This window comes from Amycolatopsis sp. w19 (genome assembly GCF_051373225.1).
In the GTDB taxonomy this organism is placed as follows: Bacteria; Actinomycetota; Actinomycetes; order Mycobacteriales; family Pseudonocardiaceae; genus Amycolatopsis; species Amycolatopsis japonica.
Map to the genome: position 1 here is coordinate 56312 of NZ_JBPQFM010000013.1, position 181229 is coordinate 237540.

Annotated in this window: 168 protein-coding genes, 1 pseudogene and 1 riboswitch (1 of these 170 cut by a window edge); of the genes and pseudogenes, 100 read left to right on the forward strand and 69 right to left on the reverse strand. The window is 68.8% G+C overall.

Going from position 1 to position 181229, the window contains the following annotated elements:
• Window positions 1–429 carry the 5' portion of a DUF6801 domain-containing protein gene (locus tag ACSMFO_RS24315; RefSeq protein ID WP_436460629.1) on the reverse strand. The gene continues 177 nt to the left of window position 1, outside the view, so the window shows 429 of its 606 coding nt (coding positions 1–429); it begins with the start codon at window positions 427–429; its stop codon lies off the left edge, out of view.
• 366 nt (window positions 430–795) lie between these two features.
• Here ACSMFO_RS24315 and ACSMFO_RS24320 point away from each other — a divergent pair, with 366 nt between their 5' ends.
• The gene (locus ACSMFO_RS24320; protein WP_436460630.1) at window positions 796–1707 is read left to right on the forward strand and encodes an RCC1 domain-containing protein; all 912 of its coding nucleotides are present in this window, start codon (window positions 796–798) and stop codon (window positions 1705–1707) included.
• A 157-nt stretch (window positions 1708–1864) separates the two neighbouring features.
• On the opposite strand, the gene ACSMFO_RS24325 is transcribed toward ACSMFO_RS24320, so the two are convergent.
• From ACSMFO_RS24325 to ACSMFO_RS24380, 12 genes are all read right to left on the reverse strand, one after another.
• Complete coding sequence (locus ACSMFO_RS24325; RefSeq protein ID WP_394359345.1) at window positions 1865–2524, reverse strand: hypothetical protein; 660 nt, start codon at window positions 2522–2524, stop codon at window positions 1865–1867.
• A 37-nt stretch (window positions 2525–2561) separates the two neighbouring features.
• The gene (locus ACSMFO_RS24330) at window positions 2562–3158 is read right to left on the reverse strand and encodes a hypothetical protein (RefSeq protein WP_436460631.1); all 597 of its coding nucleotides are present in this window, start codon (window positions 3156–3158) and stop codon (window positions 2562–2564) included.
• Window positions 3155–3658 (reverse strand): hypothetical protein, encoded by a 504-nt coding sequence (locus ACSMFO_RS24335; RefSeq protein ID WP_038509568.1) that lies wholly within the window; start codon window positions 3656–3658, stop codon window positions 3155–3157. The genes ACSMFO_RS24330 and ACSMFO_RS24335 overlap by 4 nt, the downstream gene beginning before the upstream one ends.
• Window positions 3643–4836: an MCE family protein gene (locus tag ACSMFO_RS24340; protein WP_038509570.1), complete on the reverse strand. Its 1194-nt coding sequence runs from the start codon at window positions 4834–4836 to the stop codon at window positions 3643–3645. Before ACSMFO_RS24340 ends, ACSMFO_RS24335 begins: the two co-directional genes overlap by 16 nt.
• Window positions 4836–5891, reverse strand: coding sequence for an MCE family protein (locus ACSMFO_RS24345; protein WP_436460632.1), 1056 nt, complete (start codon window positions 5889–5891; stop codon window positions 4836–4838). Before ACSMFO_RS24345 ends, ACSMFO_RS24340 begins: the two co-directional genes overlap by 1 nt.
• On the reverse strand, window positions 5891–6883 hold the full coding sequence (locus tag ACSMFO_RS24350) for an MCE family protein (protein WP_436460633.1): 993 nt from the start codon (window positions 6881–6883) through the stop codon (window positions 5891–5893). The genes ACSMFO_RS24345 and ACSMFO_RS24350 overlap by 1 nt, the downstream gene beginning before the upstream one ends.
• On the reverse strand, window positions 6880–7869 hold the full coding sequence (locus ACSMFO_RS24355; protein ID WP_360083316.1) for an MCE family protein: 990 nt from the start codon (window positions 7867–7869) through the stop codon (window positions 6880–6882). The genes ACSMFO_RS24350 and ACSMFO_RS24355 overlap by 4 nt, the downstream gene beginning before the upstream one ends.
• Window positions 7866–8873, reverse strand: coding sequence for an MCE family protein (locus tag ACSMFO_RS24360; protein ID WP_037342114.1), 1008 nt, complete (start codon window positions 8871–8873; stop codon window positions 7866–7868). The genes ACSMFO_RS24355 and ACSMFO_RS24360 overlap by 4 nt, the downstream gene beginning before the upstream one ends.
• Window positions 8870–10135, reverse strand: coding sequence for an MCE family protein (locus ACSMFO_RS24365; protein ID WP_436460634.1), 1266 nt, complete (start codon window positions 10133–10135; stop codon window positions 8870–8872). Before ACSMFO_RS24365 ends, ACSMFO_RS24360 begins: the two co-directional genes overlap by 4 nt.
• Window positions 10132–10995: an MlaE family ABC transporter permease gene (locus ACSMFO_RS24370; protein ID WP_034320451.1), complete on the reverse strand. Its 864-nt coding sequence runs from the start codon at window positions 10993–10995 to the stop codon at window positions 10132–10134. Before ACSMFO_RS24370 ends, ACSMFO_RS24365 begins: the two co-directional genes overlap by 4 nt.
• Window positions 10995–11789, reverse strand: coding sequence for an MlaE family ABC transporter permease (locus ACSMFO_RS24375; protein WP_016336400.1), 795 nt, complete (start codon window positions 11787–11789; stop codon window positions 10995–10997). Before ACSMFO_RS24375 ends, ACSMFO_RS24370 begins: the two co-directional genes overlap by 1 nt.
• A 724-nt stretch (window positions 11790–12513) precedes the next feature.
• Window positions 12514–13509: an LLM class flavin-dependent oxidoreductase gene (locus tag ACSMFO_RS24380; RefSeq protein ID WP_350583433.1), complete on the reverse strand. Its 996-nt coding sequence runs from the start codon at window positions 13507–13509 to the stop codon at window positions 12514–12516.
• 164 nt (window positions 13510–13673) lie between these two features.
• Here ACSMFO_RS24380 and ACSMFO_RS24385 point away from each other — a divergent pair, with 164 nt between their 5' ends.
• Window positions 13674–17489: an nSTAND1 domain-containing NTPase gene (locus ACSMFO_RS24385; protein ID WP_436460635.1), complete on the forward strand. Its 3816-nt coding sequence runs from the start codon at window positions 13674–13676 to the stop codon at window positions 17487–17489.
• Between the two features lie 410 nt (window positions 17490–17899).
• Here the strand turns inward: ACSMFO_RS24385 and ACSMFO_RS24390 are convergent, their stop codons facing one another.
• Window positions 17900–20014, reverse strand: coding sequence for a HelD family protein (locus tag ACSMFO_RS24390; RefSeq protein WP_436460636.1), 2115 nt, complete (start codon window positions 20012–20014; stop codon window positions 17900–17902).
• Window positions 20015–20136: 122 nt separating this feature from the next.
• Between ACSMFO_RS24390 and rsmD the strand changes: the two genes are divergently transcribed.
• The 14 genes from rsmD (at window position 20137) to ACSMFO_RS24460 (ending at window position 31011) form a co-directional block, all read left to right on the forward strand.
• On the forward strand, window positions 20137–20691 hold the full coding sequence (gene rsmD / locus ACSMFO_RS24395; RefSeq protein ID WP_436460637.1) for a 16S rRNA (guanine(966)-N(2))-methyltransferase RsmD: 555 nt from the start codon (window positions 20137–20139) through the stop codon (window positions 20689–20691).
• Between the two features lie 52 nt (window positions 20692–20743).
• Window positions 20744–21226 carry a pantetheine-phosphate adenylyltransferase gene (coaD, locus tag ACSMFO_RS24400; protein ID WP_016336395.1) on the forward strand — a complete coding sequence of 161 codons (483 nt, stop codon included), beginning with the start codon at window positions 20744–20746 and terminating at the stop codon, window positions 21224–21226.
• Between the two features lie 99 nt (window positions 21227–21325).
• On the forward strand, window positions 21326–22018 hold the full coding sequence (locus ACSMFO_RS24405; RefSeq protein ID WP_436460638.1) for a ribonuclease domain-containing protein: 693 nt from the start codon (window positions 21326–21328) through the stop codon (window positions 22016–22018).
• 67 nt (window positions 22019–22085) lie between these two features.
• A complete protein-coding gene (locus ACSMFO_RS24410; RefSeq protein ID WP_073849157.1) occupies window positions 22086–22601 on the forward strand; it encodes a SigE family RNA polymerase sigma factor in 516 nt (171 codons plus the stop codon).
• Window positions 22601–23356: a hypothetical protein gene (locus tag ACSMFO_RS24415; RefSeq protein ID WP_436460639.1), complete on the forward strand. Its 756-nt coding sequence runs from the start codon at window positions 22601–22603 to the stop codon at window positions 23354–23356. The genes ACSMFO_RS24410 and ACSMFO_RS24415 overlap by 1 nt, the downstream gene beginning before the upstream one ends.
• 119 nt (window positions 23357–23475) lie before the next feature.
• On the forward strand, window positions 23476–24201 hold the full coding sequence (locus ACSMFO_RS24420; protein ID WP_073849191.1) for a DivIVA domain-containing protein: 726 nt from the start codon (window positions 23476–23478) through the stop codon (window positions 24199–24201).
• Between the two features lie 549 nt (window positions 24202–24750).
• Window positions 24751–25368 carry a YceD family protein gene (locus ACSMFO_RS24425; protein ID WP_436460640.1) on the forward strand — a complete coding sequence of 206 codons (618 nt, stop codon included), beginning with the start codon at window positions 24751–24753 and terminating at the stop codon, window positions 25366–25368.
• Between the two features lie 72 nt (window positions 25369–25440).
• Complete coding sequence (rpmF, locus tag ACSMFO_RS24430) at window positions 25441–25623, forward strand: 50S ribosomal protein L32 (protein WP_005160412.1); 183 nt, start codon at window positions 25441–25443, stop codon at window positions 25621–25623.
• A gap of 15 nt (window positions 25624–25638) precedes the next feature.
• Complete coding sequence (rnc, locus tag ACSMFO_RS24435) at window positions 25639–26385, forward strand: ribonuclease III (RefSeq protein ID WP_081975895.1); 747 nt, start codon at window positions 25639–25641, stop codon at window positions 26383–26385.
• Window positions 26386–26496: 111 nt separating this feature from the next.
• Window positions 26497–27855, forward strand: coding sequence for a polysaccharide lyase 6 family protein (locus ACSMFO_RS24440; protein ID WP_436460641.1), 1359 nt, complete (start codon window positions 26497–26499; stop codon window positions 27853–27855).
• Between the two features lie 42 nt (window positions 27856–27897).
• Window positions 27898–28758 carry a bifunctional DNA-formamidopyrimidine glycosylase/DNA-(apurinic or apyrimidinic site) lyase gene (gene mutM / locus ACSMFO_RS24445; protein WP_360083300.1) on the forward strand — a complete coding sequence of 287 codons (861 nt, stop codon included), beginning with the start codon at window positions 27898–27900 and terminating at the stop codon, window positions 28756–28758.
• A 67-nt stretch (window positions 28759–28825) separates the two neighbouring features.
• Window positions 28826–29266 carry a helix-turn-helix domain-containing protein gene (locus ACSMFO_RS24450; RefSeq protein ID WP_016336386.1) on the forward strand — a complete coding sequence of 147 codons (441 nt, stop codon included), beginning with the start codon at window positions 28826–28828 and terminating at the stop codon, window positions 29264–29266.
• Window positions 29267–29830: a hypothetical protein gene (locus ACSMFO_RS24455; RefSeq protein WP_400569582.1), complete on the forward strand. Its 564-nt coding sequence runs from the start codon at window positions 29267–29269 to the stop codon at window positions 29828–29830.
• The gene (locus ACSMFO_RS24460) at window positions 29827–31011 is read left to right on the forward strand and encodes an MAB_1171c family putative transporter (protein WP_436460642.1); all 1185 of its coding nucleotides are present in this window, start codon (window positions 29827–29829) and stop codon (window positions 31009–31011) included. The genes ACSMFO_RS24455 and ACSMFO_RS24460 overlap by 4 nt, the downstream gene beginning before the upstream one ends.
• A 124-nt stretch (window positions 31012–31135) precedes the next feature.
• On the opposite strand, the gene ACSMFO_RS24465 is transcribed toward ACSMFO_RS24460, so the two are convergent.
• From ACSMFO_RS24465 to ACSMFO_RS24475, 3 genes are read right to left on the reverse strand one after another with little or no spacing between them, the layout of a single operon-like run.
• On the reverse strand, window positions 31136–31825 hold the full coding sequence (locus ACSMFO_RS24465) for an ABC transporter permease (RefSeq protein ID WP_436460643.1): 690 nt from the start codon (window positions 31823–31825) through the stop codon (window positions 31136–31138).
• The gene (locus ACSMFO_RS24470; RefSeq protein WP_360083290.1) at window positions 31822–32709 is read right to left on the reverse strand and encodes an ABC transporter ATP-binding protein; all 888 of its coding nucleotides are present in this window, start codon (window positions 32707–32709) and stop codon (window positions 31822–31824) included. The genes ACSMFO_RS24465 and ACSMFO_RS24470 overlap by 4 nt, the downstream gene beginning before the upstream one ends.
• Window positions 32706–33083: a GntR family transcriptional regulator gene (locus ACSMFO_RS24475; protein WP_016336380.1), complete on the reverse strand. Its 378-nt coding sequence runs from the start codon at window positions 33081–33083 to the stop codon at window positions 32706–32708. Before ACSMFO_RS24475 ends, ACSMFO_RS24470 begins: the two co-directional genes overlap by 4 nt.
• Before the next feature lie 164 nt (window positions 33084–33247).
• Here ACSMFO_RS24475 and ACSMFO_RS24480 point away from each other — a divergent pair, with 164 nt between their 5' ends.
• Both ACSMFO_RS24480 and ACSMFO_RS24485 read left to right on the forward strand, forming a co-directional pair.
• On the forward strand, window positions 33248–33571 hold the full coding sequence (locus ACSMFO_RS24480) for a PadR family transcriptional regulator (RefSeq protein WP_034323457.1): 324 nt from the start codon (window positions 33248–33250) through the stop codon (window positions 33569–33571).
• A complete protein-coding gene (locus tag ACSMFO_RS24485) occupies window positions 33568–34812 on the forward strand; it encodes a DUF1700 domain-containing protein (protein WP_436460644.1) in 1245 nt (414 codons plus the stop codon). The genes ACSMFO_RS24480 and ACSMFO_RS24485 overlap by 4 nt, the downstream gene beginning before the upstream one ends.
• Before the next feature lie 124 nt (window positions 34813–34936).
• Here ACSMFO_RS24485 and ACSMFO_RS24490 read toward each other — a convergent pair whose 3' ends face one another.
• Window positions 34937–35461 carry a general stress protein gene (locus tag ACSMFO_RS24490; protein WP_038509609.1) on the reverse strand — a complete coding sequence of 175 codons (525 nt, stop codon included), beginning with the start codon at window positions 35459–35461 and terminating at the stop codon, window positions 34937–34939.
• Window positions 35462–35689: 228 nt separating this feature from the next.
• Here ACSMFO_RS24490 and ACSMFO_RS24495 point away from each other — a divergent pair, with 228 nt between their 5' ends.
• The 11 genes from ACSMFO_RS24495 (at window position 35690) to ACSMFO_RS24545 (ending at window position 49550) form a co-directional block, all read left to right on the forward strand.
• Entirely contained in the window at window positions 35690–37054 is a 1365-nt protein-coding gene (locus ACSMFO_RS24495; protein ID WP_436460645.1) for a glutamine synthetase family protein, read from the forward strand.
• Complete coding sequence (locus ACSMFO_RS24500) at window positions 37035–37748, forward strand: gamma-glutamyl-gamma-aminobutyrate hydrolase family protein (RefSeq protein ID WP_436460646.1); 714 nt, start codon at window positions 37035–37037, stop codon at window positions 37746–37748. Before ACSMFO_RS24495 ends, ACSMFO_RS24500 begins: the two co-directional genes overlap by 20 nt.
• The gene (locus tag ACSMFO_RS24505) at window positions 37745–39109 is read left to right on the forward strand and encodes an aldehyde dehydrogenase family protein (protein ID WP_436460647.1); all 1365 of its coding nucleotides are present in this window, start codon (window positions 37745–37747) and stop codon (window positions 39107–39109) included. Before ACSMFO_RS24500 ends, ACSMFO_RS24505 begins: the two co-directional genes overlap by 4 nt.
• A gap of 2 nt (window positions 39110–39111) precedes the next feature.
• On the forward strand, window positions 39112–39879 hold the full coding sequence (locus tag ACSMFO_RS24510; RefSeq protein ID WP_410602738.1) for a 3-oxoacyl-ACP reductase: 768 nt from the start codon (window positions 39112–39114) through the stop codon (window positions 39877–39879).
• A gap of 638 nt (window positions 39880–40517) precedes the next feature.
• Window positions 40518–40611, forward strand: a riboswitch (glycine riboswitch).
• 142 nt (window positions 40612–40753) lie between these two features.
• Window positions 40754–43585: an aminomethyl-transferring glycine dehydrogenase gene (gene gcvP / locus ACSMFO_RS24515; protein ID WP_436460648.1), complete on the forward strand. Its 2832-nt coding sequence runs from the start codon at window positions 40754–40756 to the stop codon at window positions 43583–43585.
• An 8-nt stretch (window positions 43586–43593) separates the two neighbouring features.
• Window positions 43594–44685, forward strand: coding sequence for a glycine cleavage system aminomethyltransferase GcvT (gene gcvT, locus ACSMFO_RS24520; RefSeq protein WP_038509615.1), 1092 nt, complete (start codon window positions 43594–43596; stop codon window positions 44683–44685).
• A gap of 17 nt (window positions 44686–44702) precedes the next feature.
• A complete protein-coding gene (gcvH, locus tag ACSMFO_RS24525; RefSeq protein WP_436460649.1) occupies window positions 44703–45080 on the forward strand; it encodes a glycine cleavage system protein GcvH in 378 nt (125 codons plus the stop codon).
• Window position 45081: 1 nt separating this feature from the next.
• Window positions 45082–46350 (forward strand): serine hydroxymethyltransferase, encoded by a 1269-nt coding sequence (glyA, locus tag ACSMFO_RS24530; RefSeq protein ID WP_436460650.1) that lies wholly within the window; start codon window positions 45082–45084, stop codon window positions 46348–46350.
• Window positions 46347–47348: a lipoyl synthase gene (gene lipA / locus ACSMFO_RS24535; RefSeq protein ID WP_360124342.1), complete on the forward strand. Its 1002-nt coding sequence runs from the start codon at window positions 46347–46349 to the stop codon at window positions 47346–47348. Before glyA ends, lipA begins: the two co-directional genes overlap by 4 nt.
• A gap of 16 nt (window positions 47349–47364) precedes the next feature.
• Window positions 47365–48738: an L-serine ammonia-lyase gene (locus tag ACSMFO_RS24540; RefSeq protein WP_073849147.1), complete on the forward strand. Its 1374-nt coding sequence runs from the start codon at window positions 47365–47367 to the stop codon at window positions 48736–48738.
• Window positions 48739–48827: 89 nt separating this feature from the next.
• On the forward strand, window positions 48828–49550 hold the full coding sequence (locus tag ACSMFO_RS24545; protein WP_016336365.1) for a FadR/GntR family transcriptional regulator: 723 nt from the start codon (window positions 48828–48830) through the stop codon (window positions 49548–49550).
• Here ACSMFO_RS24545 and ACSMFO_RS24550 read toward each other — a convergent pair.
• A complete protein-coding gene (locus ACSMFO_RS24550) occupies window positions 49524–51194 on the reverse strand; it encodes a SulP family inorganic anion transporter (protein WP_436460651.1) in 1671 nt (556 codons plus the stop codon). The genes ACSMFO_RS24545 and ACSMFO_RS24550 overlap by 27 nt on opposite strands.
• A 4-nt stretch (window positions 51195–51198) precedes the next feature.
• Window positions 51199–51528 carry an ArsR/SmtB family transcription factor gene (locus tag ACSMFO_RS24555; RefSeq protein WP_007031391.1) on the reverse strand — a complete coding sequence of 110 codons (330 nt, stop codon included), beginning with the start codon at window positions 51526–51528 and terminating at the stop codon, window positions 51199–51201.
• Window positions 51529–51628: 100 nt separating this feature from the next.
• On the opposite strand from ACSMFO_RS24555, the gene ACSMFO_RS24560 reads away from it, so the two are divergent.
• Complete coding sequence (locus ACSMFO_RS24560) at window positions 51629–53569, forward strand: transglycosylase domain-containing protein (RefSeq protein WP_436460652.1); 1941 nt, start codon at window positions 51629–51631, stop codon at window positions 53567–53569.
• Window positions 53570–54168: 599 nt separating this feature from the next.
• Here ACSMFO_RS24560 and ACSMFO_RS24565 read toward each other — a convergent pair.
• Window positions 54169–54825: an O-methyltransferase gene (locus ACSMFO_RS24565; protein ID WP_037342155.1), complete on the reverse strand. Its 657-nt coding sequence runs from the start codon at window positions 54823–54825 to the stop codon at window positions 54169–54171.
• 208 nt (window positions 54826–55033) lie between these two features.
• A complete protein-coding gene (locus ACSMFO_RS24570) occupies window positions 55034–55861 on the reverse strand; it encodes an ABC transporter ATP-binding protein (RefSeq protein ID WP_037342156.1) in 828 nt (275 codons plus the stop codon).
• 128 nt (window positions 55862–55989) lie between these two features.
• On the opposite strand from ACSMFO_RS24570, the gene ACSMFO_RS24575 reads away from it, so the two are divergent.
• Entirely contained in the window at window positions 55990–57306 is a 1317-nt protein-coding gene (locus ACSMFO_RS24575; protein WP_436460723.1) for a PLP-dependent aminotransferase family protein, read from the forward strand.
• A 71-nt stretch (window positions 57307–57377) separates the two neighbouring features.
• Here ACSMFO_RS24575 and ACSMFO_RS24580 read toward each other — a convergent pair whose 3' ends face one another.
• The 3 genes from ACSMFO_RS24580 to ACSMFO_RS24590 form a co-directional block, all read right to left on the reverse strand.
• Window positions 57378–59186, reverse strand: coding sequence for a hypothetical protein (locus tag ACSMFO_RS24580; protein WP_436460653.1), 1809 nt, complete (start codon window positions 59184–59186; stop codon window positions 57378–57380).
• A 113-nt stretch (window positions 59187–59299) separates the two neighbouring features.
• Entirely contained in the window at window positions 59300–61273 is a 1974-nt protein-coding gene (locus ACSMFO_RS24585; protein ID WP_073849141.1) for an SDR family oxidoreductase, read from the reverse strand.
• A gap of 58 nt (window positions 61274–61331) precedes the next feature.
• Window positions 61332–61550: a hypothetical protein gene (locus tag ACSMFO_RS24590; protein ID WP_039922712.1), complete on the reverse strand. Its 219-nt coding sequence runs from the start codon at window positions 61548–61550 to the stop codon at window positions 61332–61334.
• A gap of 196 nt (window positions 61551–61746) precedes the next feature.
• Here ACSMFO_RS24590 and ACSMFO_RS24595 point away from each other — a divergent pair, with 196 nt between their 5' ends.
• A complete protein-coding gene (locus ACSMFO_RS24595; RefSeq protein WP_436460654.1) occupies window positions 61747–62970 on the forward strand; it encodes an NAD(P)/FAD-dependent oxidoreductase in 1224 nt (407 codons plus the stop codon).
• Between the two features lie 77 nt (window positions 62971–63047).
• Here ACSMFO_RS24595 and ACSMFO_RS24600 read toward each other — a convergent pair whose 3' ends face one another.
• Window positions 63048–64307 carry a Bcr/CflA family multidrug efflux MFS transporter gene (locus ACSMFO_RS24600; RefSeq protein ID WP_436460655.1) on the reverse strand — a complete coding sequence of 420 codons (1260 nt, stop codon included), beginning with the start codon at window positions 64305–64307 and terminating at the stop codon, window positions 63048–63050.
• A gap of 230 nt (window positions 64308–64537) precedes the next feature.
• On the opposite strand from ACSMFO_RS24600, the gene ACSMFO_RS24605 reads away from it, so the two are divergent.
• The 6 genes from ACSMFO_RS24605 to ACSMFO_RS24630 are packed head-to-tail and all read left to right on the forward strand — an operon-like array spanning window position 64538 to window position 71050.
• A complete protein-coding gene (locus tag ACSMFO_RS24605) occupies window positions 64538–65398 on the forward strand; it encodes a fumarylacetoacetate hydrolase family protein (RefSeq protein WP_436460656.1) in 861 nt (286 codons plus the stop codon).
• Window positions 65398–66699 (forward strand): enolase C-terminal domain-like protein, encoded by a 1302-nt coding sequence (locus tag ACSMFO_RS24610; RefSeq protein WP_436460657.1) that lies wholly within the window; start codon window positions 65398–65400, stop codon window positions 66697–66699. Before ACSMFO_RS24605 ends, ACSMFO_RS24610 begins: the two co-directional genes overlap by 1 nt.
• Window positions 66696–67457 (forward strand): SDR family NAD(P)-dependent oxidoreductase, encoded by a 762-nt coding sequence (locus ACSMFO_RS24615; RefSeq protein WP_360124369.1) that lies wholly within the window; start codon window positions 66696–66698, stop codon window positions 67455–67457. Before ACSMFO_RS24610 ends, ACSMFO_RS24615 begins: the two co-directional genes overlap by 4 nt.
• 25 nt (window positions 67458–67482) lie before the next feature.
• Window positions 67483–68520: a sugar ABC transporter substrate-binding protein gene (locus ACSMFO_RS24620; RefSeq protein WP_436460658.1), complete on the forward strand. Its 1038-nt coding sequence runs from the start codon at window positions 67483–67485 to the stop codon at window positions 68518–68520.
• Window positions 68517–70037 (forward strand): sugar ABC transporter ATP-binding protein, encoded by a 1521-nt coding sequence (locus tag ACSMFO_RS24625; RefSeq protein ID WP_436460659.1) that lies wholly within the window; start codon window positions 68517–68519, stop codon window positions 70035–70037. Before ACSMFO_RS24620 ends, ACSMFO_RS24625 begins: the two co-directional genes overlap by 4 nt.
• A complete protein-coding gene (locus ACSMFO_RS24630) occupies window positions 70034–71050 on the forward strand; it encodes an ABC transporter permease (protein WP_038509653.1) in 1017 nt (338 codons plus the stop codon). Before ACSMFO_RS24625 ends, ACSMFO_RS24630 begins: the two co-directional genes overlap by 4 nt.
• Before the next feature lie 110 nt (window positions 71051–71160).
• Here ACSMFO_RS24630 and ACSMFO_RS24635 read toward each other — a convergent pair whose 3' ends face one another.
• Window positions 71161–71871 carry a FadR/GntR family transcriptional regulator gene (locus ACSMFO_RS24635; protein ID WP_016336349.1) on the reverse strand — a complete coding sequence of 237 codons (711 nt, stop codon included), beginning with the start codon at window positions 71869–71871 and terminating at the stop codon, window positions 71161–71163.
• 106 nt (window positions 71872–71977) lie between these two features.
• Here ACSMFO_RS24635 and ACSMFO_RS24640 point away from each other — a divergent pair, with 106 nt between their 5' ends.
• From ACSMFO_RS24640 to ACSMFO_RS24650, 3 genes are read left to right on the forward strand one after another with little or no spacing between them, the layout of a single operon-like run.
• A complete protein-coding gene (locus ACSMFO_RS24640) occupies window positions 71978–72280 on the forward strand; it encodes an L-rhamnose mutarotase (protein ID WP_063274963.1) in 303 nt (100 codons plus the stop codon).
• Window positions 72277–73248 carry an aldo/keto reductase gene (locus ACSMFO_RS24645; RefSeq protein ID WP_436460660.1) on the forward strand — a complete coding sequence of 324 codons (972 nt, stop codon included), beginning with the start codon at window positions 72277–72279 and terminating at the stop codon, window positions 73246–73248. The genes ACSMFO_RS24640 and ACSMFO_RS24645 overlap by 4 nt, the downstream gene beginning before the upstream one ends.
• Window positions 73245–74069, forward strand: a complete 825-nt coding sequence (locus ACSMFO_RS24650) for an amidohydrolase family protein (protein ID WP_436460661.1) — start codon at window positions 73245–73247, stop codon at window positions 74067–74069. Before ACSMFO_RS24645 ends, ACSMFO_RS24650 begins: the two co-directional genes overlap by 4 nt.
• A 281-nt stretch (window positions 74070–74350) precedes the next feature.
• On the opposite strand, the gene shbA is transcribed toward ACSMFO_RS24650, so the two are convergent.
• From shbA to ACSMFO_RS24670, 4 genes are all read right to left on the reverse strand, one after another.
• Window positions 74351–75007: an RNA polymerase sigma factor ShbA gene (gene shbA, locus ACSMFO_RS24655; RefSeq protein ID WP_016336345.1), complete on the reverse strand. Its 657-nt coding sequence runs from the start codon at window positions 75005–75007 to the stop codon at window positions 74351–74353.
• A 250-nt stretch (window positions 75008–75257) separates the two neighbouring features.
• Window positions 75258–75560 (reverse strand): DUF202 domain-containing protein, encoded by a 303-nt coding sequence (locus ACSMFO_RS24660; protein WP_436460662.1) that lies wholly within the window; start codon window positions 75558–75560, stop codon window positions 75258–75260.
• Window positions 75557–75907 (reverse strand): YidH family protein, encoded by a 351-nt coding sequence (locus ACSMFO_RS24665; protein WP_038509659.1) that lies wholly within the window; start codon window positions 75905–75907, stop codon window positions 75557–75559. The genes ACSMFO_RS24660 and ACSMFO_RS24665 overlap by 4 nt, the downstream gene beginning before the upstream one ends.
• Window positions 75908–75947: 40 nt before the next feature.
• Window positions 75948–76403, reverse strand: a complete 456-nt coding sequence (locus ACSMFO_RS24670) for a GtrA family protein (RefSeq protein WP_436460663.1) — start codon at window positions 76401–76403, stop codon at window positions 75948–75950.
• Window positions 76404–76575: 172 nt separating this feature from the next.
• Between ACSMFO_RS24670 and ACSMFO_RS24675 the strand changes: the two are divergent.
• Window positions 76576–76776, forward strand: a pseudogene (locus ACSMFO_RS24675) (hypothetical protein); the annotation flags it as partial.
• 96 nt (window positions 76777–76872) lie between these two features.
• Window positions 76873–77184, forward strand: coding sequence for a hypothetical protein (locus ACSMFO_RS24680; RefSeq protein WP_005153325.1), 312 nt, complete (start codon window positions 76873–76875; stop codon window positions 77182–77184).
• Window positions 77185–77212: 28 nt separating this feature from the next.
• Here the strand turns inward: ACSMFO_RS24680 and ACSMFO_RS24685 are convergent, their stop codons facing one another.
• Both ACSMFO_RS24685 and ACSMFO_RS24690 read right to left on the reverse strand, forming a co-directional pair.
• A complete protein-coding gene (locus tag ACSMFO_RS24685) occupies window positions 77213–78337 on the reverse strand; it encodes a glycerate kinase (protein WP_436460664.1) in 1125 nt (374 codons plus the stop codon).
• On the reverse strand, window positions 78334–79299 hold the full coding sequence (locus tag ACSMFO_RS24690) for a 2-hydroxyacid dehydrogenase (protein WP_436460665.1): 966 nt from the start codon (window positions 79297–79299) through the stop codon (window positions 78334–78336). Before ACSMFO_RS24690 ends, ACSMFO_RS24685 begins: the two co-directional genes overlap by 4 nt.
• 826 nt (window positions 79300–80125) lie before the next feature.
• Here ACSMFO_RS24690 and ACSMFO_RS24695 point away from each other — a divergent pair.
• The 12 genes from ACSMFO_RS24695 (at window position 80126) to ACSMFO_RS24750 (ending at window position 90059) form a co-directional block, all read left to right on the forward strand.
• Window positions 80126–81763, forward strand: coding sequence for a hypothetical protein (locus tag ACSMFO_RS24695; RefSeq protein WP_436460666.1), 1638 nt, complete (start codon window positions 80126–80128; stop codon window positions 81761–81763).
• Window positions 81764–81773: 10 nt separating this feature from the next.
• A complete protein-coding gene (locus ACSMFO_RS24700) occupies window positions 81774–82181 on the forward strand; it encodes a hypothetical protein (RefSeq protein WP_360083228.1) in 408 nt (135 codons plus the stop codon).
• Between the two features lie 359 nt (window positions 82182–82540).
• Window positions 82541–83350, forward strand: coding sequence for a CoA transferase subunit A (locus ACSMFO_RS24705; protein WP_360083226.1), 810 nt, complete (start codon window positions 82541–82543; stop codon window positions 83348–83350).
• The gene (locus tag ACSMFO_RS24710) at window positions 83347–84102 is read left to right on the forward strand and encodes a CoA-transferase subunit beta (RefSeq protein ID WP_037342182.1); all 756 of its coding nucleotides are present in this window, start codon (window positions 83347–83349) and stop codon (window positions 84100–84102) included. Before ACSMFO_RS24705 ends, ACSMFO_RS24710 begins: the two co-directional genes overlap by 4 nt.
• Entirely contained in the window at window positions 84099–85277 is a 1179-nt protein-coding gene (locus tag ACSMFO_RS24715) for a thiolase family protein (RefSeq protein WP_436460667.1), read from the forward strand. The genes ACSMFO_RS24710 and ACSMFO_RS24715 overlap by 4 nt, the downstream gene beginning before the upstream one ends.
• Before the next feature lie 28 nt (window positions 85278–85305).
• Window positions 85306–86040, forward strand: a complete 735-nt coding sequence (gene pcaH / locus ACSMFO_RS24720) for a protocatechuate 3,4-dioxygenase subunit beta (RefSeq protein ID WP_037342185.1) — start codon at window positions 85306–85308, stop codon at window positions 86038–86040.
• Window positions 86040–86588: a protocatechuate 3,4-dioxygenase subunit alpha gene (gene pcaG, locus ACSMFO_RS24725; RefSeq protein ID WP_436460668.1), complete on the forward strand. Its 549-nt coding sequence runs from the start codon at window positions 86040–86042 to the stop codon at window positions 86586–86588. The genes pcaH and pcaG overlap by 1 nt, the downstream gene beginning before the upstream one ends.
• Complete coding sequence (gene pcaD, locus ACSMFO_RS24730) at window positions 86581–87375, forward strand: 3-oxoadipate enol-lactonase (RefSeq protein WP_436460669.1); 795 nt, start codon at window positions 86581–86583, stop codon at window positions 87373–87375. The genes pcaG and pcaD overlap by 8 nt, the downstream gene beginning before the upstream one ends.
• Window positions 87372–87776, forward strand: coding sequence for a 4-carboxymuconolactone decarboxylase (gene pcaC / locus ACSMFO_RS24735; protein ID WP_350595692.1), 405 nt, complete (start codon window positions 87372–87374; stop codon window positions 87774–87776). The genes pcaD and pcaC overlap by 4 nt, the downstream gene beginning before the upstream one ends.
• Window positions 87777–87785: 9 nt before the next feature.
• Window positions 87786–88592 carry an IclR family transcriptional regulator domain-containing protein gene (locus ACSMFO_RS24740; protein WP_395869112.1) on the forward strand — a complete coding sequence of 269 codons (807 nt, stop codon included), beginning with the start codon at window positions 87786–87788 and terminating at the stop codon, window positions 88590–88592.
• Complete coding sequence (locus ACSMFO_RS24745) at window positions 88585–89154, forward strand: nucleotidyltransferase family protein (RefSeq protein ID WP_436460670.1); 570 nt, start codon at window positions 88585–88587, stop codon at window positions 89152–89154. Before ACSMFO_RS24740 ends, ACSMFO_RS24745 begins: the two co-directional genes overlap by 8 nt.
• 32 nt (window positions 89155–89186) lie before the next feature.
• Window positions 89187–90059, forward strand: coding sequence for an AAA family ATPase (locus ACSMFO_RS24750; protein ID WP_360083212.1), 873 nt, complete (start codon window positions 89187–89189; stop codon window positions 90057–90059).
• A 3-nt stretch (window positions 90060–90062) separates the two neighbouring features.
• Here ACSMFO_RS24750 and ACSMFO_RS24755 read toward each other — a convergent pair whose 3' ends face one another.
• The gene (locus ACSMFO_RS24755; RefSeq protein ID WP_436460724.1) at window positions 90063–91082 is read right to left on the reverse strand and encodes an aldo/keto reductase; all 1020 of its coding nucleotides are present in this window, start codon (window positions 91080–91082) and stop codon (window positions 90063–90065) included.
• 96 nt (window positions 91083–91178) lie between these two features.
• Here ACSMFO_RS24755 and ACSMFO_RS24760 point away from each other — a divergent pair, with 96 nt between their 5' ends.
• The 4 genes from ACSMFO_RS24760 to ACSMFO_RS24775 are packed head-to-tail and all read left to right on the forward strand — an operon-like array spanning window position 91179 to window position 95233.
• Window positions 91179–91745, forward strand: coding sequence for a TetR/AcrR family transcriptional regulator (locus tag ACSMFO_RS24760; RefSeq protein WP_038509694.1), 567 nt, complete (start codon window positions 91179–91181; stop codon window positions 91743–91745).
• A 57-nt stretch (window positions 91746–91802) separates the two neighbouring features.
• Complete coding sequence (locus ACSMFO_RS24765; RefSeq protein WP_436460725.1) at window positions 91803–93020, forward strand: FAD-dependent oxidoreductase; 1218 nt, start codon at window positions 91803–91805, stop codon at window positions 93018–93020.
• A 7-nt stretch (window positions 93021–93027) separates the two neighbouring features.
• Entirely contained in the window at window positions 93028–94128 is a 1101-nt protein-coding gene (locus ACSMFO_RS24770) for a vWA domain-containing protein (RefSeq protein ID WP_436460671.1), read from the forward strand.
• Complete coding sequence (locus tag ACSMFO_RS24775) at window positions 94121–95233, forward strand: XdhC family protein (RefSeq protein ID WP_073849117.1); 1113 nt, start codon at window positions 94121–94123, stop codon at window positions 95231–95233. The genes ACSMFO_RS24770 and ACSMFO_RS24775 overlap by 8 nt, the downstream gene beginning before the upstream one ends.
• Here ACSMFO_RS24775 and ACSMFO_RS24780 read toward each other — a convergent pair.
• A complete protein-coding gene (locus ACSMFO_RS24780) occupies window positions 95211–95690 on the reverse strand; it encodes an Lrp/AsnC family transcriptional regulator (protein WP_436460672.1) in 480 nt (159 codons plus the stop codon). The two genes, ACSMFO_RS24775 and ACSMFO_RS24780, sit on opposite strands and share 23 nt — an antisense overlap.
• Window positions 95691–95760: 70 nt before the next feature.
• On the opposite strand from ACSMFO_RS24780, the gene ACSMFO_RS24785 reads away from it, so the two are divergent.
• The 6 genes from ACSMFO_RS24785 to ACSMFO_RS24810 all read left to right on the forward strand — a co-directional run bounded on the left by ACSMFO_RS24785 (window position 95761) and on the right by ACSMFO_RS24810 (window position 102846).
• A complete protein-coding gene (locus tag ACSMFO_RS24785; RefSeq protein ID WP_436460673.1) occupies window positions 95761–96681 on the forward strand; it encodes a threonine ammonia-lyase in 921 nt (306 codons plus the stop codon).
• A 601-nt stretch (window positions 96682–97282) separates the two neighbouring features.
• Window positions 97283–97813 (forward strand): (2Fe-2S)-binding protein, encoded by a 531-nt coding sequence (locus ACSMFO_RS24790; RefSeq protein WP_016336316.1) that lies wholly within the window; start codon window positions 97283–97285, stop codon window positions 97811–97813.
• Window positions 97813–100251 (forward strand): xanthine dehydrogenase family protein molybdopterin-binding subunit, encoded by a 2439-nt coding sequence (locus tag ACSMFO_RS24795; RefSeq protein ID WP_038509710.1) that lies wholly within the window; start codon window positions 97813–97815, stop codon window positions 100249–100251. The genes ACSMFO_RS24790 and ACSMFO_RS24795 overlap by 1 nt, the downstream gene beginning before the upstream one ends.
• Window positions 100248–101102, forward strand: coding sequence for an FAD binding domain-containing protein (locus ACSMFO_RS24800; RefSeq protein WP_038509713.1), 855 nt, complete (start codon window positions 100248–100250; stop codon window positions 101100–101102). The genes ACSMFO_RS24795 and ACSMFO_RS24800 overlap by 4 nt, the downstream gene beginning before the upstream one ends.
• A 22-nt stretch (window positions 101103–101124) precedes the next feature.
• Entirely contained in the window at window positions 101125–101760 is a 636-nt protein-coding gene (locus ACSMFO_RS24805; protein ID WP_436460674.1) for an SRPBCC domain-containing protein, read from the forward strand.
• A 27-nt stretch (window positions 101761–101787) separates the two neighbouring features.
• A complete protein-coding gene (locus ACSMFO_RS24810; RefSeq protein ID WP_436460675.1) occupies window positions 101788–102846 on the forward strand; it encodes an NAD(P)-binding domain-containing protein in 1059 nt (352 codons plus the stop codon).
• Here the strand turns inward: ACSMFO_RS24810 and ACSMFO_RS24815 are convergent.
• Window positions 102815–103681, reverse strand: coding sequence for an alpha/beta hydrolase (locus tag ACSMFO_RS24815; RefSeq protein WP_436460676.1), 867 nt, complete (start codon window positions 103679–103681; stop codon window positions 102815–102817). The two genes, ACSMFO_RS24810 and ACSMFO_RS24815, sit on opposite strands and share 32 nt — an antisense overlap.
• Before the next feature lie 161 nt (window positions 103682–103842).
• Here ACSMFO_RS24815 and ACSMFO_RS24820 point away from each other — a divergent pair, with 161 nt between their 5' ends.
• The 4 genes from ACSMFO_RS24820 (at window position 103843) to ACSMFO_RS24835 (ending at window position 109966) form a co-directional block, all read left to right on the forward strand.
• A complete protein-coding gene (locus ACSMFO_RS24820; RefSeq protein WP_436460677.1) occupies window positions 103843–107625 on the forward strand; it encodes an amino acid adenylation domain-containing protein in 3783 nt (1260 codons plus the stop codon).
• Between the two features lie 12 nt (window positions 107626–107637).
• Window positions 107638–108384 (forward strand): maleate cis-trans isomerase family protein, encoded by a 747-nt coding sequence (locus tag ACSMFO_RS24825; protein ID WP_436460678.1) that lies wholly within the window; start codon window positions 107638–107640, stop codon window positions 108382–108384.
• 44 nt (window positions 108385–108428) lie between these two features.
• Window positions 108429–109001 (forward strand): TetR/AcrR family transcriptional regulator, encoded by a 573-nt coding sequence (locus ACSMFO_RS24830; protein WP_436460679.1) that lies wholly within the window; start codon window positions 108429–108431, stop codon window positions 108999–109001.
• Between the two features lie 68 nt (window positions 109002–109069).
• Complete coding sequence (locus ACSMFO_RS24835) at window positions 109070–109966, forward strand: NAD(P)-dependent oxidoreductase (RefSeq protein WP_436460726.1); 897 nt, start codon at window positions 109070–109072, stop codon at window positions 109964–109966.
• A 4-nt stretch (window positions 109967–109970) separates the two neighbouring features.
• Here the strand turns inward: ACSMFO_RS24835 and iolD are convergent, their stop codons facing one another.
• From iolD to ACSMFO_RS24870, 7 genes are all read right to left on the reverse strand, one after another.
• Entirely contained in the window at window positions 109971–111815 is a 1845-nt protein-coding gene (gene iolD / locus ACSMFO_RS24840) for a 3D-(3,5/4)-trihydroxycyclohexane-1,2-dione acylhydrolase (decyclizing) (RefSeq protein ID WP_436460680.1), read from the reverse strand.
• Window positions 111812–112702: a 5-deoxy-glucuronate isomerase gene (gene iolB / locus ACSMFO_RS24845; protein WP_038509732.1), complete on the reverse strand. Its 891-nt coding sequence runs from the start codon at window positions 112700–112702 to the stop codon at window positions 111812–111814. The genes iolD and iolB overlap by 4 nt, the downstream gene beginning before the upstream one ends.
• Window positions 112699–113631: a 5-dehydro-2-deoxygluconokinase gene (iolC, locus tag ACSMFO_RS24850; protein ID WP_038509734.1), complete on the reverse strand. Its 933-nt coding sequence runs from the start codon at window positions 113629–113631 to the stop codon at window positions 112699–112701. The genes iolB and iolC overlap by 4 nt, the downstream gene beginning before the upstream one ends.
• Window positions 113628–114413 carry an ATP-binding cassette domain-containing protein gene (locus tag ACSMFO_RS24855; RefSeq protein WP_038509737.1) on the reverse strand — a complete coding sequence of 262 codons (786 nt, stop codon included), beginning with the start codon at window positions 114411–114413 and terminating at the stop codon, window positions 113628–113630. Before ACSMFO_RS24855 ends, iolC begins: the two co-directional genes overlap by 4 nt.
• Window positions 114410–115444: an ABC transporter permease gene (locus tag ACSMFO_RS24860; RefSeq protein WP_436460681.1), complete on the reverse strand. Its 1035-nt coding sequence runs from the start codon at window positions 115442–115444 to the stop codon at window positions 114410–114412. Before ACSMFO_RS24860 ends, ACSMFO_RS24855 begins: the two co-directional genes overlap by 4 nt.
• Window positions 115441–116400, reverse strand: a complete 960-nt coding sequence (locus tag ACSMFO_RS24865) for a sugar ABC transporter substrate-binding protein (protein ID WP_436460727.1) — start codon at window positions 116398–116400, stop codon at window positions 115441–115443. Before ACSMFO_RS24865 ends, ACSMFO_RS24860 begins: the two co-directional genes overlap by 4 nt.
• 147 nt (window positions 116401–116547) lie before the next feature.
• Complete coding sequence (locus ACSMFO_RS24870; protein WP_436460682.1) at window positions 116548–117447, reverse strand: sugar phosphate isomerase/epimerase family protein; 900 nt, start codon at window positions 117445–117447, stop codon at window positions 116548–116550.
• A 102-nt stretch (window positions 117448–117549) separates the two neighbouring features.
• Here ACSMFO_RS24870 and ACSMFO_RS24875 point away from each other — a divergent pair, with 102 nt between their 5' ends.
• The 3 genes from ACSMFO_RS24875 (at window position 117550) to ACSMFO_RS24885 (ending at window position 120684) form a co-directional block, all read left to right on the forward strand.
• Complete coding sequence (locus tag ACSMFO_RS24875; RefSeq protein WP_436460683.1) at window positions 117550–118554, forward strand: LacI family DNA-binding transcriptional regulator; 1005 nt, start codon at window positions 117550–117552, stop codon at window positions 118552–118554.
• A 4-nt stretch (window positions 118555–118558) separates the two neighbouring features.
• Window positions 118559–119560, forward strand: coding sequence for a Gfo/Idh/MocA family protein (locus ACSMFO_RS24880; protein WP_436460684.1), 1002 nt, complete (start codon window positions 118559–118561; stop codon window positions 119558–119560).
• 602 nt (window positions 119561–120162) lie between these two features.
• Window positions 120163–120684: a hypothetical protein gene (locus tag ACSMFO_RS24885; RefSeq protein ID WP_436460685.1), complete on the forward strand. Its 522-nt coding sequence runs from the start codon at window positions 120163–120165 to the stop codon at window positions 120682–120684.
• 228 nt (window positions 120685–120912) lie between these two features.
• Here ACSMFO_RS24885 and ACSMFO_RS24890 read toward each other — a convergent pair whose 3' ends face one another.
• Window positions 120913–123891: a BTAD domain-containing putative transcriptional regulator gene (locus ACSMFO_RS24890; RefSeq protein ID WP_436460686.1), complete on the reverse strand. Its 2979-nt coding sequence runs from the start codon at window positions 123889–123891 to the stop codon at window positions 120913–120915.
• A gap of 416 nt (window positions 123892–124307) precedes the next feature.
• On the opposite strand from ACSMFO_RS24890, the gene ACSMFO_RS24895 reads away from it, so the two are divergent.
• The 4 genes from ACSMFO_RS24895 to ACSMFO_RS24910 all read left to right on the forward strand — a co-directional run bounded on the left by ACSMFO_RS24895 (window position 124308) and on the right by ACSMFO_RS24910 (window position 127506).
• Window positions 124308–124703 (forward strand): GntR family transcriptional regulator, encoded by a 396-nt coding sequence (locus tag ACSMFO_RS24895; protein ID WP_016336295.1) that lies wholly within the window; start codon window positions 124308–124310, stop codon window positions 124701–124703.
• On the forward strand, window positions 124700–125563 hold the full coding sequence (locus tag ACSMFO_RS24900) for an ABC transporter ATP-binding protein (RefSeq protein ID WP_436460687.1): 864 nt from the start codon (window positions 124700–124702) through the stop codon (window positions 125561–125563). Before ACSMFO_RS24895 ends, ACSMFO_RS24900 begins: the two co-directional genes overlap by 4 nt.
• A gap of 9 nt (window positions 125564–125572) precedes the next feature.
• Window positions 125573–126361: an ABC transporter permease gene (locus tag ACSMFO_RS24905; protein ID WP_436460688.1), complete on the forward strand. Its 789-nt coding sequence runs from the start codon at window positions 125573–125575 to the stop codon at window positions 126359–126361.
• Between the two features lie 224 nt (window positions 126362–126585).
• Window positions 126586–127506: an ABC transporter permease subunit gene (locus tag ACSMFO_RS24910; protein WP_436460689.1), complete on the forward strand. Its 921-nt coding sequence runs from the start codon at window positions 126586–126588 to the stop codon at window positions 127504–127506.
• Between the two features lie 20 nt (window positions 127507–127526).
• Here ACSMFO_RS24910 and asnB read toward each other — a convergent pair whose 3' ends face one another.
• Entirely contained in the window at window positions 127527–129359 is a 1833-nt protein-coding gene (asnB, locus tag ACSMFO_RS24915; protein WP_436460690.1) for an asparagine synthase (glutamine-hydrolyzing), read from the reverse strand.
• Between the two features lie 344 nt (window positions 129360–129703).
• On the opposite strand from asnB, the gene kdpF reads away from it, so the two are divergent.
• The 9 genes from kdpF (at window position 129704) to smc (ending at window position 142375) form a co-directional block, all read left to right on the forward strand.
• Window positions 129704–129805 (forward strand): K(+)-transporting ATPase subunit F, encoded by a 102-nt coding sequence (kdpF, locus tag ACSMFO_RS24920; RefSeq protein ID WP_007031325.1) that lies wholly within the window; start codon window positions 129704–129706, stop codon window positions 129803–129805.
• Window positions 129805–131475: a potassium-transporting ATPase subunit KdpA gene (gene kdpA / locus ACSMFO_RS24925; RefSeq protein ID WP_038509763.1), complete on the forward strand. Its 1671-nt coding sequence runs from the start codon at window positions 129805–129807 to the stop codon at window positions 131473–131475. Before kdpF ends, kdpA begins: the two co-directional genes overlap by 1 nt.
• Entirely contained in the window at window positions 131472–133565 is a 2094-nt protein-coding gene (gene kdpB / locus ACSMFO_RS24930; RefSeq protein WP_436460691.1) for a potassium-transporting ATPase subunit KdpB, read from the forward strand. The genes kdpA and kdpB overlap by 4 nt, the downstream gene beginning before the upstream one ends.
• A gap of 4 nt (window positions 133566–133569) precedes the next feature.
• A complete protein-coding gene (locus ACSMFO_RS24935; protein ID WP_436460692.1) occupies window positions 133570–134181 on the forward strand; it encodes a potassium-transporting ATPase subunit C in 612 nt (203 codons plus the stop codon).
• 5 nt (window positions 134182–134186) lie between these two features.
• Window positions 134187–136772, forward strand: a complete 2586-nt coding sequence (locus ACSMFO_RS24940) for a DUF4118 domain-containing protein (RefSeq protein ID WP_436460693.1) — start codon at window positions 134187–134189, stop codon at window positions 136770–136772.
• Window positions 136769–137470 carry a response regulator gene (locus ACSMFO_RS24945; protein WP_037342241.1) on the forward strand — a complete coding sequence of 234 codons (702 nt, stop codon included), beginning with the start codon at window positions 136769–136771 and terminating at the stop codon, window positions 137468–137470. The genes ACSMFO_RS24940 and ACSMFO_RS24945 overlap by 4 nt, the downstream gene beginning before the upstream one ends.
• 112 nt (window positions 137471–137582) lie before the next feature.
• A complete protein-coding gene (locus tag ACSMFO_RS24950) occupies window positions 137583–138146 on the forward strand; it encodes a hypothetical protein (RefSeq protein WP_436460694.1) in 564 nt (187 codons plus the stop codon).
• Window positions 138147–138399: 253 nt separating this feature from the next.
• A complete protein-coding gene (locus ACSMFO_RS24955) occupies window positions 138400–138687 on the forward strand; it encodes an acylphosphatase (RefSeq protein ID WP_360125396.1) in 288 nt (95 codons plus the stop codon).
• 88 nt (window positions 138688–138775) lie between these two features.
• A complete protein-coding gene (gene smc / locus ACSMFO_RS24960) occupies window positions 138776–142375 on the forward strand; it encodes a chromosome segregation protein SMC (RefSeq protein ID WP_436460695.1) in 3600 nt (1199 codons plus the stop codon).
• Between the two features lie 178 nt (window positions 142376–142553).
• Here the strand turns inward: smc and ACSMFO_RS24965 are convergent, their stop codons facing one another.
• The 3 genes from ACSMFO_RS24965 to ACSMFO_RS24975 form a co-directional block, all read right to left on the reverse strand.
• The gene (locus tag ACSMFO_RS24965; RefSeq protein WP_436460696.1) at window positions 142554–143057 is read right to left on the reverse strand and encodes a DUF3455 domain-containing protein; all 504 of its coding nucleotides are present in this window, start codon (window positions 143055–143057) and stop codon (window positions 142554–142556) included.
• A gap of 90 nt (window positions 143058–143147) precedes the next feature.
• Entirely contained in the window at window positions 143148–144731 is a 1584-nt protein-coding gene (locus ACSMFO_RS24970) for a sodium:solute symporter (RefSeq protein ID WP_436460697.1), read from the reverse strand.
• A 9-nt stretch (window positions 144732–144740) separates the two neighbouring features.
• Window positions 144741–145949 (reverse strand): anhydro-N-acetylmuramic acid kinase, encoded by a 1209-nt coding sequence (locus ACSMFO_RS24975; RefSeq protein ID WP_436460698.1) that lies wholly within the window; start codon window positions 145947–145949, stop codon window positions 144741–144743.
• Window positions 145950–146101: 152 nt separating this feature from the next.
• Between ACSMFO_RS24975 and ftsY the strand changes: the two genes are divergently transcribed.
• Window positions 146102–147415 (forward strand): signal recognition particle-docking protein FtsY, encoded by a 1314-nt coding sequence (ftsY, locus tag ACSMFO_RS24980; protein ID WP_436460699.1) that lies wholly within the window; start codon window positions 146102–146104, stop codon window positions 147413–147415.
• Window positions 147416–147478: 63 nt separating this feature from the next.
• On the opposite strand, the gene ACSMFO_RS24985 is transcribed toward ftsY, so the two are convergent.
• Window positions 147479–148975: an MFS transporter gene (locus ACSMFO_RS24985; protein WP_436460700.1), complete on the reverse strand. Its 1497-nt coding sequence runs from the start codon at window positions 148973–148975 to the stop codon at window positions 147479–147481.
• 107 nt (window positions 148976–149082) lie between these two features.
• Between ACSMFO_RS24985 and ACSMFO_RS24990 the strand changes: the two genes are divergently transcribed.
• Entirely contained in the window at window positions 149083–149814 is a 732-nt protein-coding gene (locus tag ACSMFO_RS24990; RefSeq protein WP_436460701.1) for a TetR/AcrR family transcriptional regulator, read from the forward strand.
• On the opposite strand, the gene ACSMFO_RS24995 is transcribed toward ACSMFO_RS24990, so the two are convergent.
• Window positions 149804–150580, reverse strand: a complete 777-nt coding sequence (locus ACSMFO_RS24995; protein ID WP_038509785.1) for an IclR family transcriptional regulator — start codon at window positions 150578–150580, stop codon at window positions 149804–149806. The genes ACSMFO_RS24990 and ACSMFO_RS24995 overlap by 11 nt on opposite strands.
• Window positions 150581–150683: 103 nt before the next feature.
• Between ACSMFO_RS24995 and aceB the strand changes: the two genes are divergently transcribed.
• Window positions 150684–152261: a malate synthase A gene (gene aceB / locus ACSMFO_RS25000; RefSeq protein ID WP_436460702.1), complete on the forward strand. Its 1578-nt coding sequence runs from the start codon at window positions 150684–150686 to the stop codon at window positions 152259–152261.
• Between the two features lie 4 nt (window positions 152262–152265).
• Window positions 152266–153462 carry a DUF6986 family protein gene (locus tag ACSMFO_RS25005; RefSeq protein WP_436460703.1) on the forward strand — a complete coding sequence of 399 codons (1197 nt, stop codon included), beginning with the start codon at window positions 152266–152268 and terminating at the stop codon, window positions 153460–153462.
• On the opposite strand, the gene wzt is transcribed toward ACSMFO_RS25005, so the two are convergent.
• Window positions 153441–154187, reverse strand: coding sequence for a galactan export ABC transporter ATP-binding subunit Wzt/RfbE (gene wzt, locus ACSMFO_RS25010; RefSeq protein WP_378416213.1), 747 nt, complete (start codon window positions 154185–154187; stop codon window positions 153441–153443). The two genes, ACSMFO_RS25005 and wzt, sit on opposite strands and share 22 nt — an antisense overlap.
• A 70-nt stretch (window positions 154188–154257) precedes the next feature.
• Between wzt and ACSMFO_RS25015 the strand changes: the two genes are divergently transcribed.
• On the forward strand, window positions 154258–154881 hold the full coding sequence (locus ACSMFO_RS25015) for a TetR/AcrR family transcriptional regulator (RefSeq protein ID WP_378416211.1): 624 nt from the start codon (window positions 154258–154260) through the stop codon (window positions 154879–154881).
• A gap of 182 nt (window positions 154882–155063) precedes the next feature.
• Here ACSMFO_RS25015 and ACSMFO_RS25020 read toward each other — a convergent pair whose 3' ends face one another.
• The 5 genes from ACSMFO_RS25020 to ACSMFO_RS25040 form a co-directional block, all read right to left on the reverse strand.
• Window positions 155064–156317, reverse strand: a complete 1254-nt coding sequence (locus tag ACSMFO_RS25020; RefSeq protein WP_436460704.1) for a DUF222 domain-containing protein — start codon at window positions 156315–156317, stop codon at window positions 155064–155066.
• A 150-nt stretch (window positions 156318–156467) separates the two neighbouring features.
• Window positions 156468–156941 carry an N-acetyltransferase family protein gene (locus tag ACSMFO_RS25025; protein ID WP_436460705.1) on the reverse strand — a complete coding sequence of 158 codons (474 nt, stop codon included), beginning with the start codon at window positions 156939–156941 and terminating at the stop codon, window positions 156468–156470.
• Window positions 156942–156950: 9 nt separating this feature from the next.
• Window positions 156951–157556: a DsbA family protein gene (locus ACSMFO_RS25030; RefSeq protein ID WP_043848305.1), complete on the reverse strand. Its 606-nt coding sequence runs from the start codon at window positions 157554–157556 to the stop codon at window positions 156951–156953.
• 36 nt (window positions 157557–157592) lie between these two features.
• Window positions 157593–158075: a MarR family winged helix-turn-helix transcriptional regulator gene (locus tag ACSMFO_RS25035; protein ID WP_436460706.1), complete on the reverse strand. Its 483-nt coding sequence runs from the start codon at window positions 158073–158075 to the stop codon at window positions 157593–157595.
• 1 nt (window position 158076) lies between these two features.
• On the reverse strand, window positions 158077–159498 hold the full coding sequence (locus ACSMFO_RS25040) for a PucR family transcriptional regulator (RefSeq protein WP_436460707.1): 1422 nt from the start codon (window positions 159496–159498) through the stop codon (window positions 158077–158079).
• Window positions 159499–159634: 136 nt separating this feature from the next.
• Between ACSMFO_RS25040 and ACSMFO_RS25045 the strand changes: the two genes are divergently transcribed.
• From ACSMFO_RS25045 to ACSMFO_RS25075, 7 genes are read left to right on the forward strand one after another with little or no spacing between them, the layout of a single operon-like run.
• Window positions 159635–160504 (forward strand): FAD binding domain-containing protein, encoded by an 870-nt coding sequence (locus ACSMFO_RS25045; protein ID WP_436460708.1) that lies wholly within the window; start codon window positions 159635–159637, stop codon window positions 160502–160504.
• On the forward strand, window positions 160495–160965 hold the full coding sequence (locus ACSMFO_RS25050; protein ID WP_037342278.1) for a (2Fe-2S)-binding protein: 471 nt from the start codon (window positions 160495–160497) through the stop codon (window positions 160963–160965). The genes ACSMFO_RS25045 and ACSMFO_RS25050 overlap by 10 nt, the downstream gene beginning before the upstream one ends.
• Window positions 160962–162311 (forward strand): 8-oxoguanine deaminase, encoded by a 1350-nt coding sequence (locus ACSMFO_RS25055; protein WP_436460709.1) that lies wholly within the window; start codon window positions 160962–160964, stop codon window positions 162309–162311. Before ACSMFO_RS25050 ends, ACSMFO_RS25055 begins: the two co-directional genes overlap by 4 nt.
• Window positions 162308–164587 carry a xanthine dehydrogenase subunit D gene (gene pucD / locus ACSMFO_RS25060; RefSeq protein ID WP_436460710.1) on the forward strand — a complete coding sequence of 760 codons (2280 nt, stop codon included), beginning with the start codon at window positions 162308–162310 and terminating at the stop codon, window positions 164585–164587. Before ACSMFO_RS25055 ends, pucD begins: the two co-directional genes overlap by 4 nt.
• 33 nt (window positions 164588–164620) lie before the next feature.
• On the forward strand, window positions 164621–165115 hold the full coding sequence (locus ACSMFO_RS25065; protein WP_083650148.1) for a nucleoside deaminase: 495 nt from the start codon (window positions 164621–164623) through the stop codon (window positions 165113–165115).
• Window positions 165116–165148: 33 nt separating this feature from the next.
• Window positions 165149–166591 carry an NCS2 family permease gene (locus ACSMFO_RS25070; protein WP_016336262.1) on the forward strand — a complete coding sequence of 481 codons (1443 nt, stop codon included), beginning with the start codon at window positions 165149–165151 and terminating at the stop codon, window positions 166589–166591.
• On the forward strand, window positions 166582–166953 hold the full coding sequence (locus tag ACSMFO_RS25075) for an allophanate hydrolase-related protein (protein ID WP_436460711.1): 372 nt from the start codon (window positions 166582–166584) through the stop codon (window positions 166951–166953). Before ACSMFO_RS25070 ends, ACSMFO_RS25075 begins: the two co-directional genes overlap by 10 nt.
• Window positions 166954–167012: 59 nt before the next feature.
• On the opposite strand, the gene ACSMFO_RS25080 is transcribed toward ACSMFO_RS25075, so the two are convergent.
• Together ACSMFO_RS25080 and ACSMFO_RS25085 are read right to left on the reverse strand one after the other, a co-directional pair.
• Window positions 167013–167702, reverse strand: a complete 690-nt coding sequence (locus ACSMFO_RS25080; protein WP_436460712.1) for a hypothetical protein — start codon at window positions 167700–167702, stop codon at window positions 167013–167015.
• A 102-nt stretch (window positions 167703–167804) separates the two neighbouring features.
• A complete protein-coding gene (locus tag ACSMFO_RS25085) occupies window positions 167805–168380 on the reverse strand; it encodes a TetR/AcrR family transcriptional regulator (RefSeq protein WP_435826407.1) in 576 nt (191 codons plus the stop codon).
• A 148-nt stretch (window positions 168381–168528) separates the two neighbouring features.
• Between ACSMFO_RS25085 and ACSMFO_RS25090 the strand changes: the two genes are divergently transcribed.
• Window positions 168529–170034 carry an alpha/beta hydrolase gene (locus tag ACSMFO_RS25090; protein WP_436460713.1) on the forward strand — a complete coding sequence of 502 codons (1506 nt, stop codon included), beginning with the start codon at window positions 168529–168531 and terminating at the stop codon, window positions 170032–170034.
• Here the strand turns inward: ACSMFO_RS25090 and pucL are convergent.
• From pucL to ACSMFO_RS25110, 4 genes are read right to left on the reverse strand one after another with little or no spacing between them, the layout of a single operon-like run.
• Entirely contained in the window at window positions 170031–170909 is an 879-nt protein-coding gene (pucL, locus tag ACSMFO_RS25095; protein ID WP_436460714.1) for a factor-independent urate hydroxylase, read from the reverse strand. The two genes, ACSMFO_RS25090 and pucL, sit on opposite strands and share 4 nt — an antisense overlap.
• 6 nt (window positions 170910–170915) lie before the next feature.
• On the reverse strand, window positions 170916–171233 hold the full coding sequence (gene uraH / locus ACSMFO_RS25100) for a hydroxyisourate hydrolase (RefSeq protein ID WP_038509813.1): 318 nt from the start codon (window positions 171231–171233) through the stop codon (window positions 170916–170918).
• On the reverse strand, window positions 171230–171721 hold the full coding sequence (gene uraD / locus ACSMFO_RS25105; RefSeq protein ID WP_436460715.1) for a 2-oxo-4-hydroxy-4-carboxy-5-ureidoimidazoline decarboxylase: 492 nt from the start codon (window positions 171719–171721) through the stop codon (window positions 171230–171232). The genes uraH and uraD overlap by 4 nt, the downstream gene beginning before the upstream one ends.
• Window positions 171722–171778: 57 nt before the next feature.
• A complete protein-coding gene (locus tag ACSMFO_RS25110) occupies window positions 171779–172255 on the reverse strand; it encodes a helix-turn-helix domain-containing protein (RefSeq protein ID WP_395882521.1) in 477 nt (158 codons plus the stop codon).
• A gap of 105 nt (window positions 172256–172360) precedes the next feature.
• On the opposite strand from ACSMFO_RS25110, the gene allB reads away from it, so the two are divergent.
• Window positions 172361–173689 (forward strand): allantoinase AllB, encoded by a 1329-nt coding sequence (gene allB, locus ACSMFO_RS25115; RefSeq protein ID WP_436460716.1) that lies wholly within the window; start codon window positions 172361–172363, stop codon window positions 173687–173689.
• A gap of 1 nt (window position 173690) precedes the next feature.
• Window positions 173691–174707, forward strand: coding sequence for an allantoicase (alc, locus tag ACSMFO_RS25120; RefSeq protein ID WP_436460717.1), 1017 nt, complete (start codon window positions 173691–173693; stop codon window positions 174705–174707).
• Window positions 174708–174775: 68 nt separating this feature from the next.
• Here alc and ACSMFO_RS25125 read toward each other — a convergent pair whose 3' ends face one another.
• The 7 genes from ACSMFO_RS25125 to ACSMFO_RS25155 are packed head-to-tail and all read right to left on the reverse strand — an operon-like array spanning window position 174776 to window position 181200.
• Window positions 174776–174952 (reverse strand): hypothetical protein, encoded by a 177-nt coding sequence (locus ACSMFO_RS25125; RefSeq protein WP_162836896.1) that lies wholly within the window; start codon window positions 174950–174952, stop codon window positions 174776–174778.
• Between the two features lie 35 nt (window positions 174953–174987).
• Entirely contained in the window at window positions 174988–175464 is a 477-nt protein-coding gene (locus tag ACSMFO_RS25130; protein ID WP_436460718.1) for a CoA-binding protein, read from the reverse strand.
• Window positions 175461–176750 carry an O-acetylhomoserine aminocarboxypropyltransferase/cysteine synthase family protein gene (locus ACSMFO_RS25135; protein ID WP_436460719.1) on the reverse strand — a complete coding sequence of 430 codons (1290 nt, stop codon included), beginning with the start codon at window positions 176748–176750 and terminating at the stop codon, window positions 175461–175463. The genes ACSMFO_RS25130 and ACSMFO_RS25135 overlap by 4 nt, the downstream gene beginning before the upstream one ends.
• 54 nt (window positions 176751–176804) lie before the next feature.
• Window positions 176805–177986, reverse strand: a complete 1182-nt coding sequence (locus tag ACSMFO_RS25140; RefSeq protein ID WP_073849070.1) for a hypothetical protein — start codon at window positions 177984–177986, stop codon at window positions 176805–176807.
• A gap of 24 nt (window positions 177987–178010) precedes the next feature.
• The gene (locus ACSMFO_RS25145) at window positions 178011–179381 is read right to left on the reverse strand and encodes a hypothetical protein (RefSeq protein WP_360083090.1); all 1371 of its coding nucleotides are present in this window, start codon (window positions 179379–179381) and stop codon (window positions 178011–178013) included.
• Complete coding sequence (locus ACSMFO_RS25150) at window positions 179378–179842, reverse strand: hypothetical protein (protein WP_436460720.1); 465 nt, start codon at window positions 179840–179842, stop codon at window positions 179378–179380. Before ACSMFO_RS25150 ends, ACSMFO_RS25145 begins: the two co-directional genes overlap by 4 nt.
• Window positions 179839–181200: a hypothetical protein gene (locus ACSMFO_RS25155; RefSeq protein WP_436460728.1), complete on the reverse strand. Its 1362-nt coding sequence runs from the start codon at window positions 181198–181200 to the stop codon at window positions 179839–179841. Before ACSMFO_RS25155 ends, ACSMFO_RS25150 begins: the two co-directional genes overlap by 4 nt.
• Window positions 181201–181229 lie beyond the last annotated feature (29 nt).

The window sequence follows — 181229 nt, forward strand, 5'->3', positions numbered from 1 at the left end:
CGGGACGCCCGTGCCCGCGTCCTGGACGATGTTGAACGTCCGCGGCCCCGGCACGTACGGGTTGATCTGTGTCGGGACGTCCAGGTTCGTCACCGTCGCCGAAGCCGGCGAGGCGTTGGTGACCGTGACCGGCATGTTCGCCTTGCCGCGCACGCCGTCGTAGTTGGCGGCGTTGAGCAGTGCGTTGATGGTGGCGTTGATGGTGGCGGAGCCCCCGACGGACGCCGGGGTGAAGGTGCCGCCGGCGGCGACCGAGTCCGGCCCGGTGAAGTACGCCTTCACGTCCAGCTGCTGCTGGCCGATGCCGGGGAAGTTGCACATGTAGGCGACGGTGCCGGTGGCGTAGGTGGTCGCGGCGGCGGCCGTGCCCGCGGTGAGCACGGCGACGGCGCCGAGCACGATGCCGGTGGTGGCGACGCCTGCTGACAACTTGCCAAGTCTACGGGACATACCTGTCATCTCCTTTGATCCAGTTTACGTCTCGGGCGGCTTTCCCCATGCGCCTTTCGGCGGATTTTTCTGATCAAATATGCTCGACTCGAGCGGCTTTCTCGGTGGTGGGGTAAACCGAGGTTACCCGCGAGTTATGTACGTAACAAGGATTCATGTCGACATGTTTCGAAGTGGGCGAGACACTCGTTCTTTCTTGTCAGCGGGCGCTGAATGCGATTATGAAGTTTGTCCGTGGATGACAAAGAGGCGGCCGATCGGTGGAGCCGGGTTAACATTCCGCGCATGTCTCTCGAGAAACGACGATCGGCATCACGACGGGTAGCGGGCGTCGCGATTACCGTAATGATCGCAACGGTTTCCCTTTGCGGTACGGCGAGCGCCGCGCAGACCGGCGAAGCGCGGCCATGGGGGAGCAACGACTACGGGCAGGGGACCATACCGGCCGCCGCGCTCGGCGCCAGTGCGGTTTCCGCCGGCGCGATCACCCATCTCGCGCTCAAGGACGGCGGGGTGATCGCCTGGGGGAACGACAGTTACGGCCAGTTGTCGGTTCCGGCGGCGGCCACGTCCGGCGTCTCGGCGATCGCCGCCGGCTGGGCGCACGAACTCGCGCTGAAGAACGGCGGGGTGATCGCCTGGGGCAACGGTTTCTACGGCCAGAACATCGTGCCGTCGTCCGCGACCTCGGGGGTCACGGCGATCTCCACCAGCGCGTACTTCAACCTGGCGCTCAAGAACGGCGGCGTGCTGAGCTGGGGTTCGCGAACCGCGGTCCCCGCGACGGTTTCCTCGGGCGTCACGGCGATCTCCGCCGGTGGCGATCACGCGCTGGCGCTGAAGAACGGCGGGGTGATCGGCTGGGGAAGCAACGGAAAGGGCCAGATCACGGTACCCGCGGCGGCGACGTCCGGAGTCAGCGCTGTTTCGGCAGGGCTCCGGCACAGTATTGCGCTGAAGAACGGCGGCGTGATCGCGTGGGGTGACAACTTCTACGGCCAGGCAACGGTTCCGCCGGAAGCGCAGTCCGGTGTCGTCGCCATCGACGCGGGCTTCAACCACAACGTCGCGCTGAAGGCGGACGGGAGCGTCTTCGCCTGGGGCAGCAACGTGAAGTCCGAAAGCCGTGACACCAGCACGGAACCGCCGACGGACTTCTGGAAGTTCTCCGGCGTGTGCGCTCCGGTCTACGCCGTTTCCGCCGGTGACAGCACCGGCGTCGCGCTGGTCGACCCCACGGCGCCGTACTTCTGCTGACGTTCCGTGAAGGCCTCCTTGAGGGACTCAGGGTCCCTCAAGGAGGCCTTCACGGACTTGCAGGGGCGAGCAAGCGCGGCGGTGGCCTGGTGGGGCACGTCTCGTGAGTGGTAAGTGTCGTTAGAACGACACTTACCACTCACGAGGCCCGACGCTCTCAGGACAGGTTGGACTTCATGCTCAGGTTGATCGTGTTGTCGGGACCGGAGATCAACGCCCCCAGGGCGAGGTCGTTGATGAAGCAGTCCTTGAACTCGGGGATGGTGAACGTCCCCGAAGACGGGATCGTCTCGGCGAACAGGTCGACGTTCTTCGACACCAGGGTCAGGTCGAGCGGTTTGACCGTCTTGCAGGCGTTCGGCACCGTCGGCAGCGGGATGACCGGCCAGAACAGGCCGACCACGATGTTGTCGATCAGCATGTTCGCCTGCGAGTGGGTGGTCAGGTCGCCGTTGGCCAGCGTGCCGGTGACCGGGCCGGTCGGCTCGATCCGCACGCGGGCCTTGATCTTGAAGACCCCCGAGACCAGCGAGATGTTCGCCGTCGACGGCGGCAGGGCCAGATCGCCGCGGATGCCGACGTTGTCACCGTCGATGACCAGCGCGCCGTTGAGCTGACCGGGGCCGAGGTCGAGGGTGCCGCCGGTCTTCTTGACCGTGGTCTTCCCGGTGACGGTGTAGGAGACCGGGATCTCCACCGGGTCGTCCGCCAGGGCCGGGGTCGCGGCGAGGCTGCCCGCCATGGCGAGCGCGGACGTGAGCGCGACGACCGTGCCGAGACGGCGGCGGGCTGTTTTAGGGCGCGTTCGACCGAACATGATTCTCCTCGTTTTCTCTCCTGGTTTACAAAGCGGATCACCTGGGGATGAGGTCGGTGATGACCCAGTTTTCGCCTTCGCGTTCCGCGGTGATCGAAAGCTGCGCCGCGGCCGCCGTCGAAGAATTGTTGTCGGCCCGGACGGCCGCTTGATCGAGGAATACCAGCAGCCTCGCTTTACCGCCGCCGAGTTCCTGGACGGCGGATGAGGAGACCCGGGTGGTGAGGACCAGTTTCTGTGCCGGAGCCTTTTCCCTGACTTGGGTGAACAGCCGGTTGTAGGACTCCAGTGCCTTTCCTCTGAGCACCGCGGCGGCCGCCTTTTCGGTGACGTCGGTCCGGTCGTAGGAATAGGAGAAGATCTTGTCGAGCGCCACCGTCACCGCGGAGTTCACCTCGGCCGTCGCCCCGACGTCGGTGAGCGCGGTGTTGGCCGCCGACGGCGTCGCCGAGACCGACTTCGCCTCCAGCGTGAACCACACCCCGGCCGCCAGCAGCACGGCCGCCGCGACCAGCAGGATCAGTGGCAGGTCCGGCCGGCGGGACGGCTTCCCGGCGGCATCTTCGGCCGTGGTCTCGGGCTCGGTCTCCGCAGTGACATCGGCGTCGGGATCGGTGTCGGCCGTGGCGGTCATCGCGCACCCACCGGAAGCTGGTCGAGCGCGCTGAGCTTCCAGCCCTCGTCCGTCCTGGTCAGCCCGGCGGCGAAACGGTTGCGTTTCGTCGTCGGTGCCGCGCCTTCCTTCGCCATCGTGATCTCCACCGAAGCCAGCATCTTGGCCGTTCCCGCGTGGTCGTCGAGTTCGCTGATCGCCGCGTCGAGCACCTTGCCCGTCGAGACCGTCGCGTCCTTGGTGAGCGCCTGCCTCGTCGCGTCGTCGGTCTTGCCCAGCTGATCGCGCAGCGGACCGGTCGACGCGGCGAGCCAGTCGGCGATGCCCTGGTCGACCCGGTGATGATCGAGGCTCGTCAGCCGGGCGACGAGTTCGCGTCCGGATTTCAGCGCTTCGTCACGGGAGTTCCCGTAGGACACGGCTTCGGAAGCCGACGCGGTGAACCAGGTGTACCCGGCCCATCCCGCGAACGCGCAGGCCGCGGCGAACACCGCGATCGCGATCTTCAGTTTCGCAGCCACAACATCTCCTCGAGGCTGGTGGACGTCGGCTGGCCGTCGGCGCCGAAGCCGCCGGGGATCGCGGCGGGCGGCACCCCGCCCTTCGGCGCGTTCTGCGAGCCGCGGACCGAACTCGCGTTGCCCCTTTCGAGCGTGCACGCGGCACCCGTGTTGAACGGCAGTGCCGAGAGCTCCGCGCTGGTGCGGACCTTCGTGCCCTCGTAGCCCTTGGTGCACGGCATCGGGTCGAAGAAGGTCAGGACCAGCCCGATCTTCCCGGACTGCTCGTCGACGGCCGCGTCCACCGCGGACACCGCCTTCGGGGTGTTGATCAGCAGCTGCCGGAGGCCGTCGGTGCGCGCCGAGAACACGTGCGACGTGGTGAGCAGGTTCGCCAGCAGGATCGGCAGCCCCGGCTCGTTGTCGCGCAACAGCCCGGAAAGCTGCGTCGCCGCGTCGGGCGCCGTCGCGATCAGCCGCCGCAGGTCACCGTCCGAACGGGACAGTTGCTCGGCGAACTGCTTGGCGTTGCTGCTGAACTGCCGCCAGGCTTGCGACGAGTCGACCTGGGTCTTCAGCACGGTCGAGCCGTCGGTGATCAGCTTCTCCGTCTGCGGAAGATGATCCGACGCCTGTTTGGTGAAGTCGGTGGTGGAGTCCAGCAGCACCTGCAGGTTCGCGCCGGAGCCACGCAGGGCGTTGTCGAGTTCGTCGACCACGGTCCGCAGATCCTCGGTCGGCACGGACGCGGTCAGCGAGTCCAGATCGGTCAGCAGGTTCTGCACCGGCAGCGGAACGGTCGTCGCCTCGCGCGGGATGACCGAACCCTCGGCCAGGAACGGCCCGTCGCCGGTCCGGGGTTGCAGGTCGACGAACTGCTCGCCGACCGCGGACCGGTTCGCCACGACCGCCCGTGAGTTCGCGGGGATCGGCGGCGCGTCGTCGTCGATCAGCAGATCCGCCTCCATCCCGCCGTCGGTGAGCCGCAGTTCGCCGACGCGGCCGACGGCGACGCCCCGGTAGGTCACCTCGCCGTTGGTGAACAGGCCCCCGCCGTCGGTCAGCGCGAGTTTCACGGTGTACCCGCCCGCCCCGAAGAGCCTGCCGAGCCCCGCGTAGCTCGCCCCGACGAACGCCGTCGTCGCCAGGGCGAGGATGACGAACGCGATCACCTGGATCCGGACACGGGTGGTGAGCATCAGCTACCTCCGGAGGACGGCAGCGGCAGGGTCGGAAGTCCCGGCGGGACCCCTTCGCCAGGGGGAGGGAGTTCGACGCCCGGTGCGGGGATCATCGTGGCGTAGACGTTCAGGTAGTCGCCCTTGATCCCGTCGCGGACGGCGTCGGTGAACGGGAACGTCGGCAGGATCTCCAGCGACTTGGGCAGGCTCTCGCCGGCGTCGGCCAGCCGTTTCAGGATCGGCGCGAGCGCGGTGAGGTCCGCGACGAGATCGGCACGGCTCTTCTTGATCACGTCGACGCCGACCCCCGAGAGCCGGTCCAGCGACTGCAGCATCGAGACGAGCTGGGTGCGCTGATCGGAGAGGCTCTGAAGGCCGGGCGTGAGATCGGTGAGCGCGCCTTCGACCTGCTTCTTCCGATTCGCCAGCGTGGCCGAGAGCTGGTTCAGCCCATCGAGCGCCGAGGTGATCTCGGAGCGGTGGGAGTCCAGGTTGGACACCAGCTTCTCCACAGTGGACAGGAAGGACCGGATCTCCTCCTCGTTGCCGTCCATCACCTTCGACAGCTCGCGGTTGATGGTCTGCAACTGCCCGATCCCGCCGCCGTTGAGCAGCAGGGACAGCGCACCGAAGATCTCCTCGAACTCCGGGTTGCGGTTCGTGCTCGCGACGGGGATCACGCCGCCGTCGCCCAGCCTGCCCTCGGCCTTCGCCGCGCTCGGGGCGAGCTCGATGAACTTCTCGCCGAGCAGGCTGGACTGCCGCAGCCGCGCGATGGCGTTGGCGGGCAGGTGGACGTCGCCGTTGACCGCCAGGACGGTCTCGGCCGTCCAGCCGTCTTCGGCGAGCCTGATCGTCTCGACCCGGCCGACCGGGACGTCGCCGACCTTCACCGCAGCCTGCGGGACGAGGTCGAGCACGTCGGCGAACTGCACGGTCACCCGGTACGGATGGTCCCCGATGTCCGCGCCGCCGGGCAGCGGCAGGTCGTAGACACCCTTGAAATCCGACGAGCAGGCGGTGAGCGCGACACAGCACGCGGCGAGCGCGGCGATCGCCCGTTTCGTGGCCATCAACGCCCCCCGGTGTAGGTGTCGCCGGCGACGGGCAGCGGGAGCGGGGCGTATTCGAGCATGTTGCCGCGGCTCTGCAGCTTGCCGGTCTTCGGGTCGACGGCTTCGAGCACGTTCGTCACCGCCAGCGGGATCGTGTCGAGGGTCTCGGCCAGCGCGGCGCGTTTGTCGACCAGCGTCCCGGTCGTGACCGCGAGCTTGTCCACATTGGACTTGATCAGCGCGCGGTTCTCCTTGATGAACTGCTGGATCTCCGCGAGCGCACTGCCGAGGCCGTTGAGCGCGCGGGCGAGTTCGTCCTTGTTCGCGGCCAGTGTCCCGGTCACCGATGCGAGCTGCTTGTTGACCTCGCTGACGTTGCGGTCGTTGGTCGCCAGCATCGAGGTGAATCGCTGCAGCTCGTCGACCGTGGCGAACAGGTTCTGCGAGTTCCCGGACAGGGTCCTCGCGAGGTCGGCGAAGTTGCGCACCGACTCGTTGAACGGTTTGCCGTTGCCCTGCAGGTTCTTCGCGCCGGTGCGCAGCAGATCCGAAAGCGCGCCGCCGGCGTTCGCCCCCTTGGGGCCGAGCGCCTTGGCGAGCGTGTCGAGGCTGGAGTAGAGCTGGTCGAGTTCCACCGGGGTGCCGGTGCGCTCGACCGGGATCACCGCGCCGTCGTCCAGCCGGTTTCCCGCGCGGGTGAGCTTGGTGAACTGGACGTACCGGTCCGCCACCACGCTCGGCGCCACGACCAGGACGTTCGTGTCGGCGGCGATCGGTGTCGAGCCGTCTACGGTCAGCACGACCTTGACTCGCTCTCCTTCCGGGGCGACCGATTCCACCTGGCCGACCCGGACGCCGAGCACACGCACGTCCGATCCACTGTAGACACCGACCGCGCGCGAGAAGTACACGGTGACGCGGTCGAGCCCGCTGCCGGAGAAGATCCACCAGAGACCGCCGACGACGGCCAGCGCGAGCACGAGCGCGAGGGTGACGAATCTGCTGATCACCGGCGGCCTCCCGGGATCTTCGGGGTGCAGGGGTCCCGGTTCTCCGGGACGAGGCCGCACAGGTAGCCGTCCACCCAGCGCCCGTTGCCGAGCGAGTTGTTCACCACGCGGAAGTACGGCGCGGCGAGGTCGAGGCTCTTGGCGAGATTGTCGTTCTGCCGCTGCAGGATGTCGGTCACCTCTCCGAGCTGTCTGAGCGCTCCGCCGAGCTGGTCCTTGTTGTCCTTCACCAGTCCCGAAAGCTGCGTGGCGAGCTGCTGCGAGCCGGTCAGCAGGTCGTGGATCGCCTGACGGCGGCGGTCCAGTTCGGTCAACAGGAGATTGCCGTTCGAGAGGAGCTTGGCGAAGTCGTCGTTCGAGTTCGCGAGCGTGGTGGTGAGGCCGTGCGCGTTGGACAGCAGGCTGGCGAGCTCGCTGTCCCTGGAGGACACGGTCTTCGACAGCGACGTCAGCCCTTCGAGCGCCTTCTTGATGTGCTCGGGCGAGTTCTTGAACGTGTCGGACAGCGTCGTGAAGCTCTCCGCGAGCTGATCGGTGTCGATCGCGCCCGCGGTGTCGGCCAGCCCGTTGAAGGCCTCGGTGACGTCGTAGGGCGTCACGGTCCTGGTGCGCGGGATGATCTGCTTCGGGTTCTGCACCGTCTCGCCGGTCGGGCGCAGCGCGAGGAACTTCCGGCCCAGCAAGGTCTTGATCTTGATCTCGGCGGCGGTCTTGTCGCCGACCCAGGCGTCCTTGACCCGGAAGCTGACCACCACGTGGTCCTCGGCGAGCCGGACGTCGCTCACCTCGCCGACCTTGATCCCGGCGATGCGGACTTCGTCGTCCTGCTGCAGGCCCGCCGCTTCGGAGAATTCGGCCTGGTAGGTGGTCCCGGAGCCGATGATCGGGAGGTTCTCGTAGTTGAGCGTCGCGGTCAGCACCGCGGCCGCCACGGCACTGCCGACGAGACCGACGACGATCGGGTTCCGTTCCTTGAAGGGTTTCACGACGTGCACCTCTCCGCCGTCGCCGGGATCCCGCGGGGAGGCGTGACCTTGAGGACGGCCGAGCACAGGTAGAAGTTCATCCACGATCCGTAGGAGCTGATCCGCCCCAGTTCGTTCAGCTTGCCGGGGAGGACGGTGAGGAAGTTGTCGACCTCGGCCTTCGCCTCGTCGGTCGTCAGCTGACCGGAGAGCAGGCCGAGGCCTTCGATGCTGTCCTTGAGCGGTTTCCTGCCCTGCTCGAGCAGGCCGGCCGTGGCGGTGGTGAGTTCCGCGAGACCCGAGACGGCTTCCCCGATCTCGGTGCGGTCACCGGCGAGGCCGGTGACCAGCTCCTTCAGCGTGGAGACCAAAGTGGACAGCGCGTCGCCCTTGCCGTTGATGCTCTTCAGCACCGTGTCCAGGTTCGTGATCACCTCGCCGATCACCTTGTCGCGGCCGGCGAGCGTGGTGGTCAGCGAACCGGTGTGCGCCAGCAGGCTTTCCACCGTGCCGCCTTCACCCTGCAGCACCTGGACGATTTCGCCGGAGAGCTGGTTGACGTCCTTGGGCGAGAGGGCTTGGAACAGCGGTTTGAAGCCGTTGAACAGTTCCGTGAGATCCAGCGCGGGTGTCGTGCGCTCCAGCGGGATCTCCGCGCCGGGCTCCAGGAGTTCGCGCGTGCCCTTGCCGCGTTCGAGCGCGATGTAGCGCTGGCCGACCATGTTGCGGTACTTGATCACCGCGGTGACGTCGGCGGGCAGCCTGCGCTGGGAGTCGAGGGAGAACTCGACGCGGGCCAGGCTGTGGTCGGCGATCTCGAGCGCCTCGATCTGCCCGACCCGCACCCCGGAGATCCGGACGTCGTCGCCGACGTTCAGCGACGTCGCGTCGAGGAATTTGGCGCTGTAGTTCTTGGTGTCGCCGAGGCCGGTGTTCGTGATGGACACCGCCAGCAGCACCGTCGCCAGGGTCGTGACGACGACGAAGATCAGCCCCTTGATCAGGGGGCTCACGAAGTTCCTCATCGCAGGGTCACCTCCGTGCCGCGGTAGAGCGGGCCGACGAGCACGCTGCCCCAGGCAGGCACCTCGGCCGTCGGAACGCCCATGGACGGCGCGACCAGCGTGGAGATCAATTCCCGTTCCTGCGGCGAGTTCGGCAGCCCGAGGTCGCCCTGCACACCCGGCAGCGCGGCGGTCTTCTCACCGGTCGCCGCGATCCCCTGGCCCATCAGGCCGTTGGACGGATAACAGCGCGGCTCGCCGGTGGCGTCGTAGACCGGATCGTCCTTGCCCGGGACGTATTTGCCGCGAGGCTGGGTCACGACGATCTCCGCGTGCAGGCCGGGTTCGTCGGTTCCGGCGCCCAGCACCTTGTCCATCTGCGGTTTCAGCTTGGCGAGCGCGTCGAGCGTGCAGGCGAAACTGGGCGAGTACTTCGCGGCGACCTCCAGCGGAGCGCGGCTGTCGGCGGCGAGCGCGATGATGTTGGCGCGGTTGTTGGCGAGGAACGTCGTGACCTGCTGGGACGACGACGTCACCTGCTGGTACACCGACGCCAGCTCGGCCCGTTTCTCCTTGACCGTGTCGAGCGTGACGGCCGAGGCGCTCAGCGCGTCGAGCAGATCCGGCGCGATGTCGCCGTACAGCGTCGAAACCGTGGCGAGGTCGCGGATGTTGTCGTTCAGCGCCGGGAGGTTGGGGTTGAACTCCTTCAGATACGCGGCCGCGGTGGCGAGCGTGTCGCCGATCTGGTCGCCGCGGCCTTCGAGCGCGGTGGCGACCGTGGTCAGCGTCGTCGCGAGCTTCTGCGGCTGCACGGCCTTGAGCAGCGGCAACAGATTGTCGAAGACGCGTTCCAGCTCGATCGCGTTGGCCGAACGGTCCTGGGTGATCACGTCGCCCGAACTCAAGGGTTCGGCCTTCGCTCCGTCCGGAATGGACAGTTGCACATAGCGCTCGCCGAACAGCGTCTTCGGCACGAGCAACGCGGACACGTTCTTCGGCAGCTGGGAGACCTTCCCCGGCTCCATGGCCAGGTCGATCTCCGCGCCGCCCGGCGTGGCGCGGACGTCGCGGATCTCACCGACCACCACGCCGCGCGCCTTGACCTGCCCGCCGGTGCGCAACTGGTTGCCGACGCGGTCCGCCTGCAACGTCACCGGTACGGAGTCGACGAAATCCTTCCGGTAGATCTTGATCGACAGCAGCACGAGGGCGGACATCACCACGAGGAACAGCACCCCGGCCGTCCTGACCCCGGCTTTGCGCAGCCCGCGCCGGCTCATCCGGCCACCTGCACCGTCGTGGTCGCGCCCCAGATCGCGAGGCTGAGGAAGAAGTCGAGCACGCTGACCGCCACGATCGCGGTCCGCACGCCACGGCCGACCGCGACCCCGACGCCCGCCGGGCCGCCGCTCGCGCGGAAGCCGTAGTAGCAGTGGGCGAGCACGATCACGACGCTGAACACCAGCACCTTGCCGAACGACCAGAGCACGTCGCCCGGCGGCAGGAACAGCAGGAAGTAGTGGTCGTAGGTGCCCGCGGACTGGCCGTAGAACCAGACGGTGATCTGGCGCGACGCCAGATACGAGGTCAGCAGGCCGATCGCGTACAGCGGGATGACCGCGAGGAAACCCGCGATGATCCGGGTGGTCACCAGGTACGGGACGCTGGGGATGCCCATTACTTCGAGCGCGTCGATCTCCTCGGAGATGCGCATCGCGCCCAGCTGCGCGGTGAACCCGCAGCCGACGGTCGCCGACAAGGCGAGCCCGGCCACGAGCGGTGCGATCTCGCGGGTGTTGAAGTACGCGGAGACGAACCCGGCGAACGCCGACGTCCCGACCTGGTTGAGCGCCGAATAGCCCTGGAGCCCGACGACCGTGCCGGTGAACACGGTCATCCCGATCATCACGCCGATCGTGCCGCCGATGACCGCGAGCGCGCCGCTGCCGAAACTGACTTCGGCCAGCAGGCGCGTGATCTCCCGGAGATAGCGGCGCACCGCGCGCGGCACCCAGGCGAGTGCCTTGAGGAAGAAGAGGATCTGGTCGCCGAGTGTGTCCAGGAACCCGAACCGGCGATCGACGGCTTCGCGAACCCGCGTCGCACGGGTGCTTGTGGGGGGCGGTGTCGTCGTGACCATCAGCTGCCCTTCGCCGGGACGAGCTGCAGGTAAAGCGTCGTCAGCACGAGGTTCAACAGGAACAGGAGGAGGAACGTGATGACCACGGATTGGTTCACCGCGTCACCGACGCCTTTCGGGCCGCCTTTCGGATTGAGCCCGCGATAAGAGGCGACGATCGCCGCGACGAAACCGAAGATGACCGCTTTGATCTCGCTGATCCAGAGGTCCGGAAGCTGCGCGAGAGCGGAGAAACTGGCCAGATACGCACCCGGTGTCCCGTTCTGCATGATGACGTTGAAGAAATAACCACCGAGGACGCCGACCACGCTGACCATTCCGTTGAGGAATGCGGCGACCCCCATCGCGGCGAGCACTCGTGGCACGATCAGGCGCTGGATGGGAGAGACCCCGAGCACCTCCATCGCGTCGATCTCCTCGCGGATCGTGCGCGACCCGAGGTCCGCGCACATCGCCGAACCGCCCGCGCCCGCGATCAGCAACGCGGTCACGATCGGGCTGGCCTGCTGGATGATCGCCAGCACACTGGCCGCGCCGGTGAAGGATTGCGCGCCGATCTGCGCGGTCAGCGACCCGATGTGCAGTGCGATCACCGCGCCGAACGGGATCGCGACCAGCGCCGTCGGCAGGATCGACACACTCGCGATGAACCAGAACTGCTGGATCAGCTCGCGTGCCTGGAAGGGCCGCCGGAAGGTCAGGCGGACGACGTCGAGGCCGAGCGAATAGAGCCTTCCGGTCTCCCGGATCGCACCCGCGCCGGGGAATGAGGGTGCGCCAGTCCGGACGCCCACGCCGACCCTCCCGTTTTCCGGGCACGGCGAATACACCCCAGCTTGCGCAATTCCTTTGCTCCGAATGGCGGAACGGAATCGTTGAATAGGATCAACGGGGTGTTACCGTGCTGTTTGCTACTGGTCGGTACGCTAATCACGCGCCTGCCTGGTGACAAGAACTTCGGTGTGATCAAGACGTCACGTCCTGGTAACCGGTGAATTCTTGTCTTTTTCTGACAAAGGCGGGCGGGGATCTTGTCGGTTCTTTCGTGTTCGGTGGGGCGTTGGTCCGTTCGGGGCGCGGGCTCGCTTGGCGCCAAGTCCGTGAAGGACTCCTTGAGGGACCCCGTTGGTGAGGGAGGGGGGCAGTGAAGCTGATGCCGGCTGTCGTCTTGGGCGAGTGGGGAAGATTCCGGCCGTCCAACGTCCGGGATCTTCCCCGCTCGGTCGTCCGCCCATCGTCATCCCTCGACGACAACCGGACTCTCGCTCCGGAACGGGGACCCGGCCCGCCGGTATCGGCACTGAAGCCGGTCGGTCACGTGTCATGAAAGGGTCGTTCAGGACATCTTTCGTCCTGAACGACCCTTTCATGACACGCGCCGCGGTGCTGCCACGCGCGCAACACAGCCTCCGGCTCTGCACCACCCCGGATGCCATGAAAGGTCCTTTCCTTGCAAATTTTGCAAGGAAAGGACCTTTCATGGCACCTGCGCCTGCGGGCAGGCGAGACCGCCCGGCGTCAGCGCGCCAGTTCGGAGACCAGTTCGTACGACCGCACCCGATCAGCCTGGTCGTGCACCATCGTCGTGATCATCAGCTCGTCGGCACCCGTATCCGCCAGCAAGGTCTCCAGTCCCTTGTGGACCGTCTCAGGCGAACCGATGACACTGCTCGAAGCCCGGTCCTCGATGAACACGCGCTCGATGTCGGTGTACGGGTACGCCGCCGCCTCTTCCGGCGTCGGCAGCGGGATCGGACGGCCCTTGCGCAGGCTGAGGAACGTCAGGCCGCTCGGGGCGGCGAGATACTGGGCGCGCTCGTCGGTTTCGGCGGCGACCACGGAGACGCCGAGCATCACGTACGGCTCGTCGAGGACGTCCGACGGTTTGAACGCGTCGCGGTAGAGCGCCACGGCGGGCAGCGTGTTCTCGGCGCTGAAGTGGTGCGCGAACGAGAACGGCAGGCCCAGTTCGCCCGCCATCCGCGCGCTGAAGCCGCTCGATCCGAGCAGCCACACCGGCGGCTTGTTGCCCTCGGCGGTCACGGCGTTGACGGCGCGCTGGTCGGAGTGCTCGAAGTAGGCCAGCAGTTCCGCGAACTGCTGGGGGAAGTTCTCCGCGCTGAGCCCGCCGGGCCCGCGCAGCGCGAGCGCGGTCCGCTGGTCGGTGCCCGGGGCGCGCCCGATGCCGAGGTCGATCCGCCCGGGGTGGAACGCCTCCAGGGTGCCGAACTGCTCGGCCACCACCAGCGGCGCGTGGTTCGGCAGCATGACCCCGCCGGAGCCGACCCGGATGCGTTCGGTGGCGGCCGCGACCTGGCCGATCATCACGGCGGTCGCCGAACTCGCGATACCGGGCATGTTGTGGTGCTCGGCGAGCCAGTACCGGTGATAGCCGAGGGCCTCGGTCCGGCGGGCGAGGTCGAGGGTGTTGCGCAGCGAATCCGCCACACCGCCTCCGGCCACGACGGGTGAGAGGTCGAGCACGGACAGCGGGATGTCAGGCAAAGAGGTCACGCCCCGGTACAACGCGCCGGGACCTCGATCCCTTCCCGTGTCTGTCAATCGATCGAAATTAACCACCTCGATGTACCCGGTACTCGGCGGGGTTCCCCCGTTTCCACGGTACGGTTGCCCCCGAATGCGAGGGTGGGAAAACCACTGAAAAGAAAGGATTGAGGGTGCCGCGTCCGGAGCGACCTTTGGACCCCGGGGACGATCCGTTGCTGGAGTTCGCCGCCGATCTCCGGCGTCTGCGGGAGAAGGCCGGAAATCCGACGTACCGCGAGCTGGGCAGGCGTGCCCACTACTCTGCGGGAACCCTCTCCGAGGCCGCCGGCGGGAAGAAGATGCCCAGCTTGGCGGTGACGTTGGCCTATGTCCGGGCGTGCGACGGCCCCGAGGAGGAGTGGGAGGCCCGGTGGCACGACGTGACCGATCGTACGCGTGCCGGAGTCCGCGATTCACCGGTTGCCCCGCCGAATGGGGAATCGGCACCTTATATCGGCCTGACCGCATTCGGACCGGACGACGCGAGCCGATTCTTCGGTCGCGAACGACTTGTCGGAAAACTCGTCACGAGGCTTTCGGATCAACGATTCTTGGCGGTTCTGGGGGCGTCCGGTTCAGGTAAGTCGTCGTTGCTCCGGGCGGGCCTGCTCCCCGCCCTCGCCGAGACCTCCGTGACGATGCTGATGAGCCCGGGGTCGCGGCCGCTGCAGGAGTGCGCCGTCCAGTTCGGCGCCGCGCTCGGGCTCGCGCCGGGCGGGCTGCTCACCGAACTCACCGAGCATCCGCGCAACCTCGGCCTGGCCGCCCGTCAGCTGGTCGCCGACCGCGAGGGTGACGTCGTGCTGGTCGTCGACCAGTTCGAAGAGGTCTTCACGCTCTGCCAGGACGCCGACGAGCGGGCCGCCTTCCTGTCGGCGCTCGTCACCGCGACGACGGAGCCGGAGAGCCGGACGAGGGTCGTCCTCGGCATCCGCACCGATTTCTACACGCACTGCGCGCGGCATCCCGAGCTGGTCGAGGCCATGCAGGACGCGCAGATCCTCGTCGGCCCGATGAGCACCGAGGAGCTGCGACAGGCCATCTCGCGGCCGGCGATCGACGCCGGGTACCGCGTCGAGAACGCGCTGGTCTCGCGGCTCGTCGCCGACGCGACCGGGCAGCCCGGCGTGCTGCCGCTGCTTTCGCACGCCCTGCTGGAGACCTGGCGCCGCCGTCACGGCAACACCCTCACGCTCACCGGCTACGAGTCCACCGGTGGGATCGAACGGTCGGTCGCCCAGACCTCCGAGCACACGTTCACCGCGCTGAGCGAACACCAGCAGCGGCTGGCGAACCAGATCTTCCTGCGGATGACCGCGCTCGGCGAAGGCACCGAAGACACCAAACGCCGCATCACCCGCGAAGAGGTGGACGCCGACGACCCGGACGTCGCCGTCGTGCTGGACAGGCTGGCGTCTTCGCGGCTGGTCACCCTTGACGACAACGGCATCGAGATCGCGCACGAGGCGCTGATCCGGGGCTGGCCGCGCCTGCGCGAATGGCTCGCCGAGGATCGCGAGGGCCTGCGCGTGCACCGCCAGCTCACCGAGGCGACCGACGCGTGGGAATCGGTCGGCCGCGACGACGGCTGGCTCTACCGCGGCGCGCGGCTGTCCATCGCCAGGGATTGGGCGGGGGAGCACGAGACCGCGCTTTCCCAGCGTGAACGCCGGTTCCTCGAGGCGAGCGCGGCGATCGAGAACCACGAGCAGGCCGTCGCTCGGCGCCGCACCCGGCGACTGCGCCAGCTGGTCGCGCTCCTGGCAGTCCTGCTGGTGCTGGCGACGGCCGCGATGGTGTACGCCGTCCGGGCCGAGCAGACCGCGACCGCCCAGCGCAACAGCGCGCTCGCGCAGAAGGTGGCCGGGCAGGCCATCGAGATGCGGACGACGAACCCGGCGCTGGCCGCGCAGCTCGCGCTGGCGGCGTACCGCGTCGATCCGAGCGTCGACACCCGCGGCAGCGTGCTCGGGATGTTCGAGTCGCCGTACTCGACCCGCGTCCGGGGGCACGGCCACCGCGTCAACGCGACCGCCCTGCGCGGCGACGGCCAGGTGATGGTGACCGGCAGCTGGGACCAGACGGCCAAGCTGTGGGACATCAAGGATCCCCACCGCCCGAGCGAGCTGGCCACGCTGACCGGGCACACCGGCAACGTCAACTCGGTGTCCTTCAGCGCAGACGGCGGCGCGGTCGCGACGGCGGGCTGGGACAAGACCGCGCGGGTGTGGAATGTCGCCGATCCGGCGAAACCCGGGCCGGGCGTGCTGGTCGGGGAGCATCCGGGCCGGGTCAACGCGGTGGCGTTCAGCCCGAAGGCGGCGGTGCTCGCCACCGCGGACGGCGAGGGCACGGTGCGCCTGTTCGACGTCCGCGACCTGGCGAAACCGGTGCTGACGGCCACGCTCACCGGGCACACCGGCAACGTCAATGGGCTCGCCTACGCCCCCGACGGGCGGACACTCGTCTCGACCGGCGCCGACAAGACCGCGCGGCTGTGGGACGTCGCCGATCCGCTCAAGGCCAAACCGCTCGGAGTGGTGAACGGGCACACTGCCGGTGTCCACTCCGCGGCGTTCAGCCCGGATGGGCGGACGCTGGCCACCGCGAGCATCGACCAGACCGCGCGCCTGTGGTCCATCGCCGACCCCATGGCGCCGTCACCGCTGGGGACGATGACCGCGCACAAGTCCATCGTGCGGTCCGTGGCGTTCAGCCCCGACGGGACTACGCTGGTCACGACCGGTTTCGACCGCGCCGCGCGGCTGTGGGACATCACCGATCCGGCGAAGCCGCGCGAGAAACCGGCGCTCGTCGGGCATACCGCGGCCGTGGTCTGGGCCGTGTTCTCCCCGGACGGCCGCACGCTCGTGACCGCGAGCGACGACCAGACGGTGCGGATGTGGGATCTGCCGGGGCCCGCGATCAGCGGCCCGGCGAGGTCGGCCTGCCGGGCGGTGTTCAGCGCCGACGGGGAGCTGCTGGCCACCGGCAGCCAGGACGGCGTGGTGCGCCTGGTCGACGTGTCCGACACGCGGAACCCGCGTGAGCTGGGCAAGATCACGGGCTTCGGCCAGGGCGTCTGCGGTCTCGCGTTCAGCCCGGACGGCCGCGCGCTCGCCGCCGGCTCCTGGGACCACACGATGCGGCTGATCGACGTCACCGATCCGCGCAAGCCGGTCGACGCGGGCGTCTTCTACCGTCCGGCGGACGAGATCGACCCCGTCGCGTTCAGCCCGGACGGCCGGACGCTCGCGACCGCGGGTTCCGGGCACACGATGAAGCTGTGGGACGTCGCCGACATCCGGCGGCCCGTCGAACTCGCGACCCTCACCGGGCACGAGGACGACGTCCATTCGCTCACGTTCAGCCCGGACGGCCGCACCCTGCTCAGCGGCGGGTGGGATCACACCGCGCGGCTGTGGGACGTCTCGATGCCGAAGGCGCCGAAGCAGCTTTCGGTACTGAAAGGACACTCCGACACCGTGTTCTCGGTGGCCTACAGCCCGGACGGGAAACTCGCCGCCACCGGAAGCGCCGACCGCACGGCCCGGCTCTGGGACGTGACGGATCCGGCGGCTCCCCGGGAGGCCGCACTGCTGGCGGGGCACACCGACAACGTCATCTCGGTCGCGTTCAGCGGCGACAGGAAGACCTTCTCGACCGGCAGCTACGACCGGTCCGTGCGACTATGGGATGTCTCCGATCCGGGATCCGTCCGCGAATCGGCGAACCTGAGCGACGACGTCGACCGGGTCAACGCCGTGGCGTTCGCCCCCGATGGGCACACGCTCGCGGGCTCGGTCGCGGACGGCAGCGTGCGGTTGTGGGAGACCAGCCCCGAGCGGGCGGCCGAACGCATCTGCGCGACGGTGTACCCGCGGATCACGGCGGGCGAGTGGGAACAACACCTGCCGGGGCTCGATTACCAGCCCCCGTGCCCGTGACCACGGCCGATTCGTTGTTCGGCGTTGTTGTTCGGTGAAACCGGCGTGACACCGAACAACGAAGAGGCGCTAGAAATACCCCTGGACGTGCGATGCGTCCCCACATCGTTCACTCACCGGGGGTCTGAAGGGCTCCTTCAGGGCATCCACCAGTGTCCTGAAGGAGCCCTTCAGCTTTTTCGCACGCGTTTCGTCCTCTGGATGCGGTAGTTGCACGCGCAAGCACCGCGAGTCGCGCGCTCAATCACGCGTGTCGTCCATCTGATCACGTGTGTCGTCCGTCCAAACACGCGCGTCGTCTGTCGAGACACGCCGAACTCACGTGACCGAACTCCGCACTCGCGTGATCGGGGGCGTAACTCACGTGATTGGGAGGCGAACTCACGTGATCGAATGGACGACACGCGTGATCAGGCGGCCGGGATCCAGTCGGGGTTGGACGCCAGGACGGTCAGCTGCTGGGTCGCGCGGGTCAGCGCGACGTACAGCACCCGGCGGCCGGTGGTCGACTCGGTGATGAGGTCGTTCGGCTCCACCAGTACGACGGCGTCGTACTCGAGACCCTTGGAGTCGAGGCTGCCGACGACCTTGAGCCGCTCGTCCGAAAGCCCTTCGAGCCAGCCCTCGACCTCGGGCACCCGGTCCATGGCGGTGATCACGCCGACGGTGCCTTCGACGGCCCCCATCAGTTCCTTCACCGCGGCCTGCGTCGCCGCCTCCAGCCCGGCAGCCTCGACCGGCCGGACCTCCGGCGTGATGCCGGTCTGCCGCACCGCGCGCGGAAGCTCGTCGGCCTCCGCGTGCCCGGCGACGACCTTCGCGGCCAGATCGAAGATCTCCGCCGAGTTCCGGTAGTTGGTGCGCAGGGTGAACCGGCGCCGGGTCGTCTTGAGCCCGAACGCCTGGTCCCGCGCCATCGCGGCCTCGGCCGGATCCGGCCACGAACTCTGCACCGGGTCGCCGACCACGGTCCAGCTCGCGTACTTCCCGCGTCGCCCGACCATCCGCCACTGCATCGGCGAGAGGTCCTGCGACTCGTCGACGACCACGTGCGAGTACTCGTCGTAGTGCTCGGGCCGGGTCGGGGCGCCACCGCGCTCCGGGTTGACCTCGATGCTCTGGCGGGCCCGGCGGCTCTTCGGCGGCGTGCCGATGAGGACGCGAAGCTCGTCGAGGAGCGCGACGTCCGCGATGGTCCAGCCGCGCGAGCGGTCGGCGAAGTCGGCCGCGAGCATGCTGATCTCGTTGCGGTTGAGCAGGCCCTTCGCCGCGGAGGCGAGCCGCTTCTCGGTGCCGAGCCACCGCAGGATCTGCGCCGGGTACAGGATCGGCCACCAGACCACCAGGAACCGGTGGAACTCGATGCGCTCGCCGAGCTCGGTGATCAGCTCGGCCTTGTCGATCTGACGGCCGTCGTCCTTCGCGTGCTGCTCGGCCTTCGCGGCGAGCGCGTCGAGCAGCAGTTCGGCGGCGCGGATCCGCGACCGGTTCGGCGGCCCGCCCGCGGTGTGCACCTTGCGGCGCACCTTGTCGAGCTCGCGCGCGTTGAGCCGCAGCACCTCGCCGCGGTACACGATCTTCATGTCCTCGGGCGCGTCTTCCGGCGTGTCACGCAGCGCGCGCAGCAGGATCTTCCGCATCCGCAGCGAACCCTTGATCGCCGCCAGGGGAGCCGGGTCCTGCCGGGTCGCTTCGAGGCCGTCGAGGACCTCGCCGAGCGCGCGCAGTTCGACGTTCGTCTCACCCATCGACGGCAGCACCCGCGAGATGTAGCTGGTGAACACCCCGGACGGGCCGATCACCAGCACGCCCGCGCCGCCGAGCTGACGGCGGTGGCGGTAGAGCAGGTACGCCGCGCGGTGCAGCGCGACCGCGGTCTTGCCGGTGCCGGGGCCGCCGGTGATCTCGGTGACACCGCGCCACGGCGCGCGGATGACCTCGTCCTGTTCCTTCTGGATGGTCGCGACGATGTCCCGCATCTTCTCGCCGCGCGACCGGCCGAGCGCGGCCATCAGCGCGCCTTCGCCGACGATCTGCATGTTCTCGGGGACCGCGTCGGCGATCAGGACGTCGTCGTCGACGTCGAGCACGTTCTGGCCCGAGCACCGGATCACCCGGCGCCGGACGACGTCCATCGGCTCCTCGGCCGTCGCCTGGTAGAACGCCGCGGCCGCGGGTGCGCGCCAGTCGGTGACGAGGTTGTCGAACTCGGCGTCGCGGATGCCGAGACGGCCGACGTAGATGTGGTCGTTGTCGAGGTGGTCGAGCCTGCCGAAGACCAGGCCCTCGTACTCCGCGTCGAGGGTCTGGAGGGTCTGATTGGCGTGGTACACCATCATGTCCCGCTCGAACAGCATGGACGCCTGCTCGAAAATGGCTTCCCGCCCGGCGCCATGGCCGATCTCGTAGCCCTTGGTACGCATGGCCTCAGCCTGGGCTCGCAGTTCGGCGAGCCGGGTGTAGACGGTGTCCACATGGGCTTGCTCGATGGCGATCTCGGCCCGTCTGACCCGAGGTTCGGACACGCAACGCTCCTAAACGCTTCTATCGCCTCCGAGGGCGAAGGACGACTCTACGCGAGCTGGACGGAGGCTTCACCAAGTCCCGGCCAACGTCACGGCGGAAGGCGTTGAGGCACGATGCTCCAATGACCAGGATCGTGGCGGGGACCGCGGGCGGCAGGCGGCTGAAGGTCCCGCCGAAAGGCACGAGGCCGACCTCGGAACGGGTGCGCGAGGCGCTGTTCAACGCGCTGGAGGTCGCCGGCGAGCTGCAGGGGACCCAGGTCCTCGACCTTTACGCCGGTTCGGGCGCGCTCGGGCTGGAGGCGCTGTCCCGCGGCGCGTCGGGCGCGCTGTTCGTCGAGTCGGACCGGCGCGCGGTAGAAGTGCTCAAGGGGAACGTCGCCGCGTTGGGGCTCGGCGGCGCGGTCCGGGCGGGCGCCGTCGAGTCCGTCGTGGCCGCTCCGGCGGCGGAAACGTTCGACATCGTCCTCGCCGACCCGCCCTACGCAGTGGATTCCACCCGCCTGGGGGAGGTCATGGCCGCGCTCGCGGCGAACCGGTGGATCACGGACGGGGCGCTGGTGGTCATCGAGCGGGCGGCGCGCGACGGCGAGCCGGACTGGCCGGCGGGCTTCGAGCCGATGCGGACGAAGCGCTACGGCGACACGGCGCTCTACTGGGCCGAATATCAGGTGTGACGCAACCCTGATGAGCGCGCAAGGGGCCACTCTCCTTGGTAGCGTCCGCGCCATGCGGCGTGCGGTCTGTCCCGGGTCCTACGACCCGGCCACCAATGGACATCTCGACATCATCGAGCGGGCGGCGAAGCTGTTCGACGAGGTCGTCGTCGCGGTGGGGGTGAACAAGAGCAAGAAGGGCCTGTTCACCACCGAGGAGCGGATGGACATGCTGCGCGAGATCACCGCGAAGCTGCCGAACGTGCGCGTCGATTCCTGGCAAGGACTCCTGGTCGACTACTGCCGCGAGAACGACATCATCGCGGTCGCGAAGGGCCTGCGGTCGGTCAGCGACTTCGACTACGAGCTCCAGATGGCGCAGATGAACCGCGAGCTGACCGGGCTCGAAACCCTGTTGATGGCGAACAACCCGGCGTACGGATTCGTGTCGAGCTCGCTGGTCAAGGAGGTCACCGCGCTCGGTGGCGACATCGAGCACCTGGTGCCGCCGATAGTGTTCAAACGCCTCTCGGAGAAGTACTCCGAACGAGGTTGACCCGAACGGCCGAAGCCGTTGGTCGGGCAGTCGCGGGCGGCGATGAAGAGTTCATCTCGACGCCTTCTGGTGAATACACGGTCGGGTTACGGTCCGAAAATGACCAACAAACGATCGCGGATCGCCGCCGCGCTGCTCGTTCTGCTTGTCAGCTTCTTCGGCGGGCTCAGTGCCGCGCAGGCCACGGCCGCTCCCGTCTCCATCCAGCAGAACCCGTGCGGGGATCTCGCCGGGTTCAAGCACGTGTCGTTGTCGTCGCTGCCCGCCGAGGCCTCGACGACCTACGACCTCATCAAGAAGGGCGGGCCGTTCCCGTACCCGGACAAGGACGGCACGGTCTTCTCGAACCGGGAGAACATCCTTCCGAAGTGCGCTTCGGCCTACTACCACGAGTACACGGTCCCGACGCCCGGTTCGCCGGACCGCGGCGCGCGACGGATCGTCACCGGCGACGGCGGGGAGTTCTTCTACACCGCCGACCACTACAAGACCTTCTCCGTGATCGACGTCGACGGCACCCCGGCGCCGTCCTGCGGTGACACCTCGAAGCTGACGAAGATCGGCTACTCGACGCTGTCTTCCGCGGCCAAGTCCGTGGTGGACAAGGCCCGCGGCGGCGCGACCGGCACCGTCTACGAGAACCGCGAAGGTGTGCTGCCGTCGTGCGCCGCCGGCTACTACCAGCTGTTCCCGGTGGGCACGAGCGACCGCGTCATCTCCGGCAAGGGCGGCGAGATCGTCTACACGCCGGACCGCTACGTCACCTTCAAGCTGGTGAACCTCGCCGGCTGACCAGTCCGTGCAACATTTCGTGCCTCCCCGTCCGTGAGATACACCGGAACACGGACGAGGAGGCACGATGCGGTCTGGGGACGATGCGAGCTTCAGGGAGTTCGCCAGGGACAAGGCGCTACCGCTCAGGCGGACGGCGTATCTGCTCTGCGGCGACTGGCATCTCGCGGAGGATCTGGTCCAAACCGCGCTCATCAAGCTCTACCGGGTCTGGCCGAAGGTCCGCCGGAAAGGGCCCGTCGACAACTACACGAGGCAGATCCTGATGCGCTGCTGGCTCGACGAGCGGCGACGACCTTGGCGGAGCAGAGAGAACCGCGACGGCGTCGTCCCCGACGAGCCCGCCGCTCCGGCCACCGCCGGCATCTCGGATTCGTTGCTTCGCGCCCTCGCCGAAGTTCCCCCGAAACAGCGCGCCGCCGTCGTGCTGCGCTACTGCGCCGATCTCCCGGTCGCCGAGGTGGCCGTCGCGCTGCGCTGTTCGGAAGGGACGGTCAGGAGCCAGGCCGCGCGGGGACTCGACGTCCTCCGTGCGGCCCTGCAGAGACAGCACGACGAGGCTGTCTCCGGGAGGAGCGCGTGATGGACGAACTCGAAAACAGGCTGCGCGGGATCACACTGGCCGAGCCACCGCTCGGCTTCGACCCGGACGAGGTCGCCGGGAAGGCGGCGAAGAAGGCGCGAAACCGGCGAGGGGTCGTCGCCACGGGGGTCGCGACGCTGGCGGTGATCGCGGCGGCGGTGGTGTTCGTGGCGCCCGGGGGCGGCCCCGCGCCGCTGGCGCCGGCGGCGTCGCAGGCGGCACCGAAGAACCCTCTCCAGCACCTGAAGGACGTGATGCCGAAGGTGCTCACCGGCGCGAAGGACATCGAAGTGCGGGACTTCGTGGGGTTCGGGGACCTGAAGACCTCGGAAGTCAGGTACACCGATGCCGAAGGGCGGCCGCGGGGCGTCAACCTCACGATCGCCGGTCCGGTGAGCACGAAGGACGGATATCCGCGCGAAAACCGGTGTGACCCGGCGAAGAGGGCCGACGCGATCGGGTCGGATCGCAAGCCGACGCGGTGCGTGGAACTTCCCCAGCCGGACGGGAGCTTCGTGGTGATCTCCGAAACCGCGCCGAAGTCGGCGGAATCGGACGGCGACGTCATCCTCGGGCAAGGGTTCACGACCGGGAGGATCGTCACCCGCGCCGCGATCGCCTTCCCGCCCGGCGGAGGTGGCTCGGTCAACATCGCCGATCTCGGCACTCTGGACGACGGCGACCGCGGTGCCCCGTCCTTGACCGACGGGCAACTGCTCGCGTTGGTCCTGGATCCGGCGTTCGCTCCGAGGTGATCATGGCGCGCGGTACCGGCGGGGACACGCCCGGTACCGCGCGCTTTCACCCCTTACGGCGGTGATGAGGGCAAACTGAACTCAGGGAATGTGGGGATCGCTGTAGGTAGGGAGTGGCCGTGTACCGGGTTTTCGAGGCGCTCGACGAGCTCGTCACCATCGTGGAGGAAGCCCGCGGCGTGCCGATGACCTCCAGTTGCGTCGTCCCGCGTGGCGACACCCTGGAGCTGCTCGACGACATCCGTGACGCCCTGCCGGGCGAGGTCGACGACGCGCAGGACGTCCTGGACAAACGTGATCAGCTGATCCAGACCGCCCGCACCGAGGCGGCGGAGACGATCACCACGGCGAACACCGAGGCCGACCGCACGGTCGCCGACGCGCAGGCCGAGGCCGAGCGCATCCTCGCCGACGCCCGCGCCCGCGCCGAGCAGATGATGAGCGACGCGCACGGCGAGGCCGAGCGCATGGTCGCCGCCGGGCAGGCCGAGTTCCAGAACCTCACCGACCGCTCGCGCGCCGAGTCGGAGCGGATGATCCAGGCGGGCCGCGACGCCTACGAGCGCGCGATCGAGGAGGGCCGCGCCGAACAGGCCCGGCTCGTTGCCCAGACCGAGGTCGTCCAGGCCGCGCACGGCGAGGCGGCGCGCATCGTCGACGAGGCGCACGTCGAGGCCGACAAGCAGCGCGGCGACTGCGACGCCTACGTCGACGGGAAGCTGGCCGAGTTCTCCGAACTGCTGGCGACCACGCTGCGGACGGTCGACTCCGGGCGCAACCACCTGCGGTCGCCGGTCAACCTGCCGGGCAACAGCCGGACCTCGCTGTACGACTACCAGAGCTGATCGCCTGGGCACTGAAGTACGTGAAGGCCCCTTCATTGCGCTAGACGCGGTGAAGGGGGCCTTCATGTACTTGGGGGGTGTGAAGGTCGAGTTTCCTCGGCTGAGCCGAGGGAAGGGGGCCTTCACGCGCGGCCGTTGTGACTGCTGGTGCTTATGGGGCACAGGTGGCGACCCTGAAGGTAGTGAAGGCCTCCTTCACTACCTTCAGGGTAGGTAAGGAGGCCTTCACGGACGGCTCCTGCAGTAGCGACTCGCTGGCCGCCAGCTTGGGTGCTTCGCGATGGGTGAGGGGAACTTCGAGGGACCCTGGGTCCCTCAAGGGGGCCTTCACGGACTTGCCTACCACCAGTCTGCCCAGAGTCGCGACGCCATCCGGCGCGCCCAATGTGGCATCGGAGACGCTCAGTGTCCCCAATGCCACATTGGGGGCACTCATCCGTCGAAGACCGGTGGGTGAACAAAGACGATTCCCTCAAGGGGGCCTTCACGGATCTCGCGGCCTCCGGCCGCCCGAAAGTGAGTGGCGGTACCTGCGTACCCTGGTGACCGATGTCTGAGAACAAGTCGCCGCAGGCCAGGCCTGCGCAGCTGGACGACCGGAACCCGTGGGTGCTCGACACCCGCGAGCTCGGCCGTCACGCCGGCCTGAGCAAGGCCGTCCAACGCTCGATCCCCGTCGAGTCCGCGCTCGGTGTGCCCGACGTCATCATCATCGACGCCGGCTCCAGCCTGGAACTCGACCTGATGCTCGAATCCGTCGTCGAGGGTGTGCTCGTCAGCGGTACGGCGTCCGCCGTCGCGACGGGGCACTGCTCGCGATGCCTCGACCCGATCACCGAGGACGTCGAGGTCGACCTGACCGAGCTCTTCGCCTACCCCGGCTCCGCGACCGAGGAGACCACCGACGAGGACGAGATCCCCCGTCTGGTGGACGACCGGATCGATCTCGAGCCGACCGTCCGCGACGCGGTGGTGCTGGCGCTGCCGCTGGCCCCGCTGTGCACCGAGGACTGCCGGGGACTGTGCACCGAATGCGGTGTCAAGTGGGCCGATCTCGAGCCCGGGCACGGGCATGAGAAGATAGACCCTCGGTGGGCCGCGCTGGTCGATCGTTTCGAGGACGAAACGGGCGATGACCAGGCCGATGGCCCCGGAAAGCAAGCCTGACGAGCACCAGCTCGTTCCGGAGAAGCAAGTTCGCTCGCGACCGCGGGCAGACCGTCTGAAGGAGATCTACTCGTGGCCGTCCCGAAGCGGAAGATGTCGCGATCCAACACCCGCGCGCGCCGCAGCCAGTGGAAGGCGGCTCCGGTTCAGCTGGTGCCCTGCTCCAACCGCGCCTGCAAGCAGCCGAAGCTCCAGCACATCGCGTGCCCGGCCTGCGGCCAGCACAACGGTCGCCAGGTCGTCGAGCCCGCCTGATCGGCAGCTGACGACATGGGGGGCAAGTCGGCCGGTGGACCACCCGCGGACCCCGCACCACTGCTCGAAGCACTCGGGATCACGATCGAGCCCGAGCTGCTGACGTTGTCGTTGACCCACCGTTCTTATGCCTATGAGAACGGTGGGTTGCCGCCGAACGAGCGTCTGGAGTTCCTCGGGGACGCGGTGCTGGGCCTGGTCGTCACCGACCACCTCTACAACACCCATCCCGAACTGGCCGAAGGTCAGCTCGCGAAGCTCCGTGCCAGCGTGGTCAACATGCACGCGCTGGCCAGGGTCGCGCGCGGCCTCGGCGAAGGCGGGCTGGGCAGGCACCTGTTGCTGGGCAAGGGCGAAGAGCTCACCGGCGGCCGGGACAAGGCGAGCATCCTCGCCGACGGGCTCGAAGCCGTCATCGGCGCCGCGTACCAGCAGCACGGCATCGACGTCGCGCGCAAGCTCGTGCACCACCTGTTCGACGACCTGCTCGCCGAGGCGCCGCTGCGTGGCGCCGGCCTGGACTGGAAGACCAGCCTCCAGGAGCTGACGGCGTCGGCCGGGCTCGGCGTGCCCGAGTACAAGGTCGAGGACACCGGGCCCGATCACCGCAAGGAGTTCAGCGCCACCGTCCTCGTCGGCGGGCGTGAACTCGGCTACGGCTCGGGAACGACCAAGAAGGAAGCCGAGCAGAAGGCCGCCGAGACGGCCTGGCGCCAGCTTTCGTCCGAGCTCGACATCGAGCAGCCGCCGAAGACGACCTGAGTCCCCTTCACCGGGACGGTTCGTTGACGCACGAGTCGGTGAATCAGTAACCTCATCGCAGTCCGCCGCCACTGACGCGACCATTCAGGTCGCCTGTCGAGAGGTCGGCGGATGCGTCATTTTTGCCTGGTCACAGCTGCGCTTTTGACGCTGGTGACAGGTCCTGCCACGGCTTCGGCCGCCCAGGTCGTCCGGGTGACGTCGTTGAGCGCGTTGCAGTCCGCGATCGACAAGGCCGGTCCCGGCGACGAGATCCGGCTGGCCGACGGGAGCTATTCGGCGGGCTCGGCGATCGTGATCAAACGGTCGGGAACGGCGAACGCGCCGATCACCATCACCGCGGAACACGTCGGCAAGGCCGAGATCAAGGGCTCCGCGGGCTTCTCGTTCTCTTCGGGCGCTTCGCATGTCGTGCTGCGCGGGTTCAAACTCCGGCACGGCGGCTCGATGAGCGTGCCGGTGGGCAGCACGCACAACCGGCTGACGCGGCTCGACGTCCAGCTCTCCGGCGGCGGCAACTGGGTCACGCTCAACGGCGACGACACCGAGTTCGACCACAACGTCCTGCAGAACCGCACCACCCAGGGCGTCTTCCTGCAGGTGCTCGGCCCGGAGAAGGACATGGCCAAGCGGGTCAAGGTGCACCACAACTACTTCTCGAACCACAAGTTCACCGGGTCGAACGGTGGCGAGTCGATCCGGTTCGGGCTGAGCCACCATCAGAAGTACTCGGCGGGCGGAGTCGTCGAGTACAACCTGTTCGAGAAGGCCGACGGGGATTCCGAGGCGATCTCCGTGAAGTCGTCGGACAACGTCGTCCGGTACAACACGATCCGCGACAGCCGCGGCTTCATCGTGCTGCGCCACGGGGATCGCAGCGTGGTGGAGGGCAACATTCTGCTGGGCCGGTCCGGGATCCGCTTCCACGGCAATGACCACAAGATCGTCAACAACTACGTCCACACCACGGCGGACCGCGGGATCGTGTTCGGCTCGGGCAACGAGGCGGACAGCGGGCCGGACAGCAAACTCCACGACCGGCCCGACCGGGTCGTGGTCGCGTACAACACCGTCGTCGGGACCACCGACGGCATCCACGGCGACGGCGGCGACTTCAAGCCCAAGGACTGCGTGCTCGCGAACAACATCCTGCAGGGGACCGGAAAGCTCGTGAGCATGCCGGGCGGTTCGGACGTGAAGTACGAGGGCAACATCGCCTGGGGCGGGCCGGCCGGAATGCCTTCGGGTGGCTACAAGGCCGTCGACCCCAAGCTGGTTCAGGACGGGTTGTACCGGCTGTCCGCCGGGAGCCCGGCGATCGACGCCGGTGTCGGCTCCTACCCGTACGCGGGGACCGACTTCGATCTGCAGACGCGGTCGGGGAAGTACGACGTCGGCGCCGACGAACTGCTGCCGGGAGGGACGCGGAAAGCGTTGACGCGGGCGGATGTCGGGCCGGCCGCTCCCTGACCGTCCTCACCGTTCACGAGGGCCGGTGGGAGAATCGGCGGTATGCCCGAACTCCCCGAGGTCGAGGTGGTCCGCGCCGGGCTCGAGGCGCATGTCTCCGGCCGGATGATCACCGAGGTCGAAGTCCTCCACCCCCGCGCGATCCGCCGCCACGAACTCGGCGCCGAGGACTTCAGCGGACGGCTCTCCGACGTGAAGATCACCGCCGCCCGGCGCCGCGGCAAGTACCTGTGGCTGGAGCTTTCCGACGGCCAGGCGATGCTCGCGCATCTCGGCATGAGCGGCCAGATGCTCGTCCAGCCCAGGGACGCGCCGGACGAGAAACACCTTCGCGTGCGATTCCGCTTCGCCGACGAAGGACCGGAGCTGCGCTTCGTCGACCAGAGGACCTTCGGCGGGCTCGCGCTCGCGGAACTCACCGAGGTCGACGGGACGGAGTTGCCGAGCACCATCGCGCATATCGCCCGCGACCCGATGGATCCGCGGTTCGACCTCGACCAGGCGGTCCGCGCGCTGCGGTCGAGGCGGACCGAGCTCAAACGCGCCCTGCTCGACCAGACCCTGGTCTCCGGGATCGGCAACATCTACGCCGACGAGGCGCTCTGGCGGTCCAAGCTCCATTGGGCCCGCCCGACCGGCAGGCTCACCGCGGCCCAAGGCCGCACCGTGCTCACCGCCGCGAGCGACGTGATGGCCGAGGCGCTGGTCGTCGGCGGGACGTCGTTCGACGCGCTTTACGTCAACATCAACGGCGAGTCCGGATACTTCGACCGCTCGCTCGACGCCTACGGCCAGGAAGGACTGCCCTGCGGACGGTGCGGGACGCCCATCCGGCGCGATCCCTTCATGAACCGTTCGTCGTTCTCCTGTCCCCGTTGCCAGCCGAGGCCGCGCACGAGGTGAAAACTGTCGTGTACGGCGCGGGGCCCGCGTCAACTAGCATGAACGGGCACGACATGTAGGGAGTGGGATGGTGGCCGCGACCGAGCCCGGTAAGACGACGCTCGCCGAGAAGATCGACAAGCTGTTCCAGATCGTGCTGAGACCCGATCGCGAGCCGTACAGCCACGAGGAGGTCGCCAAGGCCTGCCGCGAGGCCACCGGCGAGAGCTTTTCGACGACGTACCTGTGGCAATTGCGCACCGGCCGTCGCGACAACCCGACGAAACGCCATCTCGAGGCGCTCGCCCAGTTCTTCGGCGTCTCGCCCGCGTACTTCTTCGACGACGAGCAGAGCGCCAAGATCGCCGAGGAACTCGCGCTCCTCGGCGCCCTCCGCGACGCCGGCGTCCGCGATGTCGCGCTCCGGGCCGTAACGCTTTCCCCCGACGGACTCGACACCATCAGCGACATGATCGACGCGATCGCCCGCAGGGAATCCGGACGGGGCGGCCAGAAGAAGGAGTCGTGAGTGGATCGCCGCCGTAAGGAGTTGTGGCGCCGCTGCCGGAGTCTCGCCGACGGCGTGGCGCTTCCCGAACCCTTCGACGCGGAGTCCTTCGTCGCCGAACTGGCCGCCGGACGCGGCCGTCCGATCGAATTGATGCAGGTCAGCGTCCCTTCCAGTGGCCCGTGCGGGCTGCTGATGAGCACCGAGCGCGCGGACTACATCCTCTATCCGACCAACACCACCGCCCTGCACCGGCGGCATATCCTGCTGCACGAGGTCGGCCACCTGCTGTGCGGTCACGTCGGTGCGAACGCGGCGGCCGACGGGATCGCGCTCGACGCCGCCGCCAGCAAGGCCCTCATGCCGAATCTCGCGCCCGAGCTCGTCCGCCGTGTCCTCGGCCGCACGAGTTACAGCGCCGTCGAGGAGCAGGAGGCCGAACTGCTCGCCAGCCTCCTCGCGCAACGCGTCGCGCGGACGTCGGTGCGCGGCACGGCCCGGCACCACGAGGACGGAAGTGATCTCGCCGGCGGATTGGCGAGGGTCGACGACCTCTTCGGCAGCCGTAAACGGCGCCTGCCGTGACCGAGACCATCGCGTACTTCTGTTGCGTGGTGGCCTTCGCGGGTTTCGGCTACAAGCTGATCCAGGCCCGGCACACCCAGCCTCGACGGCGGATGTGGTTTCTCAGCGCCTTCGGCATGTGCATCGCGGGCGGCATCATGCTGCTCACCCCGGCCATGGAGAACGCCGTCGGCGTCGAAGAACCCATCGGCAGCCTCCTGAACCTCGCGGCCGATCTGCTCAAGATCGGCGCGATGGCCTTCGCGGTCGCGTTCGCGCATTCGCTGAAACTGGGGGAGGGCAAGCGGATCGGCTGGCACGCGCCGCTGTCCTGGGCCGTCGTGGCCGCCGAGATCGCGCTCTTCTTCCTCTCCGGCAGCTATCGCGTCGGCGAACACACCGCCGCCGGACCGGGCGGGCTCGGCTGGTTCGTCGCGTACAACGTTCTTTTCCTCGTCTACGGTCTGATCAGCCTGCTGACGTTCTCGATCGTCTTCGCCCGCTTCGCGCGGCATGCCGACCCCGGGCCGCTTCGCACGGGGCTGTGGCTGCTCGTCGGCGGCGGGGTTTCCGCGCTGGGCTGGACTTTCTGGGACGTCGACGACATCTACATCCTCGCCACCACCGGCGCGGTCGACGCCGGCGAGGACACGCTCTCGGCGATCCTGGCGGCGCTGAGCGTCGGGCTCGCCGGGGCGGGCGCGACGCTCAGCGTGTGGGGGCCCGCGCTGGCCACCCCGTTCCGGCTGCTCGGCACGTACCGGACGTACCGGCGGATCGAACCGTTGTGGGCCGCCTTGCGCGAAGCCGTCCCGGGAATCGCGCTGGACCCGGGCCCCGGTATGCCGGGTGGCGTCGAATTCGCCTTGTACCGCAGGGTCATCGAGATCCGGGACGGCCACCTCGCGCTGCGGCCCTTCTTCGATCCGGACCTCCCGCCGGTCGCGGAAGCCGAAGCACGCAAGGCGAAGATCCCCGAAGCCCGCGTGGCCGCGACGGTCGAGGCCGCGACCTTGGCCGCCGCGCTCGTCGCCTCCGAGGCAGGCCGCCGGTACGCCCCCGACGACGTTCCGGTGACCTACCTCGACGAGCCGGACATCGCCACCGAAGCGGCGTGGCTGGTGGAGGTCACCCGCGCCTGGCGACGGTCCGCCGTGGTCGGGCGCATTCGGGACCAGGTCCGCGAATCCGAACTCGCGTGAGTGAAGCCGGAACTCGCGTGATCGAAGGCGTCATACACGAGTTCCGCCTCCAATCACGCGAGTTCCGTGCCCGATCACGCGAGTTCCGCCTTCGGCTGAGAAACTCCTTGGTGTGGAAGGACTTTCAGACGGTGACGCGGCGCATCGTGGCGAACCCGCCCGCCCCGGCGAGGCAGACCATCAGGGCGAGCACCCCGGTCATCCCGCCGACGGTCAACGTGCTGAAGAACTCTCCGAGCTTCGGCCAGGAATCGGTCCAGCTGAGCAGCAGCACCCCGCCCAGCAGCACCAGGACCTGCGCCGCGCCGAACAGGACGACACCCACCACCGCGGCACGCCGGTAGATCAGGCCGTACCACATGCCGTAGACGAACATCAGCAACAGGAACACGAACGACGTGAGCAGGGTCAGGTACCAGGGACCGTCGAGCAACCAGGGAACGCGGAAGTAGTTGAGACCGAGCCCCCAGCCCCCGGTCGCGTCTTCGATCACCTGGAACACGGTGATCCCCACCGCGTACACCGCGGAAAGCCCGGCGACCAGCAGGATCGTGCCGAGGTAGTAAGACCGCCTCGACACACCGAGCGCGAGCCCGAACGGGAGCGATTTCGTCATGCTCAGTGCCCCGCAGACGAGCATGAACACGAACAGCGTGAACAGGCCGCCGGAGTAGTTCTCCTCCGGTGTTTCGGGGATCAGCGAGAAGATCGCGAGATTCACCCCGAAGGCGAAGAACGTGACGCCGACCGGGAGGACGACGTACTGGAGCCGGTCCACCAGGTGGTAGCGCGCGACGTTGACCAGGGTGTTCATGCGGACGCCTCCTCTGCGGTCTGTCCGTTGGAGGTGTGCACCATCAACTGCTGCAAGGAAAGCGGCTCCAGCTTGAGGTGCAGGGCCTTCGCCTTCGCCTTGTCGGCGGGGCCGAGCGCGTCGGCGACGGTGACCGAAGCACGCGACCCGATCTTGCGGCGGTGCAGTACCCGGCGGCCGGCGACGAAGTCGTCCACCGCGAGGGCGGGGCCGGAAACCGTGACGGCCGTGCCGCGCAGTTCGTCGGCGGGCGCGTCGAGGACGACGCGGCCCTTGTCGATCATCACCACGTGCTCCAGCAGATCGGCGACCTCGTCGATCAGGTGCGTGGAAAGCAGGATCGTGCGGGGATGGGCCGAATAGTCGTCGAGCAACCGGTCGTAGAACAGTTGGCGTGCGACGGCGTCGAGTCCCGCGTACGGCTCGTCGAGCAGCGTGAGCTCCGCCCGGGCCGCGAGCCCGATCGTGATCGACAGCGCCGAACGCATCCCTCGCGAGAGCTTCTTGATCGGGCGTTTCGTCGGCAGATCGAAGTCGCGGAGCAGGTCTTCGGCCAGTTCCGCGTCCCAGTTCGGGTAGAACCACGACGCCGCCGAAAGGGCGTGCCGCACCTTGAAGTCCGGGAACTGCTGGTCTTCGCGGACGAGCACCAGGCGCCGCAGCACCCGCTCGTTCTCGACCGGGGTCTCGCCGAACACACGGACCGAGCCCGCGCTGGCGAACTCCTGCGCGGTGACGATGCGCAGGAAGGTGCTCTTGCCCGCGCCGTTGCGGCCCAGCAGGCCGGTGATCTTTCCTTCTCCGATGTCGACCGAGACATCGCCGAGCGCGAGATGGTCGCCGTAGCGCCGGGTCAGGCCGGTGGTCGAAATGGTCGGCGTCATGCGGCGGGTCCTCCGTTCCGGTGTCCGTTCCCGCGGATGAGCGAGATCAAGGTTTCGTCGTCGATGCCGAGGCGCTTCGCTTCGATGAGCATCGGGTCGAGGTACTGCTCGGCGAACCGCTGCCGCCGGTCGGTGAGCAGCTTCTGCCGCGCGCCGGCGGCGACGAACATGCCGATACCCCGTCGCTTTTCGAGCAGGCCGTCGTCGGCCAGCACGTTGATCCCCTTGGCCGCCGTCGCCGGATTGATCCGGTAGAAGGCGGCGAGTTCGTTGGTTGACGGCACGCGTTCCCCCTCGGCCAGGCTTCCCTCGGCGATGTCGTCGGCGATCTGTTCGGCGATCTGCACGAACAGGGGTGTTCCTTCGTCGAGCACGACACCTCCGTCCCCAGTCTTCGAGCACCCGCTCGGGGTGCGGTGGTTCATTACTGGACTAAGTAACCCATGAACCACCTCTTCGGCGCAAGTGGCTTCCGCCGTGCGCACTACTGTGCAATGCGTGGTACCCTCTGTTGCGTAAGACTGGGAGGGACGCGACTGTGGAGATCAGTCAGCTACTTAAAGGCGTGCTGGACCTCGCCGTTCTCGCGGTGCTTCGCGGAGAGGACGGCTACGGCTACGACGTGCTCCGAAGACTCCGTATCGCGGGGTTGCAGGAAGTGGGCGACGCTTCGGTGTACGGGACGCTTCGGCGGCTGTACAAGGCAGGCCTGCTGACGTCCTATGTGGTGCCGAGTGAGGAAGGCCCGCACCGCAAGTACTACAGCCTCAACGAGCCGGGTCGTCAGCGCCTCGAAGAGTCGGGGCAGACCTGGCGGACTTTCGCCACGACAATGAACAGCCTGTTGGGAGAGGCAGCATGAGCACGCAGAATCCGACCGCCGTGCGGGTGTATCTGGCGAGGGTCAGGAGCGCGCTCGCCGACCTGCCCGAGAGCGAAGTCGAGGAGATCCTCGAAGACGTCCGGCCGCATCTCGCCGAGATGGAGGCGGAACTGGGGGAGAACCCCAAGGTCGACGCCTTGATCGAGCGGTTGGGGAGCCCGGAAGGCTATGCCGCCGAATTGCGGGCGTCCGGCGGCTATCCGCCGCGTCCGCCCGACGCGGGCGGCAAGACCACCGTGCTGAAGGTCAAGACCGGGATCGGCGGGGCGCGGTTCGCGTTCTGGGGCTTGGTGTTCTCAGTCGGCGGCTTCGCGTTGTTCGGTTTCGCGGCCGCGGTGTGGGTGCGGGTGGAACCGTTGCTGGGCCTGCTTTTCGTCGCGCCCGTGCTCGCGATCAGCGTCGCCTACGTGGTGCGGAAGGGGGTCGCCCCGATCGTCGAGCTGCCCGAGGTGGTCAAGCTCCGCGAGATCGCGACGTCGTTCCAGAACAACCGGAACAGCAAGGGGGTCAACTACTTCCGCACACTCAAGCCGGCGTGGTGGGTGCTGTGCGCGGCGGTGCTGGTCATCTTCGGCCTGCTGCTCGTGCTGCGCGACACCGAGGCCGTGCTGTTGCTGCCGCTGATGCTGCTGGCCGCCGTCGCGGTGGTCTGGGCGGGGCCGAAGCTGAAGACCGACCGGCGGCTGCTGTGGCTGGCCGTGCCGATCTCGGCGTTCGTCATCGGCAGCATGCTCGGCGGGGCGGGCGCGGCGGTCGATCTGATCGCGAAGCGGTCCTATGGCGGCGGTTCCTACAACAGCCCCTATGGGCCGAGCTACAACGACAGCTACGGGAACCCGCAGCTGACGTACGGCAGCCAGGACGTGGAGAACATCTACGCGTTCGACGCCGAAGGCAAACCGCTGACCGAGATCTACCTCTACGACGAGAACGGCCGCCCGCTCAGCACGACCCGGTACGCCTGCGAGCAGAGCACGGGCGAGAAGCGGAAGATCGGCGACGACAACCGCTATCCGCGGCCGCGGCTCGACCGGGGAGTCCGGGACAACGACGGAAACCTCAACGGCTACAACGGTTACCGCAGCTACTGTCTGGAAAGGACGGACGTGCCGTTCAGTGCGGCGATCCCGAAGATCACCCCGGCGCCGCCTTCCACGACCGCCCAGGCGCCGCCGTCTTCCCCGGCGCCGCCGTCGAACTCCACCCAGCCGACGCGCTAGGTGGCCCGGGTGGAGGCGGACGTCGGGGGCCGCCTCCACCCGCGTTTCGTCCGCTGGATGCGGTGGTTCGCGATGCCAACGATCGCATTCAGAGGACGAAACGCGGCGCCTCGTGGGGTGGGGCTCAGTGGTTGAACGCGCTCCTGGCGGCCAGGTCGGCCAGCAGGGCGCGGCCCTTCTCGGCGTTGCGCGGCTGGGCCAGGACGTCGTAACGCCGGGCGACCAGCTGGCTCTGCGAGATGAACCCTCGCTTGTTCTTCGACGACGCGTACCCCAGCGCGCCGAACAGCAGGTTGAACCCGATACCGCCGACCAGGCCGACGATGATCGGCACCAGCCCGGCGCCCGGGTTCAGCAGGCTCAGCACGAGCCCGAGGAACACACCGAACATCGCGCCGGACAGCGCCGAGCTGGTCAGCACCTTGCTCCAGCCCATGCGTCCGGCGATGCGCTCCACCAGGATCGGCTCGACACCGACGATCGTGACGTCCGTGATCGGGAAGTCCGTTCCCGCGAGGTGGTCGACGGCACGCTGCGCTTCGGAGTAGGACTCGTAGGAGCCGATCGGCCACCCGCTGGGCAGCGTCGGGAGCTGAGCCCGCCCCTGGGGCTCGGTGAACGTGGTCTGCTGCGTGAATGCCTGTGTCATTCCTTCTCACCTCTCTTGATCCGTACAACGTCCCGGATGCGCGGATCTCCTCCCGGTGCGGCGGGATTCACAGCATCTTCTCAGCCGGGCATCACAGACAATCCGCCCAGGGATCAACTACGGTGAGCAATGGATAACGAACCAGACCATTGGCTGAGTTGACCCGGTCGGGTCGACCCGGTAGGAAGAAGCCGCAAAGGTACCGCTTCGAACCTTTAGGTGAGGCTGATGGCGAACAGGCGCGGCATGCTCACGCTGGATCGGCTCCGGGAACTGGTCGAGGACGGCACCGTCGACACGGTGCTGGTGGCGATCACCGACATGCAGGGCAGGCTGCAGGGCAAACGCTGCGCCGCCGAGTACTTCCTCAACGAGGTCGTCGAGCACGCCACCGAAGCGTGCAACTACCTCCTCGCCGTCGACGTGGACATGAACACCGTCGACGGCTACGCGATGTCGTCCTGGGAAACCGGCTACGGCGACTTCGTCATGCGCCCGGACTTCGACACGCTGCGCCTGCTTCCGTGGCAGGAGGGCACCGCGCTGGTCCTCGCCGACCTCGAACGGGTGCAGGGCGGCGCGGTGGCCCCCTCGCCCCGCCAGATCCTGCGCGGCCAGCTCGACAGGCTCGCCGAGCGCGGTCTCGCCGCCTACGTCGGCACCGAGCTGGAGTTCATCGTCTTCGACGACACCTTCGAATCGGCCTGGGACAAGCGCTATCAGGACCTTCGCCCGGCCAACCAGTACAACGTCGACTACTCGATGCTCGGCACCGCCCGGATCGAACCGCTGCTGCGTCGCATCCGCAACGACATGGGCGGTGCGGGGCTGTACGTCGAGTCCGCCAAGGGCGAATGCAATCCGGGCCAGCACGAGATCGCGTTCCGCTACGCCGACGCGCTGACCACCTGCGACAACCACAGCGTCTACAAGACCGGGTCCAAGGAGATCGCCGCGCAGGAGGGCAAGAGCATCACGTTCATGGCGAAGTACAACGAACGCGAGGGCAACTCCTGCCACATCCACATCAGCCTGCGCTCGGCCGCGGGCGAGCCCGTCCTGGCCGGAGATGGCCCAGGTGGGTTCTCGCCGTTGATGGAGCACTTCCTCGCCGGCCAGCTGGCCGGACTGCGTGAGCTGACCTACTTCTTCGCGCCGAACATCAACTCCTACAAGCGGTTCGTGCCCGGGAGCTTCGCGCCGACGGCCGTCGCGTGGGGTACGGACAACCGCACGTGCGCGCTCCGCGTCGTCGGGCACGGGGATTCGCTGCGCACGGAGAACCGCGTGCCCGGCGGCGACGTGAACCCGTACCTCGCGGTGGCCGCGCTGATCGCGGCCGGGCTGCACGGTATCGAGAACGAACTGGAGCTGGAGCCGGAGTTCCACGGCAACGCCTACGGTTCCGCCAAGCCGACCGTGCCGACCACGCTGCGGGACGCGGCGGCGCTGCTGGACGGGAGTGAACTCGCGAGGTCCGCGTTCGGGGACGAGGTCGTCGACCACTACCTGAACGCGGCGAAGGTCGAGCTCACCGCGTACGACGCCGCCGTCACCGACTGGGAGAGGATCCGTGGCTTCGAACGCCTCTGAACCCCTGATCGGGCTCACGTCCTATTTGGAACCAGCGAAGTTCCTGGTGTGGGAGACCGAAGCGGCGCTGCTCCACCGGGTCTACGTCGACGGGATCGTCGCGGCGGGCGGGATCCCGGTCCTGCTGCCGCCGGTGAGTGAGGCACACGATCGGCTGATCTCCGCCGTGGACGGTCTCGTGCTGGTCGGCGGCGCGGACGTCGACCCGGAGCGCTACGGCCAGGAACAGCACGCGACGACGTACACGAGGCCGAACCGGGACGCGTTCGAGCTCGGCCTGCTGCGGTCCGCTTTGGACAGTGGGAAACCGGTGCTCGGCGTGTGCCGCGGGCTGCAGGTGCTCAGCGTCGCGCTGGGCGGCACGCTCGTCCAGCATCTGCCGGAGACGGTGGACAATGCGGATCACCAGCCCTCGCCGGGGATCTTCGGCACCACTACGGTGACGCTTGCCGAGGGCAGCCGCGTCGCGTCGATCCTCGGCGCCGAGACCAAGGTGCCGTGTTACCACCATCAGGCGATCGACAAGCTCGGTGACGGGCTGGTCCCGGTCGGCTGGGCCGCCGACGGGACCATCGAGGCGGCCGAACTGCCCGGCGACGGGTTCGTACTCGGCGTCCAATGGCATCCCGAACAGAATCCCGACGACATCAGGCTTTTCGAAGCGCTGGTGAAAGCTGCGAAGGAGCGCGAATGACCACGTTCGAGGTGATCAACCCCGCCACCGAGGAGGTGGTGAGGTCGGTCGAACCGACCTCGGCCGAGGAGACCGACGCGGCCATCGCCCGCGCGCACGCGGCGTTCCCCGCCTGGCGCGCGGTGGCTCCCGGCGACCGGGCGCGGCTGCTGCGCCGGTTCGCCGACGCCGTCGACGCCGACATCGAGCACCTCGCCGCGCTGGAGGTCGCCAACGCCGGCCACACGATCGGCAACGCGCGCTGGGAGGCGGGCAACGTCCGCGACGTGCTGACGTACTACTCGGCCTCGCCCGAACGGCTGAGCGGCAAGCAGATCCCGGTGCCCGGTGGCGTGAACATGACGTTCCACGAGCCGCTGGGCGTGGTCGGGGTGATCGTGCCGTGGAACTTCCCGATGCCCATCGCTGGCTGGGGGTTCGCGCCGGCGCTCGCCGCCGGGAACACCGTCGTGCTCAAACCCGCCGAGCTCACCCCGCTCACCGCGATCCGCCTCGGCGAACTCGCCCGCGAGGCCGGGATCCCCGAAGACGTCTTCCAGGTGCTTCCCGGCAAGGGATCCGTGGTGGGGCAGCGTTTCGTGGACCATCCGGCGGTGCGGAAGGTGGTGTTCACCGGCTCCACCGAGGTCGGCAAGCAGATCATGGCGGGCTGCGCCGCGCAGGTGAAGCGGGTGACCCTGGAACTCGGCGGCAAGAACGCGAACATCGTGTTCGCCGACGCCGACCTGGAGAAGGCCGCGGCCACCGCGCCGTACGGCGTCTTCGACAACGCCGGACAGGACTGCTGCGCTCGGTCGCTGATCCTGGTGCAGTCGAGCGTGTACGAGAAGTTCATGGAGCTGCTGGAACCCGCCGTGAACGGCGTCGTCGTCGGGGATCCGCGGCTGGAGGTCACCGAGATGGGCCCGCTGATCTCGGCGGGGCATCACGCGAAGGTGTCGTCCTATGTGGACGATTCCGCGCCGGTCGCCTTCCGGGGCAACGCGCCCGTCGGCCCCGGGTACTGGTTCGCGCCGACCGTCGTCACCCCGCCGGATCTGCGGCATCCGCTGGCCTCGGACGAGATCTTCGGCCCGGTCGTCGCCGTGGTCCCGTTCGACGGGGAGTCGGACGCGGTGACCATGGCGAACCAGACCGAGTACGGGCTGTCCGGCTCGATCTGGACCCGCGACGTCGGCCGCGCCTTCCGCGTCGCGCGCGGCGTCGAGGCCGGGAACCTGTCGGTCAACTCGCATTCGTCCGTCCGGTACTGGACGCCGTTCGGCGGGTTCAAGCAGTCCGGGCTGGGCCGTGAGCTGGGGCCGGACGCCATCGACGCCTTCACCGAGACCAAGAACGTCTTCATCAGCACGGAGGAATAGGAATGGTTCAGCGTTTCGAAGGCCGCGTCGCCGTCATCACCGGCGGCAGCAGCGGGATCGGCCTCGCCACCGCGCGGCGGCTGGCGAGCGAAGGCGCGAAGGTCGTCATCGGCGATATCTCCGCCGAGGCGGGCAAGGCCGCGGCCGACGAGGTCGGCGGCCTGTTCGTGCAGGCCGACGTCACCGACGCCGAGCAGGTCGAGGCCCTGTTCCAGACCACTGTGGACACCTTCGGCTCGGTCGACGTCGCGTTCAACAACGCCGGTATCTCCCCGCCCGAGGACGACTCGATCCTCACCACGGGCATCGACGCGTGGGAGAAGGTGCAGAAGGTCAACCTGACGTCGGTGTACCTGTGCTGCAAGGCGGTCCTGCCGCATATGCGGCGGCAGGGGAAGGGCTCGATCATCAACACGGCGTCGTTCGTCGCGGTGATGGGCGCGGCGACGTCGCAGATCTCGTACACCGCGTCCAAGGGCGGGGTGCTGGCGATGAGCCGGGAACTGGGTGTGCAATTCGCGCGGGAGAACATCCGGGTGAACGCGCTGTGCCCGGGTCCGGTGAACACGCCGCTGCTCAAGGAACTGTTCGCGAAGGACCCCGAGCGGGCCGCGCGGCGGCTGGTGCACGTGCCGGTCGGGCGGTTCGCCGAGCCGGAGGAGATCGCGGGCGCGGTCGCGTTCCTGGCGAGCGACGACGCCTCGTTCATCACCGCTTCGCAGTTCCTGGTGGACGGCGGCATCTCGGGCGCCTACGTCACGCCGCTCTGACCCCTGCCCGCGTTTAGTCCTCTGAATGCGGTTGGTCTGTCCGTGAAGGCCTCCTTGAGAGACCCAGAGTCCCTCAAGGAGGCCTTCACGGCCTCCGGGCCGGCCGTCGCGCCCCGGGCAGGGAGCCGAAGGACGCTTTCCCCTCATCTCGTGCGGTGAAGGGCCCTTTCACCCCCGGGCTCTGCCGCGCCCCAGCGCATTTGGTCCTCTGAATGCGGTTGAGGTACATGAAGGCCCCCTTCCTTGCGCCTATGTACAGGAAGGGGGCCTTCATGTACTCGGGCCGGCCGTCGCGCCCGGGTAGGGAGCCGAAGGACGCTTTCCCCTCGTCTCATGCGGTGAAGGGCCCTCTCACCCCGGGCCCTGCCGCGCCCCGGCGCATTTAGTCCTCTGATGCGGGCCGTCACACGTCCCGGCGGCTGGGATTACAACCCGCTGACCTGCGCGGACATGTCCCGCATGTGCGCCGAGATGATGATGGAGAACGCGTAACTCGCGTGATCGGGGCTGTAACTCGCGTGCTTGGAGGCGGAACTCGCGTGATCAGAGCCGGAACTCGCAAGTGACGTGGTCGGTGGGAAGTAGACGCGCGCTGAACAGGCCAGGTACGGTGTGCGCACAACTGCAGATCGGGCCGTCGAGCTGGAGCGGGAGAGCCCCCACGAACGTGGTGGGGCACCGAAGGAGCAAACTCCCCGGAATCTCTCAGGTACCCACTACCGCTTCACGCGAGGCCACTCTGGAAAGCAGGCGCGCAAGTGCGCCTCACCCAAGGTGAAAGCCACCCTCATCGGTGGTGAAACTCTCAGGTGCCATGACAGAGGGGGAGTTCCCAGCGCACCGGTCTATCCGGCGCCTGACCCAAGGAGCTCCCTTGACCAGTACGTCCTTCGACGACCGGCACATCGGCCCCTCGGAGTCCGAGCAGGCCAAGATGCTCGCCGAGGTCGGTTACGGCAGTCTCGATGCCCTGGTGCAGGCCGCGGTCCCGTCCGCGATCCGGGTCACCCGTGACCTCGACCTTCCCCCCGCCGCGTCCGAAGAGGACGCCATCGCCGAGCTTCGCGCGCTCGCCGCGCTCAACAAGCCGATGACGCAGATGATCGGCCTCGGCTTCCACGACACGGTCACCCCGGCGGTCATCCGCCGCAACGTGCTGGAGAACCCGGCCTGGTACACGGCCTACACGCCGTATCAGCCGGAGATCTCGCAGGGCCGTCTCGAAGCCCTCCTCAACTTCCAGACCATGGTCTCCGAGCTGGCCGGTCTCGCCACTGCGAACGCCTCCCTGCTCGACGAGTCCACCGCCGTCGCCGAGGCCGTCATGCTGATGCGCCGCGCGTCGAAGGCGAAGTCGAACAAGGTCGTCCTCGACGCCGAGTGCCTGCCGCAGACCATCGCCGTCGTCCGCACCCGCGCCGAGGCCATGGGCGTCGAGGTCGAGGTCCGCGACCTGCTCACCGGCCTGCCGGAGGAGTTCTTCGGCGTCGTCGTCCAGTACCCGGGCGCTTCCGGTGTGCTGCGCGGCGCGGGCTTCTACTCCGCCATCTCCGAGACCGCGAAGGCCGCCGGCGCGCTGTACACCGTCGCCGCCGACCTGCTCGCCCTCACCTTGATCACCGCGCCGGGTGAGTTCGGCGCCGACATCGCCGCCGGTTCCACCCAGCGCTTCGGTGTCCCGCTCGGCTACGGCGGCCCGCACGCCGGGTTCATGGCCGTCCGCGCCGGGCTCGAGCGCTCGCTGCCGGGTCGCCTGGTCGGCGTCTCGGTCGACGCCGACGGCAACCCCGCGTACCGCCTCGCCCTGCAGACCCGCGAGCAGCACATCCGCCGCGAGAAGGCCACCTCCAACATCTGTACCGCGCAGGTCCTGCCCGCCGTGCTCGCCGCGATGTACGCGGTCTACCACGGTCCGGACGGCCTCAAGCGCATCGCGACCCGCGTCCACGAACGCGCCGCCGGACTGGCCGCCGCGCTGCGCGAGGGTGGCGTCGAGGTCGTCCACGAGGGCTTCTTCGACACCGTCCTCGCCCGCATGCCCGGTCAGGCCGAAGCGGTCGTCGCGGTCGCGCGCGAGAACGGGATCAACCTCGGCCCGGTCGACGCCGACCACGTCCGCATCGCCGTCGACGAGGTCACCACGCCCGCGATCATCGCCAAGGTGCTCAACGCTTTCGGCGTCGACACCCCCGCGGCCGACGCCCAGGCCCTGCCCGCGGGCCTCGGCCGCCAGAGCGAGTACCTCACCCACGAGGTCTTCCACTCGCACCGCTCCGAGACCGCGATGCTGCGCTACCTGCGGAGCCTTTCGGACCTCGACTACGCGCTCGACCGCGGCATGATCCCGCTCGGCTCCTGCACGATGAAGCTCAACGCCACCACGGAGATGGAGCCGATCAGCTGGCGCGAGTTCGCGGGCATCCACCCGTTCGCCCCCGCCGACCAGGCCGAGGGTTACCACACCCTGGTCGAGCAGCTGTCGGGCTGGCTGGCCGAGGTCACCGGCTACGACAAGGTGTCGCTGCAGCCGAACGCGGGCAGCCAGGGCGAGCTCGCCGGTCTGCTCGCGATCCGCGCGTACCACCACGCCAACGGCCAGACCGAACGCGAGGTCTGCCTGATCCCGTCGTCCGCGCACGGCACGAACGCCGCCTCCGCGGTGATGGCCGGGATGCGCGTCGTCGTGGTCAAGTGCACCGACGAGGGCAACGTCGACCTCGAAGACCTGCGGGCCAAGGTCGAGGCCAACCGCGACACGCTGGCCGCGATCATGGTCACGTACCCGTCCACGCACGGCGTGTACGAGAACGGCATCGACGAGCTGGCCAAGATCGTCCACGACGCGGGCGGCCAGGTCTACGTCGACGGCGCGAACCTCAACGCGCTGCTCGGGCTCGCGAAGCCGGGTGAGTTCGGCGGCGACGTCTCGCACCTGAACCTGCACAAGACCTTCTGCATCCCGCACGGCGGCGGCGGCCCCGGCGTCGGCCCGGTCGCGGTGCGCGCGCACCTCGCGCCGTACCTGCCGAACCACCCGCTGCTGGAGAAGGCCGGCCCCGAAACCGGTGTCGGCCCGATCAGCGCCGCCCCGTATGGCTCGGCGTCGATCCTGCCGATCTCGTGGGCGTACGTCCGCATGATGGGCGCGGGCGGGCTCACCGCCGCGACGCAGGTCGCCGTGCTCGCCGCGAACTACGTGGCCAAGCGCCTCAACCAGCACTACCCGGTGCTCTACACCGGACAGGACGGCCTGGTCGCGCACGAGTGCATCCTCGACCTGCGCGGGCTCACCAAGGAGACCGGCGTCAGCGTCGACGACGTCGCGAAGCGCCTGATCGACTACGGCTTCCACGCTCCGACCATGTCGTTCCCGGTCGCGGGCACGCTGATGGTCGAGCCGACCGAATCCGAGGACCTCGGCGAGATCGACCGCTTCATCGCGGCGATGATCGCCATCCGCGCGGAGATCGACGCCGTCGCGCAGGGCAAGTGGGCCGCGGACAACAGCCCGCTGCGCAACGCCCCGCACACCGCCGAGACCCTCGTCGGCGACTGGGACCTGCCCTACGACCGCGAACTGGCGGTGTACCCCGCCGGAGTGAACCGCAAGTCCAAGTACTGGCCTCCGGTGCGCCGCATCGACGGTGCGCGCGGGGACCGTAACCTCGTCTGCTCCTGCCCGCCGCTCAACGCCTACGAGAACTGAGGCACTTGATGTCGAAAGAGACGTCCCTGCACGGAGTCCACAAAGGACTGGGTGCGCTGTTCACCGATTTCGCGGGCTGGTCGATGCCGATCCGCTATTCCAGCGAACTGGCGGAGCACAAGGCGGTCCGCGAGGCAGCCGGCCTGTTCGACCTCTCCCATATGGCCGAGATCGAGGTGACCGGCCCGCAGGCCGCCGACACCCTCGACTTCGCGCTGGTCGGCAACCTGTCCGGCGTGAAGCCGGGCCGGGCGCGCTACACGATGATCTGCGACGAGAACGGCGGCGTGCTGGACGACCTGGTCGTCTACCGCCTCGCCGACGAGAAGTTCCTGGTCGTGGCCAACGCGGGCAACGCCGCCGTGGTGGCCGAAGCGCTGGCCGAGCGGGTCTCGGGTTTCGACGCGGTCGTCGAGAACAAGTCCGAGGACGTCGCGCTGATCGCCGTCCAGGGTCCGAAGGCCGTCGAGATCCTCGGCGCCGTCACCGACGCCGACCTGGGCGCGCTCAAGTACTACGCGAGCGTCCCGGCCGTGGTGAAGGGTCACGACGTCCTGCTGGCCCGCACCGGCTACACCGGCGAGGACGGCTTCGAGCTGTACGTCCCGGCCGGTGAGGCTCCCGCCGTCTGGCGCATCCTCACCGAGGCCGGCGAGCCGCACGGCCTGCTCCCAGCGGGCCTCGCCTGCCGCGACACCCTGCGTCTCGAAGCCGGAATGCCGTTGTACGGCAACGAACTCAGCCTCCAGCTGAGCCCGTTCGAGGCCGGTCTCGGCCGTGTGGTCAAGTTCGAGAAGCCGAACGACTTCGTCGGCAAGGCCGCGCTCGAAGAGCTGTCCAAGAAGGACGTTCCCCGGGTCCGCGTCGGGCTCAAGGGCTCCGGCCGCCGCGCGCCGCGTCACGGCTACACCGTCCTGGCGGGCGAGACCGAGATCGGCGAGGTCACCAGCGGTGCCCTCTCGCCGACGCTGGGTTACCCGATCGCCATGGCCTACGTGGACCGGGAGCACTCCGAGCCCGGCACCGAGCTTTCCGTCGACATCCGGGGCCGTATCGAGCCCGTCGAGGTCGTCGCCCTGCCCTTCTACTCCCGCGCCTGAAAGGCCCTTCCGACATCATGAGCATCCCCCAGGACCTGAAGTACACGAAGGAACACGAGTGGCTGAACGTCGCCGACAGCGTCGCCACCGTGGGCATCACCGCCTTCGCCGCCGAGTCGCTCGGTGACATCGTGTTCGTCCAGCTCCCCTCGGTCGGCGACACCGTCACCGCGGGCGAGGTGTTCGGCGAGGTCGAGTCGACCAAATCGGTCAGCGAGCTGTACGCACCCGTGGACGGCGAGGTCGTCGAGGTGAACGAGGCCACAACGGACACCCCCGAGCTCATCAACTCGGACCCGTACGCCGAAGGATGGCTCCTGAAGGTGCGTCTGACCGGCGACGTGCCCGCCCTGCTCGACGCCCAGGCATACGCCGTCCTGACCCAGGAGAACTGAGATGTTCAACGCTGCCCTGTCCGAAGTGGACCCCGAGGTCGCCACCGCCGTCGCGGCCGAACTCGACCGGCAGCAGTCGACCCTGGAGATGATCGCCTCGGAGAACTTCGCCCCGGTGGGCGTGCTCGAGGCGCAGGGTTCGGTGCTGACGAACAAGTACGCCGAGGGCTACCCCGGCCGCCGCTACTACGGCGGTTGTGAGCACGTCGACGTCATCGAGCAGCTGGCGATCGACCGCGCGAAGGCCCTCTTCGGCGCCGAGCACGCCAACGTCCAGCCGCACTCGGGCGCGCAGGCCAACGCCGCCGCGATGGTCTCGGTGCTCAACCCCGGCGACACCATCCTCGGTCTCGCCCTCGCCCACGGCGGGCACCTGACCCACGGGATGAAGATCAACTTCTCGGGCAAGCTCTACAACGTCGTCGCGTACCACGTCGACAAAGAGACCGGGATCGTCGACATCGAGGAGATCGAGCGCCTCGCCAAGGAGCACAAGCCGAAGCTGATCATCGCCGGCTGGTCGGCGTACCCGCGTCAGCTCGACTTCGCCGAGTTCCGCCGTATCGCCGACGAGGTCGGCGCGAAGGTCATGGTCGACATGGCGCACTTCGCCGGTCTGGTCGCGGCCGGGCTGCACCCGAGCCCGGTGCCCTACGCCGACATCGTCACCACGACCACGCACAAGACCCTCGGCGGTCCGCGCGGCGGCATCATCCTGTCCCGCCAGGAACTCGCCAAGAAGATCAACTCGGCGGTGTTCCCCGGCCAGCAGGGCGGCCCGCTGGAGCACGTCATCGCCGCCAAGGCCGTCGCGCTCAAGATCGCCGCGAGCGAGGAGTTCCGCGAGCGCCAGCAGCGCGTGCTCGAAGGCGCGAAGATCCTGGCCGACCGCCTGTCGCGCACGGACTGCAGCGAGGCCGGCGTCCGCGTGCTGACCGGCGGGACCGACGTGCACCTGGTGCTCGTCGATCTGGTCAACTCCACTTTGGACGGTCAGCAGGCCGAGGACCGGCTGCACTCGGTCGGTATCACGGTCAACCGCAACGCCGTCCCGTTCGACCCGCGTCCGCCGATGGTCACCTCCGGCCTGCGGATCGGCACCCCGGCGCTGGCGACCCGCGGCTTCGGCGCCGAGGACTTCGCCGAGGTGGCCGACATCATCGCCGAGGCGCTGCGCCCGGACTTCGACGAGGACCTGCGCCAGTCGCTGTCCGCCCGGGTCGAACTGCTGGCCAAGAAGCACCCGCTGTACGCGGACCTCAGCCGATGAGCGCGCTCCCCGAGGGGCGCAAACTTCTCCGGCTGGAAGTCCGCAACGCGCAGACCCCGATCGAGAAGAAGCCGCCGTGGATCAAGACCCGTGCGCGCATGGGTCCGGAGTTCACGGAGCTCAAGGGACTGGTCAAGCGTGAAGGCCTCCACACCGTCTGCGAAGAAGCCGGCTGTCCCAACATCTACGAGTGCTGGGAAGACCGTGAGGCGACGTTCCTGATCGGTGGCGACCAGTGCACGCGCCGGTGTGACTTCTGTCAGATCGACACGGGCAAGCCGGAGGCGCTGGACCGGACCGAGCCGCGCAAGGTCGCCGAAAGCGTCCAGGCGATGGGCCTGCGTTATTCGACCGTCACCGGTGTCGCGCGCGACGATCTGGAGGACGGTGGTGCGTGGCTGTACGCCGAGACCGTCCGTCAGATCCACGCGCTGAACCCCGGCACCGGTGTCGAGCTGTTGATCCCGGACTTCAACGCGGATCCGGAGCAGCTGGCCGAGGTGTTCGGTTCACGCCCGGAGGTGTTGGCGCACAACGTCGAGACCGTGCCGCGGATCTTCAAGCGCATCCGGCCGGGTTTCCGGTACGCGCGGTCGCTGGAGGTCATCACGAAGGCTCGTGAGGCCGGTCTGGTGACGAAGTCGAACCTGATCCTCGGCATGGGCGAGACGCCGGAAGAGGTGGCTCCGGCGATGAAGGACCTGGTCGACGCGGGCTGCGAGATCCTCACGATCACCCAGTACCTGCGCCCGTCGCCGCGTCACCACCCGGTGGACCGCTGGGTCAAGCCCGAAGAGTTCGTCGAGCATTCGAAGGCAGCCGAAGCGATGGGCTTCGCTGGTGTGATGGCCGGGCCGCTCGTACGCTCGTCGTATCGGGCCGGTCGCCTTTTCGCCCAGACGAAGGCCCACCGCGGCGAAGCGCTGTCGGAGAATTTGGCCCATCTCGCCGCCGAAGGGCCCGCGGCCCAAGAGGCCAGCTCACTGCTGGCCAGATAGGAAGGAGGGCAGATCAATGGCGATCAGCGTCTTCGACCTGTTTTCGATCGGCATCGGCCCCTCCAGCTCCCATACGGTGGGCCCGATGCGCGCCGCACTGACCTTTGTGGACGGTCTGGCGGCCGACGGTGACCTCACCGCGACGGCACGCGTGCAGAGCGAGCTTTTCGGCTCGCTCGGCGCGACCGGGTTCGGGCACGGCAGCGACAAGGCCGTGCTGCTCGGGCTGTCCGGGGAGCGTCCGGAGGAGATCGACACCGACACCGTGCCCGGCAAGATCGCGGCGATCCGCGAATCCTGCCGGTTGAAGGTACGCGGCGAGCACGAGATCGTGTTCACCGAGGACACCGACCTGACCATGCACCGGCGGAAGTCGTTGCCGGCGCACCCGAACGGGATGATCTTCCGCGCGTTCGACGCCGACGGGAAGGTGCTGCGCGAGCGCACCTACTACTCCGTCGGCGGCGGGTTCGTCCGCGACGAGTCCTACGAGACCGACACCGTCGTCGTCGAGGACTCGACGAAGCTGGAGTTCCCGTTCCGCACCGGCGCGGACCTGCTGAAGCACTGCGAGGACACCGGGCTGTCCATCAGCGAGGTCATGCTGCGCAACGAACTCGCGTGGCGCACCCGCGAGGAGATCCGCGAAGGGCTGCTGGAGATCTGGCAGGTCATGGCGGAATGCGTGCGCAACGGCTGCGAGCACGAGGGCGTCCTGCCGGGCGGCCTGAAGGTTCCGCGTCGCGCCAAGGCGTTGCACGAGAAGCTGCTCGCCGAGGACGGCGTCGGCGATCCGTTGTACGCGATGGACTGGGTGAGCCTGTACGCGCTGGCGGTCAACGAGGAGAACGCCGCGGGTGGCCGCGTCGTCACCGCGCCGACCAACGGCGCGGCGGGGATCATCCCGGCCGTTCTGCACTACTACCAGCGGTTCATCCGGGGTTCGTCGGACGACGGCATCGTGACGTTCATGCTCACCGCGGGCGCGATCGGCTCGATCCTCAAGCAGACGGGGTCGATCTCGGGCGCCGAGGTCGGTTGCCAGGGTGAGGTCGGTTCGGCCAGCGCCATGGCCGCCGCTGGGCTCACGGAGGTCCTCGGCGGTTCACCCGCGCAGGTGGAGAACGCTGCCGAGATCGGCGTCGAGCACCACCTGGGGCTCACGTGTGACCCGGTCGGCGGGCTGGTGCAGATCCCGTGCATCGAACGCAACGCCGTCGGCGCGTCGAAGGCGATCCACGCGGCGCGGATGGCGATGCGCGGCGACGGTTCGCACGTCGTGACGCTGGACAAGGCGATCAAGACGATGCGCGAGACCGGTGCCGACATGAGCGTGAAGTACAAGGAGACCGCGCGCGGCGGCCTCGCCGTGAACGTCATCGAATGCTGATGTCCCCGCGTTCAGTCCTCTGGATGCGGTAGTTGCACACGCAAGTACCGCATCCAGAGGACGAATTGCGGGCCGCCTAAACTCGAAGGGTGGAGTCGAGCACGGTCGCGAACGCGGGTGACGCGCTGTTCCGCCCGGTGCGCGCGGGCAACGCCTTCGAGGAGACCGTCGAAAGGCTGCTCCAGGCGATCCGGCTGGGCGTGGTGGGCGCGGGGGAGCGGCTGCCCTCGGAACGCGAGCTCGCCGAGCGGCTCGGGGTCAGCCGGGTGACGTTGCGAGAGGCCATCCGCGCGCTGTCCGACGCGGGTTACGTCGAGTCGCGGCGCGGACGCTACGGCGGCACGTTCGTCAACGACGTCCTGCCCGACCCGCCCGCCGCCGACGGCCGGAAGGTCGACAACGCCACGCTGGAGGACGCGCTCGGCCTCCGGCACGTCCTGGAGACCGGCGCCGCCGAAATGGCGGCCTCGCGTTCGCTCAGCCCGGCCGACCGGCAGCATCTGACCAGCACGCTCGCCGAGGCCGCGGCGGCCGACGTCGGCGATTACCGGCGCAAGGATTCGCGGCTGCATCTGGCGATCGCCGAGGTCACCGCGTCCGGCTCGCTGACCACGGCGATGGCCGACGCGCGGATGCGGGTCAACCAGCTGCTCGACATGATCCCGCTGCTGGAACCGAACCTGGAGCATTCCAACGCCCAGCACGAGGCCATCGTCGACGCGATCCTCGCCGGGGACTCCGAGGCGGCCCGCCGGGCGATGACGGAACACGTCGAAGGGACCGCGTCACTGCTTCGCGCTTTCCTCGCTTGAGGTCAGCAGCGCGTGCGCGAAATCGATCGCGTGCGGCGTATCCGGGAAGACCCGGCCCTCCGCGCGGAGCCGGTCCGCGACGCCGAGTTCGTCGAGCACCTTCTCGTGGCCGGGTTTGATCCCCGACACCAGGACCGTGATCCCGCGATGTTCGAGGCGTTCGATGGCGTCGCGCAGGACGAGGGCGCCGGTGGCGTCGATGGCCGACACCCGTGACATCCGGAGGATGACCACCCGGACGTCGGCCACCTCGGACAGCTCCAGCAGGAACTGGTGTGCCGCGGCGAAGACCAGCGGTCCATCGAGCCGGAACGCGACGATGTGCTCGTCGAGGAGCGCGCGTTCCTCGGCCACATGATCGGCGTGATCGAGTGCCACCTCTTCGATGCGAGCCGCCTTGGCGATCGCCCGCAGGGCCAGTGCGCCCGCCACGACGAGGCCGAGGATGACCGCGGTGACCAGGTCCAGGATCAGTGTCGCCGCCGCGGTGAGCACGAGGACCAGCGCATCACGCCGGGTCGAACGCAGGAGCGCGCGGACCGAGCCCGCCTCGACCATGCGGACGGCGGTGGCCAGCAGCACCCCGGCGAGCGCCGCGATCGGGATCGTGGCCACGAGCGGCGCCGCCGCGAAGACGATCACCGCCAGCACCATCGCGTGGGTGAACGAGGCCAGCCGCGATTTCGCCCCGGCGCGGACGTTGACCGCGGTGCGCGCGATCGCCGCGGTGGCGGGCACGCCGCCGAACAGCGGGGTGACGAGATTCGCGAGGCCCTGCCCGAAGAGCTCCCGGTCCGGGTCGTGGCGTTCGTTGACGCTCATCGCGTCGGCGACCGTGGCCGACAGGAGGCTTTCCAGCGCGGCCAGCGCCGCGACCGCGACGGCGGAGGGAGCCAGCGCGCCCAAGGTCGACAGATCCAGGAAGTCCAGCGAGGGCGCGGGAAGACCGTTGGGCAGCGCGCCGATACGAGCGACCGGCAGCTGCGCGAAATGACTCACGAGGGTCGCGATGGCCACCGCGACCAGCGAGAACGGGATCGACGGCCGCCACCTCGCGCCGAGCAGCATCAGGGCGGCGACCCCGGCGGCGATCGCGATCGAGGGCCAGGCGGGATGCCCGGCGAAATCGGCCACCGCCTTCGCCGCGACGACGGCCACCTTCTCGCCTTCCGGCGTGGCGACGCCGAGCGCGGCGGGAACCTGCTGCAACGCGATCACCCCGGCGATGCCCAGCGTGAAGCCCTCGACCACCGGCGTCGGCACGTAGCGCATGTACCGGCCGGCGCGGGCGACCGCGAGCAGGAGCAGCAAGACCCCGGCGAGCAGGCCCACCGTCAGCACGCCGCCCGCACCGTGCGTGGCCATGATCGGCACCAGCACCACGGTCATCGCGCCGGTCGGCCCGGACACCTGGAGGTTGGAGCCGCCGAAGATCGCGGCCAGCGCGCCGGCGACGATCGCGGTGACCAGCCCGGCTTCGGCCCCGAGGCCGGACGAGATGCCGAAGCCCAGCGCCAGCGGCAGGGCGACGATCGCGACGGTCAGGCCCGCCGTGAGGTCGCGCCGGGGAGCGCGCTTGAGCGTCCGCAGGTCGTCACGTCCGGGCAGGAGTGAGCGCAGTTCCGAAAGTTTCAGACCTGCCACGCCGTCACTCCGCGTCGCGTAGCTGGGCGAGCAGGGCGTTCTGGTCGGCCAGCAGCTCGGTGAGGATGCGCCGGGCCGCGCGCAGGAGCTCGACGACGTCGCCGCCGGCGAGCGCGTACACCACCGTCGAGCCCTCGCGGGTCGAAGTGACGATTCCCGACCTGCGCAGGACGGCCAGCTGCTGGGAGAGGTTGGAGGCCTCGACCTCGATCTCGGCGAGCAGTTCGCGGACGGCCTTCGGGCCTTCGGCGAGCAACTCCAGTACACGGATCCGGACCGGGTGGCCCAGCATGCGGAAGAACTCCGCCTTGGCCTGGTACAGGGGGACGGGCATCTGAGCACATTATCAAATGAAGAATTCTTCAAGTCGTGAACAGGAGGCGGTTTGGTGACTTTCCCACAACCTTTTCACTCGTTCGGGCGTCTAACCTGGCGTGGAAAACCCGGATGAGGCAGACGCACCCGAGTCGGAGACCACGGCCACCCCGGAGCCGAAACCGAAGCAGCGCAGGTGGCGCAAGATCGTCGCCTGGACGCTCGGCCTGGTGATCGGCATCCCGGTCGTCGCGTTCGGGCTCGCGTACGTCCTGCTCGACGTCCGCAGCCCGCAAGAGGTGCTCGCCGATCTCGACAAGACCGTCGTCCTGCAGAACGCCGACGGTTCCGAACTGCTCAAGGTGGTCCCGCCCGGCGGCGACCGGCTGTTCGTGCCCTACGACGCCGTCCCCGCGAAACTGCGCGACGCGATCGTCGCGACCGAGGACCCGACCTTCTGGGACAACGAGGGTTTCGATCTCACCGGGCTCGGCCGCGCGCTGGTGACCGGTGTCGGCGGCGGCTCGGGGATCACCCAGCAGTACATCAAGAAGTCCACCGGCAACGAGGACGCCACCCTCACGCGGAAGTTCTCCGAACTCGTGCTCGCCACGAAGATCACCCAGCAGCAGACCAAGAAGGAGATCTTCGAAAGCTACGTCAACATCATCTCGTTCGGCCGCGGCACCTACGGCCCGGCTTCGGCGATGAACGCCTACTTCGGCCGCAAACTCGACGACTCGATGACCTGGAGTGAGGCGGCCTTCCTCGCGGGGATGATCCAGTCGCCTTCGGTGCACGACCCGTACGCCTCCAGCCACGAGCACGCCATGAAGCGCTGGTCCTACGTGGTGAACAAACTGGTCGCGCGTGGCTATGTGAGCCAGGCCGAAGCGGTCGCCATGACCTATCCGGAGGACGCGATCCAGGCGCCGTCGGAGACCCGCGCCGGCCGCGTCACCTACGAGCAGTACCACATCAAGCAGCAGGTCCTCGCCGAACTCGAGCAGGTCGGCTACCCGCTCGACCGGCTGCGCGGCGGCGCGATGAAGGTCGAGACGACCATCGATCCGCGTGCCCAGGCCGAAGCCGAGAAGGCGGTCAAAGAGCAGTTGAAGGGCCAGCCTGAGCATTTCCGCGCGTCGGTGGTCGCCGTCGAACCCGGGACCGGGGCCATCCGGGCCTACAACGGCGGTGGCTGGAGCGTGCACGACTACGCGGGCACCCCGTACGGCACCGGCTCGGCGTTCCAGCCGTTGCTCCTCGCCGCCGGTCTCGAACGGGGCGTGAACGTGGACGAACCGCTGAAGGCGGCCGCGTCGGTCGATTTCCTCGGCGAGACCTTCGAGTTCCAGGACCAATGCGGCGAAGGCGGGAAGTGCACGCTGCGCGAGGCGATGGGGCGGGGCGCTCAGGGGCCGTTCGTCGACCTGGCGAAGAAGCTCGGCGCCGAAGCGGTCCGGGAAGGCGCCCGCGCGGCCGGGATCCCCGAGTCCGTCGACGGTGCGGTGACCCTGCGGGAGAAGGACGGATTCCTGATCGGCCCGGGGATCGCCGTCGGCCGGTATCCCTTACGCCCCAGCGATATGGCCGGTGCTTACGCGACCTTCGCCGCCGACGGCATGCGCGCCACCCCGCATCTGGTGTCGAAGATCCGGGACGAGAACGGCGAAATCGTGTGGGAACGGCCGCCGGACAAGACGCCCGCGTTCCAGGGCGACGAGGCGCTGAGCCGCCGGATCGCGGGCACGATGAGCCAGGTGCTGGCCACCGGTCTGAAGGATCGTCCGGCGGCGCTGAAGACCGGCGACTTCCGGTTCGACGAGACGGACGACAACGCGGGTGGCTGGGCGGTCGGGTACACGCCGCAGCTCGCGACCGCGGTCTGGGTCGGCTCCGACGAGCCGCGCCGGATGCGGGACGCCGCCGGGGAGAAACTGACGGGCAGGACACTGCCGTCGGACATGTGGCAGCGCTTCATGAACGGTGTCCACCGAGGACAGCCGGCGCGGTGGCCGGACGGTTCCGAACCGCGTCCCGCCACGACTGCGCCGCGGTGATGCTTCGGTCCAGTGGGTCGTGAGTGGCGTTCGTGTTCTAACCCGAAACGCCACTCACGAGCCGGGTTGTACTGAGACGGTGGCTTCGCGTGATTGGGCGGACGGCACGTGTGATCCGACGGACGACATACGTGATCAGATGGACGACACGCTCGCGGCGAAGCTTTCGCCGTGAGTCGTCCGTCCAGACACGCGTGTCGTCCGTCGGATCACGTGTGTCGTCCATCCAGTCACGCAAGACCGCCAGTAGGTACTCAGGACACGGTTGGTTCTAACCCGAAACGCCACTCACGAGCCGGGTTGTACATGAAGGCCCCCTTCCTGTACTTAGGCGCAAGGATGGGGGCCTTCATGTACTGGCATGGTCGAGTTTCCTCGGCTGAGCCGAGGCAAGGGACCTTCACGCGCGGCGCCTGTGACCACAGTGGCGGCTGGAGTGCCTGGGTCGAGTGTGGCGATTCACGGACCTGCCCGAAGCTTCACGCGCTGACGTGCCTACTGGCGCAGGTTGGCTCAGCCGCGATCCGCGTAGGTACCTAAGACACCGTTGGCTCTAGCGACCCGAAACACCCACGACCCGGCGGGCCGAGCGATGTCCGTCAGGGCTTCACGAGCACGACGGTCAGGCCGTCGTAGCCCTTGCTGCCGACCGTCTGGATCGCCGTCGCGTCGACGCGGGGTTCGGCGGCGATCATCTCGTGCAGCCGCCTGATGCCCTGGATGTTCGGGTCCTCGCTGGCGGCGTCGGTCACCGCGCCACCGCGGACGACGTTGTCGACCACGATCACGCCGCCGGGCCGGACGAGCTTCAGCGACGCCTCGAAGTAGGCCGGGTTGTTGGCCTTGTCGGCGTCGATGAACGCCAGGTCGATCGGGCCGTCGACCGACGGCAGCAGGTCCAGCGCCTTGCCGACGCGGACGTCGACCAGCCCGCCGAGCCCGGCCGCGTCGATGTTGCGGCGCGCGACTTCGGCGTGCTTCGGGTCGTATTCGAGGGTGACGAGCCTGCCCTGCGGCGGCAGGGCGCGGGCGAGCCAGATCGTGCTGTACCCGCCGAGCGTGCCGATCTCCAGGATGGACCGGGCGCCGATCATCCGCGCCATCAGGTTGAGCAGTTTGCCCTGGTTCGGCGCGACGGCGATCGACGGCAGCCCGGCCTCGTCCGACGCCTTCCGCGCGCCTTCGAGGGCGGGATCGGACGGGACGAGCACCCCGGACAGATAGTCGTCCACTTCGGACCACAGTTGCTGTGACATGGCACCTCCGCGGCCAACTTACTCCGAGTGCCTGTTGGTGAACCCGCGTCCGCGATCGACGTCGGCAGGGCGCCACCTGGTCTTCCGTGTCCTGATAGTGAACAGGGCGCCCTGCCACCGCGAAAGCGGGGCCTTCGGCCGGGGCGGGTTCACACGTTCGGTCGCCTTTCGGATCCAACTTCAGCTCCGCCAACAAAATCCGAGGAGATCAGGCTGCGCGGCGTCCGGCTTTCGGGATCACCAGCGGGGTACCGGTTTCCGGGCACGGCATGACCCGGCAGGGCAGCTCGAAGATCTTTTCGACGTTGGCGGCGGTCACGACCTCTTCGGGCGCGCCGGTCGCGAGGACCTCTCCGCCGCGCATCGCGATCATGTGCGTCGCGTAGCGGGCGGCGTGGTTGAGGTCGTGCAGCACCGCGACCAGCGTCCGGCCCTGCTTCTGGTGCAGTTCCGCGCACAGGTCGAGGATGTCCATCTGGTGTGCGATGTCCAGATAGGTCGTCGGCTCGTCGAGCAGCAGGAGATCGGTCTCCTGCGCGAGCGCCATCGCCATCCACACGCGCTGCCGCTGACCGCCCGACAGTTCGTCGACCAGCCGCTCGGCGAGATCGTCGACGCCGGTGGCGCGCATGGACTCCGCGACCACGGTGGCGTCCTCACGGGACCATTGGCGCAGCAGGCGCTGGTGCGGGTACCGGCCGCGCGCGACGAGGTCCGCGACGGTGATGCCGTCGGGCGCGATCGAGCTCTGCGGCAGCAGGCCGAGCCGCCGGGCGACCTCCTTGGCGGGGAAGGAGCTGATCACCTGGCCGTCGAGGAACACCGAACCCTGGCGCGGTTTGAGCATCCGCGCGAGCGCGCGCAGCAGGGTGGTCTTGCCACAGGCGTTCGGCCCGACGATGACGGTGAACGACCGGTCGGGGATGACCACCCCGAGGTCTTCGGCCACGGTCCGGCCGTCGTAGGCGAGCGTCAGCGCGTCCGCGTGCAGACGGGACGTCGTGCTCTGCTCGGTGAGGGTTTCCACGGTCTCCACGCAGGTTAGGCTAACCTAGGACGTCGCCGTTGTGGTGTTCCGTAGGTCGCAGTCGGCTCACCACGTGCTTCGATGGCATCATCCCCAGTGCAATCGCGTGAATGCACTCGGTGCGATCGAAGGACGGCATGGAGGACTACCGGATAGTCGCGGACGAGATCTCCGCCGACGTCGAGGCTGGCAGGCTCCGGCCGGGCGACAGGCTGCCGCCGCAGCGGCGGTTCGCGAAGGAACGCGGGATCGCGAACTCGACGGCCGCGCGGGTCTACGGCGAGCTCGTCCGGAGGGGTGTCGTGGTCGGCGAGGTCGGCCGGGGCACGTTCGTCCGCGCCGGCCGGCCGCCGTTGGAGACCGCGCTCGCCGAGCCCGGCGGTGCGACGGTCGACCTCGAGCTCAACTTCGCCGTCCTTCCGGAACAGTCGGCGCTGGTCGGGAAGGCGCTGGAGCCGCTTCTGCGCGAGGACGTCCTGACAGCGGCGTTGCGGCCGGGAAGCGTTTCGGGCTCGAAGCAGGCGCGTGACGCCGTCGCCGGGCTGATCGCGAAGGACGGCTGGACGCCCGAAGTCCTCTTCGCCGGGAGTGGGCGCCAGGCCATCGCGGCCGCCATCGCCGCCTTCGTGCCGATGGGGGAACGGCTCGCCGTCGAAGCCATCACCTACCCCGTGGTCAAGGCGCTCGCCGGGCGGCTAGGTGTGCAACTGGTGCCCATCGAGACCGACGACCGGGGTCTCATTCCCGAGGCGCTCGAAGCCGCGTCCGTCCGCGCGCTGTACGTCCAGCCGACGCTGCACAATCCACTCGGGTCCACAATGGACGAAGCACGCCGGGTCGAGCTGGCCGAAACCGTGCGCCGGATGGACATCCCGGTGATCGAGGACGGGATCTACACCTTCCTGCGGCCCGAGGTCCGTCCTTTCGCGGCGTACGCGCCGGAACGCACGGTGTTCGCCGACAGCATGTCCAAACGGCTCGCGCCGGGGCTGACCACCGGATTCCTCGCCGTCCCGGCGGCATGGACGGAACGGCTCGCCGCGGCCGTGCGGTCGGGCGGCTGGGTCGCGCCCCGGCTCGCCGTCGAAGCGGCCACCCGGTGGATCACCGGCGGCACGCTGGAAACCGTCGAACGGGCGAAACGGCTCGACGCCGCGGAACGCCAGCGGCTGACGGCGGAACGCCTGGCCGGGTTCACCCTGCGCGCCGATCCGCAGGCGTACCACTGCTGGTGGGAACTCCCGGAACACTGGCGCGCCGAGACCTTCGTCGCCGCGGCCGCGCGCCGCGGGATCGCGGTCACCCCGGCGGCCGCGTTCGCCGTCGTCCCCGGGCACGCCCCGAACGCGGTGCGGCTCGCCGTCTCGTCGCCGCCGCTCGAAACGCTCGCGGCCGCTTTGGACGTCCTCGCCGGACTCGCCTCCGGCCGCCCCGAGGACGCCGGCGTCGACTGACCCCAACGCGTTTCGTCCTCTGAATGCGGTAGTTGGCAGCGCGAACTACCGCATTCAGAGGACGAAACGCGTCAGGGGCGGGGTGCCCACTTGCCGATGAAGCTGCCGCAGGTGACGGTCTGCCCGGTGAGCCGTGACCGCAGCGCGTTCTCCAGCCCGAGGTAGTCGAAGATCGGGGCGTCCCCGGCGACCTGGTCGGGCACGGGGCCGCCCTTGGCCAGCACCGGCATGCTCACGGTCTGGAACAGCACGAGGTAGTCGCCGTCGCGGTTGAGCCCGTCGGCCGCCGCGAGCATGCGTTCCGGGGCGTCGGCGACGATCTCCAGCGGCAGCGGCCATTCCAGCGGGAACGGGTTGCGCAGGCCGAAGGCGGGATACGCGAACGGGTTGTCGGGCAGGACGGCCGTGCGCCCGGCGGGGAAACGCGTGACGCAGTCGTGGATCTGGGAGATGTAGGTGTACGTACTCGGATTCGTCCGGATGCCGCGCATCGACGGCGTCACCGTGCCGAGGTCGCCCGTCAGCTTCTCGTGCGCCATGTCGAGGTACGCGGCTTCGTCGTGATGCGCGACCACGGCCCAGCCCGACACCAGCACCGCGACCAGGCCCATCGCTGTCGCGCCCGCCAGCCGCACCCGGCGGGGCGGTTCCGGCATCGGCGGCAGCGCGTCCGCGAGCAGCAGGATCGCCGTCAGCGCCAGTGTTCCGGTGAACAACGTCGGGGTGTCGTTGCCCCACGACAGGCTGGTCATGAAGCCGGTCGCGAAGACCAGCGCGGCCATTCTCGGGAATCGCCGCGTCGCGATCCAGTTCACCAGGAGCGCGACACCGAGGATCCACCAGAGGACGTCCGCCCAGCGCGACGCGCCGGTGAAATGCCCGTCGACGACGGTGCCGACCACCACCGCCACCCCCGCCAGGAGCAGCAGCCGGGCGAGGACCGCCCCGGCGAAACCGGCGCGGTCGCGGAAGGTCCCGAGCAGGGCCAGGAACACCCCGGCGATCAGGAAGAACGTCAAGCCCCGCACCGGTGGACGCAGCAGGGACGCGGGATTTTCCAGCCACAGCCCGAGAAGCCGCTCGCCGTACGCGGGCAGCCCGCCGGTGAGCTGCTCGGCCATCGCGCCGAGCCCGCCGTCGAGGGTGACGATTCCGACGTAGAAGACCAGGAAAGCGCCCAGCGCCAGCAGATCCCAGGCCAGCCGTCCCCACCAGCGGCCGGTGCGGAACGCTCCCTCGCGCAGCGACGGGTGCAGCAGCAGCCAGCACAGCGCGATCAGCGGCACCGGCGCGAAACTCTGTTTGACGAACACCGAGGTGCCCAGCAGTACCAGGCCGAGCCGTCGTGGCCACGCCTTGCCGTTGCGCAGTCCCGAATCCAGCGCCCAAGCGCCGCACGCGGTCAGGAAGATGCCGTCGATCGTGTGCCACGCCATGAGCGGGAACGCGTTGAGGTTCAGCAGCGACGCGGCCGCCGTCAGCCCGGTGAGCCCCGGCCCCCAGTCACGCACGCGGCGACGGGTGACCAGGACGGCGAACGCGATGGTCGCCAGGATGATCTCCAGCATGCTGAGCACACTGGAGACGAAGAACAGCGGCCCCGGCAGCAGGAAGTCGACGATGTGCAGGTACGCCGAACCCAGCGGCCGCGCGGAGATGATGTCCGAATGCGGCACCTCCCCGTGCCGCACCCGCCAGGCCTGGGCGAGGATGAAACCCTGGTCCGACGGGTGGAAACCGAAGCGCCCCACCCGGAGTTCGGTGGCGACGGCGAGCGCGAGCACCCAGGCCGCGTGCAGGGACAGCCGCAGCACTGTCCTGGACGGACGTACCACCGCTGCGTCCGGTCCGGTCGACAGCGGGGGACTGGCGACGTCCACACTGCCCCTTCCCGGTCGTCCCTACCTCGGCCCGTGCCCGCCGACCCCCGGCGTATCGGAAACCGATGGTAGCGGCCGGGGGCGTCCCCCGATCGAGCCCCGGCGGCGGGACGTCAGGGACGACGGCGCCAGACCAGCCTCGTGACCGCGCCCGCCACCGACGCGAGCGGCGCCTTTCGGGGCAGGCCACGGGATTCCGGCGCGGATTCGGGCATCGCGCGATAGACGAGGTGGGCGAAGAACCGGGCCGTCTTCGGTGCGACGAGCGTCACCAGTTCGGCGGCTGTGCCCTCGGGCAGGTTCAGGATCTCCGGCCGTTTCTCCAGTGCCTTCACCACGAGCGCGGCGGCGCGTTCGGGGGAGCTCGACGGCATGCCGCGATAGGAACCGGTCGGGGTGATCATGTCGGTGCGCACCAGCGGCATCCGGACCGAGGTGAAGGTGACGCCGTCGGAAAGCGTTTCCCGCCCGGCGGTCAGCCCGAACTCCTCCAGCGCGGCCTTCGAAGCCAGATAAGCGGAAAACCGCGGGGTGTCGGTCTGCAGTCCTTGGGTGGTCACGTTGACGACGTGGCCGAAACCGCGCGCGGTCATCGACGGCAGCAGGCCGAGCGTCAGCCGCACGGGCCCGAAGTAGTTGATCGCCATCGTGCGCTCGAAATCGTGGAACCGTTCGGTGGACAGCGAAAGCGACCGCCGGATCGAGCGGCCCGCGTTGTTGACCAGCATGTCGACGGCGCCGTGCGCGGCGAGCACGTCCTTGACCAGAGCGTCGACGGCGCCGCCGTCGGTGAGGTCGCACGGATACGCGGACGCCTTGCCGCCCGCCGCGACGATCTGCTCGCGGACCTCTTCGAGTTCGTCGGCGCGCCTGGCCACGAGGATCACTTCGCCGCCCTTCGCGGCGACGGCGAGCGCCGACGCGCGCCCGATACCCGACGACGCGCCGGTGATGAGGACCTTGCGGCCGTCGAGCGGTTCCGGCCCGGGACGACGGCGGCCGCGATCGGGATCCAGGTGCGCGAGCCAGTACCGGTAGAGCGGACCGGCGTACTCCTTCAACGGGGGCAAGGTGATCCCGCTGCCTTCGAGCGCGGCCGTGGTCGCGCTCGTGTCGAAGTCGACCTCCATGCTCAGATGCGGCAGGACTTCGAGCGGGATGCCGAGTTCCGCGAGCACCGCCGCGCGGGCCGACCGTCCGCCGGGGACGCGGTCGAAGCCGGCGGCCGCGGATTTCGCCAGCCGGGTTCCCGCGCGCTTGAGCGCTCCGGAAGGCCGGGCGGGAAGGACGGCGGAGATCTTCGGCCCGCCCGCGGCCCGCGCGAACGCGTTGTAGACCTCGTGAAGCGGCTGTGGCCGGGGCGACGCGAGGTGGTACGTGCTGCCACTGGGCGCGTCGACGTGCATGAGGTGTTCCATCGCTTCGACGACGTAGTCGACCGGAACGAGATTCGTGGCGCCGAGATCCGGGGCGGCCAGCGGAAGACGGCGGGGCAGCGCGGCGAGCCGCGAGATCGCGGGAAGGAAGTAGTACGGACCGTCGATCTTGTCCATCTCACCGGTGCGCGAATCACCGGCCACGGCGGACGGCCGGTACACGCGGAACGGTGTTTTCCCGTGCCGTCGCACGAGTTTCTCCGCCTCGAACTTCGTCGCGTGGTACGGCGACGCGAAACCCTGGCCGAGGTCGAAGTCGGCCTCGGTGAACCGTCCGGCGTACTGTCCCGCGACCGCGATCGACGAGACGTGGTGGAAGAGCCCGGCCTTCGCGGCCGCGGCGAACTCCAGGACGTTGCGCGTGCCGTCGACGTTGGCCGCGCGGTTCGCCGCTTCGTCCGCGGTGAGGTCGTAGATCGCGCCGAGATGCACGACGTGGTCGAGGGGTCCCACGCGGGCGGGATCGATGCCCAGCGAGGGTTCGGTCAGATCGCCGGTGACGGGAACGAGCTTCTCGTGGCTCGGGAGCTTCCCGCGTGAGGTCTCCCTCACGAGAACATGGACGGCTACGGTCTCCGGTCGCCGTAGTAGGCGCGCGACCAGGCGTTTTCCCAGAAAACCCGTCGCGCCCGTCACGAAGTAGGTGGTCATGGCCGGCTCCTTCCGAACGGGGCCGACTCTACCTACTCAGAAGTAGGAACGGTAGTTGTCATTCACTGTGGTCCGGATGTTCGGCCACCGCGACCACGGCGTCGCGGAGCGCGGCGCGCAGGCGCCCCACGTCCAGCGGCCCGAGTACGGCGGCCTCTCCGGGCGGCGCCACGAGCACGATCTTGTCGCTGCTCACGAACACCGTCACGTCCCTGCGCCTGCCCGCGAGATCCCGGCAGCCGACCGACCATTCGTCCCGGGGTGCCAACGTCCTCATCCTCCCGTATCCCATGATCTCCCTTTCTCGTCCGAGGCTGGGACGAGGCGCTTTCGGGGGCGTGACGCCGATTACCCCATGTTCCTACTGATGGGTTAACCGATCCTGCATATCGTGATCGACTTCCGCTCTCGCTAGGCCGGAAGGGGACGGACGGGAGTAGCGTCCGGGGGAGGGACTGCTTGGGAGGTCATGGATGTCCGAACCCAGGAAGATCGTCATCGTCGGCGCCGGTCTCGCCGGGGCGACGGCCGCCGGGACGCTGCGAGAACGCGGTTACGAGGGCGAGATCGCGCTTCTCGGCACCGACACGCATCGCCCGTACGAATTACCGCCCTTGTCCAAGGGGCTTCTGATGGGCAAGACCGATGAACCCGACTGGGTGCACGGCGAAGGTTTCTACGGCGAGAAGGACATCGCGTTCCGGAGCGGGGTGACCGCGACCAGGATCGAGCTCGGCGCACGGCTCGTGCACGACGACGCGGGCGGCGAACACCGCTTCGACCGGCTCGTCCTCGCGACCGGCTCCCGGCCGCGTTCGTTGCCGGTGCCCGGCGGGGACCTGCCGGGGCTGCGGACCCTGCGCACCCTCGACGACGCGCTGGCGCTCCGCTCGGCGTTCAAGGACGCACGGCGGGTGGTGATCGTCGGCGCGGGTTGGATCGGGACGGAGGCCGCGGCGGCCGCCAGGGAACACGGCGCCGAGGTGACCGTGGTCGACCAGGTCGGCTCGCCGTTGCTCGCGGTACTGGGCGATCAGGTGTCCGGCGTCTTCAAGGACCTTCACACCCAGCACGGGGTGAACTGGCGTCTGGGTGAAGGCGTCGCAGGCTTCACCGGCGGCCCGGACGGGGTGACCGGTGTCCGCCTTCAGAGTGGTGACGAGCTCCCCGCCGACGTCGTGCTGGTGGCCGTCGGCGCCGCGCCGCGGGTCGATCTCGCACACGCCACCGGACTGGAACTGTCCGATGACGGCGGTGTCTGCGCCGACGCAGGCCTTCGGACGGCCGCGCCCGATGTCTACGCGATCGGCGACATCGCCGCGCATTTCCATCCCCGCTACGGAAAACGTGTCCGCGTCGAGCATTGGTCGAACGCGAAGTGGCAGGGGGAGCACGTCGCCGGGAACCTGCTGGGGGAGAACGAGCCGTACTTGCGGAGTCCGTATTTCTTCTCGGACCAGTACGACCTGGGATGCGAGTACCGCGGCCTCGCCGATCCCGAGACCGACGAACTCGTGGTGCGGGGCGATCTCGCGGCGCGGGACTTCACCGCGTTCTGGCTGCGGGACGGGCAGGTGGCCGCCGCGATGAACGTCAACCAATGGGATGACGGGGACGCCTTGAAGGCCCTGGTCGAGGGACGCGCGGCGGTGACCGCGGAGCAGCTGAGGACTGCCGATCTCACTTCGCTCGTTTGACCCCTCCGGATGCTAGGAAAGGACCGTTCCTTGCAAAATTTGCAAGGAACGGTCCTTTCCTAGCGCGCGTGACGGGGTCAGGCCTCCTGGGGGACGGCCACGAGAGGCACCGAAGCGCGCGAAGGCCGCGTCATGGTCCCGAAGGCCAGCAGCGCGAGCACGCCGAAGCCCGCCATCACGATCCCCATCGGGACCGCGGTGCCCGGGCCGCCCAGCCCGACCAGCGGCGTCGCCAGCCCGCCGACGACGAACTGCAGCACACCCAGCAGCGCCGACGCCGAACCGGCGGACCGCGCCTGTTCGGCGAGCGCCAGCGAACTCGCGTTCGGCGCCACCATGCCGATACTCGACACCAGGATGAACAACGGGATCAGCAGCCCGATCAGCCCGAGGTCCAGCACCGTCGCGGCCAGCACGCCGAAGCCCGCCACCGCCGCGATGAGCAGGCCGACGGTCAGCAGTGTCCGCTCCGGGAAACGTCCGACGATGCGCCCGTTCAGCTGCCCGACGGCCACGATGCCGATGCCGTTGAGGCCGAACACCAGGCTGTACGCCTGCGGGCTGAGCCCGTAGACGCCCTGCAGCGCGAAGGAGGAGCCGGAGATGTAGGCGAACAGGCTGCCGAACATCAGCCCGGAGGCCAGCGCGTAGCCGAGGAAGCCGCGATCGCGGAACAGGCTCGCGTACTTCCGCAGCACCGAGCCGAACCGCGCGGGGGTGCGGCGTTCCTCGGGCAGGGGTTCCGGCAGCAGGAAGAAGACGACGGCGAGCAGGACCGCGCCGAACACGGTCAGGCAGACGAACACGCCCCGCCACGACGTCCAGTTCAGGATCTGGCCGCCGATGATCGGCGCCAGGATCGGCGCGAGCCCGTTGACCAGCATGAGCAGCGAGAAGAACTTCGTCATCGCGGTGCCGGAGTAGAGGTCGCGCACGGTCGCCCTGGCGATCACGATGCCGGCCGCGGCGCCGAAGGCCTGCACCCCGCGGGCGGCGATGAGCAGTTCGGCGGTCGGGGCGACGGCGCACAGGATCGAGCCGACCATGTAGAGCGCGAGCCCGGCGACGAGCGGTTTGCGGCGGCCGATCGCGTCGGACAGCGGTCCGAGGATCAGCTGGCCGAGGGCGAGCCCGATGATGAACGCGCTGAGCGTGAGCTGCACGGTCGCGTCCGCCGCGCGCAGTTCACCCGCCATCTGCGGCAACGCGGGCAGGTACATGTCGATGGACAGGGGCCCGAAGGCGGACAGGCCGCCGAGGATCAGGACGAACCGGGCGCGTCCGGTCGTGAGAGGGCGCGCGACGGGTTCTTCCACTCGCTCGGGCGCGATGGTCATGCTCGTTCCTTCCCCAGTGATGGTTCCGCGAGGAACAACTTGCTTAGAGTAGGTAACTATTCCCGCTGTGAGTCTCGCCACCCGGACTTCGCAAGACTGATCCGATCAATTTTCCGGACAAATCCGAGTGGCCCCTAGATCTCGTCGGAGGTCCTCGGGTATACATCGGATGTCTGTTCGTTGCTGTGGGAGCCGTTGATTGTTGACGGTTCGGCTGGAAGGGAAAATCCGTGCAGCTGTTGCGACTCGGGGAGCCGGGAAGTGAGCGTCCGTTCGTACGTGCCGGGGACGGCACGCTGCGCGACCTCTCGGCGCTGACCGCCGACATCGATGGCAGCTTCTTCGCGGGCGACGGCGTCGCCAGGGTCGCGGCCGCGCTGGCCGCCGGCGAGCTGCCCGAAGCGGGCCCCGAATTCGCGCGAGCCAGGGTGGGCTCGCCGATCGCGCGGCCGGGCAAGGTCGTCTGCATCGGCCTCAACTACCGGCAGCACGCCGAGGAATCCGGCGCCGAGGTCCCGACCGAACCCGTCGTCTTCATGAAGGCCCCCGACGTCGTCGTCGGCCCGGAGGACGACGTGCTCGTACCGCGCGGCTCGACCAAGACCGACTGGGAGGTCGAACTCGGCGTCGTCATCGGCAAGACCGCGCGCTACCTCGAAAGCGTCGAAGAGGCCTTGGAGTACGTCGCCGGCTACACCGTCTCGAACGACGTGTCCGAACGCGAGTTCCAGCTCGAACGCGGCGGCACCTGGGACAAGGGCAAGTCGTGCGAGAACTTCAACCCGCTCGGCCCGTGGCTGGTCACGGCCGACGAGGTGGCCGACCCGCAGGACCTCGGCCTGCGGTTGTGGGTCAACGGTGAGAAGAAGCAGGACTCGTCGACCAAGGACATGATCTTCTCGGTCGCGGAGATCGTGCACTACGTGAGCCAGTACATGGTGCTGCGCCCCGGGGACCTCATCAACACCGGCACTCCGCAGGGCGTCGCGCTCGGCCAGCCCGAGCCGAAGCCCTACCTGACCGAGGGTGACGTCATCGAGCTCGAAATCGACGGCCTCGGCCGTCAGCGTCAGAACGTCAGGCAGGCGTGATGGCGAAGATCGTGGGCATGGAGGTGCTCGACGTCCGCTTCCCCACTTCGCGGGAGCTGGACGGTTCGGACGCCATGAACCCGGACCCGGACTACTCGGCCGCGTACGTCGTGCTGCACACCGACGGCGGCCCGGACGGCTACGGGCTCGCTTTCACCATCGGACGCGGCAACGACGTCCAGGCCGCGGCGATCCGCGCGCTGGAACCGCACGTCGTCGGCAGGGACGTGCCCACCGACGCGGCCGCGCTCGGCGACCTTTCGCGGGCGCTGGTCGGCGACTCGCAACTGCGCTGGCTCGGCCCGGAAAAGGGTGTCGCGCACATGGCGATCGGCGCGGTGGTCAACGCCGCGTGGGATCTCGCCGCGCGGATCGCCGGTCTCCCCGTCTGGCGGTTCGCCGCCGAGATGTCGCCGGAGGACCTGGTCTCCCTCGTCGATTTCCGGTATCTCTCCGACGCGCTGACCGAACAGGAGGCGCTCGACATCCTCCGCGCCGCCGAACCCGGCCGCGCCGAGCGGATCGCCAAGATCGAGCGCGACGGCTACCGCGCGTACAGCACTTCCCCCGGCTGGCTCGGCTACTCGGACGCGAAACTGGTCCGGCTCGCCGAACAGGCGGTCGCGGACGGCTTCGAGATGATCAAACTGAAGGTCGGCGGGAATCTCGAGGACGACGTCCGCCGGATGAAGCTCGCCCGCGAGACCGTCGGCCCGGACATCCGGGTCGCCGTCGACGCGAACCAGCGCTGGGACGTCTCGACCGCGATCACCTGGATGACCGCGCTGGCACCGTACGACCCGTACTGGATCGAAGAACCCACCTCGCCGGACGACGTGCTCGGGCACGCCGCGATCGCCAAGGCGCTCGCCCCGATCCGGGTGGCCACCGGCGAGCACGTCCAGAACCGCGTGGTGTTCAAGCAGCTGCTGCAGGCAGGCGCGATCTCGGTGCTGCAACTGGACGCGGCCAGGGTCGGCGGGTTCAACGAGAACCTGGCGATCCTGTTGCTGGCGGCCAAATTCGACGTCCCGGTCTGCCCGCACGCCGGTGGCGTCGGGCTGTGCGAACTCGTCCGGCACCTGTCGATGTTCGACTTCGTGGCCGTGTCCGGGAGCGACACCGACCGGTCCATCGAATGGGTCGACCACCTCCACGAGCACTTCACCGACCCGGCCGCCGTCGTCGACGGCCGCTACGTCGCCCCGTCCGCGCCGGGCTTCTCGGCCCGGATGCACGACGCGACCCTGCGCCGGTTCACCTTCCCCGACGGTCCAGAGTGGACGGAGACAAACCAGTGAGTGAGTTCGAAGGCCTCGTCGCCGCCGTCACCGGCGGTGCCTCGGGAATCGGAAGGGCCACCGCCGACCTGCTCGCCGCGCGAGGGGCGAAGGTCGCGGTGCTCGACCTGAATCCCGGCGACCTTCCCGAAGGCCTCACCGGATTCCGCTGCGACGTCGGCTCCGACAAGGAGGTCCGTTCGGCGATCGCCGCGGTCGCCGAGCGGTTCGGCAGGCTCGACGTCCTGGTCAACAACGCGGGTATCGGCGCGCAGGGCGACGTCACCGCCAACGGCGACGACGAATGGCACCGGGTGCTCGACATCAACGTCGTCGGCATGGTGCGGCTCGCGCGGGCGGCGTTGCCGCATCTGAAGAACTCGCCGTCGGCCGCGATCGTCAACACCTGTTCGATCGCCGCTTGGGCAGGCCTGCCCAACCGCGCGTTGTACTCGGCCAGCAAGGGCGCGGTGCTCTCGCTGACCCTGGCGATGGCGACCGATCACCTCGCCGACCGGATCCGCGTCAACTGCGTCTGCCCCGGCACCGCGGACACGCCGTGGGTCGGCAGGCTGCTCGACGCCGCGGGCGATCCGGAGGCCGAGCGCGCCGCGCTGGCCGCCCGTCAGCCGATGGGCAGGCTGGTCACGGCGGACGAGGTCGCGAACGCGGTCGTGTATCTCGCCAGTCCGCTGTCGGCTTCGACCACCGGCACGGCGCTCGCGGTCGACGGAGGGATGTACGGGTTGCGTCCGCGCGGCCCGGTCCACCACCAGTAGTTTCGCTGCCATCAAGGAGGATGCGGTGCGTACGAGGGTGATCAAGGTGGCCGCCGCGGCCACCGCGCTCGGGCTGGCGCTGTCGGCCTGTGGGTCCACTAAGAACAACGCAGCCACTGCTCCCCAGGGCGGGGGCGGCAAGGTCGGCGCGACGATCCCGTTGCTGACCTCGCCGTTCTGGCAGGCCTACAACAACTACGTACCGCTGAAGGCGAAGGAGCAGGGCGTCGAGGCGCTGCCCACGGTCAACGCGGACAGCGATCCGGCGAAGCAGATCACCGACATCAACACCCTGCTCAACCAGGGCATCAAGGGTTTGGTCGTGACGCCGCTGGACTCCGCCGCCGTCGTGGCCGGCCTCAAGGCGGCGGAGAACAAGGGGGTCCCGGTGGTGGCCGTCGACGTCGCGCCGGAGGGCGGCAAGGTCGCGATGGTGGTGCGCGCGGACAACAAGGCGTACGGCACCAAGGCCTGCGAGGCGATCGGCGCGAAGGTCACTTCGGGCAAGGTCGTGCAGGTCATGGGAGACCTGGCCTCGGTCAACGGCCGCGACCGCTCCGAAGCGTTCCGTCAGTGCATGAAGACGAAGTTCCCGGGCGTCCAGGTGCTGGAGGTCGCCGCCGAATGGAAGGCGGACAAGGCATCTTCCGGCCTGGACAGCCTGCTGACCGCGAACCCGGACATCAAGGCCGTGTACATGCAGGCGGGCGGGGTGTACCTGGCGCCGACGCAGCAGGCGCTCAAACGCAAGAACCTCTCCTTCCCGGTCGGCGACCCGAAGCACGTCGTGCTGGTCAGCAACGACGGCATTCCCCAGGAGCTGGCCGCGATCCGCGCTGGCGAACTCGACGCGACGGTCTCGCAGCCCGCAGACGACTACGCCAAGTACGGCATGTACTGGATCAAGAAGGCGATGGCGGGGGAGACCTTCAAGGCGGGGCCGACCGACCACGGCAGCACCGTCGTCGAGGTCCGGCCGGGGATCCTCGAAGACCAGCTCCCCGCGCCCGTCGTCACCAAGGACAACGTGGACGACAAGGCACTCTGGGGGAACAACCTGTGAGCGCGCTGCCCGCCGGGTCCGCCGCCGTGCCGGTGGTCAGCGCACAGGGTGTCGGCAAACGCTACGGACCGACCGTGGCGCTGTCCGACGTCAGCCTCACCGTGCACCCCGGCGAGTCGCACGCACTCGTCGGCCGCAACGGTGCGGGGAAATCGACGCTCGTCTCCATCCTCACCGGACTGTCCAAAACGGACACCGGTCACGTCGAGTTCGGCGGCGTCCCCGCGCCGCCCTTGTCCAAACAGGACGACTGGAAACGCGCGGTCGCCTGCGTGTACCAGCACGCGATGGTCGTTCCGCAGCTGACCGTCGCGGAGAACCTGTTCCTCAATCGGCAATCGGGCAAGGGTTTCGTGATCGGCTGGCAGCGGCTGCGCCGTCAGGCACGGGAACTGCTCGACTCCTGGGACGTCGGTGTCGACGTCGACACTCCGGCCGGAGAGCTTTCCGTCGAGGACCGGCAGTTCGTCGAGATCGCCAGGGCACTTTCCTATGGCGCCCGGTTCATCGTGCTCGACGAGCCGACGGCGCAGCTGGACAGCCAGGCGATCGACCGGCTTTTCGCGCGGATGCGTCAGATGCAGGCCAACGGGGTGACGTTCCTGTTCATCTCGCACCACCTCCACGAGGTCTACGAGGTGTGCCAGGCGGTCACCGTGCTGCGCGACGCCAAGCACATCCTGACCGCGCCGGTCGCGGAGGTCGGCCGTGCCGAACTGATCGACGCGATGACCGGCGAACAGGGCGGGCTTTCCGTCCGCGACGCCTCCACGCGCGAGGCGTTGGACGAGGACGCCACCGAGGTCCTGGCCGTCGACGGGCTTTCCGGTGACGGCTTCGACGACGTGACGTTCCGGATCCACCGCGGCGAGGTGATCGGGCTCGCGGGCAGCAACGCCAGCGGCAAGCATCAGGTCGCCGAAACCGTGTACGGACTGCGTCCGCCGTCGTCCGGCACGGTCCGGGTGGACGGGAAACCGTTGAAACCGGGTGACATCCCGGCCGCGATCCGCGCCGGGATCGGCTGTGTGCCGAGGGATCGTCATCACGAAGGACTGGTGCTGGAGCACTCCATCGCCGACAACGCCACACTGTCCATTTTGGATCGCATGGGCAAGGGTGGACTCGCGGCACCGGCAGCGCGGTACGGCCGGGCCGCCCAGGCGCTGAAGGACTACGACATCGTCGCGGCCGACGCGGACCAGCCGGTGTCCGACCTTTCCGGCGGCAACCAGCAGAAGGTCGTCCTGGCCCGCGCGCTGGCCGGTGATCCGCGCCTGGTGGTGCTGATCAACCCGACCGCGGGCGTGGACGTCAAATCGAAGGAGGCGCTGCTCGCGGTCGTCGACCGGGTGCGGGCCGAGGGCAAGGCGGTGCTGATCGTCAGCGACGAGCTGGACGATCTCCGCCTGAGCGACCGGGTACTGGTGCTGCGCGCCGGCGCCGTGGTCGCCGAACACCGGGCGGGCTGGTCCGACGGCGACCTGGTGGCCGACATCGAAGGAGTCGAGCGGTGACCGAGCTGATGACCGATCCGAAGACTTCGACGCTCGCGGCCCCGCCGAAGCGCCGGAAGTTCCGCTGGCTGCGTGAACTCGCGCTCGTGCCGGCGCTCATCGTGGTGCTGATCATCGGAGGACTGATCAGCGACACGTTCCTGACCTTCGGCAGTATCGTCGGGATCCTGTCCGCCTCGGCCGCGCTGTCGATGGTGGTGCTGGGCGAATCGCTCGTACTGCTGACCGGGAAGTTCGACCTGTCACTGGAATCCACCATGGGCATGGCGCCCGCACTGGGCGCGATGCTGGTCATCCCGGTGGCTTCTTCGGGTTTCGGCACCGAGATCCCCGGATTCGCGGGCATCCTCGCCGTGCTGGTGGCCGGTGCCGCGGTCGGCTTCGTGAACGGTTTCCTGATCGTCAAACTGAAGCTGAACGCCTTCATCGTCACGCTCGCGATGCTGACGGTGCTGCGCGGCACGCAGATCGGCTCCACCCAGGGGAAGACGCTCTTCGACCAGCTGGACGTGTTCACCGCGCTGGCCACCACGACGTTCATCGGGCTGCCGATGTCGGTGTGGCTGGCCGCGGCGCTGTTCACCGCGTTCGGGCTGGGCCTGCGGTATCACCGGATCGGACGGTCGCTGTACGCCATCGGCGGCAACTCCGAAGCCGCGCGGGCCGCCGGTATCCGCGTCGACCGGATCTCGTGGGGCGTCTTCGTCGTGGCCGGTGTGCTGGCCGCGCTGGGCGGGCTCGCGTACACCGGCTACGTCGGCGCGCTCGGCGCGGACCAGGGCGACGGATTGATCCTTCAGGTGTTCGCCGCTGCGGTGATCGGCGGTGTCTCACTGGACGGTGGGAAGGGCACCCTGGTCGGGGCGCTCACCGGTGTGCTGCTGCTGCAGACCGTCACCAACCTGCTGCAGGTGGCGCAGGTGCCGCCGGAATGGCTCAAGGCGATCTACGGCGTGATCATCCTGGTCGCGTTGATCATTTCCCGCTATGCCGGTGGGAAGGCCCAGACCTAGCCCCCTCGCCGATGCGATGAACGGTCCTTTCCTTGCAAATTTTGCGAGGAAAGGACCGTTCCTAGCGCGCGAAGGGCCGGTTAGAGGACGTGAGAGAGGAGAGAGCGGTGTCAGGAAGCTTCGGCGGCCGTGGTGGGGTCGTCGGCGGTGCCGAGCGCGTTGCGGAGCCACTGCTCCACCCCGGCCACGTGCACGGTGGCCCACGAACGCGCGAGTTCGGGCTCACGGGCCGCGATGGCCTCGTAGATCGCCGTGTGCTGCTCGCGGGTCTTCGCGACCGCGCCCTCCTGGGTGAGCCCGCGCCAGATGCGGGCGCGCGCGGTGGGGCCGGACAGGCTGTCCAGCAGCGAGCACAGCACCGGATTGCCGGAGCCGTCGGCGATCTTGCGGTGGAACTGCAGGTCGTTCGCGACCAGCGCCTCCACCGTCGGCGAATCGGCCAGCTCGTCGAGCAGGCGGCCTAGTTCCGCGATGTCCTCGTCGCTCATGTGCAGTGCGGCCAGCGCCGTCGCCGCCGGTTCGAGGATCCGGCGGACGGCGAGGAAGTCCAGCACGGTGTCGTCGCGGTGGAAGTCCACCACGAACGTCATCGCGTCGAGGAGGAGATTCGGTTCGAGGCTGGTGACGTACGTGCCGTCGCCCTGGCGGACGTCGAGCACGCGGATCAGGCACAGCGCCTTCACCGCTTCGCGCAGCGAACTGCGGGACAGGCCGAGCCGCTGGGCCAGTTCGGCCTCCTTCGGCAGCCTGTCGCCCGGAGCAAGCTCGCCGGAGATGATCATGTCCTTGATCTTGTCGATCGCGACATCGGTGACCGGCATGTTCCACCGCCCTCCCCGAAGACCTCGGATGTTTGAGTGTTAGTTGACAGAGTGCCATGTTTCGAATGAAGGAGGCGCGGTGACCCACGGTGTCGCACTACAAAGAGTGGCACTCCACACCCGGCTGAAGCCGGGCAAGGAGGCCGAATACGAGTCGGTCCACGCCGTCATCCCGCCCGACCTGGACGAAGCCCTGCGCGGTGCGGGTGTGCGTTCGTGGCGGATCTGGCGGGACGGTCTCGACCTGTTCCACGTGGTCGAGGTCGAGGACTACGCGAAGATGCGCGCGGTCCTGCGCGATCACCCGGCCAATATTCCGTGGCAGGCGCGGATGTCCGAACTGCTCGACGTGGAAGACGACTACTCGGGCAAGGATTCGGGTATCGGCCTCGTCTGGGAGCTTCCGTGAAGATTCCCCTGTCCCCGCTGGGGCTCGGCTGCGCGCAGCTGGGCAACCTGTACCACGCCATCACCGACGAGACGGCCGAAGCGACCGTCCGCCAGGCGTGGGACGAAGGCATCCGGTATTTCGACACCGCCCCGCACTACGGTCTCGGGCTGTCGGAACGACGCCTGGGCGCGGCGCTTTCGGCGTATACCCGCGCGGACTTCGTGGTGTCGACCAAGGTCGGCCGGGTACTCGAGCCCGATCCCGACGGCGCTTCGCGGACCGACTCGCAAGGTTTCGTCGTTCCCGCCGCGTACAAACGACGGTGGGACTTCAGCCGCGACGGGATCCTCCGGTCGCTTGAGGACAGTCTGGAGCGGCTCGGGCTCGACCGCGTCGACGTCGTCTACGTGCACGACCCCGACGAGCACTTCGAGGACACCGTCGACGGAGCCTTCCCCGCGCTGCTCGAACTGCGCGAGCAGGGTGTCGTCGACGCCGTCGGCGCCGGGATGAACCAGGCGCCGATGCTCGCGGAGTTCGTCCGCCGCTTCGATCTCGACGTGATCCTCCTGGCGGGCCGGTACACCCTGCTCGACCAGCCCGCCCTCGACGATCTCCTCCCGCTGTGCGCGGAACGCGGGGTGGACGTGGTGGCGGGCGGCGCGTTCAACGCCGGGATCCTCGCCACCGCGGCGCCGGGCACGATGTACGACTACGCCGAGGCCCCCGCTGAGCTGGTCGAACGCGCCCAGCTGATCGCCGAGGTCTGCGCGCGGCACGGTGTCGAACTCCCGCAAGCCGCGCTGGCGTTGCCCGCCGCGCATCCGTCGGTGGTGTCCGTCGTCGTCGGCGCGCACGATCCGGGTCAGGTCCGGCTCAACGCCGAACGCTTCCGACGGCCGGTGCCGCGCGAGTTGTGGACGGACCTGATCCGTGCGGGACTGTTGCGTGAGGACACCGTGCTGCGGGAGGAAGGACAGCCGTGATCGACGCGCACCACCACCTTTGGGACCCGTCGCGGCGGGACTACCCGTGGATGACCGGCACGGCGCTGGAACCGATCCGGCGTCCGTACACAGTGGACGATCTCCGCGCGGTGACGAAGGCGGCGGGCGTGAAGGGGACCGTGCTGGTGCAGACGGTCTCGTCGGAGGAGGAGACGCGCGAGTTCCTTTCGGCGGCGCGGGCCGAACCGCTGATCACCGGCGTCGTCGGCTGGACCGATCTCACCGCTCCCGACGTCGCCGAGCGCGTGGCCGCGTTTTCCGGGCCTCTGGTGGGAATCCGGCATCAGGTCGAGGACGAGCCGGATCCGTCGTGGCTGACGCGGCCCGAGGTCCTGCGCGGCCTCGCCGCCCTCGGCGAGGCCGGGCTGGCGTACGACCTCCTGGTGAAGCCGCCACAGCTTCCCGCGGCCCTCGCCGCCGCGAAAGCGTTGCCGGATCAGGTTTTCGTTGTCGACCACGCCGCGAAGCCGCCGATCGCCTCGGGCGAATGGCAGCCGTGGGCGGACGGTGTCGCGGCCTTGGGGGAGCTGGACAACGTGTACTGCAAGCTTTCGGGGCTGGTGACCGAGGCGGACTGGGCACGGTGGAAGGTCGGTCAGCTGGCGCGCTGGTCCGAGCACGTGCTGGAGTCGTTCGGGGCTTCGCGGCTGATGTTCGGCTCCGACTGGCCGGTGTGCGAACTGGCGGCCGCGTACGAGGTCGTCGTGGACACGGCGTTTTCGCTCACGGGTTCGCTGAGCGACGCCGAGCGGCTGGACTTCTTCGACGGGACGGCGCGGCGGGCTTATCGCCTTACGTGAGAGGCAAGGACGTCTGGCCGAGTGGGGAGGATTCGGGACGCTGAACGTCCGAAATCTTCCCCGCTCACCGGCCTCGGCTCCGCCAGGACGGCGTCAAGAAATCACTTTCGCAACGCCCGCCCCGCATTAGACGCAGCGAAAGCTCCCCTCAGTCCATCAGGCGCCTTCACAAGACACGACGAAACCCCGGCGGGAAACCGGGGGAAGGAAGAAAGTGGGCGGCGCGGGGTCCGGGCGCCTGAGAACCGCCGATCGACGACCTGCGGCAGGGGGAGGAAAGATCAGAACTCGTCCTGCTTGACCATCGTCCGCAGGCGGGCCAGTGCGCGGTGCTGCGTCACGCGCACGTTGCCGGCGGAGATCCCGAGTGCCTCGGCGGTCTCGGCGGCGGACAGGCCGACGGCGATCCGGAGGGCGAGGATCTCCTGCTGCACCCGCGGGAGGGTGGAGAGCAGGCGGTTGAGGCGGGCACCGAGGTCCAGGTGCAGGGCGTGGGTTTCGGGCTCGTTGTCGCCGATGGGCCGCTCCGGCAGTTCCGGTACCGGTTCCGACCGGTCGCGGGAGACGGCGCGGTAGGCGTCGGCGACCTTGTTGGCGGCGATGGCGTGCACGAGATAGAGGAACGAACCGCCGCGATCCTGGTAGCCGGGCAGTGCCTTCAGCACCGCCATGCACACTTCCTGCGCGACGTCGTCCGCCGACAGGTAGGACAGGTCGCGGCCGCCCATTCTGGCGCGGCAGTACCGGACCACGACGGGGCCGATCATCCGCAGCAGGGACTGGATCGCGGCGGGATTCCCGTCGCCCGCGTCCTTGACGAGGGGATCGAGGTCCTCCTTCGTCAGCCGTCCGCCCGGTCGAGGCAGGTGCTCCGGAGTCGTGTATCCGGGGACCGCATCGGGGGTGACGGTTCTGGACGCGCTTGAAGTTGCTTGCATGGTCGTCCTCCCCGGCCGACCCTGCGACCGTCGCTGTCGAGGGGTCAACACTCCGTAACGATTGAGGGCGGCAGATGCTCCGTAAGATCAGATTCATCTGCCGCCGTTGCGACGCAGCGTAATCGTAAGCGCCGATCGGACGGCAGTAAAGATTTCAACTAGAGATAGCCCATTCGCCGGAGTCGGCTTAATACAACCGAGACTCTGTGTCGCGAAAAGAGGCGTCGGCGTCGCTGGATGTGCGCGGGACTTAGCGCACCGCGATCAGCGCGGCCGCCGTCGCTACGACGAGTGCCGACGTTGTGACAGCAAGGATCGGGTTAAGAGGTTTCGGGGTTTCCGGACGGCGCAGTGCTCGTTCACGGATCGCGCCGACGGCGGCCAAGGTGATCACCATGGCCCCCGCGAAGGCGACCGGGATGACCGCCGTGCCCCATCCTCGCCGGTCCGCGGTGTGCAAAAGCAGGAGTGTGCAGGCAGTAGCCGCGAGCGCGGTCCGGCGCCAGGCGAGCCCCGTTCGTTCCGCTTGCGCTCCGTGATCGGCCGGGCTCACGAGAAGACGACCAGCGCCGCGGCGGTCAGGGTGATCACGAGGATTCCGGCGGTCAGCAGGAGCAGCATCCCGCTCTTCGGCAGCGGCTGCCCCGCGCGCATCGCGGTCTGCACCCGACGCCAGCGCGGATAGGCGCTCGCCGCGAGGACGGCGGCCAGCACGACGCACAGCCCCGCCAGGACGGTGCTCAGCGCGTTCGGGTCGGGGACCAGTTGATGGACGGCGACACCGCCGGCCAGCAGGCCCAGCGCCGTCCGGAGCCAGGCGAGGAAGGTCCGTTCGTTGGCGAGCGTGAAGCGGTAGTCGGGTTCCGAGCCGCCGTCGTGCGGGCCGTTGATCTCTGCCACGCGATGAAGACTAGGCGGTGTCCGGCCGGCCGGACACCGCCTAGGCGTTCCGCCGCGCGAAGACCCACCAGCGAAGAACCGCGAAGCGCGCGACGCCGCCCACGACACTGGCCGCGAGCAGCGCGCCGGTCTGTTCCAGTGCGGTGGGCTCGGTGATCACCGCGTCGAGGGACGCGAGCACGATCGAGCCGTACACGGCGTAGAAGGCGAAGGTCACCAGATCCTGGAAATGCCGCTTGCCCGCGTGACTCTTGCGGGTGGCGAAGGTGACCCGGCGGTGGAACTCGGTGTTCCCGACGGTGGTGACCGCGAGCGCGACCAGATTGGCCAGCTGCGGTCCGAGGATCGGCTGAAGGAGAAGGAACAGCACCGCCTGCAGGCCGGTGGCGGCGACGCCGGCGACGACGTACCAAGCGGCGTGGTTGCCGAGTTCGTGGTGCCGCTCCGGCGCGCGCCGGATGATCCGGTGCCCTGGCGCCCACCTGGTGGTGGTCATACCGACGACGCTACTCCTTGTTTCACAAACTTGTGAAGCTAATGAACCGCCTGAGAAACTGTGATCCCCGCGACAGCGCCGCCGTTTGGCCTGCGGAGACGCCGGGTAAGCCACAGGGACGGGGTCGAGTACAGCACGCCCCCGTCAACGTCCGACCAGGAGGGAGCGGCCGATGAGCGACCGTGAGACCGCGGAGCCGGAAACGTTGGATCCCAGCGAAGCGCTCGACGAGGACGAACTCCGTGTCGACCCGCTCGAAGAAGGCGTCGAACCGCCCGAGCACTGGAGCGGGGCCGACCGGTTCGGGACCACGCCGGCGGAGATCCGCGAAGGGGAGTCGCATGCCATGCGGCTGGCCGAAGAGGAGCCGGACGTCGGCGAAAAATGATCTTCACTCAGACGGCGGGCCATGCCGACACCCCCTAGCGTGGTCGGTCAAGTGCAAGACCGCGACGAAGGAAGGGCAGAGATGCTGACAGTCACCGAAGCCGCCGCCGAGGCGATCACCGCACTGACCGGGCAGGAGAACGGCCAGGACGGAGGCGGGCTGCGGTTCGCCATGCATTCCCAGCAGGGGGACAGTCCCCAGCTCGCGGTTTCCGTCGCTCCGGAGCCGGAAAGCGGCGACAAGGTCCTCGGCGCCGACGGCGGCCCGAAGGTGTTCTTGGAGCCGGAAGCGGCCGCGTTGCTCGACGACAAGGTCCTCGACGTCCAGCAGGACGAAACCGGCGAAGTCGCCTTCGCCGTACTCCCGCAGGCTCAGCCCCAGCCCGGTAGCTGAGCCCGCGGGCAGGCGTCGCTGCCCAGGCTCAAGTACGGGCCCAGGCGCGGACCAGCTCGCCGGCTCGCTCGCGCAGGAGTTCCGCCGCGTGCGCACGCGCGTGGTCGAGTGAAGGCGCGTGGTCGATCAGGGCGGCGCTGCCCACGACCCCGAGGCCGGTGAGCTGGCCCTCGTCCAGCTGGATCCGTCCGGCCAGCACCATCAGCGGTACCGCGTGTTCCCGTGCGCGGGCCGCGATGCCCGCCGGTGCCTTGCCGTCGAGGCTCTGCTCGTCCAGCGAGCCTTCGCCGGTGATGACGAGGTCGGCGTGTTCGATGGCGCCGGCGACTCCGGTGAGCCCGGCGATGAGCTGGAAACCGGATTCGACGCTCGCGCCGAGTCCCGCGATCGCGCCCGCCGCGACCCCGCCGCCCGCGCCCGCTCCGGGAACGTCGGAGACATCGGGCGCACCGGCGTTCCGCAACGCCTGCGCCCAGCGGGCCAGGGATTCGTCCAGTTGCTCGACTTCGCGCGGGCCCGCGCCTTTTTGCGGGCCGAAGATCGCGGCCGCGCCACGAGGGCCGAGCAGCGGGTTCGTGACGTCGGTGGCGACGGCGACCTCGACGGAGCCGAGCCGTTCACGCACCGGGCCGAGTTCGGCCAGCGCGACCCGGCCCAGCGTGCCGCCGCCGAGCCCGACCGGCGCGCCGAACGCGTCGAAGACCCCGGCACCCAGCGCCGCCAGCATCCCGGCGCCGCCGTCGGTGCTCGCCGTCCCGCCGACGGTCAGCACCAGCCGCCGCGCGCCGTTGTCGAGCGCGTGCGCGAGCAGTTCCCCGACGCCCCAGGTGTGCGCGGCGAGCGCCACCTCCGGGCTCGGCTCGACGAACTCGATCCCGCAGGCACGGGCCGATTCGATGTAGGCCGTGCCGTCGAGGGTCACGTAGCGGGCGTCGACGGTGTCGTCGAGCGGCCCGCGGACGGGGAGTTCCACGAGACGGCCACCCGCCGCGACGAGAACGTCGAGCGTTCCTTCGCCCCCGTCGGCGACCGGGCAGGATGAAACCTCGGCTTCGGGCAGCGCGTCGCGGACGCCGTGGGCGATCGCCTCCGCGGCCTCGACCGCGGTCAAGCTTCCCTTGAACTTGTCGGGCGCGATGACCACACGAGTCATGGACGAACCTCCGTCAGCGGGTTTCCGCCGGTGAGTACCGACGCGACGTTCTCGGCCGCGAGTACGGCCATGGCAGTACGGGTCTCGACCGTCGCCGATCCGAGATGCGGCGTCAAGACGACGTTTTCGCGATCCAGCAGGCGTGGTTCGACCTCGGGTTCGGCTTCGAACACGTCGAGGCCTGCCCCGGCGATTTCCCCGGCTTCGAGTGCGTCGGCCAGCGCGGCCTCGTGGACGACGGGGCCGCGTGTGGTGTTGATCAGGTACGCGCCCGGTTTCATGGCCTTAAGCGCGTCCGCGTCGACGAGATGCCGGGTCTCCGGCGTCAGCGGACAGTGCAGAGACACGACGTCGGAGCTTCGCAGCAGTTCGTCGAAGGGCACGTACTTCGCGCCCAAGGTCTTCTCGACGTCTTCGGCGGCCCTCGATCGTCCTGAGTAGACGATCCGCATGCCGAAACCGAGCGCCCGCCGCGCGATCGCCTGCCCGATCTGTCCGAGCCCGACGATCCCGAGAGTCTTGTCCTGCAGTGAAGAGCCAAGCAGGAAACCCAGGTGGAACGACCAAGGCGTGCGCGAGCGGATCAGCCGTTCGCCCTCGCCGAGCCGTCGCGTGACCGCGAGGATCAGCCCGAACGCCAGATCCGCGGTGGCGTCGGTGAGCACGCCGGGGGTGTTGGTGACGGTGATGCCGCGGCCGGCCAGCGCCGGGACGTCGATGTTGTCGTAGCCGACGGCCACGTTCGCCACGACCTTCAGGTCCGGGCCCGCCGCGTCGGCGACCTCGCCGTCGATCCGGTCGTGCAGCATGCCGACGATCGCGGACGAGCCGCGGACGAACTCACGCAGTTCGTCCGGCGTCAGCGGCCGGTCGGCGCGCGACAGTTTCACCTCCCCGGCCTCGGCGAGCACTTTCAGCGCTTCGTCGGGAATCCACCGGGTCACCGCGATCGTCGAGGTCACGCGCCCAGCCTAGTGGGCGGCGGTTGGTATCCCAAATGTGGAAATCCCCGTTATGAGGGAGGTGCTTCCCCTGCGCGGGGGAGTCGTCACCGTAGTTCGGCGAGGATCTCAGATGCTGAGCATGCTCGCGATCACGGCGCAGAGCCGGAACGGAACCTAATTCTCCCGTCGGTCAGCGGATCCGGCCTTGTGGTCACTCGGTGACCAGGTGCTCACCAGGCGAAGCTGGCTGGCTGTTGCCGTACTCAACGCCGATCCGGTCGAAGATGACGGTGTTTCCGTCCCTCGTTGGCGCGGCCGAAGATGTCGAGATCGGCTTGATCCTTCATTGCCCCGGAAGTATCGATACGCGGCCGGGGCCTTCACATGCGATTGGGCCATTGTCGCGTGGGCCACTCGCTAGTGTCGTTTGCGGTCAGGAGGCTTCCTTGCTGTGCTCGACTGTCTGTCTCCGAAGAGTGAGTAGTTCTGTCACTCCCGCCGATCGATCTCATGATGGTGGCAAGGCTGGGCGACGCATCCTATGAGATCTTCGACCTGATAGTTGTTCGACGTGTCATCCTGCTTATCAAAGATCTACGCCAATTTTTCACTAGATTGCGAGCTGGTCAAGCTCGAGTTGCGATCCGGTTCAGGTGCTCCGCCTTTGATGTTAATTCACTTGTTCCTGTAACGGTGCGCTGTATGACCTCGACCCTTTGAATCACATCAGCCATCTGGTTGGCGTGGCGGACGCGTAGGGCGTCCATGATGAGACAAGGGGCACGCTGTGGGGAGTGGTGGATCGGAATCGGCCTGGCGGCGACCCGTTGTGCGTCTCGTTCTGGTGACGATGATCATCGGGTCTTTGGGGTGGATACTTGCAAGCACCGCTGGGATTCTAAAAGAAAGTCACTTCCTGCGCTATGTGTCTACGAGTGTAGCGGTCGTGGCACTACTAATTTCGCTGCCTCTTCATATGTTGATAGCTCATCGCGTCTCAACGCGTCGCGGCTTGACTCGTCAATTTAATGGTGGCGAGGTTAACCTAAGTTCAATACGGAAAGAATATAAGGATTTCAGGCAGCGGTTCGACTCTGCGCAGATAGCCAGCTTCGTAGAATTGATTCTCGATCCGCGAGCCTTTAGGGGGCGCGTAAACGAAGAGATCGAAGTGCGTAGACGTGTTCTTCGGCAAAACGTTGTTGTCAGTCTAGATATTCCAGCGGAGAAAATTGGAAAAACTTTACTGATTCCAGTGTTGAGGCCGAGTAAAGGTGAGCTGCAGGACGATCTCACTGTCATGCTTGACGGCGAGCCTATGGCCACTCTTACTTACCGTGAATACCTTATCATGATCACCATGATCATGGATGCGTTGTTAACACCAGCACCTGCGACGCTGACGGTTGAAGAGGTAGGGAATCTGAGGAGGAACGCCAAAGTCGCCCTTAAGTTGGTGGCGACGCGAAGAAGTCTTAATGGGGACGAAATCAAGAAAGTGAACAGATGTGCCAAACGTATCACTAGGCTAGCGCCAAGGGCTGGAGAGTCGCTGGTATTGGCAGCTGTTCTCTTGCGGCGGCTCGCTAATAACTATGTAATAGTTGGCATCTTGCCGGCTGGTGGTGAGGAGCGTGCGAATCGGTCCTTGAGTTACGGCAGATACATTATACCGAGTCTTAAACTCGGGTCTCTGAAGGCTCTTCTGGGCTTACTGCTGGGTGCTCGACCGAAGCATGTGAGTCTCGACTTGAGTGTGGCAGCGACGGCGCATAGCTATCATCTTTTGGTGATGGGTCCGGAGGGAACGTACGTTGGCTGGCAGAACCTAACCGATGGTACAGGCTTAATGGAGTCGGGCTCCTCCAGGGAAAAATTGACTCGTCCCTATAGTCGCCTCCGGCGGCGCTTGGGTCAAAGATATCTGCATCTATATTTGCGCTCGGTCCCGTCGAAGGTTGCCAGGAAGCTTCGCCTTGACATCAAATTTTTCGAGGTGCCGCCTGGCTCGATGGCCGGGGCGGCTCTGGCTGCGGCGGCTAACTTTGCATTGGTGCTCCTGATTTCATTGATTATTCCTAGTGCCTATACTTTCAATCCTGCGGCGGATAACCCTCTGGGTAGTGATTTTCCGGCTCTTGTCCTTGCATTTCCTGCAATCGCTGGAGCGTTTGTTGGTTACGATAACCGAAGTGCTGCACTTGTTGGTGGGATGCTTTCCGCAAAGCTATCATCCATGATAACAGTCGCATTGTCCTTGGCGGCGAGCGGTCTCTTTATGGCCCAGCAGGCGCGCGTATTGCGAGAGCCAGCCGAGTATGGTGTATTCGGTATTCGTGACACTTGGTGGCAGATTGTAACGATTGTCGCCCTGCTTAACGCCTTGTATGCGGCATATACCTGGCTGGCGAGGACGCTGGCCTACTACTGGCTTGCTCAGCGGCCAGATGATCAATATCGAGATGGTCCGTCGGAGCATTAGGGGAGTTGACATGGCTGAGCAACTGACAGAAGCTCAATCAGTGAAACCACGCACGTCTAGGCGCGACAGCTCGGGCCGGATTGGTCGGGCCAGAAGTAAGCTGGTCTCAGCTGCTACCGACATGGTTAATGTCGCCGATGTAGAGCCATCTGGGTGGTACGTGCACACGGGTGAAGGCGTGGCGGTTACCGAGGGTAGCGATGAGCTGAAGCGTGTGGACGTGCATGCAACGCTGGGGGAAAAGTTCTCTCTTGCCTTGGATGCCGTGGTTGAGGTCAACAGTCGTGACGACCTCCCCGAATCTGAGCGGTTTGAAGCGCTGCAAGATTCCTACTCGGCGAAGCTTAAGGGACGAATGGATCCTGATGGACGTACTGCGGTGAATGCCGCCCGTGGCTCGGCCTCTCAGGGCGGCTGACCCACCCCGTTCGGCGCTGTTCTCCGCGGGTGGTGTCCCCTCTGACGGGCTCTGGCGTTGCCCTGCTTGATGACTGCGCGTCGTAGCCGTGGTGAATCTGATCGGATTCATGTCCGTCGGGCAGCCCTGCTCTGCGCAGATCGGTTGCATTGCCGCGTGTCAGGTTTGCAAGATTTCCTCCTTGCTAGGCGCAAGGCGTTCGTTTGAGGCCGAGTGCTCCAACCATCGCGAAAGCCCGGTAGGACTTGTTGGGCATCGCCATGGCCAAGGCTGCGAAACTTCCCCTTGCATGCTATGTTCATATGCAGAACATGTGTGCGCGATCCGAACAGCATCGCGGACGGCCTGGGAGGGTGGGGATGGCGGAGCTGCTGTCGTTGAAGGAAGCCGTGGCACGGCTGGTGCACGACGGTGACACCGTCGCGCTCGAGGGCTTCACGCACCTCATCCCCGTGGCCGCCGGCCACGAGATCATCCGCCAGGGCCGCACCGGCCTGACGTTGGTCCGCATGACGCCGGACATCGTCTACGACCAGCTCATCGGCGCGGGCTGCGCGAGCAAGCTGATCTTCTCGTGGGGCGGCAACCCCGGGGTCGGCTCGCTGCACCGGTTCCGTGACGCGGTCCAGCACTCCTGGCCGGTGCCACTGGAGATAGAGGAACACAGCCACGCGGGCATGGCGAATCGGTACGTCGCCGGTGCTTCGGGCCTGCCGTTCGCCGTCCTGCGCGGCTACACCGGAACCGATCTCCCGGCGCAGACCGACACGATCAAACCCATCACCTGCCCGTTCACCGGTGAGCGGCTGGCGGCGGTCCCCGCGCTCAACCCGGACGTCACGATCGTCCACGCCCAGCGCGCGGACAGGGCCGGAAACGTCCAGATCTGGGGCATCACCGGCGTCCAGAAGGAGGCGGTGCTCGCGGCGAAACGGTCGCTGGTCACCGTCGAAGAGGTCGTCGACGAGCTGGAGCCCCGGCCGGGCGCGATCGTCCTTCCGTCGTGGGCCGTCACCGCCGTGGCCGAGGTGCCCGGCGGAGCGAGGCCGTCGTACGCGGCGGGCTACTACGAACGGGACAACGACGCCTACCAGGCATGGGACGCGATCGGCCGGGACAGGGAGAGTTTCACCCGCTGGCTCGACGAGCTGACGGGAGTGAAGGCATGACCGAGTACACCTCCGACGAGATGATGAGCGTCGCCGCGGCCCGCGCGCTCGGCGACGGGATGTCCTGTTTCGTCGGCATCGGCCTGCCCAGCACGGCCGCCAACCTGGCTCGCCGCGGGCACGCGCCGAACCTGACGCTGATCTACGAATCCGGCTGCCTCGGCGCCAAACCGACCAGGCTCCCGCTGTCCATCGGCGACGGCGAACTCGCCGACACCGCGGACGCCGTGGTCAGCGTCCCCGAGGTCTTCAACTACTGGCTCCAGCCGGGGCGGATCGACGTCGGCTTCCTCGGCGCCGCCCAGCTGGACAAGTTCGGCAACATCAACACCACCGTCATCGGCCCTGACTACGCCAACCCCAAGGTGCGTCTCCCGGGCGCGGGCGGGGCGCCGGAGATCGCCGCTTCCTGTCGCGAGGTGTTCGTGGTGCTCAGGCAGAGCCCCCGCACGTTCGTCGAGAAGGTCGACTTCGTGACGTCGTTCGGCCACGGCACCGGCAAGGGCGATCGCGAACGCCTCGGCCTCCCAGGCGCCGGGCCGACGCTGGTGGTCACCGACCTCGGCCTGATGCGGCCCGACCCGGAGACCGCCGAGCTCACGCTCACCGAACTGCACCCCGGGGTAGAGGTCGATCAGGTCGTCGAAGCGACCGGGTGGAAACTGAAGGTGTCCGGCGACCTGGGCACCACCCCGGCGCCGACCGAGGCAGAACTCCGCATCCTCCGAGACCTCAAAAGGGCGAGCGCATGACCGACGTCTTCCTGTTCGACGCCATCCGTACCCCGTTCGGCAAATACGGCGGCGCCCTGTCCGGGGTGCGCCCGGACGACCTCGCCGCCACCGTGCTGCGGGCGCTGGCCGAGCGCAACGACCTCGACCCGGCCACCGTCGACGAGGTCGTGCTCGGCGACGCCAACGGCGCGGGCGAGGACAACCGCAACGTCGCGCGGATGGCGGCGCTACTGGCGGGCTGGCCGACCACCGTGCCCGGCGCCACGGTGAACCGGCTGTGCGGCTCGGGCCTCGACGCCGTCATGCAGGCCAGCCGGACGATCCAGGTCGGCGACGCCTCGCTCGCGGTCGCCGGCGGGGTCGAGTCGATGAGCCGCTCGCCGCTGGTCATGCAGAAACCGGAGAAGGCCTTCCCGGCGGGCAACCAGACGCTGTACTCCACCGCGCTGGGCTGGCGCATGGTCAACCCGAAGATGCCCGAGCAGTGGACGGTCTCGCTCGGCGAGTCCACCGAGCAGCTCGCGGAGCGCTACGGCATCGGCCGCGACGAGCAGGACGCGTTCGCCGTCCGCAGCCACGTCAACGCCGCCCGCGCCTGGGACGAGGGCTTCTACGACGACCACGTCGTCCCGGTGGAGGGGGTCGAACTCACCCGCGACGAAGGTATCCGGCCGGACTCCAGCCCGGAGAAGCTCGCGAAGCTGAAGCCCGTCTTCCGTCCACAAGGGACGGTCACGGCCGCGAACGCGTCACCGCTGAACGACGGCGCCTCCGCTCTGCTCCTCGGCGACGAGGCGGCGGGCAAGCGGATCGGCAAGGCGCCGCTGGCCCGGATCGCCGGCCGGGGCGCGGCGGGTGTCGATCCGGACGTCTTCGGCATCGGCCCGGTACGCGCGGCCGAGATCGCCTTGGAGCGGGCCGGGATCGGCTGGGAAGACCTGGCCGCGGTGGAGCTGAACGAGGCCTTCGCCGCGCAGTCGCTGGCCTGTCTGCGGGACTGGTCGAAGCTCGACCCGGAGATCGTCAACGTGAACGGCGGCGCGATCGCGATCGGGCATCCGCTGGGCGCTTCCGGCGGCCGGATCGTCGGCACCCTGGCCCACCACCTGCGCCGCACCGGCGGCCGATGGGGTCTGGCCGCCATCTGCATCGGCGTCGGCCAGGGGCTGGCCATCGTCGTCGAAGCCCAGTGACCCACTGACCCGCGCTGGAGGGAACAGCATGTCGGCACCCGCAGAACTGAGGCTCCCGCGCTACCGGCGCGATCCGGAGGGCACGCATCCGCCGCTCGATTCCGCCGGCTACCGGTCGACGGCGCTGCGGCACCCCAAGGAGCCGTTGATCGTGCTCCCGCATCTGCTGACCGAGGTCACCGGGCCCGCGCTGGGGCCTGGCCGGATCGGCGAGTTCGACAACGACCTCACCAAGGGGCACGCGGGGGAGCCGCAGGGCCAGCGGATCATCGTCACCGGGCGGCTGCTCGACGGCGACGGGCGGCCGATCCGCGATTCGCTCGTCGAGATCTGGCAGGCGAACGCGGGCGGCCGGTACCGGCACACCGGCGATCGCTGGCCGTCGCCGCTGGATCCGAACTTCGACGGCGCGGGCCGGACGCTCACCGACTCCGAAGGGCGCTACACCTTCACCACCGTCAAACCGGGCGCGTATCCGTGGAAGAACCACGACAACGCCTGGCGGCCGGCGCATATCCACTTCTCCGTCTTCGGCAGCGCGTTCACCCAGCGGCTGGTCACCCAGATGTACTTCCCGGAAGACCCGCTGTTCTCGCAGGACCCGATCTTCAACTCCATCCCGGACGAGAAGGCGCGGCAGCGGATGATCGCGCGCTTCGACCTCGACCGCACGGAGGCCGAGTGGGCGCTGGCCTTCCAGTTCGACATCGTCGTGCGCGGCCGGGAGGCTTCGGTCTTCGAAGACGAGGAGGACGAGCACTGATGCCGGAGACGACGCCTTCCCAGACCGTCGGCCCGTACCTGTCGATCGGCCTGCCCTGGGCGGACGGGCCGGACGTCGTCCCCGCGGACGAACCGGCCGCGATCCGCATTCACGGCCGTGTCCTCGACGGCGCGGGCGAACCGGTGCCGGACGCGATGATCGAGACCTGGCAGGCCGACGCCGACGGCCGGTTCGACCACCCCGACGACCCGCGCGGAGCGGTCGCGAGCGGGTTCCGGGGCTTCGGCCGCTGTCCCACCGACCCGAACGGCGACTACGAGATCCGGACGATCATGCCCGGCTCGCTGCCCGGACCAGCGGGCGGCGAGCAGGCGCCGCATATCGACGTCTCGGTGTTCGCACGCGGGCTCCTCCACCGGGTGGTCACGCGGATCTACTTCGAGGACAACGACAACTCCGGGGATCCGGTGCTCGCGTCGGTCCCGGAGGCGCGCCAAGGCACCTTGATCGCCACCAAGACCGGCGACGGCTACCGGTTCGACATCCGGTTACAGGGCGAAGGGGAGACGGTGTTCTTCGATGTCTAGGTCTTCGAGGTCCGAGCCGGTGAAGGTGCACAGCGTCGCGGAGGGGCCTGCCGACGGCCCCGTCGTGGTGTTCAGTGGATCGCTCGGCAGCGATCACCGCATGTGGGAACCGCAGGTGAAACCCTTGGTGGCGCAGGGTTTCCGGGTGATCCGGTACGACACCCGCGGGCACGGCGCGTCCCCGGTCCCTGCCGGGCCGTACACGCTCGCGGATCTCGGCGGTGACCTGCTCGCGCTGCTCGACGAGCACGGTGCCGAACGGGCCCATGTCGTCGGGCTGTCGCTCGGCGGGATGACCGGGATGTGGCTCGGTGCCAACGCGCCGGACCGGATCGCGAGTCTCGTGCTGTGCTGCACGTCCGCGAAGCTCGGCCCGCCGAGTATGTGGGCGGACCGGGCGAAGACGGTCCGGGAGAGCGGCACCGCGGCGGTCGCCCAGGCCGGGGTCGGCCGCTGGCTGACCACCGGGTACGCCGCCGCGTATCCGGAACAGGCCGAGTACCTGCGCGAGATGATCGCGGGCGTCCCCGCCGAGGGCTACGCGGCGTCCTGCCAGGCCATCGAACGGATGGACCTCGTCGGCGATCTGCCCAAGATCGCGGCGCGGACCCTGGTCATCGCCGGGGCCCAGGATCCGGCCACCCCGGTCGAGCACGCCGAGGTGATCGCCGGCGGCATCCCGGACGCGCGGATCGAAGTCGTCGAAGACGCCGCGCATCTGGGGAGTTTCGAGCAGCCGGAGCGGTTCAGCGCGTTGATCCTCGAACATCTGGAGGCCGCCCGATGAGCGAAGACCCCTACGAGACCGGCATGCGGGTGCGCCGCGAGGTCCTCGGGGACGAGCACGTCGATCGAGCCGTCGCGCGCACCACGGAGTTCAGCCGCCCGTTCCAGGACTACATCACCCGGGGCGCCTGGGGATCGGTCTGGTCGCGGGACGGGCTCGACCGCAAGACCCGCAGCTGCGTCACCCTGGCCGCGCTCACCGCGCTGCACGCCCACGACGAACTCGCGATGCACGTCCGCGCCGCCGTCCACAATGGACTCACCGCGCAGGAGATCTCCGAGGTGCTGCTGCACACCGCCGTCTACGCGGGCGCCCCGGCCGCCAACGCGGCGTTCGCGGTGGCCCAGCGGGTACTGGCCGAACTCGGTGAGCCTGCGGCCCAGAAGGAGGGCGGCGGTTAGGGTTCTCCCATGGACGAAGGCGAGGTGACCGAGCGCGGGGCGCATCATGTCCAGTCGCTGGAGCGCGGGCTGGCCGTGATCAAGGCGTTCAACGAGGACGCGGCCGAACTCACGCTGAGCGACGTCGCCCGGGCGACCGGGCTGACCAGGGCGGCCGCCCGCCGGTTCCTGCTCACCCTCGTCGACCTGGGATACGTGCGCACGGACGGCAAGTACTTCTCGCTCACCGCGCGGGTCCTCGAACTCGGCTACTCGTACCTGTCGAGCCTGTCGCTGCCGGAGGTCGCCCAGCCTCATCTCGAACGGCTCTCCGCCGAGGTGCACGAGTCGAGTTCGATCTCAGTGCTCGAAGGCCCGGACATCGTCTACGTCGCCCGCGTGGCCGTCTCGCGGATCATGACCGTCAGCATCAACGTCGGGACCCGCTTCCCGGCCCACGCGACGTCGATGGGGCATGTCCTGCTGGCGGGCCTGGAGGACGACGACCTGCACGGCTACTTCGACGCGGCCAAACTCGAGAAGCTGACCGCGCACACGCTGACCAGGCAAAAGGATCTGCTCGCCGAGCTGGAGAAGGTGTACCGGCAGGGCTACGCGATGGTCGACCAGGAACTCGAAGAGGGTCTCCGCTCGATCGCCGCGCCGATCCGGGACCGGCGGGGGAAGGTCGTGGCCGCGGTCAACCTCTCCACGCACGCCAGCCGCACGACGCCGGAGTCGGTCGAGCAGGAACTGCTGCCGTCACTGCTCGCGGCTGCGCGGGCCATCGAAGCCGACCTTGCCTCGGCGCCGCCGACCAGGGCGAGGCATGGCTGAGGTCGCGGGGCTGCTCCTCGCTGCCGGGGCCGGGCGCCGGTTCGGTGGTCCGAAGGCACTGGCGGTCCTCGACGGCGAGCCGTTCGTCGTCCGGTCGCTGCGGGTGCTCGCCGAAGCGGGTTGCGTCCCGGTCCGGGTGGTGCTGGGCGCCTCGGCCGCGCAAGCCCGCGCGCTGCTGCCCGATCCCGAGGCCGCCGTCGTGGCCGAGGACTGGGAGTCCGGCATGGGCGCGTCACTGCGCGCGGGTCTGCGCGCGCTCGCCGAAACCGATGCCGAAGCCGCCGTCGTCCATCTCGTGGATCTGCCCGGGGTCGGCGCCGAAGTGGTCCGCCGGGTCGCCGACGGAGCCGATGAGAACACCGTCGCGCGTGCCGCTTACGACGGCGTTCCCGGCCATCCCGTGGTTCTCGGCCGTCGCTGGTGGCCGGAGATCGTCGCGGGCGCGTCCGGGGACAAGGGCGCCCGCGACTGGCTCCGCGCGCGCCGAGACCTGAGGCTCGTCGAATGCGGTGACCTCGGCACCGGGCACGACGTGGACCGTCGCGAGGATCTTCCAGGCTGATCTCCGGCTCACCGGGGCTTACGATCGAGACCGTGACCGTCGAATCGCCCGAGAAACTGGCCGAAGCCCTCGAAGCGGTCGGCTATCTCGCCGACGACGGCATCGCCACGGCCGGGTTCCTCGCCGTGGCGCTCGGCCGCCCGTTGTTCTGCGAGGGCGAACCGGGTACCGGCAAGACCTCGCTCGCGCTGGGACTGGCCGAAGCGCTCGGCCTGCCGCTCATCCGTCTCCAGTGTCACGAGGGGATCGACGCGGCGCAGGCACTGTACGAATGGGACTTTCCCCGTCAGCTGCTGCACCTGCGGGCGCTGGAAGCCGCGGGTGACGGCGGCCTCGACGTCGAGGCCGCCGAACAGTCCCTCTACACCGAACGGTTCCTGCTTTCCCGGCCGCTGCTGAAGGCGTTGCAGACCGCGCCGTGTGTCCTGCTGGTCGACGAGATCGACCGGGCCGACGACGAGTTCGAAGCCTTCCTGCTGCAACTCCTCGACGAGAACGCGGTGACGATCCCCGAGTTCGGCGAGGTGCGTGCCGAGCACCCGCCGCTCGTGGTGCTCACCTCCAACCGGACGCGGGAGGTGCACGACGCGCTGAAACGCCGCTGTCTCTATCACTGGCTGGAACATCCGGACCTCGGCCGTGAAGTCGAGATCCTGCGCCGCAAGATCCCGCGTCTCGGCGAGACGCTCGCGGCCCAGGTCGCGACGGCGGTGCACCGGCTTCGCGCGATGGAGTTGCTGAAACCGCCCGGGGTGGCGGAATCCCTGGACTGGGCTCAGGCGCTCCTCGCGCTCGGGATGTCCGAATTGGACGCCGCGGCCGCCGCCAGGACACTCGGTTCGGTGCTCAAGTACAGCGAAGACCTGGACAGGGTCCGGGCCAAACTGGACAAGCTGCTCGCCTGAGGTTCAGCGGCGCCGCAGCGACGCGTCGAGCAGCGAGGGCGGGGTGTCGTGTTTCTCCTCGGGGGCGAGGTCGGTGCCCGGGTCGACGATCTCGTCGATCGCGTCGAGGACGTCGGACGGCAGCACCGTGTCCGCGGCGGCGAGTTGCGACTCGAGGTGTTCCAGCGTGCGGGGCCCGATGATCGCGCTCGTCACTCCCGGATGCGCGACGACGAAGCCGAGCGCGAGCTGGATCAGGCTCAGCCCCGCCTGGTCGGCGACCTTGGCCAGCCGTTCGACGGCCTCCATCCGGGTCCGGTTGACCTGCCGCGTCAGGTCGAAACGCTGCGGCAGCACGGCCGAACGGTTCGTGCTGATCTCGCGGCCTTCCCGGACCGCGCCGGAGAGCCAGCCGGACGCCAGCGGGCTCCACGCCAGCACGCCCATCCCGTACTCCTCGGTCACCGGCAGCACATGCGTTTCGATGCCGCGCTGCAGGATCGAGTAGCCGGGCTGCTCGGTGACGTACCGGCTCAGCCGGTGCTCGCGAGCGGCCCATTGGGCCTGCACGATGCGATACGCGGGGAACGTCGACGAACCGAAGTAGCGGATCTTCCCCGCGCGCTGAAGATCCGTGAGCGCGGAAAGGGTTTCCTCGTCGCTGGTCTTCGGGTCCCAGCGATGGATCTGGTAGAGGTCGACGTGGTCGACCCCGAGGCGGCGCAGGCTGTTGTCCAGCTCGGTGACCAGCCAGCGACGAGAAGCGCCCTGGTGATTGCGCTCTTCGCCCATCGGCATGCTTGCCTTCGTGGCCAGCACGATGTCTTCGCGGCGGCCGGCGATGGCCTTCCCGACCATCGTCTCCGACTCGCCGGCGCTGTACATGTCGGCGGTGTCGATGAGATTGACGCCGCCCGCCAGCGCGGCGTCGACGATGGCCGTGGCCTCGTCCTGGGTGGTGCGCCCGATCGCGCCGAAGTTCATCGCGCCCAGCGCGAGTGTGCTGACCTGCACACCGGTCCTGCCCAAGGTGCGGTACTGCATGACGAGGTCCTCCATGGCAAGATGAACAAGCGGAACGTTGCTCCGCTAACGATACGGAGCGGTGTTCCGTTTGGCAAGCTCGTGGAGGAGTGCGTGATGAGTGACGAGGGCACCAAGGCCAAACGCGCCGACGCCCGGCGCAACGAGAAGACCCTGCTCGACGCCGCCGCGGCCGTCTTCGTCACGTCAGGCGTCGAGGCGCCCGTTCGCGACATCGCGGCGAAGGCGGGCGTCGGGATGGGCACGATCTACCGCCACTTCCCGACCAGGGCCGACCTCATCATCGCCGTCTACCGGCATCAGGTCGACGCGTGCGCCGAAGCCGGACCGGAACTGCTGGCGTCGAGCGATTCCCCGTACGAGGCGTTGCGGCGCTGGATCGACCTCTTCGTCGATTTCCTGGTCACCAAACACGGTCTGGCGGCGGTCCTGCAGTCGGACAACGCCGGGTTCGAGACGCTGCACGCCTACTTCCTCGACACCCTCCTGCCGGTGTGCGCCCGCTTGCTCGACGCGGCGGCGGAGGCGGGCGAGATCCGCTCCGATCTGCAGGCGCTCGAAGTCATGCGCGGCGTCGGGAACCTCTGTATCGGCGCCGAAAACGATCCGCGCTACAACGCGCGCAAGATGGTCGAGGTCCTCATCGCGGGCCTCAGGACCTAGGTCCCCTTCTCGCCCGGATCCATGGCGACGGCCCATTCCGCGCGCTACAACTCGGTTATGGGACGTACACGGTGTTGTGTGGTGGGGGGCGGTCCGGCGGGGATGGTGCTCGGACTCCTGTTGGCGCGGGCCGGGGTCGAGGTCACCGTTCTCGAAAAGCACAAGGACTTCTTCCGTGATTTCCGCGGTGACACGGTGCATCCGCCGACGTTGATGTTGCTCGACGAACTCGGGCTCGGCGATCGCTTCGCGGAATTGCCTTCGCGGCGGCTGGAGAGGATGCGGATGCTGATCGGTGACGCGACCATCGTCGCCGCCGATTTCAGCCGGATCCCCGGGCCGCACAAGTACATCTCGATGGTCCCGCAATGGGATTTCCTGAATCTGCTCGCCGAAGCCGCGGCCGAGGAGCCGACGTTCACCCTGGAGATGGGTGCCGAGGTGCTCGGTCTGCGCGAGGACGGCGGCGTGCGCTATCGCGATGCCGACGGTGAGGAGCAAGAACTGGCGGCGTCGCTCGTGGTCGGCTGCGACGGCCGGGACTCGCTGATCCGCGCGGAGGCGGGGCTCGTGCCGAAGGAGTACGAGGTACCGATGGACGTCTGGTGGGTCCGGGTGCCGAAACTCGAGGACACCGGCAAAGAGGCCCAGGTGTTCGGCCGCTTCGAAGGCGGCCTCGCGGGCGTGACCATGGACCGCGGCGACTACTTCCAGACCTCGTACCTGATCCGGAAGGGACAGGACGCCGCGCAACGGGCCGAAGGGATCGAGAAGTTCCGGGAGCGGATCGGCGGCCTGTTCGGCTGGAACGACGAGCAGCTGAGCGAGATCCGCGGCTGGGACGACGTCAAACTGCTGAACGTGCGGATGTCCAAGCTTCCGCACTGGTACTCGGACCGCGTGCTCTGCATCGGCGACGCCGCGCACGCGATGTCACCGGTCGGCGGGATGGGCGTCAACATCGCGGTGCAGGACGCCGTGGCGGCCGCGCGGATCCTCGCCGCCCCGCTGCTGCGCGGGACGCTGACCGCCCGGGACCTCGCCCGCGTGCAGCGCCGGCGGGCCGTGGCCGTCACGCTCGCCCAGAAGCAGCAATTGGAGGAGCACAAGATGCTCATCGAACCCGCTCTGGACGGGACTCTGAACGAGCGGACGGTGCCGCTTCCGCTCCGCATTTCGGACCGGTTTCCGCAGCTCACCGCCTTGGCGGTGTTCATGGGCGGCATCGGCCCCTTGCGCGAGAAGACCCCGGCCTTCGCCCGACGAGGCTCATAATGGAGGGGTGAGCGATCCACTGGCCGGCTTCGTCGGCTTCGCGGAGACATTGCGCGAAGCCGGTTTGCCGTGTGACGCACACCGAACCCAGGCGTATCTCGAAGCCGTCAGCGCGATCGACCTCGCCGATCCCGAACAGCTGTACTGGGCCGGACGGCTGACACTGTGCGCGGATCCCGACGACATCCCGCGCTACGACGCCGCGTTCGACGGCTGGTTCACCGAAAAGGAAGCCGCACCGCGGCGGCGAAGCCGGGAAGTGGCGCCGAAGCGAGCCAGGATCGCGACGCTCGCGCACGCGGGCCAGGGCGAATCCGGCGCGGAACCCGACGAACTCCGCGTGGCGGCGAGCGAAGAAGAGATCCTGCGCCACCGAGACCTCGCCGAGCTGAGTGTCGCCGAACGCGCCCACCTGCGGGAACTGCTCGCGAAACTGCGGCCGGCGCTCCCGCCGCGCTCGTCACCGCGCCGTCGCGCCGCCCGGCGGGGCGCACTCGACCCGTCACGCACGCTCCGGGCGATGCTGGCCGGCGGCGGCGAGCCCGTCCGCCTGGCGTATCGGCGACGGAGCACCAAACCGCGCCGCCTCGTCCTCCTGATCGACGTTTCCGGCTCGATGGGGCCGTACGCCGACGCGCTGTTGAGGTTCGCGCACGTCGTCGCCCGGCGCGCCCCCGGCCGGGTCGAGGTGTTCACGCTGGGCACCCGGCTCACCAGGGTCTCCCGCCAGCTCCGGCTGCGCGATCCCGAGCACGCGATGCTCGCCGCGGCCGCCGCGGTCCCCGATTTCGCGGGCGGGACCCGGCTCGGCGAGACCCTGCGGGCGTTCCTCGACCGGTGGGGACAACGCGGCGTGGCCAGACGATCCGTGGTCACCGTGTTCTCCGACGGCTGGGAACGGGGCGACACCGCCCTGCTCGGCGAGCAGCTCGCCAGGCTGCGGCGGCTCGCGCACGTCGTATTCTGGGTGAATCCGCACGCGGGGCGGGCAGGTTACGCTCCCGTGCAGTCCGGCATCGTGGCCGCGCTCCCGTACCTCGATCGGCTGCTCGCCGGGCACAGCTTGGCCACCTTGGAACGACTTCTCGTGGAGATCGCCGATGCGTGACGTACTGGACGAACTGCACCGCCGCTGGGCGGCAGGCGAGACGGTGGGGGTCGGCACCGTGGTGGCGACGTTCTCGTCGGCGCCGCGAAGCCCCGGCGCGGCGATGCTCGTCGCCCCGGACGGCACGGTCACCGGCAGTGTCTCCGGCGGCTGCGTCGAAGGTGCCGTCTACGAACTCGCGCAGCAGGTGGTCGCCGAACGCTCGCCCGTGTTGCAGCGCTACGGCGTTTCCGACGACGACGCGTTCGCCGTCGGGCTGACCTGCGGCGGGATCATCGACATCTACGTCCAGCACATCGACCGCGACTCGATGCCCGAGCTCGGCGACGTCGTCGAATCGGTCCACAGTGGACAGCCGGTCGCCGTGGTCACGGTGATCGAGCACGAACGCGAGGGCATGGTCGGGGAGCACCTGATCGTCTGGCCGGATCGCGTCGCCGGTTCGCTCGGTTCGTCGCGGATGGACGACGCGGTCGTCGACGACGCGCGCGGCATGCTCGCCGGCGGCCGCACTGGCACGCTGCACTACGGGCCGGACGGGCAGCGGCGCGGCGAGGGGATGACGGTCTTCGTCAACTCCTTCGAGCCGCCCGCGCGCTTGCTGGTCTTCGGCGCGATCGACTTCGCGGCCGCGATGGCGAAGATGGGCGCGTACCTCGGCTACCAGGTCACGGTCTGCGACGCGCGGCCCGTCTTCGCGACGAAGAGCCGCTTCCCGGACGCGCACGAGGTCGTCGTCGACTGGCCGCATCGCTATCTCAAGGCGGAAGCCGAAGCGGGCCGGATCGACGGCCGCACCGCGATCGCCGTGCTCACCCACGACCCGAAGTTCGACGTGCCGCTGCTGGAGGTCGCGTTGCGTCTCGACGTCGGCTACGTCGGCGCGATGGGTTCACGCAAGACCCACGACGATCGGTTCGCGCGGCTTCGCGAAGCCGGGGTCACCGAGGCGGAACTCGAACGGCTCTCTTCGCCGATCGGGCTCGACCTCGGCGCGCGGACCCCGGAGGAGACCGCGGTGTCGATCGCGGCGGAGATCATCGCGCTGCGCTGGAGCGGTTCGGGATCGCGGCTCGCCGAACTCAGCGGCCGGATCCACGGCTGACGCCGGGCACCGGGACCGCCTGGCTCGACTTGACCACCTCGAAGGCGGGCAGGGTTTCGAACCGTTTGACGTGCTCGTCGAACAGTTTCCTGGACAGGTACCGGCTCGCCTTGAGATCCGGGGTGAGCAGCACGACGACGTAGTCCCACTGCCCGACGATGCTGTAGCAGTGCTGCACGCGGGGCTCGGCCAGCATGCGCTCGCGGAAGGCCGCGTGGCTTTTCTCGTCGTCGTCGGTCAGTGCGACCAGGATGACCGACGTCATCCCCGCGCCGAGCGCCTCCGGATCGAGTACGGCGACCTCGGCGCGGATCACGCCGTCGGCGCGCAGCCGGGTCAGCCTTCGCTGGACCGCGCTGGGGGAGAGGCCGACGGCGTCGCCCAAGTCGTGCAGGGGGCGGGCCGCGTCGGCCTGGACGAGGTCGAGCAGCAGGTGGTCGAGTTCGTCGAGAGGCACGCAAGAATCTTGCACGCGGGCGGGAAAATTTACAATCGGCGTGATCGGCTCCCGGCCTAGCTTGAGTGTCATGGACCTGAAGCTGGACAACGTCGTCGAGGCGGCGAAGGTGATCGACCCCGTTTTCCTCGACTCCCCGCAATACAGCGACGAACAGCTGAACGGACGGCTCGGCCGTCAGGTGCTGGTGAAGATCGAAACGCTGAACCCGTTGCGCAGCTTCAAAGGCCGCGGCGCGGACTACTTCGCCGCCGGGCTGGAGCCGGGCACCACGATGGTGTGCGGGACCAGCGGCAACTTCGGGCAGGCCGTCGCGTTCGCCGCCAGGAAGCACGATCTGCGGGCCGAGGTGTTCGTCCCCGCCGACATCTCCCCGGTCAAACTGCGGCGGATGAAGACGCTGGGCGCGCGGGTGCGCCGGGTCGAGGGCGAGGCGAAGACCGCCGCGGCCGCCTTCGCCGCCGAAGCCCCCGACCGTGTCTTCGTGGTCGACGGCCGGGAGCCCGCGATCTCCGAAGGCGCGGGCACGATCGGGCTGGAACTCGCGCGGGAAGACGGGATCGACACCGTCGTGCTCCCGGTCGGCGACGGCGCGCTGATCGCCGGGGTCGCGCTGTGGCTCAAGGCGCATACGCCGGACGTCCGGATCGTCGGCGTCGGGACCACGTCGGCACCCGCGATGGCGAAGAGCTGGCTGGCGGGTGAGCCGATCACCGTCGACCGGGCCGACTCGTTCGCCGGCGGTATCTCGATCCGCACGCCGGAACCCGAATCCATCCGGCGGCTGCGGTCGCTCGTGGACGATTTCGTGCTGGTCGGGAACGACGATCTGCGGGCGGCCATGCGGCTGGGCGCGGAAACTCTCGGCGTCCTCCCCGAACCCGCGGGCGCCGCGGGCCTGGCCGCGCTGACCGTGCACGACATCCCGGGGGACCGGGTCGCCACCGTGATCACCGGTGCGAACGCGGTCTCACCGACGGCGTGGTCGTGAGTGGCGTTTCGGGTTGGGCACAGGCGCGGCGTGATTGAAGGCGTGACTCGCGTGATCCTGGGCGCGACTCGCGTGACTGGAGGCCGCACTCGCGAGTTCCGCCTCTGATCACGCGAGTTCCGGCTTCGATCACGTGAGTGCGGTGCTCTGTCTTCGTGAGTGGCGTTCGGGCTAGCCGCCAACCGTGTCCTGGAGACCTACTGGCGGTCCTGCGTGACTGGATGGACGACACACGTGATCAGACGGACGACACGTGTGTCTGGACGGCCGACTCGCGGTGGAGGCTTCGCCGCGGTCGTGTCGTCCATCTGGTCACGCGTGTCGTCCGTCGGATCACACGTGTCGTCCGTTCAAACACGCTGTACCTAAAGGACACTCGCGCTTTCTCCGCACTTGCGTCTGTTTTCTGCTGCCACCAACGCATCTGCGGACCCGTTCGCGAGTCACCCCCTGGTGGGGGTTGCCCTGGCAGGAGTGACGTAGCACGCTCGACTGTGAGTCCGATCACGGTCGTTCCGGGGTCGGTCCGTGACAACCGAATGACCGGCCGCTCCCGAACGACCCCGGACCAGCGCGGGGTTTCTCTTGCTTTGGAGGCCTGATGCGCATCACCGTCACCGTCGACGGCACCAGCTACACAGACGACGTCGAGCCCCGGACCCTCCTCGTGCATCATCTGCGCGAACGGCTCGGGAAGGTAGGCACCGTGGTCGGCTGCGACACCAGCAACTGCGGCGCCTGCACCGTCCACCTCGACGGGCACAGCGTGAAATCCTGTTCGGTGCTCGCGGTCCAGGCCGACGGCTGCGAGGTCACCACGATCGAGGGACTCGCCCGCGACGGGGAACTGCACCCGGTGCAGAAGGCCTTCCACGAGAATCACGCGCTCCAGTGCGGTTTCTGCACGCCCGGCATGATCATGCAGTCGATCGACCTGCTCGCCGACAATCCCGACCCCGACGAGAAAGCCGTCCGCGAAGGACTCGAAGGCAACCTGTGCCGGTGCACGGGCTACCAGAACATCGTCCGCGCGGTCCGCGACGCCGCCCACGAGATGCGGCCCGGCGCCGGTCCCGAAGCCGAGCGGCTCGCCTCGGACACCGCCTCCCGTGTCGGCGCGGGTGGTGAGTGATGACCTCCACGATCGAACCGGAGGTCGGCAAGTCCCGCCGCCGCAAGGAGGACGAGCGCCTCATCACCGGCCGGACCCGCTGGACCGACAACCTGACCCTCCCCGGCATGCTGCACCTCGCCGTGCTCCGCAGCCCGTTCGCGCACGCCAAGATCGTCTCGATCGACGTGACCGAGGCGAAATCCGCGCCGGGGGTGGTCGCGGTCTTCACCGGGAAGGACCTCGACCCCGAGGGCGCCATCGGCATGCCGTGCGCGTGGCCGATCACCCCGGACATGAAATCGCCGAGGCGGCCCATCCTCGCCTCGGACACGGTGAACTTCGCCGGTGAGGGTGTCGCGGTGGTCGTCGCCCGCACGTCGGCCGAAGCGCACGACGCGCTCGAAGCGATCGACGTCGACTACGACGAGCTGCCGGTCGTCCTCGGTCTGGAGAACGCGCTCGCCGAGGGCGCGCCGCTGGTGCACGAGGAGCTCGGCACCAACCAGAACGCGGTGTGGGTCTTCGATTCCGCCGACGCGGGAACGGGTTCCAGTGTCGAAGACGCGATCTCGAACTCCGAGGTCGTCCTCAAACGGCGGTTCCGTCAGCAGCGCCTGGTGCCGGCGTTCATGGAACCGCGGGCGTGCGTCGTGGACCCGACGGGCAATCAGCTGGTCATGTGGTCGGCCACGCAGGTCCCGCACATCCTCAAGACGATGACCGCGGCCACGCTCGGCCTGCCCGAGCACAAGGTGCGGGTGATCGCGCCGGACGTCGGCGGCGGGTTCGGCGGCAAGATCGCCGTGCTGCCCGAAGAGATGATGGCGACGCTCATCGCGCAGCGGCTCGGCAAACCGGTGAAGTGGAACGAGTCCCGTTCGGAGACGATGGTCGCCGCGCACCACGGCCGCGACCAGATCCAGGACCTCACCATCACCGCGAACCGCGACGGCACGGTGACCGGCCTGAAGGTCGAACTGCTCGCCGACATGGGCGCGTATCTCGGGCTCGTCGGCCCCGGCGTGCCGATCCTCGGCGCGTTCATGTTCAACGCGATCTACAAGTTCCCGGCGTACCACTTCGCCTGCACCAACGTGTTCACCAACACCACGCTCACCGACGCCTATCGCGGCGCCGGGCGGCCGGAGGCCACGTTCGGGATCGAGCGGATGATGGACGAACTCGCCGTCGAGCTGGGCATGGACCCGATGGAGATCCGCGAGAAGAACTGGATCAAGCACGAGGAGTTCCCGTTCACCACGATCGCCGGGCTGACCTATGACTCGGGCAACTACGAGGCGGCCACCGAGAAGGCCAAACAGCTCTTCGACTACGACGGCCTCCGCCGTGAACAGAAGGAACGGCGGGAATCGGGCGACCCGGTCCAGCTCGGCATCGGCATCTCGACGTTCACCGAGATGTGCGGTCTCGCGCCGTCGCGGGTGCTCGGCTCGCTGGACTACGCGGCGGGCGGCTGGGAGCACGCGGAGATCCGGGTGCTGCCCACCGGCAAGATCGAGGTCATCACCGGCGCCTCCGCGCACGGACAGGGCCACGAGACGGCGTGGAGCCAGATCGTCGCCGACAAACTCGGCGTCCCCTTCGAGGACATCGAGGTCATCCACGGCGACACCCAGTCCTCGCACAAGGGCATGGACACCTACGGCTCCCGGTCGCTGGTGGTCGGCGGGATCGCGGTGGTCAAGGCGGCGGACAAGGTGCTCGCCAAGGCCAAGCCGATCGCGGCGCATCTGATGGAATGCGCCGAGGACGACCTCGAATTCTCGGCGGGCAAGTTCTCGGTCAAGGGCACGGATTCCTCGACGTCCATCCAGGACATCGCGTGGGCCGTGTTCTCGGCGCACAACCTGCCGGACGGGGTCGAGCCCTCGCTCGACTCGTCGGACACGTTCGATCCGGAGAACTTCTCCTTCCCGCACGGCACGCATCTCTGCGCGGCCGAGGTCGACACGGAGACCGGGCGCGTGCGGTTGCGCTCCTACGTCTGCGTCGACGACGTCGGTGTCGCGGTCAATCCGCTGATCGTCGAAGGCCAGGTGCACGGCGGGCTCGCGCAGGGCATCGCGCAGGCGTTGTTCGAGGAGGCCGTCCACGACGAAGGCGGCACCCTGACGACGGGGACGTTCGCCGACTACCTGCTCCCGTCGGCGGCGGATCTGCCCAGCTTCACCACCGACCGCACCGAAACCCCGTCGACGACGAACCCGTTGGGTGCCAAGGGAGTCGGGGAGGCGGGCACGATCGCCTCGACCCCGGCGGTGGTCAACGCCGTGGTCGACGCCGTCCGGCACTTCGGGGTGAACGACATCGAAATGCCGTTGACCCCGATGCGGGTCTGGCACGCCATCCAGCACGGGTCGGCCGCCGCGGGCGGACTGGGCTCGGAAGCCGGTGGCGGTCTCGGTTCGATCGACGCCACCGGAGGTGCCCAATGATCCCGGCCCCGTTCGACTACGTCGCTCCGTCCACAGTGGACGAGGCGATCACCGCGCTCGCCGAAGCCGGTGAGGACGCCAAGGTGCTGGCGGGTGGGCAAAGCCTGCTGCCGGTGCTGCGGATGCGGCTCGCCACGCCGACCACGCTGGTCGACCTCGGGAAGGTCGCCGAACTGCGCGGCGTCCGCGAGGACGGCGACGCGCTGGTGATCGGCTCGATGACCACGCATTACGACGTCCAGCGGGACGCGTTGGTCGCCGAGCACGCCGCGCTGCTCAAGGCCGCCACCGACACGGTGGCCGATCCGCAGATCCGCCATCGCGGCACGTTCGGCGGCGCCATCGCGCACGCCGATCCCGCCGGTGACCTGCTGGCGCCGGTGCTCGCGCTCGGCTGCGAACTCGTCGTCGCCGGGCCGGGCGGGCGGCGGACGGTGGCCGCGGCGGACTTCTTCCAGGACATGTTCACCACCGCGCTCGCCGCGGACGAACTGCTGGTCGAGGTCCGGGTGCCGAAGCACACCGGCTGGCACGCCCACTACGAGAAGTTCAACCGGGTCGCGCAGGCGTGGTCGATGGTCGCGGTCGCGGCCTGCGTCCGCACCGAGGCGGGCACCATCGAGGAGGCGCGGGTCGCGCTCACCAACATGGGCTCGACCCCGGTACGGGCGGCCGGGGTCGAGGAGGCGCTGGTCGGCTGCGCGGCCACCGCCGAGGCGATCCGCGGCGCGGCCGAACGCGCGGCCGAGGGCACGAACCCCACGGCCGACGGCAACTCCGACGTCGAGTACCGGCAGCACCTCGCGCGGGTGCTGACCGGCCGGGCGGTCCTCGCGGCCGCGGGTGGCTAAGACACAGAAGGGAGGTCGGCCCGTGCGGCTCGACCACGAATTCACCGTTCCCGCCCCGGTCGGCGAGGTCTGGAAGGCCGTCGTCGACCCGGAACGGGTGGCGCCGTGCATGCCGGGCGCCACCGTCACCGAAGTCGACGGGGACGCCTTCAAAGGCACGGTGAAGGTCAAGCTCGGGCCGATCTCCCTGCTCTACAAGGGAACCGGCCATTTCGTCGAGAAGGACGCCGACGCGAAGAAAGTGGTGATCAAGGCCGCGGGCAAGGACGCCCGAGGGGCGGGCACGGCGTCGGCGACCGTGACGCTCACCCTGACCGAGAAGGACGGCGTCACGCACGGCGCCGTCGCCACGGAACTGGCCGTCACCGGTAAGCCGGCGCAGTTCGGACGAGGGATGATCTCCGAGGTCGGCGGCAAGATCCTCGACTCGTTCGCGGAGTGCCTGTCCGGCAAACTCGCCACCGCGCCCGAGCCCGAGAAGACCGAGGAACGCCCGCCGTTGAAAGCGGTGAAGCCGGTATCGGAGGGCGAAGCCATCGATCTGATGGAGTACGCGGGCGAATCCGTGGTCAAACGGGTGGCTCCGGTGCTGGTGGCCGTCGCCGGGGTGCTGCTGATCGTCGCCATCGTCAGGGCTGTGACGCAGCGGACGAAATAGTCGGGGGCCGCCACCGTTGAACCGGGTATGAAGGCGGATCACGAAGTCGACGTGGCGGTGATCGGGGCGGGCCAGGCCGGTCTGTCGGCGGCGTATCACCTGCGCCGCGCGGGATTCGCCAACGAGGCGGGTTTCGTCGTGCTCGACCACGGCAAACGGCCCGGTGGCGCGTGGCAGTACCGGTGGCCTTCGCTGATCGTCGAGAAGGTCCACGGCATCTACGACCTCCCCGGGATGGCCTTCGGCACCCCGGATCCGAAGCAGCCCGCCGCCGACGTCGTCTCCGAGTACTTCGGCCGCTTCGAACGTACCTACGACCTCCCTGTCCATCGTCCGGTCGATGTCCTGTCGGTGAGCGCGGGGGAAGATCGGCTGATGGTGGCGAGCGCGGCGGAAACGTGGGCCGCGCGGGCGGTGATCAGCGCGACCGGCACCTGGGACCGGCCGTTCTGGCCGCACTATCCCGGGCAGGAGACCTTCCGGGGGCGCCAGCTGCACACCGCCGACTACACCGGCGTCGAGGCTTTCCGCGGGAAGCGGGTCGTCGTGGTCGGTGGCGGTTCGTCGGCCGTCCAGCTGCTGTTGGAGATCGCGCCGTTCGCGCGGTCGACGCGCTGGGTGACCCGGCGTCCGCCGGTGTGGCGCGAAGAGCCGTTCAGCGAGGACTGGGGCCGTGAGGCCGTCGCGAAGGTCGACAGGCGCGTCCGCGAGGGCCTGCCGCCCGAAAGCGTCGTCAGCGTGACCGATCTGGCCGTGACCCCCGAAGTGCGCGCGGGGCTGGACGCGGGTGTCCTCGACCGTCGCCCGATGTTCCAGCGGTTCACGCCGGACGGCGTGGAGTGGGCGGACGGCACCTTCGAGCCCGCCGACGTCATCCTGTGGGCCACCGGATTCCGGGCCGCGATCGACCATCTGGCGCCGCTGCACTTGCGCGCCACCGGGGGCGGGATCCGGATGGACGGCACTCGCGTCGTCGCCGAACCGCGGCTGCACCTGGTCGGCTACGGCCCGTCCGCCAGCACCGTCGGCGCGAACCGGGCGGGCCGCACGGCCGTCACCGAGATCCGGCGCCTGCTCGGACGCTGAGGCGGTCGAGGATCGCGGCCAGGCCGGCGGGCCGCCGGAAGAAACCGGCGTGGCTGCTTGCGAGATCGTGGACGTCGAACGGGTTGTCCGGTGTGAGCGCGTCGCCCTCGGCGATGTAGCGGTCCTGCACGGCGAGCGGCATCGACCGGTCGCCGGTCAGTCTCACGAACGAATGCGGGATCCGGCCCCAGGAATCCTTGTCGGCGCGGTGGTCCCACTGCTGACCGGTCAGCCAGGACACCTCGTCGGGCTGGCTCGTGACGACGACCTGGAGGAACTGCTCCTCAGTGAGTTCGGCGGCGATGGCCTTCCGCAGCGCCTCGCGTTGCGCGCGGTCGGCGCCACGCCAGTTGATCCGGACGAATCCCTGGCGCGCCGGATCACCGACGAAAAGGGGCGCCATCGCGGAGAAGAAGTCGCCGGACGCCCATTCGGGCGACATCGCGTACTCGCCGGGACGACGGTCCACCGGGCACTGCGCGGCGACGTAGACGACCCGGTCGATCAGCTCAGGGATCGCGTTGGCGGCGGCGGTCACCGGGAGCCCGCCGAAACTGTGCGCGACGAGGACGACGGGGCCGTGGTGGCGCACCCGCTGGACCGCCTCGACGACCGGCCGGACGAAGTCGGCCGCGGTCACGTCGCTCATCACCGAAGGCTCGGCCGCGAAGGTTTCGAGGTCCTGTTCGTGATAGGCCCTGGTGAATCCCGCGCCCCTGCCGGGGAGATCGACCGCGAGCGTCCGATGCCCGCGCAGCGCCATTTCCCGCTGAGTGGCCGTCCAGGCGTGTGCCGAACTTCCCGAACCGTGCACGAAGACGAAAGTGGGAATCATGCGTTCGATTGTGGCGGAATCGAACGCACGAAACCGGCGGTCGCCCCAAAGGGTGGCAAAGAAGGGACGGCGGGGCGTTCTCGTTCATCGGCCGGTATCTCGCGAAGAGCGCATCACTCCTTTGGCAGTGGAAACGAAAACCACGGAATTCGCACTGGGGGATGACCATGCCACCGATCGACCACTTCGCACCGCCGCATCGCGTCCGTTCCGGCACCTGCCTCACGGATCTGCTCGGGTATTGGTCGGAGACAAGGCCGGAGGCGGTGGCCGTCGTCGACGGCCACCGGGAAATGACCTTCCGCGGACTGGAAGAAGCGAGCGCGGGACTCGCCGCGTATCTCGCCGAGCTGGGAATCGGGGTGGACGACACCGTCGGCCTGCACGTCGAGCCCTCCGCGGACCTGATGATCGGTGCGTGGGGAATTCTCGCCTCCGGCGCGGCTTATCTGCCGCTGTCCCCGGAATATCCGGAAGACCGGCTGCGGTACATGCTCGAAGACAGCGGGACCGGCGTCGTCGTCACGCAGCCCCATCTCGCCGGGCGCCTGGCCGGGCTGGTGCCCGCCGGGACCCGGATCGTCTCGGTGACCGACTCCCGAGCGACCGGCGTACCGCGCGGCCCCCGGCCGGAGTCGCTCGCGTACGTCATCTACACCTCCGGCAGCACCGGGAAACCGAAGGGCGTGATGATCGAGCACCACAGTGTCGTGTCGCAGCTGCGCTGGCTGCGGGCCTGCGGCCACCTGGACGCGGACGTCACGGTGCTGCAGAAGACGCCGATGAGCTTCGACGCCGCGCAATGGGAGATCCTCGCGCCCGCCGCCGGCGCCCGCGTGGTGATGAGCGCGCCGGGGAGTTTCCGAGATCCCGAAGCCCTGATCGACACGGTGGTGAAGCACGGCGTCACGACCTTGCAGTGTGTTCCGACGCTGCTGCAGGCGTTGCTCGACACCGAACGCCTCGCGACCTGCGCCACGCTGCGGAAACTGTTCTCCGGAGGCGAGGCGCTTTCGCGGCGGCTGGCGAAGGACCTCGCCGGTGAGCTGCCGTCGGCACGGCTGATCAACCTCTACGGGCCGACCGAATGCACGATCAACGCGACCGCCCACGTCGTCGACCCGGACACGATCGACGAGCGCGCCGGAACGGTCCCGATCGGCGTGCCGGTCGACGACACCGAGTGCTTCGTGCTCGACAACGCCCTCTCCCCGGTCGACATCGGGGAGACGGGCGAGTTGTACATCGGCGGCGTGCAGCTCGCGCGGGGCTACCTGAACCGGCCGGAGCAGACGGCCGAGAAGTTCGTGCCGAATCCGTTCGTGCCGACCGGACGGCTTTACCGCACGGGTGACCTCGTCCAGTGGAACCCCGACGGCACCCTCCAGTTCGTCGGCCGTGCCGACAACCAGGTCAAGCTGCGCGGCTACCGCGTCGAGCTGGACGAGATCGCGGTGGCGATCGAGGAACACACCTGGGTGCGCCGGGCCGCGGCGGTGGTGACCGACGACGCGCGGACCGGTTCGAAGGCGCTCGTCGCCTGCGTGGAGCTGAATCCGCGCGAAGCCGCGGTGATGGATCAGGGCAACCACGGCGGGCACCACCAGTCGAAGGCCGGCAAACTGCAGGTCAAGGCGCAGCTGTCGAATCCCGGTGTCCGCGACCTCGCGGACCGCCCCGCCGTCGCGTTGCCGGGCAAACGGGAGACCGGTCGTCAGCGGCGGGACGTCTTCGCCCGCAAGACGTATCGCTATTACGAGGGCGGCGCGGTCACCCGCGACGACCTCGCCGCGCTCCTGGCACCGGAACCGGTTCGCACACATTCGCGCGAACCCGGCGAGCTCGCGTTCGCCGAACTTGGTGAGCTGCTCCGGTGGTTCGGCCGGTTCCACAGCGACGAGCGGCTGCTGCCGAAGTACGCGTACGCCTCACCGGGCGCGCTGTACGCGACGCAGCTCTACCTGGAGACCAGCGGTCTCGACGGTCTCGGCGCCGGGCTGTACTACCACCACCCCATCGACCACACGCTGGTCCGGATCGGCGAGAGCGCGGGTACCGGGCACTCGGTGCACTTCATCGGGCGTAACGGCGCCATCGAGCCGGTCTACAAGAACAACATCCGCGAGGTCCTCGAGTTCGAGACGGGACACATGGTCGGGGTGTTCGAGGAGATCCTGCCCGGATACGGCCTCACGATCAGCCCGGCGGCGTCCGATCCCGCGGTCGCCGCGCGGGCCGGTGCCGCCGCCGAAGACCACTACCTCGGCACGTTCTCCTTGCACGCCAACGATGGCGAGCGCCGCCGGGACGACGTCGAGCTGTTCGTCCAAGCGCATCCGGGTCGCATCGAGGGCCTGCCCGCCGGCACTTACCGCTGGCGCGGCGGGGACTTCGAACGGATCTCCGGCAAGCTCATCGAGGCCAAGCACGTGATCGCGATCAACCAGCAGGTGTACGGGCGCGCGGCCTTCGGCATCACCGCGGTGAGCCGCACCGCCGACGAGCGGCTGGCGTACATCGGTCTCGGCGCGAAGCTGCATCACTTGCAGCGCAACGGTTCGGGGTTCGGTTTCATGTCATCGGGCTACAGCTCGAAGAGCGGCCACCCGCTGCCCGCCGCCCGGCGGATCGACGACATCCTCGCCGGACAGGGGATCGCTCCGGGGCCGTCGTACTTCTTCGTCGGCGGCAAGGTGAGCCCGGAGCAGGCGCTCAGCGAGGGCATGCGCGAAGACGCCGTGCACATGAAGGGCCCGGCGGAGATCATCCGCGACGAACTCGCGACCACCCTGCCCGACTACATGATCCCGAACCGGGTGCTGGTACTGGACGCGTTGCCGTTGACCGCCAACGGAAAGGTCGACGCGCACGCGCTGGCGGAGACCGACACCGTCCGCTCGGCGAGTACGGGCGCGCCCTATGTCGCGCCTGCGACGAGCCACGAACGGTGGCTGGCCGGGGTGTGGGGCAAGGCGCTGAACTACGACGACGTCTCGGCGCGCGACGACTTCTTCGCCGCGGGAGGGAACTCGCTGACCGCGGTCTCCCTGGTGAACCGGATCAATCGCGAGTACGGTACCCGGTTGCCGTTGCAGGTCGTCCTCGAATGCCCGAAGCTGGCCGATCTGGCCGCCCGCATCGGCGAGGACTCCGCCGGGCCGTCGTCACGGTTGGTCCCGCTGGCGACCGGCGAAGGTCGTCCGGTGTTCTGCTGGCCCGGCCTCGGCGGCTATCCCATGAACCTGCGGTCGCTGGCTTCGGAAAGCGGCCTGGGGCGGCCGTTCTACGGCGTGCAGGCCCACGGGATCAACGCGGGCGAGACGCCGTACGCCACCGTCGAGGAGATGGCGAAGGCCGACGTCGCCGAGATCCGGCGCGTCCAGCCGGAGGGGCCGTACACGCTGTGGGGCTACTCGTTCGGCGCGCGGGTGGCCTTCGAAACGGCCTGGCAGCTGGAACAGCAGGGGCAGCGGGTGACCGATCTGCTGCTGATCTGCCCGGGCAATCCCGAGGTCGGCGGCGAGCGGGTGGCGAGCTACTCGAACCCGGCGTACCTGACGATCCTGCTGTCGGTCTTTCTCGGCTCGATCTCCGGGCCGGAAACGGTGGCCTGCCGGGAAACGGTCCGCGACGAAGACGGCTTCGTGGCCTTCGTGGCGAAGCTGCTTCCCGCACTTGGCGAGCAGCTGATCCGGCGGATCGTCCGGATCGTCGAGGAGACCTACGAGTTCGACTACACCTTCCGTGAACTCGCGCGGCGGCGGATCGCGGCCCGGGTGACGCTGTTCAAGGCCGACGGCGACGACTACTCGTTCGTCGAGAACAGCTCCGGGTACTCGGCCGCGCCACCGGAAGTGGTCACGCTCGAAGGCGATCACTACAGCGTCCTCAAGGAGAACGGGGTCGCCGAACTGGTTTCGGCGATCCGTGCCCGGCTGAGCTAAGGAGAAGCGCCAGTGCCCGACTCCCTCGGTCCCCGCCTCAAGGTCGGCGTCGTCGTCCCGTCCACCAACACCTCGGCACAGCCGGAACTGGACGCGCTGCGCCCCGACGGCGTCACCAACCACACCGGCCGGATGGTGATCGCCGACGACCCGATGGTCGACGAACCCGGGTTCGAACACGTCATGCACGGGATCCGGCGGTCGACGCGGCCGGCGATCCGCGGTGTCGTCGGCTGCGACCCCGACTGCGTGATCATCGGGGTCTCCCCGGAAAGTCATTGGGAGGGAACGAAGGCGCACGGCCGCGTGCTCGACGCGATGCGGGCGGCCGCGGGCGGGCGGCCGGTGACGATGAGCCCGGACGCGCTCAACGCCGCGCTCGTGGCGCACGGCGTCCGCCGGATCGCGGTCATCACGCCGTACCTGCCGGTCGGCGACGATCCGGTGCGCCGCTTCTTCGGCGACAACGGCTACGACCTGCTGCGCGTCCACGGTCTCGGCATGCCCAGCCCGGCCAAGATCTCGCACATCTCCGAGACCGCGCTCCGTGACGCGGTCAAGGAGGTCGACTGCGCCGACGTCGAGGCCATCGTCCAGGTCGGCACCAACGTCGCCATGGCGCGGCTCGCGGCGACCGCCGAGTTCTGGCTCGGCAAACCGGTCCTCTCGAACAACGTCGTCCTGTACTGGCACGCCCTGCGGCAGAACGGTGTCGCCGATCGTGTGCGTGGCTTCGGCTCCCTGCTGGCGGAGCACTGACCGGTATTTGACTGATCGTTACAGAACGTGGGATGCTGGACGGTATGCCCCGCCCCAAGGGTTTCGATCCCACCGAGGTGCTCGACGCCGCGGTCGGCGCGTTCTGGCGCAAGGGATACGCCGCCACGTCGGCCCAGGACCTGGTCGACGGCACCGGGCTCGGGCGGGGCAGCCTGTACAACACTTTTTCGGGCAAGCAGCAGCTGTTCAGCCAGGCGCTTCGGCGCTACGAGGAGACGTCCTCGACCAGGGTCGAGGAGATGCTGGCCGCGCCGGGGACCATCCGGGCACGGATCAGACGTGTCCTGATGGACGTCGTCGACGACGAGCTGGACCCGTCCGACGCGCATCGTGGCTGCCTGGCGGTCAACGCCGCCCTCGAACTCGGCGGCATCGACGACGAGGTCACCGCCCGGGTCCGCCACAACTTCGAGCGGGTGGAGAACGCGTTCCACGCCGAGTTCGCCGCCGCGCGGGAGCAGGGTGAGATCGGCGGCGATCCGCGGGCGTTGGCACGGTTCACCCTCACCGCGATGTACGGCCTGCGAGTGCTGGGCAAGACCGCCGACAGGCAGGCGCTCATCCAAGTAGTCGAAACCACCATCCAGGCGTTGTGATGTTCCAGGTTTCGTGACAGAACCCCCGCGCTCACACGGATTTCTTTTACTCGAGTTCTTTAACGAGCATTCCACTATCGGCAAGGAGCAGGCAACTCATGACGGAGACCGTCGCGGTGCTCGGCACCGGAATCATCGGCGCCCCGGTCGCGCGCAACCTGAGCAAGGCCGGGTTCGCGGTCCGGGCCTGGAACCGCACCGCGGCCAAGGCCGAAGCCCTCTCCGAGCATGGTGTCGAGGTCGCCGGGAACGCCGCGGAAGCCGTCGAAGGCGCGCGTGTCGTGATCACGGTCCTCACGGACGGCCAGGCGGTGCTGGAGACGATCCGCGCGGCCGCCCCCGCCGCGGGCACGATCTGGGTGCAGCTCAGCACCGTCGGCGACGCCGTCGAGGATCTGGTCGAGTACGCCGACGAGCAGGGTCTCGTCTTCGTCGACGCGCCGGTGCAGGGCACCCGCCAGCCCGCCGAACAGGGCCAGTTGATCGTGCTGGCGGCGGGCGCGGCCGACGTTCGCGAGACCGTCCAGCCGCTGTTCGACGCGATCGGCAAGCGCACGCTGTGGGTCGGCGAAGACGGCCGCACCGGCGCGGCGAGCAGGCTCAAGCTGGTGCTGAACACCTGGGTGATCGCGCTGACCCACGGCGTCGGCGAGGCGCTCGCGCTGGCCGAAGGGCTCGGTGTCGACCCGCGGCACTTCGTCGACGTGGTCACCGGCGGCCCGATGGACAACGGCTACTTCCAGGCCAAATCCGCCGCGATCCTCAACGACGACTACACCACCGCCTTCTCGGTCGACAACGCCGAGAAGGACGCCCGGCTGGTGCTGGCCGCCGCGGCCCGCGCCGGCGTCCGGATGGACGCCGTAGAAGCCGGGCGAGCCCGTTTCGCGCGCGCGTCCGAGGCCGGACACGGCGACGAAGACATGGCGGCCGGCTACTTCGCCAGCTTCACCGACCGCATTTAGTCCTCTAAATGCGGTCGGACAGGTACCGCACCTGCGCTGCCTTGCCGCGCTCGATTCCCTCCCTTCCCGAGAGGTGTTCCGGAACGCCGACTTCCCACCAGGCACCGGCCTCGGTCCACGAGTCCGGCCGGGTCCGCACCACGACCACCGCCGGTCGCTTTTCGGCCACCGCGGCTTCCCGTGCCTTCGCGTAGGACGCGCGCACGTCGTCCACAGTGGACGCCGGGAACACCGCGCACCCCAGCGACTCCGCGTGCCGCGCGAAGTCGACCCGAGGGGGAGTGGCGTGCGCGCTCCGGCAGTCTCCGAGGAGGTTGTTGAACGGTTTGCCGCCCTGCCCCTCCTGCAGCCGCGCGATGACCGCGTAACCGTCGTTGTCGCAGACCACCGCCACGAAAGGATGCCCGGCGAAGGCGGCCGAGAACAGTTCCGAGTTCAGCATCAGGTACGAACCGTCGCCGAGCATCGTGGTGACCAGGCCCTCGGTATGCGCCATCGCCGCACCCCACGCGCCAGCGAGCTCGTAACCCATGCAGGAGAACCCGTACTCGACGTCCATGCCGATCGAGCCCGATCCGCGCCAGCCGCCGATGAGTTCGCCCGGCATCCCGCCGGAAGCGGTCATCACGTAGTCGTGCGGCTCGGAGAGATCGTTGACCGCGCCGACGACCTGGGCATACGTCGGCACTTCGCCGGAAACTGCGCGCAGGGTGTCGATATGCGTGTCCCAACGGCTTCTCTCCGCCGCGGCTCGCTCTGTCCACAGTGGATCGACTCGCCAGTTTTCGAGCTGGGCCGACAGATCCACGAGACCCGCGTCAGCATCGCTCACGACGGCCAGCGCGCCGTGCTTGACGGCGTCGAACCGGGCGGCGTTCAAGGTGATCAGCCGGACATCGGGGGAGAACACCGTCCAGGACGCCGTGGTGAAGTCCTGCAACCGCGTGCCGACGGCCAGCACGACGTCGGCCTCGGCGGCGAGCACGTTCGCCGAGGCCGAGCCCGTGACGCCGAGCGGACCGGCGTGCAGGGGATGGCCGTGCGGGACGAGCGTGCGTCCCGCCGTGGTTTCGGTGACCGGGATACCGTGCCGCCCGGCGAAGGCCAGCGCACGCTCACCCGCGCCGGAATACCGGACGCCACCGCCGAGTACCAGCAACGGTTTCCGCGCGGCCCGCAGCACGCCCGCCGCTTCGGTGAGCGCCCGGCGATCGGGCCGCGGCCGCTGCGGGCGATGGGTCACCGGCGCGAACAACGCTTCCGGGAAGTCGTAGGTCTCCGCCTGGACGTCCTGGGGGAGCGCCAGCGTCACCGGCCCCGCGTCCGCCGGATCGGTCAGCACCCTGACGACCTGCGGCAACGTCGAGAGCAGCTGCTCCGGCCGGGTGATCCGGTCGAAGTACCGGCTCACCGCGCGGAAGGCGTCGTTGACCGTGGCCGTCGGATCACCGAAATGCTCCACCTGCTGGAGCACGGGATCGGGGGCGCGGCTGGTGAAGGTGTCGCCGGGGAGCAGCAGGACCGGCAGCCGGTTCGCGTGCGCGACCCCGGCCGCGGTGACCATGTTCAGCGCGCCGGGCCCGATCGACGACGTCACCACGCCCACCTGGCGCCGATGTGTCGCCTTGGCGTAGCCGACCGCCGCGAGCGCCATGCCCTGCTCGGTCTGCCCGCGCCATACGGGGAGCTCGTCGCGGTGCTCCTCCAGCGCGGTGCCGAGACCGAGGACGTTGCCGTGCCCGAAGATCGCGAACACGCCGGGGAACAACGGGACTTCCCGCCCGTCCAGGGTTTCCGACCGCTGCGCGAGCAGCCAGCGCACCAGGGCCTGTGCCGTGGTCAGCTTCATGAGACCCGCCCTTCATGGCTCGTGACCGGGCAGCGCGGGTCGAGCTCCTGGTCGTCCCAGGTGTCGCGGACCCAGCCGTGCGCGGGGTCGTCGCAGAACGCCATCGACCGCTCGTCGGCGGGCCCGGCCAGGACGTTCAGGTAGTACATCGGGTAGCCCGGCGCTGCGACGCAAGGACCGTGAAAGCCGCGCGGGATCAGGAAGACGTCCCCGTCCCGGACCGCGACGTCCTCGTCCAGCTCACTGTCGGAGGTGTACGTCCGGTGCAGGCCGAACCCTTCGCGGGAAGGGGTCACCCCGTCGCGGCCGGCGATGCGGAAGTAGTAGATCTCCTCGTTGACCACTTCGCATTCGGACACCTCGTCGTGTTTGTGCGGCGGGTACGACGACCAGTTGCCGCCCGGGGTGATCAGCTCGCACGCGTTCAGCTTGTCCGCGTGGTCCCAGACGCCAGGCACACCGAAGTTGGTGACCTGCCTGGTCGCCTGGCCCGCCCCGCGCACCTCCACCGGCACGTTTTCGGCCGGTCCGTAGCGCGCTTCGAGACGGCGGCCGCAGCGGGCCATCGGCAGCGCGACCTCGATCCCCGCCGCTGTCGACAACTCGACTTCGGCGTCGCGCGGAACATAGGCGAAATCCGTGACGCGGGTGAACACCGAATCCCGCCCCGCCAGCTCGAAGACCTGCCCGTCGACCCGGACCGTGCACGATCCCGCCAGCGGCAGGACGAACGCTTCGTATTCGCCGGTGCGCACCAGCCGGGTTTCCCCGGCGGCCAGCGAGAGAACCCGCAGACCGCTGTAGGTCCAGCCCGCCGAGTCCGGGGTGAGCCGGACCGGATCCCGCTCGTCCGAAAGCGTCCCGAGTGGACGGTGCAGCTTGCTCACAGCAACTCCTCGATCTCGTCGGCGGTGGGCATGGCGTCGGCGCAGGCGAGCCGGGAGGCGACGAGCGCGCCCGCCGCGTTGGCGTAGGTGGCGATGCGCACCGGATCCCAGCCGGAGAGCAGGCCGTGGATCAGCGCGCCGCCGAAACCGTCCCCGGCGCCGAGCCCGCAGACGACTTCGACCCGCTGGGGCGGCACCGTCCAACGGCCCTCGACGGTCGCCACCAGCACACCCTCCGCGCCCTTCTTGATCACCGCCAGTTCGACACCCCTGGCCAGCATCCGGGACGCGGCCTCGTCGGGATCCGCCGTGCCGACGGCGACCTCCGCCTCGGCGCGGTTGCCGACCGCGACCGTGACGTGGTCGAGCATCCAACCGATCTCCGCGCGTGCCGTCGCGGTGTCCGGCCAGAACATCGGCCGGAAGTCGAGGTCCAGCACGGTATGCGACCGGCGGCCGCGCCGTTCGAGCATCCGGCGCTGGGTGGAGCGCGCCGGTTCGACCGAGACACCGGTCCCGGTGACCCACAGCAGGGGAACGGATTCCACGACGTCCCAGGGCACATCGTGTTCGCCGATGGTCAGATCCGGGGCGATCGGCGACCGGTAGAACAGCAGCGGCGGATCCGCGGGCGGGTCCAGCGAGCAGAACACCACCGGCGTCTGCAACCCTTCCGACGTCCCGACGTGCGCGGGGGAGACACCGAACTCCCGCAGCGCCTGCCGCACGTACTCGCCGAAGCCGTCCGGGCCGACCTTCGTCAGCACCGACGTCGAGCGGCCGAGCCGCGCGGCGGCGACCGCGACGTTGGTCGCGGTGCCGCCGAGCGATTTGGCGAAGGTGCTGACCCCGGCCAGCGGCACGCCGCTCTGCTCGGGGTAGAGGTCCACCCCGACCCGGCCGACGGTCAGTGCTTCGAGAACGGTCATGAAGGGGACTCCGCGGCTCGCAATTCGTGTTCCAGGGCTTCCAGTTCCGCGCCGCCCGCCATCTGCCTGGTCAGCTCCGCCAGGTCGATCTCGGACTTCTCGTAGGCGCCGAGCGAAACGCCCCGTTTGAGCAGCAGGAAGCGATCGGCCACCGGATAGGCGTGATGCGGGTTGTGCGTGATCAGCACGACGCCGAGCCCGCGGTCACGGGCCTGCGCGACGTACTTGAGCACGACCCCCGCCTGCTTGACGCCCAGCGCGGCCGTCGGCTCGTCGAGGATCAGCACCTTCGCGCCGAAGTACACGGCCCGCGCGATGGCGACGCACTGCCGCTCGCCGCCGGAGAGCGTGCCGACCGGCTGCTCGACGTCGCGCAGGTCGATGCCCATGTCGGACAACGCCTTCTTGGTCGTCTCGCGGCCCTTCTTCCGGTCCAGCGCGCGGAACGGGCCGAAACCCACCGTCGGCTCGGAGCCGAGGAAGAAGTTCCGCCACACGCTCATCAGCGGGACGACCGCGAGATCCTGGTACACCGTCGCGATGCCGCGATCGAGCGCTTCACGCGGCGAGGCGAACTTGACCGGCTCGCCCTCGACCAGGAACTCGCCCCTGTCGTGTTGATGGACTCCGGCCAGGATCTTGATCAGCGTGGACTTCCCGGCGCCGTTGTCGCCGAGCACGCAGGTGACCTCGCCCGCGTTGACCACGGTGGAGACGTCGCGCAGCGCGATCACGCTGCCGTAGGTCTTGCCGACGTCCTTCACCTCGAGGAGACGACTCATCGCCGGACCCTTTCCGCTCGCCGCCGGAAGGCGTTGTTGACCAGGACCGCGGACAGCAGCATCACCCCGAGGAACAGCATGAACCAGTCGCTGTCCCAGCGGGCGAACACGATGCCCTGCCGCGCCATACCGAAGATCAGCGCGCCGATCGCGGCGCCGATCGCCGAACCGAACCCGCCGGTCAGCAGGCAGCCGCCGATCACGGCCGCGATGATGTACTGGAACTCCAGCCCGATGCCCTGGTTCGCCTGGACACTCGCGAACCGCAGGATGTTGATCGAGCCGACCAGCCACGCGGCGAGCGAGGTGGTCATGAACAGCATGATCTTGGTGCGCACCACCGGCACCCCGACCGCGCGGGAACTCTGCGCGGAGCCGCCGACGGCGAAGATCCAGTTGCCGAAGCGGGTCCTCACCAGCAGCCAGGCCGCCAGCACGGCGAACCCGATCCACCAGAGGATCGAGATCTGGAACGCCGTGCCCCCGATGTCCACAGTGGACGCGAAGACGAAACCGGCGGACTCGTAGCCGTCGGTCGAGCGCATCCCGGACACCTGGACGGTACCGGTGACCAGCCTGGTGACGCCGAGGTTGAGACCTTGCAAGGCAAGGAAGGTGCCCAGGGTGACGATAAAACTGGGCAACCCGGTGCGCATCACCAGCCAGCCGTTGAACGCGCCGACCGCGAGGGCGAAGACCAGCGAAGCGAACAGCGCGAGCCAGACGTTCCAGCCCGCCTGCGTCGCCAGTGTCGCGGTGACGAGCGCGGTGGACGCCGTCATGACGCCGGCGGAGAGGTCGAACTCGCCGCCGATCATCAGCAGGGACACCGCGACCGCCATGATGCCGAGCGTCGAGGCGTCGTCCAGCCAGGTCGCCACGCCGCTGCCGCTGAAGAACTGGTCGGTGACGACGGTGAAGAACAGGAAGACGACGACGGCGCCGAGCAGCGCGCCGATCTCGGGCCGGACGACCAGCCTGTCCATCAGCCGCGGTTTCGCGATCCGTTCGTCGAGGGTGGTGCTTGTCATCGCGTGCCCCTTTGCACGTACTGGCCGACGGTGTCCACAGTGGATTTGTCGACCAGGTCGGGCCCGGTGAGCACCGGCTTCCCGCCGCCGACGACGTTCGCGTTGTCCCGGTAGAGCTTGAGGAACTGCACCGGCAGATAGCCCTGCTCGTACTGCTGCTGATCGACCGCGAAGACCACGTCGCCCGCCTTGATCGCGCCGACCACGTCGGTGTTGAGGTCGAACGTGCCGACCTGGGCCTTCGAGCCGACCGCCTTGATCGCGCTCACCGCACGGGCGGCGACCTGCGAGTTCAGCGTCAGGACGGCGTCGAGGGAGGAGTCGGTCTGCACCGCGCCCCTGATCCGGGATTCGGCGTCGGTGGGGTTGCTGATGTCGACCTGCAGGGTCTGCACGTCGCCCGCGAAGCCGGTCTTGGCGCCGTCGCAGCGTTGCGCCTGCCCGACGTTGCCCGCTTCGTGGACCACGCAAAGCAGCTTCTTCTTGCCGAGCTCCCGGAACTTCTTCCCGGCCTCCTCACCCGCGATGGTCTCGTTCTGCCCGACATGGGTGAGCGCGCCGTACGCCGCGCTCTTGTCCTCACCGGAGTTGATGGTGATGACCGGGATCCCGGCGCGGACCGCGTTCTCGATCGAGGTCTTGAGCGCCTCCGGGTTCGCCATCGACACCACGAGCCCGCCGACCCGCTGGGCGACCGCGTTGTCGATCAGCTTGGCCTGGTTGCCGGGGTCTCCGTCCGAGTTGTATTCGACCTGGACGTCGAGCTGCCTGCCCGCCTCTTCGGCGCCGTTCTTGACCACGTTCCAGAACGCGTCACCGGCGGTGCCGTGCGAGATGACCGCCACCCGCAGCGGCCCGCTGGGCTGTGTCGTCGCCGGGCCCGCGCCGGCGGCGGGTTTCTCCTCGGCCTTCGGCCCGGTGCACGCGGACAGGAGCAGCAGCCCCGCCACGACCACCAAGACCTTTTTCAGTGTCGTCTTGGGAACCCGCGACCGGATTTGCTTTGACAGAGCGGGTTCCCGTTTGGGTTCCTCTTCGCAAGCACTGTTGCGCCGCCATTTCTTCAAGCGATGGGACATCGTCGTCTCTCCTCGCTTCTTCCGTTACCTGGCAGCCGGGAGCCGGCTGACGATTCCGTCGAGATGCGCCAGGCTCCTGGCAACGTCCCGCTTCGGCAGATCCTCCGGGCTCCCCTCGCTCAGCGCGGTGTCCTGTTCGAGCACGTACCACCCGTCGTAGCCCGCCTCGTGGACGGACCTGACCATCGTTTCGATGTCGACGTCCCCGTCGCCCAAGGGGACATACAGACCTTTGCCCACCGCTTCGGCGTAGGGAAGCCTTCCGGCGCGGACGTCTTCGGCGAGTTCGCCACGCACGTCCTTGAGGTGCAGGTGCCCGACCCGCCCGGGATGGCGTTTCGCCAGCGCGACCGGATCGGTCCCGCCGATCAGGAGGTGCCCGGTGTCCAGGCACAGCGGGAGATCGGAGTCGGCGAGGAAACGCTCGACCTCCCGCTCGGTCTCCACATGCGTCCCCACATGCGGGTGCAGCACGGTGCGGAGGCCGTGCCGCGCGGCGATTTCCTTGATCTCGCCGGAGGTTTTCACGAGGGTCGCCCATTCGGCGTCGCTCAGCTCCGGCCGATCGTCGTAACCGTCGAGCCCGGTCGCGGCGGCGAGCACGAGCATGCCGCCACCGCAGGCGGCGAACAACGCGGCGGATTCTTCGGCCTCCGCCAGCGCGGCTTCGGGATTCTCGTGCAGGACGACGGCGAGGAAGCCGCCGACCAGTTCGAGCCGGTGGCCGTTGAGTCGTTCGCGCAGCTCGGCCGGGTCTCGCGGCAGGTATCCGGGCGGGCCGAGCTCGGTGGCGCGCACTCCCAGCTCCGCCATTTCGCCCAGTACGGTCCCCGCGTCGAGCACACGGCCCCAGCCGGGGACTTCGCATACGCCCCAAGAGATCGGGGCGGCGGCGACGCGGATCCGGGGTGTCGTGACGGTCATCGGCGGCCTCCGGGGATCGGGGTTTAGAGCGCTCTATTGATTAGAGCGCTCTAATCATGTAGCGTCCGTCACAGTAAAGTCAAGGGCAGGGGGACGAGGGAAATGGCGCGACCGACGATGGAGGATGTCGCCGCGAAAGCGGGGGTGTCCCGTGCGCTCGTGTCGCTGGTGATGCGGAACGCGCCGAACGTCTCGGACGAGCGCCGCACACGCGTGCTGTGCGCGGCGCACGAACTGGGTTACGAGCCGCACGCGATGGCCAGGTCGCTGGCGAGCCGGACGTCGACGGTCCTCGGTGTAATGGTCTCCGATCTCCGCAACGCGTTCTTCGCCGACGTCGTCGAGGGGCTCGACGCGGCGGCCGAAGCGGCAGGGTTCCATCTGATCCTCAACACCGGCGGCCGGAGTCCCGCCCGGGAGCGTGCCGCGCTGAAGAGCCTGCTGTCCTTCCGGCCTGCCGGGGTGATCCTGCTGTCGCCGGTGGTCCCCGCGTCGGCGATCGAGGAGGCCGCCGCGCAAAGTCCCGTCGTCCTGGTGTCGCGGACATCGCGCGCGGCGGGCGTGGACACGGTGAACGACGACGGCGAGGCCGGTTCCTCCCTAGCCGTTGATCACCTGGTTTCCTTGGGGCATAAAAGGATCGCCCATCTGGACGGTGGGCTCGCCGCCGGCGCGGCGGCCCGGCGCCGGGGATACCTGCAGGCCATGCGCCGGCATCGGCTGCATCCGGTCATCGTGCACAGCGAGCACACCGACACCGCGGGGGAGAAGGCCGTGCACGAACTGATCGGCGATCCTCCGGAAGGCGGAATGCCGACCGCGCTGGTGGCGGGCAACGACTTCAACGCCGTCGGCGCGATCTCCGCGTTGGAAGAAGTGGGCCTGCGCGTGCCGGAAGACGTTTCCGTGGTCGGCTACGACAACACCTCGCTCGCCGCGCTGCGCCATCTGTCACTGACCACTGTGGACCAGCCGCGTACGGAGATGGGCAGGCTGGCCGTCGAAGCACTGCTCGAACGGATCCGGGGTGAACGCGCCGAACCGGTCCGCCATCTGCTGCACCCGTCGCTGGTGGTCCGATCGACCACCGCCGCTCCAGAAAGGTAACCACATGAGGTTGGGACTCGCCGGCACCGGCCGGATCGGCACTTCGCACGCCGAGACCTTGAAGAGCTTCGACGAGGTTTCGTCCGTGGTCGTCGCCGACGTCGACGCCGCCCGCGCCCAGGCCGCCGCGGCGAAACTCGGCGTCGAAGCGGCGGCGGACATCCCTTCGCTGTTCGCGTCCTCTTTGGACGGACTGGTGATCGCCGCGGCGACGGACGCGCATCCGGAGCTGATCCTCACGGCCGTGGACGCGGGGATCCCCGTGTTCTGCGAGAAACCGGTCGCCGCCGACATCCCGGGAACACTCGCGGTGATCGACAAGATCTCCGGGGCCGACGTCCCGGTGCAGATCGGTTTCCAGCGCCGGTTCGACGCGGGCTACGCGGCCGCACGCGCGGCAGTGACTTCGGGCGACCTCGGCTGGCTGCACACCTTGCGCGCGACCACGCTCGACCCGGCACCACCTCCCGCCGAGTACGTCGCGCACTCCGGCGGCCTGTTCCGCGACTGCGGTGTGCACGACTTCGACGTCGTCCGCTTCGTGAGCGGCCGCGAGGTCGTCGAGGTCTACGCCGTGGGGACGAACAAGGGCGAGCGCTTCTTCGTCGACGCCGGCGACGTCGACACCGCGGCCGCGACCCTGACGCTGGACGACGGAACGCTCGCGGTGGTTTCGCTGACGCGCTACAACGGCGCGGGCTACGACGTCCGGCTGGAAGTACTCGGCTCGGCGGGCAACGTCGTCGTGGGCCTGGACGACCGAGCGCCGCTGACCTCGGTCGAACCCGGTGTCCAGCCGTTGCCCGGCCCGGCGTACCCCGGGTTCATGGAACGCTTCCGCCCCGCGTACGTCAGCGAGTTGAAAGCGTTCCTCGACGTCGCCGCCGGTCGCGCGCCGAGCCCGTGCGGTGCGGCTGATGCGCTGGAGGCGTTCTACATCGCCGAAGCGTGCGAGGTCTCGCGCCGCGAACGCCGCCCGGTGCGGGTTGAGGAGGTCCGCGTCTGAGACACGGTCGTCGCCACGAGTCGTCCGCCCAGGCACGCGTGTCGTCCATCCAGTCACGCGAAACCGCCGATTGCGTAGTCCCTCCAACGGTCCGGAAGGCCCCCTTCGTTGCGCCTAGCGCCAGGGTCCCGGCAAAGTCGCATAAGCGCTGGTCAAGCGGCGACCAGGGGGCTTGATCCCCACATTGCTCGACCGTCCACAGGGGACACTGCCAAGGCGGTCTTGCCCGGTTTGGACGTTCGGGGTGGTCGTGAGTGTTTTTGGTCGTTCTAACGACAATCGCCACTCACGACCCCACTCGGAAACCGTACAAATAAGAATCAAACGGACATTTACCCGACTTTCGGTGTCCTTTGTGGACGGAAACAGGGTGAACCTCCTGTCATCCGCCGTTCGCCGAGAGTGGTACTGGCCGGCACTTATGCGACTTTGCCGGGACCCTGGAGCCCAGCGCAGTGAAGGTCCCCTTCATGTACTTGGCAATGTATGAAGATCCGTTCCGAACCTCGACAGCTTCCTGCCATCGGCCACCACCGAACCGTCCAGATCGCTAGGGTGGTCGCGAACGACAGGGACCGAACGCGCGAGGAGAGCGAGAGCGGATGCAGCCGAATCCACCGGGGCCCGGCTTTCCTCAGTACGGTCAGCCGCCGATGGCCGCCGGACCGATTCCGGCGGCACGGCCCAAGCCGCGGGCCAACGCCCCGGCGGCGATGATCGCCGGTGTCCTGGCGCTGCTCGCCGCCGCCATGCTCGTCTGGTTCGCGCTCTACAACGTCTTCGTCGCCACGGAGGCGAACGGAGGCTTGTCGGGTATCACGGTGCAGAACATGGTCAGCGGCACCCTGTCCGCTGTCGTGCTGGTGGTCGCGGGGGGATTCACGTTCGCTCGCAGGATTCCCGGTGTGTGGACGCTGTTCGGGTTTTGCGTGTTCTACGTGGTGGCCGTGTTCGTGGGGATGCCGCTCGTCTGGGGCACGCCCTTGAGCAGCCAGGTCAAGTGGCTCTTCAGCTTCGACGACGGCGACAGCACCGCGATGGCGCTGATGATCGTCTTCAGTGTCCTCGCGGCGGTCGCGGCGGCGATCGCCGGCAGCGTGAAGTCGTCCGGGACGAAGAGCTAGAGCCGAAGGTCGGATGTGTCTTGACAGGCGGAGTGCCCAGGACCAGGGCACGCCGGGTCGTGAGTGTTTCGGGTCGTTCTAACGACCCGAAACACTCACGAGGCGGCACCTGCGACCGAACCGCCGCTCCCCGTAGCCAACCGGGGGCGAAGGCTCCTTTCGTCGCGTCAGACTCGGTGAAGGGAGCCTTCAGCCCACACCACTCCGCCCACGTTTGTCCTGCCTGAGCTAAAGCTCGTCCAGGATCAGCTTCGCGCGTTCTTCGACGAGCCGGTAGCCGGAGCGCGCGGCGAGTTCGAGGGCCAGCTCACCGTGTGTCCGGGCTTCCGTGAGCTTCCCCAGTTTCAGCAGGGTTTCCGCGAGCCCGGTCCGCGCGGCGGCCTCACACCAGAAGAAACTGGTCGTCCGCGCGATGGACAACGCGAGCCGGTAGTGCTCGGCCGCCTCCTCGGGCTGGCCGAGCCGCAGGCAGACCTCGCCGAGCCCGACGAGCGTCCAGGCTTCGGTGCCCCGGTCGCCGATCTTGCGGGTGAGTTCGACGGCTTCGAGCGCGTCCGTGCGGTTCTGTTCGCTCGGGTCGCGCCTGCTTTCGAGGACGGCCCTGCCGGACAGCGCGGTCGCCTCGCCGTAGGTGTAGCCCAGTTCGCGGTTGGCCGCGAGGGCGCGGGTGTAGAAGTCGTAGGCGTCGTCGGGAAGGCCGAGGTCACGGTGCACGTTGCCGAGGTCGACCAGCAGCACCGCGACGCTGAACCGCGCGCCGTCCCGTTCGGAGACCGCCAGCGCGCGGGTGAAGTTGGCGAGCGCCTCGTCGAGCTGACCCGTCTGCCAGTACGGAAAACCGAGGTTCGCCAGCGCCATCGAGACGGCGGGCATGTTCAGTTCTTCGCACAGCCGCAGGGATTCCAGCCCGCAGCGGATGGCCTCCTGCGGGTCGCCGAGCCGCTGGTGCACCGCGCTCAGGTTGTTGAGCACGGCCGCGCGGCCGGCGTCCCAGCCGTCGAGGAGGTCGCCGCGCAGGGCGCTGGTGAGGTGCTCGCGCGCTTCGTCGTAGCGGCCGCTGTTGACGCAGGCGAGCGCGATGCTCAGGTGCATCGCGGCTTGTGCCTGCCCGGCTTCGCTGCGGCGGGCGGCCTTGAGCGCCGTCGAGGCCGTGTCGATCCATTCCGCGTGATGACCGCGCTGGTGGAAGAAGGCGCGGAGCGCGTCGGCGAGATGCCACGAGAACTCGGCCGGGCCGTGTTCGGCGCTGTGCTCGACGGCGGCGGCGAGGTTCGGCCACTCGGCGTCGAGCCACGCCAGCGCCTCGTCGGTGTCGGCGAAGGGTGCGTCCGCCGGTTCTTCGCGCGGCAGGCGCAGGAAATGCGGGATGAGGGCGCGGCCCGCGGCGTCGGCCGTGGTCAGGTAGCTCTCGAAGAGCCGCCTCTCCGCGGCCTCCCGTTCGGCCTTCGTGTCCTCCGACAGCGTGCGGCCCGCCGCGAAACTGCGGAGAAGATCGTGGAACCGGTAGCGACCCGGCGTGTAGCGCTCGACCAGATGCGCCGCCGCCAGCGCCTTGAGCTGCTGGTTCGCCTTCGAATGCGGAACGCCGGTCAGCGCCTGGGCGGCGGGGGCGGTGAACGTCTGTCCGGGGACGAGCGCGAGACGGCGGAACAGCTCGCGATGCTCCTCGGGAAGCGCCCGGTAGGAGACGCCGAACGCCGTGGTCACTGCACTTTCCTCGGCGCCGTCGACGGTCAGTTCCGCCAGCGGGTCGCCACCGGCCAGCTCGCGGGCGAGTTCGGCGATCTCGGGTTCGCCGCTCGCGCCGAGGTTGGCCGCCGCGATCCGGAGGGCGAGCGGGAGATGCCCGCACAGCCGGGCCAGTTCCGCGGCCGCGCCTTCCTCGGCGGCGACGGTCTCGCTGCCGAGCACGGCCTCCAGCAGATGCCGCGCGTCCTCGGCGGGCAGTACGGACAGCGGGAGCGCGCGGGCGCCGGTGCGGGCGATGAGGTCGCCGAGCCGTTGGCGGCTGGTGACCAGGACGGTGCCCGACGGCGGCAGCAGCGGCAGCACCTGTCCGCTGTCGCGCACGTTGTCCAGCACCAGGAGCACCCGCCGGTCGGCGAGGAGGGAACGGAGCAACGCGGCCCGCGTGTCGATGTCCGGCGGGATCGCCTTGGGCGCGGTGCCGAGCGCCTGCAGGAGCTGGGTGAGCGCGACGGCCGGGGTGAGCGGTTCGTGGTCGGGATCGAAACCGCGCAGGTCGAGATAGAGCTGGCCGTCGGGGAAAGCGTCGCGGACGTGGTGGGCCCACCGGACCGCGAGCGCGGTCTTGCCGACCCCTGCGGTCCCGCTGATGACCCAGATGTCGGTGCCCTCGCCCGCGTGCCGGGTCGCCTCGTCGAGCCGCTCCAGTTCGGCCGCGCGCCCGGCGAACCCGCGGACGTCGTGCGGCAGCTGGGCGGGGCGGACCGGCTCGGCCCTGGTCGCCGGTTCCAGCGCAGGATCGGCGCCGAGGATGGCGGTTTCCAGTCGCCGCAGCTCCGGGGACGGGTCGAGCCCCAGCTCGGAGCCGAGCCGGTCCCGCAAGGCGCGGAAGGCTTCGAGGGCGTCGTCGGTGCGGCCTTCGCGGTGCAGCGCGAGCATGAGCTGCCCGACGAACCGCTGCCGCAGGGGATGCGCGGCGACCAGTTCGGTCAGCTCGGCGAGGACCTGCCTGCCGCGCCCGAGCCGCAGCTGCGCCTCGGCCCGATCCTCCAGCGCCGTCCAGCGTGCCTCGTGCACGCCGCCGCGGAGCCGTTGCGCGACCTCGCCGCTCACCACGTCGGACAACGCGTCGCCGCGCCACAGGCCGAGGGCCTCGTCCAGGAGTTCCACGGCCGTCTCGTCGTCGGCGTCGCGGGCTTGCGCCGTCAGTTCGGTGAAGCGGTGCAGGTCGACCTGGCGCGCGTCGACCTTGAGCAGGTACCGGGTCCCCTCGGAGACGATCTCCGGCCCGCCCGCGCCGCGGAACACCGCACGCAGCCTCGACACCAGCGCTTGCACGGTGTTCCGCGCACTGGCGGGCGGTTCTTCGGGCCAGAGCAGGTCGATGATCCGGTCGCGCGGCACCGGCTTGCCCGCTTCCAGCAGCAGGACCGCCAGCACGAGCCGTTGTTTGGGCGAGCCGAGATCGACCGGAACGCCACCGGCCCACGCCTCGACGGCGCCGAGGACGCGGAACTCCACCCGGCCACCTCCGCTCACCCTCGTCAGAGCCTGCAAGCGTAGTGCAAGCGCCCTGCATCCGGACGGCGTGATCCTTGCCAGGTGTCCACCGAGGACCCGTCGCCGGAACCGTGCCCAACCAACCAGACGGGCAGGACCCCCCATTCGGTTCCGGTACGACGGTGGGCACCTTCAACTTGCACAGGCACCGCCATCTGACGGCGGTGGGGGTTGGGGGTAGTGCCAGCTCGACGTCTTCCCCCGTGTCGTCGAACTGGCACTTCTTCTTGACTGGGGCTGGGGTTTTCCGTGAAGGCCCCCTTGAGGGATCCAGAGTCCCTCAAGGGGGCCTTCACGTCTTTTCCACGTGATCACTTGACAGGCGCGGACGCCTGCCTGCACCCTTTCACTACTTAATTAGTGAAAGGGTGTTGCCAGTGGTCACCTTCCACCTGGACAAGGGCTCGGGCGTCGCGACGTACGTCCAGCTCGTCCAGCAGGTCAAGAACGCCCTGCGCCTGGGATTGCTGGAGCCGGGGGACCGGCTGCCGACGGCGAAGGAGGTGGTCGCCGAGCTGGCGATCAACCCCAACACCGTCCTCAAGGCCTATCGCGAACTGGAGCGCGAAGGGCTCGTCGAAGGGAAGCCGGGCCTCGGCACCTTCGTTCAGAAGACGCTCGGAGGCGCTTCGTTCGCGGAGCGCACGCGGTTGCGGAAAAGCCTGGGGGCTTGGGTCCGCGACGCGCGGGAATCGGGGCTGGATCAGGAAGACGTCGAGGCGCTGTTCACCTCCGTGGTGGTCGACGGCTTTCGAGGGGAGCGGACCGCGTGACTGAGAAACCCGACCTCGAGGCGACCGGCCTCGCCAAGCGCTATCGCCGCAAGTGGGCGCTGCGCGACTGCTCCCTCTCCGTCCCGAAAGGACGGGTCGTCGCACTGGTCGGGCCCAACGGCGCCGGCAAGACGACCTTCCTCCACCTGGCCGTCGGGCTGCTCGACGCGACCCTCGGCTCGGTCTCGATCCAGGGAACCGCCGCCTTCCTCGCGCAGGACAAGCCGTTGTACCCGGGCTTCAGCATCGCCGAGATGCTCAAGTTCGGCAGGCGCCTCAACCCGGGCTGGGACGACGAGTTCGCGCTCAAGCGCATCGATTCGCTCGGGCTCGCCTTGAACCACAAGGTCGGCAAGCTGTCCGGCGGGCAGCGAGCGCAGGTCGCGCTCACCCTCGCGCTCGCGAAACGCCCGGACCTGCTGGTACTCGACGAGCCGCTCGCGAACCTCGACCCGCTGGCCCGTCACGAGGTCATGCGCGGGCTGATGGAGGCGGTCGCCGAAACCGGCATGACCGTGCTGCTCTCGTCCCACGTCGTCTCCGACCTGGAGAACACGTGCGACTGGCTGATCGTCCTCAACGGTGGCCGCGTCCAGGTCAGCGGCGACATCGACGAACTCGTCGCCGGGCACCGCACGCTCACCGGACCGGTGGAGGAGGCCGACGCGCTGGCCAAGCGCGTCACGGTCGTCGACGAAGCCCGCGCCGGGAGGCAGGCGACCGTGTTCGCCCGCACCGAGCCGGTTCCGCTCGGTCCACAGTGGAGCGAACGACCGGCGAACCTCGAAGAACTGGTGCTCGCGTACCTGCGGCGCCCCGAATCCGCGAGCCTGCCTCGCCCGACACTGGCTTCGGCGTAAGGGGGAACGATGTTCTGGCTCACCTACCGCCAGCACCGGATGCAGCTGCTGATCACGGCCGGTCTGCTCGCCGCCGTCGGGATCCTGTTGCTGGTCAACGGGAACGCCGCCGCGGACAGCCCGGATCCGGCGAAACTCTTCAAGGATCTGTACACCTATCTCTCCTGGCTCCAGGTCGTCCCGGTGGCGATCGGTGTCTTCTGGGGCGCCCCGCTCGTCGCGGCCGAATACGAGCGCGGCACGACGAAACTCGCCTGGATCCAGTCGATCTCGCGGTTCCGCTGGCTCGGCGTGAAGCTGGGTTTCCTCGCCGTCCTCGCCACCCTCGGCGGGCTCGCGTTCGGCGCGATGATGCAGCGCTGGGTGGAGGCCTTCCCCACCGATCGCGGCGACATCGCCTTCACCAGCCGCTTCGACAACCCGGTCCTGTTCACGATGACCGGCGTCGCGCCCGGCGCGTGGTGGCTCTTCGGGTTCGTGCTCGGTACCGCCGCGGGCGCGCTCATCCGCAAGACCCTGCCCGCCATCGCCGTCACCATCGCGGTGGCCGTCGGCCTGATGATCGGCCTGAGCAACGTCCGTGACGGCTACGCGGAACCCGAACTCGTCCCGCTCGGCAAGGAGCCCGTCGGCCGGGTCGTGGAGATGATCAGGGACGCCGCCGGGGAGATCACCGCGCTCAAGGTCCTGCCGCAGGACTGGTACTGGCGTTTCCAATGGACCGAAGCCGCGATCCTGACGGGGTTCTCGCTGCTGCTCGCCGTCGCCGCGACCTTCGCCGTCCGTCGCCGCTCCTAAAAAGTGGTAAGGCAAAGGTGGCGTATTCGTCAGCTGGGCTGAAGGGGGCTTTCGCTGCGTCTGATGCGGTGATGGGCCCCTTCGCGTCTTGCCGGTCGGGCGGTTTCGCGTGACTGCAGGGACGACACGCGTGATCAGACGGACGACACACGTGATCAGACGGACGACACGCGTGTCCAGGCAGACGACACGCGACCTTCGCCGCTCCTAGAAAGGCACTCTCGTTGCTTTGGCTCACCTGGCGGCAGCACCGCACCCAGCTGCTCGTCACCCTCGGGTTCCTCGCCGTGATCGGCGGGATCCTGCTCCTGTCCGGACAAGCCGCACTCGGCTCGGCGAGCGGCAAGATCGCCTCGTACTGCTACGGCGGCGGCGTGCCCTGCCGCGAGTACGACGCGGGGCTGGAAGACCTCTACCAGAAGGTCTACCCGCTGATCGTGATCCTGCCGTTCGTCCCGTTGCTGGCGGGTGTCTTCTGGGGCGCGCCGTTGCTCGCCAAGGAATACGAACGCGGCACGTATCAGCTCGTCTGGACGCAGTCGGTGAGCCGCGGGCGCTGGCTGGCCGCCAAGTTCGGCGTCCTCGCGGTGGCCGCGGCGCTCGCCGGGCTCGCTTCGGGACAGATGTTCGGCCGGTGGCTGGAAATCTTTCCCGGCAAGGCGGAGACGCTGAACGAGACGTCGTACTTCGGTGCTGTCGGCGTCGCGCCCGCCGCGTGGTGGTTGTTCGCGTTCGTCCTCGGTACCGCGGCGGGGGTGCTGGTGCGCAAGACCTTGCCCGCCATCGCGATCACGGCCGCGGTGTTCGTCGCGGCCTCGATCACCCTGATGCTGTTGCGGCCGCACTACGCCGAGCCGGTCCGGACGGTCGGCGTCGATCCCTCCACAAAGGACGGGTTGATCGTGCGGGCGGGCCGGGTCGCGCCGGACGGCCGGGAGCTGCGCCTGCTCGACGAGGTGCCCGAATGTCCTCGCGGCAAGGGGATGAACGCCTGTGTCGAGGCGGCGGGCTACCGGGACTTCACCGTCTACCAGCCCGCCGGCCGGTTCTGGCGGTTCCAGTGGACCGAGGCGGGCATTCTGCTCGCCGCGACCGCGGTGCTCGGGGGTGTCGCGGCAGGGGGCACGGTCCGCCGCCGTCGCTGAGACGGCGGCGGACCGAGACCTCAGTCCAGCTGCAGTTCGGGCCGGTACAGGTCGAACCAGTGGTAGAGGTCCAGCGCCCGGTCGATCCCGGAGCGCTGGGCCGAGGACATCGTCGCCGGGTCCACTTCGGACACCCGGTGCAGCCAGTCGCGGTCGACCAGCTCGAACACCGGGTTGTCCCGTTCGGTCAGGGCCTCCTTGGCCTGCTGCTGCAACGCCGCCGCGTAGCCGGGGTCCTGAGTGGACGGATACGGGCTCTTGACCCGGTCCCGCACCGAGGCCGGGAGCACGTGTTCGGTCGCGTGCCGCAGCAGGCTCTTCTCCCTGCCGTCGAACGTCTTCAGCGACCAAGGCGTGTTGTAGACGTACTCGACGAGGCGGTGGTCGCAGAAGGGCACTCGCACTTCGAGCCCGACCGCCATCGACGCCCGGTCCTTGCGGTCCAGCAGCATCCGCACGAACCGGCTCAGGTGCAGGTTGCAGACCGTGCGCATCTTGCGGTCCTGCTCGCTTTCGCCGTCGAGGTGCTCGACCTGCGCGACGGCGGTGGCGTACTGGTCGGCGATGTAGCCGGGCAGGTCCAGCTTCTTCTGGACCTCACCGCGCAGGAGGGCGCCGCGCTCACTGGTGAGCCCCATCCGGAAGGCGAGCCAGGGGAACGTCCCCGAGTTCACCGCGGCCTCGTCGTGGAACCAGCGGTAGCCGCCGAAGACCTCGTCGGCGGATTCACCGGACAGCGCCACCGTCGACTCCGCGCGGATCGCCTTGAACAGCAGGTACAGCGACGTGTCCATGTCGCCGAGCCCGGCCGGGATGTCCCGCGCGGCCAGCACCTTGCGGCGGACCTCCGGGTCGCTGAGCTCGGCCGGGTTCAGCACGACGTCCTTGTGGTCGGAGCCGACCAGCTGCGCGACGTCGCGGATGAAGGGCGAGTCCGGGGTGTCGCGCACCTCGTCCGGTTTGAAGTTCTCCTCCTGGCCCTGGAAATCGACGGAGAACGTGCGCAGCCGCTCGCCCTGTTCGGCCAGCCGCGCCGCGGCGAGACCGGTGACGGCGCTGGAGTCGAGCCCACCCGAAAGCAGGACGCAGCGGGGCACGTCGGCGATCAGCTGACGGTGCACGATGTCGGTCATCAGCTCGCGAACCCGCTCGACCGTGGTCTCCTGGTCGTCCGTGTGCTGCTTCGCGTCGAGCTTCCAGTACGTCCGCGTGCGGATCCCGGAGCGGTCGACCGTGACGATCGTGCCCGGGCCGACCTCGTGCATGCCCTTCCACAGCGACCAGCCCGGGGTTTTGGTCATGGACATCAGTTCGCGCAGACCGTCGGTGTCGACCACCTTGCGCGCCAAGGGATTCGCGAGGATCGCCTTCGGCTCGGAACCGAAGAGGACGCCGCCCGAGGTCGGGTAGTAGTAGAACGGCTTGATACCCATGCGGTCGCGGATCATCACGAGCTTCTCGTCGCGCTCGTCCCAGATCGCGAAGGCGTACATGCCGTTGAGATGGTCGACGACCTCGTCGCCCCACTCCAGATAGCCGTGGAGCACGACCTCGGTGTCGCTGTCGGTCTCGAACTTGTGGCCCCGCTTGAGAAGTTCCTCGCGCAGCTCGGTGAAGTTGTACGCCTCACCGCTGTAGACCATCGCGGCCAGCCCGGCCTCGGCCATCGGCTGCCTGCCGCCCGGCAGGTCGATGATCGCCAGCCGCCGGTGGCCCAGCGCGACGTTCGGCCGGACCCAGGTGCCCGAGTCGTCCGGTCCGCGGCACGCCATCGTCTCGGTCATCGCGTCGACGATCTCGCGACGCTGTGTCAGGTCCGTGCCGTAGGAGACCCACCCTGCGATTCCGCACATCGCTACCTCCTGGTGATTAGTTAGCACATACAACTATCCGTAACACTGGTGTAACACGCTTCGTGCGGCTTGTCTGCCCGAATTGCACGCTCCGTCCGCAGTGCGTCACGGTCTGTGGGGCACGTCACCGGGCATCAAGAAGTCGTAAAGGCACCCGATCGGGGCATCAAGAGGCCGTCAGTCCGAGGCCGGAAGCGCCGTGACCTGGCGCAGTGTTGCGGGGTCCTGGTCGCCGATGGGGTGACCTGTCCTGAGAGGTGCCTAGTGGCCGACTTGCTCTACGCCGTGCTCCTGATCGGCGTATTCGTGGTTCTCGCCCTGACCCTTCGCGGTCTGGAAAAGCTGTGACCGGCACGGGAGCCGTGGCCAACGTCGTCGGCGGATTGCTGGCGCTGGGGCTGATCGTCTATTTGTTCATCGCACTGGTCAGGCCGGAGAAATTCTGATGTCAGACACGATGGCCGGCCTCTTGCAGGCCGGCCTCCTCCTCGTCGCGCTCGCCGTGGTCTACCGGCCATTGGGCGATTACATGGCGCGCGTCTTCACTGTGTCTTCTGTCGAGAAGCACACCAAGGCCGAACGCGGCCTGTACCGCCTGTTCCGGGTGAACCCCGGATCGGAACAGCACTGGAAGACCTACGCGTCCGCCGTGATCGGCTTCTCGTTCGTCTCCGTCGTCTTCCTGTACCTGCTTCAACGGCTCCAAGCGATCCTGCCGTGGAGCCTCGGCAAGGAACCGGTCTCGCCGGCGGTCGCCTTCAACACCGCCGTCAGCTTCGTGACGAACACGAACTGGCAGTCCTACAGCCCCGAGGCGACCATGGGTCACTTCGTGCAGATGGCCGGCCTGACCGTGCAGAATTTCCTTTCCGCCGCCGTCGGCCTTTCGGTCGCCATCGCGGTCGTCCGCGGCTTCGTCCGCTCGAAGACCGACCGCCTCGGCAACTTCTGGGTGGACCTGACGCGCGGCACGATCCGGATCCTGCTGCCGATCGCGTTCGTGGCGGCGATCGCGCTGATCGCGCTCGGCGTCGTGCAGAGCCTCAAGAGCGGCGTCGACGTCCTCAATCCGGACGGCAGCACGAGCAAGATCGCGCTCGCGCCCGCCGCGAGCCAGGAGGCCATCAAGGAACTCGGTACCAACGGCGGAGGCATCTTCAACGCCAACTCCGCGCACCCGTTCGAGAACCCGAACGCCTGGACCAACCTGATCGAGATCTTCCTGATCCTGGTCATCCCGGTCTCGCTGACCCGCACCTTCGGCAAACTCGTCGGCAACACGCGGCAGGGCTACGTCCTGCTTTCGGTGATGGCCGGGCTGTTCACTGCGATGCTCGCGGTCACCTGGCTGTCCGAAGCCAACGCGAGCGGACCGGCGTCGCTGGCCGCCGGGGCGAACCTGGAGGGCAAGGAACAGCGGTTCGGCATCGGCCTGAGTTCGCTGTTCGCCAATGCCACCACCGGCACGTCGACCGGCGCGGTCAACGGCGCGCACGACAGCTACAGCGGGCTCGGCGGCGGAGGCGCGCTGCTCAACATGCTGCTGGGCGAGATCTCGCCGGGCGGGGTGGGCACCGGTCTGTACGGCATCCTCGTGATGGCCGTGATCGCGATGTTCCTCGCCGGGCTGATGGTCGGCCGGACGCCGGAATACCTGGGGAAGAAGCTCGGCAAACGCGAGGTCACCTGCGCGGCCGTCTCCATGCTGGCGATGCCGACCGTGGTCCTGCTCGGCTCCGGTGTCGCGCTGATGCTGGCCGACACCCCGGCCGCCATGACGAACTCGGGCGCGCACGGCCTTTCCGAAGTCCTTTACGCCTACGCCTCGGCGGGCAACAACAACGGCAGCGCGTTCGGCGGGCTCACCGTGACGAACGACTGGTTCCAGTCCTCGCTGTCGGTGGCGATGCTGCTCGGCCGGTTCATCCCGATCCTGGCCGTGCTGTGCCTGGCCGGATCCCTCGCCTCCCAACGGAAGGTTCCGGAGACCGCCGGCACGCTGCCCACCACCGGGCCGCTCTTCGGCACGATGCTCGCGGGCACGATCGTGCTCGTCGCGGCCCTCACCTTCATCCCGGCGCTCGCGCTCGGGCCCATCGCAGAGGCACTCGCATGACCGTCACCCAAGAACGCACGCCCGAAGAAACAACCCAGCACCACGTGGAGAACACCGGCCGGGTCGGCGCGGGGATCTTCAGCCCGCGCCAGCTGCTGACCTCGCTCCCGGAGGCGTTGCGCAAGCTCAACCCCAAGCACCAGCTCGGCAACCCGGTCATGTTCGTGGTGTGGATCGGCTCGGCGCTGACCACGGTCTTCGCGTTCACCGACCCGAGCGTGTTCACCATCCTCATCACGATCTGGCTGTGGTTCACCGTCCTGTTCGCGAACCTCGCCGAGGCCGTCGCGGAGGGCCGGGGCAAGGCGCAGGCGGAAACCCTGCGGCGCAGCAAGAAGGAGACCGTCGCGCGCCGTCTCACCGAGGACGGCGACGAGGAGACCGTGCCGGGAGCCGACCTGCGCGTCGGTGACCTGGTGGTCGTCGAGGCCGGGCAGGTCATCCCGGGTGACGGCGACGTCGTCGAGGGCATCGCGACCGTCGACGAATCGGCCATCACCGGCGAATCGGCCCCGGTCATCCGCGAATCGGGCGGCGACCGGTGCGCCGTCACCGGCGGTACCACGGTGCTTTCCGACCGCGTCGTCGTGAAGATCACCACCAAACCCGGTGAGTCCTTTGTGGACCGCATGATCGCCTTGGTGGAGGGCGCTTCCCGGCAGAAGACGCCGAACGAGATCGCGCTGACGATCCTGCTCTCCACGCTCACGATCATCTTCCTGCTCGCCGTCGTGGCGCTGCAGCCGATGGCGGGCTACTCGGGCAGCCAGCAGTCGGTGATCGTGCTGACCGCGTTGCTGGTCTGCCTGATCCCGACGACGATCGGCGCGCTGCTGTCCGCGATCGGCATCGCGGGCATGGACCGGCTGGTGCAGCGCAACGTCCTCGCCACCAGCGGTCGCGCGGTGGAGGCCGCGGGCGACGTTTCGACACTGCTGCTGGACAAGACCGGCACGATCACCTTCGGCAACCGCAAGGCCACCGAGCTGATCCCGGTCGGTGAGTCCACTGTGGACGACATCGCCAAGGCGGCCCGGCTCTCCAGCCTCGCCGACGGCACGCCGGAGGGCCGCAGCATCGTCGAACTCGTCGCGAGGGAGCACGGGCTCGCGGAGACCGCGTCCGCCGACGAGAAGCTCGCGGACTTCGTCGAGTTCACCGCGCAGACCCGGATGAGCGGTATCGACATCGGCGAGCGCCAGGTCCGCAAGGGGGCCACCGCCGCGGTGCGCGAGTGGGTCCGCGAACGCGGCGGCGACATGCCGGACGAGACCGAAAGCGTCGTCGACGAGATCAGCCAGCAGGGCGGGACCCCGCTGGTGGTCGCGGAGTACGACGGCGCGAAAGCGTTCGTGCGCGGCGTGATCCGGCTGTCCGATGTGGTCAAACCCGGGATGAAGGAGCGGTTCGTCCAGCTCCGCTCGATGGGGATCAAGACCGTCATGATCACCGGGGACAACCCGCTCACCGCCAAGGCCATCGCGCAGGACGCGGGCGTCGACGACTACCTCGCCGAGGCCAAACCCGAAGACAAGATGGCGCTGATCAAGAAGGAGCAGGAAGGCGGGCGGCTGGTCGCGATGACCGGCGACGGCACCAACGACGCCCCCGCGCTCGCGCAGTCCGACGTCGGCGTCGCGATGAACACCGGGACCTCCGCCGCCAAGGAGGCGGGGAACATGGTGGACCTCGACTCCGATCCGACGAAGCTGATCGAGATCGTGGAGATCGGCAAGCAGTTGCTGATCACCCGCGGCGCGCTGACCACCTTCAGCGTCGCCAACGACCTCGCGAAGTACTTCGCGATCCTCCCCGCGATGTTCACCGGCATCTTCGCCCAGCTCGGCGCGCTCAACGTCATGCAGCTCGCGACGCCGAAGTCGGCGATCCTGTCGGCCGTCATCTTCAACGCCCTGATCATCGTCGGGCTGATCCCGCTCGCCCTGCGCGGCGTCCGGTACAAACCGTCCTCGGCCTCGGCGCTGCTGCGCCGGAACCTGCTGGTCTACGGCCTCGGCGGCATCGTCAGCCCGTTCCTCGGGATCTGGCTGATCGATCTGCTCGTCCGTCTCATCCCTGGAATCGGGTGACCTCGTGAAACCGTTGTTCAAACAGACCCTCGCCGGGCTGCGGGTCCTGCTCGTCTTCACCGTCCTGCTGGGTGTCGTCTACCCGCTCGGCGTGTGGGCGGTCTCCCGCATCCCCGGCCTCGAAGGCAACGCCGAGGGCTCGATCATCACCCAGAACGGGCAAGCCGTCGGCTCGGCCCGGATCGGTGTCGACCCGGTCGCGGAGGACCCCGCCAAGGATCCGTGGTTCCACAACCGCCCGTCCGCGGGCTCGAAGGACGTCCTCGGCCCCGGTGACCCGTCGTCGTCCGGCCCGTCGAACAAGGGCCCGTACAACGAGGACCTGGTCGCCGCGATCGGCGAACGCAAGAAGCTCATCGCCGCTCGCGAAGGCGTCGAGGAGTCGCAGGTGCCGGCCGACGCGGTGACGGCGTCGGGATCGGGGATGGACCCGGCGATCAGCGTCGCCTATGCCGACCTCCAGATCCCGCGAGTGGCCAGGAACACGGGCCTGCCCGAGGAGAAGGTCCGGCAGCTCGTCGCGGAGAACACGAGCGGCGCCGGGATCGGTGTGCCGGGCGTCAATGTGCTGAAGGTCAACTTGGCCGTGCGCGACGCGGCCGGAGGAGCACACTGACAGACGTGGACGAGAACACGACCAAGCCGCGCCGGGGTGAGCTGAGGATCTACCTCGGCGCGGCCCCGGGCGTCGGCAAGACCTACGCGATGCTCGGCGAGGCGCGACGCCGCCTCGACCGGGGCACCGACGTGGTCGTCGGCCTGGTCGAGACGCACGGGCGGAAGAAGACCGCGGAGCTCGTCGAAGGCCTGGAGACCGTGCCGCGCCGCCGGTCCGCGCACCGCGACCGCGAATTCGAGGAGATGGATCTCGACGCCCTGATCGCCCGTGCCCCCGAGGTCGCGGTGGTCGACGAACTCGCGCACACCAACGTGCCCGGTTCGCGCAACGAGAAGCGCTGGCAGGACATCGACGAACTGCTCGCCGCCGGGATCGACGTCCTCTCCACGGTCAACGTGCAGCATCTGCAGAGCCTCAACGACGTCGTCGAGCGGATCACCGGCGTCACCCAGCAGGAGACGGTGCCCGACGAGGTCGTGCGGCGGGCCGAGCAGCTGGAGCTGGTCGACATCACCCCCGAAGCGCTCCGGCGGCGGCTGGCGCACGGCAACGTGTACCCGGCCGAGCGGATCGACGCGGCGCTGGGCAACTACTTCCGGCCCGGCAACCTCACCGCGCTGCGGGAGCTCGCGCTGCTGTGGGTCGCCGACCAGGTCGACGTCGCGCTGCAGCGGTACCGGGCCGAGCAGAAGATCACCGACACGTGGGAAGCCCGCGAACGGGTGGTCGTGTCCATCACCGGCGGGCCGGAGAGCGAGACGCTGATCCGCCGTGCGAGCCGCATCGCGAACCGCGCGGGCGCCGAACTGCAGGTGCTGCACATCCTGCGCGGCGACGGGCTCGCCGGGATGGGGCCGACGGCGGTCGGCAAGTACCGGAAACTGGCCGAGGAGGTCGGCGCGACCTTCCACACCGTCGTCGGCGACGACGTGCCGACCGCGCTGCTCGACTTCGCGCAGGGGGTGAACGCCACACAGCTGGTCGTCGGGACCTCACGCCGGTCACGCGTGGCGCGGCTGTTCGACGAAGGCATCGGCGCGGCCGTGGTCCAGCGCTCCGGCCCGATCGACGTCCACATGGTCACGCACGCCCAAGCGGGCGGACGGCTGCGCGCCCGGTTCAACCGCAGCCCGCTCACGGCTTCGCGGCGGCTGACCGGCTGGGCGCTCTCGCTGGTGCTGCCCGCGTTGGCGACGCTGGTCGGTGTCCTGCTGCGGGATCACCTCGACTTCTCCACCGACGTGGTCGACTACGTCCTCGCGACGGTGCTGGTCGCGCTCGCGGGCGGGCTCGGGCCCGCGCTGCTCGCGGCGGTGGTCTCGGCCGGGTTGCTGAACTTCTTCTTCACCCCGCCGCTGTACACGCTGACCGTCCACGAACCGCGCAACGTGATCACGCTGGTCGCGATGGTGCTGGTGGCGATCCTCGTCGCGGCGGTCGTCGACACCGCGGCCCGGCGCGCGACGCAGGCCGCGCGGGCGCGGACCGAGGCGGCGCTGCTGGCGTCGTACGCGCGGACCGTGCTCACCCACACCAATCCGATCGAGCGGCTGCTGGAGAAGGTCCGCGAGAACTTCGGGATGACTTCGGTGACCCTGCTGGAAAAACGGGACGGGAAGTGGAAACGGGTGGCGAACGCCGGCACGGATCCCTGCGCGGACCCGGATCAGGCCGACGCCGACATCGCCGTCACCGCCGACGTCCACCTGACGCTGCGGGGCCGCGCGCTGCCCGCGTCGGACCGGGGAGTGCTGGAAGCCGTCGCAGGGCAGGCGTTGCTGGCCCTGCGGCAGCAGCGGACGGCGAAGGCGGCCATCCGGGCCGAGCGCAAGGCCGAGGCGACCGAACTGCGCACGGCGTTGCTTTCGGCCGTGGGACACGATCTCCGGACGCCGCTGACGTCCATCAAGGCGTCCATCGGGAGCCTGCGCGCGACCGACATCTCACTGTCCGAAGAGGACACCGACGAGCTGCTCGAAGCGATCGAGGAATCGGCCGACCGGCTCGCCGGGCTGATCGACAACCTGCTCGACTCCTCGCGGCTGGCGACCGGAGCGGTGCGTCCGCACCTGCGTCCGGTGGGCTACGACGAGGTCGTCTCGCACGCGTTGTCCAATGTGGACAACTCGGATTCGGTCGTGGTCGCGATCGACTCGCGGCTGCCGTCGGTGTGCGCCGACCCCGGCCTGCTGGAACGAGTGGTGGCGAACGTGATCGACAACGCCCTGCGCCACGGCGCGTCCGGCGAGCCGGTCTCGGCACGCGCCAGCACGCATTCCGAACACGTCGAACTGCGTATCGTCGACCACGGGCGCGGGCTCAAGAAGGGCACCGCGGACTCGGCTTTCGCGCCGTTCCAACGGCTCGGGGGAGACCGGGACAGCGTGCCCGGCGTGGGACTGGGGCTTTCGGTCGCCAAGGGGTTCACCGAGGCGATGGGCGGGCGGATCCGGGCGGAGGACACGCCGGGCGGCGGGCTCACCGTCGTCATCTCACTGCCCGCATATGTTGGTCAGGATCCGGAAAAGAGCCTCCTCGCCTTCGACGACGAGGGCCTCGAGAACGAAGAGGAGGAGCGAGTGCGATGAGCGCAGACAACGCGTCGGCGACCGTGCTGGTCGTCGACGACGAACCGCAGATCGTGCGAGCCCTGCGGATCAACCTGTCCGCCCGCGGCTACAAGGTGATCACCGCGCACGACGGGACGGCCGCGCTGAAGGCCGTCGCCGAGACCAAACCCGACGTCGTCGTGCTCGACCTCGGCCTGCCCGATCTCGACGGCACCGAGGTCATCGCCGGGCTCCGCGGCTGGACGACGGTGCCGATCATCGTGCTGTCCGCGCGCGGCGACTCGGCCGACAAGGTGCAGGCCCTCGACGCCGGCGCCGACGACTACGTCACCAAACCCTTCGGCATGGACGAACTGCTCGCGCGGCTCCGCGCGGCCGTCCGCCGGTCGGCCACGTCCAGTGTGGACGGTGCGGACGCCGTGGTGGACACGGGATCCTTCCGGATCGATCTCGCGGCGAAGAAGGTGCGGCGTGACGGCAAGGAAGTGCATCTCACCAAGACCGAATGGGGCGTGCTGGAACTGCTGGTGCGCAACCGCGGCCGTCTGGTGGCGCAGAAGCAGCTGCTGCACGAGGTGTGGGGGCCGACTTACGAGACGGAGTCGCACTACCTGCGGGTGTATCTGGCGCAGCTGCGGCGGAAACTGGAGCCGGAACCCTCGCGGCCGCGGCACCTGCTGACGGAACCGGGGATGGGGTACCGCTTCGAAATGTGAGCCCGTCGTGGTCCCCGGATGTCCTGAACGACCCTTTCATGACACGCGGACGTGACCCCCGAACGCTATGAAAGGACCTTTCCTTGCGAAATTTGCAACGAAAGGTCCTTTCATGGCACGTGGTGAGGCCTACTGGGCGCTGCTCGTCGAAGTGTCGGTGCCGGAGGTGCTGGACCGGGCCGACGAGGAGTCGGGTGCGCCACTGGAGCTCGAGCCGCCACCCGGCGGGGTTTCCCCTGTCGTAGTTGTCGTGGGAGGCGGCGTCGTAGTGGTCGGCGGATTCGACGTCGTCGGCTTCGGCGTGGTGGGCTTCGGAGTGGTCGACGACGGCGGCAGCACCGTACGCGTCGGCTCACCTCCGCCCGGGGTCGTCGCGGGCGGCGGCGGGGCGACGACGCTCGTCGTCTCCTTGCCGTCCAGGCCGACCGACGTCACCGTGGTCGGCGGAGCCGTCGAGCTGGACGGGGCGCCGGGGGTCGGTGAGCCGCTGACGGTCATCGGGCCGCCGGGGACGGCGTTGCCCGGCACCAGCTGGACGCCGGCGGGGGCGACGCCCTGTCCGCCGCCGGGGATACCGGTGCCGCCCGCGGTGGCGGACACGCCGGGACCCGCGAGTTCGGCGATCGCGGCGAAGGCCGTCGCCACCACGAGGCCGCTGACGCCGAGTACGGCGTAGCCTGCGCGGTTGAGCTTGCCGGTGGCGCCGCGCGGGGGTGCCACGGACACGCGTGCGCTCGAATCAGACCCGTCGGGACGGGGCATGTGCTGGCTCCTCGGATGGGGGGCTTCGGGGAGTTCGGCTACCCGGGCGAGGTAGCCCGAAGTGGGGACCCGGCGCGGAGATTATCACCGCCGCTTCACCGTCTGCGAACTACAGCGAGCGTCGTGTTCACCCTCCGCGTTCATCCACATGGTGCACGATAGGGGTCGTGAGTGAAGAAGTAACGCACATCAGGTTGACCGCGTGGGTGCACGGGCGGGTGCAGGGTGTCGGTTTCCGCTGGTGGACCCGCAGCAGGGCCCTTGAGCTGGGGTTGGTCGGCAGCGCGGGCAATCTGGCCGACGGGCGTGTCGAGGTGGTAGCGGAGGGTGTTCGTGAACACTGTGAGCGGCTTTTGACTGCTTTGCGCTCCGGGGAATCACCCGGAAGTGTGGACCACGTCGTCGAACGCTGGTCGCCCGCGAAGGGCGGGCTCCGCGGGTTCGTGGAGCGCTGAGGCCCCGCGTCCCACGATCACCGTGAGCACACAGGTAGCCTGGGCCGATTGAACGACCGGTTCCCGCAGCCAGAGGGGTCAGCACGACGTGCACCTGAAGAGCCTGACGCTCAAGGGCTTCAAGTCCTTCGCCTCGGCGACGACGTTGCGTTTCGAGCCGGGCATCACCTGCGTCGTCGGACCGAACGGGTCCGGCAAGTCGAACGTCCTCGACGCGCTTCGCTGGGTCATGGGCACCCAGGGCGCGAAGGACCTTCGCGGCGGCAAGATGGAGGACGTCATCTTCGCCGGGACCGCCGGCCGTGCCCCGCTCGGGCGCGCCGAGGTCACCCTGACGATCGACAACGCCGACGGCGCGCTGCCGATCGAGTACTCCGAGGTCTCCATCACCCGCCGGATGTTCCGTGACGGCGCGAGCGAATACGAGATCAACGGCGACCGCTGCCGTCTGATGGACGTGCAGGAACTGCTGTCGGACTCCGGTATCGGCCGCGAGATGCACGTCATCGTCGGGCAGGGTCAGCTTTCGGCGATCCTCGAATCCAAGCCCGAGGAGCGCCGCGCCTTCATCGAAGAGGCCGCCGGTGTCCTCAAGCACCGCAAGCGCAAGGAACAGACCCTGCGCAAGCTCGCGAACATGCAGGGCAACCTCGACCGCCTCGGCGACCTCACCACCGAGCTGCGCCGTCAGCTCAAACCGCTGGGCAAGCAGGCCGAGATCGCCCGCAAGGCGCAGTGGGTGCAGTCCGAACTGCGTGACGCCCGGCTGAGGCTGTTCGCCCACGACCTCGTCACCCAGCGCGCGGGTATCGCCAAGGAAGAGGCCGACGAACGCGTCGCCCGCCAGCGTCGCGCCGAGGTCGAGCAGGCGCTGGAGATCGTCGCCGCCGAGGAGGCCGAGCTCGAAGCGTCGCTCGCCGAGGACGCGCCGAAGCTGGCCGCGGCCCAGGAGACTTGGTACAAGCTGTCCGCGTTGACGGAGCGGCTGCGCGGCACGGTGCGGCTCGCGCTGGAGCGTCAGCGGCATCTGTCGTCCGACGTGCAGCAGGCGAGCACCGGCCGCGACCCCGACGAGCTGCTGGCCGAGGCGGAGCAGGTCGCCGAGCGGGAGCAGGAGCTCAACGAAGCCGTCGCCGAGGCACGCCTGGTGCTTTCGGAGACCGTCCAGCGGCGCGAGCAGCTCGAACACCTCGTCCAGGCCGCCGAGCGCGCGCATATGGCCGCCGTCCGCGCGATCGCCGACCGCCGGGAAGGGCTCGCGAAGCTCACCGGGCAGGTCGAGGCGCTGCGCAGCAAGAACGGCGCGACCTCCGACGAGATCGACCGGCTCACCGTGTCGCTCGAAGAGGCCGCCGAGCGTGCGGAGATCGCCGTCGAGGAACTCGAAGAGGCCAAGGCCGAAGGCGGTGTCGAGGAGTCCGACGACCTCGACCTGCAGGCCCACCACGATCGCGCGGTGGAGGCCAACAACGCCGCCAAGGCCCGCGTCGAAGAGCTGGTCAAGGCCGAGCGTGCCGCCGAACGCGAGATCGCGTCGGAGAAGGCACGCGTCGAGGCGCTGTCGATGGGCTTGCGGCGCAAGGACGGCGCCGGCGCGCTGCTCGGCGCACAGCACGAACTGCCGGGCCTGCTCGGCTCGGTCGCCGCGCTGCTCACCGTCGAAGCCGGACACGAGGTCGCGCTGGCCGCGGCGCTCGGCCCGGTCGCCGACGCGGTCGCGGTCAACGGCGGCGCCGACGCGCTCGCCGCGCTGAAGTTCTTGAAGGACAACGATTCCGGTCGCGCGGGCATTCTGCTCGGCGGGCTGGAATCCACTGTGGACACCAGTACCTGGCCGTCGTTGCCCGGGGGCGCGCGCTGGGCGCGTGAAGTGGTCACGGCGCCGCCCGCGTTGCGTTCCGCCGTCGAGCACGCGCTCGACCGGGTGGCCATTGTGGACGGTCTGGAATCCGCGCGCCGTCTCGTCGAGGTGTACCCCGAGGTCAGCACGGTCACGCCCGAGGGCGATGTCTTCGGCGCGCGCTGGGCGGTCGGTGGTTCGGCTCGCAGCGAGAGTGTCATCGAGGTGCAGGCCGCGGTCGACGAGGCCGGCGACCGCCTGAACGCCGCCGAGCGCGCGCTGGAACGCACCGCCGCGGAGCTCGAAGGCGCCCGCGCCGGGCAGGCCGCCCGGCGCGAAGAGGTCGGCAGGGCCAAGGATGCGCTCGGGGACGCGAAGGTCCGCAAGGCGCGCTCGTCCGAGCGACTCAACCGGATGCAGCAGGCCGCGCGTGCTGCGCAGGCCGAGATGGACCGGCTGAGCAATCAGCGTGCCAAGGTCGAGCAGAGCCGCGAAGAGGCGCTGCGGCAGCTCGCCGAACTGGAAGAGCGGCTGGCCGCCGTCGCCGAACAGGAAGTCGACGAGGATCCGGACACCGCCGAGCGCGACCAGGCCGCCGAAGACCTCGGCACGGTCCGCCAGGAGGAGATGGAGTCCCGGCTCGCGCTGCGCACCGCCGAGGAGCGCGCGCGGAGCATCCAGGGCAAGGCCGAATCGCTCCGCCGGGCGGCGCACGCCGAGCGGCAGGCCCGCGAACGGGCCGAAAAGTCCAGGGCCGCGCGGAAACGCGGCGCCGAGATCGCCAACGCGGTGGTCAACGGCGGCGAGATCGCGTTGGAGCGCATCGAGGTCTCCGTGCAGCGCGCCGCCCACGAGCGGGACGAGGCGCAGGCGCAGCGGCAGTCGCGGGAGACCGCGCTGACCCAGGTCCGCAGCAAGGTCCGTGAGCTGACCGGCGAACTGGAGAAGCTCACCGACGCCGTCCACCGCGACGAGGTGCTGCGTGCCGAGCAGCGGCTGCGGCTCGAACAGCTCGAAACCAAGATCGCCGAAGACTTCGGCATCGGCCTCGAGGACCTCGTCTCCGAGTACGGTCCGGACGTCCCCGTGCCGCCGAGCGCGGGGGAGATGGCCGAGTACGAGGCCGCCAAGGAACGCGGCGAGGACGTCACCCCGCCGCCGCCCATGCCGTTCGACCGCGACACCCAGGCCCGCCGGGCGAAGCGCGCGGAGAAGGACCTGAGCCTGCTGGGCAAGGTCAACCCGCTGGCGCTGGAGGAGTTCGCGGCGCTGGAGGAACGCTACAAGTTCCTCTCGACCCAGCTCGAAGACCTCAAGGACACCCGCAAGGACCTCGAAGCCGTCATCAAGCAGGTCGACGAAAAGATCCTCGAGGTCTTCGCGTCGGCGTACGAGGACGTCGCGCGCGAGTTCGAGACCGTGTTCGGCGTGCTGTTCCCGGGTGGCGAGGGGCGCATGGTGCTCACGCAGCCCAACGACCTGCTCTCCACCGGCGTCGACGTCGAAGCGCGCCCGCCGGGCAAGAAGGTCAAGCGGCTCTCGCTGCTTTCCGGTGGCGAGAAGTCGCTCGTCGCCGTCGGCATGCTGGTGGCGATCTTCCGCGCCCGGCCTTCGCCCTTCTACGTCATGGACGAGGTCGAGGCCGCGCTCGACGACACCAACATGCGACGGCTGATCGGGCTGCTGGAGCAGCTGCGCGACTCCTCGCAGCTGATCATCATCACCCACCAGAAGCCGACCATGGAGATCGCCGACGCCCTGTACGGCGTTTCGATGCAGGGCGACGGCATCACGAAGGTGATCTCGCAGCGGCTGCGAACGTCCGAAGAAGAGCCGGTCACCGCCTAGTGTTTATTCGCGGGGCACGGCCAAGGTGCCATGCTCACTCGCTCGCAGGTCGGCCTCGGAGGTTGCGAAAGTGGCTTTCGCAACGCCGCCTTCCGCCAGGCCGCACCGGGTCGAGGGGGTCGTGAGTGGTAAGTGGGGTTAGAACGACACTCGCCACTCACGACCACCGCGCTCGTCACTACTTCGCGACCCAGAAGGCGTAGTCGGCCGAGTACCGGACGGCCGTCTGCGTGCCACTCGCGCAGGTGCCCGCCGGAGCGAGTCCGCCGCGGGTGTCGAGCCGCTGGACGTAGGTGACCTTGCCGAAGATCCCGTCACCGCTGTTCAGGTTGGCCTTCAGCAGCAGTTCCGGCACCGCGTTCGGTCTCGGGTTGGACGCGCCGGGAACGGCCGCTGCCCCGACCGTGCTTCCGTCCACAGTGGACGTCCACACCGGACCCTTGCTGTGCAGCGCGATCGTCCGCCCGCGGTGGCTCAGCGTCGCGGCCGGCTGGATCAGCACCCACGACCCGTTGGTGCAGCCGTAGATCTGGACGCCTTCGCCTCGGTAGGTGGCGATGCGCTTGTTCCCCGCCGGCACTTTGATCGCGTCCGGCACGCCGGTGCTCGTCGCGGCGTACGCGGTCGTGCCACCGCCGATCAGCAATGCGCCGACGGCGATGGCCACGGTTGCTCGTTTCATCGTCTCTCCCTCTCCTCGCCCGCCGTCTTCGGGCGGGTCCCGAAGCCGACACGGAGGAAAGGGAGAGACGGTTCAGAAGTGTGACTCAGGTCATACTTTTGAGGGCTCCTTCACGTCCGGTTCGGCCAGCGGGTCCACGCTCCCGTGCCGCAGCGAAAGCAGCCCGCCCACGACGAGCGTGATCACCACGCCGCACAGCGTGTACCACGGCCATGCCAGCGCCACCGTGTTCCCCGACGCCTTGCCGAAGTCGACGCCGATCAGGCTGCCGTCCGGTTTGTTGAACTTGACGCCCAGGATGATGAACGCCATCACGATCACCGTCGACACGAACGCGACGATCGCGTCCGCCTGCCTCGCCCGCTTGAAAAGCAGGCCCAGCAGGAACGCGCCGAGCAGCGCGCCGTAGGTGTACCCGGTGATGCCGAGCGCCTGTACCACGATCGGATCGGCCGAGGTCTTGTTGGAGGAGGCGAAGAAACCCGCGCACAGGATCAGCGCGCCCGCCCAGACGATCGTCCAGATCCGGCCGTGCCGCAGCCGGTCGGCTTCCGGGAGTTCCCGGCCGATCACCCGTTCGTAGACGTCGGTCACCGTCGACGACGCCAGCGCGCCGAGCGACGAACTCAGTGCGGCGGCGAGGATCCCGGCGATCACGAACCCGGACAGACCGCTCGGCAGATCGTTCACGATGAAGTTCGCGAACAGCTCGTCCTTGTTGGCCAGCCCGAGGCCTTCCGGCTTCGGCTTGGTCGGGGCGAGCCCGTTGTAGAGCGCCCACAGCAGGACGCCGATGAACAGGAACAGCGCGAACTGCAGGAACACCACGAAACCGCTGGCGACCAACGCCTTCCGCGCGGCACGCAGATCGTTGGTGGACTGCAGGCGTTGCACGATCAGCTGGTCGGAGCCGTGCGAGGCCATCGAAAGCACCGCGCCGCCGATCAGAGCGGTGAAGAACGCGTACTGCCCGGTGAGCATGTTCGAGGAGAAGTCGAAGATCTGGAACTTGTTCGCGTCGACGGCCTTGCCGAACCAGCCGTCCGGGAGCCTGCTGGAGATCGCCCAGATCACCACGACCGCGCCGAGGATGTACCAGAGCATCTGGATCGCGTCGACCCAGACGACCGCGCGGACACCGCCGAAGAAGCTGTAGAGCACCATCGCGATGCCGAGGCCGACCACGATGGTCCAGTACGAGACGTTCAGGCCGTAGGCCGCCATCACCACCTTGATCGGGATCGCGGTGGCGAACAGCCGGATGCCGTCGGCCAGCGTGCGGGTGAGCAGGAAGGTCACCGACGCGGTGCCCTGCAGCCCGCTGCCGAAACGCTTGCCGAGGAAGGCGTACGCGGTGACCAGGTTGCCCGCCACGTAACGCGGCAGCAGCACCATCGACACCACGATCCGGCCCGCGATGTAGCCGATGGCCAGTGCGAGGTAGGTCATCCCGCCGTCGCCGGGGGTGGCGATGTAGGCCACCGTCGGCACGGAGAGCACGGTGAGGGTGGACGTCTCCGCGGAGACCACCGAAAGGCAGGCCACCCACCAGGAGATCTTGCCTTCACCGACGAAGTAGTCGGAGCCCGATTTCTGTTTGCCGCCGATCCAGACGCCCAGCAGGGGCATGCCGACCAGGAAAAGCCCGATGATCGCGAGGTCAAGTGCGCGCATCCATATCTCCTATCGCTCGCCGGTCTTCGCCGCTACCCGTAGCCGGGTCACGGTTGAGGTATGCGGGGCGGGGAGCCGCAGGGGGCCCGCGCCCGGAGTGATGCTGCCGAGCAACCGGTGGCCGCGGGCGCCGGTCGCCGACGGGAGGTTCCCCGGGACGCCGGACCACGTCAGCCAGCCGAGCAGAATGGTCAGGTATGCCTCTTTGCCCGCACGCGGCAGCCCGTGGTCGTCGCTGGTCTTCAGCGCCGTACCGGGCAGGTTCCTGGTGAGCGAGGCCATCAGCGCCGGGTTGTCGGCGCCGCCGCCGGAGACGATCAGCGTGGCGATGTCGTGGCGACGGCATTCCGCGGCGATCGTCACCGCGGTCAGTTCGGTCAGCGTCGCCAGGAGATCTTCCGCGCCGACCGGCGGGAGCCCGTCCAGCGCAGTGTCGAGATACGCGCCGTGGAACAGTTCCTTGCCGGTGGATTTCGGTGGCGCCGCGGCGTAATACGGGTCGAGCAGGAGCTTCGCCAGCAGGTCGGGCCGGACGGTGCCGCGCAGGGCGAGCGCGCCGTCGATGTCGGCACGACGGCCGGTGGCGCGGTGCGCGGCGATGTCCATCAAGGCGTTGCCGGGGCCGGTGTCGTAGGCCAGAACATCACCGTCGGCGGGGACCACCGTGATGTTCGCGATCCCGCCGATGTTCAGCGCCGCGACCGGGCCGAGCGCGGCCATTTCCCGGAGCCACAACGCGTCCATCGTGCTGGCGAGCGGTGCGCCGTGCCCGCCGGCGGCGACGTCGCGGACGCGGAGGTCGGCCACCACCGGCAGTCCGGTGCGTTCGGCGATCCACGCCGGATTCCCCAGTTGCAGGGTGCCGTGCGCGGTGCCGTCCTCGACCCAGTGGAACACCGTCTGACCCAGCGAGGCGACGACGTCCGCTTCGCCGCCGGCCAGTTCCTCGACGCCGCGCGCGGCCGCCTCGGCGAAGGCCTGGCCCACCAGGGTGTCGAGTTTCGTGAGCTGCTCGGCGTCGCAGGGATTCGGCGGGAGGGCGGCGAGCAAGGCATCGCGGAGCGTTTCGGGATAAGGGACTTCGAGCTGGCCGAGCGGCGAGAGCACCACCGTGTCCCCGTCGGCGCGCAGTTCGGCGGCCGCCACGTCGATCCCGTCGATCGAGGTGCCGGAGATGAGCCCGATGACCCGGACCCCAGTGCCGGAGAGAACCGTCATTCGAAGTGGTCTAGCCCTCGTTCCGGAGACCGCGCAAGCAAGACCGTTTCTTCTTGTCCGAAATGAGTCCTATCCAGTGGGTGCTTGACAAGATCGGCTTCCTTCCCGTGGGGCGTCTGAGCGCGGCGGGGTGCGGATGCGAGGATGGCGCCGTGTCGAGTACCCCCTGGTTCTGGATCGTTGTCGTTGCCGTCGTGGTCCTGGTCGCCGTTCTGGTGGCCGGGCTGCTCATCGCGCGCCGCCGCCGGATCAGCCTGGACGAGTCCAAGGCTGCCGACGTCGTCGAGAAGCCGAAGGGCGGCGGTTATACCGCGACAGGCGGGATCGCGCTCGCGCCTGGTGGCGAGAAGACCGAAGAGGCCGAGGAGCCGGAACACCCGGTCGAGGACCGTCCCGAGACCGACGGCCAGCCCGCCGTCGGGGACGACGCGGCGGTGCCCAGGGATTCGGCGCAGCGCACGGTGCGCGACGTCGAACTTCCCGAACCCGCCGAGGAAGTGGCCCCCGAGCCCGCTCCCGCCGAAGAGATCGCACCGGCCACCGGACGCCTGGAGCGGCTGCGCGGCAGGCTGGGCAAATCCCGTTCGGTGTTCGGGCAGAGCCTGCTCGGCCTGCTGGGCGCCGGCGACCTGGACGAGGACTCGTGGCAGGACGTCGAGGACACGCTGCTCATGGCGGACCTGGGCGCCGCGACGACCACCGAGATCGTCGAACGTCTTCGTGACGAGCTGAAGCGCCGCGCCGTGCGGACCTCGGAGGAGGCGCGCACGGTCTTGCAGGAAGTGCTGACCGCCGCCCTGTCGACCGACGCGGTGCGAGCCGTCCGCGCGCTGCCGCACACCGTCGACGGGAAGAAGCAGCCCGCCGTCGTGCTGGTCGCCGGGGTCAACGGCACCGGCAAGACCACCACCACCGGCAAACTCGCCCGCGTGCTCGTCGCGCAGGGGAGCACCGTGGTGCTCGGCGCGGCCGACACCTTCCGCGCCGCCGCGGCGGACCAGCTCCAGACTTGGGCCGAGCGCGTGGGCGCCGAGGTCGTGCGCGGCAAGGAAGGCGCGGACCCGGCGGCGGTCGCCTTCGACGCCGTCAAACGCGGCACCGAGGCGGGCGTGGACGCGGTCCTGGTCGACACCGCCGGCCGCCTGCACACCAAGACCGGCCTGATGGACGAGCTGGGCAAGGTCAAGCGAGTCGTCGAGAAGCAGGCCAAGGTCGACGAGGTGCTGCTGGTACTCGACGCCACCACCGGGCAGAACGGGCTGATGCAGGCCCGCGTGTTCTCGGAGGTCATCGACGTCACCGGCATCGTCCTGACCAAACTGGACGGCACCGCGAAGGGCGGCATCGTCTTCCAGGTGCAGCGTGAACTCGGGGTGCCGGTGAAGCTGGTCGGCCTCGGTGAGGGGCCGGACGATCTGGCGCCGTTCGAGCCGGGCGCGTTCGTCGAGGCCCTGCTCAGCAGCTAGCGGATGCTATGAAAGGTCCTTTCCTTGCAAATTTTGCAAGGAAAGGACCTTTCATAGCGCGCGTCAGGCCGTGACAGGGACGTTCTCGTCCGGGGAAACCGGCGCGGTCTTCTTGTCCCGCATGACCAGGAACGCGACCACCGCCGCCGCCAGCACACCGACCGCGCTCACCAGGAACGTCGTCGACATCGCCGAGGTGAACGACTCACGGGCCGCGGCGATGAGGCCGTCGTTACCGGTCGCGAAGGCGTCGCCGATCGAAAGCCGCGCTTGCGCGGGGGCGTCGCCGGGCATGTGCGAGGTGAACAGGCTCGACACGATGCTGCCCAGGATCGCGATGCCGAGCGCGGCGCCCAGCTGCTGGATGGTGTCGTTGAGCGCGGAGCCGACGCCTGCCTGCTCTTCCGGGACCTCGCCCATCAGCGCCGCGATCGCCGACGGCATCGCCACCCCGCCGCCCGCGCCGAGCAGGAACAGCGCGGCCGCGGGCAACAGGAAGCCCTCGTTCGCCGACATCGTCGCGAGCAGGCCGAAGCCGCCCGCCATCACGATCATCCCGACCGTGGTCAGCGCCCGGTTGCCGATCTTCTGGCCCAACGTGGCGCCGAGGGTGTTGAACAGCAGCGACGCGACGGCCATCGGGATGAACGCGAGACCCGCCTCGGTAGGGGTGTAGCCGAGCACGAACTGCAGGTACTGGGTCAGGAGCAGCAGCAGACCGCCATTGCCGATCTGCACCAGCGTGAGTGACAGGCTGCCGCCGCTGAAGTTGCGCTCGCGGAACAGCTTCAGCGGGACCATCGGCGACGGCGTGTGCCGCTCCCAGAACACGAAGCCGGTCAGGCACACGATCGCGATCGCCAGCGGGATCAGGGTTCCGGCTTCGGCGAGGCCGTGCTTAGGCAGCTCGATGATCGTCCAGACCAGCGAGACCATGCCCGCCGCGGAAAGGACGGCGCCGAGCGGGTCCGGCTTCTGCCACGGGCCCTGGGATTCGGGCATCAGCGTGAGCGCGGCGATCACCGCGATGACGACGATCGGCACGTTGATCAGGAACACCGCGCCCCACCAGAACCACGCGATCAGCACGCCGCCCAGCACCGGGCCGCCGATCAGGCCGATCATCGCGACCGCGCTCCACGCCGCCATCGCCTTGCGGCGCTCTTCGTCGTCGAAGACGGTGATGAGGATCGACAGGGTGCTCGGCATGATCAGTGCGCCGCCGACACCCATCACCGCGCGGGACGCGATGAGTTCGAGCGGATTCGTGGCGAACGCCGCGACGAGTGAGGCCACCCCGAACAGGAGGAGGCCGATGATCATCACCTTCCGGCGCCCGAACCGGTCGCCGAGGCTTCCCGACGTGAGCAGCAGACCGGCGAACACCAGGATGTAGGAGTCCAGGATCCATTGGGTGTCCTGGGCACTCGCGCCGAGGTCTTCGGCCAGCGGCGGCACGGCGACGGTCAGCACCATGTTGTCGACGACCAGCACGAGCGTGCTCAGGCAAAGGACGATCAGGATCCACCAGCGGCGTGGATCGCGGACGGGCACGTTCATCGGGAAACCCCCAGAAGTGTTGCGTACGTTGTTCGGCTGATGCGCACACTGTACGCAGAACGAAACGCCGTACGCAAGGGGGTACTTCGTGCGCTAAAGTGGGCGGCATGTCAGTCGATGAACAGCCGATCCAGTCGGTGTGGACCCGCCCTCGCCGGAAGCGGGATCAGCCCGCGTTGAGTCAGGCGCAGATCGTGGCCGAGGCCGTCCGGCTCCTGGACGTCGAAGGTGTCGACGCGCTGAGCATGCGCAGGCTGGGCACCGCGCTGAACGCGGGCGCGACCTCGCTGTACCGGCACGTGGCCAACCGCGACGAACTGATCGAACTGGTCGTCGACGAGGTCTACGGCGAGATCACCGTGCCGGACGGCGATGATCCGGCGCGGTGGCGTGAAGCGGCCGTCGTGGGGGCGGAAAGTGTCCGCGCGATGATCCTGCGGCACCCGTGGGTGGCGTCACTGCTCGGTTCGGTCGGCCTGTCGTACCTCGGGCCGAACGTCATGCGGCTCAACGAGCGGCTGCTGGGTGTCTTCGTGAGCGCGGGCTTCCCCGGCGACGAGGCGAACCAGGCGATCAGCGCGGTCATCTCCTATGTCATCGGCATGGGGACGACGGAGGCCGCGTGGCTCACCACCGTCGCCAAGAGTGGCCAGGGTGAGCGCGAGTGGGCGGAACGTCTGCGTCCCGCCGTCGAGGAGGCCGCGCGCGAACACCCGCACCAGCGGGAAATGCTGGCCAGGGGAGAGGGCGAAGCCGATCCTGTCCGGCTTCGCGACGAGAAGTTCCGCTACGGGCTGGACAGGATGCTCGACGGTTTGGAGACCAGGCTCAAACGGTGACGCCGTCCTTCGAGAGGGTCGAGCCGAGCGAGGTCGCGATCCGCTGGACGACGGGCGCGATCCGCTCGACGGCCTCCATCGTGAGCCGCCCCGAAGGCCCGGACACCGAGACCGCCGCCGGCACCGGCGCGCCCGGGACCGCGACGGCCACGCAGCGGACGCCCAGTTCCTGCTCCGCTTCGTCGAGCGCGTAACCCTGTTGGGCGATCTTCGCCAGCTCCAGCAGGAGCGCGTCCTGGTCGGTGAAGGTGTGCTCGGTGTAGGAGGGCATCCCCGTCCGGGCGAGCAGCGCCGTGACGTCTTCGGACGGCAGATGCGCGAGCATCGCCTTGCCCACGCCGGTGCCGTGCGGCAGGAGCCGCCGCCCGACCTCGGTGAACATTCGCATCGAGTGCTTCGACGGCACCTGGGCGACGTACACGACCTCGTCCCGCTCCAGGACGGCGAGGTTCGCGGTCTCTCCGACCTCGTCGACCAGCTCCGCGAGCAGCGGACGGGCCCACGAGCCGAACTGCATGCTGGCGTTCTCACCCAGCCGGATGAGCCTGGCGCCCAGGGCATACCGGCGGTTGGTGTTCTGCCGGACGTAGCCCAGATCCACCAGGGTCCTGATCAGCCGGTGGATGGTCGGCATCGGCAGCCCGGACAGGGTCGCCAGCTCCGAAAGGCTGGCCTCCCCGCCCGTGTCCGCGAGATGCTCGAGGAGCTCGAAGGCCCGCTGAAGGGACTGGACGCCGCCATCGCGCCCGTTCTTCTCCGCTGCCACCGTGGTACTCCTTACGTCGGCGTTGATGTTCCGCTATGCAGAAACTATAGTCCGTCATGTAAAACCGTAGGGACGTTATCTTTCCGAACTCGGGGTGTTACTCATGTCTGAAGCTCAGGTGCTCGGCGATCCGGTCGAGCGCGGGGACGAAATCCTCACGCCGGAGGCGCTCGCCTTCCTCGCCGGCCTGCACGAGGCCTTCGCCGCCCGCCGCGACGAGCTGCTGCAGGCCAGGAGCAAGCGCCGCGAGGAGGCCAGGACCACCGGCAAGCTGGACTTCCTGCCCGAGACCAAGGAGATCCGCGAGGGCGACTGGCAGGTGGCCGAGGCCCCGCCCGCCCTGCGCGACCGCCGCGTCGAGATCACCGGTCCGACCGACCGCAAGATGACCATCAACGCGCTGAACTCCGGCGCCAAGGTCTGGCTCGCCGACCTCGAAGACGCCAACACGCCGCACTGGGCGAACGTCGTCTCCGGCCAGGTCAACCTGTACGACGCGGTCCGCGAGACCATCACGCTGGAGAGCGGCGGCAAGAGCTACGCGCTGAAGGACGACGTCGAGCACGCGACCATCGTCGTCCGTCCGCGCGGCTGGCACCTCGACGAGCGCGGCCTCTCTTTCGGTGGACGTCAGGCCGTCGGCGCGCTGGTCGACTTCGGCCTGCACTTCTTCCACAACGCGCAGGAGCTGCTCGACCGCGGCAAGGGCCCGTACTTCTACCTGCCGAAGATGGAGAGCCATCTCGAAGCCCGGCTCTGGAACGACGTCTTCACCCACGCGGAGAAGACGCTCGGCATCGAGCACGGCACCGTCCGCGCGACCGTGCTGATCGAGACCATCCCGGCCGCGTTCGAGATGGAGGAGATCCTCTACGAACTGCGCGAGCACGCCTCCGGCCTGAACGCCGGCCGCTGGGACTACCTGTTCAGCGTCATCAAGTACTTCCGTGACGCGGGCGAGAAGTTCGTCCTGCCGGACCGCAACTCGGTCACCATGACCGCGCCGTTCATGCGCGCGTACACCGAACTGCTGGTGCGCACCTGCCACAAGCGCGGCGCGTTCGCGATCGGCGGGATGGCCGCGTTCATCCCGAACCGCAAGGACCCGGAGGTCACCGCCGCGGCGCTCGACAAGGTCCGCGCCGACAAGAGCCGCGAGGCGGGCGACGGCTTCGACGGTTCCTGGGTCGCGCACCCCGGCATGGTGGACATCTGCCGCGAGGAGTTCGACAAGGTCCTCGGCGACAAGCCGAACCAGCTCGACCGCACCCGCGACGAGGTGTCCGTCACCGCCGACCAGCTGCTCGACGCGGCTTCGACGCCGGGTGGCGCCACGGCGGCCGGTCTGCGTGCCGCCGTCGACGTCGGCATCCGCTACATCGCCTCCTGGCTGAGCGGGAACGGCGCGGCGGCCATCCACAACCTGATGGAGGACGCGGCCACCGCGGAGATCTCGCGTTCGCAGGTGTGGCAGTGGGTGCGCAACGGCACGCAGCTCGACACCGGCGACAAGGTCACCGCCGAACTGGTGCGCGGCGTGCTGGCCGAGGTCCGCGGCGAACTCGCGGCGGAGATCAAGCCGGAACTGCTGGAGCCCGCCGTCGAGCTGTTCGAGCAGGTCGCGCTCGCCGACGAGTTCCCGGACTTCCTGACCCTGCCCGCCTACGAACGGATCAAGTAGACAAATGGGGAACGGGCGGCTCACCGAGGACGTCTACACCGCCGCTGACGCGCGCCTCGCCGAGGCCGACGCGCGCGTCAAGGCCAAGTACCCCGGCGAGCCGCCCGGCCGCCAGCCCGTGCACACCGTGTACGTGCCCGCGTCGCAGTACAAGACGCGGCTCGTGGCGGATTGGGGCAAGCAGGCCCTGCGGGTCTTCGGCGAACACGCGGACCAGCTGGGCCTGGACGCCGACATCGCCGACCGGGTCCGGACCAAATTGCTGACGGAGCCGATCGAAGACCTGCGGATCGACTTCGAGGACGGCCTCGGCAGGCCCGGCGACGAGGAAGAGGACGCCATCGCGCTCGCCGCGGGGCGGACCCTCGCCGTCACGGGCGGCACGCCGTTCGTCGGCATCCGGTTCAAGAGCTTCGAAGCCGCGACCCGCCGCCGTGGCATCCGCACGCTCGATCTCTTCCTGGCCGGATTGCTGGAAAGCGGACCGCTGCCGGACGGTTTCGTCGTCACGCTGCCGAAGGTGACCGCCGTCGAACAGGTCGAGGTGGCGGCGGACGTGATGGAGCGTCTCGAATCCGCGTACGGCCTGGCGGAGGGCGCCTTGCGGTTCGAAGTCCAGATCGAGACCGCGCAGTCCATTGTGGACATCGATGGAACGGTGGCGGTCCCGCGGATCATCGAAGCCGCGCGCGGCCGCTGTTCCGGCCTGCACTACGGCACCTACGACTACAGCGCCGGGCTCGGGATCAGCGCCGAGTACCAGAGCATGGAGCACCCGGCCGCCGATTTCGCCAAGCAGCTCATGCAGGTTTCGGCCGCGGGTACCGGCGTCCGGCTTTCGGACGGCTCGACGAACAAACTGCCCGTCGGCGACGCGATCCTCCCGGCCTGGCGCGAACATCTGCGCTTGGTACGGCGCTCGCTGGAGCGCGGTTTCTATCAGGGCTGGGATCTGCATCCGCATCAGCTGCCGACCCGGTTCGCCGCCACGTACGCGTTCTTCCGCGAGGGTTTCCCGGCTGCGCTGGGCCGGCTGCGGGATTATGCGGACCAGACCGGGCGTGGGGTGCTGGACGAACCGGCGACGGCGCAGGCTCTGGCGAGCTTCTTGTTGCGGGGGTTGGATTGCGGTGCCGTGGATGCGGGGGAGCTTTCGTTTTCGCGGGCGGAGCTGGACGCTTACGCGCGAAGGACCGCGTGATATCGGGCGAGAATCTCGTCCAGTGAGCCGCGGGCGCGGATCCGGCCTTCGTCCATCCAGAGGGCGGTGGTGCACAGTTCGCGCAACAGTTCGTCGGAGTGTGAGGCGAACACCAGCACGCCCGAGCGGCGGGCGAGGTCGACCAGCCGTTCGCGTGCCTTGGTGAGGAATGCCGCGTCGATTGCGCCGAGACCCTCGTCGAGAATGAGGATCTCGGGGTCGATGGTGGTCACCACGCCGAGCGCGAGCCGCACCCGCATGCCGGCGGAGTAGGTGCGCAAGGGCAGATGCAGGTAGTCGCCCAGCTCGGTGAACTCGGCGATGTCGTCGACCCGCTTTTCCATCTTCTTGCGGCTCATGCCGAGGAACAGGCCGCGGATCAGGATGTTCTCGTGGCCCGAGACCTCGGGATCCAGCCCCACCCCGAGGTCGAACACCGGCGCGATCCGCCCGACGACCCGCGCGCTGCCCCTGGTCGGCTCGTAGATGCCGGACAACAGGCGCAGGAGAGTGGACTTCCCGGCGCCGTTGTGCCCGACCAGGCCGACGCGATCGCCCTCGCCCAGTGACAGGGAGATGTCCTGCAAGGCCTCGATGATCGGGACTTTCGCGCCGGTGCCGATCTTGCCACCGACCTTGCCGAGCACCCGTTTCTTGAGCGACCGGGTCTTGGCGTCGAAGATCGGGAAATCGACGTAGGCGTCCTGTACTTCGATGCTCACCACGGGCAGTCCTCCTCGCGCTCGGCAGATGCGAACGGAAGTTATCATTCGCGTTTGTGGTAACGTCCGGCCGGTGAGTCAGCCATCCGCCGATCAGGGCTTCCGGCCGCCGCAGCAAGCCCGCAGCCGGGAGTCACTGCAGAAGGTGCTGGCCGCCGCCGAGCACGTTCTGGCGAGCCAGGGTTTCGAGGAGTTCACCGTCGCGGCGGTCGCCGAGCAGGCGGGAATGTCGGTGGGCGCGATCTATCGCCGGTTTTCCGGCAAGAACCAACTGCTGTACGCCGTGAAAGACCAGCTGCTCGGACAGCTGGAATCCGATGTCGGCGAAGCGCTCGGCTCCGCTGAGCCCGGGCTGCGCGGGGTCGTCGGCGCGTTCACCCGCGCTCTGGCAGGGACATTCGCCCGCCACGACCGGATCTTCTCCGAGTTGCTCGACAGCCAGCGAGCCGAGGGGCGGGATCGTGGCCTTCAAGCGCTCGCTGCGATCCAGCGCGATTTCGGGGAGGCGGCTCAGCCTTGCCTTGAGGAGATCCACCGGGCGGATCGGGAAGTGGCGATCCGGATGATGAGCCGGACCATCATCGGATCCTGTGTGCACCGGGCCGCCAGTGGCCGGTTCTGGTCCGATGGACTGAGCTGGGATGTTTGGGCGCGCGAGACGACCGAGATGGCTCTGGCTTATCTGGAGCCGGCTTGAGTCTTGTGCTTGCGGTTCGTCGCCGAGGACGAGTCCTGAGGATCTCGATTTGGTCGTGATCGGTCCGGTGGGGATGGACTGTGTGGATTTTGGGACGTCAGATGTCCTGAAATCCACACAGTCATCGGCGTCGGGCATGACGAAGGGCCCGTCGCCGGCGTGGCCGACGGGCTCTTCGGGGTTCAGACGTGGTGCAGGGTGTTACGCCGAGGTTTTCGAAGCGGGTCCCTGTATTGGGGTGGGATGAATTCCGGTAAACCATCAGCGGCCATCCGTACTTCCCAGTCACCGTGGTGAATCAACCGATGATGGAAACCGCAGAGCAACACGAGATTCCGAAGATCCGTCGGCCCGCCGTCCGCCCAGTGATGAATGTGATGGGCGTGGCAATTCTTGGGTTTCCGATGGCAGCCTGGAAAAGCGCAGCCACCGTCTCGGATGTTCAACGCGCGTCTCTGGCCGGGGGTGACGAACCGTCTCAGGCGTCCCATATCGAGGGGTTCCCCCGATGCGCTCATCACGACCGGCACCATCAGGCAGTCACAGGCGGCGAGCCGGGCTTCCCGAGCGGTCATGGTCCCCACGAAGTCGAGACACGCGGTCCCGAGACCCGATTTGAGTTCCTCAAGTCCGATGGTGACATGCACCAAAGTCCGGTAACCGCTGGTCCCCGGTTGGTCCGGGCAGGCGATGGCCAGGTCGAGGAGTTCGGCCCAGGCGTCTCCCATGCGTTCGCACTTCATCCGCAGATCCGCCTGACCGAACTCATCCACCGGCCGCGGCTGGGCGTGTGCTTCCAGCGCTGCCGCGGTCCGGGCGCCGGTCTCGTCATCCAGGAGGCCGGTCAGTTTCCAGAACCCATCCTTACGCCGCTCCAGGGTGATCTCCCGGCGTGGTTCCTTGGGTTCGGGGTCTTTGGGTTCGTTGCCATCAGGGTTCAGCAAGCCTCGCAGGTTCGCCTCGGCCTTGGCGAGTTGCCGCGGACCGGCGCTCGGAGCGAGATTGGCGAGGATCTGCTCCGCGCCCGCCCGATCCTCAGCCGAAATGTCGGCGGGAAGGTTTTTCAAGATCTCCAGGATCTGGTCGATCCGCTCGTCCCCGACCAATCCCTGAGCGGCGACCGCGGCGGTGGCGGGCGCGATAGGCGGAACCTCAGTGCCGTCCAACGCGCGGGTGGGGTTCAAGGCGATCGCGCGCTTCACCACCGCACTGGCCTCGCCACGTGACAATCCCGCGATCTCGGCGAGCCAGCTCGCCGTGCTGCCATGCCCGTACAAGTCTTTCGCGCCCCGATTTTCGATCTCCGCCAGGAACTGCCCCAGACAGGCAGTCGCGATCCGGATCACCTGCAAGGACTGCTGCACGCCATGGGCAAGCTCCAGCTTGCCGGCGCGCCACAGTTCTTGCGGAAACTCGGGGAGGAAGGTCTCGGGCACGACTCCATAATACCCCGAATAAATCGAACACGTGTTCGTAATTTTAAGCAACAAGCGAAACCGCGCAAACGACACTGAAGGGTGATGCCGTCATACGCGGAGACCACGCGGAGAGAGCACGTGCCGCATTTAGTCGACTAAATGCGGAATTCAAACGAGAGGCTTCGCATAGCGCCGACAAGGAACCGAAACCACCCCATCCGGCCCGGCCACCCGATTGTCGAACTCGCCCTCATCGACCCACCCGCACCGTTCGTAAAACCGCCGAGCCCGTGCATTCCCCGGCGCCACCGCGAGCCAAGCGCGGGAATGCCCACCCGCGCGCACCAGCCGTTCGGCTTCGGCGAGCAGCGCCCCGGCCACTCCACTCCCGCGATGGTCCGAGGAAACGTAGACCTGCTCGACCTCGTCCCCGACGACCATCACGAAACCCGCCACCGCGTCGCCCAGTACGGCGACGGTCGTGTCGCCGACCCGGTCCGCGGCCCGGGTCCAGAACGAATCGCGGGTGCGGAGCCGGACGAGCGCGTCCGGCACGTTGCCGAGATGGCCGTCCTGCCAGCCGTGGTACCAGATCGTCGCGACGGCGTCGGCGTCCGCGGATGTAGCCGGTCGAAGGGTCATGCGCGAAGTCTAGGAAACCAGCGCGCCGATCCGCCGCTCCACTTCGTCCGCGCTCGCGTTCCCGGCGACCAGCGTCACGATCCGTTCCCCGGGCAAGTCGGCCAGCAGAGTCGGATAGCCGGTGACGCCCAGTTCCCGCGCCCGCCGGAAGTCGTCCGCCGCGGAAACCCGGTCCAGTGCGGCCTCGACGGCATCCCCGTCCAGGCCTGCTCGCTGCGCGACGACGCGATAGGTCGAGACCTCGGACAGGCTCAGGCCGTCGAGGTAGAAGGCCTCCTGTAGCAGGGCCGCGAGCCGCACCGCGCGGTCCGGCGCGACCTCGCGCAGCGCCGCCATCCCGCAGGCGGCGGCCTCGGAGTCCATGACGAACTCGCCGTCCGCGATCAGCCGTTCGTAGCTTTCCCCGAAGGGCGCGCCGGTGCGGCGGGTGATCTCGGCGTTGGCTCCCTGGACGTAGCCGAACTGCCGGATCGGCACCCGGCGCCCGCCGAGGAACAGGCCGCCGGAAACCACTTCGACCGGCAGATCCGGATGCCGGTGCGCGACGTCGGCCATGGTGCGGGCGAACCCGTACGACCAGCCGCAGTACGCGTCGAAGACATAGATGAGCTTCATGTCGAGACTCAACGATATCTGACTCGTCAGGTATTCCTAACGGAGCTTGGGGAGTGCGTCACGTGCCGAGTGGCTCAGCGTCCGCAGGTCCTGGGCGAACCGGTCGCGGTGGTCGGCGGGCAGCGGGTCGAGGAAGAGCCGCTGGATGTTCTCGACATGCACCCGCGCGGCCCGCACGGTCGTCTCTTCGCCTTGCGCGGTCAGCCGGACGAGTTGCACGCGGCGGTCCTGCGAATCCGAGGACCGCGCGACCAGGCCGAGCGTGGTCATCCGGTCGACCAGCCGCGTCGCGCCGCCGGTGGTCAGCACCTGCTCCTGCGCGATCGCGCGCATGCTCATCCCCGCCGCGCCCGACCTGCCGACGATCAAGAGGACTTCGAACATCAGGTGCGAGATCCCGCATTCGGCCTCCAGTGCGCGGCCGAGCAGGTATTCGAGCCGGTTCGCCGCGCCCATCATCCGGCCGAAGGCGAGCACACGCGGGTCGTAGGCGGCTTCTTTCGCCGTGGTGATGCCCATTTCAGCTCCCTGCCGACAAGGCCAAATAGACGTCGAGCTGTTCGGTGAACTCGGTCAGATCGGTGCCGAGCAGTTCGCTCGCGCGCCCGATCCGGTACCGCAACGTGTTGACGTGGACGTGCAGCGCCCGCGCGGCCCGCGTCGGCGAGCCGGAGCATTCGAGGAAGACGCGCAGGGTGTGCACCAGATCGGTGCCCTGTTCGGCGTCGTAGCTCAGCAACGGGCCCAGCACCCGGCGCCGCAACGCCGCCCGCAGGTCGTCGGGGGTGCCCGCCAGCAGCAGCCGATGCATGCCGATCTCGCCGCCGGGGACGACCTCGATCGTGCCCGGCCGTTCCGCCGCCACGGCCAGCGCGTAGCGCGCGACCTCCTTCGCACCCCGCAGCACGGAGACCGGGGAACGGTCGCTGATCCCGATCAGCACCCGGCGGCAGGGCAGCAACGACTCCACTGTGGACAGTGTGGCGGTCACGGTGGTGGGCCACTCTTCCGGCCACTCGCCGTCGTCCTCGGCCACCGCCCAGGTGGTTTCCCCGGCGGGGCCGACCAGCGCGCCCGGCGGCAGGAGTTCCGTCAGGATGCCGCGTGCCGCTTCGGATCCTTCGGTGCGCGCGACGACGAACCGCAGATCGCCGCGCAGTCCGGTCGCGGTCAGCGCCGCGTGCGGATCACTTCCTTCGTCGAGCGCGGCGAGCAACGGTTCGAGCACCCTGTCGGTGACGGCGCGCACCTCGTCCGCCCGCGTGCGCGCGAGCCCGATCAGCCCGGCGAGCTCTTCGGCGATCTCCGCCTGGGCGGCGGTCAGCGCGCCGCCGATCGCGAGCAGCCATGGCAACGCGTGCCTGCCGCCGACGGGGCGAACCGAGACGTCGTCCGCCTCCAGGGAACGCCCGCCCGCGGCGACGAACCGCCGCACCAGATCCGACCCCGTGCCGGCGGGTTCCACCCAGCAGGGGAGACCGATCTCGGCGCGCGCCCGCTCCAGCAGCGTCTCCACCGACGCGTCTTCCGTCGCCGCTGAAAGCAAACGTTTGCGAGCGCCTTCCGCGGCCGCGGCGAGGGCCAGGACGACCCGCTCGGTGACGACCGAGAACGACAGGTCCGCCGGCACCTCCAGCAACGGGATCCCGTGTCGCGTACAGGCTTCGACGAGGTCCTCGGGAATGCCGTCGGAATCCGCCCCGGACGCCGCCAGCGCCGCCGCCCCGGCCTTCGCGAGCGCGGCGACGAAGGCCTCGGAATCACCCGGCCCGCGCCACCACAGCAACCCGCTCAGGACGAATTCGCCCGCCGACACGTACCGCCCGGGATCGGGCAGTTCCGTGACGTAGATCCGGGACACCGGCCGGTCGAGCAGAGCCGTCCCGGCGCGCACGCGCAAGCGCAGGGCTGGCAGCGCCAGAAGAGTTTTCACGGTCGTCATCAGGTTTGTAGGAAAGCACAAAACGACCGGCGCGTGCAGGGGAGATTTCATGCTTCGGCACCGTTGCCGCCATACGGGCGCAGGGCGTCTACTGAGTCAGCCGTCACACATCGCCGCCGAACCGAGGAGCCCGAGAGTGGATTTCCTGCGCCCCAGCTCGCTGACCGAGGCGCTCGCCGTCAAGGCCGAGCGACCCGACGCGGTGCCCATCGCGGGCGGTACGGACGTCATGGTGGAGCTCAACTTCGACCACCGCCGCCCGGGCGCGCTGCTCGACCTCAACCGCGTCGCCGAACTCGCCGAGTGGACGGAGACCGACGGCAAGATCCGCCTCGGCGCCTCGGTGCCCTACGTCCGGGTGATCGCTGAGCTGGGTGAAGTTCTGCCCGCGCTGGCGATGGCCTCCCGCACCGTCGGCTCGCCCCAGATCCGCAACCGCGGCACCGTCGGCGGCAACCTCGGCGCCGCCTCGCCCGCCGGAGACACGCATCCCGTGCTGCTCGTGCTCGGCGCCGAGGTCGAGGCCGCGTCGGTGCGCGGGACCCGGCTGATCCCGGCCGAGGAGTTCTACCTCGGCGTCAAGCGCAACGCCCTCGAACCCGACGAGCTGATCACCGCGGTGCACCTGCCCGCGGAGGTCGGGCCGCAGCAGTTCGCGAAGGTCGGCACGCGTAACGCGATGGTCATCGCGGTCTGCTCGTTCGCGCTGGCGCTGCATCTCGACACCCGCGAGATCCGCGCGGCGGTCGGCTCGGCGGCGCCGACCCCGCGTCGCGCGACCGCGGCGGAGGAGTACCTCGGCACCGAACTTCCCTGGTCCACCAAGGCGTCGCTCACGGATTCGGTCAAACGCCGGTTCGGCGAGCTGGTGTCGGAGGCGGCGTCACCGATCGACGACGTCCGCGGCAGCGCCGACTACCGCAAGCACGCGTTGTCCGTCCTGGCGCGGCGGACGCTGACCTGGGCGTGGAACGACTTCCAGAAGGGTGAACGCGAGTGCGCGTGAACGTGACGATCAACGGCGAGTCCCGCCAGGCCGACGACGTCTGGGAGGGCGAAAGCCTGCTGTACGTGCTCCGCGAGCGGCTCGGCCTCCCGGGCTCCAAGAACGCCTGTGAACAGGGCGAATGCGGTTCCTGCACGGTGTACCTCGACGACGTCCCGGTGTGTTCGTGCCTGGTCGCGGCCGGTCAGGTCGAGGGCCGCGAGGTCCGCACGGTCGAGGGGCTCGCCGAGGGCGACAAGCTGGACCGGGTCCAGCAGTCCTTTGTGGACGCGGGCGCCGTCCAATGCGGCTTCTGCACCCCCGGCCTCGTGGTGGCCGCGCACGATCTGCTCAACCGGGTCGAAAACCCCGCCGACGAGGAGATTCGCGAGGCGCTGGCGGGGAACCTCTGCCGGTGCACCGGATACGAGAAGATCCTCGACGCCGTCCGGTTGGCCGCGACCAGGGGAGAGACCGCGTGAAGACCGTCATCGAGAACGCCGCGATCGCCACCGTCGACGGCGCGGGCACCGAGCACGCCTCGGGTCACGTCGTCATCGAGAACGACCGCATCGCGGCGGTCGGTGCGGGCAAGGCGCCCGACGACGAGTACGACGAACGCGTCGACGGTTCCGGCTGCCTGGTCACGCCCGGTCTGATCAACACCCACCACCATCTCTACCAGTGGGCCACGCGCGGTCTCGCCGCCGACCACACGCTCTTCGAATGGCTGGTCGCGCTCTACCCGATCTGGGGCAGGCTCGACGCCGAGATCACGCACGCGGCGGCCACGGCCGGGCTCACCCGGCTCGCGACCACAGGCTGCACCACGGTCGCCGACCACCACTACGTCTTCCCGCGTGACGGTGGCGACCAGGTGGAAGCCCTCGCCGCCGCCAGGATCCGCGTGGGCGTACGGCTGCACGTCGTGCGCGGCTCGATGGACCGGGGCGAGTCCCAGGGCGGGCTGCCACCGGACAACCTCGTCGAAGAGACCGAGGCCGCGCTGCTCGGCACCGAAGCCGCGATCGACCGGTTCCACGACGCCTCCGCCGGCGCGCATCTGCAGATCGCGGCCGGCCCGTGCTCGCCGTTCTCGGTGAGCGAGCGGCTGATGACCGGCGCGGCGGATTTGGCGCGCCGCAAGGGCGTCCGGCTCCACACGCACCTCGCCGAGACGGTCGACGAGGAGAAGCAGTGTCTCGCCGAGGTGGGCTGCACCCCGGCCGAATACGCCGACAAACTCGGCTGGCTCGCGGACGACGTCTGGCTCGCGCACTCGATCCACCTCGCCCCGGAGGCGATCCGGCGGATGGGCGCCACCGGCACCGGAGCGGCGCATTGCCCGACGTCCAACGGGCGGATCGGTGCCGGGATCGCCCCGGTGCGGCAGCTGCTCGACGCTCGCGTGCCGGTCGGGCTCGGCGCCGACGGTGCGGCGTCCAACGAATCCGGCGGCCTCGGCGAGGAACTGCACCAGGCGCTGTTGCAGGCTCGGCAGCGCGGCGGACCGCGCGGGCTGACCACGCGCGAGGCGCTGTGGATGGGCACGATGGGCGGCGCGCGCTGCCTCGGCAGGCAGCAGGACCTGGGCTCGATCGAGGTCGGCAAGCTCGCCGATCTCGCGGTCTGGAACCTGAACGGCCTGAACTACGCCGGGATCACCGACCCGGTCGCCGCCCTGGTGCTCGGCGCGACGCCGCCGGTCGAGCGGCTGTACGTCGGCGGCGCGACCGTCGTCGACGGCGGAACGCTGCGCGAGGAATCCGAAGACGAGATCGCCCGTGAGCTGGCCGTGGCCAGTGCCCGGTTGAGGGAGACGGTATGACCACCTCTGAAGTCTCCAAGCAGACTGAGAACGGCGTCGGGTCGAGCCCGCGGCGGCCCGACGGCACGGTCAAGGTCCGCGGCGAGTTCGCCTACTCCTCGGATCTGTGGCACGAGGACATGCTGTGGGGTGCGACGCTGCGCAGCCCGCACCCGTACGCGCGGATCACCGGCATCGACATCACCGAAGCCCTTGCCGTGCAAGGGGTGTACGCGGTGCTGACCCACGAAGACGTGCCCGGCGTGAACAAGTACGGCCTGGAGCACTCCGACCAGCCGGTGCTCGCCGTCGACGTCGTTCGCTACCAGGGTGAGCCTGTCGCGCTCGTCGCCGCGGACCACCCCGAGACCGCTCGCCGAGCGATGAAACGGATCAAGGTCTCCTACGAGGTCCTGGAACCGGTGACGGATTCCGAGAAGGCCGCCGCCGGCGAGGGAGCCGAGCTGCACCCCGGCGGGAACGTCGTGCGCTACGCCAAGATCCGCCACGGCGACCAGTCGGTGAAGGCCGACGTCGTGGTGTCCGGCGTCTACGAGGTCGGCATGCAGGACCAGGCCTTCCTCGGGCCGGAATCGGGAATGGCGATCCCGGACACCGAAGGCGGTGTCGATCTGTACGTCGCCACGCAATGGCTCCACGTCGACCAGCAGCAGATCGTCGCCGCGCTGGGCCTGCCGAAGGACAAGGTCCGGCTGACGCTCGGCGGGGTCGGTGGCGCGTTCGGCGGGCGTGAGGACCTTTCGATCCAGGTCCACGCGTGTTTGCTGGCGCTGCACACCGGCAAGCCGGTCAAGATGGTCTACAACCGCGAGGAATCCTTCTACGGCCACGTGCACCGCCACCCGGCGAAGATGTACTACGAGCACGGGGCCGACAAGGACGGCCGCCTCGTCTACGTCCGGGCGAAGCTGTACCTGGACGGCGGCGCGTACGCCTCGTCCACCGGCGCGGTGGTCGCGAACGCCGCCACCCTCGGCGTCGGACCGTACAATGTGGACAGTGCGTCGGTCGACTGCTGGGGCGTGTACACCAACAACCCGCCCTGCGGCGCGATGCGTGGTTTCGGCGCGGTGCAGGCGGGCTTCGCCTACGAGTCCCAAATGGACAAGCTTGCCGAAGCCTGCGGTCTCGACCCGGTCGACATCCGGATCCGCAACGCGATGGCCGAAGGCAGTGTCATGCCGACCGGCCAGATCGTCGACTCGGCCGCCCCGGTCGCCGAACTGCTGGAACGCTTGCGCGCCAAGCCGTTGCCCATCGCGCACGAAGAACTCGACCTGCGCAGGATGCCCGGCGGCGTCTCCAACACCACGCACGGCGAAGGTGTCGTCCGGGGTGTCGGGTACGCGGTCGGCATCAAGAACATCTGCTTCTCCGAGGGCTTCGACGACTACTCGACGGCCCGCGTGCGGCTGCAGCTCGTCGGCGGCGAACCCGCGGCGACCGTGCACACCGCGGCCTGCGAGGTCGGCCAGGGCCTGGTGACGATCATGCAGCAGATCGTGCGGACCGAACTCGGCATCGAGCAGGTGACGATCCTGCCGATGGACACCACCATCGGCAACGGCGGTTCGACGTCGGCCTCGCGGCAGAGTTACGTCACCGGCGGCGCCGTACAGGCCGCGTGCGTCGCGGTGCGTTCCGGGCTGCACAAGCATCTGGCCGGCAAACTCGCCGCGGACGGGAAGCTGAACGTCCTCGCGAACAAGGTCGTCTCGGCCGACGGCAGTGTGCTCGCGGACCTCGCCGACGTCCTCGGCGACGAGGTGTTCGACGAGACCGTCGAATGGCGGCACCGCCCGACGGCGCCCATCGATCCCGAGACAGGGCAAGGGAACGCGCACGTCCAGTACGGTTTCGCGGCACACCGCGCGGTCGTGGACGTCGACACCGAACTCGGCCTGATCAAGGTCGTCGCGCTCGACTGCGCGCAGGACGTCGGCAAGGCGCTGAACCCGCAGGCGGTGCTCGGCCAGATCCAGGGCGGTTCCGCGCAGGGGCTCGGGCTCGCGGTGATGGAGGAGATCCAGACCGACGGCGGGAAGATCCGCAACCCGTCGTTCACCGACTACCTGATCCCGACCGTGCTGGACATGCCGCCGATGGACATCGACGTCCTGGAACGGCCCGACCCCAACGCCCCGTATGGTCTGCGCGGGGTCGGCGAACCGCCGACGATCTCGTCCACCCCGGCGATCGTCGCGGCCATCCGCGCGGCCACCGGGCTCGCGCTGCCCCGTGTCCCGGTGCGTCCCGAACACCTCACCGGCACCTGATAATCCGTACTTTTTCGAGCTAGGAGCACATCCGTGGGTACCCGTCTGTCCATTTCGGAGTCCGACGAGCAGAAATGGCTCGCCGAGGCCGTCCAGCTGGCCACCGCGAACGTCGGAAACGGCGGCGGCCCGTTCGGCGCGATGATCGTCCGCGACGGTTCGGTGCTGGCCACCGGGACCAACCAGGTGACCCCGACGCTGGACCCGACGGCGCACGCCGAGGTGGTCGCGATCCGCGCGGCCTGCCAGGCGATCGGAGACTACAAACTCGACGGCTGCGTCCTCGTGACCTCCTGCGAGCCTTGCCCGCTCTGCCTTTCCGCCGCGCTCTGGGCGCGTGTCGGCAAGGTCGTCTACGCCGCGGACCGCCACGACGCGGCGGAGGCGGGCTTCGACGATCGCGAGTTCTACGACCTCTTTTCCCGCCCGCGCGAGACCTGGTCACTACCCGTCGGCCAACTGTCCCTTCCGGACTCTTTCGCGCCTTTCCAGGCCTGGCTGTCGAAACCCGACAAGAAGGCTTACTAGTCTCTTCCCGCCCCACAACGTTGTGGAGTAGGCATGACCCAATTAGGTACTGAGCGTCCCCACCTGCCCTCGTCCGAGCCGAGGCGGCTGTCCGGGCTCGACCGCTGGTTCAAGATCTCCCATCGCGGCAGCACGATCGGCCGCGAAGTGCGCGGCGGGATCACCACGTTCGTCGCGATGTGTTACATCGTGTTGCTCAACCCGCTCATCCTCGGCGCGTCGGCCGACATCACCGGCGCGAAGCTGACCACCGAGGCGATCACCACCGCGACCGCGCTGGCGGCCGGCGTCACCACGATCCTGATGGGACTGGTCGGCAACGCGCCGCTGGCGCTCGCGGCGGGCCTCGGCGTGAACGGTGTGGTCGCCTTCCAGATGGCTCCCGCCATGACGTGGGCGCAGGCCTTCGGGCTCGTTGTCCTCGAAGGCTTCTGCATCGTTCTGATGGCCGTTTCCGGGGTACGGGAACGGATCATCAACGCGATCCCGATGGCGCTCAAGGTCGCGATCACCGTCGGGATCGGGCTCTACATCGCGCTGGTCGGCCTGGTCAGCGCCGGATTCGTGACCAGGACACCGGATTCCGCGCAGTCGACGGTGCCGGTGCGGATGGGGATCGCCGGTCACCTCGAAGGCTGGCCGATCGCGATCTTCTGCCTCGGGCTGCTGCTGATGATCGTGCTGGTGAGCCGCGGGGTGCCGGGCGCGGTGCTGATCAGCATCGCGGTCGCGACCGGGCTCGCCGTGCTGGTCAACAGCGTCTTCCACGTCGAAGGCTGGGGCCTGGTCGAACCCAAGGTGCCCGACCAGGTCGTGGCGCATCCCGACTTCAGCCTGCTGGGCGACATCGATCTCTTCGGCGGATTCGGCTCGGCGGGCGCGGTGACCGCGGCGGTCTTCCTGTTCACGCTGGTGCTTTCCGGCTTCTTCGACGCGATGGGCACGATCACGTCGGTCTCGGAGGAGGCGGGCCTGGTCAAGAACGGCAAGGTCGAGGGGATGGGCCGGATCCTGCTGGTCGACGGCGCGGGCGCGCTGGCGGGCGGTGTCACCGGATCGGCGCCGAACACCGTGTTCCTCGAATCGGCGGCAGGCGTCGGCGAAGGCGCGCGGACCGGGCTGGCGAGCATCGTCACCGGCGGGTTGTTCACCGCGACCCTGTTCCTGACGCCCATCGCGGCCATCGTCCCGGCACAGGCCGCGGCGCCCGCGCTGGTGGTCATCGGCGGGATGATGATGGCGCAATGCGCGCGGATCCCTTGGCGGGACCTGGATTTCGCGATCCCGGTGTTCCTGACCATCGCGCTGATCCCGTTCACCTACTCGATCACCAACGGGATCGGCGCCGGGCTGGTCGCGTACGTGCTGATCAAGATCTGCAAGGGCAAGATCCGCGAGATCGGCTGGATCCTCGGGATCCTGGCCGCGGTGTTCGGGGTGTACTTCGGGATCGAAGGGATCATGTCGTGGTTCTGATGTTCCTCAACGGCGGCGGGATGCGTGGCGGACCGCTGCACGAACAGCTGCAGGGCGCGCTGTTGTGCTGCGTGGCCCGTTCCGCGCCCAAGTACCACTACTTCTCCGTGGGCGACCGGTTCCCGGCGATGCACGAGGGCGGCTCCGCGTCCGTCGTGGGCGAGGTCTACGACCTGCCGCTCACGGTGCTGCGGGATCACCTGGTCCCGGCCGAACCGCCGGAACTGGAGCTGGGCGTCATCGAATTAGAGGACGGCGCGGCATGCCTCGCCACCGTCCTGCGTTCGTCCTATGTGGACTCACCCGAACTGACCGACATCTCTTCCGTCGGCGATTGGCGGGCCTATCTCGCGTCCCGCTAGTGGTCCGTGAAGGCCTCCTTGAGGGACCCAGGGGCCCTCAAGGAGGCCTTCACGGAACGTCAGAGCACGAAGACGAGATCGCTCGCCGCGGAGTGGAACATCTCGGGCGAGCCCGCGTAGAAGGCCCGCCATACGCCGGGCTTGCGGTGTTCGGCCGAAGCCGCGAAGGCCCAGGTGGTCCCGTTCCAGGTGGCTTCGACCGTCGCCGCCGTGGTCCAGCGGTAGGTGCCGAGCGAGAAATACTGGAGCTCGACCGGGATCGGGTTCGCCGTGTACCGGCCGGGGAACTCGATCGTGCCGGACGCGGTCACGGCCTTGTCCGCACCGCGGCCCGCCGCGAACGACGTGATCGCCACCGGGTGGAGCACGACGATCTTCGGGGTGTCGGCGCGCGAGTTCGCGATCGACGGGTCGGTGGAGAAGAAATCGGCGTGATAGTTGCCGGTGCGGATCGGGGTCAACGTGGCGCTGTAGGCGCCGGTGGCGTCGGTGACCGGCTTGGCCTGCGCCTCACCGCAGAAGCCGTTGAAGCAGAACGAGATGCCCACCTCGGCGCCCGCGATCGGCGTGGCGTCGGCCTTGGTGAGCTTCCCGGAGATCGTGACGGTCTTCCCGGCGTCGATCTTCGTGCTGCTGGTGGTCGCGGTGAGGGTGGACGGCTGCACCTCGGCGGCGGTCGCGGGCATCGCGCCCGCGGTGAGCAGCGCGGCCGCGGCGATGGTGCCGATCACGAGCTTCCTGATGATCATGGGCTCCCCAAACGGATTCCGGTGTTGGCGACGGCTAGGTCGGCCGGAAGCCGTTGTCCGTTGCGGGGAAATCCCTGTGTTCAGAAGCCAGCCGTCGGTGCTTCACGCATCAGGGAGCAGCGTGCGCGCGAAGGCCACGGACGACGCCCCCGCGACCTCTAGCGCTTCGGTGTTACGCAGCGATCGGCTCAGCACGAAAGCCCCTTCGAGGCTGTTCACCAAAGCGATCGTGAGCCGCCGAGCGGACTCGGGTTCGAGGCCGTACTTGCCGAGCTTCTCGGCCCCGGTCTCGATCCACGCGGTGAACACGTCGGCCGTCGCGATCCGCAGCTTCTCGTTGGTGCTGGCGACCTCTAGCGCGACCGTCGCGATGGGGCAGGCGTCGGCGTAGTCGGTCGCCTTCAGCGTCTCGGCGGCGCTGGCGAAGCAGGCCTCGATACCGTGGATCAGGTCCGGCTCGTCGGCGAAGAAGATCTCGAACAGCGCGAGGTACATCATCCCCGAGGTGCGGATGACCTCCTCTCCGAGCTGTTCCTTGCCGCCGGGGAAGAAGTGGTACAGCGAGCCGAAAGGCGCGTTCGCCGCCTCGACGATCTGCTTCACCCCGGTGCCGGTGTACCCGTTGCGCCGGAGCAGCTCGGCGCCGGCGTTCACGATGCGTTCCCGCGTTCCAGTCACGCTCTCCATGATAGAGCGTTCTATCAAGTTCCGGTGGTCCCTTCGACCTTGGTTCACCTTCCGGCGCTACCTGCGGTCGATGTTCGCGTGCTGTGCCCGGCCCTAGCGTCTGGAGCCGTTGGGAATCCAAGGAAGAAGGGGGAAGAACATGAAACGGCTCATGGCCGTGGGGTTGCTCCCGGTGATCGTGGGCGGGTTGCTCACCGGAGCCGGTCCGGCTTCGGCGAGCAACCCGGCGCACTACGCCGGCCAGAAACTGGATTGGCATCCCTGCGCGGCGGAGGAACTGGTCACGTTGCCGCCGGGCACCGATATCGGCGGGCTCGAATGCGCGACGTTCCGCACGCCTCGCGACTGGGATCGCGCGGACGAGCGGCAGGACCTGACCATCGCGGTCAGCAGGCTGAAGTCCACCGGGCCGTCGACCGCCTCGCTGCTCACCAACCCGGGCGGGCCGGGCGGTCCCGGGCGCTGGTTCCCGGTGACCTTCCGCGGGCAGGAGAAACTGCGCGAACACCAGGACATCATCGGGATCGACGTGCGGGGGACCGGCAAGAGCACCAACGTCACCTGCCGGGGCGCGGCCGACCTCATCCGGCAGCTGGATCCGCGCGACCGTGACCCGCGCAATCTGAACCAGATCCTGGCCAACGCCGAACACGTGGCCAGGTCCTGTCAGAGCGCAGGCGGCGAACTCGGCCCGCTGATCACCACCCACCAGACGATCAGGGACTTCGATCTGCTCCGGACGCTGCTCGGCCGGGAGAAGATCAACTGGGTCGGCTACTCGGGCGGCACTTGGCTGGGAGCGCACTACGCGCAGCAATTCCCGCAGCGGACCGGGCGATTCGTACTGGACTCCTCGACGGAGTTCACCACGGACTGGCAGAAGACGTTCGACCGGCAGCCGGTCGGTTTCGAACGGCGCTGGCGGCAGGACTTCCTGCCGTGGATGGCGCGGTACGACGCCAAGTACCACTTCGGCACCAACGGCGAAGAGGTCCGGCAGACCTACGAGCGGGTCCGCTATGCCTTGTCCCGCAACCCGATGGACGGGAACGGGCCGATGGAACTCGACACCGCCATCATCTACATGCTCTACAAGAAGGCGACCTTCCCGGCGCTGGCCGAACTGCTGGTCAAGGTCCGGGACGCGATGGAGAACCCGGGGGCGAAGGCCGACGCCAAGGCCGCCGTCGAAGCCGCGGGTGACCATCCCGACGCGCAAGACGCGACGTTCTGGAACACCCTCTGCGGGGAAGGGCGTTTCACCGGCACCCGCGAGTCGCTGATCCGCGCTTCACAGCGGAATCTGGACCGCGGTCTGCTCCTGGCGGGTGGCGGCACGCTGAACGCGTCGGTCTGCCTGTTCTGGGACAAGGAGCCGCGTCCGCTGCCGAAAATGGACGGCAAGGGGGTCCCGCCGGTGCTGATCGTGCACTCCGAGCACGACCCGGCCACGGCGATCGAGGGCGCTCGGAAGGCGCACGCGGGGTTCGCGAACTCCCGGATGCTGACCGTGACCGGCGAGGGTGACCACGGGCTCTACGCGGACGGGAATCCCAAGGTGGACGAGATCGTGGACGCCTACCTGGTCGACGGGGTCGTGCCCGCCGACCAGAGCGTCCCCGGTATGCCGCTGCCGGTGCCCTAGAAGGCGGCGAGGGTGTGCCAGGCCAGGCCCGCGTCCTCGGCGTCATCGCGGAGGACGACACCCTCGATCAGGCCGTACGGGCGGTCGGCCGCGTAGAAGACCTCGTTGTCGTTCTTCAGCCCGAAGGGTGACAGGTCCACCAGGAAGTGGTGCTTGTTCGGCAGTGAGAGCCGGACTTCGGCGACCTCTTCGCGTTCCTTGAGCACAGCCTCTCCCATGGCGTACAGCGTCTGCTGCAGGGAGAGGCTGTGCTTGTCCGCGAAGGTCTCCAGCAGGATCCGCCGGACCTCCGCGTGGCTGGTGGCCCAGTCGATGCCGTCGCCCTGGTAGCGCCAGCGCGCGGTGACGGCGGTGGCGAGGATCCGGTCGTTCGTCTCGGCCAGCGTCGTGTACTCGTCGCGAGGGAAGCCGTGGAACTCCGAGCCGGTCGACTTGAGCACCACGAGATCGTCCAAACCGGACACCACCCAGGCCTGATCACCCTGGACGGTCACGGCGGTCGTCCGCTTTTCGCTGCCCGCCTGGGAGAACGCGTGGTCGTGGCCGGAGATGCGGTTCCAGCCGTGTTCGTCGATCAGGATCCGGGCGCCGGTGATGTGCTCGAACGAGCCGACGAAATGGCTTCCGAGCCGCAGCGCGAAGTCCTCGATCTCGCCGACCGGGGCTTCCTTGGCGAAGGCGTAGACAGTGTTCTTCTGGGTGTCGGTCGCGACGACGTCGGCGTTGTCGCCGGTGAGGTGCGTGGCCGCGAGGTCGCCGCGAAGCGACGTCGAGACGGTGAGGTCCTTGAGGTGGTGGACGGTGCCTTCGCGCTGAACGGTGACGAGCCGGACTTCGGCCTTGCCGTACTGGTTGGGGCCCAGGGTGATGGCCACGGGCGATCAGCTCCCTCGATAGGTGGAATAGGCGAACGGGCTCAGCAGCAACGGCACGTGGTGGTGCTCGGTCCCGTCGGCGATGCGGAAGGTCAAGGTGACTTCGGGGAAGAAGGAGTCCGGGCCGAGGTAGGCGCCGGTGTCGAAGACCAGCCGGTACACCCCGGGTTCGAGGGTGTCCGGGCCGAGGTCGCGGATCCGGCCGTCGGCGTCGGTCCGGCCTTCGGCGACGGGATCGCCCGCGCCGGTTTCGAGCCGGACGCCGACGTCCGCGGCGGGCCGTCCCGCGGCGGTGTCGAGGATGTGCGTGGTCACGAGGCTCATGCCGTCACCGCCTTCTCCAGCCGCAGCGCGGCGATCGCGGCCAGCTCTTGACCGGCCACTTCGAGTTCCTTCTCCGGGTCGTTCGAAAGCCTCGAACGGAGGTTTTCCAGCAGGTCGGCGCCGCTCCGGCCGCTCGCGCAGACCAGGAAGACGTGCCCGAACGTCGCTTCGTATTCGGCGTTGGCCGCGGCGAACTCGCGCGCCGCGTCACCGTCCACTCCGGACTGTTCGGAGCGCGACCAGCCCGCTTCGGTGCTCTGGCCGCCGGCTTTCTCCCCGATCCGGGGATGGGCCGCCATGGCGCGCCGGACCTCTTCGGGGCGCAACGGGGTGAGCGCCTCGGACGCGGCGAGCAGTGCGGCGAGGTCGGCGTACGGGCGCCTGGCCAGCAGGGATTCCACCCAGCGCGGGACGTCGAGGCAGGCGGTCAGCGCCGGCCGGACGTCCTGTGCGGGAGCCTCGTTGAACTCTCGAATGGTGAGCGGCACGGGAACTGACGGTACGGCGACGATTCCGCCGCGTCAACATTTTGTTGAAACAGCCCTTCAGTCTTGGTCTCGGTTGAGGTAGTTGTAGACCGTGAACCTCGTGACCCCCAGCGCCTCCGCGACGGTCGACACCGACTTGCGGAGGCCGAACGCGCCGCGTTCCTTGAGCAGCCGCACCGCGCGCTGCTTGGCGGCGCGGTCGAGGGTGTCGAGTTTCCCGCCGAGTTCGCGTTCGACGTCGCCGATGAGGCGGGCGAGGGCGCTGTGCAGTTCGACGGCGGGTTCGCCCGCGTCGTCGCCGACCTGCCGGAGCTGGAGGGTCACGCGCGTGGCGCCGCCGTCCAGCGCCGCCCTGGCGATGGCGGGAAGCGCGTCGAGGAGGGTGTCGGCGTCGCCGCGGACGAGGGTGCCGAGCGGGCCGAAGTCGGCGGACAGGCCCGCGTCCTCCGCGGTGTCGCGGGCTTTGACGGCGTGTTCGGGTGGCGGACCCTCGCCGTGGAACGGTTCGCTGGTGAACTCGGCTTCTAACTGCACGAAGCGAAGGTAGCGCCGCTTGGGCTCGTTGACGAGCAGGGTGGCCGGAGTTAATGTCGGAGTGCGAAACCTCGATTCCACTGAGTGGAAGTTGGAGGCTTTTTGATGGACTTGGTGATCAAAGCCGCCCGAGCCGTGACGGCCGCCGGAGAGGTATCCGCGACCATCGGTGTCGACGGCGGCCGCATCGTCGCGGTGGAGCCCGCCGGAGCCGATCTGGACGGCGACCGGGTGCTCGAACTCGGGGATGACGTCGTGCTGCTGCCGGGTCTGGTGGACACGCACGTGCACGTCAACGACCCGGGCCGCGCCGAATGGGAGGGTTTCGCTTCGGCGACCCGCGCGGCCGCGGCGGGCGGGGTCACCACGATCGTGGACATGCCGCTGAACAGCCTGCCGCCGACGGTCGACGTCGCGTCGCTGGAGGTGAAACGCAAGACCGCTGAGGGGCGCGTGCACGTCGACGTCGGGTTCTGGGGCGGCGCGATCCCCGGCAATCTCGCGGAGTTGCGCGGCCTGCACGAGGCGGGCGTCTTCGGGTTCAAGTCCTTCCTGCTGCATTCCGGCGTCGACGAGTTCCCGCCGCTGGACGCGCGCGGGCTCGAAGAGGCGATGACCGAACTGCGGACGTTCGACGGCATGATCATCGTGCACGCGGAGGACTCCGACGCGATCGATCACGCGCCCGACCCGCACGGCGAGAAATACGAAGACTTCCTGCACTCGCGGCCGCGTGGCGCGGAGAACGTGGCGATCGCGCAGGTGATCGAGCTGGCGAGGAAGACGGGCGTCCGCGCGCACATCCTGCATCTGTCGTCCTCGGACGCGCTGCCGATGGTCGAGAGCGCGCGGCGCGACGGCGTCCGGCTGACCGCCGAGACCTGCCCGCACTACCTGAGTTTCACCGCGGAGGAGATCGGCGACGGCGCCACGCAGTTCAAATGCTGCCCGCCGATCCGCGAGGCCGGGAACCGCGAACTGCTGTGGAAGGGCCTCGCGGACGGTGTCATCGACTGCGTGGTGACCGACCATTCGCCGTGCACGCCGGAGCTGAAACGCTTCGACAGCGGCGATTTCGGGCTCGCCTGGGGCGGGATCGCCGGCCTGCAGCTCGGCCTGCCCGCCGTCTGGACCCAGGCACGGCAGCGGGGGTTCGCGCTCACCGACGTCGTCCGTTGGATGGCCGAACATCCGGCCGCGCAGGCGGGGATGCGCCGCAAGGGGCACCTCGCGCCGGGCTACGACGCCGACTTCAGTGTGTTCGCACCCGACGAGGCTTTCGTCGTCGACGTCGCGAAATTGAAGCACCGCAACCCGGTCAGCGCCTACCACGGACGGCCGCTGGCCGGTGTCGTCCGGAGCACGTGGTTGCGGGGCGAGGAGATCACCGGTGAAGACCCGGCAGGCGTTCTGCTGACCCGGGGTGATTGCTGAGATGGAGGATGCCGTGAACGACCGTCCTGAGTGGACAGCCCTGCCCGACCTGGCTTCGCGCAAGTTCGGCGGGACCGTGATGTGGGCGACGGACGAGTTGTTCGCCGAGAAGGAGAACCTGGTCAATCCCTGGGTGCCCGCGCATCAGACGGAGACCTTCGGCCCCAAGGGGCAGGTCTACGACGGCTGGGAGACCCGGCGGCACCGCGAGCCCGGCGACGACCAGGCGGTGATCCGGCTGGGCCTGGCGGGCGCGATCACCGGTGTCATCGTGGACACCGCGTTCTTCAAGGGCAACTACCCGCCGTTCGTCTCGGTCGAAGCTTGCGCCGTCGACGGCTATCCCAGCGCGGCCGAAGTCGCCGAAGCGGACTGGGACGTGCTGGTGAAACGCGGCGCGGCGGCGGGGCACACGGAGAACTACTTCGAGATCGGCGGGAGCAAGCGCTACACGCACGTCCGGCTGACCATGCATCCGGACGGCGGCGTGGCCCGGCTGCGGGTGCACGGCACGCCGATCCCGGATCCGCGCCTGCTCGACCTCGGCGCGCTCGACCTCGCCGCGCTGGAGAACGGCGCGGTGGTCACCGGGTGCAGCAACATGTTCTATTCCTCGCCCAACAACCTCTTCTCGCCGGGGCTCGCCGCGCATCAGGCCGAGGGCTGGGAGACCGCCCGCCGCCGGGACGACGGGAACGACTGGGTCACGGTGCGCCTCGCCGGCGCGGGCGTCGTCCGGTTCGCCGAGTTCGACAACAGCAACCTCAAGGGCAACGCACCGGGCTGGGCCGCGCTGAGCGGCCGGGACGGCGACGGCGAATGGGTCGAGCTGCTGCCCAAGACGCGGTTGCAGCCGGACACGCGGCACCGGTTCGCGCTCGCCGCGGGACCCGAGGTGACCGAAGTCCGTCTCGACATCTACCCCGACGGCGGGATGGCGCGCCTACGTCTCTTCGGCGCACTTTCGGAGCGTGGCCGCGCCGACGTCGCGTCGCGTTTCGAGGCCGCCCGCTCCTGACGCATTTCGTCCTCTGAATGCGGTAGTTGGCATCGAGAACTACCGCGTTTAGAGGACGAAATGCGGGGTCAGGGACGGGCGCCGGGCCGGTTCAGGTACGCGGAGAACAGCGAAAGGACGATACCGACCGAGAAGATCGCGGTGAGCCACCAAGCGCCGCCGATGGACAGGTTCCACACCAGGGCACCCGCCATGAGCAGTGCCATGACGATGTTCCTGAGCTGCAGCGGCGTCGGTTTGGCCATGCCGCCACCCTCTCACGGGCCCGGGCAGGCCCTGGTCAGGGGGCGGACTGGCGACGTGAGCTGATCACGCCGGTGTTGAACCCGGCGAGGTGGAGCCCACCGGCGAACCGGGCGTGCTCGATCTTCACGCAGCGGTTCATCACCACGTCCAGCCCCGCCTCCTTGGCGAGGTCGGCGACGGGCTCGTGCCACAGGCCCAGCTGAAGCCAGAGCGTGCGCGCTCCGGCCTCGACGACCTCCTCGGCCACGCCGGGGAGGTCGTCGTGCTTGCGGAACACGCTGACCAGGTCGGCCTCGCCGGGCACGTCGGCCAGTGACGGGTACACCGGCCGTCCGAGGAGTTCGTCCAGCCGCGGGTTCACGAAGGTGACCTCGTACTTGCTGGAGGACAGCAGGTACGTCGCGACGAAGTAGCTCGGCCGCGCGGGATTGTTCGAAGCGCCGACGATGGTCACCGACCTCGTCCGCGAGAGGATGCGGCGCCGCTCGACCGCGCCGGCGTCGTAGGTCATGCCGCCACCGCCTTGCCGAGCGCCTGATCGAGATCCCACAGGATGTCGTCGACGTCCTCCAGCCCGACCGACAGGCGGATCAGGTCCGCGCCCACCCCGGCCGAACGCAGCTGATCTTCGGAGAGCTGCTGATGGGTGGTGGACGCCGGATGGATGACCAGCGTCCGCGCGTCCCCGACGTTCGCCAGATGCGAAAGCAGCTCGACCGAGTTCACGAACGTCTCCCCGGCCGTGCGGCCGCCGTCGACGCCGAAGGAGAACACGGCGCCCGGCCCGGCGGGCAGGTACTTCTTCGCGCGGTCGTGGTGCGGGTGATCCGGCAGGCCCGCGTAGTTCACCCACGCCACCCGGCTGTCGTTCGCGAGGTACTCCGCGACGGCTCGTGCGTTGGCGACGTGGGCGTCCATCCGCTGCGGCAGCGTCTCGACCCCTTGCAGCAGGAGGAAGGCCGAGTGCGGTGAGAGGACGGCGCCGATGTCGCGCAACTGCTCGGCGCGAAGCCGGGTGCAGAAGGCGTACTCGCCGAAGTTCTCCCAGTACTTCAGGCCGCCGTAGCTCTCGACGGTCTCGGTCATCCGGGGGAACTTCCCGTTGCCCCAGTCGAACTTCCCGGACTCGACGACCACCCCGCCCAGGGTGGTCCCGTGCCCGCCGAGGAACTTCGTCGCCGAATGCAGCACGATGTCCGCACCGTGCTCGATCGGGCGGCACAGGTACGGCGTCGCCAAGGTGGCGTCGACGACCAGCGGTATGTCGTGTGCGTGCGCCAGCTCCGCCAGCCCGGCGATGTCGGCGATCCCGCCGCCCGGATTGCCGATGACCTCCGTGAAGATCAGCTTCGTCCGGTCGGTGATGGCGGCCGCGTAGTCCTCGATGCGGTCTCCGCTGACGAAGGTGGTCTCGATCCCGAAGCGGCGCAGCGTCCCGGTGAGTTGCGTGACCGTGCCGCCGTAGAGCCCGCCCGCCGAGACGATGTGGTCGCCCGCCTCGGCGAGGGCGGAGAACGTCAGGAACTCCGCCGCCTGGCCACTGCTGGTCGCGACGCCGCCGATCGCGCCTTCGAGGCTGGCCAAGCGTTCCTCGAAGGCCGCGACCGTCGGGTTGCCGATGCGGCTGTAGATGTTGCCGTACTTCTGCAGCGCGAACAGGTTCGCCGCGTCGGCCGCGTCCTCGAAGACGAAGCTCGTGGTCTGGTAGATGGGCACGGCGCGGGCGCCGGTCGCCGGATCGGGCGTCCCGCCCGCATGCAGGGCGCGGGTGCGGAAGCCCCAGGTGCGTTCACTCATCGCGCCCGACGCTACCTCGCGTCCCACTCCGTGACCATCGTTCCCAGCACGTGGCTACTTGCGGTCCAGCGTGATCACGGTGCCGGGACGGTGACCGTTCCGGCGCGGGGTGACCGGACGCGGTTCACGGGACACCGCGACCCCGGCGGGCCGCTGCCGATCGATCGGCAGGACCTCTCGCGAGTTCGTCCGGTCGGCCAGCCGCAGGGACTGGGCCGAGGTCAGCCACTCCTCGGCGGGCTCCGCGATTTCGAGCAGCAGCGCCTCGAATTCCGACCGGGTGGTCTCGAGGATGTGCGGCGCCGCGAGCCAGCGCAGCACCTGACGTCCGGTGACCGCCATCCGCTGGCGCGGCGAGGACACCAGCCGCTGGTCGAAGTAGCGGATCAGCACTTCGTCCACGGTGTCCCACGCGTTGGCCGCGCCGAACAGGTCCAGCACGTCCTCCGAACCGAGGATCTTGAACGCCTCGGTCAGCAGTTGCATGACCTCGACCCGCAGGACGTTGAGGTGACCGTACGAGGTGAACTTCAGGTTGTTCCGCAGGTCGAGACCGCTGCGCCGGACGACCGCCACACTGCCGAAACTCGGGTCGTACGCGCGTTCGCGGACGACGTCGGAGATCCGCTTGTCCCGCCAGAACAAGGCGACCTGGTTGCTGAACTGGGTGAACAGCTGGTGGAAATCGGTGTTCGGCCGCGAGTTCGCCGAGCCGAGCCCCTTGCCGTAGCCGAGGACGCGCCGGTACGCGCTGACGCGATCCCGCCTGGTGTAGCGCAGGACGTCCCGCCGGTCGAACCGGTACAGGCCGAACGCGCCGGGGCCGTCCGAAAGCCGGATGGCGCCGCCCTGGAACAGCTCCTGCAGTTTCTGCACCACGCGGAACACGCCGATCCGTTCGTGCTGGTACAGGTAGTACAGATCGCCGACCGCGATGACCCGTTCCGAGGCGACGGTCTCGTCGTAGGCGTCGACACCCGGTGGCATCGCCGTCGCGCCGAGGTCCGCGGCCGAACCGTCGCCGAGCCCGACGAGCTGCGCGATCCCGCCGTCCGCCGGCCCCGGCTTGCCCCGCTGTTCCGCCTCGACGGCGGTGAGCATGTCGTCCAGCTGTTTGAGGACCGCGTCGCCGAGTTTCGGATCGCTGCCCAGTTCGTTCGCGAGCTTCCCGGCGACCTGGCCGCGCAAGGCCGCGACCCGGTCGAAGAGTTCCCGGTATTCCTTTTCCGTGCCCATCGTCTTCCTCCCGTACGGGTCCGGCTACTGCCCGGGCCGCTTGCGCGTGGTCCGGGGTTTCGGCGGTTCCTCCGCCTCGGGTGGTGTCCGGCCTTCTCCGGCGCCGTGCCCCTCGCGGAGTTCGGCGACCGAAGGCACCGCCGGCGTCCGGCCGGGCGGCGGTGTGAGCTGTGGGGTGGGCGGCGCGGGCGGATTCGGGTCGGACGACGACGGCGAGCCGTCCCGCCCGATCGGCTCGGCGATCCGGACGACCTCCTGGAGATGGTCGTCGAGTTCGTCGATGGCCCGCTGCACACGGGAGCTGAAGAATCCCGGGGGAAGCGACGCGCGGAAGTTGCCAGGCACGTCGCCGTTGGGACCGCCGGTGCTCTGCCGGGGAAGGTTCGCCACGATCCGCTGAAGCCGCTTCGCGATCTGCAGGAACGACGTGCCGACACCTTCCTTGCCCGCCGACTCGATCAGCTTGCCGCCCTCGAAGGTGGCGAACTCGCGGATCCAGCGCAGCAGCCCGCCGAGCGACATGGTCCCGCCCTGCGGATCGGGGACGCGGAGCACTTCGAGGTCCTCCTGCTGGACGAACACCGACCGCAGCATCGCGACCACCTCGTCGACCTGCGACGCGGTCGCGGACAGCAGCCGGGAAAGAGCGACCACGGCGGGACCGAAGAACGGCTGGCCGCCGGCCGGCTGCGAGAACGGGTCGATCTTGTCGCGTGCGTCCTGCCAGCCCCTGAACAACGAGACCACCCAATCCGTCAGCGTGATGAAGGAGGTCTGGATCCGTTCCTCTTCGATCGTGTTGACCTTGCCCGAGACCAGGCCGAACTCGTCCCGCAGCTGGCCGAGATGTCCTTGCGTACGGTCTCCGGCGCCGACCGCGAGGCCGCCGTTGCCGAGCAGCAGCAGGAAGAGCTGATCGACCCGCGCCACGCGGATCAGCGGGCTCTCCAGCTCCTGCCGGATCTGTTCGAGGTCGTGCCGGACGAGCGCGCGGAAACCTTCCGCGTTCTCGGGATCCGCGTCCGTCCTCAGTGGACGGAGCGAATCGAGCAGCGCCAGGGAGTCCTTGACCGCGCTCCTCGCCCTCGCCGCGAGCGAGGCCTGGCCGCCGGTGACGGCGCCGAGGTCGGCCTGGATCGCGTATCCGCGTGGAGTCCATTTCGCCTCGGTGCGGCCCTGGACCTCGTTCAGTTCGAAACTGCCGGTCAGCGCGGCCACGAACCCCTTGGTGTCGCCTTCGCGCCACTTCCAGCCGAGCATGTCGCTGATCGTCTGTTCGGCGAGTTTGCCGGGGGCCGCCGCCTGCGGTGGGTACTGCCCGGTCGACAGCGGATACGCGCTGTCGATGTCCTGTGCGCGCGGCAATGTCGCGCCGCGGTCGTCGTTGATCGTCATCGGGTCGCCCCACATCCCTTGAATTCGGCCAGTTCCACTGCTTCACGCCAGCACCGCACCATCACGTCCTCCGCCGAGGACAAGGCGGCGGCGCAGTGGTCCACCCCGGCGTGGAAGCTCTTCGCCCAGCCCCGCCATTCCTGTTCCCGTCCGTGCACCGCGCGCAGCAGCCCGGAGACCGCGTGGTGCGAACGGCAGTGCCCGTCGACCCGTCGCCGCAGGCTCAGCAGCGACGACGCCGTGGTGTGCAACGATTCCGCGCTCACCGGGCCTTGTGTCGCGCGTGTGGCCGCCTCGACCTCCCCGGTGCCGTCCAGGACGACCTCGGCGAGATGATCCGCCGCGGCCAGCCCGACGCCGGCGGGCCGGTCTTCGGCGACGCTGATCTCCAAGGCCCGCCAGCACGCCGCCACCTGGTTCACTTCCTTGCCCAGCCGGGAGAATTCGGTGTCGAGCGTCATCTCGCCCTCCTGCCGAGCTCTTCCATGAAGAAGCCGAAAAGCCGTTTCGGCGGGGCCATCCGTTCGTCGAGCGCGAACCGGACCGCGCCGATCAGGAACCGTTCCGGCACGACGCCGGGGGAGACCCCGTCGGCCAGCCTTCCGGCGGCTTCTTCGATCATCGCTTGTTCTTTGGCTTCGAACCGCAGCACCTTCGCCAGGGGACGGTGGCCCAGCGAGGGGAACGACGTGAAGCACATCGCGTCCACCACCACGGGGATTGCCTTCTCCGCCGTCCTCAGCAGCGCCGGTGGCGCGTTCACCAGCTTCGCCCGCGGGTACAGCTTGTGCCACATCGCCGCGTACGACTCCGCGTGCCGGGTGAAACCCATGCGGCGCAACAGCTCCACCGAGATCTTCGCGCGGAGGTACGGCACCGGGTGCACCGCGCGCGGGGTGAATCCCGTCGTTTCGAGTTCGGTGCGCCCGATGACGTCGAACAGCGAACCGACGACCGCCGGGCCACCCAGCAGCAGCGCGGACAGGTCGGCGAACGTCTCCCGGTTCCACCTGACCCAGATGCCGGTCACCTCCCGCGGCACCCCCGCTTCGACGAGCCTCGCCGCCACCTGCAGCGGGATCGCCCTGGCGATGCCGAGGTCGTTCTGCAGGTTGTGACTCACCTCGTGCAGGACCGCGCCGAGCGTCCACGGGTTCACCAGCCGGTGGTACGGAAGCTGGATCAGCGGAAAGGGATTGAGCCGGTTCCCCAGCCGCCGCAAGGGAATCCCGCGGCGCGAGGTGGCCGGGCCGGATCCGGTGCGCAGGTAGCAGAACGGTGGCGGGGTCGGGATCGACCGCCAGCGCCCGATCCCGAGGTAGGCGTACTGATAGCAGTCGAGCGCCACCCGGTCGCACGCCACCAGCCACGGGGCGAACGCGCCTTGCCGCTGGTTGAACAGATCCAGGTAGAAGTCCCAGACCCCTTCGGTGGTCTTGACCCAGCGCTGTGCCCGGGATTTCGCCCGCAGCAGCCGGGCGAGTTCGGCGCGTTCCGGCCGTTCCACCGCCTCGTCCGCGGCACGGCGAACCGCACGGGTCGCGGAGTACAACGGCTTCCGCAAGGTCGCCATCGTCCGGTTGACCGCCGCGAGATGCGCCCGGCTCGGGCCGGTGGCCGGGTCACCGAACTCCGACCAGCGGAACGGCCGCAGCGCCTCCAGATGCCGTTCCACGTTGGTCGCCTGGGACAGCACCCAAGCCGTCAGATCGTCGTCCCCGGACGGCCTCGCCCGCCGGAACCCGGTGGACGAGGCCGATTCACCGGATGCCGCGGGCGGTGCCTCAGCGGCGGCGCGCACGGCCGCGCGCCTTGCCACGACGGGCGGCGCCCGCCCGGCCCCGGGAC

Excerpts from the sequence above, each read along its gene's own strand:
- ACSMFO_RS24320 (WP_436460630.1), top strand. The coding sequence starts at position 796 with ATGATCGCAACGGTTTCCCTTTGCGGTACGGCGAGCGCCGCGCAGACC.
- ACSMFO_RS24325 (WP_394359345.1), bottom strand. The coding sequence starts at position 2,524 with ATGTTCGGTCGAACGCGCCCTAAAACAGCCCGCCGCCGTCTCGGCACG.
- ACSMFO_RS24330 (WP_436460631.1), bottom strand. The coding sequence starts at position 3,158 with ATGACCGCCACGGCCGACACCGATCCCGACGCCGATGTCACTGCGGAG.
- ACSMFO_RS24340 (WP_038509570.1), bottom strand. The coding sequence starts at position 4,836 with ATGCTCACCACCCGTGTCCGGATCCAGGTGATCGCGTTCGTCATCCTC.
- ACSMFO_RS24345 (WP_436460632.1), bottom strand. The coding sequence starts at position 5,891 with ATGGCCACGAAACGGGCGATCGCCGCGCTCGCCGCGTGCTGTGTCGCG.
- ACSMFO_RS24360 (WP_037342114.1), bottom strand. The coding sequence starts at position 8,873 with ATGAGGAACTTCGTGAGCCCCCTGATCAAGGGGCTGATCTTCGTCGTC.
- ACSMFO_RS24365 (WP_436460634.1), bottom strand. The coding sequence starts at position 10,135 with ATGAGCCGGCGCGGGCTGCGCAAAGCCGGGGTCAGGACGGCCGGGGTG.
- ACSMFO_RS24370 (WP_034320451.1), bottom strand. The coding sequence starts at position 10,995 with ATGGTCACGACGACACCGCCCCCCACAAGCACCCGTGCGACGCGGGTT.
- rsmD (WP_436460637.1), top strand. The coding sequence starts at position 20,137 with ATGACCAGGATCGTGGCGGGGACCGCGGGCGGCAGGCGGCTGAAGGTC.
- coaD (WP_016336395.1), top strand. The coding sequence starts at position 20,744 with ATGCGGCGTGCGGTCTGTCCCGGGTCCTACGACCCGGCCACCAATGGA.
- ACSMFO_RS24405 (WP_436460638.1), top strand. The coding sequence starts at position 21,326 with ATGACCAACAAACGATCGCGGATCGCCGCCGCGCTGCTCGTTCTGCTT.
- ACSMFO_RS24410 (WP_073849157.1), top strand. The coding sequence starts at position 22,086 with ATGCGGTCTGGGGACGATGCGAGCTTCAGGGAGTTCGCCAGGGACAAG.
- ACSMFO_RS24415 (WP_436460639.1), top strand. The coding sequence starts at position 22,601 with ATGGACGAACTCGAAAACAGGCTGCGCGGGATCACACTGGCCGAGCCA.
- ACSMFO_RS24425 (WP_436460640.1), top strand. The coding sequence starts at position 24,751 with ATGTCTGAGAACAAGTCGCCGCAGGCCAGGCCTGCGCAGCTGGACGAC.
- rnc (WP_081975895.1), top strand. The coding sequence starts at position 25,639 with ATGGGGGGCAAGTCGGCCGGTGGACCACCCGCGGACCCCGCACCACTG.
- ACSMFO_RS24440 (WP_436460641.1), top strand. The coding sequence starts at position 26,497 with ATGCGTCATTTTTGCCTGGTCACAGCTGCGCTTTTGACGCTGGTGACA.
- mutM (WP_360083300.1), top strand. The coding sequence starts at position 27,898 with ATGCCCGAACTCCCCGAGGTCGAGGTGGTCCGCGCCGGGCTCGAGGCG.
- ACSMFO_RS24450 (WP_016336386.1), top strand. The coding sequence starts at position 28,826 with ATGGTGGCCGCGACCGAGCCCGGTAAGACGACGCTCGCCGAGAAGATC.
- ACSMFO_RS24465 (WP_436460643.1), bottom strand. The coding sequence starts at position 31,825 with ATGAACACCCTGGTCAACGTCGCGCGCTACCACCTGGTGGACCGGCTC.
- ACSMFO_RS24470 (WP_360083290.1), bottom strand. The coding sequence starts at position 32,709 with ATGACGCCGACCATTTCGACCACCGGCCTGACCCGGCGCTACGGCGAC.
- ACSMFO_RS24485 (WP_436460644.1), top strand. The coding sequence starts at position 33,568 with ATGAGCACGCAGAATCCGACCGCCGTGCGGGTGTATCTGGCGAGGGTC.
- ACSMFO_RS24490 (WP_038509609.1), bottom strand. The coding sequence starts at position 35,461 with ATGACACAGGCATTCACGCAGCAGACCACGTTCACCGAGCCCCAGGGG.
- ACSMFO_RS24495 (WP_436460645.1), top strand. The coding sequence starts at position 35,690 with ATGGCGAACAGGCGCGGCATGCTCACGCTGGATCGGCTCCGGGAACTG.
- ACSMFO_RS24505 (WP_436460647.1), top strand. The coding sequence starts at position 37,745 with ATGACCACGTTCGAGGTGATCAACCCCGCCACCGAGGAGGTGGTGAGG.
- ACSMFO_RS24510 (WP_410602738.1), top strand. The coding sequence starts at position 39,112 with ATGGTTCAGCGTTTCGAAGGCCGCGTCGCCGTCATCACCGGCGGCAGC.
- gcvT (WP_038509615.1), top strand. The coding sequence starts at position 43,594 with ATGTCGAAAGAGACGTCCCTGCACGGAGTCCACAAAGGACTGGGTGCG.
- gcvH (WP_436460649.1), top strand. The coding sequence starts at position 44,703 with ATGAGCATCCCCCAGGACCTGAAGTACACGAAGGAACACGAGTGGCTG.
- glyA (WP_436460650.1), top strand. The coding sequence starts at position 45,082 with ATGTTCAACGCTGCCCTGTCCGAAGTGGACCCCGAGGTCGCCACCGCC.
- lipA (WP_360124342.1), top strand. The coding sequence starts at position 46,347 with ATGAGCGCGCTCCCCGAGGGGCGCAAACTTCTCCGGCTGGAAGTCCGC.
- ACSMFO_RS24540 (WP_073849147.1), top strand. The coding sequence starts at position 47,365 with ATGGCGATCAGCGTCTTCGACCTGTTTTCGATCGGCATCGGCCCCTCC.
- ACSMFO_RS24555 (WP_007031391.1), bottom strand. The coding sequence starts at position 51,528 with ATGCCCGTCCCCCTGTACCAGGCCAAGGCGGAGTTCTTCCGCATGCTG.
- ACSMFO_RS24565 (WP_037342155.1), bottom strand. The coding sequence starts at position 54,825 with ATGTCACAGCAACTGTGGTCCGAAGTGGACGACTATCTGTCCGGGGTG.
- ACSMFO_RS24575 (WP_436460723.1), top strand. The coding sequence starts at position 55,990 with ATGGAGGACTACCGGATAGTCGCGGACGAGATCTCCGCCGACGTCGAG.
- ACSMFO_RS24585 (WP_073849141.1), bottom strand. The coding sequence starts at position 61,273 with ATGACCACCTACTTCGTGACGGGCGCGACGGGTTTTCTGGGAAAACGC.
- ACSMFO_RS24590 (WP_039922712.1), bottom strand. The coding sequence starts at position 61,550 with ATGAGGACGTTGGCACCCCGGGACGAATGGTCGGTCGGCTGCCGGGAT.
- ACSMFO_RS24595 (WP_436460654.1), top strand. The coding sequence starts at position 61,747 with ATGTCCGAACCCAGGAAGATCGTCATCGTCGGCGCCGGTCTCGCCGGG.
- ACSMFO_RS24600 (WP_436460655.1), bottom strand. The coding sequence starts at position 64,307 with ATGACCATCGCGCCCGAGCGAGTGGAAGAACCCGTCGCGCGCCCTCTC.
- ACSMFO_RS24610 (WP_436460657.1), top strand. The coding sequence starts at position 65,398 with ATGGCGAAGATCGTGGGCATGGAGGTGCTCGACGTCCGCTTCCCCACT.
- ACSMFO_RS24635 (WP_016336349.1), bottom strand. The coding sequence starts at position 71,871 with ATGCCGGTCACCGATGTCGCGATCGACAAGATCAAGGACATGATCATC.
- shbA (WP_016336345.1), bottom strand. The coding sequence starts at position 75,007 with ATGCAAGCAACTTCAAGCGCGTCCAGAACCGTCACCCCCGATGCGGTC.
- ACSMFO_RS24670 (WP_436460663.1), bottom strand. The coding sequence starts at position 76,403 with ATGACCACCACCAGGTGGGCGCCAGGGCACCGGATCATCCGGCGCGCG.
- ACSMFO_RS24680 (WP_005153325.1), top strand. The coding sequence starts at position 76,873 with ATGCTGACAGTCACCGAAGCCGCCGCCGAGGCGATCACCGCACTGACC.
- ACSMFO_RS24685 (WP_436460664.1), bottom strand. The coding sequence starts at position 78,337 with ATGACTCGTGTGGTCATCGCGCCCGACAAGTTCAAGGGAAGCTTGACC.
- ACSMFO_RS24700 (WP_360083228.1), top strand. The coding sequence starts at position 81,774 with ATGGCTGAGCAACTGACAGAAGCTCAATCAGTGAAACCACGCACGTCT.
- ACSMFO_RS24705 (WP_360083226.1), top strand. The coding sequence starts at position 82,541 with ATGGCGGAGCTGCTGTCGTTGAAGGAAGCCGTGGCACGGCTGGTGCAC.
- ACSMFO_RS24710 (WP_037342182.1), top strand. The coding sequence starts at position 83,347 with ATGACCGAGTACACCTCCGACGAGATGATGAGCGTCGCCGCGGCCCGC.
- ACSMFO_RS24715 (WP_436460667.1), top strand. The coding sequence starts at position 84,099 with ATGACCGACGTCTTCCTGTTCGACGCCATCCGTACCCCGTTCGGCAAA.
- pcaH (WP_037342185.1), top strand. The coding sequence starts at position 85,306 with ATGTCGGCACCCGCAGAACTGAGGCTCCCGCGCTACCGGCGCGATCCG.
- pcaG (WP_436460668.1), top strand. The coding sequence starts at position 86,040 with ATGCCGGAGACGACGCCTTCCCAGACCGTCGGCCCGTACCTGTCGATC.
- pcaD (WP_436460669.1), top strand. The coding sequence starts at position 86,581 with ATGTCTAGGTCTTCGAGGTCCGAGCCGGTGAAGGTGCACAGCGTCGCG.
- pcaC (WP_350595692.1), top strand. The coding sequence starts at position 87,372 with ATGAGCGAAGACCCCTACGAGACCGGCATGCGGGTGCGCCGCGAGGTC.
- ACSMFO_RS24740 (WP_395869112.1), top strand. The coding sequence starts at position 87,786 with ATGGACGAAGGCGAGGTGACCGAGCGCGGGGCGCATCATGTCCAGTCG.
- ACSMFO_RS24745 (WP_436460670.1), top strand. The coding sequence starts at position 88,585 with ATGGCTGAGGTCGCGGGGCTGCTCCTCGCTGCCGGGGCCGGGCGCCGG.
- ACSMFO_RS24755 (WP_436460724.1), bottom strand. The coding sequence starts at position 91,082 with ATGCAGTACCGCACCTTGGGCAGGACCGGTGTGCAGGTCAGCACACTC.
- ACSMFO_RS24760 (WP_038509694.1), top strand. The coding sequence starts at position 91,179 with ATGAGTGACGAGGGCACCAAGGCCAAACGCGCCGACGCCCGGCGCAAC.
- ACSMFO_RS24765 (WP_436460725.1), top strand. The coding sequence starts at position 91,803 with ATGGGACGTACACGGTGTTGTGTGGTGGGGGGCGGTCCGGCGGGGATG.
- ACSMFO_RS24775 (WP_073849117.1), top strand. The coding sequence starts at position 94,121 with ATGCGTGACGTACTGGACGAACTGCACCGCCGCTGGGCGGCAGGCGAG.
- ACSMFO_RS24785 (WP_436460673.1), top strand. The coding sequence starts at position 95,761 with ATGGACCTGAAGCTGGACAACGTCGTCGAGGCGGCGAAGGTGATCGAC.
- ACSMFO_RS24790 (WP_016336316.1), top strand. The coding sequence starts at position 97,283 with ATGCGCATCACCGTCACCGTCGACGGCACCAGCTACACAGACGACGTC.
- ACSMFO_RS24795 (WP_038509710.1), top strand. The coding sequence starts at position 97,813 with ATGACCTCCACGATCGAACCGGAGGTCGGCAAGTCCCGCCGCCGCAAG.
- ACSMFO_RS24800 (WP_038509713.1), top strand. The coding sequence starts at position 100,248 with ATGATCCCGGCCCCGTTCGACTACGTCGCTCCGTCCACAGTGGACGAG.
- ACSMFO_RS24810 (WP_436460675.1), top strand. The coding sequence starts at position 101,788 with ATGAAGGCGGATCACGAAGTCGACGTGGCGGTGATCGGGGCGGGCCAG.
- ACSMFO_RS24815 (WP_436460676.1), bottom strand. The coding sequence starts at position 103,681 with ATGATTCCCACTTTCGTCTTCGTGCACGGTTCGGGAAGTTCGGCACAC.
- ACSMFO_RS24820 (WP_436460677.1), top strand. The coding sequence starts at position 103,843 with ATGACCATGCCACCGATCGACCACTTCGCACCGCCGCATCGCGTCCGT.
- ACSMFO_RS24830 (WP_436460679.1), top strand. The coding sequence starts at position 108,429 with ATGCCCCGCCCCAAGGGTTTCGATCCCACCGAGGTGCTCGACGCCGCG.
- iolD (WP_436460680.1), bottom strand. The coding sequence starts at position 111,815 with ATGAAGCTGACCACGGCACAGGCCCTGGTGCGCTGGCTGCTCGCGCAG.
- iolC (WP_038509734.1), bottom strand. The coding sequence starts at position 113,631 with ATGACCGTTCTCGAAGCACTGACCGTCGGCCGGGTCGGGGTGGACCTC.
- ACSMFO_RS24855 (WP_038509737.1), bottom strand. The coding sequence starts at position 114,413 with ATGAGTCGTCTCCTCGAGGTGAAGGACGTCGGCAAGACCTACGGCAGC.
- ACSMFO_RS24860 (WP_436460681.1), bottom strand. The coding sequence starts at position 115,444 with ATGACAAGCACCACCCTCGACGAACGGATCGCGAAACCGCGGCTGATG.
- ACSMFO_RS24870 (WP_436460682.1), bottom strand. The coding sequence starts at position 117,447 with ATGACCGTCACGACACCCCGGATCCGCGTCGCCGCCGCCCCGATCTCT.
- ACSMFO_RS24875 (WP_436460683.1), top strand. The coding sequence starts at position 117,550 with ATGGCGCGACCGACGATGGAGGATGTCGCCGCGAAAGCGGGGGTGTCC.
- ACSMFO_RS24880 (WP_436460684.1), top strand. The coding sequence starts at position 118,559 with ATGAGGTTGGGACTCGCCGGCACCGGCCGGATCGGCACTTCGCACGCC.
- ACSMFO_RS24885 (WP_436460685.1), top strand. The coding sequence starts at position 120,163 with ATGCAGCCGAATCCACCGGGGCCCGGCTTTCCTCAGTACGGTCAGCCG.
- ACSMFO_RS24905 (WP_436460688.1), top strand. The coding sequence starts at position 125,573 with ATGTTCTGGCTCACCTACCGCCAGCACCGGATGCAGCTGCTGATCACG.
- asnB (WP_436460690.1), bottom strand. The coding sequence starts at position 129,359 with ATGTGCGGAATCGCAGGGTGGGTCTCCTACGGCACGGACCTGACACAG.
- kdpA (WP_038509763.1), top strand. The coding sequence starts at position 129,805 with ATGTCAGACACGATGGCCGGCCTCTTGCAGGCCGGCCTCCTCCTCGTC.
- kdpB (WP_436460691.1), top strand. The coding sequence starts at position 131,472 with ATGACCGTCACCCAAGAACGCACGCCCGAAGAAACAACCCAGCACCAC.
- ACSMFO_RS24945 (WP_037342241.1), top strand. The coding sequence starts at position 136,769 with ATGAGCGCAGACAACGCGTCGGCGACCGTGCTGGTCGTCGACGACGAA.
- ACSMFO_RS24950 (WP_436460694.1), top strand. The coding sequence starts at position 137,583 with ATGGCACGTGGTGAGGCCTACTGGGCGCTGCTCGTCGAAGTGTCGGTG.
- ACSMFO_RS24965 (WP_436460696.1), bottom strand. The coding sequence starts at position 143,057 with ATGAAACGAGCAACCGTGGCCATCGCCGTCGGCGCATTGCTGATCGGC.
- ACSMFO_RS24970 (WP_436460697.1), bottom strand. The coding sequence starts at position 144,731 with ATGCGCGCACTTGACCTCGCGATCATCGGGCTTTTCCTGGTCGGCATG.
- ACSMFO_RS24975 (WP_436460698.1), bottom strand. The coding sequence starts at position 145,949 with ATGACGGTTCTCTCCGGCACTGGGGTCCGGGTCATCGGGCTCATCTCC.
- ACSMFO_RS24985 (WP_436460700.1), bottom strand. The coding sequence starts at position 148,975 with ATGAACGTGCCCGTCCGCGATCCACGCCGCTGGTGGATCCTGATCGTC.
- ACSMFO_RS24990 (WP_436460701.1), top strand. The coding sequence starts at position 149,083 with ATGTCAGTCGATGAACAGCCGATCCAGTCGGTGTGGACCCGCCCTCGC.
- aceB (WP_436460702.1), top strand. The coding sequence starts at position 150,684 with ATGTCTGAAGCTCAGGTGCTCGGCGATCCGGTCGAGCGCGGGGACGAA.
- ACSMFO_RS25005 (WP_436460703.1), top strand. The coding sequence starts at position 152,266 with ATGGGGAACGGGCGGCTCACCGAGGACGTCTACACCGCCGCTGACGCG.
- ACSMFO_RS25025 (WP_436460705.1), bottom strand. The coding sequence starts at position 156,941 with ATGACCCTTCGACCGGCTACATCCGCGGACGCCGACGCCGTCGCGACG.
- ACSMFO_RS25030 (WP_043848305.1), bottom strand. The coding sequence starts at position 157,556 with ATGAAGCTCATCTATGTCTTCGACGCGTACTGCGGCTGGTCGTACGGG.
- ACSMFO_RS25035 (WP_436460706.1), bottom strand. The coding sequence starts at position 158,075 with ATGGGCATCACCACGGCGAAAGAAGCCGCCTACGACCCGCGTGTGCTC.
- ACSMFO_RS25040 (WP_436460707.1), bottom strand. The coding sequence starts at position 159,498 with ATGACGACCGTGAAAACTCTTCTGGCGCTGCCAGCCCTGCGCTTGCGC.
- pucD (WP_436460710.1), top strand. The coding sequence starts at position 162,308 with ATGACCACCTCTGAAGTCTCCAAGCAGACTGAGAACGGCGTCGGGTCG.
- ACSMFO_RS25070 (WP_016336262.1), top strand. The coding sequence starts at position 165,149 with ATGACCCAATTAGGTACTGAGCGTCCCCACCTGCCCTCGTCCGAGCCG.
- ACSMFO_RS25080 (WP_436460712.1), bottom strand. The coding sequence starts at position 167,702 with ATGATCATCAGGAAGCTCGTGATCGGCACCATCGCCGCGGCCGCGCTG.
- ACSMFO_RS25090 (WP_436460713.1), top strand. The coding sequence starts at position 168,529 with ATGAAACGGCTCATGGCCGTGGGGTTGCTCCCGGTGATCGTGGGCGGG.
- uraH (WP_038509813.1), bottom strand. The coding sequence starts at position 171,233 with ATGAGCCTCGTGACCACGCACATCCTCGACACCGCCGCGGGACGGCCC.
- allB (WP_436460716.1), top strand. The coding sequence starts at position 172,361 with ATGGACTTGGTGATCAAAGCCGCCCGAGCCGTGACGGCCGCCGGAGAG.
- alc (WP_436460717.1), top strand. The coding sequence starts at position 173,691 with ATGGAGGATGCCGTGAACGACCGTCCTGAGTGGACAGCCCTGCCCGAC.
- ACSMFO_RS25125 (WP_162836896.1), bottom strand. The coding sequence starts at position 174,952 with ATGGCCAAACCGACGCCGCTGCAGCTCAGGAACATCGTCATGGCACTG.
- ACSMFO_RS25130 (WP_436460718.1), bottom strand. The coding sequence starts at position 175,464 with ATGACCTACGACGCCGGCGCGGTCGAGCGGCGCCGCATCCTCTCGCGG.
- ACSMFO_RS25135 (WP_436460719.1), bottom strand. The coding sequence starts at position 176,750 with ATGAGTGAACGCACCTGGGGCTTCCGCACCCGCGCCCTGCATGCGGGC.
- ACSMFO_RS25140 (WP_073849070.1), bottom strand. The coding sequence starts at position 177,986 with ATGGGCACGGAAAAGGAATACCGGGAACTCTTCGACCGGGTCGCGGCC.
- ACSMFO_RS25145 (WP_360083090.1), bottom strand. The coding sequence starts at position 179,381 with ATGACGATCAACGACGACCGCGGCGCGACATTGCCGCGCGCACAGGAC.
- ACSMFO_RS25150 (WP_436460720.1), bottom strand. The coding sequence starts at position 179,842 with ATGACGCTCGACACCGAATTCTCCCGGCTGGGCAAGGAAGTGAACCAG.